The sequence below is a fragment of the Terriglobia bacterium genome, assembly GCA_020073085.1.
GTDB lineage: Bacteria > Acidobacteriota > Terriglobia > JAIQFV01 > JAIQFV01 > JAIQFV01.
Window position 1 is genome coordinate 1 of the sequence record JAIQFV010000001.1, and the last position, 230,686, is coordinate 230,686.

Sequence of the window (230,686 nt, forward strand, 5' to 3'; positions counted from 1 at the left end):
GCCCGTCTCGATGGGGAAACAACGGAGTGGCGTTCGAAGACAATCGACTCACTGGCGACCGGGCGGAACACACAGCAATACTCGGCTGGGCACTGGGTGGAGTCTTGCCTCTTGACACAACTTTGAGATGTGTGACCCCATAGACTACTGTTTTCTCAGTCCTACTATTCATAGTTGCCTGCAAGCGCTGGACGTATAACTGACTGTTTGCTCAAAGGTGGAGGTTGTTGTTCTTTCATGGGTTTGGGTGTTGGAGCCGGCGGGCCAGGATCGCCCTTCGGACCCTGAGGACCACGAAGCATTTCATAGAGAGCGTGGTTTTTCCGAAGTGTCTGAATGAGATCATCACTTGGATTCTTCGCGGTGAGCGCAAACCCGGTTCCGATCACGGCAAGCAGGGTCAGACCGCCAATGAAATTCGTCATGGCGCGTTGCGCTAGGGCCATCTGGTCTACTTTTGCCCTGTTGTTTGATTGCTCGTCGCCGAGCCTGAGGGTATACAGAGCGATCTGACGACGCAGGCAAACAGGACGAGATTCATGTGACAACGGAAGAACGTCGCTCGCCTGTGCCGCAATGTAGCCTCGCCTCTCAAGTCCACAGATGGATGCCAGAATCGCACCGCAGATTTGGAGCACAAGGTAAAAAGCACCGAATGTCATCAGGAGTCGGAGGAGGAGCGAGTCTACGTGCGGGGTTCCCGTGGCGAGGGCGAGAATGCCGCCGAATACTATGGTGCCCGCGATGGAGGACAGTCCTATGGTGCTTGTCAGACGCGCTTCAACGCTTCGCCGCGTGTCCTCCGCTTCGTCCAGGAGCCTGGCACATGCGCTGAGGTATTGAGTGAGAAGATTTTCGTCATCGGGGAGCGTCTTGATTTGTGCGTCGCACTTTTCCTGTTCCTCTCTTGCAAGGGCCAATTCCTTCTCCGCGGCTTCTTTGGAGAGGGGTTGAAGCCCAGGGTAGACGCCGTCACGAAGAAGCCACCACAGTTTTTTCAACCGGACGTTCATGTTCGCCCTCCCGCCAGCCATTCCGCGACCGCATCAGAAATTCCGAGCTGCAGCATGTCATCGAGCCAGAGCCATTGGCCACTGGGGTTTACTTCGAGAAATACATATTCTCCGTCCGGATCCTGAATCATGTCAATCGCTCCGAATGTAAGGCGGAGAGAGTCCATCAAGCGGAATAGGCGGGTGGCAATCTCTTCGGGAAGGGTAAATGGCAGGTGTGGAAGTCGGGGATTATTCGTCTGACGCCAATCGAGTGTGGCGGCGGGGTCGGACTGGGAATCAATGGCGGCTGCGAAGATCTTGCGCCCGATGATCGTAATGCGCAAGTCAAACCGCTTCGGGATCAGTGCTTGGTAGATGGCCGGGCTCCATCTGGCACTCTCCAGTTCCTCCAGGTGCTGCTCCATGACACGTGAAGTAAAGATCGCGAATTCCTGTCCTTTATGGACAATGTACCCGGTCCTGACGGGTTTCACGACCATCTCCTGAAATTCACTGAAGGCCTTGCGGATCACCAGCGGGTCATTTGTGACGACAGTACGGGGAATCCGAAGCCCGAGTTCGGCGGCCCGGGTGAGCTGAAAAGGCTTGTGTTCCGCCTGCCAGACGGCTGCCGGATGGCTCATCCAGGGCCCCGGAAGATCCACGATGCTTCCGAGCAAGGCGGCGCGGTTTTCCTGGAGACAGAATGTGTAAACGCCGTCATCCATGCCGTCAGGCTTTGCGGGACTGCGCACGCGCCGGTACCAGATGCGGTACGGAACTGGGATTGGTTCCCCGTCGACGGCAATCCAGTCCCGCCGGTTTGTTTTGTCGGGGCGGAAGGTCAAAGTAGATGAGAACGGATAGTTTTCGGTATTGAGCCGTTTGAACGGGATGCCGAACTGGGTCAATCGGCGGACAACGTCGTCAGTGGCTGCGTCGGCAAGCGTGCTAAGGATTAGAACATGCCTGTCATGCATCGTCTGTCGTTTTGCGCGGCACTCTAGTTTCCCGAGTGGCCACCATCAAAGGGGATGGAGCATCAAGGCTGTCCACCCATTTTCCGCCGATGAACACTTGCGCTATCTGGCGTTGCGCATCGTAACGTAGTGGATGGCGGGGAGACTCCGGCATCGATTCCGTGAAACGAAACAAGAAGGGCACCATGGGCAGGTCTCTTGTTTGATCTTCAGTTGTCATCGGTCGTCTCCTGTTGCACCTTCGTGATACGGGTATACCGGGCTAGGAGGTGGTTTGCCTGGTCGGTCTCCAGTGCTGGCGGCAAGGGCTCTTCGGTGGTTGGGATGTCCCTGAAGGCTTGTTGTCCTGCTGTCTCCCGCGAGAGGCCGCGCACCACGAATGGCAGCTTGCCGCCTGGCCAGTTTTTGGCCGAACCTTTAGTTGTCATCTGTGGTCTCGCGTTGTACAAAGGTGACCCGCGTCCCGCGTGACAAAACGTATCCTCGTAGGTCGGTTTCTACGATCGCGGGCAATGGTTCCTCGCTTGTGGGGATGTCCCCGGGGAATGCGGTGCCGGTTCTGTCGCGTAATTTCCCAGCGTGAAGGATGAACGGTATTGTAGACATCAAACCCTCTCAGTCGGGTATGTTCAGTCGACAGGAATTCGAATTCTGTATTCTGTGCCGCAGAAACCAAAAGTATACATCTTTGCCAGTGCGCTGGCTAGAGCGGCGTGAACCTGTGCGGCGTGAACCTGAATGTGCTCTACCATGCCTGTCAGGAGCGCGGGATTCTTCAGAATCTTCGTGGTGACCGCGCGGCGATTGCCTTCCAGCACGGTATACTTTCCGTTGCCGTTTAAGGGAGTGACCCCATCATCATCGTTGACGCAGACTCGGTTGCTCCTCTTCGTCCCCGTCCGCCTTATGCGAAAGACTCTGGAGAAATGCCTCATCCCCCAGCGCCACCTGTGCTTGTAACTCCGCCCAGGGGGTTTGCTTCAGCCCTTCCCGGGCGGCCCCTTCCACATAATCCCGATAGGCCTCTTTCCGCTCTTCCTCTTTTCCGCCCATCCAGCTCAACACCGTGTTCGTCGTTAACCAGGTGGGAGTGGGCTCCAGTCCAATGTAGGCGCGATAGGAACTCCACCGGTAGTGTCTCAGAAACTCAACGCGTTCCTTCCACAATTCGGCCGGCAGTCCTGTCGACAAGACCGCCTGACTTCGCCGCCGACTCAGCTTGTTCAACTCCAACCTGCCCACGCGAATGGGATTAAGGTGCACATAGCGACTCAACTCCAGCCCCCACCGTTGTGGTTCCACGATGATCCCCTTGAAGCGTCCCTGCAAGAGGTGGCCCGTTCGCCCATGTCGCCGATTGAACCAGGCGCTGTATCCGCTGTTTAACCACTGCATGGCCCGACTGAGGTTGGCCTCCAAGGTCTCCAACAGCCCATGCCAATGATTGTCCATCAGCGTGTACGCATGCAGCCGCAAGCGATAACGCGCCGTCATTTCGCTGAGCCGGCCAAGAAATTCGCATCGATCCTCGTCATCGCGAAAAATCAGTTGCCGCTCATTCCCTCTCGAGGTGATGTGATACCACGCGCCTTCCCATTGAATGCGTAACGGCCTGGCCATCGGGACTCCACAAAGGGGGAACGGGGAAGAATACGGTCACGTTCATGCTCCAAAACAAGGCCTCATTATATCGCGTTAGGAACGGAGAGAACGACAAATCCACTTTTCATCAGGGGGACCGGCACTCATCCACTGATGACGTGATTGCCAATTGTCCGGTTGTCCGGATCTGACCCCAGCACCTCTGCGGTAGTGCCATGTAAACAGGGTAGTCCTCGATTGGAATCTGGATTATTCGTCTTTTGCCCGCACTCTCTACCTGAAGGGGGAAGAGCTTCTGGTGCTGATTGGGTCGTCGCGTTCGCATGCCGAGAGCAGCCCGGGGTCCAATGAACGCATTGCGCAATGCATCGTGTTCGATCCGGGCTATGAGGCGGGCACAATTAAGGCAGCTCGCGTCATGTAGAACCCACTCACCGTTAAGACCAAGCGGCACGATATGCTCACGGCTCAATCTTGTGTCAGAGCGGTCGCAGTATACGCATCTGCCAATGGATGGCGCCTTCATACTTTCAGCATCACGACAATCAGACCTCCGTCCAACGTCTGGCTCGTCACCCGGCAGCACGCTTTCCAGCACTGGTTGTAAACGCGCCCAGGTTAGACCCCTTCCTTCTTATCAGACAATCCCATCTCCGAGACGTACTTTTTTGTTAAGAGGACATTGTCCACCCAGTTCACAGTGAGTCTTACAAGACGTTTCAGATCGTTGATGTCTTTGTCTTCCCACTTTCGCGTGTAGTGAGTCTCATCGTTTCCGAGCCACGTGGCGAGTTTGGCGCAGGCCTGAACATTTGAATCGGCGACATATTTATAGATGCAGACGGCCAAGGGTGCTTCGAGAATCATCTTCGTTTTTTCGGGTGCCTCGTGGCAAGCGAAGTCCTTTACTAAAAACTCTAGGGCTTTCCGCAGCCCGATGCCAACGAGCTGTATGAGCCCGTGGGTCTCACCAGCAATGGCTTGATCATAGATTTCAACGAAGGTGGGGGAGACCTCAGAAACTATGGAAGGGAAAGGTGTTTTCGTTGCGGCCTGAGGTGCTGTCCCGACAAGGCCAAACACTGCTCTGTTTACCTCCATTCTACCCAATCCAGTATACGTGGCAATGAATAGTTCTTGGCACTGCTGACGAGGACAACGAAATACGACCTGACTCATGTCACGCTCATGGAGCGTCGCAACGAACAGTTGCATCGGGCGGACAGATCGGTGGCATCGTGGGCAGACATCGGGAACCTCATCGAGGCGGATTTGTTGGGTTGTGCCCAATAAGGATGTTGCCTGTACGTCAATACTCATTGTGACATCTCCTGTGGGGTAAGACGCATCGAGCTCTATCCACTATACCATCTCAGAGAGAGCATGCAGCATATGTATATCAGATCGGGACTTTGGACAAATGGAGATTCCCGGAACAATGCGTACCGAATTTGGATGCTGTGACAATGTCAAGAATCGGGACGATGACCGTCTCTTCGTCTGGGCGATGCTCAAATTGTCCAATGTCCCGGCCTGACCCCGTATGCGCCTTGCTCACTTGTGCGTGCCATACTCGGAGATCCAGAGTACAAGATCGTCGTAGTCCTTGAGGGCCAACCGATGACGGAGGGTCCTCTGGAACACTTGAGCAGGCGCTGTAAAGTAACTTGTCGTCGCGAGCATCGTCATTGTCGCCCTCCGTTGTTCACCAATCCCGAAGAGAGATCGTACGATCTCGACCCCAACCTTCTTGGGCGGCGAGTAGCGCTTGCAATCGACCAAGAGCAATACTTCGCCGACCCCAGTTTTCTGGGTCGCAATGATGTCGATCCCACCGTCGGCACCCTGGGCGGTGAGCTGTACCACATATCCGAGATCGCTGAGAATGGCCGCCACCAACTCTTCGAATCTGCGAGGGTTAAGTTCATACATTCTCTCCGGGTGTGTGCTGAGATTGGTAAGGAGTTGGCGATCAACTGCGAGAAGGTCAATCCGCGCAAGCGAATCCTCCGTCAGGGGACGCTCGTCAGCGTAAATCAATCGCGGATGCCGCAGCTCGAGATCCTCGGTTGGGGCGAGCTCCGGGTCGAAGTGGGAATCCACGTAGGCGACCAACTCAAGGGGGACGTCGGCCTCCTTGCGTGAGCGATGGTAGGTCCGCTGAGATTCTTGCCAGATGGTCCGCATGACAACGCGCTCAAGGGTTTTGGGTGACGTGCACTCCCTGTCGTGAACCGCTTTGACTGCTTCCACGACCGCATCCATTGCGATGTCCTCCGTTTCCTCGATGCCCTTCATTCGCCCTTCGTGCCATGCAACGGTGTTGGCGAACTCGAGTATGTGCCGACATGCCTCCTCGTCTCCATGGAGGAGTCCAGTGACGTCATCCAAGGTAAGGTGAATTCCCATCTGAGACATGCAACCTTGACCCCCTAACGCCTAGCTTCAGCGGCGGCGCGCAGCGCCGTCCGCTGCAAGCCAATGTTAGCTGGCACGTGATCGTCACTCGTGTTCTGACAACGCCACATACAGGGGAGTGCAAATCAGCACATCCGACCTCGTGTTCTGCAACGCTTTGCGAGCATGGCTGGAAAGGTACTTGGCCAGATGCTCTTCCGTCGGGCGTCGAATTCGCCTCAATAAACGCGCGACAAAACTTAGCTTTTGCGTTGGAAAGCAGAGAGCGGGAAGCCCATCCATCCGCGGTTCCGGCGAGTCCTCACGACAGAGGCGCACGGAAAATACCCAGTCGAGCAGATCACCGATTTTGTTTGCCCACTTACCCCCGTAGCCAAAGCGGATAGCTTGCATGATTCCGGGCAGATGTGACCCGCTGTAGCCGAAGGCACCGCGGGGGAACTCATATTGTGCCGGCGGCGACCCTAAAATGTGGCGAACAGACCCAGCCATTAGGATAATGGGGTCGGTTTCTGAGGTGAAGAAGAAAACGACACGGATGTCCGCATCACAGACACCCCAGTCAACGACGCCCCATTTCATCGGGAAGTCTCCCGCAATGTAGGGGCGGCCGCCGTTAACCAGCCCGATTTGATTCTTCTTCTCCAATTCCCAAATAACGGTCTTTATTGAGTCAAAGCGCCTTTGTCCATCTGCAACTTGCGGCGACCTCTCAGTGACCGGCCGGGAGATCAGTGTCTCAAGCATCTCAAGCTTGGAATCTGAGATGTAGACAAAATACGGGAACTCGGGAAGCAGTGTGCTGGGGCTTTCTGCTGCCTTATCGACAGTGACATTCCTTGGCGGAGTGCCCTTGATCGCAGCAACGAGGCGTTCAAACTGAGCCGCAAACAGCGGGGATGTTGATTCGTGGCCACTGCGGAAGTCTAGGTATTGGATGTGTGACAACCGCGGCGGAATATCACAATCAAAGAGCAGGCATGGAAGGATCGCCTTCGCCTGAGCGTCAAAGTCAGGAATCAGTCTCTGGAGGAGTTCCCAACCAGATGCCTTGGATCTAAAGTATGAGGGCGAGAACACAGGAATGATGTGGCGACTCATCTGAATAGCCTTCTCAATGGTTGCCACCCAGTTGTCGCCCACACCAATCGAGTCGAGATCGAGAAAGACAGATAGACAGCCGCGGCGACTCGGCCGTCTTCGCCGGCGAATCAGCGCAGCCAGGGTCAAGGCCCACTCTTTGTCATCGTGACTATACGAAATGAACGCATCGTACTTCATTGAGTCACCTGTTTCTCTTCACTCGCCAGCCAACATTAAATGGATGGATCCGCGTATTCTCGGAAACTTTGCTTTGCGATCCGCCTATTGCGCCGTTGATTCCCCGAATACACCCACGATAATGTTTTCAATATCACCCACTTGCGTCCCATGTTGCCTTTCATCAGGGCGTCTCATACGGATCGGTATGACATCCCCTTGTTTCATTTCACAGCTCGTCGAACGGACAACGCACTCCCTGCCACCCCGAGTCACAATACGAGCATAGATCATAGTCGTGGTCACATCCAGATGAACAAAGAGTTATTGGACCGTTCAATTGCCTTACCCTGATCCGAGCGGCTGCGTCGCAACAAAATGGGAGGGTGCTCGGAATGCTCCCACAAGTAATCGTTTTGGGTGGCGCTCCTCTTCTGTACCGTTCGGGTCGGGGAATGGAATCGTTCGGTCGAAAGCCTCGAGTGGCAAGCCGGTCGTCATTCAGATAATGCGCCAACATGGGGGGCGGCTGGCCAAGAATGAGTCTAGGACTTACTCATTATCAATTCAAGTGAAATGTCTTGGGGGGTCGTAGGCATTCCTTCCAAAAGGTCTTTGGAGGATCAAAAACTGTGCCCTATTTTGTGCACCACTATGCTCAGAAATGGCCTAATACAATACTAGACGGGGTGCGAGGAAAATCGCTGATAAATCTGTGACGAAACAAGACCATGCGCACTAATATCACGCAGGGTGATAATCCGCTCGCCGCAATTGTTGATCCACCACGGTGGATTGTAGGTTCGAGTCCTACCTCGGGAGTCGTCCCTATGCTGCTCTGCCTGCCTTTGGGCCGATTCATCGGGTTCGGGGATGAAATCTTTGAAAGAGTAGTGAATCATCCAAGCTGATAATCTGGCCACATGGAACCCCGATCCGGTCCTGAGACACTACGGGGAGCTGCTACATCGCGGAACGTGCCATCTTACAACTCCGTCAGGAGTGGCATCTTTGTAGCTCGGATCTTCCTCCTCGGTTTGTAGTTGAACCCCGTAGGGGTGACATCTGCCCCGGTGGACTGACCCGGCGATTTGATTGCGGCAACAATCTACCCGGATGTCACCCCTACGGGGTTCATTTGAGAAAAGGAAAGAGCGGGATCGAGGCTACAAAGATGCCACTCCTGACGGAGTTGAGGCAGAACAACTCCAAGAGAATCCTATGTGCATTGAGTTTCCCTATATCAGGGACTGCGGGTTCGGGTCAGGAGGGAGTTGGGTTTTTCAGTCGGGAAGGCTCTATCTTTTTCTCAGCCCGTTGAGCATCTGGCGGGTGACTTCTTTAAGGGAGTCAAAGACACCGACGCCGCGGGAGGCGATGGCTTCGAAAATCGGCTCATTCTTCTTCCAAAGCTCTTTCTTCAAATCCTCGAACGGGGAGATGTTGGGCAGGTCACGCTTGTTGAATTGCAGGACGTAGGGGATGGTCGCGAAATCGTATCCGTGCTCGTGGAGATGTTCATGCAGGTTGGAGAGGCTTTCGATGTTGGCGTCATAACGCTCCGCCTGGGAATCGGCGACGAACACCACTCCATCCACCCCTTTCAAAATCAATTTGCGGCTGGCATCGTAAAAAATCTGTCCGGGCACGGTGTAGAGATGGAAGCGGATCTTAAACCCGTTGATCAACCCCAGTTCCAGCGGAAGAAAATCAAAAAACAGGGTCCGCTCGGTGTCGGTGGCGAGCGAAACCATCCGCCCTTTGTTGGCCGGATGAATCTTTTGATAAATATAATTCAGGTTGGTGGTCTTGCCCCCGAGGCCGGGACCGTAGTACACAATCTTGCAGTTGATTTCTCGAGACGCGTAATTAATAAAGGTCAACTAGGATCCCTCGGATGGATTATTCGCTGAAGAGCCGGTCAATGTCATCATCCGTGATTTCAGGAAATGGATAGTCACTGATGACGCCGGTAGGCTGCAATTCCTTCTGGAACCTCGCGGCGATCCGTTGAAAAACATCCTCGAACTGGACACTGGCCTTGCGGACACGCAGGCGGACCAGGCCCACGGGCGTGCTGTGGTCGAAAATCACGACCAGAATCGCCCGGTGTGCCACAATCGAGAAGTGAATGTTGTCGCGCTCTCCTTCGTGGAACAGCACCGAAAACTCCCGCTCCCCCAGCAGCTTGGCAAGCCCTTCCGTGGCCGCCACATTCCCCGCCGCCAGCGAGGAGAGGGAGGTCGTATCCACGGTATCGTCACCCCCATGTGAAGCGATGGGTTGCCCGTTGCGGTCGACCAGAAAGACCAGTTTGGCACGCGCCTCGGTCGCCAATTGGGCCATGATGACGCGAATTTCCGCAAACTCGCCCGGGTAAATGACCAGATCGCCTGTTTCCACTTAAAGCCCCTCTTCAACCCTTTCCGTCTAAGCGGGTTGACCGCCTATCATACCCGATATTCCCTTTTAATTCAAAAGCCCCAAACGGCCCCAACGCTCCGCCTGAAAAAACCGACGGCACGATCACCGGCTCCCGGCAGGACGCTCTCCTGGATTTTCCCCTTCAGCTTGAAAATTCGATCGGCAACTGCATCGTTTCGATCACATGATACTGGGCGATACGGTTACGTCCGGTGCGTTTGGCCACATACAGCGCCCGGTCGGCATTCTCGATGAGCTGTTCCTTGGACGTGGCGTCCCGGGGATAGGTCGCAATGCCGGCGCTGATGGAAAGCTGGGCCGAGTTTCCTTCATAGGTAAAGGCGGTGCGTCCGACCTCGGTTCGAAACCGCTCCGCCGATTGCCGCGCGCCCTCCCGGCTGGTGTCCGGCAGAACCACCGCGAATTCCTCTCCCCCGTAACGGGCGGCGAAGTCTTCCCGCCTCAGGCAACTTTCCAGGATCGTCGCCAGCTGACCCAACACCGCATCCCCGAAGGGGTGACCATAGGTGTCATTCAGTTTTTTGAAATGGTCAATGTCCACCATCAACAAGGAGAGCGGTTTCTTGTTCCGCCGGGAACGGGAAATTTCTTCCTCGATGCGCTCCTGGAAACTGCGATGGTTGGGGAGATGGGTGAGTTCGTCGGTGGCCGCGAGGGTCTCCATCTGACGGTGGTTGATGGCGTTTTCCACGATGACGGCCACATGCTGACACAGGAGGCGCAACAGCTGCTGGACTTCACTTCCGAATTGGCCGGGTTGGCTGTGGGTGAGCACAAAGGCCCCGTGCCGATGAGAGGGCGGGCCGAGCGGGATGGCCAGCAGTGAACCCACCGCCAGGGGCGGCTCGCCGGGCATGTAAATGGGCATCTGGCCGGCCCTCCGCTGGAAATCGGAGAGCAGCAGGGCATCTTCCGCGGAGGTAATCGACCAATAGGTCCAGGTCTTGGCATCGCTCGGAATGCGCAGGTCCCGGTCAAATTCGATCCCTTCCGCCGATATCAGCGAATACGAGTTCCGGTCTTCCGAAAGCAAGGCCACCGCGGCGGTTTCATAATTCAACAGGGCCTTGGACTCTTTCAGCAGCAGCGAGGACACATCGTCCACGTTCAAGCTCGAGCTCATCCTGGAAATAATCCGAAAGAAGGTGGTGAGAAGTTCGTTGGACTGGCGATGGGCCCGGGCCGTCTGATTTCTTTTCCACTCCAGTTCGAGGATGGTCACGGCCGACTTCATCATCCGTTCCTCTTCCGGCGTGAACTCCGGCACCGGCGGGGGCTCCGGATCCGGGCTTTCCATTCGATCGGCCACCAGCACTCCCGCCACACTTGCTCCGTGCACGACGGGTTCCGCCAGATAGGCTCGAACCAGATCTCCCACGGACTTCAGATACACGAAGTCCACCTTCCACGAACGGGCCGAGGTCCCGGGACTGCGTTTTCCAACGAGGGGGGTCTTGTTCTTGGCGCAATATCCGAGCAAACCCTGCCCTTCCACGAAGGACGCGTCCGGATTGAACTCCGTCCCCTCTCCCGCCATCCAACTCATCTGAAAGACTCCCGTGTTATCGCGGACAAAGAAGCACACATGGCTGGCAATGAGGGCGGTCCTCAAATGCTCCAGAAACACATCCTCAAATTCCGTGCCCCGATCACCGGTCTCCCCGCCGGCAAGAGCCATCTCGGGTTCTCCCGAGGCGATCGTCCGCGCAAAGACCGGGAGAAACTTCTTGCGCTCGAGGGCCTCCTCCTCGGCCCGAATTGCCGCGGCCTCCAACTCTTTCTCAGCCTGCGCGAGGCGGCGCTTCAGGATTACCAGGGAGGCCTCCCCCACGATTGCCACCAGGACCAGCATTAACAACCACAGCAGAAGGCGGTCCGTTTCAAAATGCTGGTCCATGCGGAAGGCCGTCGCCAACGCATTGAACCCCTCCAGGAGCGAAATCCGGACCACCGTGAGCAAGGAGATTCTCAACGAGTAGTTGATGCCGACTGCAAGCATCAAGAGCAGATACAATCCAAACCAAAAGGAATGCAGTCCCCCGGTCCGCTGAACCAGGAAGTTGATGGCCAGGATGAGCGCGCCGACCACTTCAACATATTGAAAGTCCCCACCCAACCGCAGAATGTAACGGTAGAACGCCGCCACCGAATAGACGGTGATGGCGATCACGCCGATGAACTGAGGGGCCGTAAACCGGAGCGGCGGCGAGTAGACGCCGAAGGAAGAAATCACAAATAAGACGAAGAGGGGGAGCAGAAGGTAGTTTTCACGGATCAGCTCCTTGATGCCCTTGCGGCGGATGAGATCGAGGATTTTTGATTTCATCATTCCAACGGAGGAATAAGTCTATTCGGTCTGTTCAGTCCATCTGGTCTATCCGGTCTATTCAGTCTGGCCGGTCTGTTCCGTCTGTTCGGTCGGGTCACTTGCTTCGACCCGGTCGGTTGGGTTTCAGCCTTTCCGGCCTGGTCTCACCGGTTATTGCAGTCAATATTGAGCCATTTCATTGCAAGCCTGACATCGGAAAACAGGGGTTAAGGACTCCTGGTCTCATTGGGCAAAAAGACTCAAAGACAAAATGAACCGCCCAGACCGGCCAGACTGAACAGACCGAACAGACCAAACACACTGCCCAGACCGAACAGACCAGATGGACCGAATAGACTGAATAGACTGAATAAACTCTTACTTCATCGCTCCGCTCAAAATCCGTCGAACGTCGGAGGCCTTGATTCCACGAACATAAACCGTCTTTCTTTTATGGTGTTCTCCGGAAATGAGTTCCACATTCGATTTCGGGACATCCAGAAGGCGCGAAAGATATTGAATACATGCGGCGTTCGCTGCCCCATCGACCGGGGGCGCGACCGTCTTCAGCCGGAGCGCTCCGGCCAGCACCCCGGCCAAGCCATTCTTGCCAGCCCGGGGCACAACGACAATCCGGAAGGTACAGCCGTCTTCCCGCGAATTGATCTCCATCTCGTCCATTTGGCCTAACTTCTCTTCCCAAAAATCGCCGTCCCGAGGCGAATCATGGTGGCTCCCTCCTCGATGGCCACTTCAAAGTCATGGCTCATCCCCATGGAGAGTTCGTGCATCGATACGTTGGCAAGGCGCGGCTTCGCAATCTCTTCGGCGAGCCGGCGTATCGCTCGGAAATCGGCGCGTGATTCTTCCGCGTGGTCTCGAAACGGCGGAATGGCCATCAGTCCCCGAACCCGCAACGCCTTCAATTCAGAAACCTTCCTCACCAGCTCCAGCGCGCCGGACGGTTCAACGCCGGATTTGGTCTCCTCATTGCCGAGGTTCACTTGAATCAGTACGGGTAACAAACGATTGAGCTGTTCACAAGAGCGGGAAAGTTTCAGGGCCACTTCGATGCGATCCACCGTTTGTATCATATCAAAGATTTCCGCTGCCCGTCTTGCTTTGTTGCTTTGCAGATGTCCGATCAAATGGAGTTTAAACCCTCTTTCAGCGGCGCCGGCAGCGCCTCCCTGATCCTCCATGGCGAGAGACGAAGCCAGGGCGCTGAATTTTTGATCCGCTTCCTGCACCCGATTTTCGGCAAAGATGGTCAACCCCGCATGAACGGCAGCCACGACCGCCTCCACGGGAAACGTCTTCGAGACGGCGATGAGCTGAACCTCGTGGCGTTCGCGCCCGGCACGCCGACACGCCTGCTGAATTCGCTCCTCCAGCGGCTTGAGATTGGCGCTGATTTCTTGAATATTCATGGGGTGAGAAGGCCCTCACGAAAAGATTGAACGGGGCGTGCGGTCTTGATAGACCGGACTGTCCATCGAATGTTAAACTGCCTTGCTATGTCGAGACCACGGTTCATCAGTTTCGAGGGGATTGACGGCTGCGGCAAGACCACTCAGCTCAACCTGATGGCGGAGCGATTGCGAGCTCGTGGAGTCGAGTTCATTGCCACCCGAGAACCCGGGAGCACGCCGATTGGGCAGGATATCCGCAAAATCCTTCTGGACTCCAAGACCACCGGCCTGACTTCCATCGGAGAAGTTCTCCTCTACTACGCATCACGAATTCAAAACGTTGAACAGGTCATCAAGCCGGCGCTGGAAGCCGGGAAATTGGTCCTGTGCGACCGGTTTAACGACGCCAGCTGGGCCTACCAGGGATTCGGCCGGCAACTGGGCGTAGAATTTCTTCGCATTCTCGACGATCTCGTGCTCGACGGGTTCCGCCCTGACCACACCCTGATCATCGACATCGACGTGGAGACCAGCCTGAATCGGGCCCAACGCCGTAACACCGCCCAGGCTTACGACGAGAACCGGTTTGAAACGGAAGCCCGCGAGTTCTTTGAGCGCGTCCGGGAGGGATATGGCTGGCTGCAGCGACGTGAGCCTTTCCGGTTCTTCCAGATCAACGGCAACCGCCCGGTCGAAGCTGTTCACGCCGACATCGCGGCGCTGTTCGACGAGTGGGTGAAGGAAGCGATCAGCGCTTAGCGGTCAGCGCTCCTCACTAATCGCTTCTATAATGACACCCCCGCGACTCGCGGCATTCCATGGCTGCAAGCAGGATTGCCAGGGCCGTCTGCACTCCATTCCGCAATCCGATCAGGGAATCGCTGATGGCCGCCTTGTCATAAAACCGCTCAATCTCCAAGTGGTGCTCCCGGAGGATCTCGTGGGCACGATCGAGACGCTTGGTGGTACGAACCAGTCCCACGTAATTCCACATCGTTTGTTGAATGGTGAGCCAATCCTGGGCGATTAATGCGGGGTCGACCGTTTCGCGCTCGTAGACCCATGGCGCGATCTCGGGAAAATAATGATCTGCGGCATTCAACGATCTCTCCGCGGCGTCGGACCCGGCCCGGGTTCCCCACACCAGGCCCTCGAGCAATGAAGTTGAAGCCAGGCGGTTGGCGCCGTGAACGCCGGTGCATGCCACCTCTCCCACGGCTCGCAACCGGCCGACATTGGACTTTCCGAGCGCATCGACGGAAACGCCGCCGCAACTGTAATGCGCCGCCGGAACCACCGGGATCGGTTCCCGGGTGATATCGATTCCAAGGGACTTGCACTTCTCGTAAATTCCCGGAAAACGGCTTCGAACCCAATCGGGACTCTTGTGGGAAATGTCAAGCAGGGCGCAGGGTTCCCCCGATTCAATCATCCATTGGTGTATTCCACGGGCCACCACATCACGCGGGGCCAACGAACCGTTGGGATGGAACCTTTTCATGAACTCCTCCCCACGAGGGCTCATCAACCGCGCTCCTTCCCCTCGCAGGGATTCGGAAATGAGGAACCGGCCGGAGGGATGGAACAGCGTGGTGGGATGAAACTGGACATACTGCATGTTGATGCAGCGGGCGCCGGCGCGATAGGCCATCGCGATGCCATCCCCGCGCGAACCCGGCGGGTTGGTCGTATGCAGAAACACGCGTCCCAGCCCGCCGGTCGCCAGAATCGTTTCCTTCGCAAAAATCGTATCCACGATCCCGGTTTCATTGATCAACACATGGGCGCCTATGCAAGTGGGGGGTTGATAGGTGTCGAGAGGATTGAGCGAGTGATGCGACAAGGTCAGCAGGTCGACGGCCGTGGCATTGGTCAGGATGCGGATTCGGGGATTCTTGGCCAGGGCCTGTAGGAACGCGGTCTCAATCGCCCGTCCCGTGACGTCTTTGTAATGCAGAATCCGGCGCACGGAATGCGCGGCCTCGGCCGTCAGGTCGTACTCATCGGTGGATTCGTCGACAACATCGAAGGGAACCTGAAGCTCGTCGATGAGGACCTCCTGGACACAGCGCGGGCCTTCTTCGCTTAAGACCCGGACCGCCGGCTCGTAACAGAGCCCCGCACCGGCGGCGATGATATCGGCGGCCAGTTTTTCGGGGGCATCATTGTCCCCGCGAAAAATGATTCCTCCCTGCGCGTAAAACGTGTTGCTCTCCTCAAGGCTGGAGTCTCTCGTCATTAACAGGACGTCGGCGCCTCTCCTGGCAGCCGCACGCGCTGCCGCACAACCGGCAATGCCGCTCCCGATAACCAGAATGTCAGTCTTCGTCATGAAACACCCTTCACCTTACCCGGAAAGGCGGGAATCAAAACCGGATCCCCTTCATGCCTTATCAACAGAATCTGTCGTGACAAGGGCAGAAACATCTGTCATGAGGAGACCGGGCATGCAGGAAGTTAAAAATCTTCAATCTAAAAGAAATTAGATGATCGAGGAACATTTCCATTGACGACCGATCCTCGGGTTTCCTGGCTTCCGAATAAAACTTCGCTTTAGTTCCGGTGCGCCCGCGACGGGGAGTCACCGCGTGGACGCCCGGCCCCTGCTGGTTCGATTTCAAAGCTGATGTCGACCGCCGGGGCGGAATGGGTGAGCGCCCCTACAGAGATCCAATCGGCGCCTGCTTCCGCAAAAGGCCTCACGCTTCGGAGTGAGACACCGCCCGAACATTCGACAAGGGTCCTTCGTCCTCCGGGCTGCTTCCGGATCAACTCCACACAACGGCGCACCTGGGGTGGAGTCATATTGTCGAGCAAGATATGGTTCACTCCTAACCCAAGGGCATCCCGGAGCTGGTCAACGGTGGAAACCTCCAGTTCCAAAGCGCCGCTTCCTCTTGATTCCATCCGGGCCCGCTCGACGGCAGGCCTTACGCCGCCGGCGAAGGCGAGGTGATTGTCTTTAATTAGGATCGCATCAAAGAGTCCCCGTCGATGGTTGTGGCCGCCACCACAACGCACCGCATACTTCTCAAGCATACGCCAGCCCGGGGTTGTCTTCCGGGTGTCATAGATCCGCGCCCGGGTGCCCCGAACGGCCCGAACAAATTCGTGCGTCAATGTTGCGATCCCTGAAAGACGCTGGAGGACGTTCAATGCGACCCGTTCCCCCGTCAGCAGGGCGCGCGCGCGGCCGCTCACCGATGCCACCGGCTGACCTCCCGCCACCTCCTGGCCGTCCCTGAAAAGGCATTTAACCCGTACCGATGGATCCAATACCCTGAACCCGTATGGCAACAGCTCCAGTCCTGCAAGCACGCACCTCTGCTTCGCGATCAGCCATCCGCGGGCCCGGGCGGAGGCAGGGACAATGGCGTTGGTCGTCAGGTCTCCGGAACCGACATCCTCACGCAAGAAACTGATCATGAGCTTGCGGAGCACTTCCGATTTTAGAGGGAGGGACATGGGTTAGATATCAGCGATCAGCGGTCAGCGATCAGCCGTCAGCTGTCAGCTTTCAGCGGTCAGCGATCAGCGGTCAGCCATCAGCGATCAGCAATCAGCTGTCAGCGGTCAGCTTTCAGCGTTTGAATTAGGCCCGTTAGCATCTTTTTTACTTCGCAAACACTCCAATTCAAGAAATCATAATCTTCAATGTTTAAGAGTCTAAGATCTTTGGCCAGGAGAAGGTGATACTCGAGTTCAGAAGCAGAACCTCCTGCAATCTGGAGGAAGCGAACCAATTCGACTTCACTCGAACGTCCGCAACCCTCTGCAATGTTTGCCGGAATGGAGGCAGCAGATCGTCTAATCTGGCTTGTCAGTCCGTACAACTCTTCCTTCGGAAACTTCCAAGTAGCTTTGTACAAACCTAAAGTTAAATTGTGAGCCTTTTGCCATACCTTGAGTTGTTTGAAGTCTCTCAATTCGCATCCCTCCCTTTCGGTGGGGGATGATGTGAGTTCCTGTGCTGACGACCACGCTTACTTCCATTCTTGAGGGTATTCCTGACTGCTGATAGCTGAAAGCTGATTGCTGATCTGTGAAAGCTGATTGCTGATCGCTGATGGCTGACCGCTGCTCCCCGATCGCTGATCGCTGATTGCTGATAGCTGATAGCTGAATGCTCTATTCAACTCATCTCCAGCATGCGCTCGATCGGGCGCAGCGCGCGGAGTCGGAGGGGTTCATCCATGCCGATTTCAGGGGAGCGCTTTCTCATGCAGCGATAGACTTTTTCGAGGGTGTTCAAGCGCATGTGAGGGCATTCATTGCAGGCACAACTGCTGTCGGGAGGGGCGGGAATGAAGACCTTTTCCGGGGCCTTTTTCGACATCGCGTGGATGATCCCCGGCTCGGTGGCGATGATGAATTCCCGCGCCGGGCTTCCGATCGCGAAATTCAGGATGGAGGTTGTGGATCCGATATGATCAGCAAGCCGCAGCACCGACTCTTCACACTCCGGGTGAGCCAGCAAGAGGGCCTTCGGATATCGGACTTTTAATTGAATGATCTTTTTTTCTGAGAAGATGGCATGGACCATGCACGAACCGGGCCACAACACCATTGCGCGGCCGGTCTTTCGTATCAGGTACCGGCCGAGATTCTGGTCGGGCGCAAAGATAATCTTTTTCTCCGCCGGAATCTGGCGGATGATCTTTTCTGCATTGGAGGAAGTGCAAATAATGTCGCTGAGAGCCTTCACGGCTGCAGAACAATTAATGTAGCTGATGACAAGATGGTCCGGGTAACGCGCCTTGAAGAGCTCAAACTGGTCAGCCGGGCACCCTTCCGCCAATGAGCAGCCCGCGTTCAGATCCGGCAGCAACACGGTCTTCCGAGGATTGATGATCTTGGCCACTTCGGCCATGAAATGAACGCCGGCAAAGACAATCACACGGGCACGGGTCGCGGCCGCCTGTTGTGCCAGCTGGAGACTATCGCCGATGAAATCCGCGATGTCCTGAATTTCTGAATCCTGATAATAATGCGCCAGGATAACCGCGTTCAATTCCCTTTTGAGAGAGGCAATCTCCGGGGCGTAATCGATCTCGACATCAGGTTCCGTGCTCATGACACACTTCCTTCAGGCATTCTATCGTCATTTTATCACACACGAATCCAAAACCGCCCGGATTGGCAATCCGATGGGTGACCCATCTCGTGGGCTGATGAAGATCCTGCATTTCCGCGTTCGGTCACATCCGGTGTGTCACGTGGAAGAAATAATGGAGGGTGGTTTCAAAGGATATAAGCAAGAAGGCAAGAATCGGGCTATTTCTTTCGCGCTGCCTCCACCAGATGCTGGACGAGTGGTTTCAATTGATCGGGCAGAGAGGCCTCATCGACCTCCACCTCTTTCACCCGGCCACCCTCCTCGACCTGGATTCGGTAAACGAACCGGTCCGGCATCGGTCGAGCGGACTTGAGGGTGTCGGGTAGCTCGAAAAAGGCGGCGCCTTCCACCATCTTCGTGATCCGTCCCGCTTGATCCGCACCCAACTCCTCGGTATCTACGGAAGATGACAATTTGATCCCAGCAAACCCACCGGACCTTTGAAGTCGAATTCGCATAGGTGATCCTCGTTCGGGGTCCAGGTCTGCATACCCAGCTTCACGACGAGCACTCTCGCAGCGACCCTAGCCGCATCATGACATTCTGGCATCGCGGCCCCGCCGGACATGAGCCCCTTTGCAACTCCCCGCGAAGATTCTAAAACCTAACCCCAAAAGATACCAGAACGACTAGAGACGACAATCGTGAGAGTCAACCCATGAACCGGTAAGGTTTGCACACCCTCCCCTGCCCGGGGGACGCTCATTTACGCAGACTGGGACCTGGGTTCGAGCCCATCATTCCGGATTCCGAAATCCGCAATTGAAACAACCGTGGCTTGAGCCGATGCGCATCATCCCGGGCCGGTCCGAGCGGTCCGCATCTACAGTCCGACCGCCTTCCAGCCCGCCTGGACCGCCTTGACCTCATTCGAGCCCTTGCCAAACAAGTCGGTGGCCACGGCAGCCGTCATTCGCGCGGCGTCTTCGAAGTTCGAATCCGGGCGCAACTTGTCGCGCAAGGTGACGTACCAGATTTGACCGGCCTTCGTCCACGCGTTCCCGCCCATTTGAACCGCGGTTTCGTAAAATGCCCGATTGGGTATGCCCGAGTTCAGGTGAACTCCCCCGTTGTCCTCGTTCGTTTGCACGTAATCCTTCATATCGGCAGGCTGAGGGTCTTTTCCCAGCACGGGATCATCATAGGCTGTGCCGGGGGCCTTCATCGATCGCAGGGCGACCCCTTTGACGCCGGGGGCCAGCAGTCCCTGCCCGATCAGCCAGTCCGCCTGTTTGGCCGTCTGGCCCAGTTTGTACTGCTTGACGAGCGAGCCGAAGACATCTGAGATTGACTCATTGAGCGCCCCGGATTGATCCTGATAGGACAGGTCCGCCTCATTCGCGGTCACGCCGTGAGTCAGCTCATGCCCGATCACATCGAGCGCGATCGTAAAGCGGTTGAACAGCTTGCCATCGCCATCCCCGTAAACCATTTGCTGGCCGTTCCAGAAAGCGTTGTCGTAACCCCTCTCGTAATGCACCGTGGAATCGAGCCGCATTCCGCGATCGTCAATGGAATTTCGATTATAGTTTTGAAGATAAAAGTCATAAGTTGCGCCGGAGCCATCATAGGCTTCATTCGCTGCCTTATCCTTGCTCTTCGGATCTCCCTCTCCCCGGACCAGTTTGCCCGGAAGGCTGGAGCCGTGCTTGGCGTCGTAAATGGTCCGCCGCTTGGTCCCCGTTGCAGTCGATCCTGTAGTCGCCATCATTGACATCACCCTCCGCTGACCGCGCAGTTGTTCAGACAGCGACAGGGTATGCCATGCCCATTGCTTTTGCTTCTCACTTCCCCGTTGAGCGACATGCTTAAGAATGTGCGGAGGGAGGATGCAGAATATCGGGACGATACCTGGGGCCCCGATCGTACCTGCTGCCATCTTGTCGAAATCCGCCCCGATCGCGGACCCGCGAAAATCCATCAGATTCTTCTCAGCCATTGTCTCTTCTCCTTTTATTAGTGGATCCCCCCGCTCGCCGGGGTCGAGTGGAGCCTGTCAAGGCTCGCCATCTCTTTGTGAAATGAAGGTGAGGGATAATAGCACCAACAGAAGGGGAAAAAACACGAAAAAAAGTGGCAAACTCTCGGAGGAGAGGCCCCCCACGTTTTTTCGCGCCTTACAAGGAACCGTGGTTTCGCAATCGTGGGATCGAATAACAGCGAAGACCCTGGGCCGGAGACGCAGGGGATGACATCCCGGGACGGCACTTCATCAGGGGTGGTTTTCGGGTGTCCTCCCGGACACCCGAAACCATTTACACAGCCAACCGCAGGCCAAGAGCGGAAAACCAGTGACTATTGTCCGCCTTCAGGACTCAAGCCCACGTACACCGTCACCCCGTTACGATTGATCAGAAGCAGGGCGGTATCATCTTTTCCAATTTTCGCCGCAATACGGTTGTAATCCTCGACAGTTCGAACCTCTTGACGATTCAATTCCTGAATCACGTCACCACGCTGCAATCCGGAGTCCGCGGCCACACTGCCCGGGGCTATAGATGAAATCACCACCCCCGTGGTGTTGCTGGGCAGGTTCAAGCGCCGGGCCAGTTGCGGCGTAAGGTCCTGAACGGAAATCCCGTTCAACACATTGCTGAATTCACCCCCAGTGGACTCGCCCGCCGGTCCTCGCTCCGCCGATTTTGGCATTTCGCCGATTGTGACATTCAGAGTCAGGACCTCGTTCCCGCGCCAGACCTTCACTTTGGCGGTGCTGCCGACCGGAGTCAATCCGACTTGGTAGGCAAACTGGCTCCGATTCTGAACTTCCGTTCCATTGAACTCGAGGACAATATCTCCCACCTTGATGCCGGCCTTGGCAGCGGGGCTGTCGGCGTTGACTTCAGACACGATGGCTCCCCGAATTTCCTTCAAACCCGAAGCGCGGCCAATGGCGGGGGTGACCTCCCCGATGATCACGCCCAACCACCCCCGCACCACCTTGCCTGTTTTGATCAGGCTTTCGGCCACTTGCCGGGCCATGCTGCTCGGGATGGCAAAACCCACCCCGGAGGATCCCCCGGTGGGAGTCTCAATGGCCGTGTTGATGCCAATCAATTCGCCCCGGATGTTCACCAGTGCGCCACCCGAATTTCCGGGGTTGATGGCGGCATCCGTCTGAATGAAATCCTCATAATCTTCGATCCCCACGTTCGTCCGTCCCACGGCGCTGACGATGCCCTTCGTCACAGTCTGGTTCAGTCCAAAAGGATTCCCAAAGGCCAGGACATTCTCGCCCACTCTCAGGCCTTTTGAATCTCCCCACGGGACAGCCCGCAGGCCATCGGTCTCGATCTTGATCACCGCGATGTCGGTCTTGGGGTCGGCCCCCACCACCTTTCCCTTAAATTCCCTCTTATCGGCAAGCTGGACGCGGATCTCGGTCGCCTTATCGATGACGTGATTGTTGGTGACAATGTAGCCGTTTGGACTGATCACCACGCCGGACCCCAGGGCATGCTCACGCTGTTCTCGCGGAACACCCTGGAAATCGGGCCCGAAGAACTGTTGGAAAAAAGGATCATTGAAGAAAGGGGATGTTTGGGGCCGAGCTTTAATCACCTGGGTCGTCGAAATGTTGACAATCCCGGGGAGTACGGCTTTGGCGATGGACTCAAAGGCCCGATTCTGCTGTTCCAAAACGCTGACATCCTGAGCGTTCACCAGGGAATCCTTAGCGGGTGCATATCCCTGAGAGTAACCGATTTGCAGTTGCTGCAGACCCAGCCACAAGATGGCCACCATCCCCACGATCCCTGCCGCCCAGATTGTGAGCGGCGCGGGTCGACGGTGGCGAGTCGCTTGTGGCCGTTCGGTAGAGCTTTCCATTTGATTTTCCATAGGTTTACTACCCCTTTTTCGAGTTTTTGTCCCTTGTTTAGACGTTCCTAAGTGAATTTTGGCCGTTCATAATCTACATCGCTATACGATAGTGATTCAAGGCTAGAGGTTGTTTCGCAGGCGAGAAGAGATTCCAAGAGGGACTGCAAAAAGGTGGGTCCTGCCCGAGGGTCATAGACCGAACTTCTGGGTCACTCCAACCGAATGATCAAGGGCTTACATCGATCCCCTTCCCGCAGTCCCTTACTCTGCAATTCAAATTTGACCGCCACTCCCCGCCCGGTCATGGAGAACCAACGGATCCCAAACTCTATTTCCTCTCTGCCACGATCAGAGTGATATCGTCATGCTGCAGGACCCCGGAGGTAAAGTCAGTCAGCCGATCCATGATCTTGACTTTCATCTCCTCCGCCGAGAGGGTGCGATTGGTCATGATCAGTTCCAGCAGACGCTCATCTCCGAATTCTTCCAGGGTCTTCGATTGGGCTTCCGTAACACCGTCGGTGAAAAAAACCAGCCGGTCGCCAGAATTCCAGGAGACCACGCCCTGTTCATAGGGAACCTTGTCAAAGATTCCCATCACCATGCCGCCTTCGCGCAGCGGACGAACTTCCCCGGCTGCCGTCACCAGCAAAGGTGGATTATGGCCCGCATTGCAGTACCGGAACTCACCCGCATCGGTCAGCACCCCATAGAACGCAGTGACGAATTTTCCGCTGGGGTTTTTTTGCGCCAGATGATGGTTCACCCGGGAGATGGTTTCGGCGGCCGACCTTTCGGGGCAAGCCTCGGACAGAAACATTCCCTGAGCCATCGAAGTGAGCAAGGCCGCGGAACATCCTTTCCCCGCGACGTCGGCGATGACAATGCCGACCTGGTCTTCCCCCAGCGGGATGAAATCGTAGTAATCTCCCCCAATGGCCCGACACTGGATGTTGACCCCGGAAAAACGGGTCCGGGCCAGTTCCGGGGGCGTCTTGGGCAAGAGGGTTTGCTGAATCTCCCGCGCAATCTTGAACTCTTCCTCCAGTTGCCGCTTCTCCAGTTCCTCCTGGTGCAACCGCGCGTTCTCGATGGCGATGGCGGCGTGGCCGGCGAGGGTCTCAAACAGTTCCAGGTCTTGATCCGAGAAAACCTGCGTGACCGTTTGTTTGTCGACGTACAGCAATCCAATGGTCGAGACCGCAGGGGCATCCTCCGCGCCGTTGTCCTGAAACGTGGAGCGGTAGATGCGCAGGGGCACGCACATGATTGTTTTCAAGTTCAATGCGATGACGCTCTTCTGATCGCGCAAATGCTGGTCCCGCTCGGCATCACAGACAATCACCGACTGATCGGTCTGGATGACACGCTGGATGACCGTGCGGCTGAGGCGGTGCTGCTTGTCCTCAAGGGCCTCGCGCGTTATGTTTCGCGACATGGCCACCTGCAGCTCGCCGTGCGCGTCCTTTAACATCAGGAATCCACGATCGGCCCCCGCCAGCTCAATGACGGCCTCCATGACGCGGTTCAGTACATCATCCAAAATCAGTGATGAGCTCAACGCTTTTGAAACCTCGAGCAGCATGCGCAGATGGTGGGAGCTGACCTTGCTTTCCGCGGAGTCATTGGTCGAGCTGATGGAGGCCAGCACAGAATCCTTCACTTCCTCCAAGGCGAACAGCACCGCCTGCGCCGGATTGGATCCCAGCTGGATGCGATCGCCGTGCGCCAGCTTTCGTTCCGTCACGCGCTCGCCGTTGACGATCGTCCCGTTCTTGCTGCCCACATCCACGATGTAGAAGCTCCCGTTCTGAGGGCGGATTTCGGCATGGAACCGGGAGATGGAGGGATCGTTCAGGATGACGTGGTTCTCGGAGTTGCGTCCGATCTTCAGCACGGATTGTGAAATCGGGACGACCAGTTTGCCGCCCGAGAAATCGGTGTAGTAAACGCGAGGTCCGGTCATAAAGCACCCCTTCCTGCCGTCGTAACCCTCGGAGCCAATTGCCTGGAGTGCCGTTATTATAGCTGGAGTGGGCCCCGGAGGGAAGACCAAATGCATGCCCCCCAGGGTCCGGCCCGGGGATCGTGATTTAAGAAGGATTGGGAAGCGGGGGCAGGGACCTGCGTATCACGTCGGGACGACCCCGGGGGCCGGAGGATCAGTCCACCGCGGTTTCCCTGCCTTTTTGCGCTTGACATCCCCCATTCCGCTCCTTAGAATACCGACCGGTCGGTAGGTCAGCACCGGCGCCCCAAGGCCCGAAATACGTCAGGCAAAATCCGCGGACACCGTTGGCCGGTCCGCTTCCCATTCACGAGGAGTGCGTCGACGTCCATGCCCTCGAAGCGACAGCAGGCCCGCTTACACAATCCCATTTACGACATCGCGGCGCGGGTCATTCACCAGCGGGGATACGATTCCACTTCCATGAGCGACGTGGCCCGAGCGGCGGGACTGACCAAGGCGGGCCTCTACCATCATGTGACCAGCAAAGAGCAGCTGCTCTACACCATTCTCGATTACGGGATGGATCTGACCGACGAAGTGGTGATCCGGCCGGTCCAGGCGCTGCGCGATCCCCGGGAGCGGTTAGAGCAGATGATAGAACGCCACCTTCGGCTCATTCTCCGGGAGAGGAACCATGAAGTCACCGTGATTCTTCACGAGGATAAGTCCCTGAAGGGCGCGATGCGGCGGAAGATTGCGGAACGAAAGAAGGCGTACATCCGCTTCGTGGAAGGGCTAGTCCGGGATGTGTTGAAGCAGCAGGGCCGGAAGGAGATCGACCCCCGCCTCGCCGCCTTCGCCCTGCTTGGAATGATGAACTGGTGCTACCAGTGGTATCGGCCGGGCGGCCGAATTTCACTTCCACAACTGGTCCGGGGAATGACCCGGATTTTTCTCGCGGGAATCACCCGGTAACAAGCCGGATTCCCAGGAGGTTTCCATATGGACCGCGTTGTTGTTTTTGACACGACTTTGCGAGATGGCGAACAATCGCCCGGTTTCAGCATGAACATCGACGAAAAATTGAAGATGGCGCGGCAGTTGGAACGCTTGAATGTCGATGTCATCGAGGCGGGCTTCCCCATCGCCAGCGAGGGCGACTTCGAGGCGGTCCGCCGCATTGCCCAGGAGGTGCGCACGCCGGTCATCGCGGGACTGGCTCGAGCTCACCCGGCAGATATCATGCGGTGTTGGGAGGCAATTCAATACGCGGCGCGGCCCCGCATCCATACCTTCATCGCCACCTCCGACATCCACTTGCGGCACAAGCTTCGCCGATCGAGGGAAGAGGTGCTGCGGCAGGCGGCGGAGGCGGTCCGTTACGCCAAGTCGCTCACGGACGATGTCGAGTTCTCAGCTGAAGATGCAGGCCGCAGCGATATCGACTATCTCTGCCAGGTCATCGCGGCCGTCGTCGAAGCGGGGGCCACCGTCGTCAACATCCCCGACACCGTGGGCTACTGCATCCCCAGCGAATTCGGGGCGCTGATCGGCACTCTTCGGGAGCGCGTTCCCGCGCTGGCGCGCGCGACGCTGAGTGTCCATTGCCACAACGACCTGGGGCTGGCAGTGTCCAATTCCCTCGCCGCCATCCAGCACGGGGCGCGCCAGGTGGAATGCACCATCAACGGGATAGGGGAACGGGCCGGGAATGCCTCGCTGGAAGAGATTGTCATGGCCTTGCGGGTAAGATCAGCCTATCTAAAGCTTGAGACCGGGATTCGCAGTGAAGAGATCTACCGGTGCTCACACCTTCTTTCCAACCTTACCGGAATGCCCGTCCAGGCCAACAAGGCGATCGTCGGAAAGAACGCGTTTGCCCATGAAGCGGGAATTCACCAGGATGGCGTGCTTAAGGAGGCGCTCACTTATGAGATCATGACCCCGCAATCGGTCGGGATCCCTGAGAACAAGCTCGTCCTGGGGAAGCATTCCGGACGGCATGCTCTTCTGAAGCGTTACGAATCCCTGGGCTACACGCTCACGAAAGAAGAACTGGAGCGCGCCTATTTGCTGTTCACCAAGCTGGCCGACAAAAAAAAGGCGGTGTTCGATGAGGAGTTGATCGTCATCCTCGATGACGGGTTGAAGCACGTCCCCGAATCCTATTCGCTGAAATACCTGCAAACCATCGGTGGAAATGAAGGGTTTGGATCGGCAACCCTCAAACTGGCCCATGGCGAGGAGGTGCTCGTGGATTCGGCGGTAGGAGACGGTCCGGTTGACGCGACCTATAACGCCATCGACCGCATTACCGGCATGCCGGGAAAGTTGCTCGATTATTCCTTGAAGTCGGTCACCCGCGGAAAAGATGCGGTGGCGGAAGCCTTCGTTCACGTCCAGTTCGGCACACACAACTTTACGGGAAAAGCAGCTTCGACGGATGTGACCGAAGCCAGTGCCCGCGCTTACCTGAACGCTATTAATAAGGCGCTCCTGGAGAGACAGCGGCGTGAAAAGGCTTTACAGTCGAATGTGGGCGGTGCCGGCGTATTTGAGTCCCCGCAGACCGCAGAGGACCATGCGGCCGATTGGGCCGTGTGAAAGCAGTTGCCAGTTCTCAGTGGTCGGTTCTCAGTTGCCCGTTGGCAGACTATAAATTGGTGCGGACGGTCTGTTGAATATTAGCCTGAGAGGGAAATTGGTGGATTAATCCTCAGTCCCGCGTCAAGATTCGCGTCTCGAATCCCAACTTCTGGCATCTGACTTCGAATTTCTGACGTCGGACTTCTGGCCTCCGGCTTCTGGCTTCCGGCTTCTGGCCTCCGGCCTCTGGCTTCCGGCTTCTGGCCTCTGACTTCTGACTTCTGGCTTCCGGCTTCTGGCCTCCGGCCTCTGGCTTCCGGCTTCTGGCCTCTGACTTCTGACTTCTGACTTCTGACTTCTGGCTTCTGGCCTCTGGCTTCTGGCTTCTGACTTCTGACTTCTGACCTCCGGCCTCTGACTTCTGATTTCGAATACAGGCCAGCTTCCGATTGTGAATAAGGAACCTATGCCCCAGACTATTACAGAAAAAATCCTGGCAAAACACTCGGGACGAGACGAGGTCGCGCCAGGGGAACTGATAAACGGCCGAATCGACCTTGTCATGTGTCACGAGGTGACAACCCCTCCCGCCATCACCATGATGAAATCGATCGGAGTGGAAAAAGTCTTTGATCCCTCCAAGATCGTCGTCACCCCCGACCATTTTGTTCCCAATAAGGACATTCAATCTGCACTCCTGGCGAAGATTCTGCGCCAATGGGTCGAACAGCAGGGGATTGAGCATTACTATGAGATCGGGAGACATGGGATTTGTCACGCGCTCCTGCCCGAGATGGGACACATCCTGCCCGGCACCACCGTGATCGGCGCCGATTCCCACTCCTGCACCTATGGTGCGTTCGGATGTTTTTCCACGGGGATAGGCTCCACCGACCTGGCCGCGGCGCTGGCCACCGGCGAGTTGTGGTTCAAGATCCCGGCCTCGATGAAGATCGTGGTCGAGGGAGAGATTCCTCCCGGTGTTTTCTCCAAGGACATCATCCTCGAAGTGATTCGGCAGATTGGTGTCGATGGGGCGCGCTACATGGCGATGGAGTGGGTGGGTTCCACCATCGATGCCCTCTCCATGGAATCCCGCATGACGTTGACCAATATGGCGGTCGAAGCCGGGGCAAAGTCCGGAGTGATCGCCCCTGATACGGTGACCTTCGAGTACCTCCGGCAAAAACCGCATTCCAAAGACAAGACCTTCGAGCCGGTCTATTCCGACGCCGACGCCGTGTACGCACAGACGGTCGAAATTCAGGTCGACCGGATGGAACCGATGGTGGCCCTCCCCCATCTCCCCTCGAATGGGGTAGGCGTGAGCCGGGTGGCCCAGGACAGCATCGCCCTGGACCAGGCTTATATTGGCTCCTGCACCAACGCGCGCATCGAGGACCTGCGTATCGCCGCCCAGGTGTTGAAGGGACGCCACGTCGCGCGCAGCTGCCGCACCATGGTCGTCCCGGCAACCACTTCCATCTACAACCAGGCACTGCGGGAGGGGTTGTTCGAAATTTTTACGGATGCGGGGTGTGCCATCTCAACCCCGACCTGTGGCGCCTGCCTCGGGGGTTACATGGGAGTCCTGGCCGAAGGTGAACGCTGCATTTCCACTACCAACCGGAACTTCGTGGGGCGCATGGGTCATCCCAAGAGCGAGGTGTTTCTTGCCTCGCCGGCCACCGTGGCGGCTTCAGCTATCGAAGGAAAGATTGCTGATCCGAGGAAGTATCTGTGAAGAAGCGGTCAGCTATCAGCGGTCAGCTATCAGCGGTCAGCTATCAGCTGTGAGCCATCAGCCAACAGCTTTTCGCCGCGACCCGTCGCTCCCCCACAGAGATGGGCAGCGATAATGACATATGTAGAGACCCAGGGTTCAGTGTGAGATCACTTGTCTGTAACTGACAGCTGACAGCTGATACCTGACAGCTTCTCTCAAAGACTAGAAAGGTAGCGAACCGCCGCCATGACCGGACGCGCCCATGTTTATGCACGGCCACACATCAATACCGATGAGATCATCCCGGCAAGATACCTGAATGTGCATGAAGAGTCTGAGCTCGCAAAGCATGCCATGGAGGACATCGACGCCGATTTTGTCAAGCGGGTCAAGCCGGGGGATTTTCTGGTGGTGGCGGAGGACTTCGGATGCGGTTCCTCCCGGGAACATGCCGTGTGGGCGTTGCGGGGCGCTCAGGTTGCCGGGGTCATTGCGACAAGCTTCGCACGAATCTTCTATCGCAACGCGATTAACAACGGATTTCTGGCGATTGAATGTGAAGGATTCTGCAGGGAGACCTCCATGGGGGACGATCTGGAGGTCAACATCGGGACGGGGACCATCACGAACTTGAGTAAACGCAAGGTGTACTTCTTCACCCCCATCCCCGAATTTGCGTGTGAAATGATGCAAGCGGGAGGCCTTCTGGAGTTTGTCCGGCGGAAGATAGAGCGCGATAAGAAGAAATCTCCCAGTGGCTGACCGATCCCGGCGGATTCTTTGCGTCACGCAGCGGAGGCGGGCCGCGGACCCCGGAGGGTGAGAATCCCATGGAGCCGAATCGAAGCAATCCGGCAAAAAAGTCGCCTGCTATTCACACAGGATGGCTATTTTAGAATTGCTCCCGGGAAATCGGATTGTTAGAGGCGCTTGATTTTCTCAGGCTGGATCCAATTTTTATGTTATGTATAGCGGCGGCCGCAAGGCCGCCGTTTTTCTATCCGAGGTCATATGAAGCTTAAGCTCACTATTCTTCCGGGCGATGGGATCGGCCGGGAAGTGACCGCAGAAGCGACGAAGGTTGTCCAGGCAATCAGTCGGAAGTTCGGCCACTCGATCGAGACGCAGTCTGCCCTCATCGGCGGTGCGGCCCTCGACGCGGTGGGGGTACCGCTGCCGGACGAGACCGTTACAGCCTGCGGGAAGTCTGATGCCGTCTTGTTAGGGGCGATTGGCGGACCCCGATGGGACAGCAATCCTCCTGCATTGAAACCTGAAAGCGGTTTGCTGGGGATCCGAAAGGCACTAGGCAATTTTGCCAACTTGCGGCCGGCCCGCATTTTTCGAGCACTCCAGGACGCCTCCACGTTGAAGCCCGAAGTGGTCGGGGGAGTCGACCTGCTCATCGTGCGGGAGCTGACCGGCGGCATCTATTTCGGGAAGCCACGCGGGTTTGCAGACATCGACCCATCGGAGGGTGACCTCAACGCCCCGTCCCACAAGGTGACCGAGGTTAAAGACGCCGTCGTGGGTTTCAACACCGAGATCTACTCGGTCGGAGAAATTGAGAGAATTGTTCGGATGGCGGTCGAACTGGCCCGGTCGCGGCGCCGCCGGATTTGTTCCGTCGACAAGGCCAACGTCATGGAGAGCTCTCAACTGTGGCGCCACGTTGCCGCCCGGCTGGCGGCAACGTGCCCGGATGTCCAGTTCAGCTTCATGTATGTGGACAATTGTGCCATGCAATTGGTGGCCAACCCCGCTCAGTTTGATGTCATCGTGACGAGCAACCTGTTCGGCGATATCCTCAGTGATGAGGCCGCCATGTTGACGGGATCGATCGGCATGTTGCCCTCCGCCTGCGTCGGGGGGACAGTATCCCTGTATGAGCCGGTGCATGGATCGGCTCCTGACATCGCCGGCCAAAACCTGGCCAACCCCCTGGCGGCGATCCTTTCCGTCGCGATGATGTTCCAATACACCTTTCATCGCTCCGAAGAGGCCCGCACCATCGAACAGGCCGTGGAATCGGTGCTCGACAAGGGATATCGAACGCGCGACCTCTCAAGTTCACCCGTCACAGGCATTACCCGGCTTTCCTGCAGCGAGATGGGTGACCGAGTGGTAAGCGCGATCTTGCAGAGTTAGCGCCCCGTTCCGCGCGAACGCATGCAAAGAACGCATGCCTGCGGCACCCCATGCACCCCACGCCGAGTGCCCCGGCAGGAGTTTCCAATGGCTACAGCATCCTCCCCGGAGGTCGCTCCAGGCGGAGGGCGGAGTCCCGGCCGATTCAGCAGCGCAGCGAGGCCTCTTACTTGGGGGGAAACTCCTTTTCGCTCAACCAGCTCATGTAGACCTTCTGCTGCTCTCCCCCGGCTTCCTTTCCTGCTTTAATCGAATAGGTGATCTTTTCTTCCTGGCCGACTTGAACCGGGATGGTGAGGAGCCGGTCTCCTCGAAAGAGAGTGAATTTGATCGTATCACCAATCTTCATCTCCTTAATTCGGTCATTGAAAAGGGCAGGATCGATCTTCTCGTCATTCCAGGCCAGAAGAACATCGTTGATATCCAGACCCGCATCCCAGGCGGGGGTCCCGGTGCGAATGGTCGAGACAAGAAGCTGATTCTCATCGGTGCGCGAGGTGAGCCCGAGGTAAGGGGTGGGCTTGTCCTTCTTTTCCTCCAGCGCGAGGCCGGCGTAGTGGAGAAAACGGTTCCAGGGAATCTCCTCGACCCCCCGCACGTATTGGTCAAAAAATGCATTGAAGTTTGGATCTGACGCCCCGCCTTCTCGGGCGATCAGTTCCACAGCCTCCTGAAATCCTCGCGTGTCCTCAAAGCCGGGTTGAGGGAGCCCGTAGGTCTTCAACAGATACCGAAACACATCATCCAACGTCCGCCGGTTTCCGGTACGCGCCCTCAGCTCGAGGTCCAGCACCATGCCCAGCAATTCCCCTTTGTTGTAATAATCGATCGTGTTATTGGCCGAATTATCGCTGCGAGTCCAGGTCTGCCAACTCGACATTTCGGCGCTCATCAGATGACGGCCGGGGTTACTTTGAAGCGTGGAAATCTGGGTGGCAAGGTATTCAAAATAGTCCTTCTGCGACCACAGCCCCGAGCGCTTCAACAGCAGCCCCCCATAATAACTGGTCATTCCTTCGGAGACATAAAGGTTACGTGTATTCTGTTCCTTTGAATAGTCAAAGGGGCCAAGCACTTGGGGCCGAATCCGTTTCACATTCCAGAGGTGAAAGAACTCGTGTTCGCAGACAAACAGGAACCTTCGGTATTCAACGGGATTTGTGAAAAGATATTTTCCGGCGCTGATGGAAGTGGAGTTCAGATGCTCCAGTCCCCCGCTTCCCCGGGCGCCGGGGCGCAGGTGAAAGAAGAAAGTGTAATCGGAGTAGGGCGCCGCTCCAAACAGGTCGACGGCCGTCGCCACAACCCGCTTGAGGTCCTCGACGAGCTTGGCCGGATCATAATTCCCATTTCCATGGACCACCGTGTGGTAAGGAACGTGCTGGTACTCAAAATCGTATTGCCTGGCCTCCGGGCTGATCTCGGTGGGCGCATCGACGAACGTGTCATAACTTTCCGCCGCAAAGACGTTCGTCTGTGGGGTCTTTTGAAGGGCGGTATAGATGCGCCAACCCGCCGGGGGTTCGACCGTGAGCTTAACCGGTCCCTCGACGGGATAGGGGCTTTTGCCAACCACATACATGAACAAACTGGTGCCCGAAAAGCTGGCGTGGAACGAATTGAGCTGGGCCATGCTGAAGCCCATGCCGCCGAAGGGAGAACTCGAAGGCCCGGCATAGTATTTATAGTGCACGTCGACCGACCGGCCCTTCTGCCGGTAGATTCGCCAGGTCTGTTTATCCAGTTTTTCGAACCTCACCGGCGAGTCCGCACTGTCGCTGACAGAAAACTCCTGCACGTTCTTGGCGTAATTGCCCACGATGTAAGCGCCCGGCGACCAGGCCGGCATGGCGACATCGATAAACGGCGCTTCGATCTCCTCAATGTGGACCGTCACCTCGTAGAGATGACTCGAGGGCTTGGGCATAGAGAGAACATACGATACAGAAGGAGCCCCAGCCACTGAAGTTGTCAGCCAGACCATGGCCAGCAGAACGAATGCCATCAGACCCACCCATCTATGGTTTCTCACGAGGTTCCTCCTTGGAAAATTATTCGTCTTGAGGTGTGAAAAACAATTGTGTTGTTGTAAGCTATCCCCGCTCCAGGCGTTCCAACATCATGGCGAAGCGCCATAGGGCGCTGAGATGTTTCCCTCGCGCGGCTATTTTGTCAAGCGTTTCGCGCTGCCGCGCCCGAGGGCGCCTCCCCGGCCGGGCCGCTGCGGCTCGCCGATTGAATCGAAAAATTCGAAGGAGATGACTCGAATGAAGAGATTTCAAGTGGGGCTCTACCTCGCACTGAGCCTGGCCGTCGCCCTCGGCGACGGGGCGACGCTCTTTGCCTCCCAGTATTTCAACATCGAGAAGGTCGCCGAAGGGGTCTACGCCGCCATCGGCAAGCCCGGCGTTTTTTCGAACGGCGCTTTCATCGTCACGGAGGATGGAGTCATCGTCGTCGATACGCACCTCCGTCCCTCCTGGGCACGCGATTTGATTTCGGAGATCAAAAAGACCACACCCCAGCCGATCCGCTATGTGATCAACACTCACTGGCACAACGATCACACTCAGGGAGGCCAGGCTTATGTGGAATCGTTCCCGAAGAATGTGGAGTTCATCTCACAGCACAGCACGCGGGATGACATCCTCCACCTCGCCATCCCTTCGGTCAAGCAGGCTCTCGAAAAGGACGTGCCGGAAACGATACAACGGCTTCAGGGAGCCCTCAACACCGGCAAAGCCCCCGACGGTAGCGCGCTCACAGAGGAACGCCGGGGGGAGATTCAGGCGCAACTGGAGTCACAGAAGGGCTACCTCGAAGAACTCAAGACCATGACCGTCGTCGTTCCGAACATGACCTTTGACCGGAGCCTCATCCTGCACAAGTACGACAAGGAGGTTCGCATCCTCTATCTGGGCCTGGGGCACACGCGCGGCGACATTGTTGTGTTCCTGCCCAAGGAAAGGGTCTTGGTCTCCGGGGATCTGTTGACGGGAGGGCCTCCCTTCATGCGGGATGCCTATCCCTCCAAGTGGGCGACCACCCTGGAGCAGGTGGGAAAACTGGATTTCACAAAAGTTATCCCCGGCCATGGGCCGGTCGAGGATGGAAAGGACCATTTGCAGACTGAAGCGCGGTATATCAGCGACCTGGTAGCAGCGGTCACAGATCAGGTGAAGAAGGGCGCCTCACTTGAGGACACCCAAAAAGCCGTTGCTGATCTGCTGGGCCCGAAGTATGAAAAGGAGTATGGAGCGAATTTCAAGAACGCGATCCCGGGCAACGTTGAACGGGCGTATCACGAGGCGAAAGGTGAGATCAAGGAGTAGTCGTGGAGTGCTCACGTTTCAAGCGCGAAGGGACCGGAGGACCCATCGAGGGGGAGGATGGACCTCGAATCTCCCCCGAAGACAAACGAATGATTCCCGGAGTTCCGTGGGGGCGGCAGCTGCCTGAGATCGTCTCGAAGTCACAGGCGGGTTTCCATGGCCGGAAGCTGATGGCAGGCCGCTGACGGCTGACCGCTCCAAAAAAGAAAGAGGATTGCAGAGCCGAACCACGGAATTCATCGACTCTGCAACCCTCTCAAAAGGACTGACCGAGGAATTACTTCTTCTTCGGAGGAACAACCGCGTCCTTCGCAGCCTTCGCAACGCGGAACTTCACCACGGTCTTCGCAGGAATCTTGATGGCCTCGCCCGTGGCCGGATTGCGTCCCATCCGAGCCTTTCGATTTACCTTGACCAGTTTCCCGAGTCCCGGAATCACAAACTGCCCGCTCTTCTTGGTCTCACTCACAGCCAACGCCGCCAGTTCTTCAACAGCCGCCGCCGCTTGTTTCTTGGTGACCGCCAACTTCCCTGCCAGGTGCGCAACCGTCTGAGACTTTGTCATCACTTTCGCCATACTTCTCCTCCTTCAACAATTGGATTGGTTTAAACCACCAAATGACCTAGTGCATTGCCATTTCGAGCCGTATTAATCGAGTTAAAATCAATACTGCGGTTTCTGTCAAGTGGAATTTTAAGGAATTTAAACTATTTCATGTCGTTCGGATGACCCCAGCCCCTTTGAGCACAGGCGGAGGGAGGGAGACGAATTTCGTTGACTTTTCACCTCGAACGAGATCCGGGTAAGTTTCACGCCGACGCACGATGGCAGTCTTCTTTCCCTGAATCATGACCTCCGCGCACCGGGGATGTGAATTGTAATTGGAAGCCAGGGCAAACCCATAGGCGCCGACGTCCCGGACCGCGAGAAGATCTCCCGCTGCGACCTCCTCCATCCGGCGCTCACGCGCCAGAAAGTCCCCGCTCTCGCAAATGGGCCCTACGATATCAACCCGGATTCTCCCGGGTCGAGGAGAGCGCTTGACGGGCAGGATTTGATGGTGCGCGTGATACAGCGTAGGACGGATCAAGTCGTTCATCCCGGCGTCGACAATCACAAATCGCTTGCCTCCATTGCGCTTGAGGAACAGGACACGCGTCAACAGGACGCCGGCCCGTCCCACCAGCCAGCGTCCCGGCTCAAAGATCAATTCGCAGCCGAGAGGGGCGAGGAGAGGCAACATTCCTTGAGCCAGATCGTCGGGGGTCGGAGCAGGCTTATCCTGATACGAAATTCCGAGGCCCCCGCCGAGATCCAGAGTCGAGATGCGAAATCCGCTGCGCCGCAACTGGTGGACATGTCGGGCCAGGGTGCGAGCGGCCTCAACAAACGGACCCGCCGAGAGGATCTGCGAGCCGATATGACAACCCAACCCTTCGAGCCGTGCTTTCTTAAAGGATCGGGAGAACCGGAAAAGCCCGGGAACAAGCCGCACGTCTATCCCGAATTTATGCTCCCGCAGGCCGGTTGCAATGTAGGGATGGGTCCGCGGGTCGACATTGGGGTTGATGCGGAGCGAGACGCGGGGGGTGCGATCCAAGGCACGTGCCCGGCCTTCAAGCAGCTTCAACTCCTCCGCCGATTCCGCATTGAACTGCCCCACTCCGCATCCCAGGGCATAATCAATTTCTTCCACAGTCTTCCCCACTCCGGAGAAGACGATCGTTCCCGGAGCGGCCCCGGCTTTCAACACGCGAAAGAGTTCTCCACCGGAAACGATGTCAAACCCGCTTCCCAACCGGCGAAACAACTTCAGCACCTCGAGATTTGAATTGGCTTTAATCGCGTAACAGACCCGGTGCGGGATTGAGGAAAAGGCGCGGTCGAACGACTGGAAACGGGCCTTCATGTCGTCCCCGCTGTAGACGTAGCAGGGGGTGCCCACTCTCCGGGCAAGGGGCCCCAATTGAATCCCGCTGAGGCAAAGGCCGCCGTGAGCGTACTGCAACGGGTGGAGCGGGCTCACAGCTTTAGCGTTTGACAATTTGGATGCGGAAGGATACACTTAAATGTTTTAATACTTAACGGTTTAGAGCGGAGAGACAGATCCGCCCGGGTGGAATGAAATCTTCAAATCTCCAGGCCTTAGAATTTGACGGCTTGCTGGCAATTGTGACGCGTTTTTTGACTTCCACTCTGGCCCGTGAGCACCAACCCCTCCTTGAGCCCCAATCTGATCTGGAACTGCTGCAGCGGGAAATCCGGCTGACGTCGGAGCTGAAGCAATTCCTTTCGGAGGGAAATCGTTTCGATTTCAGTGAACTGAACCAGATTTCGGAAATCCTGGCTCAGTTGTCGATCGCCGGCTCGGTGTTGGAGCCCCTACAGATCCTTGAACTCGAAAAACTGATCGCCGCCACCAACCGGACCCGTTGGACGCTCACTCGCGTGCATGAAGTATTCCCCTCGCTGGGTCGGCTGGCCGGGGGGATGGCGGATCTGCGAGCCCTTGAGAAGCTGCTCAAGGGGAAGATTCTCCCGACCGGAGAACTGGCTGATGATGCGAGCCCAGCGCTCGATTCTATACGGAAATCGATTCAGAAAGTAAACGAAAAAATTCAACACACGCTCTCCAAGCTTGTGGAGCGGGAGTCACGTCACGCCTCGATCCAGGACGAAGTCATCACGATTCGGAACGAGCGATTTGTCATTCCGGTTCGGATCGAACAGCGAAAACAGGTTCCGGGGGTGTTTCACGGGACCAGCTCCAGCGGGGCGACTGTTTACATTGAACCCTTCGCGGTGGTCGACCTGAACAATGACCTCGCGGCCCTGCGGGAGGCCGAGCTTCGCGAGGTCCAGCGAATCCTCGCCGCCCTTTCCGACCAGTTGCGCGGATCGCTGGACGATCTGCAGAAATCGGCCTCGACGATTGCCAAACTGGACATCGCCCAGGCCAAGGCGAAGTTCTCCGTTGAATTCAATTGTTGTGAGCCGGAATTAAATCCCGAGGGAACCCTGACCCTGGAAGGGGTGCGTCATCCCCTTCTGGAGGATACATTGCGCCGTCAGAATAAGAAGGTCGTTCCCATCTCGATCCATTTGAACCGGGGCCGGAACCTCCTGGTGATCAGCGGCCCGAACACCGGCGGGAAGACGATTGCCCTCAAGACTATTGGAGTGGCTGCATTGATGGCACAGGCGGGGATGCATGTTGCGGCGGATCGGGCGATGCTCCCCGTGTTCCGGACGATCCTCGCCGATATTGGGGATCGCCAGTCCATCGAGGACAGCTTGAGCACGTTCGCTTCGCACATCACGAATATCCGCTCCATGGCGGAAGCGGTCCAGGCGACGGACTTGGTCCTGATCGACGAAATCGGAACGGGCACCGACCCGGTCGAGGGCGAGGCGCTCGCCACAGCCATGGCCGAGTATTTTCGGAAGTCAGGCGCCTTCGCGATCATTACCACGCATTTCTCAGGTCTGAAGATCTATGCGAACCAGACCGAGGGGGCCGTGAACGCTTCGGTGGAATTCGATGAAGTGACCCTGAGGCCCACGTATCGCCTGATTGGAGGCGTTGCCGGCGCCTCCAGCGGGATAGAGATTGCCGCCCGGCTGGGTCTGCAACCGGAAATCATTTCTGAGGCCCGCAGTCACCTTTCCGAAGCTCAGACGTCCATGATCGAGTTCTTGAACCAGCTCAAGGCGGAGAAGGAGCGTTACGAGATCGAACAGGGACGGCTTCAGCACGAACTGGAAAACATGCGAGGGGAGCGCGAGAAACAGAAGGAGGAGATGGCGCGGCAATGGGAGACGAAAGCGATCGGAATGGAACGGCGTTTTGCAGCTTTTCTGTCCCAGCTGGAAGCCCGTGCCCAGAAATCACTCGATGCCATTCACGAGTCAACCACCCGGATACGTGCCCAACGGGAATTGGAGATGGAATTCAAACGCCTCAAGGACCGGCAGGCCTCCCAGTTGAAGGCGGTACTCTCGGAAGCCGGTCCTGCCCCGTTAGAATCACCGCTTGAAGAAAAGGATTTTTCTTCCCATATCTTCAGGGTGGGCGACACCGTAAAGATCCGCAGCTTTAACAAGGAAGCTTTGCTCCACCGGATCGGACCGGACGGCGCAGCGGAGGTCCTGGTGGGAAGCTTCAAAATGAAGGTCGCCCTCAGCGATTGCCAGCCAGTGGACTCCCCCCCAGCCAACCCGAAGGTTGATGCGCTGGCGGAACTGGCCAAGCGCGATCCAAAACTGAAGATTGAAGCGCAGCCTGCCGCGACTTCGGAGCTCAATCTGATCGGGTACACCGTCGAGGAAGCCCTGAACTGCGCCGACAAATTCCTGGACCAGGCCTTTCTGGCCGATTCACCCCGAGTTCGAATCATTCACGGCGCGGGAATGGGGATCTTGCGTCGGTCACTTGCGGAGATGTTTTCAACGCATCCTCAGGTCGAGCGGTTTTATCCCGCGCCCCGGGAACAAGGGGGCAATGGGGTAACGATTGTGGAGCTTAAGGTTTGAAGGGTCTGTTCGGTCTATTCAGTCTGTTCAGTCTGTTCAGTCTGTTCGGTCTGTTTGGTCTATTCGGTCTGTTTGGTCTATTCAGTCTGTTTGGTCTATTCGGTCTGTTCAGTCTATTCGGTTTGCTGAGTGTGATGCTGGTGTTCGGTGCATTTAGTCGGTTTAATTTTCCCGATCTAGTCAGCGTTTAGCTGCACCATTCGAATATGCGTTTTCCTCTTGGGCCGAAGACTTCTTTCAGTGAAACCCCGACCGACCGAAGAGAACAAACAGGTTGAACAGACCGAACAGGCCGAACAGACCGAATAGACCGAATAGACCGAATAGACCAAACAGACTGAACAGACTGAATAGACTGAACAGACTGAACAGACCGAACAGACCAAACAGACCAAATAGACCAAACAGACTTATTGGATTTTCCCCATGCGACTCAAGGCAGACTTTTCGGACAACGTAAAAATGAATGTCGACATCGTCCGAATTGTCTCCGATTACGTCAAATTAAAGAGGAGCGGGGCAAATTATAAAGGGCTGTGTCCCTTTCACAACGAGAAGACGCCGTCGTTTCATGTTCACAGCACCCGACAGATGTTTCATTGCTTTGGCTGTGGGGTGGGAGGGGACGTTTTTAAATTCGTGATGCTGATCGACCGGGCGACCTTCCCGGAGGCCGTCAAGGCAGTGGCCGAGAAAGCGGGGATTCCAGTCCAGGAAGAGCCCAACTTGCGGGCCGAGGATGATCCGACCTCCAGGCTTCGCAAGGAGCTCTATCGGTTGAATGAATTCGCGATGAATTTCTTTTTCGAGCAATTGGGGAGCGGCGCGGAAGGGGCGGCTGCCCGGGAGTACTTGTCCGGCCGAGGGGTTTCCCGAGAGGCCATCGAGAAGTTCAAGATTGGTTATGCCCCGCAGTCGGGGGATGCGTTGTATCGGAAGCTCCAGGCGGCTTTTGGCAATTCGGAGGCGCTTGAAGCCAGCGGGTTGATCGTGCGTCGGGATGACGGTAGCGGGTTTTTTGATCGATTCCGCCGACGCGTGATGTTCCCGATTTTCAGGGAGAATGGAAGCGTTGTGGCATTTGGCGGCCGGATCCTGGGGGAAGGACAACCCAAATACCTGAACTCACCGGAATCGCCGGTCTATTCCAAGAGCCAGACTCTGTATGGATTAAATTTTGCCAAGGACCCGATCAAAAAGCAGGATTATTCGATCCTGGTTGAAGGCTATCTCGACGCGATCGGATTGAGCCAGGCAGGAGTGCACAACGTGGTTGCGTCTTGTGGAACGAGCCTGACCGAGAGCCAGGTCCGGCTGATGGCGCGGTATTCTCAGAATATCATGGTGAATTTCGATCCTGATTCCGCCGGGGTATCGGCGGCGGAGCGGTCCCTGAATGTATTGCTGGAGGACGGGTTCCAGATTAAGGTCTTATCACTGCCGAAAGGAAATGATCCCGACCTTTTCATCCGGAATTTCGGTGTGGAGGAGTATCGTCGACAGCTCAAACAGGCTCCTTTCTACCTGGACTATCTGATCGAAAAGGCCCGTGAGAAGATTCATCCCGAGTCGAGCCGGAGTAAGGCTGAGGCGTTGAACTGGCTGATGCCCTATCTCTCGCGAGTCAGCAATTCCATTGAACGCTCGGAGATGGCGCACAAAGTGGCTGAAAAACTTGTCATCGACGATCCCCTGGTGCGCTCGGAGCTCCAGCGTGCGGTACGGGAGCGTCGATCGCAACTCCAGAAGAATGTTACTGATCGAGGGACTCGACTGATCCCTGCTGAAATCCAGGTCTTACAGTCTGTCTTCGGCAGTGAAAATTTGGCAACAGAGCTGCTTTCCTTCTGCCAGTCGGCATCCTACTATTGTGGTCTGGCCTCTGAACGCATTTTTGAGGCGGTCTTGAGCGTCTTGAAAGAGGGGGGATTGCTCGAACCCGATGGAGTCATCACGCGATTGACGGAGGAGAGCGATCGGGAGATGTTCATGCGGATCCTCTATGAAAACGTTGAGCCCCTGACGCATGATCATTTTGTGAACTGTCTGGATGCGCTAAAGCGTCACTATTTGGAGAGAGAAAAGGTCACTCTGCAAAATCAGATTAGAGATGCGGAATCGCGCCGTGATGTGGTACAACTTCAGGAATTGCTGCGCAACCAGCAAAAACTGACACGTCAGCTGGCTGACCTCTCCCGCTAGAGCGAGGGTGGAATTAAAGTGAAGGAGGTTTTTTGACGAAAAGGTATAGGTGACTCGGGACGACAGACTGCAGCGCCGCCCCATGAGCGGTAAGAGCGCCGAGGGCAGATCGGCCTGAATAGAGGGTGCTCGAAATTAAAGGAGCAGAGACATTGGGTATCGAAGACAAGTACGACCAAATCAACAAATTGCTCAACCTGGGCAAGGAGAAGGGCTACCTCCTTTACGACGAGGTCAATGACATGCTCCCCGACCAGGTCAATTCTCCTGAAGACATTGAAGATATTTTCAATGTGTTCGGGAATGCGGGAATCGAGGTTCTGGAAGGAGAACCGAAGTCTCCCCTTCCCGAAAAGATTGAGTTTGAAAAGAAGTTCGAAGAGCCGTCGGAAGAGGTGGAACTCGATTTGACGCCGGGGGCGCTGGATAAAACCAATGACCCGGTCCGCATGTATCTTCGCGAGATGGGGGTCGTCCCCCTGTTGACCCGGGAAGGAGAGGTGGAAATCGCCAAGCGCATCGAGCGGGGACAGCTGGCGGTCATGAAGGCCCTTTCCCGAACCCCCCTGGTCGTGAAATCCATCATTGCCCTGGGAGAAGACTTGAAGAAGGGGATCCGATCGGTCAAGGAGATCACGGCCTTCAATGACGACGAAATGACCGACGAAAAGGTGGAGGAAAAGCTCAGGGAGATCGTCAAGGCCATCGATCAGATCAACAAGAAATTTAAGGAATCCGTGGCGCTGAGGGCCAAGCTGGAAAAGGTGGTCCGCACCCGCAAATCGCGGCGGCTGATTCGAAAATATCAATGGGAGCTGGGGCATTCCATCGTCAAAATCTCGATGGCAATTCGAGCGGTTGAGTTCAGTCATTCCGAAAAGAAGCGGCTGATTGACAAAATCCGGAAGACGCTCGACCTGATGCGGCCCACGGAGCGCGAGATCCAGGGGCTCGAGAAAAAACTTCGCCTCGCGCGGAATCGCGCGGTCGTTGCTCAAGCCAAAAAGAGAATCCGGGAATTGAAGTCCAAGGTGGGACAGATTGAGGTCGAAGCCCAGATGTCCTTCGACGAATTGAAACGCACCTTACAGTCCATCACCCGGAGCGAACATCTGGCGGAACTGGCAAAACGGGAACTGGTCGAAGCCAATCTCCGGCTCGTCGTTTCCATCGCCAAGAAATACACGAACCGCGGCCTGCAGTTCCTGGATCTGATTCAGGAAGGCAACATCGGATTGATGAAGGCGGTCGACAAGTTTGAATACAAGCGCGGCTACAAGTTTTCAACTTATGCCACGTGGTGGATTCGGCAGGCCATCACGCGGGCGATTGCCGACCAGGCCCGCACCATTCGCATCCCGGTCCATATGATTGAGACGATCAATAAGCTGATCCGGACGTCCCGGCAGCTTGTGCAGGAGTATGGTCGGGAACCTACTTCCGAGGAAATCGCGAAGCGGATGGATCTGCCGGTGCAGAAGGTGCGCAAGGTCTTGAAGATCGCACAAGAGCCCATTTCACTGGAAACCCCGATCGGAGAGGAAGAAGATTCCCATCTGGGCGATTTCATCGAAGACCGGGGCATCGTTTCACCGGCCGAGGCGGTCATCAACCTCAACTTGAAGGAGCAAACAGAAAACGTACTTCAAACGCTCACGCCGCGAGAAGAAAAAGTGATCAAGATGCGGTTCGGACTGGAGGACGGCAGCGAACATACCCTGGAGGAGGTCGGTCATTCCTTCGCGGTCACTCGCGAACGCATCCGGCAAATTGAAGCGAAGGCCCTCCGCAAATTGCGGCATCCGTCCCGAAGCAAGAAGCTCCGCTCATTCCTCGACAGCGACTGGAGAGAGTGAGCGAACTCCAATCCAGTACTCGTCTCAACCCTTCCGGACCCCTCCGGAAGGGTTTTTTGTTTCTGCCGGTATGATCCGAGAGAGAAGGTGTCAGGTGCCGGGTGTCAGGTGTCAGGGTACAGTCGTCAATGTCCGAGCTAACCCTTCAAGCTATCCTCTGTGGACTGCCAAGATCTCCATCTGACTTCAGATGTCTGACCTCCGACCTCCGACTTCTTCCCCTATCACCTATGACCTATTACCTATCGTCTATTCCCTGACACCCGACACCTGACACCTGTCTCTCGACGATGCTGAATTTTCTCCTAATGGTAAAACTGTGATATAAAAAAGCTACAAAGACAGGGGGAAGGAAATGGGGAGCGTCGGAGAACGCGTCGCAAGACCTGATTCACTGGACAAAATTACCGGAAGCGCGCGGTACATCGACGATCTTTCTTTTGGCGGAATGCTCTTCGCTGCCGTCGTCCGATCTCCCCATGCACACGCACGCATCCGCAAGGTCTCTCTATCGAGAACCCGGGGAATGAAAGGGGTTCGTGCGGTTCTCACGGCGCATGAAATTCGCGGCGCCAACCTCATCCCCATGATTCAGCAGGACCAGCCCATGCTGGCGCGGGATGAAGTCCGCCACATCGGAGAGGCCGTTGTCCTCGTTGCGGCCGAGACGCGTCAGCAGGCCGAAGAAGCAGCCCGGGCCGTGCGGGTGGATTATGAAGAACTTCCCGCAATTCTCTCCATCGAAGAGGGATTTAAGAAGGGTGAGATCATTCAACATTGGAAAATTCGCCGGGGATCTCCGAAAGACATTTTTTCGCGAAGCGACGTCGCCGTCGTCGAGGGCACTTATCTCACCCCTTACCAGGAACATGCCTACATCGAGACCAACGGCATGATCGCCGTGCCGGAAACAGACGGGGGAATCACGGTTTATGGTTCCCTGCAGTGTCCCTTCTACGTGCAGAAGGCTGTGGCGAGTATCACGGGGCTCAGGATGAACGCGTGCCGTGTTATTCAGACTGTGACCGGTGGAGGTTTCGGCGGAAAGGAAGATGCCCCCAGCCTTCCGGCGGCGATGGTCGCCGCTCTGGCGCAGTCGACGGGCCGCCCCGTCAAGTACATCATGCCCCGTGAGGAGGACATGCAGGTGATGTCCAAGCGGCACCCCGGCAAGATCGTGAGCCGCATGGCCGCTTCGCGGGATGGAAAGTTATTGGCCATTGATGTCGATTATTTTCTCGACAGTGGCGCGTACGCCACACTCTCCCCCGTCGTATTGTGGAGAGGCATCAATCATGCTGCCGGCCCGTATCGTTGTGAGCACGCCCGGGTCGATGCTTACGCGATTCGAACCCACAAGATCCCCTGTGGAGCCTTTCGCGGGTTTGGACAACCCCAGATCGTCTTTGCCCAGGAATGCCAGATCGACCGGCTGGCCGAGAAGCTGGGATTCGATCCGCTGAAGTTCCGGGAGATGAATGCGCTCGAACTGGGCGACGAGACCTTGACGGGCCAGCGACTCAAAGAGTCGGTCGGGTTCAAGGAAACGATCGACAAAGTCCAGCGGGCCTCCCGATACGGGGAGCTGAAGCAGGCGATCGAACGGGAAAACGCCAGGTCGGCTTCGAATGGCGGACCGGGTCTCGGCCGCGGGAAGCGGCGCGGCCTCGGCCTCGGCTGCTGTTATTATGGGGTTGGCCTGGGAGCACGGGGCGGGTATCTGAACGCAGCCGGCGCCAGCGTGGTGGTCAGTGTCGATGCGAGCGTCACGGTGGCGGTCGGCACCACCGAAATTGGTCAGGGAATGATCACCGTCCTGTCACAAATTACCGCTGATGCCATCGGTTGTCCTGTCGAGTTCGTCCGGATTCTGCCCCCTGACACGGCGCTCGTTCCCGATTCGGGACCGACCGTGGCATCCCGAACAACTTTGATGAGCGGCAATGCCATCGCCGACGCCTGCCGGCAAATCCGCGAACGCATCACCGCCGCCTGCGCCGACTTCGATTTCTCCAGGGCGGTGGAAGGCCGCACTGGCTCCCCCTCACCGGAACGTGGATCCATCAAATCATCCGCAAAAACCACCTTTAAGGAAATCGTGACAGAAAGTTACCGAGTGGGAGAAGAGCATCGTTCCTCCCCCGCCGGAGATGCAAGAGCCGCCCTGATATGGCAGGCTGCCATTCGGCATTGTTTTCAGAATATGGTGCAACTTTCCGCGCACGGGTGGGCCGTCCCGCCCCAAACGACCTATGACACCGAAACCGGCATGGGCGATGTCTATGTGACCTATTCCTACACGACCAACCTCGTTGAGGTGGAGGTCGATATGGAGACGGGTGAGACCAGAGTCTTGAAAGTCTGGACAGCCCACGACGTAGGGAAAGCAATTAATCCACAGACCGGCGAAGGCCAGATTGAAGGCGGCGTCATCCAGGGTCTGGGCTATGCCCTCACGGAGGAACACCTCCTGGCGACCCGGGAGTCCCTCTCGGGCCCGCGCTTCCGAAGATCTAAGGGCAGCGAGGGGTACAATCCGGGCCGGATTCTGAACGATCAATTCTCAACTTACATCATTCCGACCGCCATGGACATGCCCGAGATTCATCCAATCCTCGTCGAGAGGCCATTTTCCTACGGGCCATACGGGGCGAAGGGTCTGGGGGAAACGCCCATCATTGCGGTGGCCCCTGCGATTGTGAACGCCATCGCTCATGCTACCGGAATTCGCTTGATGCAAATTCCAGCAACACCCGAGCGCCTCTGGGAAGCTTTGCAGGGCAGGAACAAGCCCATGGGAAATCAAAAGTCGGAAATCAAAGGTCGGAAGGCGCAGATCAGAAGTAAGAGGTCAAGTGTCAGAAGTCAGAAGGTGGAACCTTGACGCCAGTAATTGGGCAAATCAAACCCACCATTTCTTAAGACGGCTCTGCTCATTCCCATGAACATCCAGGACAAGGTTCAAATTCAATTCACGGTCAATGGCAAGCTGGAAAGCCTGCAGGTCGATCCCTCTTTACGTCTGCTGGACGTGCTGCGGGAGCAGTTGCGGCTGACCGGTACCAAGGAGGGTTGCGGGAAGGGGGAGTGTGGCGCCTGCACGGTCATTCTGGATGGTCGGACCGTGGATTCTTGTTTGGTCATGGCCTACCAGGCCCATGGCAGTGAGATATGGACCATTGAAGGGTTGCCCCGAATGTGGCAGCGGCAATGCGGTGTAAGTCCTTCTCAGACCCTGGAATTCAAAGAAGGCCAAGCGTGCATTCTTCATCCCCTTCAACAGGCCTTTGTGGAGTGCGGCTCATCGCAATGCGGGATCTGTATGCCGGGAATGGTGATGTCGGCGGCTGATTTACTCCGTCGATGTCCGGATCCCACGGAGGGACAGATTCGTTACGGACTCGCCGGGAATCTGTGCCGGTGCACGGGCTATGTCAAGATTTTTGATGCGGTGAGAAAGGCTGCCTCCGCGATGAAGAAGATGCCCGGCCTGCCCAAGAATGCGAGGCTGCGGGCTTTCTTCCCCCTCCCTCAAATGAAGCACCCTTCGGGGATTGACGGCAGCACTCATCTTGTGACCTCGCTTCGGGCTGCATTGAAGATCCTGGCAATGAAGCAATCCCACCCGTTCCGTCAATTGGCAGGAGGCACTGACGCCCTGGTCCGCGCGAAGGACGGGATCGGCACTCCAAGCGAGATGTTTGATATCTTCAAGATCAGGGAACTCCATGGAATTCGAGAGTTCAAACCCAGTAGCCGACACGGATTAGGAAGTGGAGAAGGGGCGGTGGGAGAAATCTGGATCGGTCCCGCTACCACGTTTACGGAGGTTCTGGAGTCTCCCCTCCTGCAAAAATACGCCCCCGCCTTGATTGAGGCCTGCGCCGTCATCGGGGGCCCGCAGATTCGGAATCGAGGCACCCTGGGCGGAAATTTTGCAAACGCCTCACCCGCGGCCGACTCCGTCCCCGCTCTGATGTCCCTGGGCGCCGTCGTTGAAATCGCCTCTCTGGAAAGAAAACGCGAGGTGCCTGCCGATGATTTTTTTCTTGGCCCCGGCAAGACTGTCCTGAAATCCAATGAGCTTATCGTCGGGTTCCGGTTTCCCCGGTTTGAAAATGTCGTGGGTTGTTATCTCCGCCTGGGCCAGCGACAAGCACAGGCCATCTCCAAGGTAGGCGTCGCTGTAACGGCAGCACCTGGAACTCAGAGAATCCAACCTCGCGGGAGAATGCGTCAGCCGGCCCGGTATCTGCGGATTTGTTACGGGTCAGTGGCGCCGACCGTCTTTCGCGCCGTCCAGACGGAAAGGATTCTTCGGCAGCGTCCGGTGACAGAGGAAACACTCCAAAATGCCAAACAAGCAGTCAAGAGAGAAGTCAAACCGATCGACGACATCCGTTCCTCGGCTGAGTACCGGCGCGAAATGAGCGCCGTGCTTCTGGAACGTGCCCTGGAGAAAGTTGGTTGGGTTCCAGAAGGAGCTTGATGCTGTTCAATCGCCAAGACGATGCGGTCCGAGACGTTTCGTCTGGCTTCTGAGTTTTGTATTGTTGGGGCCGAACTCTGATAACTTCTCCAAGCCATGAATTCGATTCTACTGAAGAACGCCACCCTGATCGAACTCGATCCCGTAAGCCTCGAAAAGGCTGATCTTCGGCTGGACCAGGGAAAGATTGTCGCGCGTGCCAGGAGGCTGAAGAAGAAATCCTCCGAAACCGTCATTGACCTGGACGGAAAACTTGTCCTGCCGGGCTGGGTGTGCGCCCATACGCATCTGTACTCGGCGCTATCGCGTGGAATGCCATCCCCGGAACGCCCACCCAAGGATTTCCATGAAATCCTGAAGAAGATTTGGTGGCGGCTTGACTGGGCCCACGACGAAGAGTCCATATACTACTCCGCTCTCGTGGGCGCTATTGAAGCCGCGCTGTGCGGAACGACCCTGCTGATCGACCACCACGCTTCACCCTCCGTCATCAAGGGCTCCCTGAGAATCATCCGGCGCGCCTTGCAGAAGGTCGGCCTACGGGGCGTCCTCTGTTATGAGGTGACGGACCGCGGAGGCATGGTCGAACGTGACCGTGGAATGGAAGAAAATGTCGAATTCATCTCGGCGCATCGCACCCATCCACATTTCCGGGGTTTGTTTGGCGCCCATGCCTCGTTTACTCTAAAGAACGACTCCCTCCGGGCCTGTGCACGTCTTGCCAATGAACTCCACTCGGGACTTCATATTCACGTCGCCGAAGACCGGTTCGATGTCGAACAGGCTCGCGCGGAATACTCTCAAGCGGTCATCGAGCGACTAGCGGCCTTCGAGGGGCTCAACTCCAAAACGCTCCTGGCCCATGGCACTCACTTGTCCGCGCCGGAAATCGAGCGGATAAAACAAGCGGGCGCATGGCTCGTGCACAACCCCCGTTCCAATATGAACAATTCGGTAGGTTATGCCCGACCCTCGCGGTTCGGTGAGCGGGTCGCCCTGGGAACGGACGGCATTTCTTCAAATATGTTTGATGAAGCCAGGTTCGCATTTTTCAAATGGCGGGACTCCTCGGCCCGCTGCAATCCCCCCCAGGAGGTGACCGAAGAGGGTCCCTCCGTAAATAAACTTGACCCGGTGTCGCTGCTCGCCGGCGGTCACCGTCTCGCGTCTGAGATTTATGGAATGAAATTTGGATCGTTGCGGGCAGGGTCAGAGGCCGATCTCACCATTCTGGACTATCCTTCCCCGACTCCCATAACGAACGAGAACTTGGGAGGTCATCTGATTTTTGGGTTTGAGGCCTCCCATGTGGAGAGTGTAATCGTCGCCGGTCGGTTTGTTGTCAAGAATCGACGTTTCCCTCATTTGGACCTCCCTTCGATTTATCAGAAATCTCGTGGGTTAGCACTCCGTCTTTGGGACCGCGCATTTTAATAAGTCATTTATAATCAATTTGTTAGACTGTTAAAATCATGTGATTTTCTCAAGGAAAAGCTGTCAATTTTTGCTCCTCTAAGCCTTAGGATCGTTGGTTTTTGGCAGTCGTGGCTTCTCGCCTTAAACCTGTGATTTGACCACAGGACCGTTTTTGGGTATCATTTGCAGGCGGATAACGGGCCTTGGAGCTTGTGGCCGAGGCGATATCGAGCAATCTTCACTGGTTTTCGGGTTTGACTGGGTCACGATCCATTTGCTCTCTAATCGTTTGAACCGCAATCATTGCTATTATTCCAAGTCAATTGTCTCCGCAAAGTAAGAATGACGACTTTTTATAAACAGAGGCTGGATTCCCGCAAGTGCCAAAGAAAGAAGCCATTTTATGAACAACCCTTATCGAGGCGAGGGCACTTCTCAGAGACAGCTGTGCCGTTTCTGTGCTGAGCTGTTCGTTGATTCTCATCACACCGGGTTTGAGTAATTAAGGTTCTTTCCTTCTAATTTTCAATCCTATCCAACTTCCACTGAATATTCGTGGAAGCCATCCCTTTCTACGTTTCAAGGAGGATTTATGCGAGTAAACGTCGTCAAACGAGCCAAGAGACTCCTAACGCCCGCCCTGGGCTGGGATACTGAACTAGTGGTCCGTCGGGCCCGCGGTGCGGAAGTGGAGACCAAGGGAGGCAAGAAGTTTCTCGATTTTTCATGTGGCACGGCGACCACCAACATCGGGCACTGTCATCCTAAAGTGGTTTCCGCCGCCAAGCATCAGATCAACAACCTCATCCACGCGGGGGGTGTTTATTTTTATGACAGCATCGTGAAGGTGGCTGAAGAACTCAAGGCGATTACCCCCGGGGCGATTGACATGTTTTTCTTTTCCAATAGCGGTGCGGAAGCCATTGAAGGGGCAATGAAACTGGCCAAGAGTGTCACTCATCGGCCGGCCATTGTAAGTTTCCGCGGGGCTTTTCACGGGAGAACCTTGGGGTGCGTTTCCATTACATCGTCGAATGTAAAGTATCGAAAGAATTACGAGCCGCTCTTATCATCGGTCTATCGAGCCCCTTTTGCCAATTGCTATCGGTGCCCTTACGGGCAACACCGCGAATCATGCGCATTTGAATGTATCCAATTTATCCGGGACCTCTTCAAGCACGAAGTGCATCCTGAACAGACTGCGGCCATTATTTTTGAACCGGTACAGGGCGAAGGCGGATACATTGTCCCACCCCGTGAATTCCTTCAATTCCTGAGAGACTTTAGTCGCGAACACGGGATCATGCTGATCGCGGACGAGGTTCAAACCGGGTTTGGGCGTACTGGGAAGTGGTTTGCATGCGATCATTTTGGGATTGAGCCCGACATTATCGTCATGGCCAAGGGGATCGCCTCGGGTTTCCCCTTGAGCGCCTTGGGTGCACCGGCCAGGATCATGAAGCAATGGGAACCGGGAGCGCATGGAACCACCTTCGGGGGCAATCCGGTCTCTTGTGCGGCATCGGTGGCGACCATCAAGGCCATTCGGGAGGAGAAGATGCTCGAGAACTGCCAGAGGCTGAGTACCGAGGCCTTTTCGCGGCTAAAGAAAATGAAGAATGACAACCCGCTGGTCGGCGATGTCCGGGGACTGGGCTTCATGATTGGGGTGGAGTTTATTGACAGGGACGGACAGCCAAGCCCCACGGCGACCGAGAAGGTGCTGAATCGATGCCTGGAGGCGGGACTGATTCTCATCAGCTGTGGCACGGCGGGAAATGTAATTCGAATTATCCCGCCCCTGAATATCACGAGGGAACAATTGCATCAAGGACTTGATATCTTCGAGACCTCGCTGCATGCAGTTGCTGAGGTGGAACTCGAGGTGGCGCACGCTTGAGGCATCGCGGGCAAAGAACGGCGGGTTGGATCGATGGCCTGGCCAGGTTCATCGGGGCTTCGGAACCATTCAATCCGCGGATAAGCTACGGACATTCGCCGAGGATCTCGATTCAGGACCGTTCGGCGGTATGAATTGAGGCTGTCGACATGTCCTTTTTTAAACCAATCTCGGGGGGCGCAAGTTCCCTTTTCATGGGAATGAAACCCATCCGATTTCAAGAATTCCTAAATTTTTTGCGAGGTCTTCTATGGAACGAATGAGAACTCTTATTATGGGCGCGGCGGGCCGTGATTTTCACAACTTCAATCTCTGCTTCCGAGACAACGAGGCCTACGAGGTCGTTGCTTTCACGGCCACTCAAATCCCAAACATTGATGGAAGAAAATATCCCTCTGAGCTGGCCGGAAAATTCTATCCCGAGGGGATTTCGATTTACCCTGAGCACGAGCTGGAGCGCTTGATTTGCGCCCAGAAGATCCAGCAGGTGGTATTTTCATACAGTGACGTCACTCACCTGCACGTCATGCATATTGCATCGCGCGTCATCGCCGCGGGGGCCGACTTCCGGCTCCTGGGGGCGGAGCAAACCATGCTGGAATCCAAGGTGCCCGTCGTGTCGGTCTGCGCCGTCCGCACGGGCAGTGGCAAGTCCCAGACGACGCGAAAGGTGTGTGACATCCTTCAACGCCGCGGGCGTCGGGTGGTGGCCGTACGTCACCCCATGCCGTACGGCGACCTGGTGAAGCAGCGCGTCCAGCGCTTCGCCAAAGTCGAGGATCTGGATCTTCACGAATGCACCATCGAGGAGCGAGAAGAGTATGAACCGCACATCGACCGCGGGATCGTCGTCTACGCGGGCGTTGACTACGAAGCGATTCTGCGGCAGGCTGAACAGGAGGCTGATGTCGTCGTCTGGGATGGCGGCAACAACGACCTTCCCTTCTATCGAGCCCAGATTGAGATCGTGGTCGTGGACCCGCATCGGCCGGGCCACGAGATTCTGTATCATCCCGGAGAGGCAAACCTGCTCCGGGCTCATGTGATTATCATCAATAAAATCCAGACGGCCAATGCCGCGGACATTGAAACGGTCCGCAAGAATATCCGCCAATACAATCCCAAAGCGACGGTGATCGACTGCGCCTCACCCATCTTCGTTCCTAATCCGGATCTCATCCTCGGCAAGACCGTGCTGGTCATTGAAGATGGCCCCACCCTGACGCATGGCGAGATGACCTACGGGGCCGGAATTGTGGCGGCGGAACGGTTTGGGGCAGCGGCCATTGTGGATCCGAGACCCTATGTCGTGGGCTCCATCGCCGAGACGTTCCAGAAGTATCCCAAGATAGGGACCCTGCTCCCCGCCATGGGTTACGGAAAGAAGCAAATCCACGAACTGGAGACCACCATTAACAAGGCCGACTGCGATCTGGTTCTGATTGCCACCCCCATCGACTTGGGCCGAATCCTCAAGATCAACAAACCCTCCATGCGGGTGACTTACGAATTGCAGGAGCTTGGAAAGCCCGATCTCGAGGATGCACTCAAAGGTATTTAATCCCGCGGAGGTCCGGCACAAAAAAGCACGAAAAGCCCGGAATTGTCTGATATCCTCCCACGGGTAGGAGGAGGGGTGATTCCCGTGCCTCCCGCGGCATCTGTCAACTAGTCCCTTTCTCACAGGAGAATTGAATCCTTGAAACACACCGACTTTATTTCCCTTCACGATTACAGCGCCAGAGAAATAGAGCAACTGTTCACGTTGGCTCTTCAGATCAAGCGGACGCCAAAGCGATACGCCAACATCCTCAAAGGCAAGACCCTTGCGATGATTTTCGAAAAACAATCGCTGCGGACCCGGGTGACTTTTGAGACTGGCATTTACCAGTTGGGGGGCCAGGGAATCTACCTCGCGCCGGCGGACATCAGCCTGCGCAAACGGGAGTCTGTCTTTGACGTGGGGAAGAACCTGGAACGCTGGTGTGATGGCATCATGATTCGAACCTTTGGTCACGACATTTGTACTGGACTGGCTGAAGCCGCCTCTATTCCTGTCATCAATGGATTGACCGATCTTGAACACCCGTGCCAGGCGCTGGCCGATTTCCTCACTATCCGGGAGCACAAGCGCCGGCTCAAGGGACTCAAGGTGGCGTTTGCGGGCGATGGGAACAACGTGGCGAATTCCCTGATGCAGGCTGGGGCGAAGACCGGAGCCCACGTCTGGGTGGCCTCCCCTAGCGGCTACGAACCGAAATCCGAAATGGTCGAACTGGCCCGCAAGGACAGCCGGGCGTCGAAGCTCGGCTCCAAGATCATGGTCACCAACGATCCGTTCGAGGCCGCCCACGACGCCGATGTCGTTTACACCGATGTTTGGGCCTCCATGGGCCAGGAGTCAGAAACGGAATCTCGAAAGAAAATTTTCTGGTCCTACCAGGTGAACAGCGAATTGATGGCCCATGCCAAACCCGATGCGCTCTTCCTGCATTGCCTCCCGGCCCATCGGGGTGAAGAGGTCACCGATGAGGTCATTGATTCTCCCCAGTCGGTGGTCTTCGACGAGGCCGAAAACCGCCTCCACGCCCAAAAGGCCATCCTGGTGACACTGATGAAATAGTCCAAAGTCCCAAGTCCAAAGTCCCAAGGTCCCAAGTCCAAGGTCCAAAGTCTTAACCCCAATTCCGGAGGACGAGAAGAAAGAGGTCAGAAGTCGGACGTTGGAGGTCGGAAGTCAGAGTTGAACTGGGTGGAATTGTAGATCTTGACCTGTGGACTTTGAACCTTGGACCTTGAACCTTGGACTTGGGACCTTGGACCTTGAACTTTGGACTTATTGACTCTCTCCTCCTAATGCATTACAGTTCCCCTTCAACTGAACCGGGTCCTCCACGAGAAATGCCTCGTCACCGAATGGACACGTCTTGCTCAGCCAGGAATTAAGAAAATATGGGGTGGTGGGTGCCGGGGGTGCCGGTTTTCCCACTTATGTGAAAGCGAATTCCCAGGTGGAGTTTGTGCTGGCCAATGGCGCCGAATGCGAACCCCTGATTCACAAGGATTTTGAATTAATGAAGCAATTCCCGCAGGAGATTGTTTCGGGAATGTTATTGATGATGGATGCAACCCAGGCCCATAGCGGAAAATTTGGCATCAAGAAGAAGAATCAGGCCGCCATCGATGCCCTGGCGCCTCACCTGAAGTCGAAGAACATCGAGTTCACGCTGCTGGGTGACTTTTATCCATCGGGAGACGAGTACGAGCTTGTATACACCGCCACGGGAAGATTGATTCCTCCGGCGGGAATTCCCCTGCAGGTCGGTTGTGTCGTCAACAACGTTGAGACCCTCTACAACGTCCATTTCGCCAACGAAGGAGTTCCTGTTACCGATAAATTTGTGTCCATCGCCGGAGCCGTGAAGAATCCCTGTTCCTTCTGGGTGCCGATTGGGACCTCCTTCCACGAACTGATCGCATTGGCGGGAGGAGCGACGGTGCCTGACTTTGGCATCTTTGTGAGCGGCATCATGATGGGCACTCTCGCGTTTGATCTCGATGACGTGGTCACCAAGACCACGGCGGGGTTGATTGTTCTTCCCAAAAAACATTTTCTGATCACCCGCAAAAGCCAGCCGCAGGAAAGCATGAATCGGATCGGCAAATCCGCGTGTGACCAATGCAGCTACTGCACCGAGTTCTGTCCCCGGTATCTGCTGGGGTACGAGATTGTCCCGCACAAGGTGATGCGGAGTCTGGGTTTCACACTGTCGGGATCAGACCAGTGGAGCCAGTGGGCTGAACTCTGCTGCGGTTGCGGTCTGTGCACCTTGTATGCCTGTCCCGAGGATCTGTTTCCCAAGGAAGCGTGCGATCAAGCCAAAAGGGACATGCGTACGGCGGACATCAAGTTCGTTCAGAAAAAAGAAGTTCGAGTCCATCCCATGAAAGAATCCCGGCGGGTCCCGCTTCCGCAGCTCCGGAAGAGGCTGAGGGTCGAGGAATATGAGACGGAAACCCCGTTTCGGAAGATTGAGTACGCGCCCTCTCGAGTCCGGATCAAACTGTCGCAGCACGCCGGCAAACCCGCGCACCCGGTGGTCAAGGAGGCCGAGAGCATCAGGAAAGGCGGACTGGTCGCCCTCGTCGATGAACCTGATCTGGGTGTTAGTATTCACTCAAGCATCGATGGAACGGTCAGGGCTATTACGGATCATTGGATTGAGATCGAGGCGAAACCGACAGAGCGGGGAGGCGGCGAAACTTAATCGATTGCTATGCTAAAAAACTCCATCGGACTTATTGAATTGAGCAGCATTGCGGCGGGATTTGAGGCCTGTGATGCCATGTTGAAGGCGGCCGACGTTGAACTGATTCTCTCGAGGACAATCTGCTCCGGCAAATACATGGTCATGGTCGGGGGCGATGTGGCGGCGGTGCAATCCAGCGTTGAGGCCGGCGGCCGGGCGGGCGATTTTTCGGTAGTTGACACGTTCGTCATTCCCAATGTCCACGAATCCATTTTCCCGGCCATCGCAGGCACCAGCAAGGTCGAATTACTGGAAGCCCTGGGCATCATCGAGTCCTTTTCGGTCGCCTCGCTTATCGAGGCGGCGGACGCCGCGGCGAAAACGGCAAACGTCAAGCTCATTGAAGTGCGCCTGGCCATGGCACTCGGGGGAAAGGCCTTTGTGACCCTCACCGGCCCTGTCGCGTCGGTCCGCAGTGCCGTAGAGGCGGGCGCCGACGTCGTCGCCCAAAAGGGCCTGCTCGTCAACAAAGTTGTCATTCCGCAGCCCCGCGGAGAACTGTTAAATGAAATGATCTGAGCGAAGTCACGGACCCTGCCGATCGGCACTCCTGCAGCCATAGCCTCCCTGAATTGAACCTGCTAAAAAAAGGCCGGAAGATCCGGGTCTCGAGTTTGAGTCGGCCGCCCTTTTCTCGTCCTTGAAATGTGACGGCCAGTCAATGAAGCCCCTTACCTTCCGGCCTCTCGACTTCTTCCCCTTCTTCCCTAGAAATCGTCATCCCCATTATTGTCCAGTTGAGCCAGCACAAGCACACCGCCCGGTGGAATAATCAGGTTCATAAAACTGCTTGCCGATTGCCCGTTCAAGGATGCAGTCAGCGGTGTCCCATCATTCATAAACAGGTCGACGCGAACTGTCAGCGGGGACGACCCCGAATTCACGAGAACAACCTCGGTCGCCCATCCTCCGCCGGTCGCGAATTGAGGGAGAATGACCGACCCCGGCCCTCCCACGCCCGCTGAAATGACCGGGACGTTCGTGGGGGGAGCAAGGCTAGTGACCGGCAATGTACTGAAGTTGATCCCGCGAAAACGCAAGCCGACGACAGCCACTGCGATGTCCGAGGTGATCCTCACCGTCCCGTTGAAATCCATGGCAACTTGAGGCACGCTGGAAAAGAGCTCGGTCACAAACTGGGATACCTGGTGGTTCCCCGGCACGGTGATCAGTTTCGTCGCAACGGTCGTTCCATCGGCCTGAACCAGCGTCAGGGTGACATTAGCATCCGCGGTGTTTGGGTTCGTAATGGCGACACCGAGGTTGCGGGAGAGACGCCCATCGGACCTCACAAAAATTAAAGCATCTGTCGTCATGTTTGCAGGCAGGACCCCTGCCTGTGTGGTGGCATTTCCCTCTCTTTCTCCAAAGGTTTCAAACACCACCAGCCCACTGGGGCTGGACGAAGGCGTGACCACCGCAAAACCGGTTTGAACGGGCCCGTTCCCATTGTTTTTGTCGGCCCAGCCCAGAGCCGTCAACGCGAAAAAGGAAGCCAAAATCAATGTAAGCACACGTGTTCCTTTGACCATATGTACACCTCCATTTAATGGTACAAAAAGTTTGGATATTGGATTCGAAATGGAGGAAGCAATTCTCACGCCAAACCCCGGGGACGTCTCAAGCCCGAATCGTCTCCAAGGTCGCGCACCGATCACACATGCAAGTATTGAATATGAGAGGGTTTTTTCAGTCGCGAAATGCTCTCCGCCTTTCAACGAAAATTCGATTTCGAATGTTATTCAGGGTAAGGGGCGACTTCAAACTCAATTCAGAGAAAAATTCCCTGATTACAGCGTCCCTCAGTCGGTAAGTGACGAAATTTGTCGACGTCTCTCTTTGAAATGCGACGCGATTGGGGGTTGCATTGATTCATGGAAGCATTGGGGAGAGTGAGTATTCGAGAGCCGCGGGAGAGCGGGGGATACGGGGTTGGATTGCTGCGAGAATCTTTCGCCGCTTTCTTCAGGCAGGATCTAAATCAGTTCCTGTCTGAGCTTGCCCACCGTTGTCTTCATGACCTTGATTCGCGCGAAAGGTTTGTCATTGGATTCGACGACGGTCCAGGGGGCTCTATGTGTACTCGTCTTCAAAAGCATGTCTTCAACCGCGGGCTGGTAGTCTTCCCATCTTCCCCGGTTGCGCCAATCCTCTTCCGTAAGTTTCCAGGACTTATACGCGATATGCTCACGCTCTTTGAACCGCCGCAGCTGCTCTTCTCGACTGATATGCATCCAGAATTTGAGAATGATCGTGCCGAAATCGAGGAGCTGTCGTTCGAATTGATTGATCTCGCTGTAAGCGCGTTTCCATGAAGGTTCGTCGCAGTATCCTTCCACCCGCTCGACCAGCACGCGCCCGTACCAGGAGCGGTCAAAGATTGCGATCTCCCCGGCAGCCGGCAGCCGGCGCCAAAAACGGTAAAGGTAATGACGGGTCTTGTCGTCGCCTGTGGGCGCCCCGATGGGCCAAACGACATAACCACGCGGATCGATGCGTTCTGTGAGCCGTTTAATCGTCCCTCCCTTCCCCGCGGCATCCCAACCTTCAAACACAATGACCACGGGCCGCTTTTGCTGGTAGGCCTGGTAACAGAGCAGGTGCAACTCGTTTTGAAGCCGTTCCCGCTGGGTGTTATAGCGTGTGTGTGACAAGCGCTGCCTGAGATCGATCAGTTCAAGCATACAATAGCCTCCTTGCAAGATCTTTCTTTGATCCCGCCCGGTGCCGGATTGATCGGCTCCGCGGATTGGTCGCCGGCGAGGGTCTGCCCCATTTGATGGAGCTACGTGGCGGCGACTATCTCTTTCTTCCGTGAAGGTGCCGATGAGTCGGACCCAGCCTTGGCCCGTCCCTTCGCCGGCGGCGGAGCTTGATCACCCAGCCGCACTTCGAGGGCCTGGATGATGGCCTCGAGCACCTTGACTCGACAAAAATGGCGGTCCGTTGCCTCCACCAGGATCCAAGGTGCATGCGGGGCATCCGTGCGGGCGAGCATTTCTTCAACAGCCACGAGGTATTTCTTATATGCCTTATGCTGAGCGGCATCCTCGTCGCTGACCTGCCAGGCCGTCAGCTTGTTCTTGAGCAACCTCTTGATCCGGCGCGATTGTTCTTTCTTGCTGATGTGCAGCCAGAACTTGAGAATCACCGTTCCGTCTGCGGCCAATTGCTCTTCAAATTCCGCGATGTCCTGAAAGGCCCCCTGCCACTCCTGTTTTCGGACACTCTTGGCCACCCGATCGAAGAGCACCCGGCGATACCATGAAGTGTCATAAACAATAATCTGTCCTCGGGCAGGAATTTTCTGCCAGAAACGCCACAGCCAGGGATATTGCAACTCCGCAGTTCGAGGCGGTGTAATCGGGACGACGCGAAACCCGCGGGGATCCATCCGCTCTGCAACGATACGGATGGTGCTTCCCTTCCCCGCCGCGGCCCACCCTTCGAAAACGATGGCGACGGGGATCCCCGCCTGATAAATCGCATGCTCGAGATCGTAGAGCCGGTTTTGCAGCAGCGGCAGACGCCGCTGGCACTCCACCTTCGCGAGCGCCAAATTGAGATTGACCTTTTCGAGCATATTCGTACTCCAAAGCTCCCAGAAGATGGGGTGCTGATTTCATTTTTCACTTCATGAGGATACCCAAGGTTATTTGGAAAGAACAAACCATATAAATAGGACAGCCAGAATCAATAGACCCCATTTTAAAACAGTTCCGAAGACAGGTTCCGCGCCCAGCAGCCTCGATGAGGGATTCATTCCAGGGGCCTTGGGAGTCTCCGCGCCGGGGTTCCTTTCTGACGCCCCAACGGAGGATGGACAGGTATGCGAAGAACCCTGTTCTTCCTCCGTCCTCATTGTATCCGCGACAAACGCCTTCAACATGTCATCGTCCGGCATCTTCGAACTCCTCGTCGCTGACCTTGGCCAGCCGGGGTTTAATTCCATTCCCATTGCAAATCCAGTGAACCGGGGTATCGATCCTCATCTCCGGCATCTCCAAAACTAGAGGCTCCTTACTGGCTGAACACAACCTTTCCCCCCACAATGGTATGAGTCACTTCTGTCTTCGAGATGGCGTGCGAACTGGTCCGGAAGATGTCCTGTGACAGCACCACAACATCCGCGAGCTTGCCGGGTTCAAGCGTCCCCTTTTCACGCTCCTCGAATCCCGCGTAGGCCGCCGTCATGGTATACGCCCGGACGGCGTCTTCGACTGTGATTCGTTCCTCGGGGATCCAGCCGTGGGGGTTCTTCCCGTCGATAGTCTCCCGCGTGACGGCCGCGAAGATCCCCTGAATCGGAGAGAGGGGCGCCACGTTCCAGTCGGAACCAAAAGTTAGGGAAGCGCCGGCGTCAAGCAATGACCGGAAAGCGTATGAAGTTCTGAGACGGCTTCGACCCAGACGTCTCTGTGCCCAGCGTCCGTCGTCGATGGCGTGATACGGCTGCATGGACGACAGGACGCCCAGACGGGCAAATCGTGGAATATCGGCGGCCAGCAGATGTTGGGCGTGCTCAATCCGGAACCGGCGATCCCTGGGACCGTTCTCTTTCACGATTTCTTCAAAATAATCAAGGAGGAGATGATTGGCCTTGTCTCCAATGGCATGGACCGAGCACTGGAGCCCGGCCTGATCGGCGCCCTGGATGTTCCGCTTCAGCTTTCCTTCTGGGATGTTGTCGTCGGCCATCAGGCCTGTCGTGTGGGGGGCGTCGTCATATGGCTCAAAGAAGAGGGCGGTCGTCGAGCCAAGGGAACCATCCATGAACGCCTTGATTCCACCCAGCCTCAGCCACTCGTCCCCGATCCCCTGTCGTTTCACGACTTCGGCCTGGCGTTCCCACTGGCTCATGGGGGTGCAGGCGTTGATACGAACCGTCAATCGGTCCGCATTTCGGAATCGTTGATACAGTTCGTAATCACTCCAGGGGGTGATGTCCTGAACGGATGTGACCCCGACGCGCGCCGCCTCACCCAAAGCGGCTTTCAATGCCTCTTCCCTTTCTGCTTCTGTCGGCTGAGGAATCAGCGGCCAGACCAGACCCATGGCAGCGTCTTTCAGGAGGCCCGTCGGCTCTCCGGTCTTTGGATCGCGGACAATCATTCCTCCGGGCGGATCCCTGGTCTCTTTGGTGATCTTCGCCCTGCGGAGCACCACGCTGTTGGCGAGGGCCATGTGGGCATCGAGCCGGCCCACGAAAACAGGATCATTCGGCGTGAACGGATCGATCAGTTCCTTCGTGGGGAGCGGGGCCCCCCGCCACAATTCGTGATCCCAGTCGCCTCCCGTAATCCAACGTCCCTCACCCAGTTTCTCAGCCTTCTGCTTGATCCTGAGCGCAAACTCTTTGGGAGTACTTGCATCCCGCAGGTCAACTGACAGGAGCTGAAATCCTCCCGTCATGAAATGCGTATGGTCATCAATGAATCCCGGCAAGGCAAGCCGTCCCTGGAGGTCGATGAATGGGGTCCCCGGCCCCGCCAGCTTCTTGACCTCCTCGTTTGACCCGACCGCGGTGATGCGCCCCTTGAGCGACGCCAGGGCCTCAGCCCATGGCTGTGAACGATCCCCGGTCCACAGACGGCCGTTGAGCAACACCAGGTCAGCGAGAGGCGGATTTTGGGCCAAGTCTTCTGCCACAAGTTTCGACACGAACGGGATTATATCAGTCTGCTTGCTATTATCGACCGTAAAGACGATGAGGATATACTCGATGCCATTGGGCAACCGGATGTAAGCAGCATCGTGTCTCGTCGTCGAGGTCCATCCCGACTGGAACGGGTCAAATGTCATTTTAACTCTCAACGAACCAGGTCGTTCGAAATCGTGGACAGGAAGAAGCCCCAGGTCGCGCGACGCCTGCCTTGAGTCACTTCGTTCCTCAAAGCAAAATTTCCCTACAATTTTTGTTCAAGATACCTTACATTTAACTCTTCGGCCCGCCCTGACGATCGAACCCGTAGACGCGCGGCTGGTGTTCATCGGCCAGGGCAGGGATTCACTCGAATTCAGGCTTTACCATGTTGGCTCCGGCATTTTGACCTTGTTCAACCACATCCATCGCGAGGCTCCCTTTCATGAAACTTCACCATGTTGTCGAATCCCAGCAGTTCAGCCTGCCCTTGCTCCAGGAATTATTTGAATCGACGCGGCGCATGGAAAAGGTCGTGGCCCGAGGCGGCACAAACGACTACACCGGAAAGATTATGGCTTCCCTCTTCTATGAACCCTCCACCCGCACCCGGTTCTCCTTTGAAGCGGCGATGATCCGGCTGGGCGGACGGTGCATCTCCACCGAAAACGCCCGCGAGTTTTCCTCCATCGCGAAAGGCGAGACCCTGGAGGATTCCATACGGGTCATCAATGGCTACGCCGATGTGATTGTCATGCGGCACAATGAGGTCGGGGCCGCCAAACGCGCAGCGGCGATTTCACAGATCCCGGTGATTAATGCCGGGGACGGCATCGGTCAACACCCCACGCAAGCCTTGCTCGATCTGTACACCATCGAGAAGGAGTTGGGCAACGTCGATGGGCTGAAGATTGCCATGGTGGGCGATTTGGCCCAGGGTCGGACGGTACGGTCGCTGACGTATCTACTGAGTAAATTTGCCCGGGTAAAGATCTACTTTGTGGCCCCCGAGGCCCTGAAGATGAAGGAAGATATCCTGCAACATCTAAAGGAACACAACGTCTGGTACGCAGAGGAAACCGATCTCGCCAAAGTCGCCTCTGAGGTCGACGTCGTCTACCAGACACGGATTCAAAAGGAACGGTTTGGCGACCGCATCGAGGATTATGAGAAATCGAAGGGGGTTTACATCATCGATACCACGCTGCTGTCCCTGATGAAGGCCCGCTCCATCGTGATGCACCCGCTTCCTCGAGTCGGTGAGATTACCACCGACGTCGATTCGGACCAGCGCGCGGCTTACTTCCGCCAGGCCCAGAATGGACTGTTCGTGCGAATGGCCCTGCTGGGGATGGTGCTCGGTTAGACTCCGGCAAGGGCATCGAGCAGTGGGAGGCCCGGGAGTCCTGGTTTCGAAGTCAGAGGTCTGAGGTCAGAGGTCAGAGGTCAGAATCCCGAAATCAGAATCGGACACCAATCTCAGGCGTCCGGATGGGCTTCGATCTGAGGCATCTCAAGTTTGGTTCGAAGGTTCCCCTGACACCCGGCACCCGACACCTGAAACCTTTTCGAAAACTTCTGCAAAGGTGAAACTGGACCGCGTCCGCGAAACTGAACCGCTCATGCATAATCGCCAAACTGCTCTCTACGTTGTTTGACATCCGGGCCCACTATGGCTGAACTCTATCCGGCTCCCTTTGCGAACCTTCTCAAGCGCATGTTCGTCGAGTACGAACGTGAAGGGAAGATCTTCGACCTGCCCAAACGAAAATTCTACAAGGCGGACTCATCGCTGGACACCTCAGTCCGGATGCACGGCCATCCGGCCTCGTCCCCGCTGGGTCCCGCCGCGGGGCCCCAGGACCAGATGGCGCAGAACATCGTCCTCGCCTGGCTCGCGGGTTCGCGCATCCTGGAATTGAAGACCATTCAAATCAACGACGAACTCAAGATTGCGCGGCCCTGTATCGACGCACACAATATTGGCTATAACATCGAGTGGTCGCAGGAACTGAAGCTTGAGCAGTCGCTCCGCGAGTATGTCGCCGGATCGATGCTCATTGACATTCTGAAATCGTCCGGGATGGGCGACGTCGAGCGATCCCCTGAAAAGACTCAAACCATCTTTGACATGTCGGTCGGTTACGATCTGGCCGGCATTTCCACTCCCCGCGTCCGCGCCTGGATGGAATCGATGAAGGATGCGTCGGCCCTGGTGGAAGAGCTGCGGCAGCAGATCCCGGCGGAGTTCAAGGACCTGCGCGGTCTCAATTTCAGTACGCGCCTCAGCGATACCCTGACCTTGTCCACGTTCCATGGCTGCCCCGCCCATGAAATCGAAAGGATCGTTGATTTTCTGCTCCGTGAAATGGGGCTCCACGTCATTATCAAGTTGAACCCCACGTTGCTGGGTAAACCGGCCGTAGACCACCTGCTGCACGACGTCATGGGTTACCACGAGATTCGAACGGAGCAGGAGTTTTTCGACAAGGACCTGCAATTTGATCAGGCCATCGAGATCTGCTCGCGGCTGGAAAAGACTGCGAAATCCCTCGGCCGCAAACTGGGCGTCAAGTTTTCCAACACCCTTGTGGTGCTGAACAACAGCAAGTTTTTCCCCTCCAGCGAAAGGGTGATGTATCTGTCGGGCCAGCCGCTGCATGTCATCACCTTGAACCTGGTCAGGAAATGGCGCCAGGCGGTTGGAACCGCCTACCCGGTTTCGTTTTCGGCAGGGGTGGACGCACAAAACTTCTGCAACGCCGTGGCCATGAATTTTACGCCCGTCACGACCTGCACCGACCTGCTCCGCCCCGGGGGTTACGGTCGGTTGCCGAATTACATGCACAAACTCGAAAGCAAGATGAAGGAGATGGGTGTCCGCACTCTGGGGGATTTCATCCTCTACTATGAGGATCAAGCCGTGAAAGCATTCGATCGGGTGACCGCTCAGGACGAGTGGAAGATGGAAGCGCCGACCCCACTGCGATCGCGGCTGCTGGACGAGGTGTTGCCGGCCTTTCTTCATGAATTCAGGAGGTGCCTGGAACGACGCGCTGCCACCCGGGATCTGATTTCGAAGCATGGGGAATCGTGGAAATCGCAATATGATCCTTCGCAGGTCACGGAAGAGCTGACCCGGTTCCAGGTGGAAACCATCGCCGTGGCAGGCCTGCTCAACATGGAAGTGGTCGTTGAGCGGACCACCCGTGATGAGCGGTATTATGCGAAGAATAACCGTTCAACCCCCCGCAAAATCGGGTCTCACCTTTACCTCTTTGACTGCATCAATTGTGACAAGTGCGTTCCGGTCTGCCCGAACGATGCAAATTTTGTCTACGAGACGGAGCCCTGCTCCCTTGATTATGTTAATTACCGGGTGACGCCCGGGGAGCTGCTGGTGGAACCGGGCGGACATTTCGAGGTCCGGGAGGCCCACCAGCTTGCCACCTTTCAGGATTTCTGCAACGAATGCGGCAACTGCGATGTCTTCTGCCCTGAAGACGGAGGTCCCTACGTCGAAAAGCCGCGCCTGTTTGGTTCATCGGCGGCGTTTGAAAAATGGGTATCCCATGATGGATTTCTGGTTGAACTGGGCCAGCACGTGGAGCGGATGCGGGCGCGCCTTCATGGCGAGGAGTTTTACCTCGAGGTCGATCCGCTCGGCGACCGGGCGCGGTTCCGCACGCCGTTGGGAGAAATCGAATTCGAGTATTCCACACGCAGACCCCTGGAACAACGACTCTTGGAAGGGGTCGACGAGGCGCGGATCGACGTGCGGAACTTCCTGACGATGAATTCCGTGTTGCGAGGAGTGCTGAATCCGAAGTATGTGAATTACGTAAACGTGGGCAGTGTCTCGGTCCTGAAGAGATGATTCGCTTCCTTGCCATCCGTCATTGAGAGAAATAGCCTCACGCCGACGTGGCAAGGCGCAACGATCTAATGCCGTTCAGCACCTTTTCCGGAGTGATCGGGAGATCGCGAATCCGGACTCCAACGGCGTTATAGACGGCGTTGGCGATGGCAGGAGCAACTCCATTGATTGGAATCTCGGCGATCGCTTTCGCCCCATAGGGCCCGGTCGGTTCGTAAGTCTCCACCAGAAACGATTTGAGTTCGGGCATATCCACAGCCGTATAAATGTTATAGTCCTTGAAGCTGAGATTCAGCGGCCTCCCCTTCTCATCAAACACCATTTGCTCGGTTAAGGCGTACCCCAGCGCCTGGGCCACAGCGCCTTCAATCTGTCCTTCCGCCATTTTCGGATTGATGGCCACGCCACAATCCACCGCGGTGACCAATCGAAGCACCTTCACAATGCCCGTCTCCACGTCCACCTCCACCTCGGCGAACTGGGCGCAGAAGGGCGGCGGAGAGTCATAAGACATGTGGGATGCATGCCCCTGGATCTGAAACTGATGCTCCTGGTAAAGGGAACGCAAGCAGACTTGCTCAAAGGTCACAAAGCGCCCGTCTGGAGCACACACCTTGCCATTGTGAACAACGAGATCCTTCTTCTCGGGGCGGGCGGCGGTGATCGATTCCGCGGAGGCCGCATGGAGCGCTTTTCCTTTTACAGGATCCAACATCTCCTCGGCGACCTCCAGGATCTGCTCTCGCGCCTGCTCGCAGGCTTTCTTGACCGCGCTCCCGGAAATGTAGGTGGTCGAGGAGGCGTACGCGCCGGGATCGAACGGCGTCATATCCGTGTCGGAAGAGTAGACGATGATCTTGTCGGGTGAAGTTCCGAGGGCTTCTGCGGCTACCTGGGCAAACATGGTGTCTGCCCCGGTCCCGATATCGGTCGCGCCGACCTTCAAGTTGAACGAGCCGTCCTCGTTCATCTTGATCCATGCCGCGCCCATGTCGACACCGGGAATTCCGGAGGCCTGCATGGTACACGACATCCCGACTCCACGGTAAAGTGGGTGCGACACCCCGGATTTCAGATCGGAAATTTCAGATTTCAAATTTGTCGGATTTGAACTTGAATCCGGGTCCCTATCTGAAATTTCAGATCTCAAATCTGAGATCCCGGTATTCGATGAGTCAGGGCTCCCGGAACCGAGGATCCTCGCCCGCGGATCCGGATTTCGATTGGTCTTCCACCTCACCTCCTCCGCTCCGCGGTCAATGCATTCATCCAGCCCACAGCTCTGGATCGTTTGCTTGTAGCCCTCGCGTCCTTCTCCCAGCACCTCCGCAATGGGCGTCGGCTCCCCTTCCCGCACATGGTTCTTTCTCCTGAATTCCAGGGGATCAAGCCCCAGCTTCTCGGCCAACTCATCCATGTGCGAGTCCAGCGCGAAAAATCCCTGCGGGCTCCCATAACCCCTGAAGGCGCCGGCCACCGGGAGATTGGTATAGACCGCGTTGGCCTCGAAGTGGATATTCGGAAAGCGGTAGAGTGACAAAGCCCGGCTGCCACTCACGCATTGCACGGTGAGCGCATGGGTCCCGTAGGCGCCGGTGTTTTCCAGGATGTCCATCGAGATGGCCGTCAGGCGACCATCTTTCTTGACGCCGGTTTTCATTCGAACAATCTGCGGATGGCGCGTGCGGGCGGCATGGAGTTCCTCCGCCCGCGTGAACTCAAGCCGGCAGGGCCGTCCGGTCCGCACCGTGACCAGGGCACACAGGTCTTCAATCAGGATTTCCTGCTTTCCGCCGAATCCCCCTCCAATCCGCGGCTTAATGACACGGATCTTCTGGACAGGGAGCCCGATCAAGGGCGCAATGATGCGGCGGACATGAAAGGGCACCTGCGTGGAGGTCCGCACGATCAGCCTTTCATCTTCATCCAGCCACGTGATCGTGATGTGCGGCTCGATGGACGCCTGCTGAACGTAATGAACCGCATATTCTCCCTCGTGGACCAGTTCGGCTTCGGCATATCCCTTTTCGACGTCCCCCACCTCGGCCCGCACGTGGGCGGCAATGTTCCGCTGGGGAGAATGGATTCCCCGCTTGTCGGGGTCCAGATGAAGGCGCGGCGTTCCGGGATCAGACGCCCTTCGCGGATCAAAGTTCGCGGGCAAAGTCTCATAATCCACCTCGATCAGCTCCAGCGCCCTTTCAGCCACCTCCTCAGACTCTGCAGCCACACAGGCCACCCGGTCACCCACAAAGCGAACCACCGAATCAAACATCACGGTGTCGTAGGGGGACGGCTCCGGCCAGCCCTGACCGGCCGTGGTGTAAGGGACCCGGGGAACATTCAAATACGTGAGGACACAGCGAACTCCACGAAGCTCTTCCGCCCGCTGCACTTCAATCCTCTTAATTCGGGCATGCGCATGCGGAGAATGCAGGATCTTTGCATGGAGCATGCCTTCCATCTTGATGTCGTCAACAAATGTTCCCTTGCCGGAGGCCAGCTTGACGCTGTCTACGCGGCGAACACTTTGATTGACGCTTTTGAATTCACGTGTGGGCATCGCTTCACTATGACCTCAACAGGCCCCCCAACCGGGGATTCTCAAGCGGGGATGGGACGACGCCTGTTCACTTCTGCTCCAAAACCAGTTTCTCGGCAGCGCGAAGAACCGCCTCGACGGGTTTGAAATAGCCTGTACACCGGCACAGATTCCCAGCCAACGCCTCTCGGACCTCCTGTTCAGTGGGAGGCCGTCGCTTGATGCCGGGCTTTCTCTTTACGGGCGTGACCTTGGTCTTCCGTTTGATGGATGGAAGGTCGATCAAACCCTTTTCAACGAATAATGCCAGGCTCGACAGGATCATCCCGGGCGTGCAGTATCCGCATTGAATCGCATGGGCGTCGACAAAGGCCTGCTGAAGGGGATGCAACGATTCAAAAGCCGATGGATACTCCTCCCGGGAAAAGGCCGCAGGATTCTGAAATGAAGACCTCGAAGCAGCGGAGGAATCTGAAGGCTTGTGCCCGGCTTCCGGACCAGCCTCTTGGGCCTCAGAAGGCTCGTCGGGGCGGGATGTATCGTTCATGCTGGCCTTCACCCAGGGGACGCCCTCAAGGGTTATGACCTCGCGCTCGTCCACCTGGGCTGCCAAGAGGATGCAGGTATTTACGACTTTTCCATCAACGATCACCGCGCAGGCGCCGCAGTCCCCCGTTTCGCATCCATGTTTCACACTGAAACAACCGGCTTCTTCCCTCAGCAACGACAAGAGGCTGGTGTTTGCAGGAACATCAAATTCCCTTTGCTCCCCGTTCAAGGCAACCGACAGTTTCATATACTGATTATTTCTCCTTCGAACACCGGCGGAGTAAGCGTTGGATCAGCACCGCAGCGATCGTCTGTCGATAAGTTCCCGAGGCTCGAGCATCACTTATGGGGCGAAGTTCGCCCCAGCCGACTGAACCGGTGGACTCAATCACTTCCGACGTCAGCACCTTTCCCTGCAAATACGATTCAAGCGGGGTGAGCCGGCAAGGCACTTCAGCAAAAGAGCCTAATGCCACCCGGGCTTCGGTGCATTGATGATTTTCGTCAAATGCCAGGACCGCCACCCCAGAAACGAGGCTGGGTTGGGATTCAATCTGCTCGATGTGCTCAAAAGCGGCAGAGCCGGAGGGAGCAGGCGTGGACACCACGATTTCCAGGAGCAATCCCGGAATCGCCTGGCCGATTCCTGTTTTCCCGCTCCGGAACGCCGGCATTGACCAGAAATCCGAAATCGACATCTCCTTTTCTTCCAGCGACAGGGTCATGAGCTTGACGCGCGCCTTGAGGGCCAGCAGGACCGTGGCCAGATCGCTCCGCTTCCAGTTCGCGCAAATCTCTCCCCCCACGGTCCTCTGATTCCGGATCATTCGGGACACCGAGTTGCGGCGGCACGCCCCAATGAGGATTCCATTGGCGAATTTTGCCAGCCTCGGATTTTCGAGAATAGATTGGAGGGTCGCCATCGCGCCGATGTGGACCGCTCCCTCTTCCCGCTTCAACATTCTCAGCTTCAGCGAGGAGATATCAACCACCTCCTCGACATCCCGGCGGGAAGCAGCCAGCAGATGGGTCCCGCCCGCCAATACGACACATCGCCCCGGATTTGCGCTGAGGAGGCGGACGGCAGCTTCGATGGAGCGGGGACGATAGTACTTTCTTAGGTTAAGCAGCATGAATTCATTTCAAGCGAATCAGCACGGGCGTTCTCTTTTCATGATCTCCCAAAGACGTGCTGAAGCTGGAGGCTGACTTAGCTTGCGGACTCTTTGTTTCTCTTCCGCGAACGGCTTAACATCTCTGTCGAGAGGCGGTTCTGGGATGCGACGAGCGCATCCAGGTCCAGATCTAGAATCTTGCCGGCCTCGACCACAATTTTACCATTGACCATCGTGGTGTGCACAGCATTGGATGACTGCGAGAACACCACGGCCGCCAGGGGGTCACTCATTGCTCCCGCAAAGCTGAGCTGGTTCATGTCGATAAGAACCAAATCAGCCGCCTTGCCCTCTTCAATTGAGCCGATCTCATCGGCCCAACCCAAAACCCTGGCGCCTCCCCGCGTTGCCATCCATAAAACATCTTCCGCAGACATCCATGGGGTTGAAGCGGCGGGTTTGGTGCCCCGCGGAACGGCTCCTCCCCTTCCGGCTTCGGGCAGTCGGTGAAGCAACAGCGCCTGACGGATTTCCGCGAGGAAATTTGACGTGTCGTTGGAGGCAGAGCCATCCACTGCCAACCCCACAGGCGTCCCTCCTTCAACCAGACCGGGGACCGGGGCGATGCCGCTCCCGAGCCGCATATTCGACGTGGGACAGTGCGCGACACCGGTGCCTGTCTTCGCGAAAAGGTCCACCTCGGCATTGTTCAGATGAACACAGTGGGCAAACCAAACATCCGGCCCGAGCCAGCCCAGCTTCTGCATCAACTCGACCGGGCGGCACGAGTAAATCTTCTGACAGTATTCCTCCTCGTCACTGGTCTCGGCCAGGTGTGTGTGCACGCGCAACCCATGCTGGCGGGCATATCGAATGGTGCCCTTCATGAGCGCAGGAGTGACCGAGAACGGGGAGCAGGGAGCAAGGGCGATGCGACACATGGAAAACTTCGAGGCATCATGAAATCGCCCTACCACCCGCTCGCAATCCCGCATTACCTCCGCCTCACCCTGGACCACATCATCAGGTGGCAGGCCGCCCTGGGACCGGCCCCGGGACATCGACCCGCGGGTCGGATGGAACCGGATTCCCATCTCCCGAGCCGCACGAATTTCTTCATCATGAATCCCTTCGACTCCGCGGGGAACCAGGTAAAGATGATCTGTGGTGGTTGTGCAACCTGAAAGCAAGAGCTCCGCCAGGCCGACCTTGGTGCTCGTGTAGACCCCCTCGAGGGTCAATTCACGCCACACCTCATAGAGTGCCACCAACCAGTCAAACAGGGGAACATTTTGGACTTCCGGGATGTTTCGGGTCAGGGTCTGATACAAATGATGGTGGCAATTCACAAACCCTGGGAGAAGGATCTTCCCGGCGGCATCAATCACGCGATCCGCCTGCCCTTCGAAAGGGCCAGAGCCTATCTTCTCAATGACATTTTCCCGAACCAGCACAAACCCGTCATGAATTTTTTCACGGCGGTCGTTCATCGTAACAATTTGCAGGGCGTGCTGAAACAGGATGGTTCCCAACGAAGTCTTCCCCCCAACACATTCCTGAAACGCTCGTTTCAAGGAATAGCAACGATACTATAGCGCAACTGTCAAATAATGCACCCTTGCGGCCCATGTGGCTGATCCCCCCTGGGTCCGAACACATGGAACCCTTGAACGAATTTCTGGCGGGATCGAGGGGCGTTCGATAAAATAGTGATGCGCGCTCTTTCCCCGAGCGCCATGTGGGGGCAAGAAGAAGGCCTAATCATTTCATCAACCCTTGTCGATAAGTCCCTATGAGGACTCAAATCCCCAGGGAAGTTACGAAGGATCAGGGCATTAGTGTCTATATCCATTTGATCAGATTCCTAATACGCCCGGAGATCGACCCAACTTACAAGCGGATGCCTATTTCAACGAACAGTCGGAGGCAGGCATGAATAAGAAACCGGGGGGCGAGAAGAGCGCGAAACCCACGAAGAGAAAACCTGCACGCCCGAGTGTTTCTCCACGGGTCGGTCGTACGGCAGTCCCGCCTCTACAAGACCGGATTCTTGTTCTTGACTCGCAAGGGAAGATCCTCGAATCCAGCCCGGCAAACCCTGCTCTGCCCGATCGAGGGGCTCAAAAAATCATCGGAAGGACGCTCCAGGAATTGTTTGCTCCGGCTCAGGCGGATCTCTTCCTCGGCCAGATCCGACGGGTCCTGAAAGAACGCAAGCCCATCCCGGCCGAATTCTCTCTCCAAACGGGCGGACAGGAAGCATGGTTTTCCGCCACCATTTCGCCGAAGTCGAAGGAGTCGGTGATCTGGGTAACTCGCGACATCTCCGAGCTCAAGAAGGCGCGGGAGGCCGCGCAGAAAGCTGAGCAGCGTTACCTCAGTTTGTTTGAAAATTCCCTGATCGGGGTGTACCAAAGCACGCCGGATGGAAGAATCCTGGGGGCAAATCCCCCGCTGGTCCGCATGCTGGGATACGAGTCCCTGGATGAACTCTTAAAGACCGACATCGAAAAGAATTTATACGTGGACGCATCAGTTCGCCGGAAGAATTTGGAAACGCTCAAGAAAAAAGGAAGGCTTGCCGGAGCCGAGTTTGAGTTGCGGAGAAAAGATGGCCGCCGGATCACCGTGTCGGAACATGCCCACACCGTCACCGACGGTGAAGGAAGAATTCTGGCCTATGAGGGAACCCTGATCGACATTACCGCGCGCAACCGGGCCCAGGAAGCGGTGGTTGAGAGCGAACGGCGCTTTCGTATCATGGCCGACAGTGCCCCCGTTCTGATGTGGATCTCGGACGCCCGGGGAGGGTGTACCTTTTTCAACCAGGGGTGGTTGGATTTTACCGGCCGGACCCTGGATCAGGTCCTCGGCGACGGGTGGACGGCCGACGTCCACCCGGATGACCTGCCCCAATGCTGGCAGACTTATCAGGCCGCGCTCCAGGTCCACCAGCCCTTTCGGATGGAATACCGCCTTCGACGTGCGGATGGGGTGTATCGATGGATCCTCGACACCGGGCTCCCCCGTTTTGAATCGGACGGCAGTTTCCAAGGGTACATCGGCTCAGGGACCGACCTGACCGAGTTAAAGGTCGCTACCGAAGCCCTGAAGCACAGTGAAGAGAAACACCGGTACCTGTTTGAAAACTCGCCGGTCGGAATTTACCGCAGCTCTCTTGCCGAAGGGACGATCCTGGACTGCAATCACGCCATACTGAAAATGTTTGGAGTTCCCGATCTCAAAGGAGGCCGAACCCTCGATACCTACCTGAACCCCGGTGACCGGGAGCGGATGAAAAACCAAATCCTGAAGAAGGGCGTGGTCGAAAACTTTGAGACTCAACTGAAACGCGCCGACGGCTCACCCTTCTGGGCTTCCATCTCCGCCAAGCTGCGCGAAGGGGAGGAGGTCCTTGAAGGGGTTATCACCGACATCACGGAACACAAACAGGCGGAGCGAGCCCTGCGTGAAAGCGAGGACCGCTACCGGGACCTGGTGGAACACAGCCATGATCTGATTTGCACGCACGACCTCGAAGGCAAGATTCTCTCCGCCAACGAGGCCGCTCTTAAGCTTCTCGGCTATAGCCAGACGGAGATTGTCGGCAAGAACATCCGCGATTTCCTGCCCCCTGAGGTTCAGGAGGAATTCGAGGCGTTCTTGGCAGCCATCAAAAGCCGCGGTTCCGTCCACGGTTTCATGCAGGCGCAGACCCATAGCGGCGAGAGACGCATCTGGGAATATCAGAGCACGATCCGTACGGAAGGAGTGCAAACACCGGTCGTTCGGGGAATGGCCCACGACATCACCGCCCAAAAGCGCGGCGAGCGAAGACTCCGGAAGATCAACGAGTGCTTGTTGAAGTTTGGGGCCGACCCGCTCGAAAACATCAATCGTCTCACGGCCGTGTGCGGTGAATTGATGGGTGCCGCATCGGCTCTGTACAATCGTCTTCATCACGGGATGCTGTGCTCCTGGGGCCAGTGGAGCACTCCTCCGGACTTCAAACCGGAAGACAACCCCGAGGGACATATCTGCTCCGACGTCATCAAACAGGGTCACGACGAGGTCACCGTGGTCCGCCATCTGGATGAGTCCCCTTATGCCGCAACGGACCCGAATGTGAGGGCCTTCCACCTGAAAACCTATGTCGGCCGAACCGTTTTGGTGGCGGGCGAGCCTGTGGGATCGCTGTGCGTCGTCTACCAAAAGGATTATGTTCCCAGCGAGGATGAGAAGAGGATGATGAGCGTGATCGCTTCCGCCATTGGCGTGGAGGAGATGAGGAGGCAGGCGCGGCAGGAGCTCCACGATGCCAATGAAACGCTCCAAGCTTTGATTGAGGCTTCTCCTTTGGCCATCAACAGTCTGGATCGCGAGGGAAGGGTGCTGCTTTGGAACCCGGCGGCTGAGAAACTTTTTGGGTGGACCGAGCAAGAGGTTCTGGGCAAGGTCAACCCCTGCATCCCGCCGGGGGGAGAGGCGGAATTTCATCAAATGCTGAGGCGGGTCATCGACGGCTTTGCCTTTACCGGTCTGGAACTCCAGCGATTGAGAAAAGACGGGTCCCTGGTCGACGTCACCGCTTCTGCCGCCCCCCAGCGCGAGAGCGGGGGAAATGTGAAGGGGGGCCTCGGGATCTTTGCGGACAATACCGAACGCAAGCGCGCGGAACGGGAACGCCAGGTCATCTTTCAAATCATCGAAGGGGTCAACCAGACCGACAATCTGGATGAACTGCTCCGCTTGATTCATCAATCCCTGAGCCGCATTGTCCAAGCGGAAAACTGCTTCATTGCGTTGTATTCGAAGGAGGATGACATCCTGGAGTTCCCGTTTTTCATCGATCAATACGATTCCCCTCCCGCCCCGATGAAAGCCGGGAAAACGGCCAGCGCCTATGTGTTGCGGACCGGCAAGCCGCTGCTCCTCACGGAAGAGGGTTTCCGCCACCTCGAGGAACAGGGAGAAGTGGATCTGTTCGGAACCCCCTGCCCTGCCTGGCTGGGCGTTCCGTTGAACACTCCTGCAGGAACCATCGGGGTGCTCGTGGTTCAACACTACCAGGATCCCCATGCCTATAACCAGAGAGACCTTGAATTTCTCGCCTCCGTGGGGAATCAGATCGCCCTCGCGATTGAACGCAAGCGCACTGAAGAAGCGCTTCGACAAAGCGAAGAACGGTACAGGGCTTTCGTGCGGCAAAGTTCTGAGGGGATCTGGCGATTTGAGGCAGAACCTCCCATCCCTCTCCATCTCTCTCTCGACGAGCAGATCGAGCTTTTCTATCAAAATGCCTATCTGGCGGAGTGCAATGATGTCATGGCGCAAATGTACGGCTTTCCCACCGCGCAGGAGATAGTTGGCGCTCGACTCTGTGATTTGCTCCCGAGGTCTGAAGCGCGGAATGTCGAAACCCTTCGACACTTCATCCGATCCCGCTACCGGTTGAACGAGGCGGAGACCCTGGAACTCACCAAGGAGGGGGAACCCCGGAATTTCCTCAATAATCTTGTGGGAATCATCGAGCAGGGATCCCTGGTGCGCGCCTGGGGAACCCAGCGCGACATTACGGCCCAAAAGCAGGCGGAAGAAGCCCTGCGAGAGAGTGAAGAACGATATCGGCGGCTTGTGGAGCTTTCCCCTGAAGCCATTGTGGTTCACTGCGAAGGAATATTCGTTTTTGTGAACTCCGCCGCCATGCAGCTCTTCGGAGCCGCCCAACCAGAGGATCTTATTGGCACGCCGATCCTCGACCGGGTGCACCCGGAACATCGAGTTGTCGTCGCGACGAGGATCGGAAAGTTGGTGGGATCGAAGGAGCCGGTTCCATTGATTGAAGAAAAGTTTCTGCGGCTCGATGGGTCCGTCATCGATGTCGAGGTCACCGCCATCCCGTTCGTCTACCGGAATAAACCGGCCGCGCAGGTTGCCATCCGGGACATCACCGCACGGAAACGCGCCGAGGAATCGGAACGAAGGCTGCTCCGGGCCGTGGAACAGACCGATGAAGTGATTTTCATGACCGGGCTTGACGGCACGATCTCCTATGTGAATCCCGCCTTTGAGAAGATCTATGGCTTCTCCTCGGTGGAGGCGATTGGCAAAACGCCCCGTATCATCAAAAGCGGTTTCCTGAGCCAACAATACTACGAGCAATTCTGGAAGACCCTTCTCTCGGGCAAGAGTATTCGGGGGGAAGTGACCAACCGGACGAAGGACGGCGAATTGGTGACGGTCGAGACTTCAGTGAACCCGGTGGTCAATCCCGAGGGAACGATGATCGGTTTCATCTCGGTCCAGGAAGACGTGACCGAGCGGAAGCTGCTGGAGAATCAGCTCCGGCAGGCCCAGAAGATGGAAGCCGTAGGAAGACTGGCGGGCGGCGTCGCCCACGATTTCAATAACCTGCTGACCGCCATCGCCGGATACTCCGACTTGATGCTTATGCGTCTTCCCCTGGGCGATTCCCTTCGGCGCCACGCCGAGGAGATCAAGAAGGCCTCAGACCGGGCGGCGTCGCTGACCCAACAACTCCTGGCGTTCAGCCGCAAGCAGGTGTTACAGCCCAAACTGCTCGATTTGAATTCAGTGGTCTCGGACATGGACAAGATGCTCCGCCGGCTGATCGGGGAGGACATCGAACTGGTGACCCTGCGCTCTCACGACCTGGGAAAAACCAAGGCGGATCCGGGCCAGGTGGCGCAGGTTCTCATGAATCTGGCGGTCAATGCCCGCGACGCCATGCCCAAAGGCGGGAAACTGATCATCGAAACCGCGAACGAGGATATCGATGAAGCCTACGCCAGCCGGAATCCGGGAATGCATGCGGGATCCTATGTGATGTTAGGCGTCAGTGATACCGGCAGCGGCATGGATCCTGACACACAGAAGCATCTGTTTGAACCCTTTTTTACGACGAAGGAGCTGGGCAAGGGGACCGGGCTCGGACTGTCGACCGTCTATGGAATCGTCAAACAGAGCGGCGGCTATATCTGGGTCCATAGTGAGGTGGGAAAAGGGAGCGCATTCAAGGTCTACCTGCCGCGGCATGAGGAAGGCGGAAAGGCCTCTCAGATGAAAGCGGAGCAAGCGGCCCTGCTCCAGGGGACAGAGACCATCCTGCTGGTTGAGGACGAAGACGGGGTCCGCGACCTCGTTCGGGATATCCTCCAGATGAACGGCTACACCGTCTTGGAAGCCTCGGCGGGAGAAGAAGCCCTCCAGCGCTGCAAGCAACACAACGATGTCATCCACCTGGTGCTGACCGATGTCGTGATGCCGTTGATGAGCGGCCGCGAACTGGCCGAGCGGATTGTTCCCCTCAAGCCCGGGATCAAAGTCCTTTACATGTCGGGCTACACGGATGACACCATCCTGCATCATGGCCCCCTGGGAGCAGATATGGCGTTCCTCCAAAAACCCTTTACGCCGGAAATCCTGGCTCGCAAGGTGCGCGAGGTGTTGGATGGAGGCGGTCGAGACTCGAAACCTAATATCTAGACCTTCGCCGCCATCCCGCGCGGAGATTTCATTGTTCGGATGAAGCGATCAGGCTGCGAGATTCGATTCTGCTGCGAAAGCCCCGAGGCTCAACCGGCGGAGAGGAAACCGCCATGAGATAACCTGCACTGCCTTTCCATGGTGTGGAGATCCGTTCTGGATCTCCTGAACAATGCCGCTTTCAAGAATAGGGGATTTTTCAGGGAATTGAATGCAGAGATACGGCCGCAATCTTCTTCGATCTCAGTTGTTTTCTTAAGCGGACACTTCGAGAAGCACCTATTAAACGCGTGCGGGGCAGGCATCCGGAGAGCATTGCGGTTGGATTTGGGAGAGGTTTTATGCGAAGGATGATGAGGCTGGCAGCAATGGCAATATGGTTGCCGGTTTTGTGTGCGATCCCCACACAGGCGAAGGATCTGAGCGGACAAGTAAAGAAAGCTGTGAAAAAAAGCACCCTCGATCAACGGGGGACCAGACCCTTCCACCTGAAGGCGGAGTATGCTCCGACCCTGGAGCGCGACAAGGACTCGAACCGCGCTGGCAAATAGAGATCTGGTGGGAGTCGCCCACCAAGTGGCGACGCGAGGTGCAGTCGCCCGGGTTCCATCAGATCATGATTGTGGACGGCCCGCGCCAGTGGCAGAGAAATGAGGGGGATTACTTTCCGGACTGGCTGCACCAGCTTGTGGCGGCAATCGTCCGGCCCGTGCCGCTGACGATGGATGTGCTGGCCGGGCGCGTGAAAACGGCTGAGGTGCGCCACCTGTCGGGCCAGACGAATATCACCTGGGACCCGGACGCCGGATGGGGAGACGCGCAAAGTAATGGCAATGGCCACCTAGCGCTGATGGACCAGACAGGACTGCTGCTCTACACAGGCGGGCTTGGATGGAACGGGCAGTATCACGACTTCAAGAACTTTCACGGACGGATGGTCGCCTTCACGGTGGCCTCAGGCTATGTGGAAGTGACTGCTAAGGTGAGCGTTCTCGAAGACCTGGGAGCCATGCCGAGTGGGTTCTTTGACGCAAGTGCGCCGGGCGGAGACGCACAGCCGATCCAGACCATCGTGTTGGATGAAGCCGAGTTGCGCAAGAACCTGCTGACGGAACCGCCCTTCGTGTGGCCGACGGTGACCGACGGTCCGTTCGAGGGCGTCGTGTGGACCGAGGTAGTGCTGGACCGGACGGGCAAGGTTCGGGAGATGATTCCCCCCATTGCCGACAATCCGGGTGTGAGGGAGGCAGCCGAGCAGGGCTTTCGAGCGATGCAATTCCAGCCTTTTTTGCGCAATGGGATTCCGGTGCAGGCGACAGGGCAGCTGAAGGTGCACTTCAAAACGGCGCGTCCGCCGAGTGTGGAGGCCTTCGACAGTGCACGAGACTACTTTGAGCACGGACGGAAGGCCAGTTGCCTGGGGGCGGCGGCTAAGGCCCCCTACGTATTGCGCGCGGAGTTCCAGGCGGGCCACACTCAAGGGACGATCGACACCGGACGCTACGAGGACACGTGGATCAGCGACACGGTGTGGAAGCGCGAGGCGTGGTTTGGCAAAAGTCATCTGGTGCGCTCACAGCTCGGGGAAAAGCGCTACGTGCTGGCCGAGGGCCCGGAAGCGGGCCTGCTGCGACTGGTCATGATGATTGTGGAGCCGATTCCGGCGGCCGATACAATGACCGAGTCCGACTGGAGAATCCGGCGTGAGACTGTCGACGGCGTGAAGACAATTCGAGTTTCCCGGGGGTCAGAGGGTCTCAACGGGGAGCTGGAGCCGGGGAATTCGCAAGGGTACTGGTTTGACGAGAGCGGCCAGTTGGTAAAGAGCTACACGGCAGGCCTTGAGATTCTCCCCTTGTCCATGGAAACTTACGAGGGGACCCAGGTGGCGAGGCGTATCGACGCGTTGAAGGATGGCAAGCTGGGCATGCGGTTCCTTGTGAAGGAGATTGGCCCGGCGGATCCGGCAGCGTCGAAAAGTTTCAAACTGAAAGGCCACGAGTGGCTGCGCGCCTTCACCTCCGAAGTGCGGTAAGGGCGCATTGAGTCCTCGTCTCGTGGGCCGAAGATGATGGCAATCATATCACCGGGGTGGAAAGATGAATCGATCCAATCTTAGCCATCATTCGGGGAGACACACAACATGAGAGCTGGCATCCTGCTCTTGTTGCTTCCTGGTATCTCGTTTCCGGCACTGGCCATTGCACAGACGACTCACCCCGCAAAGCCGCCTAAGGTCGATACCCAACACGTCACGCCGGCGAACAACGCGTCTATCGTCAGGTTTTATTCCACGGGCGAAGACGAGGGTTCCCAAGCCGGCAGATGGTCTGCTCCTGGACCGCTTCATGTCATTTACAGCATTGGTACCCATGTCGAGATCCCAAAGGAGCGGGGGCAGTTCGCTCAATCGGAACAACCTCTAACACAAGACGACTTTTCGGATATCCAATTGGCCGATGACCGGCGACAAAGGGCCCTCTTGAGGGTTTCCGCAATCTGCATTTCCCATTGTAAGGGGGACCCCTGGCACGGTTTGATCGCGTTAAAGGCCCATTGAACTACAGTTCTCAGTTCGGGTTGAGGTCTACGCGGAGGGGAGTTCTGCCGTTGAATTTGCAGACTGCGGAGACCCTCTCCATCCTTCTCCGAAATTTAGTCCCACCAATAATCCCCAGGTAAATGCACCAGCGTGCGGTCATGACCACGCGCCCATGTCCCATTCTGGACAGACAGACCATTTTCTTGAGATGTAGTCTGTTGTGAGTGGTTGTTACGACCGTGAGGATTACAGTGAGATTCTCATGGTCTGTTTCTCACAATCATTTCATAACTTTTAACGAGGATGAATAGGGACAGCACCTTGTCTCTGAATACAAAATGGAACTCACACCATCTCTTCAGGTTTGGCTCATGTTTGGAAATAGGTGGTTGTCTCCACTTTTCGAGGGACAGCAGTTGAAGGGCGCTTTTCAGGGAGTAAAGGGTACCAAGGGTGTGGCCAAGGGCATCGCGGGAATCGTCTCCGTGCGGCCGTACAGACGATTCGTGGTGATCCCGTTCGATTCGAAGGCTGAGCGCTTTTCGTTGATTCAGACCTGGCTCCTATCTTGCGCACGCCTGCCATCCCGGTCGGGCTGTGGGGCAAAGCGAGCGGACGTTCATGCGGCCCAACCACTCATTCGAGCGGACAGCGTCGGCTCTTTTCTCCGTCGCGCCGCTTGACTGCTGGTCGGGGTGAGACAGACAAGCATCGCGCCTTCGGTCGTGGGCAGGCACTGCTGCTCAACTCCGGCATGAGGTGCGATCAGATTCCGTTCGGGGAGATACTATGATAGAGATCCTGGGATTAATTCTGGCTATTTTGGCATTAGCGATAGGGGTATTTCATGTGCGCGAAATAGAGAAGGCCGCAAAGGAAGTGAGACTCCAAGGAGAGAAGGCGCGAGACCACACCATTGCATTAAAGGAGGTCAAGGAATCCATTTCGACACGGTATATAGGGATGTTTCCAGAGTACTATGCAGAGATTGTTTCTCTTCTCGAACGTGCAAAACAGGAAATAATCATTTTTTGTGATTTCCCTAGCTATGGCAGTTTCTCAGATCCTCGCTATTGGCTCCTCTATCGCCAAGCCATCGAGCGAAAGTCTGTGAACGGGGTCAAAATTGAGCTAACGTGCTTGAATAAGAGTCTTCGATCTGTTTGTCTCGAGGAACAGTTTTTTGAAGGGTGTCATGACTGGAATATCTGGAAACAGACGCCTATTAACAAGAATCGGCTCCAGTCACTACTTGATTCACATCGCGGATCGCCGGGTATTGTTGAGTTATCAAAGGAACAGTTCCTAAAAATGCTTGAAGCTGACGAGCAGCAGGCATTGAATGAAACATTTGCGAATGCAACAATCAGCGCCATTGATAGTAACGCTTCTTTGTACTTCTGGCTTATTGACAAAAATAGCGCAGTCTTTGCCATCCCAAGTGTAGCTGAAAGAGAATACGGATTTTCTACCATTGACCAAAAGCTCATATCAGCATTCATAGACATGCGCGACCGCTATCATCGGGATGCCGCGACGAGCCCCTAACAAACCGTTCGACCGGAGGGGGCAAGGCGAGTTTCGTAGCTCCGGCCAGTGCTACGTTGCGCGCCCGGTCAACCGGGGCGTTCGGCTTTGAAGGAAAGAGGTGATGCTGCGGTCGGATGATTACGTACAAGGGTGGAGTTGATCAGCGAACACTGTAGTGGAAAACCTATGAAAGGAGATCGAACATGAAGATCAAAGAACTCAGGAAGATGTTGAAAGATGAGAATGCGCGGTGGACCCTGCCAACGGATATAGCCGATGAGACCGAGATGGAAGCGATTTCGCAGCCGTTCTCATTGGGCGGACTGCCCCCAGCGCCTGGTGCTCTGACGGCACGATTACCCCGAATGCGCAGAGCCGCTGAAGCCGCTTTCGCCCTGTGGCAGCCCAATACGCATCGTCTGACGCGGCCGACCGTCAAGGCCCTCCCGCAATCTTGGGATTGGCGAAATGTCCAGGGACATAACTGGGTCTCGTCCCCCAAGAATCAGGGCGGCTGTGGGTCCTGCGTCGCCTTCGGTGTGGCCGCCGCCCTGGAATCTCACCAGCGCATTGAGATGAGTCAAGCCAACCTAGTTATAGACACCTCCGAGGCAAACTTATTTTTTGTCAACGAACGCCAGTGCCTCCCCGGCGAGCCAAGATACGGGTGGTCCATACCGCCGGCCCTCGACTATTTGGTTGATCAAGGGTCCTGCCTTGAAGAGAACTACCCCTACCGGGACGTCGATCAGAACGCCGAATTAGTCTTGGGCACGGAGCGCACGTTGAAGATCACCGGATATGACTCCACGAGCCAGACCAGCCAGATGAAGCGGTGGCTGTGTGAGGATGGTCCGCTGGTCACGGGATTCACGGTCTATCAGGACTTCGATGTGTATTGGGGCGGAGGGGCGAACGGCGTGTACACTCATCACACTGGCAATGTGCGTGGCGGACACGTCGTCGGCGTGATCGGTTATGACGACACTCAGTCATGCTGGATCTGCAAGAATAGCTGGGGCCCGACGCGCGGAAATGATGGCTGTTTTCGAATCGGATACGGTCAATGCGGTATTGACGGCAGGATGTACCTGATTCAGGACGTGTACGATGTCATTACCCGCGATGAGATCGCGTACAATCCGCGAACCCTGAGGATCGTTGATGAGGGGGCGAAAGGCTGGCTGCTCACTGATGGTGTCAGCCGTATGAAGATGCTCGACAACAAGGAAGACGCCCGTAATGCCATGATGGTCGCTCGCAGATATACGCGACAAGGATTCGTGGGACGCGACAACTCCAGACAGAATCGAATTGATTACATTACGGAGTACTGGGCTGGGAGCAGCGGATTACCGTACGAGCCACTTACCAAGGTCGATGCCATTCCATACAATCCCACCAAAGTCGTCGCCGAGGATATTGATGCCGACGGCTGGCGGCTCAAGGAAGGGAACAACTGGATGCTGCTGGCTCACGATCTCAACGATGCGCTGGCCGTCCTGCGAGTAGTGGAGCGCTACACAAAGATGTGTTTCATTGGAAGGAACAACCATCGCCCGAACAGGAAGTCCTACATCATGACCTATTGGGAGTGAGCCGTTGTGCCTTCCCGCAATGACGCCCAACAAGCGCATACTAATGAAAACTGGCAGATCCTATGATGCTCAGGACGACTCGCGAGAGCGGGTCGTCCCGCCGCGGCGGGCTCCTTGGAACGACAGAAAATCGAGGGAAATCGAGGAAAATCGAGTGTCAGGTCTCTGCATATGGCAATTGGTCAAGAAAGTTTGCTGTCTTGACAATGAGGAAACACCATTTCACGATTGCAGAGACCTGACACGAATCTTCTGACACGAATCTTCAGCACGTGTGCTTTGCAGGGATGTAAGTTGTCCAGTCTTCCTTCAGCAAGTCGCACGCGAGTGTGGTTTCACGAGTGACAAGCCGCAAGAGCTGTAGAGGAGGTTGCATATGACTACCGCCAGTCTTCCCATGGGAGCGTTCCCTGCACAGCAGGGTGTGAGCTTTCGGACCTGGGCCCCCTTCGCGAGCCGGGTCTATGTGGAAGGCGATTTCAATAGCTGGTCGAAAACTGCCACTGCACTCAAAAGCGAGGGAAGTGGGTACTGGTCGATAACTGTGATCAACGCAAAGGTGGCTGATGAATACAAATTTGTGGTCGCGAACCGAGATACCGGAGAGGTTCTCGAGAAAAACGACCCGTATGCCCGTGAGGTTACGAACTCTGTGGGAAATAGCGTCGTGGCGGATCCGAACTTCAACTGGACCGCCACGGGCTACGTGACTCCGCCCTGGAATGAGATGGTTGTCTACGAAGTGCACGTGGGATCGTTCACGGTCGATCAAAGCACCCCGGTCAAAAGAGGAACATTTCGCAGTCTCGCGACCAAGCTGCCCTATCTGCGAGACCTGGGGGTCAATGCCATCGAAGTGATGCCCTCCGGCGAGTTCCCAATGGACGTATCGTTGGGCTATAACGTGGCGTACCCGTTCGCGATTGAAAGCTCCTACGGAGGCCCCAACGGCTTTCGCCAGTTCATCGATGCAGCTCATCAATACGGGATCGCGGTCATTCTGGATGTGGTGTACAACCACTTCGGCCCCTCCGATCTGGACGGAGGCCTGCGCCGCTTTGATGGTTGGTCAGAGGACAACGGCGACGGGATTTATTTCTACAACGATTGGCGTCGCGTGACCGAATGGGGCCCGCGCCCGGATTACGGTCGTCCCGAGGTGAGACAATACATCAAAGAGAACGCCCAACGTTGGTGCGAGACGCGGTACGTGGATGGATTGCGTTGGGACGCCACGAACACCATTCGCAACGTCTACGCCGACAACAATGATCCCGATCATGACCTGGCCGATGGCTGGAGACTGATGCAGGAGATCAACGATTCCCTGGCGGCGCAGCCCCTGTGGAACATGAAAATCAGCATCGCTGAGGATATGAAGGACAATGAGTGGCTCACGAAACACACTCGCGATGGAGGAGCCGGTTTCGACTCGCAGTGGGATGCGTCCTTCGTCCATTCGGTCCGGCAATCCGTCATCACCGCACGCGACGAAGACCGCGACATGAACAGTGTCGGTAATGCACTGATGCATCGTTATAACGGGGACGTTTTCGAAAGGGTCGTCTATTCGGAGTCCCATGACGAGGTCATGAGCGGGAAAGCTCGCGTCCCCGAAGACATTTGGCCGGGCAATGCCGGAAGTTGGTACTCACAGAAGCGCTCCACCTTGGCGGCAACGTTGGTGCTCACCGCACCGGGTATTCCGATGATCTTTCAAGGCCAGGAGTTTATGGAAGACGGGTGGTTTCAAGACAGCAAGCCGCTCGACTGGAGCAAGCAGTGGAAGTATGCGGGCATCCTGAACCTCTATCGCGACCTGATACATCTGCGCCGCAACTGGTTCGACAACACCCGGGGGTTGCGCAGCCAATCGATCAACGTTTTCCACATAAACAATTCGGACAAGCTCATTGCGTTCCACCGCTGGGGGAATGGCGGTTCGCACGATGACGTGATCGTGGTCGCAAATTTCGCCAATCGCTCGTATGACTGTTATAACCTGGGTTTGCCACGCGAGGGTCTGTGGAGGGTGCGGTTCAACAGCGACTGGGGTGGCTACAGTGCGGATTTCGGAAATCATCCTAGCTATGACATCACGGCTCGCCCCGGCTCCATGGACGGACTTCCGTACAACGGTGGTGTCTCTATTGGACCGTACACGGCGGTGATTCTTTCGCAGGGTTGAGAATCGACTGGAATGGCATTGGTCGAACATGAATGGGGTGCGGGAGGGATGCCCGTCGCCCGGCACACTCGCCAGTGCCCCTGTCTACGCTTGGGTTGAGTTGCTTCACGGCGGCCAAGGCAAGCGGCCACGTCTCCCTGGCGGGACTTGGACTGGGATGAAGGCAAGGGAACTTTGGATTCCTCGCTGGAACAATCCCAAAACAATATTTATTTGTTCCATTGACCGGAACGACTCAATGTGACTACCGTAAGCCATGGATTGTGGGGAGGCGGCCAACCTAGTTCTCCTGGAGGCGGCAAGGGATTTTATCCTTGGACGCGTAGCTGTCGGGAGACTTTTTTGAAAGGTTTAGATAAGAACATTCACGCCCGATGACAAGGGCGGACCTTTGGATTTGCCCCTTGCCGGTGTTCTCTTCCAAAGGACAAACCTTTCCCCTTAGAAGCCGCTTCCTCCAACTTGAGTAGTTTGCCTGACTATCCTCCTATCATCGAAGGCAGGCAAAGGCACCTACCAGAAGGTTTCCTTTCCCTTGGGTGGAGACCATCATGTCGTTGCTGTTCCCCTCGAAGTCTTTCATTCATTCTCGCCAGTGGGGCGAAGCTCCGCTGAGTCCAAGCACATCTATAACGCGGTAAGTCCGGAAAGGAGTTCACTCTGTGTATGTAACGCTTCGGGTGCTGCATAAAGTTGCGCGGGCACTACATCATCGACAACCATCGACCGCCGAGTCTGAAGAACTCATAACGGCTACTGAAGAACTCGGTGTCAAACTGGCAGCACTCCATCCCCACGTCGAGGATTTGGAGTTGATGCGTTATTTTGCTGTCGAGGTCCCAAACCTGTCCGTCGCTGAGAGGGTGATCAAACGACTCCAGCAATGCAAGGCGATTGATGCAGCTTATGTCAAACCGCCGGATGAATTACCTTGAGGCAAGGTTTCCCGGCAAACTGAGGAGGTAGTGTTATGCCAAAACGGAAAAGAAAATCAGCTAAGAAACAAGTGGCAGCGATCAAGTTCGAAACCGCAGGGCGGGAGCTGGTCGTCATCGCTCGAGCGGAGGCTGGATTGCGCGCAAGCGCTGCGGGACTGGCCTCGGTGGCCGAACTGGATGTCAGTCCCCTGGCCCAGATCCTGGCCAGCGAGGGAGCAACCATGCGACCGCTGTTTGGCGTGAGTGAGGATCGGATTGCTCACGAGATCATGGCGATGCCATCGGCGGCCTATGCGGAAATCCCCGACCTCTCGGTCTATTACCGGGTTGACGCACCCGAGTCAAAGCTGGATCGTCTAGCTGCGAAGCTTAGAAAGTCGAAGTTTGTTACCGCAGCTTATGTCAAGCCGCCGGCAGAGCCGGCCCAATTTCAACTGTCCATAGCGGCTGCACCGGAAGAGGCACCCCCCAGCAGTCCTGATTTCACCTCCCGCCAGCAGTATCTGGATGCGGCGCCAGTGGGCATTGACGCCCAGTATGCCTGGACTCAGCCGGGTGGCGGAGGGGCAGGGGTTAAAATCATTGATGTAGAGGGTGCCTGGAATTTCTCGCATGAGGACTTGTTGTTGAATCAGGGCGGAGTCGTCGGGGGCACCCCAACCACGGACCCTCACTGGCGAAACCACGGCACTGCAGTGGCCGGGGAGTTTAGTGGAGACCGGAATACGTTTGGCATCACAGGGATTTGTCCGGACGCCAATTTGCGGGCGATATCCGTCTTTGGGGGCTCGGCATGGGGATCAGCCCCTGCCATCCGCCAGGCCGCTACCATGCTCGGTCCGGGCGACATCATCCTGATCGAACTCCATCGTGGCGGACCGCGTGCCACGGGGAGCGGGCAGTTCGGTTATATAGCAATCGAGTGGTGGCCCGACGATTTCGCGGCAATACAGTTTGCGACGAGCAAAGGTGTGATTGTCGTGGAAGCTGCCGGGAATGGTGAGCAGAACCTGGATGATCCGGTCTACAATAATCCAGCCGCTGGTTTTCCGTCCGATTGGACCAACCCGTTTAACCGTGCCAACCGCGATTCCGGAGCGATTCTGGCCGGGGCCGGCAATCCTCCCGTTGGGACGCATGGCCGCAATACGGAACCAATTTACGGCCAGCCCTATGTTGACCGGGCACGCTGTTCTTTCTCGAATTACGGCACCGCCGTTGACGTCCAGGGCTGGGGCTGGGAAGTGACTTCCACCGGCTATGGCGACCTGCAAGGCGGCTCGAACGAGAACCTTTACTACACAGACACCTTCAGCGGCACCTCCAGCGCGTCGCCGATCATCGTGGGCACGCTGGGTTGCGTTCAGGGCTGGCGCCGGGCAACCGGGGCGACCCCGTGGACCCCTGCCCAGGCTCGGAATTATCTCCGCACCACGGGTTCACCCCAACAGGCTGCCCCGAGCCGCCCCGTGAGCCAACGCGTCGGAAATCGACCGGACTTGCGACAGCTGATCAAGCCAGTGATCATCTGCGCACCTGCCCCGAAGCCCTGCGTTCCTGCTCCGATCATCTGCAAGGTTGCCCCGAAGCCCTGCCCTCCTGCTCCGATCATCTGCAAGGTTGCCCCGAAGCCCTGCCCTCCTGCTCCGATCATCTGCAAGCTCGGTCCGAAGCCCTGCCCAGTCGCGCCGAAATTGTGCCCTCCGGCCCCGATAGTCTGCGCAGCTGGCCCGAAGTCATGTCCAACTGCACCGAAGCTTATCTGTCCACCTGCACCCAAGCTTGTGTGTCCTCCTGCACCATTGGCTTCCTGTCCGCCCGCCCCCAAGGGAGGCTGTATAGGAGGACCGATGATCGTGGACCCGATTGACATCAAGGACGTTCGAGAGATCAAAAAAGGCCCCCGCAAGAGGAGGAAGTAGGCAAAGTAGGACTCAGATTGCGGGACTCCATCACGATTCAGCACCGGGGTCCCGCAATCGGCAGGCAAATTATGACCACCCATTCGAACGCAGTTCTCTATTTTCCCCTGAAGTTAAGCGCTCAAGGACCGGATTGCACCTTTTACAATCCGGCTACCGGTCGTGTGCACAAGGTCAGTCAGTCAGCCGGTCGAGTGTTGAACCTCTGCGATGGGGAACGGACCTGGGATGAGATGCTGGCAGAACTCAGTCAGGCATCTGGAACTCTGCCCGCGACGGTGACCCGTCATGTGCAACCTTTCCTGAATCGATTAGCTGCCGAGGGCGCCATTTGGACACGGCCGCAACGGATGCTCTGGTCGTCGCTACCCCCACCGACGTCGGTGTTCTGGAACATCACCGGGAAGTGTAATTTGTGTTGCCGACATTGCGCCGTCAGTTCCGGAATGAAACGGCCTGATGAGCTGAGCCTGGCCGAGTGCCGTCGAGCGATCGATGACATGGCAGCTTTCGGGGTTCAGGACATCGCTTTGAGCGGCGGCGAACCCCTTATTCGTCCGGACTGGTTCCAGATTGCGACCCATGCCCGATCCCGCGGCCTCTTGGTTTCGGTGTCCACGAACGGGACACTTGTCACTGAAGCAGTGGCCCGGAAGATCGCTGGACTCGGTTCGGACGTTCAAGTCAGTCTCGACGGTGCCACTCCCGAGGTCCACGACAGTCTCCGCCGGATCACCGGCGCCTGGCAACGGGCCGTGCGTGGCGTGCAGAATTTTGTCAACGCCGGCGTCCCAGTGACTATCGGCACGACGGTGACCACCGCCAACATCCACCAGATTCCCGCGCTCTGCGATCTGGCGCGAAATCTTGGGGCCGAGAGGTACCGGATTATTCCGTTTGTGCCATTTGGGCGCGGTGGCGCCTGGCGAAAGCTCGAGGTGAAACCTCGAGCCATGCAACGCCTCACCGAGTACCTGCGCCAACGCCGGCTCCAGAATGACATCGACATCGTTGAAATGGAATTCGAATGCACATTCGATCCACCGCCGCTCCAACCGGCAGATCCACAAAGCGGCCTCGGTTGTGGCGGGGCACAAACCTACATTACTATTACAGAAACGGGTGATGTCCTGCCTTGCCATTTTTTCAGTGGCGTCGAAGCCGATAATATCCTGAAGCATGACCTGGCCTGGATCTGGGAGCACTCCAGGTTTCTCAATTATTTCCGGAGCATGACCCTTGCCGATCTCACCGGTTCCTGTCAGCAATGTGACTGGTTGGCCGGGTGTCGAGGGAGTTGCCGGGCGGCCAATTTCGCCCACCTCAATCTCTTCCGTGGCAACTGTCACTGCTGGTTGAACACCAGGCCCACGTAATGGGACAAGACCATTCAGGTCATGTTTCCACGGTCCTAAATCAGAGGCGATGCCACGAGAGGATCTGATGGTACGGACGGCAGACCTGCACTCTTGGCAAAAATTTCTGATCCTTGGCACGGAGAAAGACGGGGTTCTCTGGTAGATAATTTCACCGACTAAAGAATAAGAGGCGAACAGATGGAGGACGAGGAACCCCCGGTTTCCTTACCCTCCCACGGAATTTGCCGCGATACTGGACGCCCCGACCAAGCAACTCTTGACCCGACGACAAGCAGCACCCCCAAAGAGGCCCCTTCCGCATTTATGAACGACGCATGAAAGGAGAAACCATGTATCAATCCTTGAGTAATACCATCGATGTCGTACTCGGGTTTGTGACGATCGTTTTGGTGCTCAGCCTGATCATCCAGTCTGTACAAAACCTCATCAAGACAGTGCTTCGCATGAAATCAAGGCAGGCTGAGCAATCATTGAAGATGCTTTTCGATTATGTTTTGACCCACGACGAGACGAAGTATGCAAAGCTCCGCCATGCTTCACCAATACTGAGTGCCGCAGCCAGCATAGTTGGCCGCGAAGAAGGGACAAGCCCTGGCGATCAATTAATCAAGTTTGTAAAGGGCGAACTGCTGGAGATGGGCAGAAAGTCTTTCTGGGGGAACGCGATGATGGATTCTTTTACGAAAGGGGACCTCATGCAGATCCTGAGTTCCCTCGAAACGGACGACGCCAAGCTCATGGGCATCGATGTTGAGGCTCTTAAGAAGGCATTGCCCGGTGCCCCCAGCTTCGAGGAAAGTTTGAAAAAAACGATCGATGAAAAGGTTAAAGAGTTGGAAGGCTGGTATGACACCGTGATGCCTGGAATCGCCGAGCGGCACGTGCGAGGCATGAGATGGATGGCGATGGGTCTCAGTGCGATCGTAGTTGTGATGCTAAATGCCAACGCGATTAGAATCTACGATTACGTTAAGTCCGATCCCGGGGTGCAACAAACGCTCAGCAAGTATGCTGAAGACCAGCTCAGCCAGTTGGAGGCCAGCAAGGCCAAGCAAAATCCAGCGGAATTGACAGCGCCGCCAGATGTGTCAAGGACTCAATCCAACGCCACATTGACCCCCTCTGGGCCCGGTTCCCCAGCACCCCCTTCTGCAACACCATCCAGCGGCACTGTTACGACCAGGGATTTGAAGCCGGAGATTGACGCGATTCGGCAGAATTATGCGGCCTATCGAAGTTTCGGCTTGAGTCCCTTCAAGTGCGAAAAATGTTTCGATGACACGAAGAGCGCATCGAAGACCCTCGCCGGTTGGGTGATTATGACGTTGCTCCTGAGTCTAGGCGCACCGTTTTGGGAAGATGCTTTGGGGTCACTCTTTGGACTGAAGAATGCACTACGCAAGAAGGACACGACGAAATCAGACAATGGTTAAGAGATGTCCTCGGCCGGCGCGCAGCGGTGAACACGGAGGTTGATTGATCGGCCGTCAACCTCCAGTTTTGGACGCGGGATTTCCAATGTACCTTGAACGAGGCCGGACTACCTGCCGGCCAGTCGGAGAGACCTCCCTCGTTGAGATCGGCCGCTAAGGTCCGCACTCAGATCCAACACTGCGGCATCAAGTCATCGGAAGTCTGTTCGGACTATTACCGACAAGGATTCTCTTATGTGTTCAGTCGCATGGACCGGCTCCTTGGGTTCGGCCATGTGCCCGATCCATAGGGATTGAGAGGGAGATATTCGGGTGAGCAACACCTTGTTCCGCTACTTTCGATCCGGAGGCTCAGAGAAGCGGATATGGTTGAGGTTGTTCAATGAGAAAAAAGAATCCAGTGGAAAGGGTTCGGACAGCAGCCTGGACTACCGGGTTGGAGGCGGCGACCTGAGGGGCAAGGCCTTAGGATTGTTACGGCGGCTGTGGCTTTTCGGATTGGCAACGGATTAACTGGAGTGAATGAAGTGCGGATTGCGGGGATGTATCCATGGGAAGTCCCCAGGAAAATGCCGCCTGGCGAAATTTCGTAGTAAACTGCCACGTTAGAGGCTCCTCGCCGGTAGCTCAGATCCCGCGGGCCCATAGCTCAGTTGGTCAGAGCGGCGGACTCATAATCCTTTCAAACACTCCTGCACTAGACTGCACGAAAATGTAAGCAACTGAAAAATTCGCAGATAGGACAGATTGCAGCGTGCACCAGAATGCAAGAAACTGCACCAAAACTGACACCAAACTAGCACCGACAATCCGGGAGAGTGAGGCGAGAATTCAAGGAACCCCGCGTATCAAAATCATCCACCTTCCATCCACCTAGCGGGAGCGTTGACCAGCGGGGTATGCGCGCGGCGACCAGTCGTCCCCGTTCACCGCAATGTTAAACGGCGCGAGGGCCGACCACGAGTATTCGGTCATCCGTCCAACACAAGATTCAGAACGACCACCAAAAACGTATATCCAATCAGAACTTGCGCAACGACCAACATGCGAATCGCCGTCGCATTCGGCAGGATGTCACCATAGCCTACGGTCGTCTGCGTGATCGCACTGAAGTACAAGAAGTCCAGCAGGCCCCACGCTTGGCTTGGGTCATCGCCGACCAGTTTGGCCCGTTGATTCCAATAGTCGCGTCTTGCAGTCCAAATAGCCAGCATCTGATCGAGCCAGTTAGTGAAGTATGACTGCGACAACTCATCGTCCTGAGGTCCTTCGACGTCACAGAGAATGCAGCCGTCTGGGTCTGTAACCGTGAGAGAAAGACGGTCTTGAGATTCACCCGACCCGCTGGAGATTGTGTGTGTGTGCGTCTTGACCTGATGGCCGCTTGCAAGGGTTCCAAACCTAGTTGCAAGCGCCCCGGACGTGACGGCGTCGCGGACGATCTTCATGGCGTCGATCTCGCGATTGTGTACTTTCACAGCGATGTCAGCCCTGTCCAGCACGTTCTTAAGCTGGGCCGCAGCGATGTTAGCAGCGAACTGAAACCGGTCCTGCCGGGCACGATAAAGCCAGTAGTACCAAAACCCGAAAGCGATGATGACCGCAAGGTACAGCCCGAATGTGGCAACCAACAGTTGCCACCTCGGTGAGTCGGCCCAAACGCTGCGAATAAGTTCTATCATCCGATTTGGCGATAGCCTTCAGCGCCATCTAAAGGTCGCGTTCAGCTGCCCGCGAGCGCAGCGAAGCGGGTCAGCAACAACGCGTTGTTAGCTGGCTCCCCGCTTATCGATTGACTCCACCATCTGTGCGGCAGTGAATTCGATTCTCTCCACGACCAGATTGACTTCAAGCTTATGTCGAAGGGGCTCAGAGAGAGTATCCGCGTAGACGGTGGCATGCAGGACCGCCTTGCAGCTGTCCGGCGCACCAAATAGCACTTCGGGCACGGGGCTCAGTTCCCGCTGAGGCTGCAATGCAGGGATCTCAATGTGAGTGCGGGCGGTCTTGCCAACGAGAGCTAGGAGGTCGCTGGGTGACGACATTGGGGGGGCCCCATATCCGTAGAGAGCCGGAGAGATTATCATCGCTGGGAATGCAGTTCCGACGCGATCCTTAGGGACCAGAATAATGTCCATGTCTGACATCAGGGCAACATCGATATAGACGTCACGGGCGCCAATGCTCCCAGCGTTCTTGAGCCAAAACCTGAGCGGGCTAAGGAGAAAGTGCTGAGCGTAGTAAGTTGTTACTTGGCGGTAGTAGTCCTTGTTGACAATGTCCGTGAAGAGGGACACGCTGAAAGGGGAAGTGGTGCCCGCGGACGGCGGCGCGATGCCTTCGGCGGCTGCCTTCTTCCCGGTGTAGTCGGGCAAATTCTCGAAGTCCTTCACGACCATTAGCTTAGTCTGGAGATTTAGAATCGATTCACAGGGCTCGCCCGTCTTTGGGTCTGCAAATAGCAGCTGGATGTCGGCCCCCAACTTGGTTGGCGCGCCCCGTGTCTCCGGTGATTCGCCCTCTTGGGCGAGGAGCATCCGCAATTGGATCTCGATCTGACGGGCAAGCTTGTCGCGGAACTCTACCTGTGATTTGAATGATTCGATGAGAGCCTTCGGATAGGTCCTCTTCTTGAACTCGCGCAGCTTGGTGATCTGGTCCAAGTCGATCTGTTCTGGATCTTGCTTTACCTGGGAAAAGTAGAGCATGATCGGCTTGCCCTGGGAGGCGACCCGGTCGATCTCCTCCAGCGTGCCGCTATCCGCCATCCCTGTGGGGCTTCCGACGCGCGTCCAGAAGATCCCAATCAAAAGGTCGCATGAGTCCACAATTTGTCGGTTCAGCGCGTCCTGTGGCCGGGTGCCGAACTCGGGCGCCGAGTGAGTTTCCCAACGCAGCGGGAGCAAAACAATCTCCCTCTCGGCGGATTGGAGGTCGTTCCATTCCTGGATTACGCGCACGGCAACTTCGCGCTCTTCGACTACATCGCTTGGCGACGCTATGAGAATCCTGAAGACCCGGGCCGCGTAGGACATGTTTACCTCAAGTTCAGCTAACGCGTGCGCTTCAGCCGCGGCGCTTCGCGAATGCACTAAGCGCCGCCGGCTGCAAGCGCTGGTTAAACAGCCGACCCACCGATGACTAGTAGCGCGGCCACAAGTTGTGGCCCCACCTCTCGAACAAAACTAACTTTAGCTTGGCTGACATCTTCCGCGTGGATAGCCGCGGACGACACCGCATACACCTCCCGCATTGCGTGGTCGAGGGCCGGCTCAATGACCTCGGCTTGAGTCAGGAGCCTAGACAGCTGAATGCCCCCCATACGGCGTGGTGGGACCTCAAGCTGACGCTCGCGCGCAAGCCGGCGCAGTTCACGTTCGATGGCGTACCGAACCCCGAACAAGAATGCCACATCGTCGGAGACCTGGAGATCTGTTGGGATTGGTGGCGGCTGACGAACTCCGTGAGCGGCCAGCGCTTCCGCGACGGCGGACTTTATCCGAGTCTCAAGTCCCGGCAGCTGAGAATCCGGGGGAGGAGCTGGAATACTGATTTGAGAACTGAACGTCGTTCTAATATCGACGGCGTTGCGAATTTCCGCGCGAACCGACTGGATATCCGACCTGACATCTTCCCTGAGTTTTTGAACTTGCTGCTTGAACTTAAAGCCAAGGAACTCCACCTCTTGAAAAACGGGCGCCAGCAGAAGACCCACCCAGACAAGGAACACCACGACGTCCGCTGGCCCGGCGTGCCCTGCCGATAGATCCTGGTACCTGGCAACCAAGTAAACAGTGATCGTCGCAGTCACGGCCAGCCACCACACTACCTTGAACCAGTTTGGCAGTTTCATCTCAGCTAGGTGTTCCTTTGGTTGTCTAACGGTCGTGTCGAGCCGCGCCCCGCTTCGAGCTCGCCTTCTCCAACTCTCTGTTAGACCGCCTGTTCACTTCACAAAGATCTGGACGACGATGCCAATTACGGTCGACACCACGACGCCAGCTCCGAAGAGGAGGTAGTCCCGCATCGCGCTTCGCCTCTCCCCAGGCGCCACGAGCTTGGCAAAATGCTCGGCGACCGCCAACGGGGTCTTCTCAAGAGTCTCTATCCGCTGCTTCAGCTCCCTTTCGCGACCTTCCATAGCATTCAGGTCGGTTTCCAGCATCATGACGGCCTCGGCCCTGTCCTTGGACACCTGCGCCATTTCGGCCAAGACACCATCGACTTCACGCGATGCCTCGGTGAGATTTGCCGTGAGTTGCGCGAGGCGCTCTGAAAAGGTGGCCTGTTGAGTTGGGCGCTTGAGAAGCGCGGGAATGATCTTCCGGAATAGCTCCGTCGATGCCACGCCACCCGCCGCGAGGCTCGCGGCCGCGGTCAAGATGGAGATCATGACTTCCATGCTCATGGTGCACACTCCCGCGGTGTTGTCGGCCTAACACTGCGGATCACGCGCGGCTGTAAGTCGTCGCGTGCATCGGGCTTGCTAGGCCTTCTTCTCTGTCCCAAAATCTTCAAGATACCGCTCGAGTTCCCTTGGCAACTGCCGTCGGTGCGCGGCAAATGCCATCCACCAATAGGGTACGAGAGCAAGGAGGATGGCAAACCGCGACGCGCCGCGTGGTGTTCCCCCTATTGTGGTGAGAAATCCGGGGGAAGAGACGACTAAGACCGTCACAATAGTGAAGATGGCGATGGCCGCAGTGAAAATCCACTTGAACTGCTTTCTGGACATCTCACCGAGTCCTTCGAAGAACAATAGGCGACTTATGCGATTTGCAAATCCTTCGGTAATCTCCTTGGGTGTGCCGACACCCATCAAGGTGCCTCTCAGGTCCACCTGTCTTCTTGAGGTTGCTGTATGCAACTACACGGACGGCTCCCCCATGTTGTGAATCAAGAAATCAAAAGGAGAGAGCGACGGACGAGTCAGACGGCTCACTTACGACAATCATATTCCCCTTATGCGTCTCGCAAAGTAGCTCTGCATCGAGAATCTCGCCTTCCCCAATGAGGATGCGCAACGCGTCGTTCTCAACAAAATCAATGTTGCGGATCGTCTCATTGCCGCTGTTCCAGAATGCAAGGTGAGTCAAAGTCAAGGTCTTGGTTGCCTTGCCTTCGTAAGTCACCTGCAGTTTAGAAATCAATGGCGTGTTGTTTCTGAAAATGGAAACTGATCGATGGGCAAAAGACAGGGTCTTCGTGCGTCTGGTGCGTCGGTAGAAAACCACCGCAAGGACAATGCCCAACGCGCCGATTGTGAAACTCGCCACGGAGAACCAACCGCTCTTGGCGACCTCACTGATGAAATGTTCCACTGCTATCCTTTGGGCCTAACTATTAGGTAACCCCTATTAGACTTGCGAGGGTCAAAAGCAAAATCCGCGATCCGCGCATCCTATTCCGGTTGCAGGTTGTAGTCGCCCGGTCAAATGACCTAATTGATTTCAATGCATTACAGAAGAAACGGAACAAAACAAAGGTCCTATGAACCCCGTCCACTTGGTGGCCTAATCCGGGGCGGGTCAAAATGTCCACGCCGGAAAAACGTCCTGCCGCCTCCGTTCCCACACCGGTCCCATTAGCTTCCGCTCCCGGGGTTCCACCTGATCCGACACTGATCCGTGAGACTGCAAGAGATTCTTGGGGTGAGGGAAGTTGCCGCATGGGGAATCACTCTCGTTCATAAAGCCAGCCGAACCGGGGGGAAGGGACCGTTCAAACACAAAGCCAAAACTCAAGGGGATTATACCCCTCGGAGGAGCGACAGACAAGGAGATCAATTGCGCATGCAATAACGCAATCTCAGGGCGCTTCTCTCGCAGGGTGGAAAATCAGAGCACCTCACCCGGAACACAAAGAGGGTCAGGCCGCGACAATCGCCAAACCCGGCCAGAGACGAACGGGTGGGATTGCTCTCTGCGCCATAGGTCCAGGATATGTCGATTGTCGCGGCTTGACCCCTCTATTATCTTCTTCTGCCTGTCCTCATTGTCAGATGTTTGTCATCCATGGTTGAGCTCCCGGCATAGCAGCCGGATGAACTCCGCGCTGAATTTTTCCCTTGAGTTGGCATGGGCCAGGGTTTAGTGTCTCCTGTGGATACCGGCCCCTCGTCGGCCCCAGCACAATGACGGCCGCCTGGCATTTAAGGCTTTCGATTAAACAACCCCCGTTCCCCTGAGGTACAAGAATTATCATGACTGCCAGTGAACCGCTGATCCCGAAGCACGGTGGCTACCGAAAGTTGAAGAGTTTTCAGGTGGCCCAGCTGATTTATGATGTGACGGTCCGTTTTTGCGATCGTTACATCGACAAGCGCAGCCGTACCCGCGACCAGATGGTGCAGGCGGCGCGGTCGGGCGTGCAGAACATCGCCGAAGGGAGTCAGGCATCGGGGACCTCGAAGAAGACTGAACTCAAGCTCACCAATGTGGCGAGGGCCAGTCTGGAAGAGTTGCGGCTCGACTACGAGGATTTCCTGCGCCAGCGCGGTCTGCCCATCTGGGAGCGCAACGACCCCCGCAGACAGGACCTGATCGACCGCCGGTGCGCTACCGCCGACAATATGGCGCAATGGGTGCGGGAAAAGCGCGACAGTGGACCACGTGGACATGGTGGACAAGAACATTCGTCCACTTCGTCCATCAAGTCCACCCCGTCCACTTTCCCCGAACTGGCAGCCAACGCCGCGCTCGTGCTGCTGGCGGTTGCCTGCAGCCTGCTTGACCGACAGCTTGCCTCACAAGCGAAAGCGTTCGAAACTGAGGGCGGCTTCACCGAGCGCCTCTATCGCGTCCGCTCGCAAAGGCGCCCCTCGCGACCTTCGTCCACCCGGTCCACCAAGTCCACGCCGTCCACCGAGGATTGAGCAGCCCGAGCGTCACCGGATGGAGGCAATCGAAGATCGAAACACATTGCCTGCTCGCGTGGAGCGATTCACAACCAGAATTTTCGTGGTAAACTGTTGCGTCAGCGGCTCCTCGCCGGAAGCCTAAGTCCCGCGGGCCCATAGCTCAGTTGGTCAGAGCGGCGGACTCATAATCCGTTGGTCGTAGGTTCAAGTCCTACTGGGCCCACTACACCCTCATCCGTAATTCGGATCGTGAAAGACCCCGGGTCGCCGAATGTCTGCCCGGGGAATGCTGATCCCCGAATCGTCCACCCGATAGCATAACCTTGCCTCGTGCGGTTTCCGATGTCAGGGGCCAGCTTCCCCTTGACAGCTTAGGAGAGATGGTTTATTCTTCCCCTAAACAGGTTAGGAGAATTTCATGACCGATCAGGCCAATCTGCTGCCGGGAACCCTCGATCTCCTCATTCTGAAGGCCGTTTCGCTCGAGTCGATGCATGGCTATGGGGTACTGCTTCGCATCGGCCAGATTTCCGGCGGCGCCCTCTTGATTGAGCAGGGCGCGCTTTACCCTGCCTTGTACCGTCTGGAACACCAGGGGTTGCTGAAATCCGAATGGGGCACGTCAGAAAACAATCGAAGAGCAAAATTCTACCGGCTGACGGCGGCAGGACGAAGGAGACTCCGCGAGGAGACCGAAAGTTGGAACCGGTTGGTGTCCGCCATCGGGAGCGCCCTGAAAGCCGTCCCTGAGGAGAGTTGAGCATGCTTTCGCGTTTGCGTTCGTTCTGGCAGGGGCTATGGAAACGCTCGGCCTTCGAGCGGGAGATGGATGATGAAGTCCGGTTTCACCTGGAAGCGCGCATGGACGACCTGGTGCGGTCGGGCCTTCCCCGGGAAGAAGCGGCTCGGCGGGCGCGCATCGAGTTTGGCGGCGTGGAAGCCTATCAGGACCAGTGCCGGCAAGCACGAGGCCTCCATCTGGTGGATGATCTGGGCAACGATTTCCGCCACGGCCTCCGGATGCTGGCGAAGTCACCGGGGTTTACAGCGGTCACCGTGTTGACCCTCGCCCTCGGCATCGGCGCCAACACGGCCATCTTCAGCGTGGTGAATGCCGTGCTGCTGCGGCCGTTGCCCTTTATCCATCCGGAACAGCTCGTGCAGATTTTCCAAACGCTGCCGGAGCAGGGGGTCATCGACGCCGGGGTCTCCTACCCGAACTTCACCGATTGGGGTCAGCAAAACAAGGGATTTGAGCAGATCGCCGCCATGCGACCCAAGACCTTCGCGTTGACCGGCGACCGTGAGCCATCCTACGTTGACGGTGCGACGGTGACGCCCAGCTTGTTCCCCCTTCTGGGCGTGCAACCGATCCTGGGCAGAGCCTTTCTGCCGACGGATGACAAGGCGGAGGCCGCGCCTGTCGTTGTGCTCAGCGAAGGCCTCTGGCGCCGGCAGTTCGGAGCTGACCCCGCGCTGGTGGGAAAAACAATCCTGCTCGACAAGCATCCGTGCGAGGTGGTGGGCATCCTCCCTTCGGACTTCCGGTTCCCGTTCCAGAATCCACCGGCGCAAATATGGATCCCGCTCCTCGAGGACCTCGACTTCAAGGATCTCTTCCAAAAGCGAGGGGGCCATTATTTGACCACGGTGGTGGGTCGACTTCAGCCGGGAGTTTCAATTAAACGCGGAACGGCAGAACTGGCGACGGTTGCCAATCGGCTGGCCCAAGCCTACCCGGAAGCCGATCGGGGCTGGGGCGTTCGGCTCGTCCCGCTCCAGCGACAGCTCGTCGGCGATGTGCGCATCGCCTTATGGGCACTGCTGGGTGCAGTGGCGCTGGTGCTGCTGATCGCTTGCGCCAATGTCGCCAGTGTGCTGCTGGCCCGGACCGTGGTGCGTGCCAGGGAGATGTCTATTCGCACGGCGCTCGGGGCCAGTCGGGGTCGACTCGTCCGCCAGTTGCTCACAGAGAGCGTCTTGTTGGGCGGGGCCGGAGGGGCGGCCGGTCTCCTGGTGGCTTACTGGGGCGTCAGCAGTCTGGCCGTCCTTATCCCTAACGATATTCCGCGAATCCATGAATTCCAGGTGGATGGGTGGGTCCTGGGATTCACGCTCCTGGTTTCGCTCTTCGCCAGCCTGATGTTTGGATTGACCCCCGCGCTGCACTCCGCCGCCCCAAATTTGCATGAAGCGCTTAAGGAAGGGAGTCGGGGCGCGGGAGAGGGCAGGAAGAGCAAGAACGCGCGACGCGTGCTCGTGGCAGGGGAAGTGGCGCTGGCGGTCGTGCTTCTGATTGGTGCAGGGCTCCTGCTGCGCAGCTTCTCCCGCTTGCAGCAGGTGAACCCGGGATTTGAGCCGGAACACATCCTGACCGCCGCCCTCTCCCTGCCGCAATCCCAGTACTCGAAGCCGGAACACTGGCCGGTCTTTTATGCCCACCTCCTCGACCGCTTGAAGGCACAACCGGGAGTGCTGAGTGCGGCGGCCGCGCTGCCGCTGCCTCCGACCGGGTCGGGATTCAGTTTCGCCTTCCAGATTGAAGGGCAGCCGGCAAACCGGGCTGCAGAGCAGTATTCCGCGGATTATTGCGCCATCAGTCCGGAATACTTTCAGGCGATGCAGATTCCCGTGTTGCGAGGACGCTTTTTTAACGTGCGAGACGCGGCGACTACCCCCAAGGTGTGCGCCATCTCGGAAGCGTTCGCGCGCCGTTATTTCCCGAACCACGACCCGCTCGGCAAACAACTGATTTTCGGGTACCGCGAGCAAGTGCCCCGTCAGATTGTCGCGGTAGTGGGCGACGTCAGGCAAGAAAGTCTGACGGCACCGGGTGGGCCTGTCATGTATGTGCCCTACACCCAGGATGCCTGGTGGGCTATGGGGCTGGTGGTTCGCACGACCGGCGATCCTGCCGCATTCAGTCCCGTCCTCCGCGAAGTGGTGGGAGCGATCGATAAGGATCTTCCCGTCGCAGACGTTCAACCGCTGAGGGATGTGATCCACGAATCCATGGCGCCGCCGCGCTTCCGCACGTTGCTGCTGGCGATCTTCGGCGCCACAGCGCTGCTACTGGCGGCGGTTGGTATCTACGGCGTGATCTCCTATGATGTCGGCCAACGCACGCATGAATTCGGTATTCGCATGGCCCTCGGGGCGCAGCACAGCGACGTGCTGAGACTCGGGTTGGCCGAAGGGATACTGCCGGCGGCCGCAGGCCTGGGCGTGGGTCTTGCAGCCGCCTGGTTCGCCACCCGGGTGCTTCTGAGTTTATTGTTCGAGGTGAAAGCTCAGGACTTGATGACCTTCGGCGCAGCAGCCGTGGTGCTTGCGGCGGTGGCCTTCCTTGCCTGTTACATCCCGGCGCGGCGCGCCGTTCGCGTCGATCCCAGGGTCGCGCTCCGGTATGAGTGAAGCGGCGGGGCGCGGTCAGAATGGGAATGCCCGATTTGGAGTGCGGGGGTTTGCTCCCGCTTTCAGCGGCGAAACTTGCTGTGACCCCATTCCCCCGGTGCGGGAGGCGGCCCTGGACCAAAGCGCAAGCAAGCTTGCACACTCCAAACGACGAGCCGTCAGGTTACTTGGACTCTCCAATGATGTCGAACTCAGTTTCCTTGCCGGTGTCGCGGGAGAGAAACATGTGGCCGAGGACGCCATGCTTTCCATTCGCGCTCTTTATGCGGAAGTGAATTTCCACCCCTGCCTCCATCTTCACGCGGCCCTTGTCGTGACGGGGAGTGATTTTGTAGGTTACCGCGTCCCCTTGAACGTAGTAGACGACACGGTTGCGGGTCACATGGTCATTCTTCGAATAGGTTTCAGTTTCCCACTTGATGATCTTTCCTGTCTGAACGGACTCAGCAGCCAGAAGAGGAGAGCCAAGAATCAAGAATGCAAAGAGCGCTATCAGACTCTTCTTCATAGGAGTTCCCCTTTTATGCCCTGTCAGATGGCAGGTCGAGTTCATGAGAATCAGACTGACATTATAGCTCAAGCGTCTCACCTCATTCTTTTCGACTATTGACGATGATCGAATATTACGACACCCGTCGTCCCGTTAATGCTGAGTCGCACGCGCCCGCCGAGGCGGGCCGTGATCCCGTTCTTGGGGATGGCGATTTCTTCCCGCCGGTCGCAACAGCCCGTGATCCGCGGGAAAGCGAGCGGATCACGGCTACCAAAGCATACTCCTTCGTGAGATGGTGTCATCCGTCACTATCTTCCATCGTACTCAGCAGGCCTGCCTGATCCACACAAGGGGAAGTCCAGGGAGATCACCCCCTTGCGCCAAACTCATCCAATGCCCCGCCCAGCCGTTCGAGGCCCGCGGCCAGGGTCTCCGTCTCCATGCCAATCCCCAGGCGGAAGTGATCGGGCATTTCGAAAAATCGTCCTGGCACAATAGTCGTTTCGTATCGATCCCGCAGCAACGTGCAGAGATCTTCCGACGCGCCTTGCCGGAGCCTTGGAAAGATGACCGTCCCAAACGGCGGTCGAATCGCTTCGAGATCGCTTCGGGAATCAAGAAACCGGAAAAGGAGGTCACGATTGGTCTCCAACAGCGTCCGGGCACGTTCCGCAATCTGGTCCAGGTGCTCGAGGGCGACAACACTCAACCGCTCGGCCGGGTGTGCCGGGATGTTATGGAAGAGGTCGGTCAGCCGCCACATTCGCTTTGCCAGGTCTGGTTCAGCGAGAATCCAGCCGCACCGAAGCCCACTCAGTCCATACACCTTGGTCAAGCTACTCGTCACGATGAATTCACTCCCGAGATGGAAAGACGCGCGTGGCGCGATCCTTGAGCCTGAAGCCCTGTCATGCGACAGGGATTTCTCAGGGAAGATCGCTTCGAGGTAGACCTCATCGACGAGCACATGGGCGCCGGCTGATCGCGCGATCTCGCCCAATTGCCTGAGCGAGGCCTCTTCGATCAACACACTGCTTGGATTATGAAGATTCGTGATGACGATCAACCGGGTGCGCGGGGTCACCTGCCGTCGCACCTCTTCATAGTCAATCCCAAATCCGTCTTCAAAGCGCCGTCTGAAGCGCTTAATCTCCGCTCCCAGAAACCGGGCAAGGGCGAGGAGCGGCTCGTATGCCGGGTGTTCAATGAGGACTTCGTCGCCCGGCTCAAGGGTCGCGGCCATGGCCAGATGATTGGCCAGCGAAGTGCCGACCGACGCGACCACGCACTCCGGAGGGACGTTGCACTTCTCCGCCAGGGCCTGCTGCAGGGGCTCGTATCCGTACCCGCTCGGCCCGCTCAATTCAATGTCCTCAAGGGTGACACCGAGGTCACGGAACGGAAAATGCCTCACACCACTTGTGGCCAGGTTATACCGCGACTGGGAGCGCGTCTTGGCCCACTCCATGTATTCCGATGTGATTTGATTCCGGGAGACACGCATTCCCTGCTTCTCCATCCTCGTAGAGACATTTCCGCAGAACGTCTCTACGCCATCGTCATCGCTGGTTCGTCCGTCGATTCATTCGCCCTCTCCAGAAGAAGTAAACCGGGAGCCCAGCCATCATGATGCCCAGCGCTACGACACTGTTCCCCGGGTACTTGTATACCGTGTTGATTACGATGAATGCACACACCGCGACAAACAAGGCGGTGGTGACCGGATGCCCGGGAATGTTGTATTCCGAGGTCCGGGAGAACTGGGTCTCTCCATCCCGGCGCCGCAGGACAAAAACACAACTGGCGGACAAACCGAAAAACACCCAGTCGGCCGAAACAACATAGTTCAGAATCTGCTCGTATCGTCCGGACAGGGCGATGATGATCGCACACACGCCCTGCAAACCGATCGCAACGACGGGGACGCGTGTCCGCGGCTGCAACCAAGCCACACTCTTGAAAAACAACCCGTCCTCCGCCATGGCGTAATAGACTCGGGGAGCGGTCAGGATGCCCTGACTTAAGAATCCGAGCGTCGAGATCGCAATGCCGGCGGCAATGAGGCGCCCTCCCAGATCTCCCAGGGCGATCCGCATCACAGCACTGGCGGGGGCGGTTGTCGTCGCAAGGCCGGAGGTGCCCAGAACGCGAACACAAACGAAATTCACCGCAAGATAGAGTACGATGACGCCCAACACCCCAATGAACAAGCCACGGGGCAGATTCTTACGGGGTTCGCGGACTTCACCGGCAATGAAGCAGGCGGTCTGCCAACCGCCGTAGGCGAACAGAACCGGGACCATCGCAGCGCCAACGGCAGTCAACAGATCCAAGGAAACGGGGCGATCGAACAAAGGGCCCGCATAGCCCGGGTCGGCACCCGGATGAGGATTCTTCGCCCAAAGGAGGCCACACGCCACAAGCGCTGCAATCGCGCCTATCTTCAGGACCATAAGAACATTTTGCGCCGTGCTGCCGGCTTTGACCCCGAGACAGTTAATCAGCGTCAATCCGGCGAGTGCCATCGTCGCAATGGCCCATTCGGCGATCGGAACCCGCGTCAACTCCACGAAATAGCGCGCGAACGTCACCGCTACCGCCGCCATGCCGCCCGTCTGTGTTACCAGCAGCAGTCCCCAACCATAGATGAACGCCACTACGGGATGGTATGACTCACGGATGTAGGCGTACTGTCCGCCGACCTTGGGTCGTCGCGCCGCCAATTCGGCATAGACGAAGGCCCCCAGGAGAGCGATCAAGCCACCCATCACCCAAACCGCCAGAATCATGAAAGGGGTGTGCACCTGGCGCGCCACGACGTACGGGTTCATAAAAATGCCGGAGCCGACAATGCCGCCCATCACAATCATCGTGGCATCAAACAGACCCAGGCGGCGCGCCAGGCCGGAGGCCAATTCTCCATGAGGTGCATCGCGCTGTGCCATGTAGCGATCCTGGACTTCATCCTTCGCGTTATGCGCCGTCAATTTACCAGAATTTACGGACCGGATGTGCTTCGGTGTTGAAGATGACCTGGTCAAAATTCATCGCGCCGGGAGGAGAAAAAAGGAGGTAGAAGTACTTGAATGTTTCCGCAAAAAGGAAACTCTCCATGCGGTCCGATTTCTCTTTTTTGACAACGTCGCGCAGGGCCGCATAAGCGACCGGCGTCCGGCAGTATTTCACAAAGCTTTCAAAGAACTCCTGACCCATCCGGAGATAATTCCGATCCGAAGTAAAGTGGTACAGGTAGTACGTGGATTCAATAATCTCAGGCCGCAGCGGATATCCGGGGTCTTCCGCCCGTTGGGTCTGATAGTTGAACACTTCGGGTTCGATTCCGAATTTCATCCACATCCGGTACGAAGAAGCCTGCAATCGTTGGGCCCGGTCAAGATCGCCGGAGAGGGCCAATACCCCGGGGAAAAAGGCATCCAAGGCCCCGAACGTCTTCGCCGTCCGCTTGCCGCTCGACATATCAGCATGACCATACCAGAGCCCCTGATCGGATTCGTCCGCCAAGTACTGATTGATGGCATGAATGCTGTCAAGCCACATCTGTTTGATGTCCGGATCGCCAAACAATAACCAGCTCTTCAAGAGATATTCATAATAGGAATCGATCTCCGCACTGAGATGGCTGTCCTTGAGGGTCCACTCGCCGGTTTCGACATTGATTCGCTGCCCGACGAGCCCCAGGGGTGAGCGGCGACGATAAATCTCAACGGCCGCGCGTTTCGCTTTATCGTAAAAAGCAGGCCTATTGGTCAACCGGCTGAGCGTTCCAAACTCGATCAGCAGCGTGCCCGCCTCCGCCGGGTTCGATTCAGAGCCCCGGACCTTGCCGGTTTTCAGATTGACGAACCGGTAAGGGATGCCCGTAGGCGAATCGAAAACCGGGAGAAGTCGTGTTCCCAGATCTTCCGCCAGGGCCAGGAGGCGACGGTCACCGGTCAGTTGATAACTTGAAAGAAGCCCTCCTAAAAGGCGGATCGTGACTTCGAAGTTCTTAACATAGATGTCTTTGTCGAAGGAGAGATTCCTAACGATCAGTTCCCTCGTCTTTTCAGCTTCCTCTTTCAACCCCATCAGGATCAATGTATCGAGGGCGTCGACTGGAGTCATCAAAAGGGATTGTTGATACCAGTCATGCCCAGTCCTGGATAGGGGTCGCAGCTCGTCATGCCCCCAGGCATACCGTTCATACCCGTGCCAGGCATGAAGGAACTCTGCCCGGACGCGACGGGCCATCTCTTCCGTGTCGATTGGCGTTTGAATGGGCCGGGGGGAGAGATCACTTGCGACCGCGTTTGCAGTGAAGAGCCATAGAGAGACGAGGATTTGAAGGAGAGAGGTGATTTGGGAGTTCATGACAATAGGGCCGTACCATGCGACCGGTTCACTGATCGGTCTTTCTGAAACCAGAAGGAAGCGAACCGGCTCCTCTTCAGTCGAAACAGCCACCTGCCTCTTCTGCTCTTGCTGGATCGAAGGGATCTTGCCATGTCATCTCGCAAACGCCTTCCGGTGAGGAAAACGCTCAACCGTGCGTCCAAGCCACATGTCCTGCGACGGATCAGGCGCAGGGAAGCGTCAGGCGCCTTGTTCTTTTGTCACCGGCTTCCAGGATACGTCGTAGCCTCTTCCCTTTCTCATCTTCGTGATGTAAGCGATCTGGCCTGCGTGCAATTCAAGGTGAGTCATGGTCTGATAAATGGCGCTCAGCGCGGACTCATCAAAACCCTGGATCCTTTTTCTCTCCAACAGATGCAGCGGATCCAACCGGGAGAAAGTCTTGTCGACCTGATCCAGAACATTGTTAAACTGGTTTCGAAGTTCGGCCTTCGGAGTCTTCACCTCGACGCGAAATTCCCGGGGACGATCTCGAACATCCGCCTCGCCACCCACTCCCGAAAGAATCCATTGCCGCAAGTTGCCCATCAAGTGCTGGATGATGACGCCAAGGCTGTTGGATCCTTCTCCGGGGGTCCACCAGATGTCCTCATCTTCCAGTTGTCCAAGACAATGGTTGATCCGCTCGCGAGCTTTGATGGCACGGTTTTTGGACTCCTCGAGAAACGCCACTCCGATTTCAGGATTCATACCCGTCCCCTCCCGATGAATTGTTCGCCCGGCTCAATGACGGTTCCGGCTTGTTTCTTGTGATTCCACCTTAGTTTGCACGTGAGGCCCTTTCGCTGCAACTGGTTTCTGGGGACGGAGTCCCTGGGACCAATCCTTCCGCGGGAGGCCGCCGGGCTCAATGATTGAAACCGAAACAGTGGAAATGAATCCATTAACCCGCGTGCACTCGAAGGGAAGGAATATATTTTCCAGTTGCAAAGTAACATTTTTGGAAAGATTTACCTTCAAGATGCGTGTGACGAACGAGAGCGGTTGCTCGGCTCTTGTTCAAAACGCTCGCTGGAGTGATCGATGCTGACCAAGAGAAAGTTACTGGTAGTGGACGAGGAGATTGAGAGCGGCAGGTTGCTCTCCGAGGCGCTTCCCTCACAATACGAAATCCTGACGGCACAGTCCGGGGAGGAAGCGATCAAGAAGGCTGTCCTTGACCGGCCGAACTGTATCCTTTTGGAAATGATGATGCCCCAGATGGGTGGTTTCATGTTGTGTGAGGTTTTGAAGTCACTCAAGCAAACCAAAGCGACACCGATTATTCTGATGAGCGCGAAGCCCCGAGAAACCCTGTGGCCCACAGTGCAAAAGATCGGCTTCTCTGAATATATCGAGAAGCCGTTTAGATTGGAGCAAATCACCGAATCGCTCCGCCATGCCCTGGATGTCTCTCCCGGTGAACGCCGCCGGGCGCCCCGGATTCCCTTGCGAATCCCCTTGATGGTGCGTGGCACCGACGGGTTTGGGAACAGGTTTGAGGTTTGCACTGAAACCGAAAATGTCAGCCGTTTCGGCGCTTTGATCCAGCTTCCGGTCCGGGTGCCCGTCAGTGAGTATGTCGAGATTCACCGATCGTCCATGCCCGTTGCTAACGGTTTTGCAATCCTTGCCCAGGCGCGTGTGGCCCGGAATGAAGAGGTCATGAGTGACGGCCCCTATTGGCATGGATTGGAGTTCTCGAATCCTTCTTCAGAATGGGTTGTCATCCAATAAGCTCTCAGCTTGTCGCTTGATGATCCTCCCCGCAAAATCATCGCTGGAGAGCGCAAACTCTCCAGTCGCCCCACCGGACCGACCTACTTTCCTTTCTCTTCCTTGATCGAACAAAATGAATTAGAATGGGGCTAGTCACAGACTTTTATCGATCTCAAGGAAGAGAATCGGGTTGCTCCGGCGCTAAGCGGCCTGTTGGATACCCATATGCCCTCCCATCCCATGCCCCGCTGTGAATTCGAGGCCCTTAACCTCGTCATGCGGCTGGAGACCGTCATTCCCGCTGAAATCGATGAAGTTTCACCTGTTGTGGATCGGGTGATGGATCTCGCTCGACAGATGAAATGTGCAACGGGAAAGGAAATGGAAGTCGAAACTGCGTTGCGCGAAGCCCTGGCTAACGCCATCGTTCACGGCTGCAAGAATGATCCCAACAAGAAGGTGCAATTCTGTGTCGCCTGTGATGAATCCCGCGGTATGCTCATTATCGTTCGCAGCCCCGGGGAGGGATTCGATCCGGCCTCGATCCCCAACCCGACCATCGGCCAGAACGTGTATTCCACGCACGGGCGAGGGATCTTCCTGATCAATCAGCTGATGGATGAGGTCAAGTTCAAAGATGGCGGAACCGAGATTTTCATGCGAAAAAAGTGAGTGTCGGCTGCCTCTAAGCTCGTCCTTCCTGTCTGTAAACCTCCCGCCTTGGTCCATTCCAGAACTGGGTAACCGATCAACAGAAATTGGGCCGGCCAATGAAAGAATGGATGACTAGGAAGCCAGGAACAGCGGAGGTAAAACACTTTCACTCTGAGAAAAAATGACTTTAGGAAAGGTGTTGTGCCCGGGGCCGATCCCCGGGTTTCCTGGCCGCTTCATGAAATTCATTCTTCGTGCTGATTTATGCAGTCCCCGCGTGCCCGGCTAGAACCCCATTGGAGGTTAGCTCCATCGGCGCCGGTCGCGTTGGCGCCTGGTCTCCCCTACCGGGCGACAAACAGGCTCTCCGCAAAGGGCCATTCGGTATCCACCCACTGGCCTTCGCATTGAAATCCGCATCGTTCGGCCATGGAAACCACTGCGTCGGTTGTGTACTTATGGCAACTCTCCGTCCAGATGGTCTCGTCCGCTTCAAATGTTGTCTCGAAATTCGCCCTTGGAATCGTGACGGTTTGCGGCACTCGCGATCGAAGATGCATTTCGATGCGCTGATGCGCGGCGTTGTAGCGGGCCTCGTGTTGAAACCGGGCCAGGATAAAATTTGCATCCAGTTCCCGGTTGATCCGGGCCAACAAATTCAAATTGAAGGCAGCCGTGACCCCAAGCGGATCGTCATACGCCAGAATCAATTGAGGGATCGGTTTTTCGAGATCCGTTCCCATCAGAAGCCCGTCCCCCGGCTTTAGAATTCCACGGATCTGCTTAAGAAATTGTTCCCCCGGCACTCGATCGAAATTTCCGATCGTGCTCCCCAGAAAAAGCACTAGCAGGTGTTCTGCGGGCCCCCGGCGTGCAGCAACCTCGAGCAGGCCATCGAGGTAAGGGCGTTCGACGCCCACAATGCTGACGGCGTTAATCTGGCTCAGCTCCTGCCGGCATCGCGCCAGCGCCGATTGTGAGATTTCGATCGGGTAGTAGGCCGTCGCCTGCCTTCGGGTAAGCGCCTCCAGGATCCACCGCGTCTTCTTGCCGCTGCCGCTCCCCAGCTCCGTGACGAGGGCGGGCAAGGACAGCCGTTCCACCATGGAGTCCGCATGCCGCTGCAACAGCCGCTCGTCGGCGCGGGTCAGCCCGTACTCTGGCAGCACTGAAATGACTTCAAAGAGCGCGGAGCCGACGTCATCGTACAAATACTTAGAAGGCAGTTCCTTCTGGCCCGGCTTGTTCAAGCCGGCACGAACGTCCGCCGCAAAATCGATTCGCGAATCGGCTGGAATTGTCTGGGTGTACATCCATCCTCCTCGGAGAAGATCATTCCTCCACACAACGGAAACTCGCATAGGCATACGGATAATGCCCCTGAAACCAGTTCCGAAATGAACGCCGCAGCAGGCACCTCGCCGTACGCGGGGATGCCCCCTTCAAAACAAAATGCTTCCCATCAAAGAAGTCTGTTGAATAACCGGGGTAGAACGAAAACCGCTCAAATCCCGGCAGAGGCTCAAATAAAGAGCGCGTCCATTCCCAACCGTTTCCCAGAAGATCTGCCACTCCAAAGGCGCTGTCGCCTTTTGGGAACGATCCTACGGGAGCTGGATCCCAGCTCCGGAAATTGAAATTTCCGTGCTGCAGTGCGGGGGGATCGTCCCCCCAAGGATAGGATCGCTCGTCTCCTCCGGGGGTTCCCAGGGCAGCCCGGTGCCACTGCGCCTCGGTGGGTAGCGACTTCCCTTTCCAGCGTGCATAGGCAGACGCCTCGGCCTGACTTACATACACCGGCCATTCGAGCGGGAGGGGGACATCCGCAAACATGGTTCGGTACATCCAGCCGTCCTCCGTCTCTTTCCAGAAGAGGGGATGGTGGATCCCCGACGAGGTTTTCCATTCCCAATCCGCCGAGTCCCAAAATGCGCAATCGTCGTAAGCCCCGCACCGAATAAACTCCAGGAAATCACCATTGGTCACGTTATAAACATCCATTTGAAACGGCGGAACATGGACCGTATGCAGATGGAACTCATTGTCCCAACCGAAAGGCTGCTCCTTGCCCCGGCGCATCCCCAGGGTGGCCGTGCCCCCGGGAATTTCGACCATCCTGGGCGGAACGAACGGAGTCGAAGCAATCCTCCTCGAAGAGTGGGCTCGCTTTTGATGTTGGGACACCTGTTGCAGCATATAGGCCAACGTCTCGGCGTGCATGAGCCGGTGCTCAATGGCAACATGGAGAAGGTATCCATCCGAAAGAAGTGGGAATTTCGAATCCGCAAATGAGACCTTTTGAAGGGCTGAATCGACCTGTCGCCGGGCGCAATCGCCGTATCTTCGGACTTCTTCCTCCGGTGGCCAGTCGGAGGGCTGATCTGAAGGCAATTTCCCATCAACGGGATCGATCCCAAATGCAAAAAGTTGATCAAAGCCCTTGGGCGCCTCACCCAATCCCAGGCCATGTCGGCCAATCAAATTCCAGTCGAAGGCTTCAAGGTGGCCTATATAAAAGATGATTCGATGCCGTTCCGGAATGGGGCGCTCATAGAGGGCAGCGGGGTGAACCAATCGAAAGATCTCATCGGTAGCGGCCCGGGCTTCTGCAAGCCGCCCCAGCAGCGTTTGGCGCACATTCAAACTGCGTTCTGCAGCGCTCATCGGATTGTCCAACGTCGGAAATCACAAATTCCTTGTTTTTTGTAAGTGCTCATCATGCCGAGACGTCGGCGCGAAAGCAAGGAGAAAAACAGTTGTCAGTTGTCTGTTCTCAGTTGTCAGTTGTCCTCGATCAACTCATTCGCAGTGACTCCTGCTCTTTAGGAACCGAAGACACATCTGTCTTCAACCGATTTGAAGGATTGCAGATCGTGCCCGCGTCTTTCGCTTTTGCTGACGGCTGATAGCTGACGGCAGAAAGCTAAAACGGGCAACTGAGAACTGACAACTGCTTTTTCATTTCCCTTCCAGAAACTCGTTTACCACCTGTTTGACGTCCCGATGCTCGCTATCCACCCGGTAGTTAAGACGTCGCATTTGCTGATCGGACACCGTGCCGCCCAAGGCGTTCAGGGCATCCGCGACCTGCGGATACCGTTCCACAACCGCCTTCCGGACGACGGGGGCCGCCTGGTAGGGAGGAAAATAATGCCGATCATCCTGGAGTGCCACCAGGCCCAACTGCTCGATCGCCCCATCTGTCGAATTCCCGGCGATGAGATCCACCTGGCCGTTCGCGAGCGCCCGATAGGTGAGAGCAAGATCCATCTCACGGGGTGGCTCAACAAAGTTCAGGATGTAGGCCTGGGAAAAGCCCGGATACCCATCCGCCCTCGACATGAAGTCCTGCCCGAACCCGGCTCGCCAGTGCGGCGCATAACGCGAGACGTCGGAGATTTTTTGAAGGTTCAGCCGTCGCGCCTCATCGCCTCGCACCAGGATCGCGAAGGTATTGTTGAACCCAAGCGGGGCCAGCCACACCAGGCCAAACTTTTCCGCATATTCTCGCCTGACCTGATCGTACACAGCGCCCGGATCGGCCCTGGGCTGATGCTTCAGGATGGCCGCAAAAGCCGTGCCCGTGTACTCGACATAAACGTCAATCTCCCCCGCCAGCAGGGCGCGATGGCAAAGGTCTCCTCCGAGCTCAAACCTCCGCTCCACGTCGAGCCCTGTCTTCCGTTCGATTTGCCGGGCGATCAATTCGCCGAGAATCACCTGCTCTGTAAAATCCTTCGACCCCACCACAATGCGATGCATCGACGAGATTCGGGTCATGCGGCTCAGGGTCAAAAATCCAATCAGGATAATTCCCACCAACGCCAGGGCGGGCACCCATCTCCGCCCGTGATTCTTGCCTGAGGCCCGGCGGAACTTCAGAATGCTTTCAATCCTGCTGAGCAGGAAATCGGCCGCCAGCGCCATGAGCGCCGCGGGGACGGCCCCGGCCAGGATCAATTGATTGTCATTCATGCGCAGGCCGCGGAAGATGTATGTCCCCAGTCCGCCGGCCCCAATCGCGGCCGCGATCGTGGCCGTTCCTACCGAAATCACCGTGGCCACACGAACGCCCGCGAGAATCACGCTGAGCGAAAGCGGCAGTTCCACCTGCGTCAGGATCTGCCAGTCGGTCATTCCCATGCCAAGCGCCGCTTCCCGGACCGCCGGCTCAACCCCCCGGATGCCAGTAAACGTGTTTTGGATAATCGGAAGCAATGAGTAAATAAACAATGCGATGATGGCGGGAACCTGTCCGATTCCATGAGTTCCCAGCAGGGGGATCAAAAAGCCGAAGAGCGCCAGACTGGGAATCGTTTGCAGGACGTTGGCCGCAGCCAGGACCGGTTTGCTCAAAGCCGGCTTCCTCGTCAGCAGAACGCCCACAGGAATACCTGCCAGGATGCCTGCACCCGTTCCCGCCGCGACCAGAAAAACATGTTGGAGCGCGAAGGTGAGAACCTCGGCTCGGTTACGGATAAGAAAATCAATCAGGCCCATGGAAGATCCTAAGTCAGATCGCGAATTTCGGAATTCGGAATTCGACCCTGCGCTTCTGAATCAACAGATTCTGGTATCAGGTTTGAATTCGGCAATCCGAAATCTGCAATCCGAAATTGATTTCTTTACCTCTGTCCTAGCGAGTCCATAAAGGCTCGGGCTTCAGGCACCGGGGAGTGAGCAAACTCAGCGGCGGTGATCAATTCAACCAGGCGACCGCCTTTGAACAACCCGATCCTCGAGCCCAGCAGCAGCGCCTCGCGGACGTCATGCGTCACAAAAACGATGGTCTTGTGAAGTCCCGCGGCTAAACCAGCGAACTCCCGCTGCAATTCCGTTCGGGTGATGGGATCCAGAGCGCCAAAGGGCTCATCCATCAGCAGAAGGGGAGGATTCGCCGCCAGGGCGCGCGCTACTCCGACACGTTGGCGTTGCCCGCCCGAAAGCTCCGCTGGAAAACGCTGTGCGAATTGTCCCGGATCCAGCCCGACCAATTTCAGGAGCTCATGCACCCGGGCGCGCACACGTTCTTCCGGCCAACCTTCAAGCCGTGGGACAAGCGCAATGTTACGTTCGACCGAGTAATGGGGGAAAAGGCCGATTTCCTGGATGACATATCCGATGGAGCGGCGAAGGCGAATCGGGTCCCATTCTGTCGTGGTGGCGCCTTCGACACGGACCTCCCCGGTCGTGGGCTCCAGGAGGCGGTTGATCAATTTCAAGGTGGTGGTTTTTCCGGATCCGCTGCGGCCCAGCAAAACCAGTGTCTCGCCGCGTCTTACTTCAAGGCTCAAGTCAGAAATTACCGCATCGCCTCTGGGAGACTGCAGCGAGACACGACGGAATTCGACGGCGACCGGGTGGGCGCCGGATTCCATCACTCCATGAACGGATTCAGGCATGCATTGGGCAAACAGTCTGTCAATCAGCTGCGAAGGATCTTGTCCGTTATCTCAAGTCCTCATCCTGAAGATTCCAATCCCCAGTTCCCCGTGGACACCCTCATTTCACGGGACTCGGAGGACTCAGGTACCGGGCCAAAAATCGGTACACCTCTGCTCGTGATTCCTTGGCCGGCCGCGTGTCGATGCGGTTAAAAAAGTGGCCGCCGGGAGCGTTCTCATAGATCTTGTACTCAAATTTTTTGTTGGCGGCTTTCAAGGCCTGGATCAGATGTTCGACCTCGAGCACGTTGACGTCCTCATCGCTGGTGTTGGTATGGATGAGCAAGGGAGTCTGCAATTTCTCTGCATTCCAGGCGGGAGAGCGGCGGCGGTATTCGTTGACATTATCTTCGGCCGTTTTCCCCAGGTGATACGGCGCGGAATACTGATCCCGGTAGCCCTGGCCTTTGTATCCCATGCGGGCCACGAGGTCGCTGACCGGCACCCCCGCGTAAGCGACCTTGAAATCCTGGGGGTGATCGAAAATCGTCATCAAGGTGATCATCCCGCCGTGACTCCATCCGAGAATCCCCACCCGCTGCGGATCGATATTGGCGTAGTTCTCCAGCATCCATTGCTTTCCCGCGAAGACGTCTTCATTTTCCAGGCCTCCGTAATCGATGAGCCTCCAGAACTCGCGCCCGTATCCTGTGCTGCCCCGATAATCGGGGGCAATGACCGCATAGCCTTGCTGGACCAGTTCGCGCACAATGTGTGCCGCTCCGGAACCGAAATCAGCGTGCACCCCGCCATGAACAAGAACCAGCAACGGGAGCTTCCCCGTGGATGCATATTTCTTCGGAATGAAGGTGTACGCGGTGATCACCACCGGGTTCCCGGCGCCCTGAGCAGTCGGATTGGGAATCACGCGCGGCGGAGGCCCGGTATACCGCACCATATCGACCTCGGCGATGTCCTCCAGCCGGTGGAACCACATGAGATTGTCGATCTGCTTGGCCAGGGACTGGGCCAAAAAGTCGAGCGTTTCCTCGGCTGAACGGGCACGCGGCTGCACGGGGTCGGGGGACGGCAGGGGTGTGCGGTCCTGGGAAAAGGTCACCCAGGTGAGTCCCAAAAATCCAATTGCCAGCACTGCAAGACACTTCATGGAAAACCGGAATTTCATAGAAACCTCTTTGAAAAGTGTTGGATCACCAAGGAATCGAAGCTCTACCCGCTGCAAAAGCTCAAACGAAGCGAAAACATTGTGGCGCTCTTGGATCAATGTCGTAGTAACGACTTCAGTCGTTATGTCGAATTTGGACCTTTGGGTGCGAAACGACTGAAGTCGTTACTACGAGTGCGAACTTTGAGCGGCCGCAGGAATAAACTTCACACTCGAACTCTTACAGATCCCGTTCCCGCGGCCGTTTCAAGCAGGGAATTGGCTGGCCGTCAAGCCGTCGCAATAATACACGCGTTACGCGCTTCGTCTCAACCCCAGCCTTACCGAAGACCGGAGGAAAGCGGGATCAATCGGGATTCTCAATTGATGACTCCCGGCATGATAGGCAGCAAACTCACTCCGCGGACGGGCTGAGCTCCTGACGGCGGAAAATCATCCATGCCAACAGCAACATAATGGCACAGTAGTCGAGCAAACTGAGAAATGCCCAGTGGACCGGAGTCGAGTTGAGGCGCGACTTAAGGAGAGAATCAAAAAGGACATCCAGACTGTTGGTTGATGGAAACAGGAAGAGTGCTGTCCCTTGGACCCATGCGGGAAGCTCGATATGAATTTGTCTCAAAAGGGGAGGAAAAATACTATACAGGGAGTCCGCGTTATAGACTCCCACGCTGAGAACCACGGCGGTCCAGGCATTGAATCGCTGCGCCAGGAAAAAGGCCACACTCATCATCACCACCGAGTACACCCATCGGGCCAGCAGGATCAGGCCCAGCAGTTTTCCCATGGACTGGCCCGTGAGAATGACGAGTCCAACATAGACCAGGCTGAAGATAATCCAGACGAAGGACAGGTACATCAAGCTCCCGAGATAGTTCCCCAACAGGTATTCCGCCCGGCTGATCGGTTTTGACAAGACACTGAAAATGGTTCCATCCCGTATGTCCCGGCGGATGACCGTCACGCCGTTCGCCAAGCCCACCAGACAGGCGAAGAAGCCCATCAAGCCAAGCGCCGCCAGGATTACGGTGGCAGACATTTGGCTGGCGACCTCCGCATCCCCGGCGCTTCGGGCCATCCGAAGCATCAGCAACGAGCTGCTCATCAAGGCAGTGATCAGTATGGCGACAATCAGGGTAATCCCCAGCAACTTGCTTCGCAGTAACCGCCGCAAGGCAATGCCCGCAACCAACCAGACCATCATTTCTCTTCCCTCCCTGCCATGTTAAAGAGGCGAGACCGCTCCTGTTCACCTACCAGCTCAATGAATACTTCTTCCAAAGTCCGGGCCTTGGGGACAAAGGCACGCAACGTGCCGCCTCCCAACCGAATCGCATCCACAACCGTTTGCCCCAAGACCTCATCCCCCGCGAAGGTCATGAAATTCTCCACACCCGCTGTAATCTTCAGGTCCAATTCCTGTAGTTGGGACCGGACAGAACCGCTGGGATCAGTGAAGGTGATCTCAATCCCTTCATGAGAGCCAATCACCTCTTTCAGACTGCCCTGGCGCACCATTCTTCCCCGGTTGACGATGGCGACACGGTCGCAGATGGCCTCCACTTCCGAGAGGATGTGTGAAGACAGAAAAATACTCGCGCCGCGTTGTCGCAACTGCAAAAGGATCTCGCGCACCATGCGTCGCCCCAAGGGATCAAATCCGGAAGTCGGCTCATCGAGGATCAACAGTTCGGGCTCGTTCAGGAGCGCCTGGGCAAGCCCCAGACGCTGTCGCATCCCCCGGGAATACCTTCCAATTCTCAGGTTGCGGGCCTCCCAAAGACCGAATTGTCCCAGCAACTGTTCGATGCGGGACCGCCTGAGGCGCTCGGGAATGTGAAGGAGTCGGCCAAAAAGGTCTAACAGCTTGGGGCCGTTCAGAAATGAATAAAACGCATAGTTCTCCGGCAGGTATCCGGTTCGGGAGCGCACATGCCGCGCCTCCGGGGACGAACTGAAAATCCTGACGCTTCCCCGCGTCGGTTTCAGAAACCCCATCAGCAGGTTGATGGTCGTTGTCTTCCCTGCTCCATTCGGCCCCAAGAAAGCAAAGATTTCTCCCCGGGCCATGGCAAGATCCAAGCCACCCACGGCCTCAACCCGCTTCTTGCCTCTCCACCCGGCCGAGAAAATCTTCGTGAGTTCCCTTGCCTCGATGACATTCTCGCTCACGAGTGCTTCTCCTTCTTGATCTGGGTAATAAACCCATCCAGTACAAACTTGATGCCGGGGGAATAGCCTTCCTGAAAATGTCTGACCCTTCCGCTCGAATCAATCAAAAACAAACTGGGGAGAGCTTCTACCTTGTACTGTTTTCCCACCGTGCCGCCATTGTCCAGCAAGATGAGGAAGGGGAGGTTATTCTTCTGAACGAACGCAGCGACTGTTTCCGGTTCTTCGTTGAGGTCGACGGCGATCAACTCCAGATTGTTCCACCCACCTTGAGCCTTCTTCTCCTGCGCCCAGGCCTTCAGTTCATTGAATTCAGACCGGCAGGGCCTACACCAGGTTGCCCAAAAACTAAGGATGACTACCTTACCCCGGTAGTCTTCAAGCGAAACGGTATTCCCGGCCAAATCCTGCAAATTAAAATCCGGGGCTATGGACATATTTTCGAGCCCCGACCCCCGGAGGCTGCCCGATCGCGGGAAGCGAATCTTGTACTGGAGTCCAATGGAAAGGACCAGAAAAAGAACAAGCAGCGCGATCGAGAGATAGCGCTTCGCGTTGGCGCTGCTCTCGCCAGAAACTTGGCTCATGGGATTTGTCTCCTTAAGATACCAAGAGGTGGGGGCCTACACTCCGTTAAACTAGCACAGGTTTTCACAAACTCAAACAAATTCATTGGTGCCCCCTCCTCCCAAATTCCCGCATTTGCTGAGGCGCCATCAATAGTTCCGGGATGGGATGGCATTGAGCGCGGTCCTGGCGAGGCCATATACTGCTCCCCTTCCATTGACGCCTGGGTTGAGCCTCACGTATAAATGAACTCATGGAGGAACGTATGCGATGCTTTTCCAGGATTTTCGCGCTTGTTGTCTTCGGAATCACTATTTTCAACTGCAGGATGTCGGGGCAACTGCTCGAGGAATTTCATCCCCGCAAGACGCAGTGCTGTTCCGCCGTCTACGCCCAGCGCCTGGCGGATGACCTGCAGGACTGGGCGATGCTGGGACGGTACTTTGAAGACGACCAGCGGCTCGCCGCGCTCGCTCGCCAGCCGGGACGTGTCGTTTTTCTGGGCGATTCCATCACCGATTTCTGGGACCTGGGGAGATCCTTCCCCGCAAAACCTTATATCAACCGGGGGATCAGCGGGCAAACGACCGCACAAATGCTGTTGCGGATGTTTCCCGACGTGATCCGGCTCCAGCCGGACGCTGTGGTCATCCTTGCCGGCACCAATGACATTGCCGGCAATACCGGGACCGTGACGTTGGCGATGATTCAAGACAATTTTCGGGCCCTCACGGAACTGGCGGAGAAGAACGGCATCAAGGTGGTCCTGGGTACACTGACCCCGGTGAGCGACTACACGGCGAATGCCCAGACCGTTCGCCGCCCGCCTGCCGACATTCAAAAATTGAATGAATGGATTCGAGGTTATGCCAAACAAGTGGGTGCCGAGTTGGCCGATTATTATTCGGCAGTGGTGGATGAGCACGGATTCCTGCGGAAAGGACTATCCAATGATGGACTGCATCCGAATGAGAGTGGTTATGCGCTGCTGGTGCCCGTGGCTGCGGGAGCGATTGAAAAGGCCCTGAGGTAGCCACGCCCAGAACGCGAGGGGTTGGACAGAAGAACTGGTTCTATCCGCCCCTCATCCCGTTTTCTCTACAACCCGTGCGGGCTGCCTGTCCTTACGCGAAAGCCTCCGCGACGATCTTCTGTTGCTCCATCTGGTGAACGGTGTGTGACCCTGTGGCCGTACTGGCGCTGGTCGCTCGTCCGACATAACGCAATCGTTGTTCCGGTTTGAGCAGAGATTGCAGGTACTTCTCCACAAAGCCCCAGCCTCCCATGTTCTGCGGTTCCTCCTGCACCCAGCGAATCTCTGAAGCGCGGGGATAGGTATTCAGATGGCCCGCCAATTGAATCCGGGGAAATGGATAAAACTGTTCCAGACGGAGAATCGCGGTCTTCTGATCTCCGGTCTTTCCGCGCTCAGTATTCAGTTCGAAGTAAATTTTTCCGCTACAGATCAAAACCCTCTCCACCTTAGCAGGGGGAGGACCTGTCCCATCACCCAGAATCGGTTGAAAGATGCCATGCGTGAATTCTTCTATGGGAGAGGATGCCTCGGGAAATCGCAGCAAGCTCTTCGGGGTAAAGACGACGAGTGGTTTGCTCAACTTCTGCCGGGCCTGCCGTCGCAGGAGATGAAAGTACTGAGCCGCCGTGCTACAGCAGGCGACTTGCAGGTTTCCCTGGGCACAAAGCTGAAGAAATCGTTCCAGACGGGCGCTCGAATGTTCGGGGCCCTGGCCTTCATATCCGTGCGGAAGAAGCAACACTATGCGGCTGGTTTGATTCCACTTGTCTTCGCCGGCGGCAACGAATTGGTCGACAATCACCTGCGCCGCATTGACAAAGTCCCCGAATTGGGCTTCCCACAGAACCAGCGCCTGCGGGGCGGCAACGCTGTATCCATACTCAAAACCGAGCGCGCTGGCCTCGGAGAGCGGGCTGTCGTACACGCGGAACCGGGCGGGGTCAGTTGAAGCCCCTTCCAGTGGCGTCCAGGGAGTGCCGGTTTGGGTGTCGTACAGGGTCGCGTGGCGCTGGCTGAACGTTCCCCGTACCGTGTCCTGTCCGGCCAAACGGACGGCAGTTCCCTCGAGGAGCAGGGACCCGAAGGCCAGGGTTTCGGCCATTCCCCAATCCACGGCGCGCGCTCCATCGACCATCTTGGCGCGTCGTGCCAGCAATCCGACAATCTTTGGATTCACATTAAATCCAGTCGGTACCGTGGTAGCGACCCGGGCAATTTCATAGAGTGTCGCGTGATCCACGCCGGTCGGAGGTCCCTCCTCCGGTCCAGTTTCCTCTGACCTCTCACTTAAATGGGGAGCGCTGAACTGTCGCGCCACGATTTCTTTAGCGCCGAGCAGCGCGTTCTCATACCGGCGCATGCGCTCTTCAATCAGGTTTGCGACCGTCGGCCCCTCATAAATTCCCTCACGGACCAATTTGTCGGCATAGAGTTGCCGCACCCCGGGATGGGCACGGATCAACCTGTACATGACGGGTTGCGTGTAGGTTGGTTCATCGCCTTCGTTGTGACCCTCACGGCGGAATCCCACCACATCAATCACCACATCTTTGTGAAATTCCTGCCGGTACTCCAGTGCGATTTGGAGAACCTGGTAGGCGGTCTCCGGATCATCCCCATTGACATGAAAGATGGGGGCCTGAACCATTCTTGCCACATCAGAGCTGTAAGTGGAAGACCGTCCCTCCTCGGGGGGCGTCGTGAAGCCCAGCTGGTTATTTACAATAAAATGAATTGTGCCTTGCGTGGTGTAGCCGGGCAGCTGTGAGAGGTTCAACGTTTCGGCCACAATCCCCTCCCCCACAAAAGCGGCATCTCCGTGAACCAGGACCGCCAGGACCTGATTCCGTGCCGGATCATGCATTCCCCGGGGGGTGGACGCTGAGCCTGTTCTTAAATCCTGCTTGGCCCTGACAATCCCTTCCACCACGGGATCAACGAATTCGAGGTGGCTCGGATTGGGCAACACCGTCAGAGACACCGGGTGTCCGCTGGCGGTTTCCCGCACCCCGCTGGCGCCGCGGTGGTACTTCACATCATGTTGATCGTGGGGAAACCTCGGATGGACAGAGCCCTCAAAATCCGTAAAGATCCTCTCACAGAACCGGCCAATGACGTTGGCTATCACATTGAGCCGGCCGCGGTGCGACATCCCGATTGTCAGGTCCTGGACTTGATACCGCGCGGCGCTTTCAATCAACTGATCCAACAACGCGACAATGACTTCAGCCCCCTGGATCGAATACCGTTTCTGACCGGGATACTTTGTGGCAAGGAACCTTTCAAACTGCTCCGCCGAAATCAGTTTCCACAGGATCTGCTGTTTCACCTCTTTGGGAACCGGCGGCAGATCATCTTCGACGCGGGCCCGAATCCATTCCTTTTCCTGGGGACTCTGAATGTGACGGTACTCAATCCCTACCTTTCCACAATAGAACCGGCGCAACCGAGTCACGACTTCACGCAGAGGAGCTGTCTCCGCCCCTCCCAGACCGGTCGTAATAAACTGCCGGTCCAGGTCCCAAATCGTGAGCCCGTAGGTTTCGATATCCAGTTCCGGGTGATAGCGCACTTCCCGCCAACCCAGGGGATCGATGTCGGCGATGAGGTGGCCTCGCACCCGGTAGGCATTGATGAGTTCCAGGACTCGCGCCTGCTTCCGCACTTCATCGCGATGGTGCTGCTCGCCGAGGATGGCTGGATTGAGGTCCACCGCCCAGTGATAGGGCCGGTAAGGGATGCGCAGTTCGGAAAAAACTTCATCATAGAAACTGTGCTGGCCTCGAAGCAATTCATCAACGAACGCCAGAAATGCCCCGGATTCCGCCCCCTGGATGATGCGGTGATCGTACGTGCTGGTGAGCGTGATCACCTTGCTGATGCCCAGCCATGAAATCGCCTCGGGCGCCATGGCGAGATACTCCGGCGGGAACTCGATGGCCCCCGTCGCCACGATGAGCCCCTGGCCGGCCATCAGCCGCGGGTTCGACACCGTCGTGCCCAGGGTCCCCGGATTTGTCAGCGAGACCGTGGTGCCCTGAAAATCTGCGACCTCCAGCTTCCCCTCCCGGGCGCGCCTGATGACGTCGTCGTAGGCCCGGATCAATTCAGGAAAGGAGAGTTGTTGAGCGGACTTCATGTTCGGAACAACGAGGGTGTGTGTGCCATCCTGGCTCATTACATTGACCGCGATCCCGAGGTGGATGTCCGGATGATGAACGCGATAGGACGTGCCATCGATTTCCTCGTGAGAATCGTTGAGCTGCGGGAAGTGTTCCAGCGCCTTCAGCAGGGCACGAATAATCAGATGGGTGTAAGAGACCTTTCTACCCGTTGGCTCCAGATACTGATTGACCAGGCGGCGATTTTCATCAAGAAGCTTGATCGGAATCTGTCGTTGGGAGGTTGCCGTCGGAACACCGAGGCTGGCTTCCATGTTCTCGACAATACGCAAAGCCCCGCCCCGCAAAGCCGTCCGCTCGGCGAGGGGCGTGGCCGAAACACCGCTCATCCCGGGTGCGGAGACAGCCTCCGGCAAAGAAGTCCCAATTTGGACGGCCGGGAGGGGTCCTTTCATGCCAGGGCCCGGGGCTGCACCTCCCGAGGTATCAATGCCGGCAACCGCTCCCCGGTCAGGAGCATCACCCTCGTCTCGCCTGAGAAGCCCCGCAAAGAAGGCCTGCCAATCCTCATCAACCGAGGACGGGTCGTGCTGAAATCTCTGAAAGAGATCGACGACATACCTGGCGTTGACGCCAAATTCTTCAAATAGGACTTCGTCGATCTCCGGTGCAGTCATAGAATCCTGGGGGTCCATAAGAGCCTTTCTTCCGGCAAGCGGAAGCCCGTCTCCTAGCAGCACCCTCACAGCAGATCCCACTGAGGAGACTTTCGCAGGCGCGGGTCCATTGGCAGTCCGGTACCCGGGACTGTCCATTTTATGAGCTCGTCGTCGTTCGCAATAAGTCAGAATTATAGCTCAGGAAAGGAGTCCGATCGAAACGGGAAAGCGAAGATCCGTCGGGATTCGTTCAACCAGCGGCGGAAACGACCTGGTCGCGGCCATTAACTTAAAAGAGGGGAATTCACTTGTGACTCCGCGATTGCGGCGGCCGAGGGGAATCCGAGCGCTCATCCCTCTCAGTCGGAGGGTGTCGGAGCAGCGGCCCCCGAACGCACCTCCGTGTGGCGAATCTGACCTCCAAGATTGGCCGTCCAAGCCATCATCCCTGTGACAATTAGGGCAAGCGCCAGCAAAAGTATCGTGAACCATTGCGGGACAGGTCTCGACTTCCACATGAGGATGAACCCAACCATCGATACCACGCCTAAGATCGAGAGGGCGATCAATGAGGCACTTGCCGCATCATCATGCGCCTCGATGATTGACTTCGAAACACCGGGAAGATTTTTCACAACTCGTTCGGCAGGGTCGCCCGTCAAATAAGCCGGGATTGCCAGCAGGGCCACTACAACAAAAGTCCCATGGCATGCCTTTCTGAGTTCCTCACTCTTTCTCAAGAGCGCGACGATGAACAATATCAGTCCAAAACCTGTCCCCAGCACGGGGATATGATTAAGCAGGAGATGCACATGCGCGAGATTCATCAGATTCGCCTCTTTTCTCTTGTGATGCCGGCACTCTCGTTTGAAAACATTATACAGAATCGCTGGAGCATCGCACGTCAAATGTGCAGCTCTTTCCTGGGCAGCCGGCCTACTGTATTCCTCCCCCTGTATTCATGGCCTATTCCCTGAGGTCATCCGGAAAATCTTTGTATCTCTTGTGATTTTTTCGTAAACCTTGTTAGCGAATATATGTCTGAAATTATTAGGGGATCGGATCCTCGGGCCCATCAAGAGGCAAGGCAGGCGGACAGCAACAGAGATCGGACGCCATTCCTCATGAGACTTCCGAGGGTCCCGCGTAACTGAGCTACGACTGAGGGCAGGCAAAGGAGGTTATTATGGAAGCCGAGATCGGAATCATACCTATCGGGGTAATCTGGGTCATGTTAGCTTCGTACATCGGGGTTTTTGCTCACAAAAGGGGTGTCAATTTCTGGCTGGGATTCGGGGTCTCTTTTTTGTTCACTCCAGTCATCGGGGCGATTACGGTCGTTGCCAACATGCCCAAGGGTCGAAGCCGTTAGCCTCGTGCGCACAGAACCAACACGCGGGTCAAGAAGAACTCTCAAGGAGGCCCCCTCATCAAAACCATTCATGAACCAGGTCCATCCCTGGCCGTTGTGACCATGTCCCCCCGGGCGCGAATTCAAGGATGACGGGTTCACCGCGCAGGGAGGCACCGAACGGCCTTTTTCCCAGGCCTTACTCCCACCCTCACCGCGACCCAGTGTCACCAAACCTCCTAAATCCTTCCCAACGGCAGGCAAAATAACCTTCATCCGAGATTCTCTGGCGGCATTCGTGTCCCGAACAGCCCTACGTCGACAAGCCAGGTCGAGCAACAGTGTTCCCTCCGGGCGCCAAGTGGAGTCGCCCGTGTGAGGGCAGCAAATACGCCCTTAGGGGAGAGCTTCTCGCCCACCGCAAGAAGACAGGCGAGCAGCGCGGGGTTGGTCTAAATAGCCCTTGCGTCCAAACATGTGACGGTCTAGCATTAATCCAGCATTAATAAAGATGACACGTTTGTTCCTGAGAATTGTGGTTCAAGCGGCCCTCAGATCCAGGCTCTTGTTATTTGAGAGTACAGCGATTTCCTCTATCGGACCGCTCATAGAAAGTGTCCGCCACTCATCATCCTGAAGTGACACGGAGTAAGGATGAATAAAGAGACCAACCCGTACGAGTAAAGAAGGAGATGAGGAAATGATTCACATATCCCTGACCGAGGAGGAAAAGGAAGTTCTGATTCAAATTCTCGAAGAGTACCTTTCTGACTTGCGAATTGAAATCGCGCATACGGATGACACAAGCTTCAGGGAACCCTTGAAAGGCAAGAAGGAAGCTGTAGGAAGAATCATCGACGCATTGCAGATTTCAAGCAAAGCGGCATAAGGCGGAGACTGGTTTTAATTTTCCCCGATCCCGGAGACAAACCGCGGGCGGGCGAAGCAGGTATTGCTCCTTGAGGGCCAAGCGGAGCCGGGGGGTCACCTCTCGATGCGCGTGGCCGTCCGATTTGTTCACATGGCAGAGAAACAATGAAGACCCTCCTGTCCGACCAAGGAATCCCCAGGGTGACACTCTGGATGAAAGTGAAGCTATGGCAGGCCCTGCGGCTTTTGAAGTCGGAATTTCCGGAACAGAGAATGCGCGCAGTCAGCGACCTTGCAGATCTGGGGGGGCCCGCGGCGGTCACCCCTCTTGTGGGGGCTCTCTTGGACCCTAACCTCTCGGTTCGGGAGATGGTGGAGGAGGTCTTGAGCCAAATCGATCCTCACTGGGCCGAGCTGGAGATCACCAAGAAAGCCATTCCCAAACTCCTGGCGGCACTCAAAGACGACCATTGGGAAGTCCGACAGGCAGCGGCACAGACGCTTGGGGAAATCCGGGATGAGCGCGCCGTGAAACCCCTGGTGCTGGCAACGCTGCGGGTGGATAACTGGATGGTGCGCTCGGCTGCCGCGGAAGCCCTCTCAAAAATCGGCGATTCCCGGGCCAATCGGGCACTGGCGGCGGCTCTCAAGCACCGCAATGCGGCGGTTCGCAAGAGGGCCGCGGAAGCCTTGAGGAGGATTGATCCAACCTGGGAAGCCTCAGGGAGCGTCGACAAGGCCTCGCAAGAAGGTGCAGGATAGCAGGAAGCGCATTATCTCGGTCCTTCCCCCAGACGTGGAGTTTCATGAACAGACTGGATAACGCGCCTTGTTTTCCACCGTGCTTCGCTGAGCCCGATCATCCCCTCTTTCTCATCAGGACCACGATCGACCGTGCTCCGACAAGATAGGTCCCGGACTGGAGGGGCACTTCCTGGCCGGGATCGCAAAAGTCTCCAGGACTGTCCAGCCCCGTGTCGATCACCCGTTTCCATTCCCCGAACCCTCCCTCCTGAAGGATGAAAGGGAGATCCTCCCAATAGGCGTTGACCATGACGTAGAGATCGTCGTCTTGCTGTGACGCCCCATGGAGGCTGAATGCCACGCTGTGGGAGTCGTAGGACATGTCGACGGTCGGGCCTACCCCGTACCATCGGATATCATCGCGCCAGAAACGGCTGCGGCACAGCGACGGATGGGCTTTGCGGAACGCGATCATCCGCTTAAAAAATCGAAAAATGTCCTGGTTCGCTTGAAGTCGATCCCAATCCAACCAGGTCGTCGGATTGTCCTGGTTGTACGGATTATTGTTGCCACCCTGCCTCCGGAGGAACTCATCTCCCATCCGGAACATCGGGGTCCCGTTGGATAGAAAGAGCAGGCAGCTGAAGTTCTTGACCTGGCGCTTGCGCAGCTTCATGACCTCAGGGGGGACTCCTTCATCCCCTTCCCAACCGCAGTTCCAACTGTAGTTGTCATTCGTCCCATCGGTATTGTTCTGACCATTCTCCCAGTTGCGCTTCTGGTTGTAGGAAACCAGGTCATAAAGCGTAAAACCATCATGGGAGGCGATGTAATTCACGCTCTGGTAGGGATGGTAGGCGTCCATCCGGTCATCCGGGAAAAGGTCATCACTGCCGTAAAGACGCTGCATCAGGGCAGTCACTGTTCCAGCATCGCCCTTCACGAATCGCCTCACGTCGTCGCGGAACCTGCCGTTCCACTGAGACCACCTCACCGCGGGAAAGGACCGACCCAGTTGATATGCCCCGGCCGCATCCCAGGGCTCGGCAATGAGCCGGGTGGTCGCCAGGGTGGGATCGGTGACGATTTCCCCGTAGATGGCCGGGTCATCGATGTTGATCGACCCGTCGTCTTTCCGGGAAAAGACTGATGCGAGGTCGAACCGGAATCCATCGACGTGCATGTCCCTTGCCCAGTGTCGAAGGCTGTCGACGATCATTCTCCGCACATGCCGGTTGGCACAGTGAAGCGAGTTTCCGGTACCGGAAAAATTGGCGTAAGGGTCCGAAGGGGGGTTGGAGATGAAGTAGTAGGTGCTGTTATCGATGCCTTTGTAACTGTACACGGGGCCGTTCTGGTTCCCTTCGCCGGTGTGATTGTATACAACATCCAAGAGAACCTCGATGCCGGCCTCATGCAGAGCCTGAACCATGGAACTGAATTCTATGTTCGCATCACCGGGCCGTTTTGAACTGGCGTAGCCATGGTGGGGGGCAAAGAAACCCAGGGGCATATAACCCCAGTATTCCGCTGCCTGGGGGTCATACTGGAAGATGGGCATGAGTTCCACCACCGTGACCCCAAGATCCTTGAGATAAGGGATCTTTTCGATGAGTCCGCTAAACGTGCCCCGCTTCTCGGGAGCAACGCCGGAATTGGGATTATTCGTGAATCCCCTCACGTGCAGCTCGTAGATGATGGCGTCCGATTCATGGCGAATAGCACGTCGGTTCCCCCCGGCGAAGGGGTCGACCCACTTTTCAATCACACCCAGCGGCGCCTTGCCGTCATTGGGTCCGGGTTGAACGGCCGCTCGCTGATCAAAGTCGGGAGGAAAGAAGATCGATTTTGCGTATGGGTCGAACAGAATCTTTTGTGGATTGAAGGCATGCCATTCAAAACGCCCGTTCGGCGGCGGGCCGGAAATCCGGTATGCATAGTAGCGGGCGTCCCTCATTGCCGGCTCGGGGAGGCGGCAGTGCCAGTTTCTCCAGGATTTGTTCTTCAGATAATCCATGGAGTAGGTGGCAATGGGGTGGATGAGATCCCCTTCCTGATATAACAGCAGCGTGACGCTCTCGGCGTGCTTCGAATACAGTGAAAAGTTGTAGGCTTGCTCTTCGACGATCCAAGAGACGCCTTGAGGGAAAGGGAAACCCTCGACGGTTGCCCAGGTCATATGATTTTCCTCGTGACTGAGGGCGCTATTATGCACCGATTCAGGTTGAAAATTGAAGGGAAGAAAGAAGCCGAAGTTCTCCAGACGCGCGCGGATTGAAACTGCTTGTCTGGGCAAGCGGACTCGGCAAACTCCGGGGCATCGGTCCCCCCAATATTCCCCGGGGCATCCACAGAGGGCTTAAGACCCATCGCCGACGATGCTTAAAAGCGGGTCGGAATCCCGCCCTTCGAGTTGGGGTCGTCTTATTCCAGGGTCTTGTGGAACCTTTTTGAGGCCAGCCACAGCGTACACACCCCCATCACCCCCAAGGCCAGCATCTGGGTCCACAGGACATCGGTTCCGACCCCCTTGAGGAAGAGTCCCCGGACGATCACCAGGATGTATCGCATCGGATTCAACAAGGTGAGCCACTGGATGAACTTTGGCATGTTGGCGATCGGGAAGATAAATCCTGAAAGGAGCACGGCCGGCTGGAAGAATAAAAATGCGCTGAGCATAGCCTGCTGTTGAGTCTGACTGATCGTGGAAATCAACAGACCGATTCCGAGGCACGGCATGAGGTACAGTCCTGTCGAAAGGAAGAGCAACCCCAGGCTCCCCCGAATCGGGACATCAAACCAAAACACGCCCACCGCGGTGATTACCATGACATCGAAGAATGCAATTAAGGCGAACGGGACGGTCTTGCCCAGGATGAACTCCACCGGCCGGATGGGAGTGACCATGACCTGCTCCATGGTTCCAATTTCCTTTTCCCGGACAACTGCCATGCTGGTGAGCAGCAACGTGATCAGCATGACCATCAGGGAGATCACGCCGGGGATGTAAAAATCGCGGCTCTCAAGGTTCTCGTTGAACCAGGCGCGGGTGCTCAACTCCACGGTGGGCGGAAGGGGAGCGTTGCCGCGAAGTCTCTTGAATTGCTCGATCAGGGTGGTCCGGGAAAACTCGCCGGCGATCCGGGTACAGTAGTTGAGCACGATCCCGGCTGAATTGGAGTCGCTTCCGTCGAGAAGAACTTGGACTGTTGAGGAACGCCCTGCCTGCAGATCGTCCTCGAAACCGCGGTTTATGCGAAGAACGGCGAGGACTTCCCCGCGGTCGATCAACTCGCCCGCCCGCGCATCACTCGTCACATACTCGACGATGTCGAAGTATTTTGAATGCTCAAACCGCGCCACCAGTTCCCGGGAAGAGACCGAGTTGTCGAGATCATAGACCGCGGTCGCCACGTGATTAACGTTGGTCGTGACCGCATAACCGAAAACCAGGATCTGGATGACGGGGACGAGAAAAATAATGCGCTTCATCTTGGGGTCACGGAAGACCTGGATGAACTCCTTGATCAGCATGTGTTTGATGCGCTCGAACATAACTATTCCAATTTCTTTCTGAATTTCAAATTCGCTATGGCCACCATCACAATCCCAAACAGGGTCAGCAGCGCCGCTTCCAGTCCCAATATCCTGAGGCCGGTGCCTTTGAGATAGATTCCCTTGAGCAGGGTGATGAAATATCTTGCCGGGATCAGATAAGAAATCAATTGGAGCGGCAAGGGCATATTGGAGATGGCGAACGCGAATCCGGACAACAGAAATGCCGGCAGGAAGGTCAGCACCATTGCCATCTGGCTGGCGAGAAGCTGGCTCTTGGTCGTGATACTCATCAGCATGCCCATCGAAAGGGCGCCCGCCAGGAACAACGCCGCCATGATAAACAGCAGGGGCACACTCCCGCGCAAGGGGACCTTGAACACGAACCGCCCCATGAGGACGGCCAGAAGCACATCGAACATGCCAATGGTGAAGTAAGGCAGCAGCTTGCCCAGGATCAACTCCTGCCTCTTGACCGGGGTGGAAATGAGCTGCTCCATGGTTCCCCGTTCCCACTCGCGCGCCACCGTCAGCGAGGTCAACAGGGCGGCGATGATCATCATGATGACCGCAATGAGCCCGGGGATAATGTAGTTCCGCGATTCCAGGTCGGCATTGAACCAAACGCGCGGTTGCACCTCGAGCGGATTGCGGAGGGGGGAAACACCGGAACGGCGGATTTTCTCAAGCGCCACCTCCTGGGAGAAAACCTGCGTGACGCCCTCGGCGTACCCTATCGCCAGGGTGGCCGTGTTCGAATCGCTCCCATCGACGATCAGCTGGGCCGTGGCAGCCCGTCCCGATTCCACCTGTCCGGCGAGATCCGTGGGAATCACCAGCGCGACCATTGCCCGGCGGGTGTCGATGGCCCGTTCCAGCTCCGGGTAATCCGCCACGTAGCCGCGAATAGAAAAATAGCGGGAGCCGCCGAACCTGCTGACAAATTCCCGGCTCACCTGGGACTGGCTCTGGTCCCACACCACCAGCGGGACGTTGTCTACATCCAGGGACAGGGCATACCCGAAAAGGATCAACATCAACATTGGAAGCGCGATGGAGATTGCCAGACTGCGCGCATCCCGGATGACATGAATAAACTCTTTTCGCGCCACAGCCCAAAGACGTCGGAACTTCATGGCTGCCTCTTTAGAAACCGGTATCTCATGCCCTTGTGATCCGTCCCCGCTCCCATCCGGGAGACACCAAAGAAACGCGTGGTTTGATTGCCTTCCACGTCTCTCGCCAAGTCAATCGCGTGATTCGGTCTTCACGGATTCATCCCTCGATTACTGTCCCACGTCCTGAATCGGTCGTTCGGCGCGATCGCGCGATTCAATCAGCGACACAAAGACATCTTCCAGGGAAGGAGCAACCTTCCCCACCCGTGCCGGTCCGTACCCTCGCTCCTCCAGCAATCGGCGCACTGTGGCCGCCGCGGCATCACCTTCTTTGGCCACAACGTGGAGCCCTTTGCCGAACATGGCGGCCTCTTGGACTTCCCTCAATTGCTCAATCTCTCTCATGGCGTCCTGAGGACGCTCACACTGGACCTCCAGAACGTCTTCCTGCATGTACTGGGTCTTGAGGATGGCGGGCGTTCCCATGGCGATCAGCTCGCCGCGGTAAATCAAAGCCAGACGGTCACAATATTCGGCCTCATCCATGTAATGTGTGGTGACGAAAACCGTGACCTTTCGGCCGGCCAGTTCATAAATCAAATCCCAAAACAGGCGCCGGCTGATGGGATCCACCCCCGAGGTGGGCTCATCCAGAAAAAGGATGGGCGGCTCATGAAGGATGGCGCATCCCAGGGCCAGGCGCTGTTTCCAGCCACCCGAAAGAATGGAGGTGAGAGAGCGGCGGTGGTCTTTGAGACCCGACATCTCAATCACCCACTCTTTCCGCTCCTTCTTCCTCTCCGCCGGGATCTGATAGATTCCACTATAGAAATCGATGTTCTCTTCTACTGTTAAGTCCTCATAGAGCGAAAACTTCTGGCTCATGTACCCGATGTGATTTTTGACCTTTTCGGCCTCGGTCCGAACATCAAAACCTGCCACCGTCCCTTTGCCACCGGTCGGCGCGAGGATGCCGCAGAGCATTCGAATGGTCGTAGACTTTCCAGCGCCGTTAGGGCCCAGAAAACCGAAAATTTCGCCCCGGCTTACTTCAAAACTGATCCCGTGGACAGCATAAAAGCTGCCAAACCGCTTGACCAAATTTTCCACAACGACAGCGTTGTCGCCCTCAGCGTCGCCATCTCTCATGTTTGCCTTCTCGTCGGGTTATCGAGTCCAATACGCTTCTGCCGTCCACCCTGTTTGGCCTGGCGATCCACAGTGAACCGTCCAAACCGCGCGGATCAGGTCTGCCTTCAGCTCTTCCCTTCCCGCGCTTTCCATGGCTCTTGGTGGTGGAGTAGCCCGTCAGCCTTTTACCGTGCTTCCCTCACCCAGCAAGGAAACGAACACATCCTCCAGCGCCGGCTCAATGGCATGGACATCACCCGGAGCAAGCCCCGCCTCCGCGAGGAGTTCCTTCACCTGCCGCATGGCAGGTTCCGGATCCACGGCCACAAGATGAATACGATCTCCAAAAAGTCCGACGGCACTGAACGGCATCTGTTGGCGCAACAGGGAGGTCGCCTTGCGCGGCTCCGAAGTCCGGATCTCAATGATGGATCCGCGGGCCAACTTTTTGATCTCTCCCGGGTTACCGACGGTGAAAAGCTTTCCTTTGTGGATCAGTCCCACGCGATTGCATCGCTCCGCCTCATCCAGGTATGCCGTCGATACAAAGATGGTCACCCTCTCCCGAAGGAGCTGATAAAGGATGCGCCAGAAGTCGCGACGCGAAACGGGATCGACCCCATTGGTGGGTTCGTCAAGAAAGAGAATCCGGGGGGTGTGGATCAGGGCGCAGGCCAGGCCAAGCTTTTGTTTCATTCCCCCCGACAAATTGGCGGCGAGGCGCTTTTTAAAAGGGAGGAGATTACTGAAGGCGAGCAGCCGGTCCACCTTCTCCCCCCGTCCCTTCAAAGGGACTCCGTAGATATCGGCATAGAAGGCCATGTTTTCAGCCACGGTGAGGTCGGGATAAAGACCGAATCGCTGGGACATGTATCCGATCACTTCTTTGATCGCCTCCGCCTCTTTCACAACATGGTGTCCGGCCACCCAGGCGTCGCCCGAGGTCGGCTCCATGATCGCCGTGAGCAGCCGCATCGTGGTCGTTTTGCCCGCTCCATCCGGCCCGACCAGACCAAAGATTTCCCCTTCTGCAACAGACAGCGTGAGCCCGCTGAGAGCTTCCACGCTTCCAAAGGACTTCGTCAGGGTCTCGGTCTTAATGGCATCCACGAAAACATCTCCTGCAGGGGCTTCGAAGGCAGTCCCGACGGGCATTCTCCCCGGGAAGCATCCGGCGAATGCTGCCAATCACCGCCGGATCCATCACGCTTGCGCCGGGTCTGATCCAGCCTGCATGATTCACCCTCGCGATCTCAGAAGGCAATTCCCTTGCGGGTCAGCGTGCGGGCCTTGATTCCCCGCCTGCATTTTCCAAATAGATAGAGGCGTCGGCAGGCATTCCCGGTTTCAGTTCCATCTGGGGATTCAAAATGTCGATCTTGATCCGATACACCAGTTTGACGCGTTCCTTCTCCGTTTGAACGTTCTTGGGGGTAAATTCAGCCTTCGAGGCGATGAAGGAAACATGTCCGGTGTACTGCTTTCCGGGATAGGTGTCGGTCGTCACCGTGGCCGGCTGCCCCACTTTGACGCGGCCGAGATCAGTCTCGTTGATGTAGGCGCGCACCCACACTTTCTCAAGATTGCCAATCGTGACGACCGGGGTCCCGGGGGCAACCATCTCACCGGGTTCGACATTCTTTGACAGCACGACCCCCGGCATGGGTGCTGTCAGTACGGCATAACCGAATTGGGTTTCAGTCACGGCGAGCGCCTGCCGGGCCTGCTCCAGACGGGCGCGCGCCTGATCGATCTCCTCCTGGCGTGGGCCTTTTCGAACAAGGGCATATCTTTCCTTCGCCTGGACCAGGGCCTCGCGGGCCTGTTCGATCTGTTCCTTGCGGGGACCTTCCTGTACCAGCTTCAGTTGCTCTTCCGCCTCGCGCTGTCTGGCTTGTGCCATTTCAAAACCGGCCTTTGCGGCATCGTATTGCTGGGCCGATACATTCACCTTCTCGAAGAGGCGGGCGTACCGGTCATAATCCAGCCTGGCCCGCTCGGCGTCCGCGCGGGTGCGCGTTACGGCTGCCTGCGCCGCCGCAATTTCCTGTGCTCTCGAACCGTGCAGCAGTTCATCCAGTCGCGCCTGGCTCTGTCGCATCATGGCCTCGGCCTGTACGATTTCTTCAGGCCGGGAGCCCGCCTGCAGTTGAGTAAGAAAGGCCGCTGCGGCCTGGGTCTCTGCCTTCCGCATGGCAACCTGTTCCCCCAGATCGCGGCTTTCCAGCCGGGCCACCACTGCCCCCGCAGCGACAATGTCCCCCTCGTCCACAAGTCGCTCCTGAATCCGGCCCGGGATCTTGAAGCTGACCTCCACATCGGTCACTTCAATGTTCCCAGAAACTCGAAGTGAGGACGCGGATTGTCCGGAACGAAGTACAAAGTAGAGGACCGTCACAACTGCCAGTAACCCCACGGCTCCAAGGGGGATAACGAGTTTCTTCTTATCCTTCATGTTGGGACCTCAATGTGAATGCTTATTCACTACACAAAGATCGCATTAGGCTTCAATCGCCCTCTTGAAAATCCTCCATGATTTTTCGGCATTGTTAGTAACATCGAATTCTCCGTCGCTTAGAAACCAGAGAATTCCCGAGGACTGAAATATGGCCAGAAAGATTCTTGCGGCACTCGGGGGGTCGACGCCCGCGTGAATTTCCCCCCGCTGCTTTCCTTCGACAATGATATCGCTCAATCTCCCGATGAAACCTTCCAGGATTCTATACACCTGGACACGTTTCTGGGGACTACGACCGTAAAGATTGTCGGAGAAGATGATTCTAGGCATGGCCACGACTTGATTTTCCCGGATCATTCGGACTTGTCGTCTCAGAAGCCGGTGGAGGCGTTCCAAGCACTGGGGGGTTTCCCGCTCGACCTCCTCAAAATTCGTGCGGACCTGAGCCTGGAAGAGGTCGATGGCCGCTTTCAGCATCTGATCCTTGTTCTCAAAATGCCGGTAGAGTGCGGAGGGAACCAGCCCCACCCGGCGTGCAACCGCTGCCACGCTGAGCCCCTTTGCCCCACGCGTGGCGATCAAACCGAGGACAGCTTGAGCAATTTGCTCCTGCCTGAGGCCGGTGTTCAACTTCTCGGTGGCCATCGAATACTCCATTGTGAATATCTATTCACAATCTATTCACAATTCCCTCTTCTGTCAAGAGGGAGATTCTGTTTAAGGAGGGCAATCTTCTCGAAATCCTTACGGAAGTCTCTGGCCGCGATACGAGAAATTCCTGAAACAATTGTGTTTCATGATGGTAGTGCGTCAGAGTCCAAAGCGGTGAGTTCTTACCGCTCAAACGTCAACGGAGAGGTTCAGCATGGACAGAAGAAGGTTGCTCGTGATCGACGACGAGCCGCAGATTCGGACCTTCGTTTCCGAGGCCTTTGCCGGTCAATACGAGGTGGTGACAGTGGGGACAGGGGAGGAAGCCATCCGTCGGGCCATCCTGGAACGGCCGAACTGCATTTTGATGGACGTCATGATGCCGCAAATGGGCGGATTCATGTTGTGTGAGATCTTCAAATCCATCAGACAGACCAAATTGATTCCCATCGTCCTGATGAGTGGAAAACCCCGACACATGGTCTGGCCGACGGCCCAAGAGATGGGTGTCCTCGACTACATCGAAAAGCCTTTTTCCATAGAGCGAATGTCGGACTCGCTCAAGCGCGCCCTCGAAGAATCTCCCGTGGAACGGCGCAGGGCCCCCCGCGTCACCATGAAGATCCCTCTTATTGTGCGGGGCAGGGATGAATCTGGAAACGATTTTGAAGTCGGCGGGGAAACCGGCGATGTCAGCCGACTGGGGGCAATGGTGCGGTTGCCCGTTCGGGTCCCGGTCGGGGGCCTCATTGAGATACGCCAATCGGAGGCTCCTTCCCCCAACCGGCCCGCGCTCCTGACGGCGGCACGGGTCGCCTGGAATGGCCAGGTCAGCCCGGACGGTCCTTTTTTGCATGGGTGCGAGTTTTCCCACCCTTCATCCGAATGGGTCATCATCCAGTAGCCTCATCCCCAGACTTTTCAGAAGCCCGTCTGCGACAACCTGCAGCCCTCTTGTCCTGACCTCAGGACGGAACGGGAACGATCAGCCTGATTCGCGGGGAACTCAAATTTTCCAGATACGTGGTCTTCTTCAACACCAGGGCGGGCGAGCGGCTGGGCACGCCTCTTAAGCGCGGTTCCACAACCAAGGGAGCGATCCCCCATCATAATAAAATTCTCTATGGTTTAATAAGGAGTCTGCCGATAAGGCTACTGGCTGCGTGGCCCGGTGTCACCAAACCACTTGCCGGACCAAATGAGGTTGCTTGAAAAGACCCGGCCTTTGAGCGTTCGGGGTAAACCCTGCCGTACCGTTGAGCTGCAAATTTCGAGAAGACGAAAACACCACAGATGAGCGAAGTCCCGAGAGAAGCAATTCTAATTGTCGATGATGAAGAGCCCATCCGCCAACTTCTGGACCAGTGTCTCAAAGGCCAGGGGTACCAAACGAGCGCGGCGAGTAATGCCGAGGAGGCGCTCTCTGCGTTATCGACAAGCCACTTTGATCTGGTCCTTTCCGATGTCCGGATGCCCGGCATGAGCGGTCTCGAGTTACTCGAGGCCATCAGGAGTCGTCATGACGAAGTCGGGGTCCTGATGTTGACCGCCTGTGACGATGTGTTCATGGCCGTGCAGGCCATGAAGATGGGCGCCCTCGATTATGTGCTGAAGCCCTTCCGGATCAATGAAATCAGCGCGACGGTCCGGAAAGCGCTCCGTTTGCACCAGGAGGATGTCGGTCAAAGGCGATACGTGCTGCAGCTTGAGGAGGTCGTCAGGAATCAGACCTTCGAGCTCCGCAAGACTTTCGAGCATTTTCAGAACGCTTCAGAAACAACTCTGGAAGCACTGGTCGCGGCGCTGGATGCGCGCGAACGTGAAACCCAGGCCCATTCCAGGCGGGTGAGCGAATATACACTGCATCTGGCACATGTGGTGGGGGTGGACGAGGACTTGCTGGCGGATATTGGCCGAGGGGCCATGCTTCATGACATCGGCAAAATTGGAGTATCCGACAATATCTTGCTCAAGCCTGGCAAACTGACTGAGGCGGAATGGGTGGAGATGAGGAAGCACCCTCAAATTGGTTATTGGATTCTCGATGGAATCCATGGCCTCAAGTCCGCGTCGGAGATTGTCCTGGCACATCAGGAGAAATTTGATGGGACCGGATACCCTCGCACACTGAAGGGAGAGGACATCCCGCTGGGCGCCCGGATCTTCTCGGTCATCGATTGTTTCGATGCCATTACTTCCGACCGCCCCTATCGGAAAGCATCCCCTTACGAGACCGCCCGCGCGGAAATCGCCCGCTGCTCGGGGACTCAGTTCGATCCGCTGATTGCCCGGTACTTTCTCAATGTCCCACCGCAGAAGTGGCAGGAGATCCGAGCGCGACTGCAAGAAGAGATCGAGAGATCGGTGCGCGCCCCACTTTAATCCTCAGTTTCATCTTCCGACCGCAATCGGCCCATCCCGTTGCCAGACCACCCTCCAAGAAATTCCCAAATTTCTCCGCGCCCGTCCTGGAGAAAGTCCCGGGGATTCTTGCTTGGAAATCCTCTGCTCCCCATTCCCACCAGAAGAAAAGGTCTGCCCTGGATCGAACTCAGGGCGTCTGACCTTTGTTCCTGGATCTCTCGTGATTTAATAGGCTTATTAAAAGGAAGTGGGAAGGCTGGTTGGGTTGCGACACCAGCCATCCCGGGTTTGTCCTCAGTTGGAGGTAAGGACAAGTTACACGTTAAGACGCCAATCTTTTTGAAAAGGTTTCTTACGTTACAAGATTTTACAACCGGGGGGACCGGGGAGTGGACCCGGATCAATCCTCGGCGAGGGGCTCAAAGGCATCCTAAAAAACACCGTTTCTGAGGAACCGGGGATACTTTATTGCGTGCTCGGGGGCGATCGTCGTGACCACCGTGCGGATATAATCAGCCCTGGCGCTCACCCGGTGAACCGGACGCTGCGTCTCGGGCCGAAAAACACTCAGTGCCTCAGCTCAGAGGTTGATGCGCCGGGCTGGGTCCCAGACGATGAGGCCAGGGACGCAGTAATGGTGCCCACAGAAATGCGAGCCTTCAATTGTACAAGGCGATGGCGGGGTTCGTCCGTGTACCAAACATACATCCGTCCGGCTTGACGGAACAATCCTTCGAACACCTTCGGCTCGACCCGGATGGCTTGAAATGTCCCGGCATCCGTTTTTATGGTTTCCCGTTGCTGTATCTCCACAGTCACGTTGTAGGTTTTGCCCCCGTCATTGACAGGGAACTGGACCGAATTGCCCACTGTGAACGGCTGGGTCTGCATATAGAAAAGCGCCGAAAGGACGTCCTGCACACAACCCGGCGTGGCCGTCTGGGCCTTCCGGATGGGAGACGAGGGGAGAAGGAGATTGCGATCCTGCAACTGGGCCGTCTTTTGACCAGGGGGGAAATCGACAATCGTTTCACGGTGTCGGCGGCCTTCGTTGATCCGCTTCATGATCCGAAGGGAACAAAAATTCTTGAGAGCAACCAAAGACTCAAATTGGTCCTCTACACGGTAAAGCGTAGACACGAACCGGCTGGAATGAGCATCCCCGGTGATCTTCAATTGGCCAGAGGAGGGATCGCGGTCGACTCGAATGCTGGCCACCCCGGCACTTGCGGCTCTCCAGTAGACATTATAGTTCAACGTCTGATTCTCGACTTCAACGGCGGCCGGCGGTTTTGCAGACTGTGGCGCGGCCTCCGTTGCACTCCGGGATTTTCCGGTCACCAGAGCCAAAGCAACAAAGAAGGCCAGGGTCAGGCTCACCCTGTAAATCATCGGGGTGGAGTTGCGGACGATGGTTTGAACCTTTGGCATCCGTGCCAGATATCGCGATATGGTCTGTTTCATCAAGAACCCCTCAGGTATTTTATAAGAAACAGCAATGCCACTGCACTACAAAAACCCAGGAGGACATTATACTCGCGATTCCGCCAATATAGGCCCCAAGAGAATGAAACCTGTCCTTCTCCCCGGCGCGACTTCCCCCTCCAGGGGAGAAAAAGGGGGACCTCCCGTGCATAGGCAGAGAAAGCGTCGCCAAAAAGGCCTTTCAGATGCTCTTCCTCTTGTCGCATCACAGGCCAATAAATCGCCAGGAAAAACAGCACAATCCCCAGCATGAGGATCACGCGGTGAGCGGCCCACGCAAAGCCGAGGGCAATGAGAAAACTCCCGAAGTAGAGCGGATTTCTCGAAAGTCCATACGGCCCATCCCGGGCTAAGGTCGCATTCTTTCTGATCAATCCCGAGGCCCAGGCCCGCCATCCCACTCCGAAGAGGGCCACTGGTGCGCCGGAACTTATCGACAGCAGTGTGGGACGCGCCAAAACAAAATACACAATCGCCACCATAAAGCCAAGGGGCACCCGCCATCGGGCAAGGCGACGGCCGAATGAAGGTCTGCTCATGGGATTACCCCGGACCGGCCCGATTTTGCGAAATCGGAAGCATCCGTTGGAGCCGTGACTGAATGGCATCGAACACCGCAGCCACCGGGATTTCTGCGATGCAGCGGCGCCCCCCACAATCCCGTCGATAGCAATACCGGCCGCACTGGTTCTGCTGCACCACGATGTCCGCCGGGTGGTATGGACCGTTTCGGACGGGATCGGTGGACGCATAAATCCCCACGATGGGTGTCCGGGCGGCCGCGGCAATATGGAGCGGGCCGGTATCGGGCCCCACAAAAAGCCTCGCGCGTCCAGCCAGGGCCGCAAATTGCGGCAGGGTGGGGGAAAGCAGGACAGCGGGTTGACCCGTCAGATGAGACAGAATTTCCTCTCCAAGTCCATTCTCCGAAGGCCCGACCGTAATCGCCACGGGCCACCCCAATTCGTCCAGAATTCGCTTTGACAACTGGGCGTACTTGTCCACCGGCCACCGCTTGCTCTTCCAATTGGCGCCAGGGTTTACAATGACGAAATCCTTCCACTGACGGTCTGTCAAGTGTTCCTCGACCCAGTCCTGATCCTCAACTCCGAATAGGCGGTCAAACTCAAGTTCGCTCGGATTCACCGGATTCGTCGGCGCCGTTTCCCCTGATTTCCACCTTGACCGGAGGAATGTATCCACAATGTTCAAATGCTCAAAAATCACATTTCCCCGGCGGGGATTCCTGTCCACCCTCCGTGAATAGAAAATGGAAGAGTGCGGCTCGCGGAGGGAATTGCGATCTCCTCCAATGATCCCCCCGGGGCTTGTCAGATACGCAAAGGCCGCGGATTTCCACAGTCCCTGGAGGTCGAAAACAACGTCATAATGCATGCCGCGCAGATTTTGCATTGTCTGGAGGATCGCCTGCCAGGTGTGACGGCTGTAGAAAGATTTCCGCCAGCGAAGCGTATCGATTTCAATAATTCGATTGACGGCCTGGGCGTGATCCAGGATGGGCCGGGCATACCGCTCCACCAGCCAATCCAGGCGCGCTTCCGGCAAGGCGCGCCGGAGTCGGACCACGGCGGGCATCGCGTGAATCACATCGCCAATGGAACCGAGTTTCACGATCAAGATCTTCAACTCAATTCCTTTCCCCGCGTCTTCCGAGGACCCGTCGAATCAAGTCGCGTGTGGAATGGTCCTTGGGATCCCCCACAATCGCTACCTCTCCGCCATAGGAACGGACCGCTTCGCGTTCAGGAACGGTCTCTTGCGTATAGTCCGTTCCTTTGGCGTGGACATCTGGACGAAGCGCTTTAATCAAGGGCTCCACCGTCGGATCGTCAAACACCGTGACATAATCCACACATTCCAGCGCCGCCACCAACCGAACCCGGGCGGCCTCTGACATCAGAGGTCGCCCCGCATCCTTGATCTGCCGCATCGAACGGTCACCATTCACTCCGACCACTAAGACATCGCCCAGTGCTTTGGCCCCCCGAAGATAGCGGATATGACCCACATGCAGGACATCAAAGCACCCGTTGGCGAGCACAATCTTATGGTTTCCGGCGCGTTGAGCCGCAACGACCGTCCGGAGGGTGGCGAGGTCAAGGATCTTCTTCTCAGTCATGATTTCGAGGATTCCAAAGCGTGGATCTGCGGGGGCGGAGCGCCCTACTTGACATCGGACTCCACCGCCGCCACGAGCTCTTCGCGGCGGATTGTCGCCGTGCCATGTTTCATAACGACGAGACCTCCGGCATAATTGGAAAGGCGTGCCGCCTGTAAAAAACCGGCCCCACACGCCAGGGCCAGCGTGAAGACGGCAATGACCGTGTCCCCGGCGCCCGTGACATCTGCCACCTGGTCCGTGCCGTAAATGGGGAGGTGGCGGGTAGTCCGGCCGGGTTCAAAAAGGGCCATCCCCTCCTTGCCGCGAGTGATGAGCAGGGCCTTTGTATGCAGCCGCTTCAGCAGCCTCCTTCCCGCCACTTCCAGCGCCGGGAGATGGTTGCCGATGGCTATCCCCAGCGCGGCCTCTACCTCCGGCTCATTAGGGGTCGCAGCAGTAAAGGATTTAAAGCGGAGGATCTGATACCTCGAATCCACATTCAGCGGAATGGGCCGATTCCGAATCGCGGTCCTCAGCGTGTCCAGACTCTCGGAACTGATCATCCCCGATCCGTAATCAGACACAAGGATCCCATTCATTTTGGGGACGATTTCACTCGCCTTTTTGATCAACCGCTCCCGGACCTTCACATCCGGGGGCGCCGGGGCCTGCCGGTCGATGCGGACCACCTGTTGGTGGGTGGTATGCGCGGAGCCCGCCAGGATGCGGGATTTGGTCGTCGTTGAAAACCCCTTGTCCATCAAAATCCCGGTCGCCGGAACTCCTTTGCGGCGGAAGAACTGAACCAGTTGGGCACCCTGTGCATCCCGCCCGACGATGCTGAACGGAAATACCTTGGCGCCCAGCTCAACCAGGTTGTTCGCCGCGTTGGCCCCTCCGCCCGGAAAAATCTCGGTACGCCGGTGCTTCAAAATCAACACCGGCGCCTCCCGGGAGACCCGCGAGATTTCGCCATCGACGTACTCATCGGCCACGAAATCGCCCAACACCAGGATCCGGGCCTTTGAGAATTGATCGATGGTCCGGAGCAGGAGTTCACATTCCTTGGACTCGATCATCGGCGATGTTCCCTTCTTGAATGTATCAGGATTTTCTTCACAGCCTGCAAAAGGTTCGTGCAGACCCAGTCCGGCTGAAACCCCCATTGGGGAAGGTGATACTCGAACTCCCCCCGGCCGTATCCCGTCATCACGAGGGCGCTTCTCAATCCATGAAGGGCTGCCATTTCGATGTCACTCCGGCGGTCTCCAACGATGTAGGATCGGGACAGGTCCACGCCCAGTTCCCGTTCAGCGCGGTCCAACATCCCCCGGCCCGGTTTTCGGCACTCACAGTTGAGACGATACGGCGGTTCTCCGACATCGGGGTGATGCGGACAGTAATAGATGGCATCGAGGTGCGCTCCTCTGGATTTCAATGTCCGGGCGATCTTCTTATTGACCTTCACCACGAGGGACTCCGGGAAATATCCGCGTGCCACCCCTGCCTGATTGGAGATGATCACGGCCTTCGCGCCCGCCCGATTGATGGCGCGCACCGCTTCGGCGCTGAAAGGATAGATTTGACAGCGGGAGGGATGATTGACGTATCCGACCTCCTCGCACACGGTCCCGTCGCGATCCATAAACACGGCAAAAGGCTTTTCTGACATGTAAAAGGAACTCAATGTGAGAGCAGATCAGCCGCCACGCGGTAAACGTCTTCGACCGAGACGCCGGTCATGCAGCGGTGGTCCAGCGGGCATTCTCGAAGCAAGCAGGGACTACATGATACGGGATGCTTGACCACGCGGGTATGCGGTCCCACGGGCGCTGTCGCCTGCTCATCAGTCGGCCCGAAGATGGCCAAGGTCCGGGTGCCAACAGCGGCCGCCAAATGCATCGGCCCGGAATCATTCGTCACGAAGAGGGAACAACATTTCAACAGCGCGGCCAGGTCCCCCAAGGTGGTTTCCCCGCTGAATATCTTCGCAGGGTGTCGCATTTCACGCGCAATAGAATCGGCCATGGCCCGCTCGCTGGCCGAGCCAAAGATTAGCACAATGGCTCCCAAGGCATCAACGAATCGATCCGCCAAGGCAGCATATCGCTCTGGAAGCCAGCGCTTCGCTGTTCCGTAAAACGCCCCTGGATTCAGTCCAACGAGCAGCTTTCCCTCCACGACTCCCTTCGCCGAGAGAAGTAGGCGCGCTCTTTGATGGTGTGCTTCGGAAATCTCAAGCGATACCCCTGGAACGGGGGGGAGCGCAGGAATGAAGCCGGACTGCCTCAGGATTTCGAGGTAGTATTGAGTCTGGTGCTGCAGCAGAATTTCCCCGGGAATACTGAGACGGCGTGTCAGAAGCAGGCTTCTTCCATCGGTGGCGTAGCCAATGCGTTCGGGAATGTCTGCCTTCCAGGCCAGGTAGGCACTTTCAAAGGAGTTCGGGAACATTATCGCCACATCGAAACGCCCCCGAGCCAACTCCGAGATGAACCTCGATCGGCCTCGCCACCCCCGGTGCTGGAGAGAACGATCGTAGATCTGAATATGATCCACGGCAGAAGTCCTCTCAAAAATTTCACTGACCCACGGGCGCACCGCCAGGGTGATCTCTGCCTCCGGCCGGGCCCGCCGAAGGGCCTCCAAAGCGGGGATCGTGAGAATGGAATCTCCCACCCAGTTCGTTCCACGAACCCAGATCCTTGTCCGGTAAGGTGTCGTCATGCGAGAAAACCCGGAAACAGAGAAATCCTTCTTCGATCAAGTCAACAGAGAGTGGAGAAATCGAGCTTCGTCGTCCAATTTCATCTCAATTTCGAAGATATAGCACGGCCAATTTCCAAACGCTCGGGGCGGGAGGTTCATCGCGTCCTTGGCAGTGGTGATGAGAGCCTCTGCCCCGCACTCCATGGCATGCAGAATAATGTTGCGTGTATCAGAGGGGCTGTAGCGATGGTGGTCCGGATAAACCAGGGATTCTGTCACGGTGAGTCCATGCCCCCGCAAATCGCGAAAGAATTGGGTCGGTTGTGCAATCCCACAGAAGGCGACCAGCTTCCTTCCTTGGATCTCTTCGACCGGCCCGAGACTCCTACTTTCAGTCATCGACACTCCAGTGCAGTGCCGATGAGCGCTAAACAGTTCGGCCGAAGGGCAGAGGGCCTTCCACCGTTCCGGGGTGAACTGTTCGGGGGGGGAGTCCCCGCCCTTCACCAGAACCACGATGTCAGCCCGCTGGATCGCCTGGGGAGACTCGCGAAGCCGGCCCAGGGGGATGACTTCGCCATTATCAAAGGGTCGATCTGCATCAAGGAGCAGAATATTCCGGTCGCGTGCCAGTTTCAGATGCTGGAAGCCGTCATCCAGCACAATCCAATCCACTCCAAGATGTGACTCGATCCATTGTGCGGCCCGCCACTTGGGAGAGCCCACCACGACTGAAACATCGCGCAGTCGTTGGGCCATCAGTTGGGCTTCGTCTCCAGCTTGTAACGCCTCTGTGAACATGGTCTTCCCATCTGAGACCAGGCAGATCGCCCCCCCATGCCCCGATCTCCTTTTGTATCCTCTGCAAAGGATGGCCACCGATAGTTTCTGAGCCCGGAGCAGTTCTGTTACCTGCATCGTGAAAGGAGTCTTCCCTGACCCGCCAAGCGTCAGATTCCCAATGCTGATCACCCGCGGGGCCACCTTGACGGTTTTCAAAAGTCCCTTCTCATAAAGATGGGCGCGCAGATTCACTACTGCGGAATAGAGGGCAGCTCCCGGCCGAAGGCAGATTCTCAGTAGCGGGCTTTGGATCATAGGAGTTTCATGATCATTTCGACTGTACGTGCCGTTGCCCCGGAGCTCTTGGCAACCAGCGCTCGCCCCCGTTCGCCGATGACTCGTCCCTGGGCCGCATCTTCAAGCAATGTGATGGTGGCTGAAGCCAGTTCGTCGGCATTTTCAACCTGCAGGGCTGCTTTGTGGCTGAGAAAATCCTCGGCCATCTTCTGAAAGTTGGACATGTACGGGCCAAACAGGACGGCGACCCCGGCTGCGGCGGGTTCAAGAATGTTGTGCCCGCCTTTCTTCACCAGGCTGCCCCCGACAAAGGCGACTTTCGCCAGCGAGTAAAGGGCCGCTAGCTCGCCGACCGAGTCCAGCAGGAGAATGTCGCGATGGCGTCCTTCACCCCCCTCGAGCTGGGAGCGACGGACCACGCTGAAACTGAATTTGCCCACCAGATTGGCAACCGTGTCAAATCGCTCGGGCCGGCGGGGCGCAAGAATCAGCCGCGCAGCCGGGATTCGCGCCTTGACTTCTGCGAAAGCCCTCAATACAAGTTCTTCCTCACCCTCCGCCGTACTTCCGGCTATCCACAAGGACGAGCCGTCCTGACCTAAAAACCTCTCGCGGACCAGATTCTGCCCCTCCTCGGACTTCCCGCTCAGCTGAATATCGTACTTCAGATTCCCGCACACCCCGACCTTTTCAGGCGGCGCTCCCAGCGTCCGGATGCGCTCCGCATCTTCTTCTGTTTGCATGAGGAAGAGATCGATCTCGGGCAGGAATCGACGCAGGAATCCCTTGATCTGCCCATACCAATGGAAAGACTTTTCCGAAATGCGTCCATTTACAACCACCAGCTTGATACCCTGCCCATGGGCCTCGTGAATGAAGTTTGGCCACAGTTCGGTCTCCGCCAGGCAGACCAGCGCGGGTTGGATGTACCCGAGGCTTCGCCGGACATTCCGACGCCAATCGAACGGGTAATAGAAAAACCCGCTCGCCCCCGAGATTCGCTCGCGCGCATTCTGCTGCCCGGTGAGCGTGGTTGTGGAGATGAAGATCTTCCGGGTAACTGCACGGGCTCTGAGCTGCGACACCAAGGGTGCGATCGCGTTGCTCTCCCCCACAGAAACGGCATGGATCCAGATCGCCCCCTTCGAGCCCTGGTGCAGTTCCCGGGGAAGTCTTCCCGTCCGCTCGATCAGGCTGACAACGTATTTTCCGTGTCTCATGGCCTGCACAAGGAAGTAAGGCAGGAGGAGCACAAATCCAAGGCACAGAAGAATACTGTAAAGGGTGAACACTGGTTGACCTGTAATGAGGCGACGCGAAAATACGGACAAGAAAATATAACGGATGGGCGGTTCATGCGCCAAGCGATTTTGTGCGCGGGGGTGATTCCTCTGTCCGATAGACCCTGGGCGGGGTCCTTTTCAGGCTCTCGAAAGGAGAAGAAGGGCTCGAGACGGGACCAACTTCCTTTGGGTCCCTGAAGAGTCTATCCGTATTGGTTCGTTTCCTGGAGTTTCACCGGAGGAGAGCAACATTTGACAGTTTCGTGGGGCTCCTATAAATTTAATGCCGCTGATTGCTGACCCGGGTTGATCTCGGGAGGAGTTCGTCAATGCAATGTCCCTTGTGCGGCAGTCGCAAGGCCAGGCGGTCCTGCCCTGCCAAATCCGCTCGGATTTGCGGCGTGTGCTGCGCCACGAAACGGGAAATTGAAATCGATTGTCCGCCGTCCTGCAGCTATCTTCGAGAGGGGTACCAGTACGCCATGGAAAAGAATCCCCTCGAACAAAGGGCGCGCTCGATGACCCTCGGTCGGACCTTCGACCGCGGATTTCTCCTGGAAAATGAGAGATTCTTGATGGAGGTCTCGAGCGTGATCAGGGAAGGCTATAAGTCGGTCCCGCAATTACATGACTCGGACATCGTGGGCGCGTTCGCCGCCCTCGAAAAGACCTATCGAACTCTCGACAAGGGGCTTTATTACGACACCACCCCAGAAGGGGGATTGGGGCAATTCCTGTATTCAAAACTCAAAGAAAGCATCGATCTCAAAATGCAGAATCCCGATGCCCACGGTCGCCGCCTGAAGGTCTCGACGGTGATCGACTGCCTGGTCTTTTTGCAGCAATTTGTTCAATTGAAGGGCTCGGGCCGCCCTCTGAGCCGAGGATACCTTTCCCACCTCGAGGAAGTTTTCGAGCACGCTCCCAAGGATGCTCCGTCGGAGGAGCCGCGCATATTGCTCGCGTGACCTCCCTCCCTGGACTCAGTTCAACGCAACTCCACCCGATCCCCGAGGGTAATCTCCTCATCGCTCTTTGTAACGATCGCCGTCGAACTATTTTCTTCGGTCTGCAAGATCACGCATTCTCCCAGAATCTGCCGTGGAAAATGCCCCGTCTTTCCCACCTTTGAATAAAAGACTTGATTATACACGTTGACCGCGCCTTCACTTGCGGACCGGGAGATTCGCAGGGTTGACCCGACCTGGACGCCCTGGTTGGTCCCCACATTAAGATACACGATGGACCCTTGACCCAACTGTACCTCTCTCCACTTTGAGTCGATGATCTGTCCTTCGGCCTTCCCTGATGAAGGAGCAAAGTGGTCCATGACTCCGCCTGCTCCCGCCGGCGGCAAAAGCCTGGATTGGGGCGCAACCACCCAGTCTCCCACGAGCAGGGATTGACAGGAAAAAACGATCTCCGCGACCACGATGTTGTCCCGAATATCCACAATCTTGACATGGGCGATATCGCTGTAAAGGGTCCCCAGATTTTTGAATTTCTGGACGGTGCGGATGATGAATAATTCCTGGCCCTTTTGAAAATTCGACAATGTCCCGTTTCCCAGGTAAACCAGGTCTCCGGTGACTAGTTCGTTCTTCAGCCGTCCCTCTTCAGCACCCAGTACTTCTCCAATGCGGGAGATTTCTCCCTCCGCAATGAAGCCGCTGCAATAGGTATCACTGTAGGATGCAGCGGTAGGCGCTGATTTAGGGGGCAGAGCCATTGCGAGCGGCGCCATGGCCGTCCCCAGCAAGAGCCCGACTATCAAGAGCTGCCAGATGCCGAACTTCACTTGATCTTTTCTTCTGGACTCCATAGAACCTCCGACATGCCTGTGGATCGAGGCGTTGGATATTTAGCGCAGAGCTTAACGGGCCATGGCTCGGTTGTCAAATGTCCTGACGGAAACCGGGCACAAAATCAACGCGCGCCTGCTTATGGGAATTGATACAATAGGCTGTCATTCATAGGTGTGTCGGCCGTCACACAATGCACGAAATCCCTTGCGTCCAAACCACTCAAGGCCAGGTCACCTTTGCCCCGATCCGTTTATGAGTCTCTGTGCGTACCCGTCGCGGAACCCACTGCACGACGTGCTTTAGCTGCGATGGAACAGGCGAAAAAGCATGCCCGATGGATTGAATTGCGGCTGGATTACCTCGATTCAACCCGCCAGATCGACGAACTACTCTCCCGGTTGAAGGGCATCTCTCATCTCCGGCATACCCTCATTTTTACACTCCGCAGGAGGAATGCGGGAGGAAGGTTTGGAGGGAGCATCGCCTCGCAGCTTCTCTGGTTGGGCCGGGCCGCCACCCTCGGACAGTGGCTGGATCTTGAGATTGAGACGATTCGGACACAGGGAACGCAAATCGTTTCGCAGTTGCAGCGAATCGGGGCCAAGCTGATCGTTTCCTCCCATGATTTCAAAGAGACTCCGACCCATTTGGAGCATCTTGCGAAACAGCTTCTGGAAACCGGCGGCGATTTGATTAAGATTGCAGTTCAGGCGAATTCACTCTCGGACGCAGCCCGCCTTTTGAGTATGCAGTGTAAGCTGGCTCGCCGGGGGCACCGCAGCGTCGTGCTCGGGATGGGTGCCTGTGGGGCGGTAACGCGGGTCCTCGGTCCCTCGCAGGGAGCGGAGTTCACCTACGCGGCCCTCACCCGGGGAAAGGAATCAGCGTCCGGGCAGTTGACCGTCTCGGCGTTGGAGAAAATCTTTCGAATTGACCGGATCAACTCGAGGACTCGGATCTATGGCCTTCTCGGCTGCCCCCTTTCCCACTCATTATCCCCTGCTCTCTACAATGCCGCATTTGCGCAACTGGGCATAAACGCAATTTATCTTCCGTTTGAAACTGGCGTGCTGGACGATTTTCCCTTCTGGACAAAACGGCTCAAGGTTAAAGGGCTCAGTGTCACCCTCCCCCACAAAGCAGGGGTCGTGAAGTTTGTGTCGAAGCAGGATCCTGCGGCGAGGCACGTCGGCGTTGTGAACACTCTGCGTCGAAGGCAAGGGCGGTGGTTCGGATATAACACGGATGCCCGGGGAATCGAGAAGCCTTTGGAGGAACTTGGACTCCACTTGAAGGAATCGGAGGTCCTGCTTCTGGGAGCGGGAGGCGCCGCCCAGGGGGTGGCGGCTGTTCTTCGCGAGAAGGGGGCGAAGGTCTTGATTTTGAACCGGACCCTCGCGACGGCTCAAAAACTGGCCAGGAAATTCGACCATCGAGTGGTTCGGCAGGAGAACCTGCGGAATCATCACTTTGCCCTCATCGTGAATGCCACCTCCGTCGGCATGTGGCCCGAGGTCAACAAGGTTCCCATTGACCTGACTGAGGTAAGTGCGGACGTTGTCTTTGAATTGATTTACAACCCGCCCGAAACGCGGTTGTTGCGGGAGGCACGGCGTCGAAAGATGCAAACCATTTCAGGAATGAAGATGTTCATTTCCCAAGCTGAAGCTCAATTTAAGATCCTGACCGGGAAGAAACTGCCCACCGCGATCTGGCAGGAGATCGCACGAAGGGGTTTTTCATGAAGGCATCCAAAGCGAACTTTCAATTTCTGATCCGAGTCCCTGCCTCGACCTCCAACCTGGGACCGGGATTTGACGTCCTGGGGTTGGCCGTCAACCTCCACTTGGGGGTCGGTGTGGAGCCCTCTGCCAAAGGGTCGAATGTTCTCCTCTTCAAGGGGGTGGGCAGCGACGTGCTTTCGCAGGAAGGCTCCAACCTGATTCTCCGGGTCGCCCAGCAAGTGGCGCGCGCCGAAAGGGTCTTACTCCCTCCCCTGCGATTGACGATACACAATGAAATCCCCCTGGCTCGCGGGTTGGGAAGCAGCGCCGCCGCCATCGTGGCTGGAGTCTCCCTGGCAGAGCTATTCTCCCGGCGCCCGTTCCCTCCTTCCCGGATTCTGGAATATGCCCTGGAGTTTGAATCCCATCCCGACAACCTCGCCGCTTGCCTCATGGGCGGCCTAACGGCAGCGCGTCTCGATCCCCCGCGTTCCGCTTATTTCTTGCCGCTGTCCATCGATCGCCGTCTGAAAGTTGTTTTTGTCGTTCCTGAGTTTACTGTATCGACCGTCAAGGCTCGCCGGGTGCTACCGCGACGGTATGCAAGGGAGGATGTGGTAACCAACCTTCAAAACGCCGTTTTGCTTTCTCAGGTCCTGAGTAAGATCCCAGGCCACCCTTTACGACGCCTTTTCGTCGATCGGATGCATCAACCCTTCCGCGCTTCCCTGGTCCCGGGACTTCAGGAGGCGCTCGCCCTGCCCCAGCTCCGCGGTCTGGTCGGGGTCTTCCTGAGCGGGTCAGGACCAACACTGGCCGCTTTGGCTACTGAGAACTACCGAACCATCGGCCGCGCGCTCCAGAACTGCTTTTCAAAACATGGATTGTCATCTACAATTGCCGTTCTGAATGTCGATCGAAAAGGAAGAAGCATCAAGCGTCTCGCCTAAGAATTCCATCCCGGCTGCCAACCTCGCGGACACATGGATGCATTGACACAGATCCCTTTGGGCACACAGGTCCTCCTGGGTGAAAAGGCGCGCGCCAGGCGGCGCGTCGAGACGATGGTCACGAGCGTCTTTGAGGGGTGGTCTTACGACGAGATCATTCCCCCACTCTTCGATTACATGGATGTTTTCGAGCGAGGGGTGGGCGCCGAGCTCGGGAAAAAGGTGTACCGTTTTCTCGATCGGGAGGGAAACATCCTGGCGCTTCGGCCCGAATTCACCTCGCTGGTCGCCAAAACCGTCGCCTGCCGGATGAGCGAGTCGCCGAAACCGATTCGCTTGTATTACTCAGGCGAGGTCCTGCGCTATGAGCCTCCGCGAGGGGGTCAACAGCGGGAATTCTCTCAGATCGGCCTGGAACATATCGGGGGACCCCGACTCGAGGCGGATGTCGAGGTCCTGGCAATTGCAATCGAGGTACTCACGCGGCTCGGCCTGAAGGATTTTCAAATCAATCTGGGTCACATGGAGTACTTTGCCGGCATCGTTGAGCGAATGGGTTTTGAACCCGCCGTTTTGCAGAGGCTTCGCGAACTGATCGACATCAAGGATAAGACCTCGCTCCGGGCAGAACTCGGCAGCCTGAATCTTAAGGACCGCCGTCAGGCCACCATGCTGGCCATCCCGGATCTGACCGGGGGACGCGCGGTCCTTCGCAGGGCGCGTGAACTGGTCAGCAATGAGCGTTCGGTCGCGGCATTGGACCATTTGGAAAGGATTACTCGAACCCTCTCCGCCCTGGGATTCGCCCGGCACTTGACCCTTGACCTCAGCGAAGTGCGCGGGCTGGAGTATTACACGGGAACGGTATTTCGCATCTTCGTTCCGGGACTCGGGTTTGAGGTTGGGGGCGGGGGACGCTATGACAAATTGTTCTCCAATTTCGGCGCGGCGTGGCACGCCGTGGGGTTCTCATTCAGCCTGGAGCGGTTGATGCAGAGCGCCCGCCTCAGATCTATCCCCCGTCATCCTTTGCGACGATTCAAGCTGAAGCCAGATCACCTGAGGCGACAATTCGCCGACATTCTCAGGGAACGACGGTCTGGCCGTCGGATCAAGCTGGAGTAGGGCGGGGGTTAGGGAAGAGGTAATAGGGAATAGGTGGTAGGTGGTAGGTGGTAGGTGGTAGGTGGTAGGTGCCGGGTGTCAGTGAAACCGTTGCCAGTTCTCGGTGGCCGGGTGATAAAGCCGGAGGCCAGAGGCGAGAAGTCAGAGGTAGGAAATTGGAGGTCGGAAGCCAGAAGAAGCATTCGGGCGTTAACTTTGAACTTGGAACTTTGAACTGGGTTTTTGGACTTTGGACCTTGGACTTGGAACTTTGAACTCCTATGTTAACCGTTGCCATCTCCAAAGGGCGATTGTTCGATCCATCCCTGGAAATGTTCTCACAGCTTGGATATCGGGTTCATGCCCGTGAGGCAGAGTCGCGCAAGCTGGTGGTTGTGGACCGCCGGGGCATGATTCGGTTCATTTATGTAAAACCCGCCGACGTGCCGGTTTACGTCGAGTATGGAGTCGCCGATTTGGGGATCGTCGGACTGGACGTGCTGTTGGAGGCCTCGCCCGATGTTCACCAGCCCCTGGATTTGAAATTTGGAAGATGCAAAATTGTCGTGGCAGCGCTCGAGGGGTCCAAACAGGGTGGCGAACAGGACAGAGTTTCCACCTTGCGCGTCGCCACCAAATATCCCCGCCTCGCCGCAGAATATTTCACCAGGCATGGCGTCCCGGTAGAGATTATTGTGCTCTCCGGGTCGATCGAACTCGCCCCGGTGCTCGGATTGGCAGACTGCATCGTGGATCTGGTACAGACGGGAGTTACACTGAGGCAAAACGGTTTGAAGATCGTCCATGTGATCGGCGAATCGTCGGCCCGGCTGATCGTCAATCGCGCCTCTTATCAACTGCGGCGCGAGCCAATTTCTGAATTGTTGGAGCAGATCGAGCGCCTGGTGGCTCGCGGCACGACCCCATGATCGAAATCATTCCCGGATCCCAATACCAAAGTCACCCCAAAATACGGAGAATTCTCTCCCGCCGACAGAGTATGGATCCGAAGGTTTTTCGAGCGGTCGAGGCCATCGTCGGAAGGGTCCGGAAAGACGGCGACTTGGCGCTGCGACAACTGACTCAGAATCTGGATGGGGTGCAACTTCGGGCGATCCGGTTTCCATTTTCAAGGATTGAGCGACAAGCCGCGCGGGCGTCAGCCGCTCTCCGCCGGGCGATCGCGCAGGCCCGCCACCATATCGAAGCGTTCCATCGACGGCAGGTTGAGAGATCCTGGACAATCTCCCGGGGCTTTGGCGCCTCTGTAGGCCAGCGGTTGACTCCGATCGCCGCCCTGGGACTTTATGTTCCCGGCGGCACTGCCGCTTATCCTTCGACCGTCCTCATGAATGCCATCCCGGCCCAGGTTGCCGGGGTCCGCCGGATCGCTGTCGTCACTCCTCCCGGCAATCTGGAGCACAATCCCGGGCTCGCCGCGGCCCTGGTGGAACTGAATCTGGAGGAGGTTTACGCTGTGGGGGGAGCCCAGGCGGTGGCCGCACTCGCCTATGGCACCCCGACTATTCCCCGTGTCGATAAGATTGTGGGGCCCGGCAACCGATACGTCGCGGCCGCGAAGCGCATGGTTTACGGAACTGTGGACATTGATATGATCGCCGGCCCCAGTGAGGTGGTGGTTGTGGCGGACTCGACCGCCCAAGCCCGGTGGGTCGCCGCCGATCTGCTCGCCCAGGCCGAACACGATGTTCATGCGTCCGCCATCTGTATTACCCGTTCTAACGATCTTGCTCGTCGAATACAAGACGAGGTTGAAGAGCAAATGGCTTGGCTTGAACGAAGCGCCATCTGCCGGCGTTCCATAGACGCGCTGGGCGCGGTCATTGTGGCTCGAAGCCAGTCTCAGATAGAGATGATTGTGAACGAGCTGGCACCGGAACATTTGGAACTGCACCTCCGACGGCCCGAGCCGTTCAGCCGAAGAATCCGGAATGCAGGAGCCATTTTCCTGGGCGCCTATTCCCCTGAGGCGGTAGGAGACTACTTCGCAGGGCCGAACCACGTCCTCCCCACGAGTGGGACGGCACGCTTCTCATCCCCGCTGGGCGTCTACGATTTCATCAAGCGAACCTCTATTATCCGATATTCAAGAAAGCGATTTGAACGAGATGCCCGTGCTATCATCCAGCTTGCGCGGGCGGAACAGCTGACCGCCCATGCCCGCAGCGTCGAGATCCGCTTGAGGGGAAAGACTATCGAGACTAAGTCCCTCAAACGAACCGATTGAACCGAGGTATGACCGCTTTCCCCATGAATGTTTTTCTAAACAAGATCAGGCCGAATGTCCGGGAGCTTGTTCCCTATTCGCTTGAACACGTGGATGCGCGTGTGAAACTTGATATGAACGAGAACCCCCTGGATACTCCCGAGGTCATCAAGGCGGCAGTGATTGAACAATTGCAGCATCGGGAATGGACGCGGTATCCAGAGCTGGTTCCTCGTAGATTGCTCACCAAACTCTCGCGGTTTGTGGGGTGGCCGGAGGACGGCCTTCTCGTAGGCAACGGCTCGAACGAAATCCTGAAGACCATTTTGATGGCCGTCGCGGGTCCGGGTAGTCGGGTGACCGTGGTTCAGCCCTCGTTCTCCGTCTACCAGCAGCTCATCAGGATCACCGGGGCGGAGTACCGTCCCGTGCTTCTCACTCCAGAGCTGCAATTCGACATCGAAGCCATCTGCCAGCAAGCCCGGGGGTCGGACCTGACCATTGTTTGCGTCCCCAATAACCCCACGGGCACACGGCTCGACCCCGAGGCCATCCGCGAGATTCTCAGTTCCACTTCGGGGCTGGTCATAGTGGATGAGGCGTATCATGAGTTCAGCGGAATGAGTTGCTTTGACCTGCTTCGGAAATTCTCGAACTTAATCCTGCTTCGCACTTTCTCGAAAGCCATGGCGATGGCTGGACTTCGTATCGGCTACTTGCTCGCGGACCCTCAAATCACCGCCGAGGTCGCCAAGGCGAAACTCCCTTACAACCTCAATTTCGTGTCGATCGCAGCGGCCGAGGCGGGCCTGGATCATATCGAACTGCTCCAAGCCAACGTCCAGCGAGTCATTGACCTGCGTGCCACGCTCACGGCCCGGCTGAACCGGATGGCGGGAGTTGAGACATTTCCTTCCGGTGCAAATTTCATTCTTTTCCGAACACCTCTGCCCGGGTCGGCGTTGTTCGAATCCTTGTATGCCCAATCGGTCCTGGTTCGAGATGTGAGCAAAGCCCCCTTGCTCGATCGTTGCCTCCGCGTCACGGTGGGCAATGCGGAGGAGAATGAAGTCTTTCTCGCGGCGGTGAAGAGGTCTTTGCTCGAGGGAGTTGTCCCGCACGTCCCCATGAAGGAAGACAACCCCGGAATTCTTTGAGTCCGGAGACGAAGTGGATACACCCGCGCGGCACGGCGACTCAGCGCACCAGTGAATTGGCATTCAACGGTAGACCCGCTTGAGATGACATTATGAATAAACGGCAGCGCGTCGCGATCGTCAATCGAAAGACCAAAGAGACGGATATCCATCTCCGCCTCAATTTGGACGGTACCGGCAAAGGAAGGATCAAGACCGGGATTAACTTTCTTGACCACATGCTCACGGGCTTCGCCCGGCATGGACTGTTTGACCTGAATCTACGGTGCAAAGGGGACCTTCACATCGACGCTCATCATTCCGTCGAAGACATTGGGATCGCCTTGGGACAGGCGTTCGCGCTGGCGGCAGGGGACAAGTCAGGCCTCGTTCGTTACGGCCATGCCTACGTCCCCATGGATGAAACCCTGGTGCGAGGCTGCGTTGATTTTTCGGGTCGTCCCTATACGCTTTTTAAGGTGAAGATCCCAAGAAAGAACCTTGGAGATCTGGACACAGAACTGGTGGAGCATTTTTTTGAATCCCTGGGGACACACGCCCGAATCAATCTGCATCTCGAACTTCTTTACGGGAAGAACTCGCATCATATCTGCGAAGCGTGTTTCAAGGCTTGTGCACGGGCCTTGTGCGCTGCCACCCGCCTCGACCCCCGCGTGGTGGGGGTCCCTTCCACCAAGGGAAGGCTCTAAAAGGGGCCGGGGGACAGGAATCGGGGCGCGGAACTCGGAAGTCCGTTGCATGAAGTCGGAGGCCGGAAGTCAGAAGTCGGAAATCGGAGGTCAGAAGGCAGAAGTCAGATGTCGGAAGCCGGAGGCCAGAAGTCGAAGGCCGGAAGAAGCATTGGGGCTTTAACTTTGAACTGGGTTTGTCGAACGCTGGACCTTGGAATTTGGACCTGGACTGGTTTTTGAACTTTGAACTTTGAACTTTGAACTTGGAACTTTGGACTTGGAACTTTGGACATGATTACCATTATTGACTGTGGGATGGGGAACCTTCGCAGCGTTCAGAAAGCCTTTGAACATCTGGGCTATCCCGCACGAATTTCCTCCTCCCCCGAGGCCATTCAGAATGCAGTGAAGCTTGTCCTGCCAGGAGATGGGGCGTTTGGAGATGAAATGAAGCGATTGAAGGACCTCGAGCTCGTATCGCCCATTCTGGAGGCGGTGGGGCGAGGGGTCCCCTTCCTTGGCATTTGTGTTGGACAGCAAGTGTTATTCGAGGCAAGCGAGGAATTCGGAAATCATCAAGGGTTGGGGTTGTTCCAGGGAAGAATTAAACGACTGCCCGGCGGTCTGCCAGTTCCGCACATGGGGTGGAACCAGCTCCATCTGAAGAAGAATTCCGTCCTGTTGGCGGGTGTCGCGCCTGAATGCTTTGTTTATTTCATTCATTCATACTACATCGCAGAGTGCGAGCGGACCCATGTGACGGCAACGACCGATTACGGCATCGAATTCCCGGTGGTGGTCGAGCGTGAAAACGTGTTTTCCACACAATTTCATCCGGAGAGAAGCCAGTGCCCGGGTCTTCGTCTGCTCAAGAACTTTGCCGGCCTTTCAGGCGTGTGAGGAATAGGGGAAGACGAAATTGGGGCCCGGTCGGAATCCGGGCGAAAGGCTTCTCAATCTCAAATGATTCTATATCCTGCCATCGATGTTAAAGACGGAAAATGTGTTCGGCTGGTGCAGGGGCGGGACGACACAGCAAAAGAATACTCCGCCAATCCGGTTCAAATGGCGTTGCACTGGGAGCGGGAAGGGGCGGAGTGGCTGCACATCGTAGACCTGGATGCGGCGCTCTCCGAAGGTCGCAAGAATGAAGACACGATTGAGGAAATCCTCCGGGTGGTCCGGATCCCAATCCAGTTAGGGGGCGGGATTCGGTCCCTCCCGCTCATCGAAAAGGCGATCGCCCTGGGAGCGAGCCGGGTTGTCATCGGAACGGCCGCCGTCGAAAATTATGAGATGTTTCATCGGGCCATGGAGCAGTACGGAGATTACATTGCCGTCGGAATCGATGTGAAGAATGGCCACGTTGCCACACACGGCTGGAAGCTGGAAACGGACTCCGAACCGGCGCAATTCGCAAAGAGTCTGGCGCTCCACGGAGTCAGTGTTTTCATTGTGACGGATATAGCCCAGGACGGAATGCTGTCCGGTCCCAACTATGCTCTGGCCGAGCGCGTGGCGCAGGCCACGAAAGGGTCGGTGATTCTGTCCGGTGGAATTGGATCAATCGAGGATATACTTCGGGCCCGTACCCTTGGAAACCGGGGCGTGGAGGGGGTCATTGTCGGAAGGGCTCTGTACGAAAAGAAATTTACACTCAAGGAAGCCCTGGGGGTCACGTCAAACCCATGACCCTCTCTCAAACCAAATGGCGTTTGTGCCCTCCTGATACGAGGATCCCTGCGCTCCTTGACTTCTCCGGAGACGCTTCAACCTGAACGCGAATGAAAATCACCAGCAACTCACAACCCGTCGAGAACATGCGCTCCACGGGTTCTAGCCATACTGGTCCTGCCCTCCTCATGATCCTGTGTGTCCTGGGGATGCTGGGCACGCTCCTGGCGGGACTCCACTGTCTCAGTCTAGCCGAAAGCGCGCAAACCCAGGCAACCGGCCGCTGGGTGGTCTATTGGTCAGACTTCCACCTGGAGCATTTCTATAAGATTCAGAAAGAACAGCTGCAGCTCCGGCTCAACGAGCTGGCGATTCGCGAAGACCTCGACAACCTCGTCCTCGAGAATTACCGGCTGAGAATAGCCGAGTACGCCGGCCAGGTCGAAACGGCTCACAAGAAAAGCGTCCAAGAGGACGACGAGGCCCACGGGTATGAGGCGCAGCGGGACCGGAATCTGAGGCGGTCGCGTTGGCTGATGGCGGGAGCTGCAGGATTTGTTCTTGTCCTCGCGTGTCTTATGCTCCATGTGCTTGCTGGAGGGAAGGGATTCATGGTCGCGGCCCTGCTCCTAGTGGTCATCTCGCTCGCCGTCTGCGGGAATGCCTTCCTTCAATTGTGGAGATAGACTGAATCCCCATGCTCGCCAAGCGAATTATTCCCTGCCTTGATGTGGATGACGGCCGAGTCGTCAAAGGAATTCGTTTCGTCCAGTTGCGCGACGCCGGAGATCCGGTGGAATGCGCTCGCCGCTACGACGAGGAAGGGGCGGATGAGTTGGTCTTCCTGGACATCACGGCCTCCTCTTCCCAACGGAAAACCGCCGGGGATTTGGCGGCCCGTGTGGCTGAGGAGGTGTTTATCCCATTTACTATCGGCGGCGGGATCCGAACCATCGAGGAAGTTCGGAACATTCTGAAATCGGGAGCGGACAAGGTTTCCTTGAATACCGCGGCCCTTCAAAGCCCGCACCTGATTACCGAGGCCGCGGAGAAGTTTGGAAGCCAGTGCGTGGTGGTAGCGATCGATGCTCGCCGCCAGGGCCCGAATGGGAGTGTGTTGGGAACAGACCCGGCACGATGGAAAGTCTTCAGCCACGGGGGGCGGCAAGAGACTCCACTTGATGCCGTGGAATGGGCGCAGCAGGTGGTGGAGCTCGGCGCGGGAGAGATCCTGCTCACTTCGATGGACCGGGATGGCACCCAAGATGGTTATGACCTCGCATTGACGCACACCATCGCTGGAGCGGTGCGTGTTCCCGTTATCGCGTCGGGAGGGGCCGGCTCACTTGACCATCTTTACGAGGGCCTGACGACAGGTGGGGCGAGTGCCGTTCTGGCTGCCTCCATCTTCCATTTTGGTACCCATTCAATCCGGGAGGCGAAGGAATTCCTGAAGCGGAAAGGTGTCCTGGTACGGTAAGATCCGAAGTCGCAGGTCCATGGTCCAGATGAGTCGCTCCGTGCTCCATCGCGGCGCGAAAACCCCTGCATTTAAACAGACCATCGAGGTCAGTCCGGCCCATTCAAAATGCCTATCTCTTCCATTGACGCTCTTGCGCAACTCAGGTTCGATGAGCAGGGCTTGATTCCGGCGGTTGTTCAGGATGTACGCACCAGACAGCTCCTGACCCTGGCCTACATGAACAAAGAAAGCTTGAGAAAAACCCTGGAAACTGAGGAAACATGGTTCTGGAGCCGCTCCCGAAACGCGCTGTGGCACAAGGGTGAAACCAGCGGCCATACCCAGCGCGTGGAGAGAATCACCCTGGATTGCGACGGCGACGCCCTGCTGATTGAGGTGACCCCCCGTGGGCCGGCCTGTCACACGGGGGCAGAGAGCTGTTTCTCCGCAGAATTATCCGGAAAAGCCGATCCGGAACCCGCCCCCGGTCATCGCTCAACCGACCCCGGCTCGACTCATCTCGGACAAGTCCTTGGCGAACTGGCGGCGGTGATCGCCCGGCGCCGAAGAGATCTGCCGGAAGACTCCTATACGGCCACGCTCTTCAAAAAGGGATTGGATCACATCGCGAGGAAGGTGGCCGAAGAATCAGCGGAGACCCTTCTGGCCGCCAAAGCCCACTCCAAAAGTCAAATTGCCTACGAAACCGCCGATCTCCTCTATCATCTTCTTGTCCTTCTGGCCGAGGAGGACGTCGCGCTCGATGACGTAGCGCTTGAACTGGCAGGCCGGCTCGGCAAGAAGAAATCAGAATATCGTTCCTGAGAATTTTGCTGGCTTTTCTCCCATCCCCGGAAATGTAATGTGGATGATATAATCCGACGTTTGTTCTTCGCCCGCATCCTCTTGAGGCCGTGAATGCCTGCCTAAGGAAGAGATGATGAGTCATTCCCAATCGACCGTCGACTGGACGCAATTCGAAAAACTCGCCCGCGAGGGAAATGTCATTCCCGTCTTCAAGTGGGTCACGGCCGATTTGCTCACCCCCGCATCGGCTTTTCTGAAATTGGAATCCCAGTCCCCTTTTGGCTTCCTGCTCGAAAGTGTGGAAGGGGGGGAGACCATTGCCCGGTACTCATTTCTCGGTGTCGGTCCATTCCGCTCTCTCCGGTATCGCAACGGCGAAGCCTCCATCACTTCGGCCGCCGGGTCGCAACGCCGGCGCCAGGACCTCTTTGATCTGCTGCGGGCCGAGGTAAACCAGTTTCGGCCGGTTCGGTTGGAAGGGATTCCGCCCTTCACCAGCGGGGCCGTAGGATTTCTGGGATACGATCTGGTGCGATTGATTGAGAACATCCCGGACCGCACGACCCGGGATCTTGATTTGGACGACGCGGTGCTGTTGTTTTTTTCAAACCTCGTCATCTTTGATCATGTGCGTCACCAGGCGCTCATTGTCTCCAATGTGCTGACGGAGGAGACCGGCGACCGACTCTCTCTCAAGGAGAAGTATCAAAAGGCGGTTCGAAAGATTGCCTCCATGGAGCGGTTACTCCATGCTCCCCTCGTGAGGACGAAAGCCAGCCGCGCGGCCCCGCCGGCTCTTCCCGCCGGCGCGGTGACCTGCAACTTCACGGCGGAAGGATTTGAGAATGCCGTCCGGCAAGCAAAGCAGTACATTACGGCCGGCGACATTTTTCAGGTGGTTCTGTCACAGCGGTTTGACAGGACTTGTGCCGCTGATCCCTTCGAGGTGTACCGGGCGCTGCGGATTGTGAATCCTTCGCCGTACCTGTATTATCTCAAGCTGGGCGATTTTCAGATCGTGGGTTCTTCCCCCGAAATGCTGGTCAAGGTTCAGGGGAAGAAGATCGCCTACCGTCCCATCGCGGGAACAAGACCAAGGTCTCGCGGCGCAGATGATGCCACTGATCAGGAGTTGGCGGTCGAATTACAACACGACGAAAAGGAATGTGCCGAACATATCATGCTGGTCGACCTCGGACGGAATGATGTCGGCCGGGTATCGCGGTTCGGATCGGTCCGGGTTCAGCGCCTGATGTTTGTCGAGAGATACTCCCATGTCATGCATCTCGTTTCGGCCATTGAAGGGGAGTTGAAAGAGGGACTCGACGCGATCGATGTCTTGCGGGCGTGCTTTCCCGCGGGGACGGTCTCCGGGGCCCCTAAGATCCGGGCCATGGAAATTATCGACGAGTTGGAACCCACGCGCCGGGGCATTTATGCGGGCGGGATCCTTTACCTTGATTTCTCCGGCAATCTGGACTCCTGCATTGCGATCCGCACCATCGTGATGAAGGACCACCGCGCCTATATCCAGGCGGGGGCCGGGATCGTGGCGGATTCTCAGCCCGATCGGGAACATCAGGAATGTATCAACAAAGCGCGCGCCTCCTTAAAGGCCATCGAATTGGCTGAGGAAGGGCTTTAAGAGTAGTAACGACTGAAGTCGTTACTACACGAAAATCATGATTCTTGTCATCGATAATTACGATTCCTTCACCTATAACCTGGTTCAATATCTCGGGGAGATGACCCCCGAGATTGTCGTCGAGCGGAACGACCAGGTGACCGTGGACGAGATCGCCGCCATCAAACCCGATCGGATAGTGATTTCACCGGGGCCGGGTCGTCCGGAAAACGCAGGGATCATTGTTGAGTGCATCAAGGCGTTCACGGGGAAGATGCCTCTTCTGGGCGTTTGTCTGGGGCTGCAGGCGATTGGCCATGCCTTCGGCGGCCGGGTGGTGGGCGCTCAACGGCTAATGCATGGGAAGACCTCCAAGGTAAGTCACGATGGGAGGACCCTCTTCCAGGGGGTGCCTCAGGGTTTTACGGCGACCCGCTATCATTCCCTGGTCGTTGAAGAAGGGTCGCTTCCGGATGCGCTGGAAATCTCCGCGCGCAGCGATGACGGAGAAATCATGGGATTGCGCCACCGGCGCTTTCCCACCGAAGGCGTGCAGTTCCACCCCGAGTCGATTCTGACAACCGAGGGCAAAACCATTTTGAAAAATTTCCTGAAGCTCTGAAAAGCGGGGACAGCCGGGAATTCAGTCTGAAGGAAGTTTGATCCAGGAATGAGACGTTCGAAGCCTTGGGCCTTCGGAAGACCCATGAGGCTTCCTTCGAAGCCATTGCCCGTTTTTCACAGGCACATTCTAACTGCGACGCTGTTTTTCGGACCGGGGAGAGGAGTTCAATTGTGAAGCTCGATTTCCTGGGCACCACCAAACGGACACACATGTGCGGAGAACTCCGTGCATCGCACGAGGGGCAGCGCGTGACGCTGATGGGCTGGGTGGCGCGGCGACGCGACCTGGGCCAATTGATCTTCATCGACCTGCGCGACCGCACGGGTTTGACACAAATCGTCTTCAAAACCGATATCGACCGGGAGATTCATGAGAAGGCGGAACAGCTCCGCACCGAGTTCGTAGTGGCGATCGAGGGCGCCGTTGTCGGTCGTGACTCCAACACGGTCAACAAGAACCTTCCCACGGGCGAGATCGAGGTAGTTGCTTCGCTCCTGAAAGTCCTGAACGAGGCTCAAACCACGCCCTTCCCCATTGACGACAGCATTGGCACCAGCGAAGACATTCGTTTGAAGTACCGCTATCTCGACCTGCGGAGGCCCAAAATGCAGGCGAATTTCCGCCAGCGCCACGAGGTCACCATGGCCGCCCGGAAATACCTGAACGACCAGGGCTACTACGAAATCGAGACCCCCTTTCTCACCAAATCCACGCCGGAAGGGGCCCGCGACTACCTCGTTCCCTCTCGATTTCACCGCGGAAAATTCTACGCCCTCCCGCAGTCTCCCCAACTCTTCAAGCAGCTGCTCATGGTCTCAGGCTTTGACAAGTACTTTCAAATCGTCCGCTGCTTCCGGGATGAGGATATCCGTGCGGACCGTCAGCCCGAGTTTACACAAATCGACATCGAGCATTCGTTTCCTCACCTGGATGATTTCTTCATGTCCATTGAGGGCCTGATCGCTTCGATTTTCGCGACCGCGGGGATTACTTTCTCCCAACCCTTTCCGAGGATGTCCTACGCCGAGGCCATGCGGAGGTACGGCAGCGACAAACCGGACACGCGGTTTGAGATGGAAATCCTCGATCTGAGTTCTCTCGTCGGCAAGACAGAGTTCGTGCCATATAGAAAAGCGCTCGATACCGGCGGGGTCGTGCGGGCAATTTGCGCCAAGGGCTGTGCAAAATATTCCCGGAAGCAGACTGATGAGCTGGCTGAAACGGCAAAGATCTTTGGAGCAAGCGCCCTGGCTACCCTTAAGGTCACCTCCGAAGGGGTCCAATCCAGCCTTGAGAAGGTTTTGGGCAAGCCCCTGGTTGTAGAGCTCGCCGCCGCCACCCGCGCCTCGGTGGGAGATCTGCTGTTGATTGCGGCGGGGGAGAAAAAGGTGGTCGAGGAATCCCTGGGGGCGGTCCGGCTTCAGGTCGCAAAACAGGAGAGGCTGTTGGAGGGTCCGGCCCGATGGAATTTTCTGTGGGTGACCGACTTTCCAATGTTCGAATGGAGCGCGACCGACCAGCGGTTTGTCGCAATGCATCACCCCTTTACCTCCCCGGTCGAGGAAGACATCGAGAGAGGACTGGTGGAACAGGATCCCGGAAAGGTGCGGGCGAAGGCCTATGACCTGGTTTTGAACGGGTCCGAGATTGGGGGAGGGTCCATACGAATTCATCGTCAGGATGTCCAGGCCAGGGTGTTCAAGGCCTTGGGTCTCAGTGACGAAGAAGCTCGTCAACGCTTTGGATTTTTCCTGGAGGCCCTTCAGTACGGCACGCCTCCCCATGGCGGGATAGCCCTGGGACTGGATCGCATCATGACCGTCCTGACGGGTGAGCCCTCACTGCGGGGCGTTATCGCCTTTCCGAAGACCGCCACTTATGTGGACCTCATGACTGAGTCGCCATCCCCCGTGGATCAGCATCAGCTCGATGAGTTGGGAATTGTGATCAAACCATAGTCCATGAGAAGTCCTGATTGCTGATGTCCAAAATCCGTGTTCTCCCGGAAATCGTTGCCAACAAGATCGCCGCAGGTGAGGTGGTGGAACGTCCGGCGAGCGTGGTGAAGGAACTGGTGGAAAACGCGATTGACGCCGGGGCCCACCGGATCTTTGTGGACACCGAAGCCGGCGGGAGGCGGCTGATCCGCGTCAGCGATGATGGCTGCGGCATGCCCCCCGATGATGCGCTGCTCGCCTTTGAGCGCCATGCCACCTCCAAAATGAAAACCGCGGAAGACCTTCTTTCCATCGCGACTCTCGGATTCCGGGGAGAGGCCATCCCTTCCATCGCTGCGGTCTCCCGGGTTTTGATGGAAACACGATCGCTTGAATCGCCGGTCGGATCACAGGTGGAAATGGCTGGGGGGAGGATGATCGCGGTCAAGGAAGTGGCGGCGGCGCCAGGAACCACCATCACGGTGCGAGATCTCTTTTACAACATTCCGGCCCGGCGCAAGTTCCTCAAATCTGAATCCACCGAATTGGGACACATTTCCTCGCTGGTCACACACTACGCCCTTGCGAATCCTCAGATTCATTTTCAGCTTCATTCCACGACCAACGAGATTCTGAATGTCTCGCCGGTTGAGAGTTTCCGGGAACGAATCTTCCAGATCTTCGGCCGCGATCTCCTCTCCCAGTTAATTGAGATTGAGGGCCAGAGCGCCGAACTCGTCGAGGCAGCCGGAATTGCGCCCGCGGAGGCGAACCAACCCCCGGAGAGGCAGGAAGAGCCACGCCCATCGGAACGGATCCGTATTTCCGGATTTGTGTCGCTGCCCGAAGTGCACCGGCTCAATCGCAATGCCATCTATATCTTTGTCAACCGGAGGCTGGTGCGCGACCGGCTTTTGATGCACGGCCTGTCCGAGGCGTATCACAATCTCATGCCATCCGCTGTTTATCCCGCGGCCCTGGTTTTTATCGATATGCCGTTTTCAGAGGTGGATGTCAACGTTCACCCCTCGAAAATCGAAGTCCGATTTCGACGATCCGCGCTCGTTCACGATCTCCTGCGGGACACCATTCGTGGCGGCATCCTAAAACAAAAGCCGATCGCCTCTTTCCGGCCCAAAGACCGGGTGACTCCGGATGACCTTGCTGCGCACAGTGCGGCCCAGGATAACCTGGGGACCGAGGGCCTGGGGCCGGAGTTAGACTCCAGGGGAATGCCCGGATCGTCAACAGTGGGTCCGCACCACACTGGCCCCACCCAGGCTCTCTCCGCATTCCGACTCCGTCCCGAGATGGCGGAACCGGAAACCCTGCGAATGAGGTTTGATCCGGCGATTGCCCTGTCGCCCTATTCCCCGATTTCCGGCGCTTCGGAAAACGCCTTACCGGGAGGGTGCGGCGGAAGCAGCGTCTCAGGGGAGGTCAGCCCGTTTACTGAGAATGAAATTGCAACTCTGATCGATCACCACATCACCCCGCTGGGGCAGATTCGCGATAGCTTTATTGTGGCGACGGATGATCGGGATCTCTATCTGATTGACCAGCATGTTGCGCATGAGCGGGTTTTATTCGAGTTGCAGTTGAAGGAACGCGCGCGCGGCACCCTCCAAGGTCAACGGCTGCTGCTGCCGATGATCGTCGAGCTTGATCCGCGACAACTGTCGATTCTGGAAAATATTCTTCCGGAGATGGAACATAGTGGATTTGATGTAGAACCCTTTGGCCACAAGACGATCGCAGTCAAGTCCGCTCCCGCCGGGGTGGTTGCCGGCGATGTCGAGGCTCTCCTCCGTGAGATCCTTGACGCGCTCGAGCGGGAATCCCAGGCGGTTAACATCGAAAAGCTTCAGACCAAGATCGCGGCTTCGGTAGCCTGCCATGCTGCCATCAAGGTCAACATGAAGCTCGATCAAGACAAGATGCGATGGCTGATTGATGAATTGATGAAGACGGACTACCCGATGAGCTGTCCCCATGGACGGCCGGTCATAATCCGGTATACCCTGCGCGAGATTGAGCGCGCCTTTAAGCGACCCTGAGCGCCAGGGGATGATTTTTCTCTGCAACCTCCCGACCTCTCCAAGGGAATGAATGGAAATCGCTTCGTCCCATGCCCACTCGCCGAAACCTGATCATTGCGATTGATGGACCTGCCGGCTCAGGGAAGTCAACGGTCGGCAGGAGGGTCGCCGAGCATCTCGGATACCTCTATGTAGACACGGGCGCCATGTATCGAGCCGCGGCATGGAAAGCGCTCCAAATGAAGGTTCCCCTGGACGATGTGAAGGCGATGACGGGGCTCGTGCGTGATACTCAAATGCAGGTAAGGTGTGATCATCGACAGTTCCAAATCTCCATCGACGGGGTCGATGTGACGCAGGCCATCCGAGCCGCGGAAGTCAGCGAGGCCTCGTCCAGGATTTCCACCATCGCGGCCGTTCGACGGGAGCTTGTGGCCCAGCAACAGCACCTGGGAAAACAAGGAGGGGTAGTGATGGAGGGCCGAGACATCGGCACGGTGGTCTTTCCGGATGCGGAGATTAAGGTCTTTCTCGATGCCACTCCCGAGGCGCGCGGCGAACGGCGTTACGCCGAGGATGCACGAATTGGAAAACCCGCCAGTCGGGAATCCACGATTGAAGCTGTTCGGGGGCGCGATCGCCGCGATGCTTCGCGGAAGGCCTCTCCCATGATGCCCGCTCCAGATGCCATCTACATCGACACGACTGGCTTGACTATCGATCAGGTCGTCGATCAGGTTCTTGCATTGGTCGCGGCCAAGCGAAAGACCTCCTCTCCGAAGTAACAAACACGGCGCTTGCCGCTCGACAAAGGTCGACCGACCCTGCGAGAGAAACCGAACCAATTGCGGATTGTGGATTTCGGAATGCGGAATTAAAGCCCCGACCCGCCCTCGAAGCCTTTCTCAGCCTCGTCTTTTACCCAGTCGTAAGGCAACTTCCAATCTCAAATTTGAAATTTCAGATTTGTGAGGCCGCTCCGTATCCGCCAGGGTCCACGCCGCGGTCGGACCTTGAGGGACCGTCTGATCCACTTCGATGTCCGAGCGCGTCAGGATGACCGGAGTTCTGGCGGAAGTTTAAAAAAGCCTCGCAAGGGATTTGTCGAATCGACCCCAGCGAGGCATTATTTGTAGGGCTGTCGATGCAGGACCCCGATGCAGTTCTTATGACAGGATGGCTCCCAAAGCGAAAACCGGTGATTGATGTCTGTTGATAAGTCCGGCAAGAGGTGTAGAACAGGGCCCCTGCGGCACCGGATGTGCGTGCTCTACTGGCCCTCTTGCCTCGATAGAGAAGAGATACGAGTTGAGTCCACCCAGCCTAAAGTCCCTTCGTACTCTCCATCCAACACGATGACCCGACATAACCCACCCGAGACATCCAAGACTCGAACAGTCGTCCCCGCGGGGACAGGGGCGACCTTGCCAGCTGACCGCTTCGCTCCTGCTTGCCTTGGAGTTTTCGCGGATTTTTGTGCGATTTGATTTGGCGCGCCTGACTTCCCTCGCAGAGCGAGAAGATCGGTCTTGCTCTTTGCCACCAGAATTACCGGCTCCCCGGTCAAGAACAGACGCCCTTCTTGCCCCATGGCGCCCGGAAGGGGCTCGACCGAAGAGTTCTGAACATTTCCTGGCTGAATCAGAGGCCCCAAAAAAACAATTAAGCAAACGAGAGCACCCAAAAAGATTTGAATCCACTTCCCCCACCCTAACCGGTTTCCATTCCTGAATGCGGGTCTTGTCGGGGGTTCAATTGCAATTTCTGGTGGCTGACGGTATGAAGGCCTTTCCTGGGGCACAAGTTCCTTATGACATGCGGTGCAGACAATATATCGATCCGGCATCTTCTCAGCGCAGTGCGGACAAATCATCGTTCTTCCTCCGTTGGCTCTGCTGCAATACCCTCAAAATAGTCAGTCATCCCCCACACCACAGATGAAGATCTGCTTGTATTCCGGGGCAGGACTTGTGTCTCCGGATCCCTCTTATAGATTTCTTTTTTCAATACCAGGGGATTTAAGGCAACACAATCCGGGCCGTTCTTCCTCCCACGTCTTTAGTACTGGCAACCATGATTCCAACCCGTGCGGTCAAATTGACCGCACGGGGGGTTTACGGCTAGGCTGTTGATTTCACAAACCCGAGCGGGGTTGCGCTCCGAAAACCCGCTTCGACAAAAGGTTGGGTTTGTTCCTTTCGGAAACATGATTAACAATTTCTGTAACTCCCACTTACAAATTCCGTCGCCTCATGAGTCTCCCGCTTGTGCATCAAGCGCCAGGGAGGGAGTGTTTTCGAATTCACCCAGGGGAAGTCTGACGATCTTCATCCCTACGCCCCACAGGTCGAAAACACAACGTTGCTTGCGTCGGCCAGTCAAAGCCTCTATAATCGCGCGCTTCCGCATCTGGAGGGCGAATGGACTTGGATGGATGGCGCAGGCGCATCGACGCGGTGGATTTAAAGCTGGTGGAACTTTTGAACCGTCGCTCGCGCTATGCCCTCGAGATTGGAAAAATCAAAGCAAGGTTGGATCTCCCGGTGTACACGCCCAGCCGGGAAGTGGAAGTTTTGAACAACGTCGTCCTTGCCAATGAAGGCCCCCTCGATGATCCGGCCATGCGACGTTTATTCGAGCGTATTATTGACGAGGCTCGTCTCTTGGAGCGAGAGTATATTGAAAGAAAGAGACAGAGGAGAGGTCAGAGACCGGAAGCAAGGAAGAGAACCCGGGCGCGTTGATTTCAGAAGAAGCGTCCATTGTGAGGTACCGGGGGGCCTCTGGAAGGAAGATCCTCGATGGTTGTAGTCATGCAAGTGGGGGCGAAAGAGCCCCAGATTCAGAAGGTGATTGACCGCCTGGTCGCCATGGGCTTTGATGTTCACCGGTCGACTGGAGTCAGTCAAACGGTGCTGGGGGCGGTCGGCGCCAAGCCGGCGATTGATACACGGGATCTGGAGGTGTTAGACGGGGTGGCGGAGGTCATCCGCATCAGCACCCCGTTCAAGCTCGCCAGCCGCACCTTTAGACCGGAAGATTCCGTCATCCGGGCCGGGCCGAAAGGCCACCAGGTCGCCATCGGGGGCAAGACCGTCGTCATGATGGCGGGCCCCTGCACGGTCGAATCCGCCGAGCAGATCCGCGAGGTGGCCCGACGCGTCAAGCAGGGAGGAGCGGTCATCCTGCGCGGTGGGGCATTTAAGCCCCGGACCTCACCCTACAGCTTTCAGGGTTTGGGAGAAAAGGGGTTGAAATTCATTCGCCGGGCTGCTGACGAGAACGGGTTGCTCGTGGTCACCGAGTGCCTGGATACCGGACATGTGAGCATGGTCACCGAGTATGCGGACATCGTGCAGGTGGGGGCGCGGAACATGCAGAACTTCGAGATGCTCAAGGCCCTGGGAAAGATCCGAAAACCCGTGCTCCTCAAGCGGGGCATGAGCGCAACGATCGAAGAATGGCTCATGAGCGCCGAATACATCCTGACAGGCGGCAATCATCACGTCATCCTGTGCGAGCGCGGCATTCGGACATTCGAAACCTACACCCGCAACACGCTCGATATCTCCGCGATCCCCGTCGTCAAGAAGCTGTCACATCTGCCCATCATCGTCGACCCCAGTCACGGGACCGGGCGCCGCGACAAGGTGGCGCCGATGGCCCGGGCCGGTGTAGCCGCTGGCGCTGACGGCATTCTCATTGAGGTTCACCATGACCCGGAGAAGGCACTCTGCGACGGCGCCCAGTCTCTGTTCCCCGAACAGTTCGAACAGCTGATGAAGGAACTCCGCATCATCGCGCCAGCCGTGGGGCGGGAAATCTGACGCGCGAAAGAGGTCCCGGATCTCCGGCCGGGTGGGAACGGGAAAGGAAGAAGGCCGAGGAGCTGGGTCGATTCCCCCCTCTTTGTTGTTTACGAGCTTTCTCCCCCTGGCAGGCATGTTCCTAAAGGCGATTCATCCATTTGAGCCAGGAGCGATGAGTTCGGTGACGAACGCCTCCAGGTGCCGGGCGAGCGCTTCAACCTCGGGCAAAGATCCCCGGTTCGAGGCGACCTGCTGTTCAATCCTCTGAACAATCGCACTGCCCACGACCGCCGCATCGGCGACCTTCCATACACTCTGTACCTGGGCGCGGGTTGATATCCCAAAACCCACGGCAATCGGAAGGGTGGTAAATCGGCGAATTCTGTTTACCAGATTCTCGACCCCTTCCGAGAGGCTTTCCCGGGTGCCGGTGGTTCCGGTGCGGGAGACCGCGTATACAAATCCACGCGCCGCATTACAAATCTTCCGGATCCGCTCATCCGTGGAGGTCGGCGCAATCAGAAAAATCAAATCCAAATCATGGGCGTCAAATACCTTTTTGATCTCTCCGGACTCCTCTGGGATGAGATCCGTCAACAACACTCCGTCTACTCCCGCTTCTCTTGACCGTTGCGCAAATTTCTCAATTCCCATCTGCCAGACCGGATTGAGATAACTGAAAAGCACGAACGGTATTTCATCTTTATTCCCTTCTCCTCCAACCTTGTCCTGCCCTTGACGTTTGGCAGAGACCTCGATCCCTCCCCTGATTTCCGCCACCATCTTGAGAATTTTTCTCAGACTTGCTCCAGCCTCCAAGGCCCGTTGAGAGGCCCGTTGGATGACCGGGCCGTCGGCCAGGGGATCCGAAAACGGCACCCCCACTTCGAGCACATCCACCCCCGCCCTCAGAAGAGCACGGATCAGCGAATCGGTGTGTTGAAGGGAAGGATCGCCCGCGGTGAGATAGGCAATAAACCCCTTCCTGCCGGATCTGCGGAGGGTCTCAAATCTTTTTTGAATACGCGACAAGGGGTAGCTCCTTATGCCCGTCTTTCAATGATTGACGACCCCCGGGGGGCTCGTTCTTGTTCAACCCGCATGGCCCCGAACGTCAAGGGTGGTCGGTCCGATCATAAAGGGTCTGCCGATTTCGCACAAGCCAGGCCCCGAGAAATCTCTCCATAACTGGCTCTTTCCCCTCTTGCATCCGCCTCTGTGGAAAACTAAAATAAATGTAACCTCTCTTTAAACCTTTTCGTCATTTCGCCATCTAAAGTAACTCGGCGCGACTAGCCTGTTCCCCAGGGAAGCGAGCGGTGCGGTTTTCCCCTCCAGCATGGGGAGAGTTCTGCTCTTCAAAATCCAAAAGAAGGGATTTTCTTTCGGTTCACTGACTGCGACCGTGCAAAAAATCTCCCTGACCCCACAGCAACGCGAGTGGTTAATCCCCTTTTTAGGTTACCTGATCATCGTCCTGGTCGCCAACTATCGCGTGCATGAGCTGTATGATTCCGACTTTGCCTTCCTGATTTTGATCCTGGGCGCTTTCGCGCTGGGGCGTGTCTCAAGTTTTATCCGTGACTGGACGCCGGTAGTCCTCCTTCTTTTCTCTTATGAGTATCTGCATGGGTATGCAGACAAGATCATCGGGAGTGTGCATTCGACCGACATCATCCACCTGGAGGAGCGACTCTTCGGCTATCCCGTGGCCACAGTCACGCTCCAGAGGATCCTCTACACGCCCGGCGTCGGCCACTGGTACGATTATGCCTCCAGCCTGATCTATTATGCCCATTCCTTTGTGGTGCTGTTTGTGGCGTTTGGCCTGTGGGTCTACCGGCGGGACCTCTACCGGATTTGGGCGAGGTTGTTTGTGTACCTCTCCTTTGCCGGTTTCATAACTTATGTTCTTTTCCCCGCCATGCCCCCCTGGATGGCCTCACAAAACCATTTGATTCCACATATTCATAAAATCATTGACGAGGTCATGCCGGATGGGACGGTGGGGGTGGTCAGCGCCATGACCTCGAACCTCGTTGCGGCCATGCCCTCCTTGCATGCTGCCTATCCGACGCTCGGTTTTCTGTTCATGTGCCGCTATTTCAAGAAGGCGGCACCCTTTTATGCTGCCTATTGTCTTACGGTCTATTTTGCGATCATTTATCTGGGTGAACATTATATTCTGGACACGCTGGCGGGAATTGGATACGCGGCGGGAGTTTTTTTCATCCACGAGTGGGTAACATCCCGACAATGGCGATCCCCTTACCGATCGGCGTCCACGGCCGTGTTTGAAGTTTCACCCAACAGGATTCGTAGTAACCCCACGTGGCCCTATTCGCCCGTCCCGGAGGCGGAGTCCTATCGAGTGAGGCGAAGCGGAAAAAATGAAGCTTGAAATGTAGCATCATTGTTGCAGTGACGGCGTTCAAGTCACACTGCTAATGAGTTTCGCCATCACCGCGGAGGATTGGCGCCCTATTGACTGTTATCGGATTGATACTCCACCTTTCGCTTTCCACACCTAGACCCTCCCCGACCGATCCGTTCCTTCCACCGACCATTCAATCACCCCAACGCGGTATCTGTGCCCGCCCGGTCAAGCCCATAGGTCATCACAGCGCGGGAAAATCCTTCATTCGGGTTTGATCCGGCTCTCGCCATGGAGCACAAGACTCCACTCTCGCGGCACCCTTGCCTTCCGCTGCAGGTTACCTTCGAAACAGGGAGAAAAAGAAGGTGAGGATGAGGCTAATTAAGAGACATGTTACCAGGGGAAAATAAAAGGTAAAGTGACCACGGTGGATCCGGATATCGCCGGGGAGCCGACCCAGATGAAGAAAATTGAACCGGTCCAGCAGGAGGATCGCGCCGCCCAGCAGCACAAGAATAATGCCTAATTGAAGAATGAACTTACCGACACCAAACACATTGATACCCCAAATTCCAAATTCCAGTATCCAAATTCCAAATAAAAACCAAATTCCAAAGTCCAAGACAAAACCAACAAGACAAGCAAAGTAATCTGATTCTAAACCGCATCCTCCAGGCATGTTTTTGAGACAATCATTTGAACGGTTGGAATTTGGTTTTTATTTGGAATTTGGACTTTGGGATTTGGAGTTTCCCTTCATGGAAGTATTTCCAGCTCATTAAAAAAATACCGGGTCTCGAAGGCCGCCGTCTCAGGGGCATCGCTGCCGTGGGTCGCGTTGTTTTGAATGGAAGACCCGAATCGTTTTCTCAGGGTTCCCTCGGCAGCCTTCGAGGGATCTGTCGCCCCCATGACCTCTCGCCACTTGCGGATCGCGTCCTCGCGTTCCAGAATCATTGCAACAATGGGTCCCGACTGCATAAACTCGGTGAGGGGGCCGAAAAAGGGGCGTTCGCGGTGCACGGCATAGAATCCTTCAGCTTGCCTCTTCGATAAATGGATCAGCTTCAAGGCGATGATCCTGAATCCGTTCGATTCAATCACTTTGATGATATCCCCCGTGTAGCCGGCCCTCAGGGCGTCGGGTTTGACGAGTGCCAGTGTGCGTTCCAAAGACAAGGTGTTATTCTCCTCAAGAGGAATTTGTATAAATAGTTCCAGTGACAGGTGGAAAGGCCCAGCCTTACAAAACCTTTCACGAGGCAAGTTTCCTTGGACAGGTGGCAGGCCCCATCGAAGGGTCAGGACCGAGCTTGAAGAAGAGACCTTTTCTCCCGATTACTTCCGGAGTGTCTTCTCGACCATCGCCCCAATCTCCGCAGGTGATTCAACGACGAAGATCCCGGCATCGCGCATGGCCTTCATTTTTTCAGCGGCGGTCCCTTTGCCGCCGGCGATGATGGCGCCGGCATGACCCATGCGTCGTCCGGGAGGGGCTGTTTGTCCGGCGACAAAACCGATGACCGGTTTCCTGACATGCTCTTTCACATAAGCGGCCGCCTCCTCCTCTGCCGTCCCGCCTATCTCTCCGATCATGACGATGGCATGGGTTTCCGGATCCTGATTAAACATTCGAATGGCATCCAGGTGGGTCGTTCCAATGATCGGGTCACCCCCAATGCCGATGCACGTCGATTGTCCGATCCCACGCCGTGTCAGCTGGTCTACCGCCTCGTAGGTCAAGGTCCCGCTTCGGGACACCACGCCGACATTGCCCTCCTTGTGAATGTGTCCCGGCATGATCCCCACCTTGCACCTTCCGGGCGAGATGATACCCGGGCAATTGGGACCGATCAGGCGCGTCGTTTTCTTCTCTTGAAGATATCGCCAGGCCCGTACCATGTCCAAGGTCGGAATCCCTTCGGAGATGCAAACAACCAGCGCCAATGCCGCGTCCGCGGCCTCCATGACGGCATCGGCCGCAAAGGGAGGTGGCACGAAGATGACCGAAACATTCGCTCCTGTGGTCTTGACGGCATCCGCGACCGTGTTGAACACGGGAACCGAGGGATGATTCGCACCGTCCAGCGAATGGTACGTTCCTCCCTTCCCCGGGGTGACTCCCGCAACGATTTGAGTCCCGTATTCCATGCACGTCCGGGCATGGAATGTGCCTTCCTTCCCGGTTAACCCCTGGACCACGACGCGGGAATTCTTGTCAACGAGAATGCTCATGAATGAATCCCTTCCCTGGCTGGATGAAGTTCCGACGGGTTGATGTCACCCTTCCGCCGGTCGTGCCCCGAAACACCCGTCTCAATTGCTCTCCGCGAAACTATCCACCATCTTTACAGCCCGCTCTTCAAGGCCATTCTTATCCGCCAACTCCAACGGGATGGTAATGATAATCGAAAACTTGTGCTTTTCCCCGTCGACACTGATGACATGCACGCGATATTCCTTGTGGGCATCATCAGGCCCCCCCTTGATTTCGTAAACCGATTCGAACCCCTTTTCATTTCCAACGCGCCGTTTGTCCCATTTGACCTTGTTGTGTTTCGGCGGGCCCTCCATTGCTCTCAGGGCAAACTGTAGCGCCATCTTGCGGTGCAAAGTCTCAAGATCGTTCCCCCGAAAGACCGGATAAATAATGAAAGAGACCTCCTCGCCCGTGATGGTAAAGGTGGATCCATCCGCGCTCTCCACCACCTTCCATGCAGCAGGAGCCTTGACGGAGAAACGCTTCATGGAATCCTGGACCACCCTTTCTGTATCGGCTCCCGCTGCCGCGGAAGCCAGCCCCGCAATGAAGATCAGCAGGGTTGTGATGATCCGATTTCTCATTGTGTTTTGGATACTCACGAATTCTCCTTCCGGTTGAATGCTCGTCAAGCGCCCCGCCCGATGGCCCTGGCTCGAATCGCTAATGAACGCTCGCCCCCGGCATAGAATGACTTGCCAGGGCGACGACCTTTTCCGCTGCGTCCTTCATATTCAATCCCACGGTGAAGTTCAGTCCGGATTCCTTGAGGATCTGCCGGCCCCGTTCGACGTTTGTCCCCTCCATCCGGACGACAATGGGTATGGAGAGGGCCAGTTCCTTGGCAGCCTCGACCACGCCGGTGGCCAGCGTGTCGCATCGCAAGATGCCGCCAAAGATATTGATGAGAACCGCCTTCACGTTCTTATCGCTCATCAGGATGCGAAACGCGTTCTTCACCTGCTCGGCGCTGGCTCCTCCCCCGACATCGAGAAAATTGGCGGGCATGCCCCCTGCGTACTTGATGATGTCCATCGTGGCCATGGCCAGTCCGGCCCCATTCACCATGCATCCCACATTGCCGTCGAGTTTGATGTAATTCAGATTGTACTTGCTGGCGTCCACCTCCAGCGGATCCTCTTCGTTCAGGTCGCGGAGCGAGGCAAACTCCTTGTGCCGAAACAAGGCGTTGTCGTCAAAGTTGATTTTGGCGTCCAAGGCGTAGAAGTCACCCTCTTCGGTCAATAGGAAGGGATTGATTTCAGCCAGGGAACCATCCGTCGAGTGGAACGCCTGAAACAAAGCGGTCATGAACTGTACCGCTTTATTCACGAGTTCGGGAGCGAGCCCCAATCCAAAGGCCAGCTTGCGAGCCTGGTAGGCTTGAAATCCGATTCCCGGATCGATCCACTCCTTCAGGATCAACTCGGGGCTCTTGGCGGCGACCTCTTCGATTTCCATGCCCCCCGCGGCACTGGCCATGAAGACAGGCTTCCCGGCGGTGCGGTCAATCACGATGCCGAGGTAGTACTCCTTTTTGATGTGCAGGGCCTCTTCCACCAGGAGGCGCTGTACGATTCTTCCCTCGGGGCCGGTCTGATGGGTCACCAGTTTCATCCCGAGCATTTGTCCGGCAAGGCGGGCCGCTTCCTCCGGCGTTTTGGCCAATTTCACACCACCTCCTTTTCCCCGTCCGCCAGCGTGGATTTGCGCCTTCACCACGACGGGACCTCCCAGCTCCACGGCAATCTTTCTGGCTTCCTCCGCTGTCGTCGCCGGCCGCCCTCTCGGAATTTTCACCTGATACTTTGCCAGAATCTCTTTCGCCTGATACTCGTGGATTTTCATTGTGTAGGCCTCGTCTCTCAGATCAGTGGGGATGTACGGCTGGAAAGCGAAACGCCATTATAGACATGGCCCTCTCGACGGTCAAGGTAAGCGTCTTGACATTCCCGGGCACCTTCTCTAGAATTCCACATGGTATTTCGCGCCAGAAAATTTATTTGGCTTCTTCGAGCGATGACGCTCCCAACCCGTCCCATGAAATGGGCCGGGTTTTTTTGTTAGGGGGGGGCCGCCGTACGCGGGACGCCCCGATCCCGTTTCCAGCGGGAGGGGCAAGGAGGAGCCATTGACCCTTTACCAGGAGCCTAAATGCTAGCTGACAGAGTGTACGAAGCACTTACATTTGATGATGTTTTATTGCTTCCCCTGCGAACGTCCGTTTTGCCCACCGAAGCACAGACCACCACCCTGATTTCCCGTCACATCAAACTGAACATCCCGATTGTCAGTGCGGCCATGGATACGGTCACCGAAGCCCGTCTCGCCATCGCGCTCGCCCAGCAAGGCGGGATCGGGATTGTCCATCGGAACATGCCCGTGGAACGCCAGGCCAGTGAAGTGGACAAGGTGAAACGATCGGAAAGCGGGATGATCGTTGATCCCATTACGACCACGCCGGACAAGAAAATCTCCGATGCCCTGGAAATCATGCAGCATTATAAGATTTCGGGGGTCCCCGTCACGGACAAGTCCGGGACACTGGTGGGCATCCTCACGAACCGCGATCTCCGGTTTGAAACACACCTCGACCGGCCCATCAGCGAGGCCATGACCAAGCGCAACCTCATCACGGTTCCGGTGGGCACGACACTCGACCAAGCGGAAGAGAAATTGCATCAGCATCGAGTAGAAAAGCTGCTCGTGGTCGACAAGAATTACAAGCTGAAGGGGCTCATTACCGTCAAGGACATTCAGAAGAAGATCCAGTATCCGAACTCCGCGAAGGATACGCAGGGCCGTCTGCGTGTGGGCGCCGCCATTGGCGCCACGGGGGATTTCGTGGAGCGGGCCACGGAGCTGGTTCGGTCCAAGGTCGACCTGCTGGTCATTGACACGGCGCACGGGCATTCGGAGAGGGTTCTTCAGGCTGTGAAGACCATCAAGAAACGGTTCCCGTCGGTCGATCTCGCTGCGGGCAACATTGCCTCCGCCCAAGCCGCACGGGATTTGATTCGCCTGGGGGTCGATGCCATCAAAGTCGGCATTGGCCCGGGGTCCATCTGCACCACGCGCATCGTCACCGGCGTGGGGGTTCCGCAGATCACCGCGATCACAGCCTGTGCCGGCGTGGCGCACAAGGCCGGGGTTCCTCTGATTGCGGATGGTGGAATCAAATTTTCAGGGGACATCACGAAAGCGCTGGCAGCAGGGGCGAACGCGGTCATGATCGGAAGCCTGTTCGCGGGCACCGACGAAAGCCCCGGAGAAACGATTCTCTTTCAAGGCCGAAGCTTCAAATCCTACCGTGGCATGGGATCCCTGAACGCCATGCAATTGGGATCGGGCGACCGCTATGCCCAGGAGCGCACGAGCGGGAAGGAAATGATTGCGGAGGGCGTTGAAGGACGCGTCCCTCACAAGGGACCGCTTGCATCCATGGTTCATCAATTGGTGGGTGGACTGAAATCAGGGATGGGGTACTGCGGGGCAAAGACTTTATCGGAATTGCACCGCAAGACGAAGTTCATCCGCATCACGTCCGCAGGGCTCCGCGAGAGCCACGTTCATGATGTCATCATTACCAAGGAAGCTCCCAACTACCAGTTGGATTAGACCGGAGGCGGTGTCCGGACACTCGGGCCTGGATTCTGCTGTTGCGGGGTGTCGAAGCGCGGCCCGGCCGTCTCACACCCCGAGCGCGTCCGCGAGCTCACGGACAAATAACTCGGCGTCGGTCACCAGGCCCAGGGCCTGGAAGGTCCCGCGGTCCGCCAGTTTGGTAACCACGGCAGGGTTGATATCCACAGCGACCACCTTCACCGAGGCCGGCAACATGTTGCCAGTCGCAATGGAGTGGAGCATCGTGGCGATCATCAGGACCATCTCAACGCCCTGAACAGCGGCCCGCATCTGACGCTGGGCCAGTCCCATGTCAACGATGACATCGGGGAGGGGCCCGTCGTCGCGGACCGAACCGGCCAGCACCAGTTCGACGTGATGACGGATGCATTCATACATGATCCCTTCCTTGAGAATACCCGCCTCCACTGCTTTCCGAAGTGAGCCGGCCCGCCGGATCGTATTGATGGCCACCATGTGATGGCGGTGTCCGCCTTCAATCGGCTGCCCGCTGTGCAGGGCGACGCCGAGCGAGGTGCCGAGAAGGGCCCCCTCCACATCATGAGCGGCAATTGCGTTTCCCCCGAACAAGACCTGCACAAATCCCGCCCGGATCATGCGCGCCAGAAACGACGCTGCCCCGCTGTGGACGACCGCGGGACCGGCGACCACCAGGATCTTCCCCCCATGCGCCCGCGTCTCCCGCATCTGCTTGGCGATCTCTTCGATGACCAGGCGCTTCGGTTTTTCCGGCGACACGTCGCTCGCCATGAAGGAGAAGATTTCACGCTCCCGGGAACGCTGCAGCGGAATGACCCGGATCCCCTCGTGTCCCACAACCACGGCCTCATCCTTGCGCACCTCGGCCATCGGCATCATGTGAGCCCGCGAGTGGGCCCGGTCAACCACAATCGCCAGGTCCATCTCCGTCCGCGTGACATCCACCCAAACGCCATTCAACCTGACCTGAGTCGGGAAATGCGTGGTGGAGTAGAAATCGTCGGGGAGCCCACCGTCACAAGGGGCGGCCTCGGTGCGGACATCCTCCCGCGACACCAGCACCGCCCCGTAATCCTGCAGGGCCGTTAAAATGCGCTGCAACTGCACATCGCTGTCGGCGGTGATCTTAAGCCGGGCGAAGGAGGTTTCATCCTTGTGCCGGCCCACCCGAATCTCCTGTAAATCGAATGTGCCTCCCAGATCCATCACCGCATCAAACACCCGGGGAAGGATCCACGAGTCGATAATGTGACCTTCCAACGTAATCTCTTCGCTAAATTCAGCCATGCGATTGACCTCCCTGCCCCCGGATCTCGAAATGCGGTGAAAGCAAACTGCGGGCCGGCACCCGCACTAACCCTTCCAGGCTCGGACTGGAATGAAAGAATGCGGGACCGGATTCCTGGGCCGATGTCTCTTTGGATCGGCACACCAGTATGGGGCGCAATGAATGGAATTCGAAACGCGAGGGTAATGACTCACACTGCTGACGCCACGGGAACGATGGACCCGGGTTGAGAAGACCGAAACCTCAAAGCACCCCGCCACTGGGCAACCGGCGAGTTATTTCCTCTTCGAAAGGTTTACCCAGCTGATCGGTCGCGAAGTGCTTGAAAATGATCCTGTCGTCGTAAATTTTCAGGACTTCCCCGTCGTGCAGAACATCCTTCTCGCGAAGAAAAATTGCCGCGGGGTTTGAGGCTGATTGGACGACCGCATAGTATCCATCCATGCCCTTGACGATCCCCTTGAGCAGGAGTTTATTGACCTGCAACCCCTTCTTGCCGGGCGGAAGGCTTGAGGGAGGCTCATCACTGGCGCGGACGACGAGGGGGCGGAAAGGATCTCGGCGGCTCAGGAATACAACTCCCTTTTCTTCAGGTTCCTCCGCCTTGGGCTTCGCTTTCTCGACGCCTTCCTTTTTCGCTTCGCTTGCCTTGGCGGTCTTGCCCGGCTTTCCAGGCTTTGTCTTTGGCGTGATTGCGGCAGAAGCAGCTGACGTCTTGGCGGCAGGCTTGAGAACCGCCGGTTCGTTCGGTTTTGCAGCTTCCTTGGGCGCCGCTGCTTTCGTCTCCTTGGTCTTCTGGGTCACTGCTGGGATCCCTGGCTTTTGCACCTGGGCCATTGCCGTGGTTTTGGGTTTCTCTTCCTTTTTAGCCATGGGAGGAACAGGCTTTGTTGGAGGTTGCGTCTTTGCTGTCGTCTCGGCCTTCTTCGGGAGCTGTTTTTCCTTGGCCTGAGCCGTTACCGCCGGCGGTTTGACTACCTGCGGCTTGGAAAGGGCCGGACTGACTTTGGCGGCTACTGCGGGTGTGAGTTTTTCAGTCTTGACTGCCGCTGGGGATGAAGCTCCTTTTTTCGGTCCTTCAGCCGAAGCTGGCTGTTTGGGGGCTTCTTTCTTGGCTTCCGCCACCGGGCCTCTTCCGGCAGGTGGCAAAGGTTTTTTTGCCGGCTCTTTACTGGCCCCCTCCTGCTTGGCAGGTTGAGGTTTGGTCTCGACCGGTTTCGTCTTATCCTTGGCACCCGCTACCGAACCAGGGGAAGGTTTCCGGCCTTTGGCGGAAGTGTCCAACTCATCGTGCAACTTGCGAGTGAGCGGGCTCTTGGGAAACTCTTTGTCCATTGACTCCGCAATTTTTCGCGCATCGTCAAACCGATTGAGGGCGATGAGCGTGCGGCCATACCAGAGCAATCCAATATCCCGGATCATACTCTTGGGATTATTGTTGAGATAGGAGGAGAGCAATTTCTCGGCGGTGGCATAATCGCCAGAACTGTATGCCTTTACACCCCGCGAGAAGACATCCTCCTCTTGAGGAGGCCGAGGCGGTGCAACGGCAGCCATTAAGTTCGAATTCAATAATATAACTGAATAAGCAAGACAGATGCCGAGCACAATGGATTTGCAGCGATTGGTCGGAAGCATTGTTTAACCTCGTTGCGAGGATACACGAAGGCGGTAACTGTTGGAGATACTAGAAATGAACATCGAGAATGTCAACACAAATCAATTTTTCCCGGGCCACTCCACCGGAAACATAAAAGTTGGACCCCGATCACAAAACCTGTTGCGACCGTGACTACTAGCATACATTGGTCTCTAGCGGGAACTGTAATGGCCATCACATGGTCAGAATTTCTTTTGCCGGAGGTGGCGCCCTGCATTTCCTTCAAAATCCTCAACAAGGGGTGGAAAAAACCTCAATTCCCCCGTCCCGCGAGAAGATCTGCTGGTGTCCATTCGTCCAGGAACGATGTCCTCCACCGGCTACTTCTCCCCATTCGTGATGTCCCGGTGTTCGAGCGTGGTCCGGTAATGGAGCGATTTGAACAGCTGATCGAGTTGGTTCGCGATCACTACCGAGCGATGCCGGCCGCCGGTGCAGCCGACCGCGATGGTCAGATAACTCTTTCCTTCCGCCACATATTGGGGAATGAGAAATTTCAGCAGATCGCTCAAGCGATTCAGAAACTCGCGCGTTTGTTTAAACGAAAGCACGTAGCGGCGAACCCGGGCATCATTCCCTGTACGTTCACGGTATGAGGCCACAAAATTCGGGTTCGGAAGGAACCGGACGTCAAACACGAGATCGCTCATCGGGGGCACGCCGTTACGATAGCCGAAGCTGAGGGTGTTGATATGGAGGGGCCGATGTTGTCTCTGTTCGGTAAACCGCTCCATAATGGTTCGCCTCAGTTCATGAACCGTGAAGGTGGTGGTATCGATCACGGCGTCGGCAAGGGCCCGAATCGGCTTCAGTTTCTTGCGCTCGATGGCGATCGACTGGCTGACGGCTTGCCGTGCGGTCAGGGGATGGGGGCGGCGGGTTTCACTGTACCGCCGCACCAGGATGGGCGTGGCCGCCTCCAGGAAAAACAGCCTGGTGCTGACTCCCATCAACCTCAGCTGGCGGTAGATCTTGGGAAAACGCCGCAAGGCGGTCCCTTCACGCACATCCACGACCATCGCCGTCTGATGGAATTCCGCACCTGAACTCATGCTTAGTTCGGCGAAAAGGGGGATCAAATCAATAGGCAGGTTGTCGATGCAGTAATAGCCGAGGTCTTCGAAGGTCTTGAGGGCTGATCCCTTTCCGGACCCGCTTAGGCCGGTGATGACAACAAACTGGATTTCCTCGGGCCTGAAAAACAGGGGCGGCTTGGGTTCCTTGGTCTTGCGATGGGAATGGGGTGACACAAGTCTGTTTTTGGGTTCGAAGAATTCTTCAGCCCGGGTTACGGAACACGTCCCCGGAGGAGGCGGCCATGACCCCGCCTCGCCCCGCTTCTCCGCCACTACATCAGGGGCAAGGAGAAGAGGTCAATCGCATGGATGCGAAGCAGGCTTTATTAAACCTCCGGCTCAATGAGTCCAAAATGACCATCACTCCGGCGGTAGATGACATTGATTGAATCGGATTCGGCATTTCGGAACACGAGGAACTCGTCCTTGGACTCATTCACTTCCTGGACGGCCTCTTCCACCGACATGGGTTTCACGGCAAATTTACGCGTTTTGATGATACGAATCCCGTCGCCGGAAACCTGGACCGTCTCCCGATCCAGCACGTTCATGGTGACATGCGAGAGCGATTCCGATCGTCGCTTGCTCTCCTTGCGCTTGGCCTTCGATTTTTTCGCCTGTTTCTCAATCTTTTCGAGTGCGCCCAGTATGGAGGAATACATATCCGTCGTCTCGTGGACTCCCACAAAAGCAGCGAGGCGGGCCTTCGCGGTAATTTCTGCAATATGGCGGTGCTTTTCCACAGTTAGAATCACATGGGCCTTGATCTGGTCACCCAATATCCGCTTCAGCTTAAACAGATGCTCTTCGGTGTACTCTTTAATGGCGGGAGTAATGTCCATCTGACGACCCGTGTAATCGATTTGCATGGACGCCACCTCCTGACTTGAGTTACCAGCGTTGATGGGACCGAACATGGGTTGTTCCGCGTTCACTTGGTTCCTGGATCATATGTGCAGGCTAACTTTTGATGCGTCGCTGATGGGTTGAGGGAATCTTCATATCCTCGCGGTACTTGGCCACCGTGCGTCGAGTCACCTGGATTCCTTCGCCATTGAGCCGCCGGGTGATCTCCTCGTCGGTTAATGGATTCTGGGAATCCTCTTCTTCGATCATCTTCTTGACGCGTCGCTTCAAAATCACGAGCGACGTCTCGTTCCCCATGGGCCCGCCGACGGCTTCCGAGAAGAAATAACGCAACTCGTACACCCCCTGCGGGGTATGCGCGTACTTATGCGCCACGGCGCGGCTGACGGTGGAGGGGTGCACCCCCAGCTCTTCCGCCACTTCCTTGATCATCATGGGCTTCATTTGGTCGATGCCGAAGTCCAGAAACTCGCGCTGCCGGCGGACAATCGATTCACACACCCTCAGGATGGTCAGCTTACGCTGCTCGATATTCTTCAGGAGCTGGAGCGCCGAACCGAACCGCTCCCGCACATAATCCCGGACATCCTTGGGGGACGCGTTCTTCTCGACCATCTTCTTGTAGGTCTGGTTGAGACGAAGCTGGGGGATGTCGTCCTCATTCAGCACAATGGTATAAGTGTCTCCCACTTTGACAAAGAAGACGTCCGGCTGGATGAGTCGAGGTTCCACTTTGTTGTACCGCTGTCCCGGGCGCGGATCGAGCGTCTTGATCTGCTCCACTGCGGCAATGACCGCATTCACCGGCCGGTTGACGGCCCGGGCAATCTCGCGGTATTGCTTGTTCTGCACCTGCCTCAAGTGATTCTCGACGATGGTGACCGCCAAGGGATTGGGCTCTCCCAAACTGTGCAGCTGGATCAGCAAAGATTCCCTCAGGTCGCGTGCTGCTACGCCGACCGGATCAAATTCCTGGACCAGCTTTAATCCCTGCTCGATGAGCTCTACGGGCAGGCCGCTGGAAGAGGAAATCTCCTCCAGCGTCGCTTTCAGCAATCCGTCCTCATCCAGATTGCCGATGATCTCAGAGGCTGCCGTACGCACGTCCTCCTCCACCACCGCAAAACCAAGTTGCCAGCTGAGATGATCAGCCAGCGTCTGGGGCTTCGAGAGGAAATTCTCAAAGGAGGGTTTCTCGATGACTTCGGATTGGGTGGCTGTCGAGGACGGCTCGAAATAATCGTCAAAATACTGGCTGAACTCAAAGTCCCCGCCCATGCTCGCGGAGTCGTCGGCGGGCAGAGTTTCGATCACTTCCTTTTCGCGGACGCGTTCCGAAGGTGCCTTGGTTCGGGCCTCCCGGTCCGCTCCCTCTTCCTCCTCTTCCGGCGCGGGACCTTCCAGCGCGATCTCTTCAAGAACCGGATTCTCCATGACCTCCTGACGGATCATCTCGCCCAGCTCCAGGTTGTTGAGCGCCAGAATGGACACCATCTGGACCAGGCCAGGAGTGAGGATTTGCTTTTGAGCGATTCGAAGGCTCAGTTTGGGTTGTAAGCTCGACATACGTGGTGGTTGAAGACCCTCCTGAATTCAATCGATGCGGAATGTCAGATCCATTTTACTTCGAACTGAGTTCCAGCGAAAGTCTCCCATTCAATTTCAACTCGTTTCCTTTCCAAAAGTATGACAACAGCCCATCCCCGGCACCGCCGACACCCCATCAACTCAACGAGAAATTATCGCCCAGGTAGACGCGCCGAACATCGGGATCATTGGACAACCCATCCGGAGTGCCCACCCGAAAGATCTTCCCGTCGTGAATGATATAAGCCCGATCGGTCACGCGCAGGGTTTCACGGACATTATGATCAGTCATCAGAACCCCGATCTTCCGGGTCTTGAGATGGGAGATGATCTTCTGGATGTCATCGACCGCCTGGGGGTCGATGCCCGCAAAGGGCTCGTCCAGCAGGATGAAGGACGGTGAGATGACCAGTGACCGGGCGATTTCCACGCGGCGACGCTCGCCCCCCGAAAGGGTGTACCCGTAGCTCCGACGCACCTGGGTAATGCCGAGATCCTCGAGCAGGTTTTCGCACCGGTGACGGCGCTCATAGGCAGACAGGGGCAGCATTTCCAGGATTGACAGCAGATTCTCTTCGACGGTCAACTTCCGGAAGATGGAAGTCTCCTGCGGCAGATAGCTGATCCCATTGCGGGCCCGCAGAAACATCGGCAGCCGGGTGATATCCTCGCTGTTGAGCTTCACGCTGCCCGAGTCCGGCAGGGTCAGGCCCACGATAATGTGAAATGTCGTGGTCTTCCCCGCCCCGTTCGGGCCCAACAGCCCGACAACCTCTCCCTGCGTTACTTCCAGGTTCACGGAATTCACTACACGGCGACCTCGAAACGACTTGTTAATCTCGATTGTCCGGAGGACCTGGGAGCCGTTCGATGACGAACTGTTGGCGGGAGTTCGGTTCGACGTCATTGCCGAGCTACTTTATGCTGCGTGGTTGCAAGCGCCTGATTGTCCCCATCAATCAAAATCCTATCATCGCGTGTGAAGAAAGTCAATTCACGGCCGGTGGATGCGCCCTTCACCGCATCGACAATCGTGGGATGGTTCCCGCTCAAAAGGACCCGGTTTTCACGGGGAAAAAACTCTGCGCGCTCGCTGGTGGCCCGCCGTTGAGGCTGTTCAATCAGAACCCCTCCCTGGGCGATGGCACGGTCGACCCGTCCTTCGTGGGGTTTGGGTTTCTCAACGAAAAAGATATCGAGGGTGGGCGCTCCCAGGGTCCCCATCTCCCCCTTCATGACCACATGATCCTGGTAGTGGGCCCGCTGCTTGGAGTCGTCATACTGCAGCTCGTCGGCGGTCACCGACACAAAGTCTTTCTTTCCCTTCCCACTCTCTTCCGTCAGAAAGGTGCTCATGACATGGTGTGACGCCACCATTGTTTTGGCGGTTTGATCCAGGTGGATCTCATCACCCTTCACCACGTCATCATCCTGCCACATGCGGGCATTCCCCGAGTATAAGGCCGTATGTTCCCGCGAGCGCGCAACGAGCCGGTGGGCGGAGATGAAGACTGGACTATTGGTGTTCGAAAAGGGAGCTGACGTGGATTTTCGATCCTGGTAAATCGTCAGGACATTTCCCTCTGCCGTGAGTTTGTCGGATTGTTCGTCCATGGTCATGGTGCGTGCGGTAGTCTTGGCGGTCGAATCCCATACCTCGGGGTCCCCCTGGAGCAAGGTCACTCTTTCCGCCGCCGTATAATGGGCCCTCGTGGCGGTTGCCTGGCGCAGCAGCGTCGCGTTCCGGGAGGCCGGCTGGGAGCTGAGGCCCGTTTCCACGAATCGAAAACCACCGGTCTGATCGATGCTGGTCAACAGTCCGCTGGCGGGATCAAATCGTGCCACGAGCGCGTCGCTTTGCGTCTTTCGATGAGTGCTGGACGGGAGCGGAGACCTCGGCTCCAGGTCCACCGTGACGTGTCCCGTCGCCCGGAAGGAATCCAATGTATTCCTCTGCCCGGAGAAGGTGGCATCGAATCGGTCTCCCGCCACGACCTTTCGATCCAGGGTGGGCTGGGTGGGGATCAGTTCCAGGATCCCGGGGACGGGAGTGATCAGGCCCTCAAATTCGCGTCCTCCCGCACGCAGTGTGATTTCAACCCGGGCTGAATGCAGGATTTCGGTTTCCGTGGTGTTCGACAGAGAGAGGGCGGGGGCGCCAGGAGGCGAGGGGGCCGTCGAGCGTGCTTCTTTTCCGCCGGCAGGAATGATCTTCAGGACGACGTCATTCTCTGCAATTAATTGATGCGGCTCGTTACGGCTTCCGGTAAACAGGGTGGTGAGCCGCTGGGCGTTCAGTTCCGTCGTCGAGGTAAGGGAGCGGCTCTCTGAATGGACATTGCCCTCTGCGACAATCTGGTCCAATGATTTCGCTTCACCTCCAAGTTTTGCCGTGATGACATTCGCTGTTAAATCTGATTGTGCATTGGGTGCCTGGGTTTTCACCGAGGGGTTCCCCCGCGCCTCTGCCGTCTCAACCCGGTTGTCCGAACCCAGGTGGATCACCAAATCCATCGCATCCAGCGAGTCGTCTCCATGACTGAGATGAACCGGGCTTCCAAATGCGATCTGGTGGGCTGCCTTTTCGAAACTCAGAGACCCACTCGTGATTTCCACGGGAGGCGCGCCCTGGCCTCGATCCAGTTTGACGTGCACGTCCTGCAGCAAGCTCAGACGATCCTTCGAAGCATCATATTTCATTCCCAGGGCACTGCCGCTGAGATCGTTGAAGGTGAATTGCACCGGGGCGGCGGTTTCCACTCGGTTTTCTCTCTGGGAATAAAGCACCTTCGAGGTTTTGACCAAGGTCTTATTCAGATAAGCCTTGCTCGGATCGGTCTCGGCGAGGCGGGTGGCCCGGACCTCCTGGTTCTTGCTGCTCAACAGAATGCTCACATCACCTTCAAATTGAATGGTGCCGGAGTCCTGACTATAGTCAGCGCGAGCGCTGTGGATTCGGTCATAGCGATCGCCATCCCGGCCGTAAACCAGAACCTCAACGTCTTCGAGAAGGTTCTTGTTGCCCTTCAGACCCAGATTGCGCCAGGCCTTAATGGAGTAAACGGTTCGGCCGGATTCAATCTTGGTATAGTTGAAACCGACGGTGGAGTTCTCCACATTCTGAGGCAGCAATTCGGGAATAGTATGCTTCAGCGCCTTGAGGCGCGAGGCGCGACGCAGGTAGTTCCACGACGTCAAGGCGACAATGAGGAGCAGGGCGATGACAACGATGACTCGCGTGACTCGAATGTGATGATATTGCACTGTGCGCCCCTGGCCCGCGGCTTCTTGTCTTGGCAGGAAGTGGTCTACTGATTCAATGAGGCGGCAGGAGTTCCGGGGGCCCTCGAGCCCCTTCACCGGAGCTGCTCTGAGCTTTGACCCCTGGGATCAAAGCGCTGCGTCCCTGGTTCTACTCGAAATCCTTAATCGTCAATTGCAAGGAGGTCACGGCCTGAAACGTATTTTGATTGAGTTGAAACGCCATGGAAATTTCGCGCCCTCTTCCAGCACCCCCATTGAGCCGTGCCCCCATTCCCCATCCCAAAGCATCCAGAGAAACCCCATCCTGTTCCACACGCAATTTTAGATGCTTTTCCTTGAGGATGCGTGGCTCATACACCATTCTCAAATCGCGCGCGACAAACGTGGGAACCGGGTTCCCCTCCCCATACGGTTCAAGCGAGACCATCTCCGCATACAGCTGGTCATCTAGATCGGAGAGGCGAACTTCAGCGTCAATCTCCAGACTCGGGATCAGATCCTCCGGCGTAAGGACCGCGCGCGCATAGGCATTCAACCGTTGGCGCAGTTCCGCAATCCGCTCCACCGGCAGAGAGAAGCCGACGGCATGAGAATGTCCGCCATAGCGCGTGAATAGATCCTGCACCTGGTCCAGGGCCCGAAGCAGATGAAATGCCTTGATCGACCGTCCGGACCCCTGGGCCACTCCATCTTCACAGGCCAGGATGAGGGTCGGACGGTGGTATTTCTCCAGGACTTTCGAAGCGGCGATCCCGATGACCCCACGGTGCCACCCCTCGCCCGCGAGAACCATGACCAGGTCCTCTGTCAAGGCGGGATCCCGGGTGAGTTGCTCATCGATGGACTGAAGGATGTGCTGCTCGATCTGCTGCCGCTCGGAGTTCATCTGATTCATTTTCTCGGCGAGCGACCGGGTCACCGATTCATCATCGGTTGAGAACAGTTCGACCACCTCGTTTGCCCCGCCCATCCGCCCCACAGCATTGATACGCGGAGCGATCCGGAAGCCGATGTCACTCGAAAGAATCTTTTTATCCTTCAACCCCGAGATTTCCAAAAGCGCCTTCAATCCCACATTGGCGGGCTGGGCCAACCGCTCCAGGCCAAACTTGACGATGACCCGATTCTCCCCGACCAGCGGCACGACGTCGGCAACCGTTCCGATGGCGACTATCTTCAGAAATGAAGGGAGGAGCGACAGCCGGTTGGTCTTCTGGAGCAGGGCTTGGACGACCTTGAAGGCGACCCCGCAGCCGCACAGGTTCTCATTGGGATACCCGCAGTCGCTGCGCTTGGGATTGAGGACGGCCAGCGCCTGGGGAATTTCGGTCTGGCCTGCTTCGTCTTCTTCCGGAAGATGATGGTCGGTGATGATCGTATCGAGGCCCAGGGCAGACGCCGCCCGCACGACTTCAAACGACCGGATACCGGTGTCCACGCTGATGACGAGTCGAAAGCCCTCGGCGGCGGCACGCTCGATAACGTCCTCTTTCATCCCGTACCCGTCGATCAGCCGGCGCGGGATGTGGTAACGCACCTCACCCCCCAGCATCTGGATCGCTTTTCGAAGGATGACCACGGCCGTCATCCCGTCGACGTCATAGTCCCCATAGATCAGGATTTTTTCGTGCTTTTCGACTGCTTCCAGAATACGCTCGACTGCCCGCGGAAGACCGCACATCAACGCGGGATCATGCAGGTCAGAGAGCGAGGGGTGCAAGAACTTGTAGGCGTGCTCCGGGTTGGCGAGCCCGCGGTTGATCAGCAGGCGTGCCATCAGCTCGGAACAACCCAGTTCTCCCTTGAGCGTGGCCGTTTTCGAAGGATCGGCGGTAGCGAGTGACCATTTCATGATTCGGCCCATTCTACCACGCCGAAAAGATGTGGGGAATTTCAATCGTGGGGTGCCGCACCGGGTGCCGCGGGCATCGCGCTTTTTGTGATGCCTGCGCTGTCGATAGGGTCGCCCCGCCGAGCTGCTCGAGAATGAACTGCCGGGTGCCGCGGGCATCGCGCTCTTTGCGATGCCTGCGCTGTCGATAGGGTCGAACCGCCGAGCTGATCGAGAATGAACTGCCGGGTGCCGCGGGCATCGCGCTCTTTGCGATGCCTGCGCTGTCTCTAGGGTCGAACCGCCGAGCTGATCGAGAATGAACTGCCCAAGAATGCCGCAGCCGCCCAGGAGAACCATCAACGCACCTTTATCCGACTCCACCTCTCTCCAGAAATCAACTGTCACCTCTCACCTGAATTCACTTTGTCGTCATCCCGGAAAAAATTGAAATCGGAAGCAAGCGTGAGCGTCACTTTGTGAAATTTTTCTTGACACCCCCCCCCCCCTCTCTATGTTATCGATTAAAGCGCTCGTGTTTTCCCCCTCGTCACCACGAGCGACCCCAGGTTCAGATTTAGGACGTTGTTCCTTTCATTCCTTTTCCTCTTTCCCCGGAGGAGGCTCTTATGTCAGCACCGGCACCTCGAATCATTTGGACCCGGCAGTGCTCTGTCATCTTGGGCCGCAATGGCGCATCCGAGAATCATGAACCACAGCATGTCGAGACTCGAGACTGTCCGCCCTGGATTTCTGTAAATGAGAATTCATCAGAGAGTGATTCCTTCGCTGGAGATTCGCCTGGCGCCGGAAGAACGACATGGAGACCAGACCTCATTTCTCTTCTCATGCTTTGCCTTCTCAGTCTGCTGCTCGCCTCTCCGCTTCAGATGAATGCGGCAGGTCCCAATCCCACTTCACTGTCGGCGAGTCCGAACAGCATCACCATGCCCGGCAGCGTCAGGTTCTGTGCAGGCGGTGGAGCCAACATGACGGTCGATCTGAAGTACTACTGGGACGGCGTCTTGTATGAAACCGACTACGGGGTGACCTTTGGATCGGATGGCTGTGTTGACAATTGGTACGACAGCGACTCCTTTGCCGGCAATTATACTTTTAGATGGATTCGCAATTCTCTCAACGGTCCGAGCGGCGCCTGGGCCAACGTCTCCACCCCTTTGACCTTGTACCCCCAACCCTCTCCACCCACCATCTCCTATTTCTATGCCGACCAAAGCACCATCAACATCCATCAATGCACGATTGTGCGTTGGAGTTCGGAGAATGCTACGTCGGTTGACCTAAGTGGCGAGGACGTACCACTCGAATACTCCACACAAGAGTGTCCTCTCTCCACTGCTCAATATGTGCTCACCGCGCACAACGAATCAGGTCAGACCGCAAGGGCTTTTTACACCATACACGTCAACACCCAAGTGAACGACGCCGTTTATGTCGATCAGACCTCGCTGCCTGCCATGGAGGTCGGACGAACCTATTCTGTGTATGTGACCATGAGAAACACAGGAACGACCACCTGGACTGAGGGTCAACTCTTTCGATTAGGCTCCAGGAACCCATCCAATAATACCACTTGGGGATTAAGTCGAGTCTCCCTGGCGCCAGGGGAAAGTGTTCCCCCAGGGGCCACCAAGACCTTCGCGTTTAATGTAGTAGCGCCGGCCAACCCCAATACATACTACTTTCAATGGCAAATGACCCGGGATGGGGTGGGATGGTCTGGAGCTCAGAGTCCCAGTACACCTGCGTCCGCAGTCTTACCGCCCACTTCGATGAACTTTAGTCCCACCCAGGGAAACGCCGGCAATGACATGTATACCCTCACGGTGGGGGGTGGCGCCAACATCAGCATCGGCTTCAAGTACGAATGGTCCGGCAATATCGGAAATGTCGTCACGGTGGACCCATGGGAGCATGCTTTGGACGGCTCCGGTCAGGCCAGAAACATCAAGGTCAATCACAATGATGCCCCGGGCACCTACTGGTATCGTGCAATTAAGATCGCTGGAGCGCCGGACTGGGTGAACTTTTCTTCACCCTACCCCTCCTTTACGATCTTGCCGCCAAAACCGTTTACCAATTCGCTTTCCATTACACCGGGTTCCATAAAGCCTCCTGCCAGTTACACCATGACCGCGCGGAACACAGGCGGCGCAAAAGTGGACACTCGTTTTATGCTGAACAACGGCGGCCCTCTCTATGACACTGGTTTTCCGACCTTCAATCCGGCACTCAATAATCCTCCTGGTGAGCCGGCCCAGGTCACTGTTAATGCGGCCACCTGCACGACCTCGGGGGATTATCTTTTCACGGGATTACGGAATACCCTTCTCCCCACTTCTGACTGGTCAGACCAACCGCAGAACAACATCCGGCGCATTTTCGTCAGTTGTCCCGACGCGCCGGCTCTCGATCAGAATTCCCCGGTGGTGCCGAGTACCGTCGCGGCAGGCGCAAGCAATGCAATCACCATTAACGGAACAAGTCTCTGCGGTCCGGTGACAATCACCAGTGACAACCCGGGAATCACATTTTCGAATCCCACCTCGGCAGGAGACTATTCCGGAGGGTTTGTGACTGCCTCCATGCAGGTCGCTGCTGCTGTGGCGCCTGGGCCCTATCTTTTTACTGTCAGAACCCCCTGTGACCAAGTGTCGGGAACGATCTCCGTGGCGCCCCCCTCGCTCCCGATCATCGCCATTGCTGACACCCAGGGTTCACCCACTGACCTCACGGTCCAATATGGCTCCATAACCGTGACGCAGGAGTCTCCTCACAACCCCCAATCTTACGACGTCACATTAAAGAATGTGGGGGCACAACCCTTGGCCATCAGTTCCATCGGGCTGCAGCACCATGTGGAGCAGGGATGGAGTGACGGCGCGGGAGTGTATTCGATGCTGAACCTGCCCGCCCTCCCAGTCACTCTCGCTTATGGTCAGACTCTGACATTTTCTGTCCAGTTTGACCCTTCGTTCGATTTGCTCTTGTCAGCCCATGTCAACTCTTTGTTGTACTTCTCTGAAATTGTGGTGCAATCTAACGATCCGAATACCTCCACAAAGAAGGTGGGCCTTTTTGCCACCGCCACCGCCAATGGAATTGGGGATGCCCCCAATGGACTCGTCCTCCGGGCAGATGGTGCAGATTTGCGGGGTATCTACGATCTCAATACCGGCCCGGATAGCACGACCTACGAGCTTGTCCTGCTCGGGTTGCCCGTTGGCGACGGGATCAAGATCCCCTTCGCTGGCTCTCAGAATTTCAATGCGGACAACGTAGTAGTCACGGCCTCCGGGGAAGGTCAAATGTCCCTTCGAAACTTTGTGATGGCCCACGGCGGGTCGATCCTGGGAGTTTCCAACACCGGGGGAGACACTACCATCCAATTCAAAATGGCGGTTCCTAAACTTCCTTTGAACACCTCGCAGGGGTCGATTTCATTCAGTTTTCAGACGTTTCTACCCGCTACCCTCACCGTTTACGACTACACCGCGATGTGCGATGCGAATATCCTCGATTTGTTCAACAAACTTCAAGTCTGTGTGGTCCAGCAGTCCGGGGGTCTAAGCGGGTTTGATCTCAGCAATTTGATCATCAACGGGAAGTTCAACCCTACTGTCCTGAACGATTTACAACAGAAATCCGCGAGTATTACGAATTGCCTTGTAGCGAACCTCCCTCCACTTCATGCCATTCTGGACCTGTCGCGCCGTTTGGGGAATCTCTCGCCGGGACAGATTCCTGAAATTCTGACCGATGCCGGTGAGTTGATTCAGTTTCTTCCCGTGCCCGCCAGCGTCAAAAAGGCCATTACCATCGCCGCTCAAGTGGCTCCCCTGATTGAGACTCTCCTTAGCCACGTGAGCAAGGCCGATAAGATCATTGCTCTGGCGAAAATTGGTGGGATCATCAACCATCGTCTTGCTCCTACTGAACCCGTCGTGATTCCAGTTATTTTCCTTTATCCCTGCATCGTCTATTCCGTTGACTCTTTTTCTATGGTTAATTATGAAGATTGGTTCTTGCCGGGAGATCCACGAGTGCGAATAGATGGGATCGAGGTCGAGTCCAATTGCGCCTTTGTCGGTACGGCAACCATTAGAATCCATAGCCTACTGATTGATATCGTCGGCATGGTTGCTGATCAACTTACCAGGGTGGTGAGAGATATTCCCGCCGCGGTGGCGCCGGGGGGCGCAGGTCTCGATTGCGACCCAGTGACCTTTCAATGTAGAGGTCAGGAATTCTTGGAAGTCACGAATTCCCTCAAAGCACTGCAAATCTCACCGACCACGTTATCATTTACGGCGCCCTACGGGGGCCGATCGGGGGCGAGCAGTTTTGATGTCACAAACACTGCCTTGCTCTGTCCACGACCCAGTCCCGACAGCCTCACGTACCAAATACCCGTAGGAAACGCCTGCGGGATTCCATTTTTTCCTCTTCAGCAGATGACCCATCACCAATGCGATGGGAGTGGCGATGAAACTCTTACCTGTCCATCATTGGGCTTGAGCTCAGTTGCCACTAATGGTCTTGCTGCCGGGGATTCATTGAATTTCAGTCATGTGTTTGATTTGACGGATATGACCCTACTCGGTGGTCGTCCAATCCAGACGATCAACGAAAAGGTTGTTTTCCCAGGATTTGGCTGTGTGAATTTGGTGGGGAATGTGCAAACACCTCAAATCTCGCAAGATAAAGCGCTCTGGTATTTTGGGAGGGGCAATCAGCCACCCTTGGGATTTACCCTCGGAGCAACAAGTGCGACACTAACTGCCAATGGCGTGAACACAGGGACATTCGTATGGACAATCATCAATGGGACAGATAAGTTGACCCTTGAGAACAACTCGACGACAATTACAAAGACCAATGCAAACACGCTCGGAATCAGCAGCACGTCCTTCAGCACAAAGGCAAACGATGTGACGGTTCAACTGAATTATACACCTCCAGGGGCGACGCAGCCGATTACATTTTCTTGGAGTCTCAGCATTGACTCGCCTTACAAGTTGGTCCCCAATCTGCTGCCCGGGACTCCATACCCAGAAGATCTTGGTATCAGTGGAAGTTGTGGAGAAGGGGCACCAACTGGCACTGACGGCTTTCAAACTATAATCCGTTATCAAATTCGTAGCTTCTTTAACAGTCTGATTACAGTAGCACAAGTGAATGAATCATTCAGCGACTTTAAAGATATTTACATCGGGAACAATTGGGGAATTCCTCCCCAAACTCAGTTTACGACGACTGATGGGACGGTTGGCGATTACATTTGTATAGGGAGCCCCGGCTTCACTCCTACACCGCTGCCTCCCCAGTCGCCATTGTCGGATGTCCAAATTGATCAATGGACGCAAGCGTGGTTCGTGGGAAGTTTAGCTGAATCAGGCGGCGTTTTGGTCCAGACTAACACACTGGTTCGATATCAAGATCACGCGAGACACACGAACATAAAGTCACCAGTCAGATAATTATAGAGGAGTCAACTGTGAAGCTCGTGTTATGCATCTTAATCATTTTCGTTCTTTCCATCCCTACAATCACTGAGATTGGTCCAACTCCAGGCAGCCAACTCGTCAGGCCAGTATTTGAAAAGGCAGATGTCGTCTGTAATTGCTTTGTAAGGTCTCTTTCGCCTGCAAACACACAACCTTCAATCGTCAAAGGGAACTGCCCAGGCCCAGCTCGAATGAGCGCAGACATTGTTGTGCGAGATTGGTATAAGACAAGCCAATACAGTCTGGCATCACTAGTCGTCGAGTACGATCAGGATCAAGCGTGCTATTCGATAACCCAGCCAACGGTTTGGAAGGGAGAGACAGCCCTCATGTTTCTTAAGGCGACTCCATCTGCAACATATGCATGGGCTGATACTTTTCTGGCAGCGATTCCCTTTAAGTCATTACCTCCGCAATCAGGACAGTTAGGGCCAGGCAAGCTTCAGGCCGCGTTGATGTTTGTCGCAAATCAACAAAATCGAGAAGATCAAATCCGTGCGTTGCGACTACTCCACGGATTTGATACTCTTACCCCAGATTCAGTATCAAGCATACTTCCGCTATCCGATTCCAAGGATCCTGACGTCGCATTTCTAGCATTGGCTGTCTTGCTCACGACGAAGACACCTGAGAGCGTCGAGAGGTTAGTGAGATACCTGGACGCATATAAAGGCGATCGTGGGCCACTGGCCCTGATCAACATCAATACAGACTTGGCCCAGATTCGAGATGTGCGTGCTCTATCACACCTCGAGTTGCTGTGTAGCTCAAGATTTGCGTTGATCAGGGACGGAGCGATGCGTGCACTGCGAGGAATTAAGAGTCCCCATAGCGTTCCCGTCTTGGTTCAACGACTGGATGACTCGGATAGCGATATCAAATATCTCGCTGTGATTACACTTGCTGAGATTCTTGGCAAATACGAAGGCGATTATGCACCCAGTATGTATCTCTTCGACAAGAAGCCCAGTTTCTACACAAATTTATGGAAAACATGGTGGGCCAATGAGCGGCACACGCCATAGCGCTTATCGTGACATCATCCGCTGGCAGGAGTTGCAAGTGACCACAGAACGCGGATCTCCTTCAAGTCCAACTGTTTCCAACAGCCCGTTCGGGATATGCTCCCCTATCCCTCTTTCCGAACCCGGTCAAACTTTCCCGCAAAACATAGCCATAATCAGACCTGACGGCAAATCCTATCCTGTGCGAACCTGCATGTGGACAGTCACGGGGCCTGGCGTGGAGAGCTTTGGACACGGGTCGATCAAAAACAACATTACAAGTCCGGGCAGGGGCTCCGATGTCTTGGCTTCGAGGTAAACTATGAAAAGGATGTTATTCACAATCCTGAGCTTTGTCATGTTTTCCATCGTTATCCATGCTCAGTCATCAACCGCCCCAGGAGAGATGGAGACTCCAGAACGAGTGATCAGACGAGAGATAGAGTCCGGTCTTCTCTATGGGCATGACCACAAGGTTCTCGGAGGCATGTGCGATGCCGCTGCAGTGATTGTAACGAAGATTCTGGGAGAAAAGAATCTTACAGTGAGCGAGATCGATGGGGTACTCGTGGTTTTCTCCGCGGCTTTTGCAGGTCCTTCTGAGATTGTGTCTGATCGGGAACCGAGAACAACTTTGTTCGTTCTGAAGTACCTGGAACTCTCCATCAAGGATGCACCATTGAAGAAAAGGATCGAGCATACAAGGATCCATACAAAGGAGCAGTATGCAAAGTGGGTGAAAGACCTTCCCAGAAGGTAAGCATTGCCGTTGTGGCACACACACCGCATTCATTGCGAAACGGGGGCTTGCTACAAGAGAAGAGTCAGACGGAGAAACCGAAGAACCTAACTGCGAGTTGGTTCTCTGCGATAAGCATGAGTTGAAACGCAATTCTCATGGGGCTTAAGACTCGCGCCACAGGAATTGGCTGGGCAATTGCTAATGACTCGAAAGGGGTACTCATCGAAGCGAAGGAAATCCGGAAAATGACTGCATCACGAGGTGGCACATGAGAAGAAAGAATGGCTCTGCAAAGATTATAAGAGTTAGTGGTGATTTCGTTAGCCTCATTATCCTGTTGTTGTCTGTCTCCACGACCTGTTGGGCGCAGGGCAATTCTGCCGCGGCACACGCGGATCGAGCGGGCATGGCGCATGGCGACGGCTGGCAGAAGGGGGCCGTCAAGACCTGGGTGGCCCAGGGAACGGTGACCATTTATCGTCAGTCGGCAGAATCGTCCGCGGCGACCAGCGACACTCTGCAATCCCAACAGACGTTTCCGGTGACCGTGATTCACCAGGCTGATCCTGCGGGAGGCGGCTCCAAGGGCGATAAGCTCCAACGATTCGTTTTCAAGGCGCCCGACGCCTCCCCAGACGGGTCAACAGCACTGCAATCCTCTTTTGTCAATCCTCGCTCCCCTGAAAGGATCCTCACACGCGAAGGAACCGATGGCAACGACCAGTGGCACTCGGCTGGCCCCCTCAGCACGAAGGCGGCAGGCCATGTCCAGCGCTTCATTGAATCCCAAACCGAGCGCTCCCTGGAGGCGTTGTTCAACTTCCGCAAGCATGGCAAGAACCTCGCAGACCTCACCGACAGGTTTGCTGCACAGGGGCAAGGGGCGAACGGAGCTGCCGATAATGGCAACGACAATGGAAACGGGAATGCCAATGGACATCGTGATCGAGCCCATCCCACTCCAGCCTTTGAGGCCGCCAGGAACAGGAAGGTCATTGAAGTCGCCGATTCATCCGGAAACGGGCATGGTCCCCAAGGCGGCGCGCCGGGGCAATCGACGCGCTATTACATTGACGACGCCACTTCGCTGGTCACGCGCATGGAATTTGATTACGACACCGCGACCGATCCGTTTTCAAATCAACCGGTCGCGCTCACCGAGGTCTATGAGTTTTCGGACTACCGTGACGTTCCCCTCGCGACCCCCGACCCGTTTTCAGCAAAGCCGACGGCCAAGGCAGCAGATCCCGGCGCGACCGTCAAATTCCCGTTCCGGATCGATCGCTACATCGCCGGCCAGTTGGCCGAGTCGCTCGTCTTCACGCGCGTCGCCCTCGGCCGCACCCTGGCGCCGGAGAATTTCCGGAAATAAGGCTTTGGACACAGATGAACACAGACGACGCGGAGAGACTGAGCGTGCGCCCGTCGCGGCCGGCTGAGTCCTTCACAAATTCTTCAAGATGAAATCGGTCATCATTTCGCGCATGTGGCGAACCAGGGCCGGGTCGACCACGCCGTGGCGCGATTTGGGATACAGCATCAGCTCGAACTGCTTTCCGGCTTTCTGCAGATCGTAAATAAACTGAATGGTATTGGCCATGTGGACGTTGTCGTCGATGGCCCCGTGAATCAGCAGCAGCTTGCCGTGAAGATCCTTCGCGGCGGCCCGCGGTGCCGTTTTCTTGTATCCCTCGACGTTGTTCTGCGGCATCCGCATGTAGCGCTCCGTATAAATCGAATCGTAATCGCGCCAGTCGGTGACGCTTCCGCCCGCAATGCCGATCTTGAAACTGGTTGAGTGCGTCAGGGTGTAACTGGTCATGAACCCGCCAAAGGACCAGCCCCACAGACCAATGCGGGATCCATCCACATACGGCTGCATCTTCAACCACGCCACGCCGTCTTCGAGGTCGCGCAGTTCCAGCTCCCCAAAATTTTGATAAATCGGCCAGACCGATTGAGCTCCCTTGCCGCTGGCACTGCGGTTATCACAGATCCAGATAATGTATCCCTTCTGGGCCAGCAACTGATACCACATATTGCCCGGCCCGCCCCAGCCGTCCCGGACGCTCGGGGCGTGAGGACCCGAATAGGTGTAACTCATAACGGGATACTTTTTGCCGGGGTCGAAATCCGGGGGCTTTAACATCGTGGCTTCCATCTCGAAACCGTCGCGCGTCTTGACCTTAAGAAATTCCCAGCGAGCCAGCTTGTACTCCTTGAGCTTCTCCACCTTGTTCTCGTCAATCGCCCGGACCAACGTTCCATCGGACTTGTACAATCGCACCTGCGTGGGGGTGTGGATATCACTCCAGGAATCGATGTAATGCGAACACTTGGGATTGAAATTTGGATTGTGACTGCCTTCTCCCTGAGTGATCCGGGTGCGGCCTGTCCCATCGAGCCTCACGCGGTAGGACTGATTCCCCACCTGGTTGTATTCGTTGGATGAGAAGTAAGCAAATCCATTGTCCTCATCCACGCCAAAGAATTTGCGGACCTCCCACTCCCCCGAGGTGACTGCCCCTACCAGCTTTCCCTCGGCGGCGTAGTGATACAAATGGCTCCACCCCGTCCGCTCGCTCTCCCACAGGAACGAACCGTCCTTCAGCCAGGTAGGAAGTTCCGAAACATTCACCCAGGTTTTGGACGCCTCATGAACCAGAGTCTCCGGTGAATCGGGGGAAGCTGCGACATTGAGATCGAGCCAGGTCTGTTCGCGGTCCTGAATTTCGTACACGAGTTTCTTGCTGTCGGGAGTCCACCCTACCCGCGTGATCAGAAACTCCCCTCCATGGTACTTAAAATTATTCACCCACCGCGTCGCGCCCCCCGCGGCGTTGACGACCCCTAATTCAGCCGCCGGATTGGGCTCTCCCGAAATGGGATATTTCGTGTCTTCGAGGACCTGATCGTACGGGATATGGTCGACGACCGGAAAGTTTTTGACGCGAGACTCGTCGAGCTTCAGATAGGCCAGCTTTGAGGAATCCGGGCTCCACCAAAAAGCGCCATAATTGCCGCGTCCGTAAATTTCCTCCTGGTAGACCCAATCGAGCCGCCCATTGAGCAGGGTTGCGTTCCCATCGCTGGTTAACGCCCGTTCCTTCTGGGTTGCCACATCGACGACGTAAAGATTGTTCTTGCGAACAAACGCTATCAGCTTCCCGTCGGGAGAAAACTCCTCGTCTTCCTCCGGATCAAGGCTGTTGGTCAATCGCACTGCCACCTCGCCACCAAACGGGTAATAGAAGAGGTCCCCGGAAAAATTAATGACTGCCGCGGTCGCCTCGGCATTCATTTCGTAGTTGCCGCGATGGGCGATCTGGCGGGCCTGATCGGCGCTCATCCCGGGAACTTTCGCAAAGGCAGCCTCCATCTTGGCCGTGTCGAAGAAGGGTTCCTCCTCCCCTGTCATCGCATTGACCCGCATCAGCTGGCCCTGCGGCGCTCCCGCTCCCTGTGGCCGCTCGGCGCCCGGCGGGCGCTTGGTCCAAAGATAGTGAATGCCGTCCTTCATCCAGCGCAGCCCCGCGGGGGGATTGCCGTTGAAGTTGACCCGAACCTTCGGATCCGGGCTGTAAATCTCGTCCAGCGTCAAAAGTTTCTGCTGGGCCAGAACCGGCAGACAAACAAAAAACACTCCGATCAGCACAATCAAGTTCCGCAGGCGGCTTGACATTTTTTCATTTCCTCCCGGTGAGCATCGAATATTTGATGGGTTGGTTTGACAGACCGTTTATAATTCCCCTCGTTTGAGTGAGGCGTCACAGCATAGCCCAGCACTTTCGGGATTCAAAGATATTTATGACTCATGAGGATCTCAAGGGACCTCGCGAGGAGGCCGCCACAATTGCCTGGTGGACTAATTCATGGTTAGATGTGCCCCTCCTGCAAGAGCCCGCGATGGGAAATGCGCCCATCGCGGCTGCCAAACCCTGGTCACCCTAAGATTCCCGCTCTGAAAACATCGGATTCCTGATCGGGTTGAACAGAATCAATTCTGAGAGGACATTCCCGTGGGATTCAAAGACCGGTTGCAGGAAGTGAGGGTGGGTTTTCAAAGTTCCTTCTGGGTGGCCAATATCACCGAAATTTTCGAGCGCCTTTCCTACTACGGCGCCTTCGCCTCGCTCGCTTTGTACCTGCAGGAGAAACTGAATTTCTCCACGACGCAGACCGGCACCCTGACCGGCATTTTCGGCGGCATGGTGTGGTTCCTTGCCATTTTCGGGGGGGCCGCCGCCGACCGCCTCGGATTCCGCCGCGCGCTGTCGATCGCCTACTTCATCCTCGCCACCGCCTACTTTCTGATCGGCTCCATCGGCGCGCCCTGGCTTGCCCCCTTACGCAATGCGGTTCCGCTGGGCCTGTTTGTCGGCTTCATCCTCATTCTTCCCGCGCTCGGCGTTTCGCTGGTGAAGCCATGCGTCGTCAGCACCACGGCGCGTGCCTCGAATGAAAACGTGCGTTCCATCGGCTATTCGATTTACTACACCATGGTGAATATCGGCGGCGCCGCCGGCCCCTTGGTGGCCAACTGGGCCCACCGCAATTTCGGCGTGGAAAAGGTCTATCGCATCGCCGCCTTGAGCGTGCTCGCAATGTTCTTTGTGGTGCTGCTCTTCTTCCGCGAACCACGCAAGGCCGGCGACAGACCGCCTCCTTCGGTCGCCGAGGTGGCGCGCAACTTCTGCATCGTGCTGGGGAATTACAAGCTGGTCTTACCGGTGCTCCTTGTCGCCCTGGGACTTGTGGCCGCTTCGCTCGCCGGAGTCGCGGTGCCCTGGTGGATCTGGATCGTCATTCTCGTGCTCGCGATGGCGGGCATGAGCCGCTTCATGTGGTTCCTGGTGCTGTTCACCGGATATTGGATCGTCTTCTGGCAGGAATTCATCAGCCTGCCCGGCTATATTCACAACTACATCGACGCCACCGCTCCCGTCGAGGCAATCCTCATCACCGACGGCCTCGTTGTGATCGTGCTGACCATTGTCGTGAATTACTTGACGCGTAGGATTCCCGCGTTCCCCGCGGTTATCCTCGGCACCGTCATCTCATCCGTTGCGTGGCTCATTCTTGCATTCCGCCCCACTATCTGGGGCGCGGTGCTGTCACTGGTTGTGCTCGCGCTGGGCGAGATCATTCAGTCGCCGCGCTATTACGAGTACATCTCGCGCCTGGCGCCCCCAGGCCAGCAAGGCACCTACATGGGCTTCGCGTTTTTGCCGATCGGCATCGGCTCGCTCATCGGCGGATGGTTTGGCGGAAGCATCGTGCACCATTTCGGCGAAGTCACACACCAACCCGCTCGCATCTGGTTCGCGGTGACCGCCGTTGGCCTGGCGACCGCCGTGCTTCTTGCGATCTACAACAAGATCGTCCGCCCGGGGCAAGCCAACGAACATGCCACCCGCTGAACACTGACGAACACCGGGGCACAGAGACACGGTATGCCGGTTTTCGAAGAGGCACAGTCCTACAGATTCAAAAGGGGAATAGCAAACGGAATGTAGTGGAAGGAAAAGGCCGTTGCGGAGTCCTGTTCAAATTCTTTCAAAACGAACTCCCGGTAAATCATCTCATCCATCAGATCGTCGTCCCACCCGTACATCTCAAAATAAAGCCACACGTCGCACTGGGAGAAACCATCCCCGCTGCGTTGTACCAGGACCATTTTTACTTCCGGGATGGAGGCATACAGGTCCCGCACTTCATCCCGAAGGACAAAAGCGAGATCTGAGGGCTCACGCCGCTGAAGCAGGGGGGTCCAGTCACCCGGAAAAACTGAAGACGCCTCAAAGTTCATGTTCAAAGTTCAAAGTTCAAAGTTCCAAGTCCAAAGTTCAAAGTCCAAAGTTCCAAGTCCAAAGTTCAAAGTTCAAAGTCCAAGGTCCAAAGTCCAAAGTCCAAAGTCCAAAGTTCAAAGTTCAAAGTCCAAGGTCCAAAGTCCAAAGTCCAAAGTCCAAAGTCCAAAGTCGAGAAATCAGGTCCAAGTTCCAAGTTAAAGCCCCAGTGCTTTTTCCGGCTTCTGACTTCTGACCTCCGAATTCCGACTTCTGAATTCCTGCCTCTGGTTTCTGACTTCCGACTTCTGACCTCTGACTTCATTCGCAGGCGTCTTTCAGATCCTCAAATACCTCTTTCAATCACCCCGCCCGATCACTCCCCCACATCCACCAGCACCAGTTCCCGCTGAATGGGTTGACCGGTGACGCGGATCTCGAAGTTATCCCCCATGTAAACGTCGATCTCGCTGCGGACCCCGAATTCGTTGGGCAGGTAGACACCCGGCTCAATGGAGAAGCAGGTCCGCGGGATCAGTTTCCGGTCGTCCTGAGTCTCCAGATTATCGATGTGGGCCCCGTTGCCATGGACTTCCAATCCAATATTGTGCCCGGTGCGATGAATGAAAAATTTTCCATAGCCCTTGGACTCGATATGACCCCGGGAGACGTCATCCACCTCCCAGCCGTAGGGCGTCTCCTTGCGGCCAGCCCGCTGTTTCAGGTACTCCACCGCCGCATCGCGTGCTCCGACCACTACATTGAATATCTCGCGATGGCGCTGGCTCGGATTTCTCCCGCAAAAACCGGTCCACGTGTAATCGGCATAGACCGAATCGTGCTTCTTCAACTTGGCCCAGTAGTCGATCAAAACGAAATCCCCCTTCCGGATCTCCTTGTGTTTCTCCCGGGTGGGACCGTAGTGGGGATTGCCGCTGTTTTCATTGACCGCGACGATTGGCGCATCGTAGGAGGTCAGCCCCTCGACTTCAAAACGCTCCCACATCCACTGTTGAATCTCGTACTCCGTGGTCTGTTGCCCGCGCCTCAAGCGGGCGCCGATCTCGGCATAGGCGCCATCCTTGATGGCCATCAGTTTTCTCTCGGCCTCATGGTGCATGGCCAGCTGCTCTTCACTCCATCGGGATTCAAAGAACTGGACGAGGTCTTTCGAGCTGACCACCTTCTTCCCGAGGGATTGGATCAGTTCGATCGTGCCCGCATCCACCCGTGAGAGGTAAGGAATGGCACATTGAGGGGAATATTCCATTGCAATGGTCGTGGCACCCTTCATCATTTCCCTCAAATGTTCGGTCATGTCGCGCCAGCTCAGAAACAGGATCTTCTTGCCGGGAAGAAAGTCCAGGTTTGTCGGTTCAATGACACTGTGCAATCGCACCGGCTCGCCCGAGGGAGGAATCCAAAACCACCAGCGTCGGGTTAACATCGTTCCTTCCTTCCACCCGACGACCTTGCGGGCAATGGGATTGCCTCCTTGAAAGTCATACATCAGCCATCCGTCGATTTTGTAGTCCTTCAGCGCAGCCTGAATGCCGGCAATGTCGATGCTCATGAATCAATTCTCCCCAAAGGATTATTTGATGTTAGTTGCCTGGATTCCGGAAATCAGTATAGCAGATTTAAAAAGGGAACGGACTCAAGTCTGCAACAGCGGAGCGAAGAATATGAAGGATTTCGTGCGGGCGGGCACTCCGGCAACCTCGTCGCCCTCCCGAGTCGCCCGGGGAGACGATGGATTGCGGAGCTACCGGAACAATCGGTCGACAATGGCAATGTGGTAAGCCAGAAAGCACCCAAACAGAACGCTCATCGTGCCGGCAAGAAGGCGGATCTGATGGTTGAACCGGTCAAACCTGCGAGCGGTAAAGATAAACGGCAAGCTGATGGCGGTGCTCATGACCAACATGCCGGCGATGGAGCCCACCCCGAACACCAACATATAAATCAGCCCGTACAGCGGCGAAGGCAACGTCGTCAGCACCAGCAGGGTGAGCGCCGCGCTCCCGGCCAGCCCGTGCACCATACCTACCCACAGCGGCTTTTTCCCCAGGGTGACGGAGTGGTGCGAACCCGCGGCATCGGGGGACTTCAAATGTGAGTGAAAATGAATATGGAGGGGGCCGCCCTCCTGATGGGAATGTAAATGGAGATGTTCCCCGCGCCGGAATTTCCAAAGGGCATTGGCGCCGAGCAGGATCAGCATCAAGGCCACGGAAAACTCGAACGACAACGCCACTTTCGCGGGGATCGAAAGGCGCAGAACCAGAACCAGAACTCCAACCATCATCAACGAGGCGGTGTGACCCAGACCCCACAGTCCGCCGACCAGGGCCGATTTCCAGAGGTTGCGGTGCTCACTCACAATAGTGGAGACGGCGATCAGGTGGTCAGCATCCAAAGCGTGCTTCAAACCGAACACGAACCCGAGGCTTATGGTCACTACCAAGGAAGGAGACATCGATCACCCATGGTTGAAAACAGGAAGCGAGCAGTTCCCTTCAAAAAGTCAGCGGAAGATTACACCGGGGAGCCGACACTTTCAACCGGATTGACCGGAAAATCGCAGGGATTCCCCTCCACCGTGATCGACCGAGTCGACCACTCTTCCCCGATACAACAGCGGCACCCTTCGTTACGAATAAAATGCCCCGGAATGGAATCAGACGACGGCGACTTTTCCGACGCTGGCGGGGTGGATCGCCTCCCGGTTGGACCGGTTCTTCAACAAAACGTCCTTCAGCGTCACACGCCGGAAGATTTCCAGGACACTTGCGCGCGCTTCCGCGCAAACCTCATGAATCGAGCACCAGGACATGCGTTCACATTCAATCCCGGGGGTGAGACACTGATTCAAAACAATCGAACCTTCAATCGCTTCAATAACGTCTAAAAGGGAAATTTCTGCCGGATCCTTCTCTAATGAATAACCGCCCGCCGCACCTCGATGTGACTTAATAAAACGCGCGTGTGTCAATTGTTGCAGTATCTTTGAAAGAAAATGAGAGGGAATATTTTCGGAATAAGCCAATGCGGGCAAATGAACAATGTTGCCCCGAGGAAACTCAGCCAGTCGCGTCATGACTCGCAATGCATAATCACTTGCTCGGGTGAGTTGAAACATACGCCTCCTTTCCCCTAGTCAAGCCTCCGCTGGGCAATTCTACCATTTATGTAAACGTCAAGCTACTCTCATCGAGTGGGAGCTGGGTGAGGGGGAAAGACTCAGGGAGGAGAGGGAAGGCGTTCTCCTCGCCCGGGAATCGCGCCGGAGCATGGGTTCAGGCCAGGATGGGCCCTGGCTCTGCGGGCCGGAGCCGCCGCTCCGCCAGATAGAGGCGAAGTCCGTCCCGCCAGAACTCCATGTCGTCCATCCCGTAACGCGCTAATTTAGAATGGGCAAGGACGGAATAAGTCGGGCGCTTGGCAGCGGCCCCGAACTTTTCAGAGGTCGTTGGCGTCAGATTTGCCTTCAACCCTGCCTCCTCAAAGATGGCGCGGGCAAACTCGTGCCAGGAACACTCCCCCTGCGCCGTGACATGAACCACGCCATAGAGTGATCCCTGGGCTCCGGCGGGGGGTATTTCCGTGCGGCGATCTCGTTCAAACAGGACCAATTCACGGATCTTGCGAGCGGCCTCGGCGGCCCGCGTCGGGGTCAGCACCTGGTCGTTCACCACGCGGATCGGTTGTTGCTCGCGTTGCAGTCGCAACATCAGGTCCACGAAATTGTAGCCTTTACTGCTGCGCCCGGCGTCGCCATAGAGGCCGCATGTCCGGATGATAAAATGGCGAGGACAGTTGTGTTTCACAAAGAATTCACCCGCCAGTTTTGAAGTGGCGTAAACACTCTGCGGGTTGGGGGCATCCTCCTCGGTATAGGGGGCACCCTTGGCTCCGTCAAAAACGTAATCGGTGGAAGTGTGGACGAACAGGGCATCATGCTTGCGGCAAAGCTGGGCCAGGTGTCGGACCGCAAACGCATTGACGGCGAAGGCTCTTTCTTGGACCGTTTCACACAAATCGACCCGATGATACGCGCTCGTGTTGAGGACGACGTCGGGATAGGCCCGGCCGAATAGCCGTTCCGCCGAATCATAGTTGGCGATGTCAAGGTCCTTGTGCCCGAGCGCAACGACCGTCTCATTCTCGAAGGCAGCGGCTAGCTCGCCTCCCAACTGCCCATTGGCCCCAATAATAATGACTTTCATATCCCTGCTCTTCCGGCTCGAAGCATGCAAACCATTAGACGGAAATCTTGCCTCTGTCCTCCCCTCTCAGGAGGCATAGAATTCCGAAAGCTGCGTCACAACATATTCCTGCATGGCCTCGGTCAACTCGGGATACATCGGGAGAGCCAGCACTTCACGGCAGGCCGCCTCGGTGGCCGGGAAATCGCCCTCTTTGTACCCCAAGTACTTGAAGCAAGCCTGCAGGTGTAACGGGATGGGATAATAAACGGCTGTCGAGACCCCGCGGCCCTGCAAGAATTTCTGCAGTTCGTCCCGGCGCTCCGCGCGCACGACATACTGATTGAAAACGGACTTTGCGTAAGGTTGGATCATCGGAGTCTTCACCTTCATTCCGAGCCCCGATCGGGCAATCAAGGCGTCGTAAGTCCCGGCACGCAAGCGCCGAGCGTTGCACCACTCGTCGAGGTATTTTAACTTCACGCTGAGCGCCGCCGCCTGAAGGGCGTCCAGCCGACTGTTATAGCCGACGATTTCATGGACGTACTTGGTGCGCCCCCCATGCATTCTGAGGAGCATCACCTGGTCTCGCAGATGTTCGTCATGGGTGACCACCATGCCTCCATCCCCGAGGCCTCCCAGGTTCTTGGACGGGAAAAAGCTGATGCACCCCAGATCGCCCATGGACCCCGCTTTCTGCCAGCTCCCCCGGAGGCGGTACTCCGCCCCAATGGATTGCGCAGCATCCTCAAGAACCCTCACGCCCCGATTCCGGGCAAGTTCAAGGATCGGCTCCATGTCAGCCGGCTGCCCGAACAAATGGACGGGAATGAGGGCTTTCGTCCGGGGAGTCATCTTCGCTTCGATCTGCCGGGGATCGAGGTTGAATGTCACGGGGTCAATATCCACAAAAACCGGGACTCCCCCCGCGTTGTAGATCGCACCGGCGGTCGCAAAGAAGGTAAAGGGCGAGGTAATGACCTCCTCGCCGCGCTCTATTCCCGCTGCACGCAAACCGAGGAGGAGTGCGTCGGTTCCCGAGGCCACGCCCACTGCGTACGCCGTGTGACAGTAGCTGGCGATCTCCTTTTCCAACGCTTCGACCTTCGGTCCGAGAATGAAGCCCTGCGATTCGAGGACTTCGTGGATCGCTTTTTGCATCTCCTCGCGAAGACGCGCGTACTGAGCGCGCAAATCCACTGCGGGGACTTTCATCAGGACGGATGATTTTTCCATGACCGGCTGCTTTGACCTCCGTGAGGAAACTGTCTCCCGATGATGTAATGGCCGGCTGTCAGCTCCCAGTCTCCGCCACTGCACCAAAGAAAAAGCGATTATACTCTTGTGAGGCTCCTCTTCAACGAAGAAGCGAGATGCACGGATGGGAACCAAAATCTCCTTTGCTTCTCCGGGACGCCGTGTCCGGCTCACGGCCGCAACAACCGTCCCGTTTCAGGTTGGTGACCGGCCTCAGATCTCCAATGCGCCTGGTCCAGCGCTCCCCTCCCGCTTCGCATCCATTGAACTGTCCGGCTGCGGCTTTTCCATTTCAAAGACCAGATAAGCCCAACGTGACGGCGGAATGAGCCTTGTGGCAACTCGGGTTATCGTATCTAACAATTTCTGAACCGCCCGCCATCGCCCCAAGCTCGGGGCACCAAAGCGGTAATGCAGAATCATCCGAAACACCGGGAAGGGTTGTCGGAATTGCAGCACCGGTGAAAAGCCCATTTCGCGGTGTATGAGATCCTGCAGGGCCTGCGGCGAGTTGCGCTTGATTCCGGCCTCTGCTTTGACCAGCCAGATCTGTAACCGCACGATAAAATTCCTCCCATTGGGCTCGATGATGACAATCCTTCCTCCTGGCCGGCAGACTCGCAAAATTTCCTTTAGAGTTGCCGCGCGGTCCGCCACATGATGCAGGACGTCACGGCACAGGACGATATCAAAGGACTCTCCGGGGAAAGGCAGATGGTCCGCACTCGAACAAGCGAAACGGCACCGCGAAAGCTGGACCCGTGCGAAGACGAGCTTGTTCGGAAAAAGATCGATTCCGAACAACTCGGACTCGGTTTCTTGAAGAAAGGATAGATTCCCTCCTTCGCCACACCCCACTTCAAGGAGTCGTTGCCCCCGGCGGGATTGAACGCCGTCCAACAAGGCCTTCTCCGTCCCTGAAAAATAGGGGGCGCTTGTCTGATGGTGAAACCGCCGGGCATCCGCGGCTTCAAAATAGAGGGACTGAATGGTCGAGAACTTGTCGGGAGGGATCAATGGGGACTCTAAGTTTCCATGAAGAATTTTGGAATCCTTCCTTTGGAGGAGTACAAGTTGATCGGCCCACCACTCGCATGGACTCCGGGAGGTGAGCCTAACCCAGCTTGAATTTTCGAAAGGCCAGCGCCGCCATCCTTAACAAGAGCAAGCCATGGCGGAAACGACTGATCTTGGTCGTCCCATAAGTGCGCTCGTGATAACGGACGGGCACTTCCACAATTTTGAGATTGAGTTTCGCCGCCCCGAATAGCAGGTCGAAATCGCCGAACGGATCAAATTCCCCAAAGAAGCTGCGATTGGCGGCAATCTTCTCGTAGGTGTCCTTATGGAGGGCTTTAGTTCCACACAGGGTGTCCCGGATTCGTTGTCCCAGGATCCCGGTAAAGACCAAGCTGAAAAACTTATTGGCCAGCAGGTTCAGAAGACGCATGGCCTGTTTTTCCATGGGATAAACCAACCGCGAACCGTTCACGAATTCGGCTTTCCCCGTCGCCAGGGGTTCAAAGAACTTGGGCAGATCCTCCGGGACAACCGTGAGGTCGGCGTCCAGAATGATCAACACATCCCCGGAGGCAGCGGCAAATCCCCTTCGGACGGCGTCCCCTTTGCCCTTGCCTGCCCCCTGGGGGATGAGTTTGATGTCCTTTTCGCCGTCGAACCGCGTGATCACCTCATGAATCTTCTCAACCGTTCCATCCGTGGAGTTGCCATCGACAAAAATGATCTCCGTGTGACGGCCCAACGTGGGGATGCGTGCCACCGCAGCCTCAATGTTGGCCACCTCGTTGCGGCACGGGATCACCACTGTGCAGGACCACTTCGCGTTCGCTCCTTCCACCGGGCTGTGACAGGCGCCAGAGCTGCATGCAGAGGGTCTTGCCACGATGTACTCCACCAGACACAAATGTCGCATCAGGGGAAGGGGGGCAATGAGTTTGTTCAGGATCCACGACAGGAGTGGTATGTTCAAAGGGAGCAGGAGACGGGTGCCGCGCTTCACCAGTTCGAACCCGCTGAGTTCCAGGAGGTTCGTGACATCGGCCATAGGCAGCCAGTTTTGCAGCGACTGCTTGGTCTTCAGATGCAGCCGTTCCCCCAGCTTCAGGACCGGCTCCCAGAGATAGTTGTAGTAGCTGATGATGATTCGGGTCTCAGGGATTGAAACCTTGTGCAACTGCCGGAACACCGTGAGCACGTCCTCGAGGTCTCCAATAAGATCCGAAAGAATGATCGCATCAAAGGACTCCTCGAGAGTCAGCTGATGCGCATCCATCCTCTTGAATTCAAGGTACGGATACTTGGACCGCGCAATGGAGAGCATCGATTCGCTGAAATCAATCCCCACCCCCCATCCGGGCGCGACGGCGTTCAGAAGGTCTCCCGTCCCGCACCCGATTTCGAGCACCCGCCCTCCCTCCGCGATGGCGAACCGATAGAATTTTTCCATCTCGCGGTAGTAATAAGGGTTTCGCCGCTTCCAGCGGTCACGGCGGTAGGCATTGGCCTCAAAATAGGCCTTCAGCCGGGTGGTGTGGGGGGAGGAAGACCCGGCAGGGGCATCAGGCGCGCTGGAGGGTGCGGCGGTCAGCGTGTCGATACCATTCGATTGTTTTTTTGAGTCCGTCATCTAGAGAAGTTGTCGCCTTGAACCCGAATAACCGCTCGGCGCGAGAGATTTCGAGCCTGCGGCGAGGCTGGCCATTGGGCCTGGAGTGGTCCCATCGGATCGAGCCCGTGAAACCGGTGAAGGAGGCAATTTTCTGAACCAGGTCCCGAATTGAAATCTCAAATCCGGCGCCGATATTGACGGGAGACGACTCGTTATGGCGCTCCGCCGCCAACAGGATGGCGTCGGCACAATCCTCCACATAAAGAAACTCCCGGGTGGCGCTTCCGTCTCCCCAACCGGTGATCTCCGGGGCTCCGCTCTCTACGGCTTCCGTGCATTTGCGGATCAGCGCCGGGATGACGTGCGAAGCCTCCAAATCAAAGTGATCCCCCGGACCATACAGATTGACCGGGAGCAGAAAAACGGAGTTGAAACCGTACTCTTCGCGATACGACTGCGACTGAACCAGCAACATCTTCTTCGCCAGTCCGTACGGTGCGTTGGTCTCCTCCGGATATCCATTCCACAGGTCCTCCTCGCGGAACGGGACCGGAGTAAACTTGGGATAGGCACAGACCGTGCCGATGGCGACAAACTTCTCCACACCCCGGAGGCGGGCAGCTTCCATCAGCTCGACGCCCATGATCAAGTTGTCATAGAAGAATCTTCCCGGGTTCCGGCGGTTCGCCCCGATACCCCCGACGACGGCGGCGAGATGAATAATCAAATCGGGATGAGCCTGGTCCAGGCAGCGCCGGATGACCTGCCGGTCCCGCAGGTCGAACTCCCGGCTTCGCGGAACAAAGATCCGGGAACATTCGCGGGACTTGAGCTTCTCGACCACATAGCAGCCAAGGAAGCCCGCCCCTCCCGTCACCATCACCGATCGGTTCGACCAAAAACCCATGAAAAGATCCTACTGCTCCTTCATCGCGAGCGGTTGCACCCAGTCCACTCGTCCGATCCATTCTCCGACGTTTTCTGAGTACCAGCGGATGGTCCGCCGGATGCCCTCCTCCCAGGAGACCTGGGGTTTCCATCCCGAGACCTGGTGCAGTTTTTGATAACCGACCAACAACTCCTCCACATCGCTCGTCCCAGGACGAAACCGTTGCTCCACGATGTGCAGGGGTTTTTCCTTCCAGTACCCTTCCTGCACGCCGATTCTGAAAATCAGGCGATACCAGTCTTCGATGGAGATGTTCTCCCCCTGGCCGTAAGTATAGACTTCTCCGGGACGGCCATAGAGCGCCACGCTCAAGTGGCCTTGAACCCCATCGTCGACGTAACAGAAATCCCGCCGCGCTTTCACGTAACCAAGTTCAATGACATCCCGCAAGAGCGCCTGGCTGATGATCGTGCCGGTCACGTAACGAGGGTTCTGGCGAGGACCGTAATTGTTAAACATGCGTGTGGTGACGCCCGGGAGCCGGTAGGCATCGTAATAATTCATCGTCAGAAAGTCGGAAGCCACCTTGGAGGTTGCATAAATGCTTTTGGGATTCAAGGGGGAACGCTCATGAAGGATCACACTTCCGTTCTCATGAAAGTCGTGCTGGCTCTTCACGGCTTCGTTCACATTGCCATATTCCTCTGAGGTGCCCGCAGTATCCAGCTTGAAGATTGGAACATCGTTGTCAACGATCGACTGCAGGAGGTTCAGCGTGCCGAGGACATTGGAATAAACGGTGTCATAGGGGCGCTCCCAGCTCTCGCCCACATGGGCCTGCGCGGCGAGGTGGAAGATGATGGTGTCCCGGCCATCCTTCAAGTCGCGCACCGCCAAATCGACGGAATGCTTGTCGACCAGGTTTCCGCGATAGATTCTGATTCGATCCCGCAGATGGTTGATGTTTCGGAGCTCATGACTGGAGGTGGCGCGGACAAATACCCGCACATCAGCGCCATATTCGACCAGAGTCTCCGTGAGGTGGGAGCCGATAAACCCGTCTGCCCCGGTGATAAGAGCAGTTCGGCCCTTATACTCGTTGGCCAGGCTCTTCATAAATGGGACCCTTTAAAGGTAAGCAAACGAACACGCCCGCGAATCTTGTCTCCGCGTTGAGCCATCAGGAACAGGGCGGGATTCCTCTGACCATCCTGAAGAAACGGCCTGCGACCCGACCCATCGCATTTTACACAGTTATGTCCCATAAAGCCATTCCTCACCGTGCCCGGGTTGAAACAAACACCTTGGCTAACTCAAAGAAACGGCCATACAGCCCGCGCGCGGGGATCCGAGGAAAGATCCTCGATGCCGGTGGGGGCTCACTTACCGCTTGGTTCAATCCGCGCCGAAGGGATGGTCGATCAGATAAAGCCATCGGCCGTCGGGTTGACGTCGGACGACCTCGATGGATTGGCCTTCCCTGTCGATCGGTTTTCCATCCGGCCCATTGCCAGTCAAATGCCACTTTCCACTCAGCAAGGCCACCTCTCCCGCCTGAAGGCAGTACCTCGTTTCAATGGTCATCTTCCCATGTAGATCCAGAAGCCGCGCGAATCTCTCTCGAATCGCAGCCAAACCATGGGCGTCCTGTCCAGAAGAATTGCCAGCCAGGGTCGCTTCGGGCTCATACAAGGCCAGGAGGGGTTCGATTTCCCCGGAATTGAATGCTTCGGTAAATTGAGGGTGCAAATCTTCAGGCCTGGTCCATGGCATGTTGAATCCCTTCAATGGGTCGAAGAGAAGAGGGCATAATCCGAGGGGAGTTTATCGAGAGAGCGAACTGAAATCCCAAACCCGAGTCGTCGAGAAAAACCCGGACTGACGGGGCATTCAAGGACGAAATTTCCTCAGCCAGCGGGAGTGGTAAAGCACCTTCAGGGCGCGTGAAAGGAGGGTGGCGAAGTTCTTGGAGTAGGGGTACCAGTTGATTTCCCGCCGTAACCCGATCCGGTCCTCCAGCACGCTCTGCACAAAACAGTACTTTTGGATTCCACCCTCCCCGTGCCGGAAGCCAATTCCGCTTTCCTTGACGCCGCCAAAAGGAACCTCCGTCGCCAGGTAGTTTACCAGGCAATCGTTTATGCAGACGCTGCCGGATTCCATGCGCCGCGCCAGGGTCCTGGCCCTGCTTCTGTCGCGTGTCCAAATGCTGGAGTTGAGCCCGTATCTTGACTCATTCGCCAGGCGCAATGCCTCGGGAGCGTCTTTAGCGCGCATGATGGGGATGATCGGGCCAAAAGTTTCCTCGGTCATAATCTTCATCGAGTGGTCCACGTCCACGAGAACTGTGGGTTCATAAAAGAGGCCGGACAAGTTGGGATTTCTCTTCCCCCCCGCCAGGATTCTCGCGCCCTTCGCGACGGCGTCGGCAACATGGTCTTCGACAATCTCGAGTTGTCGGGACATGGTCATCGAGCCCACATCCACATTGAAATGGGTGTCAATTCCCTGCCGCAGACCCTTCACTTTCTCGACGACCCTGGCGATGAAAGCCTCGGCGATCGGTTCCTCGACATACACGCGCTCCACCGACATGCAAATTTGTCCGGAGTTGGAAAGGGCCCCCCAAACCGCCCCATTTGCGGCCCGCTCGAGGTTGGCATCACGGAGGACGATCATTGGATCCTTGCCGCCCAGCTCTAATGTCACCGGCTTCAACGTATTGGCCGCGCGCGCCATCACCCTCTTGCCGGTCGCGACACTCCCGGTAAAGGCAATCTGATCGGCATAGTCGATGAGGGCCTCCCCTGTCTCGCCAAAACCAGTCACCACCTGCAGGAGGTTCTTGGGGAGCCCGGACTGTTCCGCCAACCTTTGCCCGAGGAGGGCGGAAAGCGGCGTGAATTCAGAGGGCTTGATGACGACGGCATTCCCTGCCATTAAGGCCGGAATCGATTCTCCCAAGGTCATCAATAGAGGAAAATTCCAGGGAGCGATGATCCCCACCACCCCGCGGGGCAGATGCGATGTGCGGACCCGCTTGGTTTTGAGCAGAACCAAGCCGATCGGATGGACACGATCCCGCAAGAACTCTTCCGCATTTTTCGTGTAATACTCGATCGCCGCGCACACATACATAATCTCCGCCGAGAGTGCCTCGGTCCGGGTCTTGCCGGTTTCTGCGACAATCGTGTCGATGATCTCTTTTTCCTGATCGAGCACCCGGTCTCGCACGGCGACCAGGATCTGTGCCCGTTCCCGGAACGAAAGTTCGCGCCAACTCTCAAACGTATCGCGCCCCTTCGCCACTGCAATTTTCACTTCATCCGGCTCGACAACCGGCACGTCTGCGATCTTCTCCAGTGTGGCGGGATTGACAACGGGAAAGGTCTTCTTCATTTGTGAAACGGACTGTTGCTCACTCTCCACGGCAGGTATGCTCATATCGTCCTCCGAGCCCAACCTTCCCGGGGGATGCGCTCGCCCCGAAATCTCAGGCAGAATTCAGCTGTGTTAGAATCAACCCATGCGGCGGCTGATTGGAAAATTCTACGAAGGCAGGATGTTACTTGAAACAAAAGTGGGCGTCAACAAAGCGACCTGACCGCTCCCCGGAACTGCACGTCGTTATCATCGGTGGCGGGCGAGTCGGACAAACGCTGGGTCGACTCCTGTCCGACCAGGGCTTCGTGATCGACAGCGTGGTGTGCCGGACCCTGCCCCGCGCCAAGGCTGCCCGGCGATTTACGAGTGCACGGCGCGCAAGCAACCGGATCACCACGGACCTGTTCCCTGCTGCTCGGATTGTGTTCATCACGACCCCGGATGCTTCCATCGCTCCCACTGCCCTCCTCCTGTCCCGCCTTCCTGTCAATTGGGAGGGCAAGATCATTTTTCATACGAGTGGCGCCCTCTCTTCCCGGGAACTGGGGGCCCTGTCCACGAAAGGAGCCCGCATCGCATCGCTTCACCCCCTGCAAACCTTTCCCTCACCCGTCGAAGGAGTGAAGAGGGTCAAGGGAATTTTCTTCACCTTTGAAGGGGACCGCGGGACTGAAGCTGTGGCCCGGAAGTTGGTCCGTGCGCTGGGCGGCCGCCTCGTCAAGCTCGAAGCGAGGGACAGACCCCTTTATCATTGCGCGGGGACCTTCGCCTGTGGCGCCCTGCTTGCCCCCCTCTCAGTGGCATACGAGCTTTATGGAAAGATTGGGATCGATGAGAGAACCGCGCGCGCCATGCTGAAGCCCATAGTGAATGCTACCGTCGAAGTGGCTCAGAACTCGGACCTCCGGAAGACCATCACCGGCCCGATCTCCCGGGGAGATGCCCCGACCATTGCGGGACATATTCAGGCACTCTCCAAGGTCGCTCCGCAGTACGGGACCCTTTACAGGTCTCTGTCACTCCGGCTGCTCGAACTGGTGGGGACCTCCATCTCCAAAGCGAAGTCGGATTCGATCAGAAGGCTGCTGACGGGAAAGTCTCTAACAGGAAGGCGTCGCTCGAGACGAGATTGACTTCCTGGAGTGATGGACCCGGTTTGAAAGTGGGACCGGAGTTTTCGGCGGAAGGCACAGACGGTTGGTACACATGATCGAGCAATGTATCCGTAGAACTCTTGCGGTGAATTCACCCCTTGGCGGAGTCGGCAGGGCAGGTATCCTGCCGACTTCTGAGGAATTGAGCGAATCGGTCCAGGGCCGTCTGACCCGCCTCGCGCCTGAAATATTGATGTGGCTCCTCTCCCTGCTATCGGTCCTGGCGCTGGGACTTCTCCTCTCGAGTCCGACGCCATCCTATGCCAGCAAAAAAGCGGGATCCGAAAGGATTCATCTGGTCGACATCAACCATGCCAGCGTGGAAGAACTGGCGACGCTGCCCGGAATTGGAAAAGTCACCGCTCGAAGAATTGTTGAATTTCGCGAAAAGAACGGTCCCTTCCGGCGCCTTGAAGATTTGCTCATCATCCGAGGCATCAGCGAAAAACGTCTCCAGCAGATTCTGCCCCGAATGTCGCTGGGGCCTGATCCAGGAAAACCACAGAAGACCAAGTGAATTGAAGGACCTGAAGGAGGGGGTGTTCCCGCCTGAGGATTTCTTGGACGGCTCCCGTGGATTGCGGCTTGGAGGAGCACGCCCGATGATGCGGGGCAACATCGTGACAACAATCGAACGGGCCCGATCCTGAATTCGACCGGCTCTCTTCTTTAATATCCCTCCGTCGTGTTGGTTACCTTCCCTCGAAACAGCCGGTAAAGATAGACGAAGTATCCGGTCGTTAGAACCATTCCAATGACCCACCATACGAGGCCCACGCTGAGACCGTAGTGGCCGGAGGCCGTGTTGTGAACCGTCAGATTAAATCGAGGGTCTGTACTGGCCGGCAATACATTGGGGTACATTCCGAAGGCAGCGCCTCCAAGCATCCCGGCCAGGTACGCACTGGATGACACAAAAGCAGCTTTGTCATTCCCAAGAGAACGAAAATAGAACATTCCGACCAGCCCCGCGAACACCAGGACGGGAATGAGCCAGCCAAACCAGTGCGCCCGGTAATTGTCGTAGAGTTCCGGACGAATGTTCAGAGTCACGGGCAGCGACGCTACGGTCAGGAAAGCCACTCCCCACCAGGCGCGTGCAGCGGCCTGCCGGGCGCGCAAGTTTATTTCTCCCACGGTTTTGGCGGCCACATAGAGCGCCCCATGCGAGGCGAGCGCCAGGAAAGCAAACACCCCGATCAAAACCGTGTACCAGTCGAGCACGCCGGCATTGGGCCCCACCAGGAAGTTGGTCCAGAGAGGTTCAAAAAAATATCCGTCCGCCTGCAGGGGAACTCCTCGAAAAACGTTGCCCAGCGCCGCGCCGAAGAAGATGGCCAGCAAGGCACTGGACAACGAAAAGATGCCGTCGAAGAAGCTATGCCACACCGTGCCCTCGAGGTGGGCCCGGAATTCAATCCCGAGGCCGCGCAACATCAACAGCCACAGGACCATCATCAACGGAAGATAGAACCCGCTGAAGCTGGACGCATACAGCATAGGAAAGGCAAAATAAAGAGTTCCTCCGGCTGCCAGCAACCAGACTTCATTCCCGTCCCAAACCGGGCCAATCGACTTGATGACCGTTTGGCGCTCGCCATCGGTGCGCGCGACCCAAAGGTGGATGATCCCTGCCCCCAGGTCGAAGCCATCCAACACCACATACATGACCAGCATGATTGCAACCAATATGAACCACAAAGTTTCCATGAAAGGCCTCTCGTGTCTCTTTGGAACAACCACGTTTGCAACTGGAGCGGTCGGCCACCGGCGGCCAGCGATCCGTCACCTGTGAAATACCGCCGGGGGACATAAACACTCCAGCCGCGAGACAATTTCTCACCGGACCTGGATATCCGGCCCATGCTCCAATTCGCGACGGACCAGAAACAAGAAAAGAATTCCCATGACCAGGTACATTCCCATGAATCCGAGCAAAGTAAATAATCCATTCCCCGCGGAAATTCCCGGTGACGCCCCGTGCTCAGTGCGGAGCAGTCCAAATACCAGCCAGGGTTGCCGACCTACCTCCGCCGTAATCCAACCCGCAGTGTTCGCGATGTAAGGAAAAGGAAAGCTCAATAACAAAACCCAGAGCATCCATTTGGATTGGAACAACTTCCCTCTCCACAGGAGGAATACGGCCACTAGCAAGGCAGCAATAAAGAGAGTCCCCAGTCCGACCATGATGTGATAGCTGTAGTACAGGAGCGGGAGATTATCGGGCCACTGGTCGCGGGGGAAAGCATCCAGACCTTTGACCTCCGCCTCCCATCGGCGGTAGGTCAGAAAACTGAGCATTTTCGGAATCACGATCGGGTTGTCCATCTTCTGCAACACCGTGTCAGGCTGACCGATGACGACCAGTGGGGCTGCAGTATCAGTCTTAAAGAGTGCCTCCATGGCGGCCAGGGTGACAGGCTGGTGATGTGCCACCAGCCGGCCCTGCTGATCCCCCAACGGAAACAACTGAAGGAAGCTGAAGACAAATCCCGTCACGACACCCAACCGGATGAAGATCTTGGCCTGTTCGGAATGTTTCCGATCCAACAGATAAAAGGCGCCCACCGCAGACATTACAAAAGCGGCGGTGACGACAGCGCCGCTCATGTTGTGGGCATATTGCCACCATGCCCAGGGATTCAGAATTAGACCCCAAAAACTGCTCAGCATCAGGGAGCCATCCGCCGCCTGGGTGTAAGCGACCGGATGCTGCATCCAGGCATCAGTGGCCACAATGAAAAAGCCCGAGATCCAGGAGCCCAGGAATACCAGAAATGCCATCCACCAGTGCCCCCACCGGCCGAGCCGTTTTTCGCCATAGAGAAACAACCCCAGAAAAGAGGACTCGAGGAAAAAGGCAAACACGCCCTCCATAGCCAGCGTTTGACCGATCACGCCCCCGGCAAACCGCGAAAACTTCGCCCAGCTGGTGCCAAACTGAAATTCCATGGGGATCCCTGTCACCACGCCCAGGGCGAAATTGATGGCAAAGATCCGGGCCCAAAAACGGGCCGCCACGTTGTAACGGTCATCTTTTTTCCAGAGGGCCAGGCTTTTGAGAATGACGATTAACAACCCTAACCCCATGGTCAGTTGGGGGAAGAGGTAATGAAATGTGACGGTGAACGCAAAGTGCAGGCGATGGACTAAGAGTGCACTCTCCATGATATGTGGGGCCTCCTGAAACCCGCGATGCCGAAGGAGTCGGGTGCCGAGTAGAAGGGTCAACCGGAATGGGGATCACCGGCCGAAAGAGAGGCACAAATTCTGATGGTGAACACAAAGCCTGAATGAATTAGACATTCCGACTACCCTGAACGCCGAGGCGTCATTCTGACGTTTGGCAGGTTGGGACGAGGTGATCCGGCGAGCTCGCCCATTAAATGCTCCCCAAGGTGTATAACCATCTCAACATTTTGCTCGTGACCCTTCCATACCTTCTTCTGGATCCAACCCAATCACGCAGGAGTCTACCCCATCAATTCTTCACGTTCAACCTCCTTTGCGAATCCATGGAGTCGATCCGCAATCCGACGGTCATCACCAAAGGTGGTGGGCTGAGATCGGGTTCGTAGGTTCATTACGGGAGACCGCCAAAAAATAATCCGGCTGGAGAAATCCACAGAATATTCCTGAAGAATTGAATATGCACCATGTCACCGCGTGTTGACGATTACAAGTGAACTACCCTGCTTGAAGTTGAAAATCTAACGTACACGGCAGTTAAGATATTGATATTGCATGTGATATTTTCGTTATAGTATAGAAGTATTGGTGGCCTGTAAAAACCCGGGGGACGGGTAGCGGTCCTCAGAAAGGTTTTACTTGACCACTTCGGCTCTCAGCGGGCAGCAGGTGAAGTTTCGATTGCTGTGGATCGGAATCTTCATCATCATGGTGCTACTCGCCAGTGTGACATATCCACCCAACACCCTACCGTTGCGATCCATCAACCGTGTCCTGTTGATGGCAGCGCTCTGGCATCTCCTCGTGTTTTTCACTCCTCTCAGTCAACTCCTTCGAGGCGGGTTCGACGTGGCGGCGATCTTGGTGGATGTTGTTTTCATCAGCTGGGTCGTTCGGATTACGGGCGGATTTCAAAGTGAGTTCGGGCTCCTGTACTTCGTCGAGTTGATTCTCGCAGCCGTGTTCTCCGAACGGCTCCAACTCCTGCTGGGATTCATTTTTATTGAGCTGGGTGTGTGCTCTCCCCTTCTCTCCTTTCAGGGGCAGGGTCCTTCGGCCTCTGGCTCGGGCTCTGTTCTCATTCGATTAGGCTTCTGGAAAGCCGAAGACCTTTCCGGCCTGGGGGTGCGCACGGCAGCCCTCGTGGCGGTTTATCTCATCGGGTTTGTAGGAAAAACCATGAAGGAACGGGGATTCGCCCAGGGATCCCGCCTGGTCATTGCCCCGCCCGGAAAAGGTTCTTCTCCTTCCCCGATGACTGTTCCCATGGTAGAATCCCCGCGCAAGAACTCGAAGGGAGTGTCTGCCGTTGGGGAGCACCTTTCGATCATCTCGCACGAACTTCGGTCGCCGCTGACCATCTTGCGCGCGTACACCGACCTGCTCAAGGACCCGCACCGAGGAACCAGCACTGAAGACATCGTTTCGAAAATCGATGAAGAAGTGACCGAACTGTCCGAAATGATTTCGAACCTGGATGCGATTGTTGACGAGAGAACCGCTCCTGAGACGGAAGCCCTCAAGACCGTTGATCTCGTGACCTTGCTCAAGTCCCAGGTGGACCGGCACAAATCCCTGAGCGCCTTACACAACTTCCTCTTCCAGTCCCGGCGGGCCGAGGTCGAGGTATACGGAGACCGGAACAAACTGGCCCGCGCCTTCAGCAACCTGATCAGTAATTCCGTCAAATATTCACCAGAAGGGGGCTATATTGAAGTGGGGATTGACATCCAGGAACGACGCCATCTGGATTTCTTCGCCACCCCGCCTCGCTCCACCAACCCTTCCCAGCTTTTCGCCGTGGTGAGAGTGATCGACACTGGAATCGGAATGTCGCTGAAGTCGATATCCTCCGCATTCGAGAAGTTCACGCGGGCCGAGAGTGAGCGGACCCGAGGGATCGCCGGCACCGGGTTGGGTCTTTATTTGAGCCGCAAGATCATCGAGCAACACCAGGGGGCTATCCATCTGGAAAGCGTCGAAGGTCGCGGAACCACGGTGACAGTGGCCCTTCCGCTCTCCATCTGAGGAGAATGACTTGGACAACAAGAAAATCATTGTCGTGGACGACGAGGCGGGGGTTCGAGAGGCCGTGGCCACCGTGCTGTCGGAAGAGGGCTACGCCGTTCTCGAGGCCGGAGATGGTACGAGCGGTGTGTCGCTGGCATTGCGGGAGCGTCCGGCGCTTGTCATACTGGACGTTCTCATGGAACCCATGAGCGGTTGGGAAGTCTGTCGCATTCTCCGCCAGATCAAGGAGCTTGCGGACACGCCGGTTTTGATGTTGACGGGGAAGCAGGACGTGAAAGACAAGATTACCGCCATGCAGGTGGGTGCCAACGACTTTCTGCCCAAGCCGTTCCGAAACGAGGAGTTGAAGCGGCGCGTGGAACGGCTGGCCTGTGGGGCGATTTTAACTTACTAGGCGGAGGGGTGGATTTGAAGAAAGACGACGCCGGCCGGTTGAACCGTCAGGGTTGGAGCGAAGCCCATGTACCCAGTCCTTCAGACCTCGCCCTGAATACCTTGACGGTCCTGGAGTGCGGCACTTGTGATCTGCGGCAGACGACTCTCGATTCCGTGACGGGGTTTCCCACCATACCAACCCTGAAGGTGGATGTTGACCTGTTGTTTGATACTCATCCCCGGGTGGGAGTGATTTACCTGCAATTAGGCAAGTTCAGCGGGCTTGAGAGCGCCTATGGCTGGGAGTTGTTCGGGGAGATCCTGCACATCGCGGCCGCCTCGATCAAGACCTGGAGCGTGTCGGGCGAGTGGAAAGATCGCATCCTTTCCATCCACTTCAACAACGTGGATGGATTTTATCTCGTAGTAACGATGAACGGTCTCAAGTCAGAGACACCCCATCTCCTGCTGGAACTGCTGGCACACCAACTCCGTGACCTCGTGTACAACGCCTTATGCGCCGAATTCGGCCGCAACGTCATCGACCTCCTGGGAGTTTTTCAATACTCCATGAAATTGGAGCATGACCCGCGGGTGCGCGTGAGCCGGCAATTGCACCGGGCCTTCAAGGACACATCACGACTGGTGAACCGCTCGGAGCGCAAGGAACAAGACGCCCTGGAACAGGAAGTACGGAATATCATCACACAACGGATCATTCACACGGTGTTCCAGCCCATCGTCCATCTGGCGAGCCAGCAGCGCGTGGGCTACGAAGCGCTCACGCGAGGCCCGGAAGGCAGTCTCCTGGAAAACCCCGAACCGCTCTTCGCCGCCGCGCGCGACAACTCGTTACTGATGGAGTTGGAATCGATCTGCCAGGCCTCGGCGTTTGATTCCATCCTCGCCTTCAAACCGCAGGGCCGTATTTTTGTCAATACCTCCTCCAACTTCATCACGCATCCCCTCTTCCACAAGCGGCTCAAGGAGACTGTCCTCAAGAAGCTCGTCCCCTCGCTGGTCTTTGAGATCACCGAAAAGGAAGCCATCGAGAACTACCAGGATTTCAGGAATGCGATCGACCCCGTCCGCAAAGCAGGCGTCCGGCTGGCCGTCGACGATGCGGGGTCCGGCTATGCCGACCTCGAATCCATCGCCGAGGTCCGGCCCGAATACATCAAGATTGCCAATTCCATTACCCGCAATGTTTCCCACGACCTCATCAAACAGGAGATCGTCTCCAGTTTCCTCGGGCTCGCCCTCAAACTCCGCTCCACCGTCATCGCCGAAGGCATCGAAACCCGGGAAGACTTTCATGTCCTGAAACGCCTCGGGGTAGAGTATGGACAGGGCTACTTCCTCGGACGCCCGGCCCAACTCGTGAAAGCCAGCTGAGAAAGCTCACCAAGGGTGCCCTCCTCCCGTCCTTTCGGGCCGATGAGGTGTGCAATCGTGAAGCGTGGAGACCGGTGTAATCGGTTTCGATTCCCTCCTGTTCGAACCGGTCATGGCCGCGCGCCTTTTACCAACATGGGATGGCGCGAGCCGTCTCCCTCCTGTTTTTCAAGAAATGGATTCCTGGTGGGGGAATGAATGCTTAAACGCGGTCTCTGATGCGTGGCCATGGGGCCAGGGCGAAGAGGCCAGCGCCCACGGGGCAGGCAACCGAGCCTGAGCCCGCACGAGGTCCCATTATCAAAACTCCACCGCCCTTGCGGACTGACACGACCTGCCGGGCGACGGGCCGAGGGTTCCTAATGGGCCCTCATCGACACTCTGACCTGGAGCTTTTTTTGGCGGTAAAAACGGTTGAAAACATTGGCTGCGGTTTTGATAAGGATCTTGGTCGAAAATCCCATGTTCTTGCGGCGAACGCTGTCGGCCGCCATTCCATATCCCGCATAGGCCCCGCGAAATGCCAGGCAGGCGAACAAGTAGGCCATCTTCCCGCCCCATGACCACCTCCGGGCTCTCCCGCGCCGGGTCCGCTTAAGGCTCTCCCGGATGGAATAGAAGCTGTCCCAGCACTTCTTGTTCTCGGCGTGCAATTCACTCATGGTGATGTTCTGGTGTTTGACAATGTCGACCGGCCTGAGCGGCTTTAGCCAGTACCGGTCCTGAAGAATTTGAGTGGTATGTTTCGCAACGAAATCCGGTTTCCCCCGGTACTTCTTGTCGTTCATCATCTCATAAAAATCTTTGGTCCCGGGATAGGGATTAAACACCGTAAACTGCGCAAACAGCGTACCTGACTCGGTGGCAAACTTCCGCATCGTCCGGATGGTCTGGACGGTATCGGATTCAAGCCCGCTAATGATCGAGCTCAACACGTAGATCCCGCAATCCTGGATCCGCTGAATGGCCTCCACCATTTCTTGTCCGATGGGATTCCACAGCTTCCCGACACTCTTGAGGCCTTCTTCGGAGAATGATTCGACTCCGATCAGCGCCGTCCGGATTCGCATCTTGTGGTACAGGGCCTGTAGGTACTCTTCATCCGAGGTCGCCTCGGCGGTCATTTGGGCGAAGGCGAACATGTCGCGGGGGACGTTCCGATCGTACTCGTCAAAAAACTTCAACCGGTCCTCGCGGATTTGCTCGAGCTCCTTCCGTTTGTTTTCTCCCGGTTCACGGGCGATCCGGCCCAGGGTCGACGGATTGAAATTATCGTCCGCGAAAACGATGTATCGAAATCCCAGGTCATACAGCTCATTGACTTCCTCGATAACTTTGTCACTCAAGCGCTGGCGCGGCTGGCGTCCTTCGGTCACCCAAACGGAACAAAAACTGCAATTCTCAGGACACCCCGCCACCGTCTGCACCGTGGGAAAAATGTACTTGGCGGGGTCGAGAAGATCCCATTTCGCTTTCAGCATCGCGTCGCCGGCCACCCGGCCCCCATCGTACTTTCGCCGCAAATTATTCTCGACCGCATCTTTGACGACCTGACCCCATACGACTTCTCCGCTGCCCGTGACAACTGCGTCGGCCCCCATTTCAAGCGGTTCCTCCGGGAAGATCGTGGCGTGTATGCCCCCCATGATCACCTTGGCGCCCCTCGACTTTGCCTCTCTCATGACCCGATACCCCGGGATACAGTTGCCCGTCGTGATGCCGATGCCGACGATATCTCCCGGGCGAACATGTGCCGGATCAAATTGCTCAATGGACTCATCGACGAGTATGGGTTCACCGACAAGCTCCCCAGGCGTCGCTTGCGCGATGACATAAAGCCATCTTGGAGTAATGATGCTGTAGCCCACAGTAGACATCGAAGGATTCACCAGGATCACTCTCGCCATGTTTCGCTCCTTACTTAGTGTGCCCATTTTGGGGATCCACTCCGTTCAGTGAGGTCGAGGATCCTGAGATCGGCCAGCCTACACCTCGGCCCCTCAAACGGTGCTTGATGGCTACCCTCGTGAATGATCAGGCTCTCACTTTGAGTTCTATGTTCAAGGCCTCACGCTCGGGGAAGTAGAGATATGGCCCTCCGATTCCGTCCGCTAGGTCATCACGGCAGAACGTAGAGGATGCGCTTCCTCAAGCCTTAACTTAAAGGCCCAGCCTTGGAACGACTGGGCCGGCCTATTTACTGTTCACTAGCGTCGCAGCTTAACGAAGGCCCGTGCCAACGCAAGTGGGTGCGTACGAGTGACAAAGAGGCAGGTCGGATCCAATAGGGAGCAGAAGGTGAGTGAGCGGGTGAAGATGTACGAGCAGGCAAAAAAGTCGGCGGTCCGAGGACCAAATCCAGACCTCGCCGCCGAACAGCCCCGGCATCATTCCAACAACGGTTGCGCCACTTCCGAAACAGGGGGGCCAAAAAACAAAGAGCTGCCGCCACAAGATTCGCCGCGCCTCCGGCGTTGCGCGCAACATCGCGCATCTCCTCCCGGAAAACATCCCCTCGGTCGACAGTTTCGACCCGGGGCACCGGAAGGTACCATGCTTGCCACAAGTGGACAAGAAACCTGAAGCCCTGTCGCTTCATCGAAGGCAGTGTAGCATTCCGAATTGTTTGAAAGCAAGACCATCCCAACATGTGTTCAATTTTGACCACTCGGGATCCTTCGTCCGCAGTTCAAGATTAGTGAGGAGAGGAGATCCCGTGGCACTTCCCACCGGGGAATCCGGCCTTCCCCTCAGGATTACCCTGGATTGTCCCCGATGAATCACACCCGGATCCGGAAACTTGTCCCTTGGGAGAACATGATCGGGGGTGCGAACTCGACGCCGCGAGTACACAGAACCGCCGACCCGCTGAGGGGAATTCGAGCCATTTTTCTTATTTGGGGAACAGCCTGGAATATACCCTCTGACTCGCGCTCTTGCCCAGGTAAAGAAGTGGGCCGAGGGCAATAAGGACAGCGCCGAGACTCAATGTGTTGATTGGCCCGAGTTTTTCTCCATAGTTGCGGATCACCGTCGCCCCAATCAGCAACAGCGGAAATACCCCAACGGTGATGACACCAAAGAGCCGGCCGGGAACCCGGTACGGCCGATCGAGCCCCGGTTCTCTAATGCGAAGAAATACCAGCGCGGCGAATTCAAGCAGGATGCTCATTCCGGTCAGGAGCACATCCAACATCACCACCCTCTCAAACCCGAGACCCAGGCAGAGTCCCCATACACACGCGCAGGCGATAATCGCCACCGTCGGCACCCCGGTCTTCGGACTGCAATAGGCAAAAACCTTGGGCAGGAACCCATCCTCCGCCATCACGGCCGGCAACCGAGAAAGGGACATGACAAGGGCATTGAATGAACCTACCGCGGCGACTGCCCCGGCCACCATGAGGGCTGCGGCCAATCCGTCTCCCCCGAGTGTCCGGGCGATATCGACCCATCCCCCCGTGCTCCACGCCTCGAGAGGAATTCCAGTCCTAGCCAAGGCCGCAACGGGGATGACATAGGTCAGCGTGACGAGGATGCACGAACCCAGCATGGCCAACGGATACGTTCGTCGGGGCCGATCGACTTCCTCGGCGATGGTCGAGGCATTGTCCCACCCCATATAGTTCCACATCGAAATGAGAATCCCGCCCAGAATGTCGAGATGGTTCATTGAAACGGGGGCGGTTTGGATCCCCTCATGATGATGCAACCCATACCCTACCACCAGCAGGAACGGACTGAGGATCGCCACGGTCACCCCGATAGATCCTCGGCCGACCGCGACCGCCCCCTGCAGATTCCAGAGGACACAACCCACGATCATCGCAACACCGATCAACAGAGGGATGTGGCCTCGATCGAGGACAGGCCAAAATCTCACCACGTACCAGGCAAACAGAGTGGGATAGATGGCCATGTCAAAAACGCTGCCCACAAAACTCAGCCAGGCCTCTTGAAATCCCCAGAAGGGGCCCATGGCCCGGGAAACCCAAACATAGAAGCCCCCCTCCTTGGGCAAAGCGCTCGCCAGTTCACTCACCATCATTGCCGTGGGGACACCCCAGAGCAGGGGGGTGAGCAGGAGAGTTACAATCGCCCCGAAATATCCGGCCTTTTGGACCAGGTCCTCCAGCCCAAACGGCCCGCCACAAACCATGCAATAAGTTGCAGCGATCAGCGCGAGGAGAGAGAGCTTCCTGGGTTTGTTCATGATCCGGGAGTGGGTCATCGAAGTCGTGCCCTTTCGATGACTATTGACTGGTCTCGCAACACATCGTCCTGAATTGACTCTCCGGGATGAATCCATGGACTGCCGGGGCGCGCCTGTGGAGGGGGATGTCAACATGCGGTCGGCCCGCCCCCTCCCCCGCGTCAAAACCCTGCCAAACAGGCACATGAAATGGGATGGATCAAGCCTCCCACCGGGAAACCACCAAATTCCGGATGCGAAAGTTAGCACCAGTCCAACAGGGTGTAAAGAGAAGAGAGGGCGAGGAGGCGGACATTCTTCCATTGACGAGGGGAATGAGGCCCACAACAAGAAAAGGCCGAACGATCAATCGGGCAATAGGTGATTCTTCAGCATTCACAGACGCGCCTTGAGCGCTTACGAGCGACCTCCATCCGTTCAGTCACCAATCCTTTTCGCAAGATCCCTGGTAACCGATTATTGGCCTCCTTCGTCTCGTTAAGTGTGCGGAGGCTTGCAGATTGTCGCCCCTCATTTCTGGAGGCAAGGGAAACCCCCATCCGAAACGAAACAAGAGGTTAGGCCGATTCAAACTCTTTCCACTTCAGAAATTGAATGAATACATCCTTAAGCCAGTTCGTGTAGTGTCGAGTTGGCTGGCCGGCTCTACAAAACCGCGCCAGGACACCACTTTTGGATGAATGCCTTTCCGTCACACTATAGAGTTCACAAGGCGTGTGAAAAAAAGAGCTAATGGGGACGGAGTTTTCAGACGATAAGATCGCTTCACCTGGTGGCGGTGCCCCTTGGGAGCCGCGGACCGGCGAAACTCACCTTCAGACTTCAACGCGGGAAGACGCTTTGGTCAAGAAAAGGACCTTCTGAATTGCTAGACAAAGAACCCACTCCGATCGGTCGGAGTTCCCCTCCCCTTCAAGATTCACTTGTACCTATTTATTTCAAGGAGACTTTTAATGCGACTTTTCAGATACATCACTCTGCTTATTTTGTTTGCCGGCCTTTCGATGGGCCAGACCCCACCTTCTGAAGAGGGTGGCTCACAGCGGGAAAGGCCCGGGATGCCCGGAATGTCTCAGACCCCTCCGGAGCCCAAGCCCTATGAAAAAGTGATCACCAAGGAGGCCAAGTCGAAACAGGGAATCTTCACTGTCCATCAGGTGAAGGAAAAGTGGTATTACGAGATTCCGAAGACCGAACTGGACAAAGAGTTTCTGTGGGTCAGCCAGATCGCCCGAACCACGCTCGGGGCGGGTTATGGCGGTCAAGCGCTGGGAAGCCGGGTCGTGCGGTGGGAGCGAATTAACAATCGAGTGCTCCTTCGCGACATTAAGTACGATATTGTGGCCGATCCGAAGGAACCGGTCGCCCTGGCCGTGAAGGCGGCGAACAACGACACGATCCTGATGTCCTTCAACATTGAGGCTTGGGGAAAGGACGAGGCCCCCGTCATTGACGTCACGCGTCTGTTCACGACCGACTTGAATGAAATCAGCGCCCACTCTTTTTTGCGCGCCTCCTCGTTTGACAGCGCCCGATCGTTCATCGATCGCATTGCAACCTTCCCGACCAACATTGAAGTGGAGACCACCCATACCTATACATCGCCACCCCCATCGGCTGGCGGCTCCCCGTCGCCGACTCCGCAAAGTCCTTTTGCCGCAAGCATGCGGGGGGGCAGCGCCACCGTGGTCCTTCATTACAGCATGGTTAAGTTGCCTGAAAAGCCGATGATGCCGCGCGTGTTCGATGAGCGCGTCGGGTATTTCACCGTCCGGCAGATCGATTATGGACGGGACGAGCACCGGGCTCCCAAACGTACCTACATCACCCGCTATCGACTCGAGAAGAAGGACCCCACGGCTGCCCTTTCGGAACCGGTGAAGCCGATTGTGTATTACATCGATCCCGCCACGCCGAAGAAATGGGTGCCCTATATCAAGCGTGGAGTGGAAGCCTGGCAAGTGGCCTTTGAAGAGGCCGGATTCAAGAACGCCATTCTCGCGAAGGACGCCCCGGCGCCGGAACAAGATCCCGACTGGAGTCCTGATGACGCGCGCTACTCGGTGATTCGCTGGTTGCCTTCAACGGTTGAAAATGCCATGGGGCCCCACGTCAGCGACCCGCGCACCGGCGAGATTCTTGAAGCTGACATCTCCATGTACCACAACATCATGAACCTGCAGCGCTCCTGGTACTTTCTGCAGGTAGGCCCGCTGGATCCCCGCGCTCAGAAGCTCCCCCTGCCGGATGACCTCATGGGAAGGTTGATCGAATACGTCGTGGCTCATGAAGTCGGCCACACCCTCGGCTTCCAGCACAATATGAAGGCCAGTTCGATGTACCCGCAGGAAAAATTGCGGGACCGCGAGTGGGTTAAGAAGATGGGACACACCCCCTCCATCATGGATTATGCCCGGTTTAACTACGTGGCACAGCCCGAGGACAACATCGACGTCGACGATCTTGTCCCCGGCATTGGCCCCTATGACAAGTGGGCGACCATGTGGGGATACAAACCGATCCCCGGAGCAAAAACACCCGATGAAGAGAAGGCCACACTCGATGAATGGTCCCGACAGCAGGACAAGACACCCTGGCTCCGTTTCTCAACGCCCGGGTCCCAGGGAGCAGATTTCGGAGAACTCACCGAGGCCGTCGGCGACGCCAACGCCATCAAGTCCACTGCGCTCGGCTTGAAGAACCTGGAACGCGTGTCAAATATGCTGCTGACAGCCACCACCACAGAGAAAGGTGAACCTTACGACGACCTTGAGGAGCTGTACGGCCGGATGCTAGGTCAGTGGACCCTGGAGATGAACCACGTCGCCGCCATTGTCGGTGGATTTAACACTCAAGAGAAATACATCGGGCAGGATGGGGTCATCTTCCAGCCCTTGCCGCGCGATCATCAAGCGGCAGCAGTGAAGTTTCTCAATGACAATGCCTTCATGACTCCCTCCTTTTTCATCAAGCAGGATATCCTCCGCCGAATTGAGCCCGTCGGAGTCATCGACCGCGTGCGCAATGCACAACGCAGCATACTCAACAGCTTGATGAATCCTGCGCGGTTGGCCCGATTGGTCGAACAAGAAGCGGTGGATGGGAAGGGTTCGTATGCCCCGACCGAATTCCTCGCCGATGTGCGCAAGGGCGTGTGGAAGGAACTGGACGGGACGGGACCGGTCAAGATCGACGCCTTCCGTCGTAATTTGCAGCGCTCCTTTGTCGAATTGATGGACGAGCGCCTGAACCGTCCCGCTCCCACTCTCCCTTCAGGTCCCGGATTCACGGCACCTCCCACGACGGGAGATGTGCGTCCCTTCTTCCGGGGTGAGTTGAAGGCGGTCAGCGCGGCCGTTACTGCGGCCCTGCCACGCACCTCGGACCGTGAAACGCGGCTCCACCTGGAGGACATCAAGGACCAGATCGCCAAGGTGCTGGATCCCAAGATTGACCCTCCCTCGACTGCCACGCCGACCGGCCCGTCGCGGCGCGGCAATGATCTCCTGGAGGATTGGCAAGACCCGAACACCTGCTGGCCCGATTATCAGGTCAAGAGGTAGGGGCTCTTCGGGGGCCCTCCGATCTCTCGGGGCCCCCGATTGGAATTCCGGAAACAGTTTCTATTCATCTGATTTCCTGCTGGAACTTGGTCTGGTTAGGTCCTGCGGTACGAAGATGGCTCATTCCGGTGGATCGGAGTGAGCTTTTTTTCTCACCTGAAATTCGGAGGCTGCTTAAAGACCAGATGAGTCCAGTCAATCAAACCGTTTTTCAACCCAGACAACGAGGGCGTATCCCTGTCACTGGACACCTAGGTCTTTTCGCGGCTGTGTGATCGACGTCACAGAGACGACCCCTGACATGTGCAGGGAAAAACCTCCAAAATCCGGAAAAACAGATTGACTTGAGTATACCGGTGGAGTAGCGTTAATCTATATTATGCTCTGGGATAGTGTCCGCTCGGCGGACCGCCCAGGTGTTTGCCCCCAGCAACGGCATCAATCAGCATCGCACCCATCCACTGCTTATTAAGGAGGCTTGGATACCATGTTGCCTGGAAAAGGTCGTCTTGCGTTCATTGCAGGTTTCGCCCTGCTCTTCTTCATCTGCCTCATGTCGGCTCCCGCTCTGGCGAAGGATGATTGGCCGGCTCCCTCCCCGGAGGAGCTGGCGATGAAAGACAATCCCGCCAGTCCCGGCGCCCACGCCATGATCCTCTACCGGGAGAGTATCAGCGACGACAAGGATTCCTTCGAAACCTATTATTACCGGATCAAGATCTTCACCGAAGCCGGAAAGAAATACGCGGACATCGAGATTCCATTTTTTCACGGCACGGGATCAGTGAAGGACATTCGCGCCCGCACCGTCCATCCCGACGGCAAGATCATGGAATGGGATGGAAAGGTGTATGAGAAGTTGTTGGTGAAGGCAGGCGGGGTCAAGCTTCAGGCCAAGACGTTCACCCTGCCGGAAGTCCAGCCGGGCAGCATCATCGAATACAAGTACCGGCTCCAGTTCGATTCCCTCAAGCTCTACAACACCCACTGGAACGTGCAGGAAGATCTGTTTACCCGAAGAGCCGTGTTCTCCCTGCGCCCCTTTATAGGCGACACCGCACCCGGATTGTATTGGCGGTCTTTCAAACTTCCCCAAGGCACGGAGCCGCAAAAGCAGAAAGACAGCTCCATGCGCCTGGAGGTCAAGGATGTCGCGGGACTGGAGGAGGAAGAGAATATGCCCCCGGCCAGCGAGGAGCGAGGCCGGCTGGAGTTCTTTTATCGGCAGAATTCCAAGGAGACCATGGAGGAGTTTTGGAAACGGATCATCAAAGGACGGGCCGACTACAGCGAAAATTTCATTGGCAAGCGCGGCGCCATCAAGCAGACCGTTGACCAGACGGTCGCCGCCGGCGACTCTCCGGAGGTCAAACTTCAAAAGCTTTATGCCCGCACACAGCAGATCCACAATTTTGCCCTGGATGTGGGAAAGACCGAGAAGGAAGAGAAGCGGGAAAAATTGAAGGACAACAACAACGTTGAGGATGTGTTAAAGCACGGCTACGGTTCGCCGCAGGACATCAACCGTTTCTTTGTGGCCCTGGCCCGCGCCGCCGGTTTCGAGGCCGATTGGGTCAACATTGCCCCGCGCAACCGGAACTTCTTCCATCCTGAACTGCAGGACACCACCCAACTGGAAGCCGACATCGTCGTGGTGGCCCTCGGCTCGGAAAAAGTGTATCTCGATCCGGCCTGCAGCTTCTGCCCGTATGGTTTTCTTCCCTGGTACGAGACCGCCGCGGGC

General features: G+C 56.6%; 182 protein-coding genes, 1 tRNA gene and 2 pseudogenes (1 of these 185 cut by a window edge). 80 read left to right on the forward strand and 105 right to left on the reverse strand.

Annotated features, from left to right (window positions below):
• Positions 1-164 precede the first annotated feature (164 nt).
• The 7 genes from LAO21_00005 to LAO21_00035 form a co-directional block, all read right to left on the reverse strand.
• Positions 165-1,013 carry a hypothetical protein gene (locus LAO21_00005; GenBank protein ID MBZ5551070.1) on the reverse strand — a complete coding sequence of 283 codons (849 nt, stop codon included), beginning with the start codon at positions 1,011-1,013 and terminating at the stop codon, positions 165-167.
• Entirely contained in the window at positions 1,010-1,975 is a 966-nt protein-coding gene (locus LAO21_00010; protein ID MBZ5551071.1) for an MvdD family ATP-grasp ribosomal peptide maturase, read from the reverse strand. The genes LAO21_00005 and LAO21_00010 overlap by 4 nt, the downstream gene beginning before the upstream one ends.
• Positions 1,968-2,195, reverse strand: coding sequence for a hypothetical protein (locus LAO21_00015; GenBank protein MBZ5551072.1), 228 nt, complete (start codon positions 2,193-2,195; stop codon positions 1,968-1,970). The genes LAO21_00010 and LAO21_00015 overlap by 8 nt, the downstream gene beginning before the upstream one ends.
• Complete coding sequence (locus LAO21_00020; GenBank protein MBZ5551073.1) at positions 2,185-2,403, reverse strand: hypothetical protein; 219 nt, start codon at positions 2,401-2,403, stop codon at positions 2,185-2,187. The genes LAO21_00015 and LAO21_00020 overlap by 11 nt, the downstream gene beginning before the upstream one ends.
• 201 nt (positions 2,404-2,604) lie before the next feature.
• Entirely contained in the window at positions 2,605-2,793 is a 189-nt protein-coding gene (locus LAO21_00025; GenBank protein MBZ5551074.1) for a hypothetical protein, read from the reverse strand.
• Positions 2,794-2,833: 40 nt separating this feature from the next.
• Complete coding sequence (locus tag LAO21_00030; GenBank protein MBZ5551075.1) at positions 2,834-3,595, reverse strand: transposase; 762 nt, start codon at positions 3,593-3,595, stop codon at positions 2,834-2,836.
• 600 nt (positions 3,596-4,195) lie between these two features.
• Positions 4,196-4,678, reverse strand: a complete 483-nt coding sequence (locus LAO21_00035; GenBank protein ID MBZ5551076.1) for a hypothetical protein — start codon at positions 4,676-4,678, stop codon at positions 4,196-4,198.
• A gap of 36 nt (positions 4,679-4,714) precedes the next feature.
• Between LAO21_00035 and LAO21_00040 the strand changes: the two genes are divergently transcribed.
• The gene (locus LAO21_00040; protein ID MBZ5551077.1) at positions 4,715-4,870 is read left to right on the forward strand and encodes a hypothetical protein; all 156 of its coding nucleotides are present in this window, start codon (positions 4,715-4,717) and stop codon (positions 4,868-4,870) included.
• A gap of 261 nt (positions 4,871-5,131) precedes the next feature.
• Here LAO21_00040 and LAO21_00045 read toward each other — a convergent pair whose 3' ends face one another.
• The 7 genes from LAO21_00045 to LAO21_00075 all read right to left on the reverse strand — a co-directional run bounded on the left by LAO21_00045 (position 5,132) and on the right by LAO21_00075 (position 13,438).
• A complete protein-coding gene (locus tag LAO21_00045; GenBank protein MBZ5551078.1) occupies positions 5,132-5,986 on the reverse strand; it encodes a restriction endonuclease in 855 nt (284 codons plus the stop codon).
• A 93-nt stretch (positions 5,987-6,079) separates the two neighbouring features.
• Positions 6,080-7,276 (reverse strand): toll/interleukin-1 receptor domain-containing protein, encoded by a 1,197-nt coding sequence (locus LAO21_00050; protein MBZ5551079.1) that lies wholly within the window; start codon positions 7,274-7,276, stop codon positions 6,080-6,082.
• Positions 7,277-8,553: 1,277 nt separating this feature from the next.
• Positions 8,554-9,138: a GTPase domain-containing protein gene (locus LAO21_00055; protein MBZ5551080.1), complete on the reverse strand. Its 585-nt coding sequence runs from the start codon at positions 9,136-9,138 to the stop codon at positions 8,554-8,556.
• 19 nt (positions 9,139-9,157) lie between these two features.
• Complete coding sequence (locus tag LAO21_00060) at positions 9,158-9,601, reverse strand: roadblock/LC7 domain-containing protein (GenBank protein MBZ5551081.1); 444 nt, start codon at positions 9,599-9,601, stop codon at positions 9,158-9,160.
• Between the two features lie 220 nt (positions 9,602-9,821).
• Complete coding sequence (locus LAO21_00065) at positions 9,822-12,029, reverse strand: GGDEF domain-containing protein (GenBank protein MBZ5551082.1); 2,208 nt, start codon at positions 12,027-12,029, stop codon at positions 9,822-9,824.
• A 357-nt stretch (positions 12,030-12,386) separates the two neighbouring features.
• Positions 12,387-12,680, reverse strand: a complete 294-nt coding sequence (locus tag LAO21_00070; GenBank protein ID MBZ5551083.1) for a DUF167 domain-containing protein — start codon at positions 12,678-12,680, stop codon at positions 12,387-12,389.
• 14 nt (positions 12,681-12,694) lie between these two features.
• The gene (locus LAO21_00075) at positions 12,695-13,438 is read right to left on the reverse strand and encodes a YggS family pyridoxal phosphate-dependent enzyme (protein ID MBZ5551084.1); all 744 of its coding nucleotides are present in this window, start codon (positions 13,436-13,438) and stop codon (positions 12,695-12,697) included.
• Between the two features lie 87 nt (positions 13,439-13,525).
• Between LAO21_00075 and tmk the strand changes: the two genes are divergently transcribed.
• On the forward strand, positions 13,526-14,179 hold the full coding sequence (gene tmk / locus LAO21_00080; protein MBZ5551085.1) for a dTMP kinase: 654 nt from the start codon (positions 13,526-13,528) through the stop codon (positions 14,177-14,179).
• A gap of 16 nt (positions 14,180-14,195) precedes the next feature.
• On the opposite strand, the gene nadB is transcribed toward tmk, so the two are convergent.
• The 8 genes from nadB to LAO21_00120 all read right to left on the reverse strand — a co-directional run bounded on the left by nadB (position 14,196) and on the right by LAO21_00120 (position 24,324).
• Positions 14,196-15,752, reverse strand: coding sequence for an L-aspartate oxidase (gene nadB / locus LAO21_00085; GenBank protein ID MBZ5551086.1), 1,557 nt, complete (start codon positions 15,750-15,752; stop codon positions 14,196-14,198).
• Positions 15,753-15,973: 221 nt separating this feature from the next.
• Positions 15,974-16,885 (reverse strand): carboxylating nicotinate-nucleotide diphosphorylase, encoded by a 912-nt coding sequence (nadC, locus tag LAO21_00090; GenBank protein MBZ5551087.1) that lies wholly within the window; start codon positions 16,883-16,885, stop codon positions 15,974-15,976.
• Between the two features lie 101 nt (positions 16,886-16,986).
• Positions 16,987-17,346 (reverse strand): four helix bundle protein, encoded by a 360-nt coding sequence (locus LAO21_00095; protein MBZ5551088.1) that lies wholly within the window; start codon positions 17,344-17,346, stop codon positions 16,987-16,989.
• 206 nt (positions 17,347-17,552) lie between these two features.
• Positions 17,553-18,494 carry a quinolinate synthase NadA gene (nadA, locus tag LAO21_00100; GenBank protein ID MBZ5551089.1) on the reverse strand — a complete coding sequence of 314 codons (942 nt, stop codon included), beginning with the start codon at positions 18,492-18,494 and terminating at the stop codon, positions 17,553-17,555.
• A gap of 200 nt (positions 18,495-18,694) precedes the next feature.
• Complete coding sequence (locus LAO21_00105) at positions 18,695-18,994, reverse strand: hypothetical protein (protein ID MBZ5551090.1); 300 nt, start codon at positions 18,992-18,994, stop codon at positions 18,695-18,697.
• Positions 18,995-19,359: 365 nt separating this feature from the next.
• Positions 19,360-20,415: a peptidase M4 family protein gene (locus tag LAO21_00110; GenBank protein ID MBZ5551091.1), complete on the reverse strand. Its 1,056-nt coding sequence runs from the start codon at positions 20,413-20,415 to the stop codon at positions 19,360-19,362.
• A gap of 416 nt (positions 20,416-20,831) precedes the next feature.
• Positions 20,832-22,364: a DegQ family serine endoprotease gene (locus LAO21_00115; protein ID MBZ5551092.1), complete on the reverse strand. Its 1,533-nt coding sequence runs from the start codon at positions 22,362-22,364 to the stop codon at positions 20,832-20,834.
• A gap of 322 nt (positions 22,365-22,686) precedes the next feature.
• On the reverse strand, positions 22,687-24,324 hold the full coding sequence (locus LAO21_00120) for a SpoIIE family protein phosphatase (protein MBZ5551093.1): 1,638 nt from the start codon (positions 24,322-24,324) through the stop codon (positions 22,687-22,689).
• Positions 24,325-24,696: 372 nt separating this feature from the next.
• Between LAO21_00120 and LAO21_00125 the strand changes: the two genes are divergently transcribed.
• The 5 genes from LAO21_00125 to leuB all read left to right on the forward strand — a co-directional run bounded on the left by LAO21_00125 (position 24,697) and on the right by leuB (position 30,769).
• Positions 24,697-25,284: a TetR/AcrR family transcriptional regulator gene (locus tag LAO21_00125; GenBank protein ID MBZ5551094.1), complete on the forward strand. Its 588-nt coding sequence runs from the start codon at positions 24,697-24,699 to the stop codon at positions 25,282-25,284.
• A 27-nt stretch (positions 25,285-25,311) separates the two neighbouring features.
• Positions 25,312-26,913 carry a 2-isopropylmalate synthase gene (locus LAO21_00130; GenBank protein ID MBZ5551095.1) on the forward strand — a complete coding sequence of 534 codons (1,602 nt, stop codon included), beginning with the start codon at positions 25,312-25,314 and terminating at the stop codon, positions 26,911-26,913.
• Positions 26,914-27,361: 448 nt separating this feature from the next.
• A complete protein-coding gene (locus LAO21_00135) occupies positions 27,362-28,639 on the forward strand; it encodes a 3-isopropylmalate dehydratase large subunit (GenBank protein MBZ5551096.1) in 1,278 nt (425 codons plus the stop codon).
• A gap of 228 nt (positions 28,640-28,867) precedes the next feature.
• Entirely contained in the window at positions 28,868-29,383 is a 516-nt protein-coding gene (locus tag LAO21_00140; protein MBZ5551097.1) for a 3-isopropylmalate dehydratase small subunit, read from the forward strand.
• 249 nt (positions 29,384-29,632) lie between these two features.
• Positions 29,633-30,769, forward strand: coding sequence for a 3-isopropylmalate dehydrogenase (gene leuB, locus LAO21_00145; protein MBZ5551098.1), 1,137 nt, complete (start codon positions 29,633-29,635; stop codon positions 30,767-30,769).
• A gap of 166 nt (positions 30,770-30,935) precedes the next feature.
• Here leuB and LAO21_00150 read toward each other — a convergent pair whose 3' ends face one another.
• On the reverse strand, positions 30,936-32,801 hold the full coding sequence (locus LAO21_00150; protein ID MBZ5551099.1) for a PDZ domain-containing protein: 1,866 nt from the start codon (positions 32,799-32,801) through the stop codon (positions 30,936-30,938).
• A 235-nt stretch (positions 32,802-33,036) separates the two neighbouring features.
• On the opposite strand from LAO21_00150, the gene LAO21_00155 reads away from it, so the two are divergent.
• Both LAO21_00155 and LAO21_00160 read left to right on the forward strand, forming a co-directional pair.
• A complete protein-coding gene (locus tag LAO21_00155; GenBank protein MBZ5551100.1) occupies positions 33,037-34,101 on the forward strand; it encodes an MBL fold metallo-hydrolase in 1,065 nt (354 codons plus the stop codon).
• A 2-nt stretch (positions 34,102-34,103) separates the two neighbouring features.
• Positions 34,104-34,286, forward strand: coding sequence for a hypothetical protein (locus LAO21_00160; protein ID MBZ5551101.1), 183 nt, complete (start codon positions 34,104-34,106; stop codon positions 34,284-34,286).
• A gap of 92 nt (positions 34,287-34,378) precedes the next feature.
• Here the strand turns inward: LAO21_00160 and LAO21_00165 are convergent, their stop codons facing one another.
• Together LAO21_00165 and lysA are read right to left on the reverse strand one after the other, a co-directional pair.
• Positions 34,379-34,678, reverse strand: coding sequence for an HU family DNA-binding protein (locus tag LAO21_00165; GenBank protein ID MBZ5551102.1), 300 nt, complete (start codon positions 34,676-34,678; stop codon positions 34,379-34,381).
• A 136-nt stretch (positions 34,679-34,814) separates the two neighbouring features.
• Positions 34,815-36,110, reverse strand: a complete 1,296-nt coding sequence (lysA, locus tag LAO21_00170) for a diaminopimelate decarboxylase (protein MBZ5551103.1) — start codon at positions 36,108-36,110, stop codon at positions 34,815-34,817.
• A 113-nt stretch (positions 36,111-36,223) separates the two neighbouring features.
• Here lysA and LAO21_00175 point away from each other — a divergent pair, with 113 nt between their 5' ends.
• The 11 genes from LAO21_00175 to LAO21_00225 all read left to right on the forward strand — a co-directional run bounded on the left by LAO21_00175 (position 36,224) and on the right by LAO21_00225 (position 55,327).
• Positions 36,224-38,635 (forward strand): endonuclease MutS2, encoded by a 2,412-nt coding sequence (locus LAO21_00175; protein ID MBZ5551104.1) that lies wholly within the window; start codon positions 36,224-36,226, stop codon positions 38,633-38,635.
• 426 nt (positions 38,636-39,061) lie between these two features.
• Positions 39,062-40,837, forward strand: coding sequence for a DNA primase (gene dnaG / locus LAO21_00180; protein ID MBZ5551105.1), 1,776 nt, complete (start codon positions 39,062-39,064; stop codon positions 40,835-40,837).
• Between the two features lie 152 nt (positions 40,838-40,989).
• Positions 40,990-42,693, forward strand: a complete 1,704-nt coding sequence (gene rpoD, locus LAO21_00185) for an RNA polymerase sigma factor RpoD (GenBank protein ID MBZ5551106.1) — start codon at positions 40,990-40,992, stop codon at positions 42,691-42,693.
• 355 nt (positions 42,694-43,048) lie between these two features.
• A complete protein-coding gene (locus tag LAO21_00190; GenBank protein ID MBZ5551107.1) occupies positions 43,049-45,577 on the forward strand; it encodes a xanthine dehydrogenase family protein molybdopterin-binding subunit in 2,529 nt (842 codons plus the stop codon).
• A gap of 57 nt (positions 45,578-45,634) precedes the next feature.
• The gene (locus tag LAO21_00195; protein ID MBZ5551108.1) at positions 45,635-47,182 is read left to right on the forward strand and encodes an FAD binding domain-containing protein; all 1,548 of its coding nucleotides are present in this window, start codon (positions 45,635-45,637) and stop codon (positions 47,180-47,182) included.
• 96 nt (positions 47,183-47,278) lie between these two features.
• A complete protein-coding gene (ssnA, locus tag LAO21_00200) occupies positions 47,279-48,616 on the forward strand; it encodes a putative aminohydrolase SsnA (protein ID MBZ5551109.1) in 1,338 nt (445 codons plus the stop codon).
• A 574-nt stretch (positions 48,617-49,190) separates the two neighbouring features.
• Entirely contained in the window at positions 49,191-50,498 is a 1,308-nt protein-coding gene (locus tag LAO21_00205) for an aspartate aminotransferase family protein (GenBank protein ID MBZ5551110.1), read from the forward strand.
• Between the two features lie 250 nt (positions 50,499-50,748).
• The gene (locus LAO21_00210) at positions 50,749-52,059 is read left to right on the forward strand and encodes a cyclic 2,3-diphosphoglycerate synthase (protein MBZ5551111.1); all 1,311 of its coding nucleotides are present in this window, start codon (positions 50,749-50,751) and stop codon (positions 52,057-52,059) included.
• Between the two features lie 138 nt (positions 52,060-52,197).
• The gene (argF, locus tag LAO21_00215; protein ID MBZ5551112.1) at positions 52,198-53,121 is read left to right on the forward strand and encodes an ornithine carbamoyltransferase; all 924 of its coding nucleotides are present in this window, start codon (positions 52,198-52,200) and stop codon (positions 53,119-53,121) included.
• Positions 53,122-53,425: 304 nt separating this feature from the next.
• Positions 53,426-54,766: a 4Fe-4S dicluster domain-containing protein gene (locus LAO21_00220; GenBank protein MBZ5551113.1), complete on the forward strand. Its 1,341-nt coding sequence runs from the start codon at positions 53,426-53,428 to the stop codon at positions 54,764-54,766.
• Positions 54,767-54,775: 9 nt separating this feature from the next.
• The gene (locus LAO21_00225) at positions 54,776-55,327 is read left to right on the forward strand and encodes a BMC domain-containing protein (protein ID MBZ5551114.1); all 552 of its coding nucleotides are present in this window, start codon (positions 54,776-54,778) and stop codon (positions 55,325-55,327) included.
• A gap of 188 nt (positions 55,328-55,515) precedes the next feature.
• On the opposite strand, the gene LAO21_00230 is transcribed toward LAO21_00225, so the two are convergent.
• From LAO21_00230 to LAO21_00245, 4 genes are all read right to left on the reverse strand, one after another.
• Positions 55,516-56,340, reverse strand: a complete 825-nt coding sequence (locus tag LAO21_00230; GenBank protein ID MBZ5551115.1) for a hypothetical protein — start codon at positions 56,338-56,340, stop codon at positions 55,516-55,518.
• A gap of 444 nt (positions 56,341-56,784) precedes the next feature.
• On the reverse strand, positions 56,785-57,492 hold the full coding sequence (locus LAO21_00235) for a hypothetical protein (GenBank protein ID MBZ5551116.1): 708 nt from the start codon (positions 57,490-57,492) through the stop codon (positions 56,785-56,787).
• Positions 57,493-57,593: 101 nt separating this feature from the next.
• Positions 57,594-58,391, reverse strand: coding sequence for a hypothetical protein (locus LAO21_00240; protein MBZ5551117.1), 798 nt, complete (start codon positions 58,389-58,391; stop codon positions 57,594-57,596).
• A gap of 437 nt (positions 58,392-58,828) precedes the next feature.
• The gene (locus LAO21_00245) at positions 58,829-60,610 is read right to left on the reverse strand and encodes an amidohydrolase (GenBank protein MBZ5551118.1); all 1,782 of its coding nucleotides are present in this window, start codon (positions 60,608-60,610) and stop codon (positions 58,829-58,831) included.
• 284 nt (positions 60,611-60,894) lie between these two features.
• On the opposite strand from LAO21_00245, the gene pyrB reads away from it, so the two are divergent.
• Both pyrB and LAO21_00255 read left to right on the forward strand, forming a co-directional pair.
• The gene (gene pyrB, locus LAO21_00250) at positions 60,895-61,815 is read left to right on the forward strand and encodes an aspartate carbamoyltransferase (protein ID MBZ5551119.1); all 921 of its coding nucleotides are present in this window, start codon (positions 60,895-60,897) and stop codon (positions 61,813-61,815) included.
• Between the two features lie 306 nt (positions 61,816-62,121).
• On the forward strand, positions 62,122-64,326 hold the full coding sequence (locus LAO21_00255; GenBank protein MBZ5551120.1) for a glutamate synthase: 2,205 nt from the start codon (positions 62,122-62,124) through the stop codon (positions 64,324-64,326).
• A 1,246-nt stretch (positions 64,327-65,572) separates the two neighbouring features.
• On the opposite strand, the pseudogene LAO21_00260 reads toward LAO21_00255, so the two are convergent.
• The 4 genes and pseudogenes from LAO21_00260 to LAO21_00275 form a co-directional block, all read right to left on the reverse strand.
• A pseudogene (locus LAO21_00260) lies at positions 65,573-66,889 on the reverse strand (molybdopterin-dependent oxidoreductase).
• Between the two features lie 67 nt (positions 66,890-66,956).
• On the reverse strand, positions 66,957-67,664 hold the full coding sequence (locus LAO21_00265; protein MBZ5551121.1) for a (2Fe-2S)-binding protein: 708 nt from the start codon (positions 67,662-67,664) through the stop codon (positions 66,957-66,959).
• 7 nt (positions 67,665-67,671) lie between these two features.
• The gene (locus tag LAO21_00270) at positions 67,672-68,550 is read right to left on the reverse strand and encodes an FAD binding domain-containing protein (protein MBZ5551122.1); all 879 of its coding nucleotides are present in this window, start codon (positions 68,548-68,550) and stop codon (positions 67,672-67,674) included.
• A 77-nt stretch (positions 68,551-68,627) separates the two neighbouring features.
• A complete protein-coding gene (locus LAO21_00275) occupies positions 68,628-70,064 on the reverse strand; it encodes an 8-oxoguanine deaminase (GenBank protein ID MBZ5551123.1) in 1,437 nt (478 codons plus the stop codon).
• A 400-nt stretch (positions 70,065-70,464) separates the two neighbouring features.
• Between LAO21_00275 and LAO21_00280 the strand changes: the two genes are divergently transcribed.
• The 12 genes from LAO21_00280 (at position 70,465) to LAO21_00335 (ending at position 90,081) form a co-directional block, all read left to right on the forward strand.
• Complete coding sequence (locus LAO21_00280) at positions 70,465-76,038, forward strand: PAS domain S-box protein (protein MBZ5551124.1); 5,574 nt, start codon at positions 70,465-70,467, stop codon at positions 76,036-76,038.
• 368 nt (positions 76,039-76,406) lie between these two features.
• The gene (locus LAO21_00285) at positions 76,407-76,589 is read left to right on the forward strand and encodes a hypothetical protein (protein MBZ5551125.1); all 183 of its coding nucleotides are present in this window, start codon (positions 76,407-76,409) and stop codon (positions 76,587-76,589) included.
• A 65-nt stretch (positions 76,590-76,654) separates the two neighbouring features.
• Positions 76,655-78,073, forward strand: coding sequence for an energy transducer TonB (locus LAO21_00290; GenBank protein MBZ5551126.1), 1,419 nt, complete (start codon positions 76,655-76,657; stop codon positions 78,071-78,073).
• 108 nt (positions 78,074-78,181) lie between these two features.
• Entirely contained in the window at positions 78,182-78,598 is a 417-nt protein-coding gene (locus tag LAO21_00295; GenBank protein ID MBZ5551127.1) for a hypothetical protein, read from the forward strand.
• A gap of 771 nt (positions 78,599-79,369) precedes the next feature.
• The gene (locus tag LAO21_00300; GenBank protein MBZ5551128.1) at positions 79,370-80,128 is read left to right on the forward strand and encodes a hypothetical protein; all 759 of its coding nucleotides are present in this window, start codon (positions 79,370-79,372) and stop codon (positions 80,126-80,128) included.
• A 185-nt stretch (positions 80,129-80,313) separates the two neighbouring features.
• Positions 80,314-81,708 carry a C1 family peptidase gene (locus tag LAO21_00305; protein MBZ5551129.1) on the forward strand — a complete coding sequence of 465 codons (1,395 nt, stop codon included), beginning with the start codon at positions 80,314-80,316 and terminating at the stop codon, positions 81,706-81,708.
• Positions 81,709-82,105: 397 nt separating this feature from the next.
• Positions 82,106-83,896 (forward strand): alpha amylase C-terminal domain-containing protein, encoded by a 1,791-nt coding sequence (locus LAO21_00310; GenBank protein MBZ5551130.1) that lies wholly within the window; start codon positions 82,106-82,108, stop codon positions 83,894-83,896.
• Positions 83,897-84,558: 662 nt separating this feature from the next.
• Positions 84,559-84,831: a hypothetical protein gene (locus LAO21_00315; protein MBZ5551131.1), complete on the forward strand. Its 273-nt coding sequence runs from the start codon at positions 84,559-84,561 to the stop codon at positions 84,829-84,831.
• 224 nt (positions 84,832-85,055) lie between these two features.
• Positions 85,056-86,756, forward strand: a complete 1,701-nt coding sequence (locus LAO21_00320; GenBank protein ID MBZ5551132.1) for a S8 family serine peptidase — start codon at positions 85,056-85,058, stop codon at positions 86,754-86,756.
• 71 nt (positions 86,757-86,827) lie between these two features.
• A complete protein-coding gene (locus tag LAO21_00325; protein MBZ5551133.1) occupies positions 86,828-88,132 on the forward strand; it encodes a PqqD family peptide modification chaperone in 1,305 nt (434 codons plus the stop codon).
• A 317-nt stretch (positions 88,133-88,449) separates the two neighbouring features.
• The gene (locus LAO21_00330) at positions 88,450-89,568 is read left to right on the forward strand and encodes a hypothetical protein (GenBank protein ID MBZ5551134.1); all 1,119 of its coding nucleotides are present in this window, start codon (positions 88,450-88,452) and stop codon (positions 89,566-89,568) included.
• A 312-nt stretch (positions 89,569-89,880) separates the two neighbouring features.
• Positions 89,881-90,081, forward strand: coding sequence for a hypothetical protein (locus tag LAO21_00335; GenBank protein MBZ5551135.1), 201 nt, complete (start codon positions 89,881-89,883; stop codon positions 90,079-90,081).
• Between the two features lie 458 nt (positions 90,082-90,539).
• Here LAO21_00335 and LAO21_00340 read toward each other — a convergent pair whose 3' ends face one another.
• The 6 genes from LAO21_00340 to LAO21_00365 all read right to left on the reverse strand — a co-directional run bounded on the left by LAO21_00340 (position 90,540) and on the right by LAO21_00365 (position 94,889).
• Complete coding sequence (locus LAO21_00340) at positions 90,540-91,250, reverse strand: potassium channel family protein (protein MBZ5551136.1); 711 nt, start codon at positions 91,248-91,250, stop codon at positions 90,540-90,542.
• A gap of 87 nt (positions 91,251-91,337) precedes the next feature.
• Complete coding sequence (locus tag LAO21_00345) at positions 91,338-92,603, reverse strand: DUF4062 domain-containing protein (protein MBZ5551137.1); 1,266 nt, start codon at positions 92,601-92,603, stop codon at positions 91,338-91,340.
• Positions 92,604-92,686: 83 nt separating this feature from the next.
• Positions 92,687-93,421, reverse strand: a complete 735-nt coding sequence (locus LAO21_00350; protein ID MBZ5551138.1) for a hypothetical protein — start codon at positions 93,419-93,421, stop codon at positions 92,687-92,689.
• A gap of 93 nt (positions 93,422-93,514) precedes the next feature.
• Entirely contained in the window at positions 93,515-93,976 is a 462-nt protein-coding gene (locus LAO21_00355; protein MBZ5551139.1) for a hypothetical protein, read from the reverse strand.
• Between the two features lie 78 nt (positions 93,977-94,054).
• On the reverse strand, positions 94,055-94,303 hold the full coding sequence (locus LAO21_00360) for a hypothetical protein (protein MBZ5551140.1): 249 nt from the start codon (positions 94,301-94,303) through the stop codon (positions 94,055-94,057).
• Between the two features lie 169 nt (positions 94,304-94,472).
• Complete coding sequence (locus tag LAO21_00365) at positions 94,473-94,889, reverse strand: hypothetical protein (GenBank protein ID MBZ5551141.1); 417 nt, start codon at positions 94,887-94,889, stop codon at positions 94,473-94,475.
• A gap of 881 nt (positions 94,890-95,770) precedes the next feature.
• On the opposite strand from LAO21_00365, the gene LAO21_00370 reads away from it, so the two are divergent.
• The 4 genes from LAO21_00370 to LAO21_00385 all read left to right on the forward strand — a co-directional run bounded on the left by LAO21_00370 (position 95,771) and on the right by LAO21_00385 (position 99,841).
• Entirely contained in the window at positions 95,771-96,442 is a 672-nt protein-coding gene (locus LAO21_00370) for a four helix bundle suffix domain-containing protein (GenBank protein ID MBZ5551142.1), read from the forward strand.
• 134 nt (positions 96,443-96,576) lie between these two features.
• A tRNA-Ile gene (locus LAO21_00375) sits at positions 96,577-96,650 on the forward strand.
• Between the two features lie 195 nt (positions 96,651-96,845).
• Positions 96,846-97,187 carry a PadR family transcriptional regulator gene (locus LAO21_00380; GenBank protein MBZ5551143.1) on the forward strand — a complete coding sequence of 114 codons (342 nt, stop codon included), beginning with the start codon at positions 96,846-96,848 and terminating at the stop codon, positions 97,185-97,187.
• A 2-nt stretch (positions 97,188-97,189) separates the two neighbouring features.
• Complete coding sequence (locus LAO21_00385) at positions 97,190-99,841, forward strand: ABC transporter permease (protein ID MBZ5551144.1); 2,652 nt, start codon at positions 97,190-97,192, stop codon at positions 99,839-99,841.
• A gap of 163 nt (positions 99,842-100,004) precedes the next feature.
• Here the strand turns inward: LAO21_00385 and LAO21_00390 are convergent, their stop codons facing one another.
• The 7 genes and pseudogenes from LAO21_00390 to LAO21_00420 all read right to left on the reverse strand — a co-directional run bounded on the left by LAO21_00390 (position 100,005) and on the right by LAO21_00420 (position 105,437).
• Positions 100,005-100,349 carry a hypothetical protein gene (locus tag LAO21_00390; GenBank protein MBZ5551145.1) on the reverse strand — a complete coding sequence of 115 codons (345 nt, stop codon included), beginning with the start codon at positions 100,347-100,349 and terminating at the stop codon, positions 100,005-100,007.
• 95 nt (positions 100,350-100,444) lie between these two features.
• Positions 100,445-100,636 carry a hypothetical protein gene (locus LAO21_00395; GenBank protein MBZ5551146.1) on the reverse strand — a complete coding sequence of 64 codons (192 nt, stop codon included), beginning with the start codon at positions 100,634-100,636 and terminating at the stop codon, positions 100,445-100,447.
• Positions 100,637-100,701: 65 nt separating this feature from the next.
• Entirely contained in the window at positions 100,702-101,838 is a 1,137-nt protein-coding gene (locus tag LAO21_00400) for an aminotransferase class I/II-fold pyridoxal phosphate-dependent enzyme (GenBank protein MBZ5551147.1), read from the reverse strand.
• A gap of 55 nt (positions 101,839-101,893) precedes the next feature.
• Positions 101,894-103,279: an amino acid permease gene (locus LAO21_00405; GenBank protein MBZ5551148.1), complete on the reverse strand. Its 1,386-nt coding sequence runs from the start codon at positions 103,277-103,279 to the stop codon at positions 101,894-101,896.
• Positions 103,280-103,322: 43 nt separating this feature from the next.
• Positions 103,323-104,705 carry a glycoside hydrolase family 47 protein gene (locus tag LAO21_00410; protein ID MBZ5551149.1) on the reverse strand — a complete coding sequence of 461 codons (1,383 nt, stop codon included), beginning with the start codon at positions 104,703-104,705 and terminating at the stop codon, positions 103,323-103,325.
• A pseudogene (locus tag LAO21_00415) lies at positions 104,694-104,831 on the reverse strand (pirin family protein). Before LAO21_00415 ends, LAO21_00410 begins: the two are co-directional and overlap by 12 nt.
• Positions 104,832-104,927: 96 nt before the next feature.
• Positions 104,928-105,437 carry a DUF1572 domain-containing protein gene (locus tag LAO21_00420; protein ID MBZ5551150.1) on the reverse strand — a complete coding sequence of 170 codons (510 nt, stop codon included), beginning with the start codon at positions 105,435-105,437 and terminating at the stop codon, positions 104,928-104,930.
• A 333-nt stretch (positions 105,438-105,770) separates the two neighbouring features.
• Between LAO21_00420 and LAO21_00425 the strand changes: the two genes are divergently transcribed.
• Together LAO21_00425 and LAO21_00430 are read left to right on the forward strand one after the other, a co-directional pair.
• On the forward strand, positions 105,771-106,463 hold the full coding sequence (locus LAO21_00425; GenBank protein ID MBZ5551151.1) for a response regulator: 693 nt from the start codon (positions 105,771-105,773) through the stop codon (positions 106,461-106,463).
• A 222-nt stretch (positions 106,464-106,685) separates the two neighbouring features.
• Positions 106,686-107,117: an ATP-binding protein gene (locus tag LAO21_00430; GenBank protein MBZ5551152.1), complete on the forward strand. Its 432-nt coding sequence runs from the start codon at positions 106,686-106,688 to the stop codon at positions 107,115-107,117.
• Positions 107,118-107,443: 326 nt separating this feature from the next.
• Here LAO21_00430 and egtD read toward each other — a convergent pair whose 3' ends face one another.
• The 8 genes from egtD to LAO21_00470 all read right to left on the reverse strand — a co-directional run bounded on the left by egtD (position 107,444) and on the right by LAO21_00470 (position 116,428).
• Positions 107,444-108,412 (reverse strand): L-histidine N(alpha)-methyltransferase, encoded by a 969-nt coding sequence (egtD, locus tag LAO21_00435; protein ID MBZ5551153.1) that lies wholly within the window; start codon positions 108,410-108,412, stop codon positions 107,444-107,446.
• 19 nt (positions 108,413-108,431) lie between these two features.
• A complete protein-coding gene (locus LAO21_00440) occupies positions 108,432-109,763 on the reverse strand; it encodes an SUMF1/EgtB/PvdO family nonheme iron enzyme (protein MBZ5551154.1) in 1,332 nt (443 codons plus the stop codon).
• 294 nt (positions 109,764-110,057) lie between these two features.
• Complete coding sequence (locus LAO21_00445) at positions 110,058-111,599, reverse strand: ABC transporter permease subunit (GenBank protein ID MBZ5551155.1); 1,542 nt, start codon at positions 111,597-111,599, stop codon at positions 110,058-110,060.
• Between the two features lie 125 nt (positions 111,600-111,724).
• Positions 111,725-112,477 (reverse strand): ATP-binding cassette domain-containing protein, encoded by a 753-nt coding sequence (locus tag LAO21_00450; protein ID MBZ5551156.1) that lies wholly within the window; start codon positions 112,475-112,477, stop codon positions 111,725-111,727.
• A gap of 124 nt (positions 112,478-112,601) precedes the next feature.
• Positions 112,602-113,651, reverse strand: a complete 1,050-nt coding sequence (locus tag LAO21_00455) for an alpha/beta fold hydrolase (GenBank protein MBZ5551157.1) — start codon at positions 113,649-113,651, stop codon at positions 112,602-112,604.
• A 412-nt stretch (positions 113,652-114,063) separates the two neighbouring features.
• A complete protein-coding gene (locus LAO21_00460) occupies positions 114,064-114,873 on the reverse strand; it encodes an ABC-2 transporter permease (protein ID MBZ5551158.1) in 810 nt (269 codons plus the stop codon).
• The gene (locus tag LAO21_00465; protein ID MBZ5551159.1) at positions 114,870-115,841 is read right to left on the reverse strand and encodes an ABC transporter ATP-binding protein; all 972 of its coding nucleotides are present in this window, start codon (positions 115,839-115,841) and stop codon (positions 114,870-114,872) included. The genes LAO21_00460 and LAO21_00465 overlap by 4 nt, the downstream gene beginning before the upstream one ends.
• Entirely contained in the window at positions 115,838-116,428 is a 591-nt protein-coding gene (locus tag LAO21_00470; protein MBZ5551160.1) for a TlpA family protein disulfide reductase, read from the reverse strand. Before LAO21_00470 ends, LAO21_00465 begins: the two co-directional genes overlap by 4 nt.
• A gap of 245 nt (positions 116,429-116,673) precedes the next feature.
• On the opposite strand from LAO21_00470, the gene LAO21_00475 reads away from it, so the two are divergent.
• Positions 116,674-117,441, forward strand: coding sequence for an SGNH/GDSL hydrolase family protein (locus tag LAO21_00475; GenBank protein ID MBZ5551161.1), 768 nt, complete (start codon positions 116,674-116,676; stop codon positions 117,439-117,441).
• Between the two features lie 91 nt (positions 117,442-117,532).
• Here LAO21_00475 and LAO21_00480 read toward each other — a convergent pair whose 3' ends face one another.
• A complete protein-coding gene (locus LAO21_00480) occupies positions 117,533-121,243 on the reverse strand; it encodes a multifunctional oxoglutarate decarboxylase/oxoglutarate dehydrogenase thiamine pyrophosphate-binding subunit/dihydrolipoyllysine-residue succinyltransferase subunit (protein MBZ5551162.1) in 3,711 nt (1,236 codons plus the stop codon).
• Positions 121,244-121,584: 341 nt separating this feature from the next.
• Positions 121,585-122,052: a hypothetical protein gene (locus tag LAO21_00485; protein MBZ5551163.1), complete on the reverse strand. Its 468-nt coding sequence runs from the start codon at positions 122,050-122,052 to the stop codon at positions 121,585-121,587.
• Positions 122,053-122,411: 359 nt separating this feature from the next.
• On the opposite strand from LAO21_00485, the gene LAO21_00490 reads away from it, so the two are divergent.
• The 3 genes from LAO21_00490 (at position 122,412) to LAO21_00500 (ending at position 124,208) form a co-directional block, all read left to right on the forward strand.
• Entirely contained in the window at positions 122,412-122,597 is a 186-nt protein-coding gene (locus tag LAO21_00490; protein MBZ5551164.1) for a hypothetical protein, read from the forward strand.
• 679 nt (positions 122,598-123,276) lie between these two features.
• Positions 123,277-123,465 carry a hypothetical protein gene (locus LAO21_00495; protein ID MBZ5551165.1) on the forward strand — a complete coding sequence of 63 codons (189 nt, stop codon included), beginning with the start codon at positions 123,277-123,279 and terminating at the stop codon, positions 123,463-123,465.
• 194 nt (positions 123,466-123,659) lie between these two features.
• The gene (locus LAO21_00500) at positions 123,660-124,208 is read left to right on the forward strand and encodes a HEAT repeat domain-containing protein (protein MBZ5551166.1); all 549 of its coding nucleotides are present in this window, start codon (positions 123,660-123,662) and stop codon (positions 124,206-124,208) included.
• Positions 124,209-124,305: 97 nt separating this feature from the next.
• Here the strand turns inward: LAO21_00500 and LAO21_00505 are convergent, their stop codons facing one another.
• The 7 genes from LAO21_00505 to LAO21_00535 all read right to left on the reverse strand — a co-directional run bounded on the left by LAO21_00505 (position 124,306) and on the right by LAO21_00535 (position 133,097).
• Positions 124,306-126,369, reverse strand: a complete 2,064-nt coding sequence (locus LAO21_00505; protein MBZ5551167.1) for an isoamylase — start codon at positions 126,367-126,369, stop codon at positions 124,306-124,308.
• 245 nt (positions 126,370-126,614) lie between these two features.
• Positions 126,615-127,745, reverse strand: a complete 1,131-nt coding sequence (locus LAO21_00510; protein ID MBZ5551168.1) for an ABC transporter permease — start codon at positions 127,743-127,745, stop codon at positions 126,615-126,617.
• 2 nt (positions 127,746-127,747) lie between these two features.
• Complete coding sequence (locus LAO21_00515; protein MBZ5551169.1) at positions 127,748-128,881, reverse strand: ABC transporter permease; 1,134 nt, start codon at positions 128,879-128,881, stop codon at positions 127,748-127,750.
• Between the two features lie 150 nt (positions 128,882-129,031).
• Positions 129,032-130,012, reverse strand: a complete 981-nt coding sequence (locus LAO21_00520) for an ABC transporter ATP-binding protein (GenBank protein ID MBZ5551170.1) — start codon at positions 130,010-130,012, stop codon at positions 129,032-129,034.
• A gap of 159 nt (positions 130,013-130,171) precedes the next feature.
• Positions 130,172-131,104, reverse strand: a complete 933-nt coding sequence (locus LAO21_00525) for an ABC transporter ATP-binding protein (GenBank protein ID MBZ5551171.1) — start codon at positions 131,102-131,104, stop codon at positions 130,172-130,174.
• Between the two features lie 166 nt (positions 131,105-131,270).
• Complete coding sequence (locus LAO21_00530; GenBank protein MBZ5551172.1) at positions 131,271-132,449, reverse strand: efflux RND transporter periplasmic adaptor subunit; 1,179 nt, start codon at positions 132,447-132,449, stop codon at positions 131,271-131,273.
• A gap of 45 nt (positions 132,450-132,494) precedes the next feature.
• Positions 132,495-133,097 carry a TetR/AcrR family transcriptional regulator gene (locus LAO21_00535; GenBank protein ID MBZ5551173.1) on the reverse strand — a complete coding sequence of 201 codons (603 nt, stop codon included), beginning with the start codon at positions 133,095-133,097 and terminating at the stop codon, positions 132,495-132,497.
• Between the two features lie 220 nt (positions 133,098-133,317).
• On the opposite strand from LAO21_00535, the gene LAO21_00540 reads away from it, so the two are divergent.
• Positions 133,318-134,007: a response regulator gene (locus LAO21_00540; protein MBZ5551174.1), complete on the forward strand. Its 690-nt coding sequence runs from the start codon at positions 133,318-133,320 to the stop codon at positions 134,005-134,007.
• Between the two features lie 389 nt (positions 134,008-134,396).
• Positions 134,397-135,485, forward strand: coding sequence for a response regulator (locus LAO21_00545; GenBank protein ID MBZ5551175.1), 1,089 nt, complete (start codon positions 134,397-134,399; stop codon positions 135,483-135,485).
• A gap of 549 nt (positions 135,486-136,034) precedes the next feature.
• On the opposite strand, the gene LAO21_00550 is transcribed toward LAO21_00545, so the two are convergent.
• The 9 genes from LAO21_00550 to LAO21_00590 are packed head-to-tail and all read right to left on the reverse strand — an operon-like array spanning position 136,035 to position 144,194.
• On the reverse strand, positions 136,035-136,931 hold the full coding sequence (locus LAO21_00550) for a DUF3108 domain-containing protein (GenBank protein ID MBZ5551176.1): 897 nt from the start codon (positions 136,929-136,931) through the stop codon (positions 136,035-136,037).
• A complete protein-coding gene (locus LAO21_00555) occupies positions 136,931-137,491 on the reverse strand; it encodes an isoprenylcysteine carboxylmethyltransferase family protein (GenBank protein MBZ5551177.1) in 561 nt (186 codons plus the stop codon). Before LAO21_00555 ends, LAO21_00550 begins: the two co-directional genes overlap by 1 nt.
• A gap of 4 nt (positions 137,492-137,495) precedes the next feature.
• Positions 137,496-138,599, reverse strand: coding sequence for a lipopolysaccharide heptosyltransferase I (gene waaC, locus LAO21_00560; GenBank protein ID MBZ5551178.1), 1,104 nt, complete (start codon positions 138,597-138,599; stop codon positions 137,496-137,498).
• Position 138,600: 1 nt separating this feature from the next.
• Entirely contained in the window at positions 138,601-139,092 is a 492-nt protein-coding gene (locus LAO21_00565) for an adenylyltransferase/cytidyltransferase family protein (protein ID MBZ5551179.1), read from the reverse strand.
• Between the two features lie 44 nt (positions 139,093-139,136).
• The gene (locus LAO21_00570; GenBank protein MBZ5551180.1) at positions 139,137-140,153 is read right to left on the reverse strand and encodes a hypothetical protein; all 1,017 of its coding nucleotides are present in this window, start codon (positions 140,151-140,153) and stop codon (positions 139,137-139,139) included.
• The gene (locus tag LAO21_00575) at positions 140,150-140,746 is read right to left on the reverse strand and encodes an HAD family hydrolase (GenBank protein ID MBZ5551181.1); all 597 of its coding nucleotides are present in this window, start codon (positions 140,744-140,746) and stop codon (positions 140,150-140,152) included. Before LAO21_00575 ends, LAO21_00570 begins: the two co-directional genes overlap by 4 nt.
• A gap of 11 nt (positions 140,747-140,757) precedes the next feature.
• The gene (gene waaF, locus LAO21_00580) at positions 140,758-141,801 is read right to left on the reverse strand and encodes a lipopolysaccharide heptosyltransferase II (GenBank protein MBZ5551182.1); all 1,044 of its coding nucleotides are present in this window, start codon (positions 141,799-141,801) and stop codon (positions 140,758-140,760) included.
• Between the two features lie 36 nt (positions 141,802-141,837).
• A complete protein-coding gene (gene lpxK, locus LAO21_00585; GenBank protein ID MBZ5551183.1) occupies positions 141,838-142,881 on the reverse strand; it encodes a tetraacyldisaccharide 4'-kinase in 1,044 nt (347 codons plus the stop codon).
• Entirely contained in the window at positions 142,878-144,194 is a 1,317-nt protein-coding gene (locus LAO21_00590) for a 3-deoxy-D-manno-octulosonic acid transferase (GenBank protein ID MBZ5551184.1), read from the reverse strand. Before LAO21_00590 ends, lpxK begins: the two co-directional genes overlap by 4 nt.
• Positions 144,195-144,475: 281 nt before the next feature.
• On the opposite strand from LAO21_00590, the gene LAO21_00595 reads away from it, so the two are divergent.
• Positions 144,476-145,114, forward strand: coding sequence for a hypothetical protein (locus tag LAO21_00595; protein ID MBZ5551185.1), 639 nt, complete (start codon positions 144,476-144,478; stop codon positions 145,112-145,114).
• A gap of 20 nt (positions 145,115-145,134) precedes the next feature.
• Here the strand turns inward: LAO21_00595 and LAO21_00600 are convergent, their stop codons facing one another.
• Positions 145,135-145,968 carry a hypothetical protein gene (locus LAO21_00600; GenBank protein MBZ5551186.1) on the reverse strand — a complete coding sequence of 278 codons (834 nt, stop codon included), beginning with the start codon at positions 145,966-145,968 and terminating at the stop codon, positions 145,135-145,137.
• A 219-nt stretch (positions 145,969-146,187) separates the two neighbouring features.
• Between LAO21_00600 and aroE the strand changes: the two genes are divergently transcribed.
• From aroE to aroF, 19 genes are all read left to right on the forward strand, one after another.
• Positions 146,188-147,696, forward strand: a complete 1,509-nt coding sequence (gene aroE / locus LAO21_00605) for a shikimate dehydrogenase (protein ID MBZ5551187.1) — start codon at positions 146,188-146,190, stop codon at positions 147,694-147,696.
• Positions 147,693-148,625 carry a homoserine kinase gene (gene thrB, locus LAO21_00610; GenBank protein MBZ5551188.1) on the forward strand — a complete coding sequence of 311 codons (933 nt, stop codon included), beginning with the start codon at positions 147,693-147,695 and terminating at the stop codon, positions 148,623-148,625. The genes aroE and thrB overlap by 4 nt, the downstream gene beginning before the upstream one ends.
• Positions 148,626-148,658: 33 nt before the next feature.
• A complete protein-coding gene (gene hisZ / locus LAO21_00615; protein MBZ5551189.1) occupies positions 148,659-149,750 on the forward strand; it encodes an ATP phosphoribosyltransferase regulatory subunit in 1,092 nt (363 codons plus the stop codon).
• 260 nt (positions 149,751-150,010) lie between these two features.
• Entirely contained in the window at positions 150,011-150,658 is a 648-nt protein-coding gene (hisG, locus tag LAO21_00620; GenBank protein MBZ5551190.1) for an ATP phosphoribosyltransferase, read from the forward strand.
• Positions 150,658-151,977 (forward strand): histidinol dehydrogenase, encoded by a 1,320-nt coding sequence (gene hisD / locus LAO21_00625; GenBank protein ID MBZ5551191.1) that lies wholly within the window; start codon positions 150,658-150,660, stop codon positions 151,975-151,977. Before hisG ends, hisD begins: the two co-directional genes overlap by 1 nt.
• A gap of 23 nt (positions 151,978-152,000) precedes the next feature.
• Positions 152,001-153,113: a histidinol-phosphate transaminase gene (hisC, locus tag LAO21_00630; GenBank protein ID MBZ5551192.1), complete on the forward strand. Its 1,113-nt coding sequence runs from the start codon at positions 152,001-152,003 to the stop codon at positions 153,111-153,113.
• A gap of 92 nt (positions 153,114-153,205) precedes the next feature.
• Positions 153,206-153,802: an imidazoleglycerol-phosphate dehydratase HisB gene (hisB, locus tag LAO21_00635; GenBank protein ID MBZ5551193.1), complete on the forward strand. Its 597-nt coding sequence runs from the start codon at positions 153,206-153,208 to the stop codon at positions 153,800-153,802.
• Between the two features lie 273 nt (positions 153,803-154,075).
• Positions 154,076-154,684, forward strand: coding sequence for an imidazole glycerol phosphate synthase subunit HisH (hisH, locus tag LAO21_00640; GenBank protein ID MBZ5551194.1), 609 nt, complete (start codon positions 154,076-154,078; stop codon positions 154,682-154,684).
• 63 nt (positions 154,685-154,747) lie between these two features.
• The gene (gene hisA, locus LAO21_00645) at positions 154,748-155,476 is read left to right on the forward strand and encodes a 1-(5-phosphoribosyl)-5-[(5-phosphoribosylamino)methylideneamino]imidazole-4-carboxamide isomerase (GenBank protein MBZ5551195.1); all 729 of its coding nucleotides are present in this window, start codon (positions 154,748-154,750) and stop codon (positions 155,474-155,476) included.
• 92 nt (positions 155,477-155,568) lie between these two features.
• Positions 155,569-156,144: a DUF4337 family protein gene (locus LAO21_00650; GenBank protein ID MBZ5551196.1), complete on the forward strand. Its 576-nt coding sequence runs from the start codon at positions 155,569-155,571 to the stop codon at positions 156,142-156,144.
• Positions 156,145-156,155: 11 nt separating this feature from the next.
• Positions 156,156-156,938 carry an imidazole glycerol phosphate synthase subunit HisF gene (hisF, locus tag LAO21_00655; protein ID MBZ5551197.1) on the forward strand — a complete coding sequence of 261 codons (783 nt, stop codon included), beginning with the start codon at positions 156,156-156,158 and terminating at the stop codon, positions 156,936-156,938.
• Positions 156,939-157,046: 108 nt separating this feature from the next.
• Positions 157,047-157,745: a bifunctional phosphoribosyl-AMP cyclohydrolase/phosphoribosyl-ATP diphosphatase HisIE gene (gene hisIE, locus LAO21_00660; GenBank protein ID MBZ5551198.1), complete on the forward strand. Its 699-nt coding sequence runs from the start codon at positions 157,047-157,049 to the stop codon at positions 157,743-157,745.
• Between the two features lie 115 nt (positions 157,746-157,860).
• Positions 157,861-159,372: an anthranilate synthase component I gene (trpE, locus tag LAO21_00665; protein MBZ5551199.1), complete on the forward strand. Its 1,512-nt coding sequence runs from the start codon at positions 157,861-157,863 to the stop codon at positions 159,370-159,372.
• Between the two features lie 37 nt (positions 159,373-159,409).
• Positions 159,410-159,973, forward strand: coding sequence for an aminodeoxychorismate/anthranilate synthase component II (locus LAO21_00670; protein MBZ5551200.1), 564 nt, complete (start codon positions 159,410-159,412; stop codon positions 159,971-159,973).
• A gap of 212 nt (positions 159,974-160,185) precedes the next feature.
• Positions 160,186-161,934, forward strand: a complete 1,749-nt coding sequence (aspS, locus tag LAO21_00675; protein MBZ5551201.1) for an aspartate--tRNA ligase — start codon at positions 160,186-160,188, stop codon at positions 161,932-161,934.
• A 23-nt stretch (positions 161,935-161,957) separates the two neighbouring features.
• Positions 161,958-163,970, forward strand: a complete 2,013-nt coding sequence (gene mutL, locus LAO21_00680) for a DNA mismatch repair endonuclease MutL (GenBank protein MBZ5551202.1) — start codon at positions 161,958-161,960, stop codon at positions 163,968-163,970.
• Positions 163,971-164,059: 89 nt separating this feature from the next.
• The gene (gene cmk, locus LAO21_00685) at positions 164,060-164,737 is read left to right on the forward strand and encodes a (d)CMP kinase (GenBank protein ID MBZ5551203.1); all 678 of its coding nucleotides are present in this window, start codon (positions 164,060-164,062) and stop codon (positions 164,735-164,737) included.
• A 1,635-nt stretch (positions 164,738-166,372) separates the two neighbouring features.
• Entirely contained in the window at positions 166,373-166,696 is a 324-nt protein-coding gene (locus LAO21_00690; protein MBZ5551204.1) for a chorismate mutase, read from the forward strand.
• A 57-nt stretch (positions 166,697-166,753) separates the two neighbouring features.
• Complete coding sequence (gene aroF / locus LAO21_00695; protein ID MBZ5551205.1) at positions 166,754-167,779, forward strand: 3-deoxy-7-phosphoheptulonate synthase; 1,026 nt, start codon at positions 166,754-166,756, stop codon at positions 167,777-167,779.
• Between the two features lie 132 nt (positions 167,780-167,911).
• On the opposite strand, the gene trpA is transcribed toward aroF, so the two are convergent.
• The gene (gene trpA / locus LAO21_00700) at positions 167,912-168,793 is read right to left on the reverse strand and encodes a tryptophan synthase subunit alpha (protein MBZ5551206.1); all 882 of its coding nucleotides are present in this window, start codon (positions 168,791-168,793) and stop codon (positions 167,912-167,914) included.
• Positions 168,794-169,100: 307 nt separating this feature from the next.
• Between trpA and LAO21_00705 the strand changes: the two genes are divergently transcribed.
• Positions 169,101-170,162 carry a phosphatase PAP2 family protein gene (locus LAO21_00705; protein MBZ5551207.1) on the forward strand — a complete coding sequence of 354 codons (1,062 nt, stop codon included), beginning with the start codon at positions 169,101-169,103 and terminating at the stop codon, positions 170,160-170,162.
• Positions 170,163-170,475: 313 nt separating this feature from the next.
• Here the strand turns inward: LAO21_00705 and LAO21_00710 are convergent, their stop codons facing one another.
• The 5 genes from LAO21_00710 to sucC all read right to left on the reverse strand — a co-directional run bounded on the left by LAO21_00710 (position 170,476) and on the right by sucC (position 174,246).
• Positions 170,476-170,817, reverse strand: coding sequence for a DUF2905 domain-containing protein (locus tag LAO21_00710; GenBank protein MBZ5551208.1), 342 nt, complete (start codon positions 170,815-170,817; stop codon positions 170,476-170,478).
• Positions 170,818-170,894: 77 nt separating this feature from the next.
• Positions 170,895-171,311 (reverse strand): nucleoside-diphosphate kinase, encoded by a 417-nt coding sequence (gene ndk, locus LAO21_00715; protein MBZ5551209.1) that lies wholly within the window; start codon positions 171,309-171,311, stop codon positions 170,895-170,897.
• 165 nt (positions 171,312-171,476) lie between these two features.
• On the reverse strand, positions 171,477-172,373 hold the full coding sequence (sucD, locus tag LAO21_00720) for a succinate--CoA ligase subunit alpha (GenBank protein MBZ5551210.1): 897 nt from the start codon (positions 172,371-172,373) through the stop codon (positions 171,477-171,479).
• An 81-nt stretch (positions 172,374-172,454) separates the two neighbouring features.
• Entirely contained in the window at positions 172,455-172,982 is a 528-nt protein-coding gene (locus LAO21_00725) for a hypothetical protein (GenBank protein MBZ5551211.1), read from the reverse strand.
• A gap of 79 nt (positions 172,983-173,061) precedes the next feature.
• Positions 173,062-174,246, reverse strand: coding sequence for an ADP-forming succinate--CoA ligase subunit beta (gene sucC / locus LAO21_00730; protein MBZ5551212.1), 1,185 nt, complete (start codon positions 174,244-174,246; stop codon positions 173,062-173,064).
• Positions 174,247-174,552: 306 nt separating this feature from the next.
• Here sucC and guaB point away from each other — a divergent pair, with 306 nt between their 5' ends.
• Complete coding sequence (gene guaB, locus LAO21_00735) at positions 174,553-176,016, forward strand: IMP dehydrogenase (GenBank protein ID MBZ5551213.1); 1,464 nt, start codon at positions 174,553-174,555, stop codon at positions 176,014-176,016.
• 72 nt (positions 176,017-176,088) lie between these two features.
• Here guaB and LAO21_00740 read toward each other — a convergent pair whose 3' ends face one another.
• The 9 genes from LAO21_00740 to LAO21_00780 all read right to left on the reverse strand — a co-directional run bounded on the left by LAO21_00740 (position 176,089) and on the right by LAO21_00780 (position 187,857).
• Entirely contained in the window at positions 176,089-177,309 is a 1,221-nt protein-coding gene (locus LAO21_00740; protein ID MBZ5551214.1) for a TIGR00300 family protein, read from the reverse strand.
• 244 nt (positions 177,310-177,553) lie between these two features.
• On the reverse strand, positions 177,554-178,867 hold the full coding sequence (locus LAO21_00745; protein MBZ5551215.1) for a tetratricopeptide repeat protein: 1,314 nt from the start codon (positions 178,865-178,867) through the stop codon (positions 177,554-177,556).
• 423 nt (positions 178,868-179,290) lie between these two features.
• Positions 179,291-180,220, reverse strand: coding sequence for an RNase adapter RapZ (gene rapZ / locus LAO21_00750; protein ID MBZ5551216.1), 930 nt, complete (start codon positions 180,218-180,220; stop codon positions 179,291-179,293).
• Between the two features lie 152 nt (positions 180,221-180,372).
• The gene (gene raiA / locus LAO21_00755; protein MBZ5551217.1) at positions 180,373-180,915 is read right to left on the reverse strand and encodes a ribosome-associated translation inhibitor RaiA; all 543 of its coding nucleotides are present in this window, start codon (positions 180,913-180,915) and stop codon (positions 180,373-180,375) included.
• A 91-nt stretch (positions 180,916-181,006) separates the two neighbouring features.
• Complete coding sequence (gene rpoN / locus LAO21_00760) at positions 181,007-182,479, reverse strand: RNA polymerase factor sigma-54 (GenBank protein MBZ5551218.1); 1,473 nt, start codon at positions 182,477-182,479, stop codon at positions 181,007-181,009.
• Positions 182,480-182,636: 157 nt separating this feature from the next.
• Positions 182,637-183,407 carry an LPS export ABC transporter ATP-binding protein gene (gene lptB / locus LAO21_00765; protein ID MBZ5551219.1) on the reverse strand — a complete coding sequence of 257 codons (771 nt, stop codon included), beginning with the start codon at positions 183,405-183,407 and terminating at the stop codon, positions 182,637-182,639.
• Complete coding sequence (lptC, locus tag LAO21_00770) at positions 183,404-185,764, reverse strand: LPS export ABC transporter periplasmic protein LptC (GenBank protein ID MBZ5551220.1); 2,361 nt, start codon at positions 185,762-185,764, stop codon at positions 183,404-183,406. The genes lptB and lptC overlap by 4 nt, the downstream gene beginning before the upstream one ends.
• Positions 185,765-185,912: 148 nt before the next feature.
• Positions 185,913-187,616 (reverse strand): single-stranded-DNA-specific exonuclease RecJ, encoded by a 1,704-nt coding sequence (gene recJ, locus LAO21_00775; GenBank protein MBZ5551221.1) that lies wholly within the window; start codon positions 187,614-187,616, stop codon positions 185,913-185,915.
• Positions 187,617-187,629: 13 nt separating this feature from the next.
• Positions 187,630-187,857 carry a hypothetical protein gene (locus LAO21_00780; GenBank protein MBZ5551222.1) on the reverse strand — a complete coding sequence of 76 codons (228 nt, stop codon included), beginning with the start codon at positions 187,855-187,857 and terminating at the stop codon, positions 187,630-187,632.
• Positions 187,858-188,443: 586 nt separating this feature from the next.
• On the opposite strand from LAO21_00780, the gene LAO21_00785 reads away from it, so the two are divergent.
• From LAO21_00785 to LAO21_00800, 4 genes are all read left to right on the forward strand, one after another.
• A complete protein-coding gene (locus LAO21_00785; GenBank protein MBZ5551223.1) occupies positions 188,444-193,096 on the forward strand; it encodes a hypothetical protein in 4,653 nt (1,550 codons plus the stop codon).
• Between the two features lie 356 nt (positions 193,097-193,452).
• Complete coding sequence (locus tag LAO21_00790) at positions 193,453-194,148, forward strand: hypothetical protein (protein MBZ5551224.1); 696 nt, start codon at positions 193,453-193,455, stop codon at positions 194,146-194,148.
• A gap of 301 nt (positions 194,149-194,449) precedes the next feature.
• Positions 194,450-194,887 carry a hypothetical protein gene (locus LAO21_00795; GenBank protein MBZ5551225.1) on the forward strand — a complete coding sequence of 146 codons (438 nt, stop codon included), beginning with the start codon at positions 194,450-194,452 and terminating at the stop codon, positions 194,885-194,887.
• Positions 194,888-195,137: 250 nt separating this feature from the next.
• Positions 195,138-196,241, forward strand: coding sequence for a hypothetical protein (locus LAO21_00800; protein ID MBZ5551226.1), 1,104 nt, complete (start codon positions 195,138-195,140; stop codon positions 196,239-196,241).
• Between the two features lie 72 nt (positions 196,242-196,313).
• Here the strand turns inward: LAO21_00800 and LAO21_00805 are convergent, their stop codons facing one another.
• Entirely contained in the window at positions 196,314-198,551 is a 2,238-nt protein-coding gene (locus tag LAO21_00805) for a S9 family peptidase (protein MBZ5551227.1), read from the reverse strand.
• A gap of 337 nt (positions 198,552-198,888) precedes the next feature.
• On the opposite strand from LAO21_00805, the gene LAO21_00810 reads away from it, so the two are divergent.
• Positions 198,889-200,289 (forward strand): MFS transporter, encoded by a 1,401-nt coding sequence (locus tag LAO21_00810; protein ID MBZ5551228.1) that lies wholly within the window; start codon positions 198,889-198,891, stop codon positions 200,287-200,289.
• Positions 200,290-200,348: 59 nt separating this feature from the next.
• Here LAO21_00810 and LAO21_00815 read toward each other — a convergent pair whose 3' ends face one another.
• From LAO21_00815 to LAO21_00870, 12 genes are all read right to left on the reverse strand, one after another.
• Entirely contained in the window at positions 200,349-200,678 is a 330-nt protein-coding gene (locus LAO21_00815) for a hypothetical protein (protein ID MBZ5551229.1), read from the reverse strand.
• 353 nt (positions 200,679-201,031) lie between these two features.
• Entirely contained in the window at positions 201,032-202,228 is a 1,197-nt protein-coding gene (locus tag LAO21_00820) for a Xaa-Pro peptidase family protein (protein ID MBZ5551230.1), read from the reverse strand.
• A gap of 192 nt (positions 202,229-202,420) precedes the next feature.
• The gene (locus LAO21_00825; protein ID MBZ5551231.1) at positions 202,421-203,134 is read right to left on the reverse strand and encodes an urease accessory protein UreH; all 714 of its coding nucleotides are present in this window, start codon (positions 203,132-203,134) and stop codon (positions 202,421-202,423) included.
• 201 nt (positions 203,135-203,335) lie between these two features.
• A complete protein-coding gene (locus LAO21_00830; protein MBZ5551232.1) occupies positions 203,336-203,797 on the reverse strand; it encodes an Rrf2 family transcriptional regulator in 462 nt (153 codons plus the stop codon).
• A 157-nt stretch (positions 203,798-203,954) separates the two neighbouring features.
• Complete coding sequence (gene rfbD / locus LAO21_00835) at positions 203,955-204,884, reverse strand: dTDP-4-dehydrorhamnose reductase (GenBank protein ID MBZ5551233.1); 930 nt, start codon at positions 204,882-204,884, stop codon at positions 203,955-203,957.
• Positions 204,885-204,950: 66 nt separating this feature from the next.
• Positions 204,951-206,078: a DegT/DnrJ/EryC1/StrS family aminotransferase gene (locus tag LAO21_00840; protein MBZ5551234.1), complete on the reverse strand. Its 1,128-nt coding sequence runs from the start codon at positions 206,076-206,078 to the stop codon at positions 204,951-204,953.
• A 255-nt stretch (positions 206,079-206,333) separates the two neighbouring features.
• Positions 206,334-207,137: a class I SAM-dependent methyltransferase gene (locus LAO21_00845; GenBank protein ID MBZ5551235.1), complete on the reverse strand. Its 804-nt coding sequence runs from the start codon at positions 207,135-207,137 to the stop codon at positions 206,334-206,336.
• Between the two features lie 97 nt (positions 207,138-207,234).
• The gene (locus tag LAO21_00850) at positions 207,235-208,767 is read right to left on the reverse strand and encodes a glycosyltransferase (GenBank protein MBZ5551236.1); all 1,533 of its coding nucleotides are present in this window, start codon (positions 208,765-208,767) and stop codon (positions 207,235-207,237) included.
• Positions 208,700-209,656 carry a GDP-L-fucose synthase gene (locus tag LAO21_00855; GenBank protein ID MBZ5551237.1) on the reverse strand — a complete coding sequence of 319 codons (957 nt, stop codon included), beginning with the start codon at positions 209,654-209,656 and terminating at the stop codon, positions 208,700-208,702. Before LAO21_00855 ends, LAO21_00850 begins: the two co-directional genes overlap by 68 nt.
• A gap of 9 nt (positions 209,657-209,665) precedes the next feature.
• Positions 209,666-210,754 carry a GDP-mannose 4,6-dehydratase gene (locus tag LAO21_00860; GenBank protein MBZ5551238.1) on the reverse strand — a complete coding sequence of 363 codons (1,089 nt, stop codon included), beginning with the start codon at positions 210,752-210,754 and terminating at the stop codon, positions 209,666-209,668.
• Between the two features lie 279 nt (positions 210,755-211,033).
• Positions 211,034-211,411, reverse strand: coding sequence for a DUF4440 domain-containing protein (locus LAO21_00865; protein MBZ5551239.1), 378 nt, complete (start codon positions 211,409-211,411; stop codon positions 211,034-211,036).
• Between the two features lie 117 nt (positions 211,412-211,528).
• Positions 211,529-213,037 (reverse strand): aldehyde dehydrogenase family protein, encoded by a 1,509-nt coding sequence (locus tag LAO21_00870; GenBank protein MBZ5551240.1) that lies wholly within the window; start codon positions 213,035-213,037, stop codon positions 211,529-211,531.
• Positions 213,038-213,207: 170 nt separating this feature from the next.
• Here LAO21_00870 and LAO21_00875 point away from each other — a divergent pair, with 170 nt between their 5' ends.
• On the forward strand, positions 213,208-214,155 hold the full coding sequence (locus LAO21_00875; GenBank protein ID MBZ5551241.1) for a DUF2520 domain-containing protein: 948 nt from the start codon (positions 213,208-213,210) through the stop codon (positions 214,153-214,155).
• A 214-nt stretch (positions 214,156-214,369) separates the two neighbouring features.
• On the forward strand, positions 214,370-214,693 hold the full coding sequence (locus tag LAO21_00880; protein ID MBZ5551242.1) for a helix-hairpin-helix domain-containing protein: 324 nt from the start codon (positions 214,370-214,372) through the stop codon (positions 214,691-214,693).
• 152 nt (positions 214,694-214,845) lie between these two features.
• Here LAO21_00880 and cydB read toward each other — a convergent pair whose 3' ends face one another.
• Positions 214,846-215,886, reverse strand: coding sequence for a cytochrome d ubiquinol oxidase subunit II (cydB, locus tag LAO21_00885; protein MBZ5551243.1), 1,041 nt, complete (start codon positions 215,884-215,886; stop codon positions 214,846-214,848).
• A gap of 129 nt (positions 215,887-216,015) precedes the next feature.
• Entirely contained in the window at positions 216,016-217,344 is a 1,329-nt protein-coding gene (locus LAO21_00890) for a cytochrome ubiquinol oxidase subunit I (protein ID MBZ5551244.1), read from the reverse strand.
• Between the two features lie 660 nt (positions 217,345-218,004).
• Here LAO21_00890 and LAO21_00895 point away from each other — a divergent pair.
• From LAO21_00895 to LAO21_00905, 3 genes are read left to right on the forward strand one after another with little or no spacing between them, the layout of a single operon-like run.
• Positions 218,005-219,393, forward strand: a complete 1,389-nt coding sequence (locus LAO21_00895; protein ID MBZ5551245.1) for a HAMP domain-containing histidine kinase — start codon at positions 218,005-218,007, stop codon at positions 219,391-219,393.
• 10 nt (positions 219,394-219,403) lie between these two features.
• Positions 219,404-219,790, forward strand: a complete 387-nt coding sequence (locus LAO21_00900) for a response regulator (protein ID MBZ5551246.1) — start codon at positions 219,404-219,406, stop codon at positions 219,788-219,790.
• Positions 219,791-219,804: 14 nt separating this feature from the next.
• Positions 219,805-221,166 carry an EAL domain-containing protein gene (locus LAO21_00905; protein ID MBZ5551247.1) on the forward strand — a complete coding sequence of 454 codons (1,362 nt, stop codon included), beginning with the start codon at positions 219,805-219,807 and terminating at the stop codon, positions 221,164-221,166.
• A 359-nt stretch (positions 221,167-221,525) separates the two neighbouring features.
• On the opposite strand, the gene LAO21_00910 is transcribed toward LAO21_00905, so the two are convergent.
• Together LAO21_00910 and LAO21_00915 are read right to left on the reverse strand one after the other, a co-directional pair.
• A complete protein-coding gene (locus tag LAO21_00910) occupies positions 221,526-223,073 on the reverse strand; it encodes a B12-binding domain-containing radical SAM protein (GenBank protein MBZ5551248.1) in 1,548 nt (515 codons plus the stop codon).
• Positions 223,074-224,059: 986 nt separating this feature from the next.
• On the reverse strand, positions 224,060-225,379 hold the full coding sequence (locus LAO21_00915) for an APC family permease (GenBank protein ID MBZ5551249.1): 1,320 nt from the start codon (positions 225,377-225,379) through the stop codon (positions 224,060-224,062).
• Positions 225,380-226,332: 953 nt separating this feature from the next.
• Here LAO21_00915 and LAO21_00920 point away from each other — a divergent pair.
• Both LAO21_00920 and LAO21_00925 read left to right on the forward strand, forming a co-directional pair.
• Positions 226,333-228,942: a zinc-dependent metalloprotease gene (locus tag LAO21_00920; GenBank protein ID MBZ5551250.1), complete on the forward strand. Its 2,610-nt coding sequence runs from the start codon at positions 226,333-226,335 to the stop codon at positions 228,940-228,942.
• A gap of 487 nt (positions 228,943-229,429) precedes the next feature.
• Positions 229,430-230,686, forward strand: partial view of a DUF3857 and transglutaminase domain-containing protein gene (locus LAO21_00925; GenBank protein MBZ5551251.1) — the 5' portion only. Its footprint extends 720 nt past the window's final position; only the first 1,257 of its 1,977 coding nucleotides appear in the window; the start codon lies at positions 229,430-229,432; its stop codon lies beyond the right edge, outside the window.

Coding starts and splice junctions, on each gene's coding strand:
- LAO21_00005 (MBZ5551070.1), bottom strand. CDS start 1,013: ATGAACGTCCGGTTGAAAAAACTGTGGTGGCTTCTTCGTGACGGCGTC.
- LAO21_00010 (MBZ5551071.1), bottom strand. CDS start 1,975: ATGCATGACAGGCATGTTCTAATCCTTAGCACGCTTGCCGACGCAGCC.
- LAO21_00015 (MBZ5551072.1), bottom strand. CDS start 2,195: ATGACAACTGAAGATCAAACAAGAGACCTGCCCATGGTGCCCTTCTTG.
- LAO21_00020 (MBZ5551073.1), bottom strand. CDS start 2,403: ATGACAACTAAAGGTTCGGCCAAAAACTGGCCAGGCGGCAAGCTGCCA.
- LAO21_00030 (MBZ5551075.1), bottom strand. CDS start 3,595: ATGGCCAGGCCGTTACGCATTCAATGGGAAGGCGCGTGGTATCACATC.
- LAO21_00035 (MBZ5551076.1), bottom strand. CDS start 4,678: ATGGAGGTAAACAGAGCAGTGTTTGGCCTTGTCGGGACAGCACCTCAG.
- LAO21_00045 (MBZ5551078.1), bottom strand. CDS start 5,986: ATGGGAATTCACCTTACCTTGGATGACGTCACTGGACTCCTCCATGGA.
- LAO21_00050 (MBZ5551079.1), bottom strand. CDS start 7,276: ATGAAGTACGATGCGTTCATTTCGTATAGTCACGATGACAAAGAGTGG.
- LAO21_00060 (MBZ5551081.1), bottom strand. CDS start 9,601: ATGGCCCAATTGGCGACCGAGGCGCGTGCCAAACTGGTCTTTCTGGTC.
- LAO21_00065 (MBZ5551082.1), bottom strand. CDS start 12,029: ATGATGAAATCAAAAATCCTCGATCTCATCCGCCGCAAGGGCATCAAG.
- LAO21_00070 (MBZ5551083.1), bottom strand. CDS start 12,680: ATGGAGATCAATTCGCGGGAAGACGGCTGTACCTTCCGGATTGTCGTT.
- LAO21_00075 (MBZ5551084.1), bottom strand. CDS start 13,438: ATGAATATTCAAGAAATCAGCGCCAATCTCAAGCCGCTGGAGGAGCGA.
- tmk (MBZ5551085.1), top strand. CDS start 13,526: ATGTCGAGACCACGGTTCATCAGTTTCGAGGGGATTGACGGCTGCGGC.
- nadB (MBZ5551086.1), bottom strand. CDS start 15,752: ATGACGAAGACTGACATTCTGGTTATCGGGAGCGGCATTGCCGGTTGT.
- nadC (MBZ5551087.1), bottom strand. CDS start 16,885: ATGTCCCTCCCTCTAAAATCGGAAGTGCTCCGCAAGCTCATGATCAGT.
- nadA (MBZ5551089.1), bottom strand. CDS start 18,494: ATGAGCACGGAACCTGATGTCGAGATCGATTACGCCCCGGAGATTGCC.
- LAO21_00105 (MBZ5551090.1), bottom strand. CDS start 18,994: ATGCGAATTCGACTTCAAAGGTCCGGTGGGTTTGCTGGGATCAAATTG.
- LAO21_00110 (MBZ5551091.1), bottom strand. CDS start 20,415: ATGGCAGCAGGTACGATCGGGGCCCCAGGTATCGTCCCGATATTCTGC.
- LAO21_00115 (MBZ5551092.1), bottom strand. CDS start 22,364: ATGGAAAGCTCTACCGAACGGCCACAAGCGACTCGCCACCGTCGACCC.
- LAO21_00120 (MBZ5551093.1), bottom strand. CDS start 24,324: ATGACCGGACCTCGCGTTTACTACACCGATTTCTCGGGCGGCAAACTG.
- LAO21_00125 (MBZ5551094.1), top strand. CDS start 24,697: ATGCCCTCGAAGCGACAGCAGGCCCGCTTACACAATCCCATTTACGAC.
- LAO21_00130 (MBZ5551095.1), top strand. CDS start 25,312: ATGGACCGCGTTGTTGTTTTTGACACGACTTTGCGAGATGGCGAACAA.
- LAO21_00135 (MBZ5551096.1), top strand. CDS start 27,362: ATGCCCCAGACTATTACAGAAAAAATCCTGGCAAAACACTCGGGACGA.
- LAO21_00140 (MBZ5551097.1), top strand. CDS start 28,868: ATGACCGGACGCGCCCATGTTTATGCACGGCCACACATCAATACCGAT.
- leuB (MBZ5551098.1), top strand. CDS start 29,633: ATGAAGCTTAAGCTCACTATTCTTCCGGGCGATGGGATCGGCCGGGAA.
- LAO21_00155 (MBZ5551100.1), top strand. CDS start 33,037: ATGAAGAGATTTCAAGTGGGGCTCTACCTCGCACTGAGCCTGGCCGTC.
- LAO21_00165 (MBZ5551102.1), bottom strand. CDS start 34,678: ATGGCGAAAGTGATGACAAAGTCTCAGACGGTTGCGCACCTGGCAGGG.
- LAO21_00175 (MBZ5551104.1), top strand. CDS start 36,224: ATGAAATCTTCAAATCTCCAGGCCTTAGAATTTGACGGCTTGCTGGCA.
- dnaG (MBZ5551105.1), top strand. CDS start 39,062: ATGCGACTCAAGGCAGACTTTTCGGACAACGTAAAAATGAATGTCGAC.
- LAO21_00190 (MBZ5551107.1), top strand. CDS start 43,049: ATGGGGAGCGTCGGAGAACGCGTCGCAAGACCTGATTCACTGGACAAA.
- LAO21_00195 (MBZ5551108.1), top strand. CDS start 45,635: ATGAACATCCAGGACAAGGTTCAAATTCAATTCACGGTCAATGGCAAG.
- ssnA (MBZ5551109.1), top strand. CDS start 47,279: ATGAATTCGATTCTACTGAAGAACGCCACCCTGATCGAACTCGATCCC.
- LAO21_00205 (MBZ5551110.1), top strand. CDS start 49,191: ATGCGAGTAAACGTCGTCAAACGAGCCAAGAGACTCCTAACGCCCGCC.
- LAO21_00210 (MBZ5551111.1), top strand. CDS start 50,749: ATGGAACGAATGAGAACTCTTATTATGGGCGCGGCGGGCCGTGATTTT.
- LAO21_00225 (MBZ5551114.1), top strand. CDS start 54,776: ATGCTAAAAAACTCCATCGGACTTATTGAATTGAGCAGCATTGCGGCG.
- LAO21_00230 (MBZ5551115.1), bottom strand. CDS start 56,340: ATGGTCAAAGGAACACGTGTGCTTACATTGATTTTGGCTTCCTTTTTC.
- LAO21_00235 (MBZ5551116.1), bottom strand. CDS start 57,492: ATGCTTGAACTGATCGATCTCAGGCAGCGCTTGTCACACACACGCTAT.
- LAO21_00240 (MBZ5551117.1), bottom strand. CDS start 58,391: ATGCTCGAAAAGGTCAATCTCAATTTGGCGCTCGCGAAGGTGGAGTGC.
- LAO21_00245 (MBZ5551118.1), bottom strand. CDS start 60,610: ATGACATTTGACCCGTTCCAGTCGGGATGGACCTCGACGACGAGACAC.
- pyrB (MBZ5551119.1), top strand. CDS start 60,895: ATGAAACTTCACCATGTTGTCGAATCCCAGCAGTTCAGCCTGCCCTTG.
- LAO21_00255 (MBZ5551120.1), top strand. CDS start 62,122: ATGGCTGAACTCTATCCGGCTCCCTTTGCGAACCTTCTCAAGCGCATG.
- LAO21_00265 (MBZ5551121.1), bottom strand. CDS start 67,664: ATGAAACTGTCGGTTGCCTTGAACGGGGAGCAAAGGGAATTTGATGTT.
- LAO21_00270 (MBZ5551122.1), bottom strand. CDS start 68,550: ATGCTGCTTAACCTAAGAAAGTACTATCGTCCCCGCTCCATCGAAGCT.
- LAO21_00280 (MBZ5551124.1), top strand. CDS start 70,465: ATGAATAAGAAACCGGGGGGCGAGAAGAGCGCGAAACCCACGAAGAGA.
- LAO21_00285 (MBZ5551125.1), top strand. CDS start 76,407: ATGGCAATATGGTTGCCGGTTTTGTGTGCGATCCCCACACAGGCGAAG.
- LAO21_00290 (MBZ5551126.1), top strand. CDS start 76,655: ATGATTGTGGACGGCCCGCGCCAGTGGCAGAGAAATGAGGGGGATTAC.
- LAO21_00295 (MBZ5551127.1), top strand. CDS start 78,182: ATGAGAGCTGGCATCCTGCTCTTGTTGCTTCCTGGTATCTCGTTTCCG.
- LAO21_00300 (MBZ5551128.1), top strand. CDS start 79,370: ATGATAGAGATCCTGGGATTAATTCTGGCTATTTTGGCATTAGCGATA.
- LAO21_00305 (MBZ5551129.1), top strand. CDS start 80,314: ATGAAGATCAAAGAACTCAGGAAGATGTTGAAAGATGAGAATGCGCGG.
- LAO21_00310 (MBZ5551130.1), top strand. CDS start 82,106: ATGGGAGCGTTCCCTGCACAGCAGGGTGTGAGCTTTCGGACCTGGGCC.
- LAO21_00320 (MBZ5551132.1), top strand. CDS start 85,056: ATGCGACCGCTGTTTGGCGTGAGTGAGGATCGGATTGCTCACGAGATC.
- LAO21_00325 (MBZ5551133.1), top strand. CDS start 86,828: ATGACCACCCATTCGAACGCAGTTCTCTATTTTCCCCTGAAGTTAAGC.
- LAO21_00330 (MBZ5551134.1), top strand. CDS start 88,450: ATGAAAGGAGAAACCATGTATCAATCCTTGAGTAATACCATCGATGTC.
- LAO21_00340 (MBZ5551136.1), bottom strand. CDS start 91,250: ATGATAGAACTTATTCGCAGCGTTTGGGCCGACTCACCGAGGTGGCAA.
- LAO21_00345 (MBZ5551137.1), bottom strand. CDS start 92,603: ATGTCCTACGCGGCCCGGGTCTTCAGGATTCTCATAGCGTCGCCAAGC.
- LAO21_00350 (MBZ5551138.1), bottom strand. CDS start 93,421: ATGAAACTGCCAAACTGGTTCAAGGTAGTGTGGTGGCTGGCCGTGACT.
- LAO21_00355 (MBZ5551139.1), bottom strand. CDS start 93,976: ATGAGCATGGAAGTCATGATCTCCATCTTGACCGCGGCCGCGAGCCTC.
- LAO21_00360 (MBZ5551140.1), bottom strand. CDS start 94,303: ATGTCCAGAAAGCAGTTCAAGTGGATTTTCACTGCGGCCATCGCCATC.
- LAO21_00370 (MBZ5551142.1), top strand. CDS start 95,771: ATGACTGCCAGTGAACCGCTGATCCCGAAGCACGGTGGCTACCGAAAG.
- LAO21_00380 (MBZ5551143.1), top strand. CDS start 96,846: ATGACCGATCAGGCCAATCTGCTGCCGGGAACCCTCGATCTCCTCATT.
- LAO21_00385 (MBZ5551144.1), top strand. CDS start 97,190: ATGCTTTCGCGTTTGCGTTCGTTCTGGCAGGGGCTATGGAAACGCTCG.
- LAO21_00390 (MBZ5551145.1), bottom strand. CDS start 100,349: ATGAAGAAGAGTCTGATAGCGCTCTTTGCATTCTTGATTCTTGGCTCT.
- LAO21_00395 (MBZ5551146.1), bottom strand. CDS start 100,636: ATGACACCATCTCACGAAGGAGTATGCTTTGGTAGCCGTGATCCGCTC.
- LAO21_00400 (MBZ5551147.1), bottom strand. CDS start 101,838: ATGCGTGTCTCCCGGAATCAAATCACATCGGAATACATGGAGTGGGCC.
- LAO21_00405 (MBZ5551148.1), bottom strand. CDS start 103,279: ATGGCACAGCGCGATGCACCTCATGGAGAATTGGCCTCCGGCCTGGCG.
- LAO21_00410 (MBZ5551149.1), bottom strand. CDS start 104,705: ATGAACTCCCAAATCACCTCTCTCCTTCAAATCCTCGTCTCTCTATGG.
- LAO21_00420 (MBZ5551150.1), bottom strand. CDS start 105,437: ATGAATCCTGAAATCGGAGTGGCGTTTCTCGAGGAGTCCAAAAACCGT.
- LAO21_00425 (MBZ5551151.1), top strand. CDS start 105,771: ATGCTGACCAAGAGAAAGTTACTGGTAGTGGACGAGGAGATTGAGAGC.
- LAO21_00430 (MBZ5551152.1), top strand. CDS start 106,686: ATGCCCCGCTGTGAATTCGAGGCCCTTAACCTCGTCATGCGGCTGGAG.
- egtD (MBZ5551153.1), bottom strand. CDS start 108,412: ATGTACACCCAGACAATTCCAGCCGATTCGCGAATCGATTTTGCGGCG.
- LAO21_00440 (MBZ5551154.1), bottom strand. CDS start 109,763: ATGAGCGCTGCAGAACGCAGTTTGAATGTGCGCCAAACGCTGCTGGGG.
- LAO21_00445 (MBZ5551155.1), bottom strand. CDS start 111,599: ATGGGCCTGATTGATTTTCTTATCCGTAACCGAGCCGAGGTTCTCACC.
- LAO21_00450 (MBZ5551156.1), bottom strand. CDS start 112,477: ATGGAATCCGGCGCCCACCCGGTCGCCGTCGAATTCCGTCGTGTCTCG.
- LAO21_00455 (MBZ5551157.1), bottom strand. CDS start 113,651: ATGAAGTGTCTTGCAGTGCTGGCAATTGGATTTTTGGGACTCACCTGG.
- LAO21_00460 (MBZ5551158.1), bottom strand. CDS start 114,873: ATGATGGTCTGGTTGGTTGCGGGCATTGCCTTGCGGCGGTTACTGCGA.
- LAO21_00470 (MBZ5551160.1), bottom strand. CDS start 116,428: ATGAGCCAAGTTTCTGGCGAGAGCAGCGCCAACGCGAAGCGCTATCTC.
- LAO21_00475 (MBZ5551161.1), top strand. CDS start 116,674: ATGCGATGCTTTTCCAGGATTTTCGCGCTTGTTGTCTTCGGAATCACT.
- LAO21_00480 (MBZ5551162.1), bottom strand. CDS start 121,243: ATGACTGCACCGGAGATCGACGAAGTCCTATTTGAAGAATTTGGCGTC.
- LAO21_00485 (MBZ5551163.1), bottom strand. CDS start 122,052: ATGAATCTCGCGCATGTGCATCTCCTGCTTAATCATATCCCCGTGCTG.
- LAO21_00490 (MBZ5551164.1), top strand. CDS start 122,412: ATGGAAGCCGAGATCGGAATCATACCTATCGGGGTAATCTGGGTCATG.
- LAO21_00495 (MBZ5551165.1), top strand. CDS start 123,277: ATGATTCACATATCCCTGACCGAGGAGGAAAAGGAAGTTCTGATTCAA.
- LAO21_00500 (MBZ5551166.1), top strand. CDS start 123,660: ATGAAAGTGAAGCTATGGCAGGCCCTGCGGCTTTTGAAGTCGGAATTT.
- LAO21_00505 (MBZ5551167.1), bottom strand. CDS start 126,369: ATGACCTGGGCAACCGTCGAGGGTTTCCCTTTCCCTCAAGGCGTCTCT.
- LAO21_00510 (MBZ5551168.1), bottom strand. CDS start 127,745: ATGTTCGAGCGCATCAAACACATGCTGATCAAGGAGTTCATCCAGGTC.
- LAO21_00515 (MBZ5551169.1), bottom strand. CDS start 128,881: ATGAAGTTCCGACGTCTTTGGGCTGTGGCGCGAAAAGAGTTTATTCAT.
- LAO21_00520 (MBZ5551170.1), bottom strand. CDS start 130,012: ATGAGAGATGGCGACGCTGAGGGCGACAACGCTGTCGTTGTGGAAAAT.
- LAO21_00530 (MBZ5551172.1), bottom strand. CDS start 132,449: ATGAAGGATAAGAAGAAACTCGTTATCCCCCTTGGAGCCGTGGGGTTA.
- LAO21_00535 (MBZ5551173.1), bottom strand. CDS start 133,097: ATGGCCACCGAGAAGTTGAACACCGGCCTCAGGCAGGAGCAAATTGCT.
- LAO21_00540 (MBZ5551174.1), top strand. CDS start 133,318: ATGGACAGAAGAAGGTTGCTCGTGATCGACGACGAGCCGCAGATTCGG.
- LAO21_00545 (MBZ5551175.1), top strand. CDS start 134,397: ATGAGCGAAGTCCCGAGAGAAGCAATTCTAATTGTCGATGATGAAGAG.
- LAO21_00550 (MBZ5551176.1), bottom strand. CDS start 136,931: ATGAAACAGACCATATCGCGATATCTGGCACGGATGCCAAAGGTTCAA.
- LAO21_00555 (MBZ5551177.1), bottom strand. CDS start 137,491: ATGAGCAGACCTTCATTCGGCCGTCGCCTTGCCCGATGGCGGGTGCCC.
- LAO21_00565 (MBZ5551179.1), bottom strand. CDS start 139,092: ATGACTGAGAAGAAGATCCTTGACCTCGCCACCCTCCGGACGGTCGTT.
- LAO21_00570 (MBZ5551180.1), bottom strand. CDS start 140,153: ATGATCGAGTCCAAGGAATGTGAACTCCTGCTCCGGACCATCGATCAA.
- LAO21_00575 (MBZ5551181.1), bottom strand. CDS start 140,746: ATGTCAGAAAAGCCTTTTGCCGTGTTTATGGATCGCGACGGGACCGTG.
- waaF (MBZ5551182.1), bottom strand. CDS start 141,801: ATGACGACACCTTACCGGACAAGGATCTGGGTTCGTGGAACGAACTGG.
- lpxK (MBZ5551183.1), bottom strand. CDS start 142,881: ATGATCCAAAGCCCGCTACTGAGAATCTGCCTTCGGCCGGGAGCTGCC.
- LAO21_00595 (MBZ5551185.1), top strand. CDS start 144,476: ATGCAATGTCCCTTGTGCGGCAGTCGCAAGGCCAGGCGGTCCTGCCCT.
- LAO21_00600 (MBZ5551186.1), bottom strand. CDS start 145,968: ATGGAGTCCAGAAGAAAAGATCAAGTGAAGTTCGGCATCTGGCAGCTC.
- thrB (MBZ5551188.1), top strand. CDS start 147,693: ATGAAGGCATCCAAAGCGAACTTTCAATTTCTGATCCGAGTCCCTGCC.
- hisZ (MBZ5551189.1), top strand. CDS start 148,659: ATGGATGCATTGACACAGATCCCTTTGGGCACACAGGTCCTCCTGGGT.
- hisG (MBZ5551190.1), top strand. CDS start 150,011: ATGTTAACCGTTGCCATCTCCAAAGGGCGATTGTTCGATCCATCCCTG.
- hisC (MBZ5551192.1), top strand. CDS start 152,001: ATGAATGTTTTTCTAAACAAGATCAGGCCGAATGTCCGGGAGCTTGTT.
- hisB (MBZ5551193.1), top strand. CDS start 153,206: ATGAATAAACGGCAGCGCGTCGCGATCGTCAATCGAAAGACCAAAGAG.
- hisH (MBZ5551194.1), top strand. CDS start 154,076: ATGATTACCATTATTGACTGTGGGATGGGGAACCTTCGCAGCGTTCAG.
- hisA (MBZ5551195.1), top strand. CDS start 154,748: ATGATTCTATATCCTGCCATCGATGTTAAAGACGGAAAATGTGTTCGG.
- LAO21_00650 (MBZ5551196.1), top strand. CDS start 155,569: ATGAAAATCACCAGCAACTCACAACCCGTCGAGAACATGCGCTCCACG.
- hisF (MBZ5551197.1), top strand. CDS start 156,156: ATGCTCGCCAAGCGAATTATTCCCTGCCTTGATGTGGATGACGGCCGA.
- hisIE (MBZ5551198.1), top strand. CDS start 157,047: ATGCCTATCTCTTCCATTGACGCTCTTGCGCAACTCAGGTTCGATGAG.
- trpE (MBZ5551199.1), top strand. CDS start 157,861: ATGAGTCATTCCCAATCGACCGTCGACTGGACGCAATTCGAAAAACTC.
- LAO21_00670 (MBZ5551200.1), top strand. CDS start 159,410: ATGATTCTTGTCATCGATAATTACGATTCCTTCACCTATAACCTGGTT.
- aspS (MBZ5551201.1), top strand. CDS start 160,186: ATGTGCGGAGAACTCCGTGCATCGCACGAGGGGCAGCGCGTGACGCTG.
- mutL (MBZ5551202.1), top strand. CDS start 161,958: ATGTCCAAAATCCGTGTTCTCCCGGAAATCGTTGCCAACAAGATCGCC.
- LAO21_00690 (MBZ5551204.1), top strand. CDS start 166,373: ATGGACTTGGATGGATGGCGCAGGCGCATCGACGCGGTGGATTTAAAG.
- aroF (MBZ5551205.1), top strand. CDS start 166,754: ATGGTTGTAGTCATGCAAGTGGGGGCGAAAGAGCCCCAGATTCAGAAG.
- LAO21_00705 (MBZ5551207.1), top strand. CDS start 169,101: ATGGGGAGAGTTCTGCTCTTCAAAATCCAAAAGAAGGGATTTTCTTTC.
- LAO21_00710 (MBZ5551208.1), bottom strand. CDS start 170,817: ATGCCTGGAGGATGCGGTTTAGAATCAGATTACTTTGCTTGTCTTGTT.
- sucD (MBZ5551210.1), bottom strand. CDS start 172,373: ATGAGCATTCTCGTTGACAAGAATTCCCGCGTCGTGGTCCAGGGGTTA.
- LAO21_00725 (MBZ5551211.1), bottom strand. CDS start 172,982: ATGAGAAATCGGATCATCACAACCCTGCTGATCTTCATTGCGGGGCTG.
- sucC (MBZ5551212.1), bottom strand. CDS start 174,246: ATGAAAATCCACGAGTATCAGGCGAAAGAGATTCTGGCAAAGTATCAG.
- guaB (MBZ5551213.1), top strand. CDS start 174,553: ATGCTAGCTGACAGAGTGTACGAAGCACTTACATTTGATGATGTTTTA.
- LAO21_00740 (MBZ5551214.1), bottom strand. CDS start 177,309: ATGGCTGAATTTAGCGAAGAGATTACGTTGGAAGGTCACATTATCGAC.
- LAO21_00745 (MBZ5551215.1), bottom strand. CDS start 178,867: ATGGCTGCCGTTGCACCGCCTCGGCCTCCTCAAGAGGAGGATGTCTTC.
- raiA (MBZ5551217.1), bottom strand. CDS start 180,915: ATGCAAATCGATTACACGGGTCGTCAGATGGACATTACTCCCGCCATT.
- rpoN (MBZ5551218.1), bottom strand. CDS start 182,479: ATGTCGAGCTTACAACCCAAACTGAGCCTTCGAATCGCTCAAAAGCAA.
- lptB (MBZ5551219.1), bottom strand. CDS start 183,407: ATGACGTCGAACCGAACTCCCGCCAACAGTTCGTCATCGAACGGCTCC.
- recJ (MBZ5551221.1), bottom strand. CDS start 187,616: ATGAAATGGTCACTCGCTACCGCCGATCCTTCGAAAACGGCCACGCTC.
- LAO21_00780 (MBZ5551222.1), bottom strand. CDS start 187,857: ATGCCCGCGGCACCCGGCAGTTCATTCTCGATCAGCTCGGCGGTTCGA.
- LAO21_00785 (MBZ5551223.1), top strand. CDS start 188,444: ATGCTTTGCCTTCTCAGTCTGCTGCTCGCCTCTCCGCTTCAGATGAAT.
- LAO21_00790 (MBZ5551224.1), top strand. CDS start 193,453: ATGTTTCTTAAGGCGACTCCATCTGCAACATATGCATGGGCTGATACT.
- LAO21_00795 (MBZ5551225.1), top strand. CDS start 194,450: ATGAAAAGGATGTTATTCACAATCCTGAGCTTTGTCATGTTTTCCATC.
- LAO21_00800 (MBZ5551226.1), top strand. CDS start 195,138: ATGAGAAGAAAGAATGGCTCTGCAAAGATTATAAGAGTTAGTGGTGAT.
- LAO21_00805 (MBZ5551227.1), bottom strand. CDS start 198,551: ATGTCAAGCCGCCTGCGGAACTTGATTGTGCTGATCGGAGTGTTTTTT.
- LAO21_00815 (MBZ5551229.1), bottom strand. CDS start 200,678: ATGAACTTTGAGGCGTCTTCAGTTTTTCCGGGTGACTGGACCCCCCTG.
- LAO21_00820 (MBZ5551230.1), bottom strand. CDS start 202,228: ATGAGCATCGACATTGCCGGCATTCAGGCTGCGCTGAAGGACTACAAA.
- LAO21_00825 (MBZ5551231.1), bottom strand. CDS start 203,134: ATGTCTCCTTCCTTGGTAGTGACCATAAGCCTCGGGTTCGTGTTCGGT.
- LAO21_00830 (MBZ5551232.1), bottom strand. CDS start 203,797: ATGTTTCAACTCACCCGAGCAAGTGATTATGCATTGCGAGTCATGACG.
- rfbD (MBZ5551233.1), bottom strand. CDS start 204,884: ATGAAAGTCATTATTATTGGGGCCAATGGGCAGTTGGGAGGCGAGCTA.
- LAO21_00840 (MBZ5551234.1), bottom strand. CDS start 206,078: ATGAAAGTCCCCGCAGTGGATTTGCGCGCTCAGTACGCGCGTCTTCGC.
- LAO21_00850 (MBZ5551236.1), bottom strand. CDS start 208,767: ATGACGGACTCAAAAAAACAATCGAATGGTATCGACACGCTGACCGCC.
- LAO21_00855 (MBZ5551237.1), bottom strand. CDS start 209,656: ATGGGTTTTTGGTCGAACCGATCGGTGATGGTGACGGGAGGGGCGGGC.
- LAO21_00860 (MBZ5551238.1), bottom strand. CDS start 210,754: ATGAAGAGCCTGGCCAACGAGTATAAGGGCCGAACTGCTCTTATCACC.
- LAO21_00865 (MBZ5551239.1), bottom strand. CDS start 211,411: ATGCCATGGACCAGGCCTGAAGATTTGCACCCTCAATTTACCGAAGCA.
- LAO21_00870 (MBZ5551240.1), bottom strand. CDS start 213,037: ATGAAGAAGACCTTTCCCGTTGTCAATCCCGCCACACTGGAGAAGATC.
- LAO21_00880 (MBZ5551242.1), top strand. CDS start 214,370: ATGTGGCTCCTCTCCCTGCTATCGGTCCTGGCGCTGGGACTTCTCCTC.
- cydB (MBZ5551243.1), bottom strand. CDS start 215,886: ATGGAAACTTTGTGGTTCATATTGGTTGCAATCATGCTGGTCATGTAT.
- LAO21_00890 (MBZ5551244.1), bottom strand. CDS start 217,344: ATGGAGAGTGCACTCTTAGTCCATCGCCTGCACTTTGCGTTCACCGTC.
- LAO21_00910 (MBZ5551248.1), bottom strand. CDS start 223,073: ATGGCGAGAGTGATCCTGGTGAATCCTTCGATGTCTACTGTGGGCTAC.
- LAO21_00915 (MBZ5551249.1), bottom strand. CDS start 225,379: ATGAACAAACCCAGGAAGCTCTCTCTCCTCGCGCTGATCGCTGCAACT.
- LAO21_00920 (MBZ5551250.1), top strand. CDS start 226,333: ATGCGACTTTTCAGATACATCACTCTGCTTATTTTGTTTGCCGGCCTT.